The following is a 177,845-nucleotide window of genomic DNA, read 5'->3' as shown; positions in this document are numbered from 1 at the left end:
GGTGGGGTGGGGCGGGGCCGCTCGCGTCGTTCGACGCGCGACGGCCCCGCCCCGCGGCCCGCGTCAGCGCGTCGCGCTCACGGCCACCGGCGCCGCGCCGCGCTTCTGGCGCAGACGATAGCCGATGCCCAGCACGACCAGCCACACGGGAATCAGGTAGACCGAGACGCGCAGATCCGGGATCAGGTACATCACCACCAGGATGCCGCCGAGGAACGCCAGGCACACGTAGTTCGTGAGCGGATACCCGAGGCTCTTGAACGACGTCGTTTCACCGGCACGCGCCTTGGCGCGGCGGAACGCCAGGTGGATCACGCTGATCATCGCCCAGTTGATGATCAGCGCCGAAACGACCAGACCCATCAACAGTTCGAACGCCTTGCCCGGCATGAAATAGTTGATGACCACGCAAACGGCGGTGGCAGCGGCCGACACGCCGAGGGCTGCGAGCGGAATGCCACGGGCGTTGACCTTGAGCAGCGCGCGCGGTGCATTGCCCTGGCCGGCCAGGCCGTAGAGCATGCGGCTGTTGCAGTACACGCCGCTGTTGTACACGGACAGCGCGGCGGTGAGCACCACGGCGTTGAGCACGTTGGCCACGAAGTTGCTGTTGAGTTCATGGAAGATCAGCACGAACGGGCTGCCGCCGGTCACCACCTTCTCCCACGGGTAGAGCGAGAGCAGCACGCCGAGCGCGCCCACGTAGAAAATCAGAATGCGATAGATCACCTGGTTGGTCGCGCGCGGAATGGTGCGCGACGGATCGTCGGCTTCCGCGGCCGTGATGCCGACGAGTTCGAGTCCGCCGAAGGAGAACATGATGACGGCCATCGCCATGACGAGGCCCGACACGCCGTTCGGGAAGAAGCCGCCGTGTTGCCACAGGTTGGCCACGCTCGCCTCGGGACCGGCGTTGCCGGAGAAGAGCAGGTAGCCGCCGAAACCGATCATGCCGACGATGGCCGCGACCTTGATGATGGCGAACCAGAACTCCATCTCGCCATACGACTTCACGCTGGTGAGGTTGATGGCGTTGATGATGCCGAAGCACACGAGTGCCGAGACCCAGGTGGGAATGGCGGGCCACCAGTACTGGACGTAGATGCCGACCGCCGAGAGCTCGGCCATCGACACGAGCACATACAGCACCCAGTAGTTCCAGCCCGACACGAAGCCTGCGAATTGCCCGCAATACTTGTTGGCGAAGTAACTGAAGGAGCCGGCGACGGGCTCGTCGACGACCATTTCACCGAGCTGTCGCATGATGAAGAAGGCGACGACGCCGGCAATGGCATAGCCCAGCAGAACTGAGGGGCCGGCGGTCTTGATGGTTTGGGCGATGCCGAGAAAGAGGCCTGTGCCGATCGCGCCACCCAGCGCGATCAACTGGATGTGACGATTCTTCAGGCCGCGATGAAGCGAGCCTTCGTGTGCTGCGTTGGCGGACATGTCTGTTCCTTACCCTGACTTCGATACCTTGCGACGCGGTCCTCTGCTCTCGTGCTTTCGGCACGAACCGGGACCGTTGAGCCGCCACGGTACGGCGCTCGTGACGCCGATGCCGTGTCCTTTGGGACCCTTCTGCGAGAGAGGGTCATGCGCCCGGCAGCCCGCGGGCCGCCGAGTGTCTCCCCTGGACTCAGACCTTGAGCGTGCCCCGCTCGATCTGGTCGCGTTCGAGCGATTCGAACAGGGCCTTGAAGTTGCCTTCGCCGAAGCCGTCGTCGCCTTCGCGCTGGATGAACTCGAAGAATACGGGGCCGAGCAGCGTCTTCGAGAAGATCTGCAGCAGCAGGCGTGGCTTGCCGCCCTCGGTCGTGCCGTCGAGCAGGATGCCGCGCGACTTCAGTTCGCCCACGGGCTGCCCGTGGCCCGGCAGGCGGGTCTCGAGCGCATCGTAGTAGAAGTCGTTCGGGGCCGTCATGAGATCGACACCCGCCATTTGCAGGTTGTCGATGACCTGGATCAGGTTGTCCGTGAGGAAGGCGATGTGCTGAATGCCCTCGCCATTGAAGGCCATCAGGAATTCTTCGATCTGGCCGCTGCCCTTGGCCGATTCCTCGTTCAGGGGAATGCGGATTTTACCATCGGGCGCAGTCATCGCCTTGGACGTGAGGCCCGTGTATTCGCCCGAGATGTCGAAATAGCGAATCTCGCGGAAGTTGAACAGCCTCTCGTAGAAGTTGGCCCAGTAGGCCATGCGGCCGCGGTAGACGTTGTGCGTCAGATGGTCGATCAGCTTCAGGCCGTGGCCGACCGGATGGCGGTCGACGCCTTCGATGAATTCGAAGTCGATGTCATAGATCGACTTGCCTTCCTCGAAGCGGTCGATCAGGTACAGCGGCGCGCCGCCGATGCCCTTGATGGCCGGCAGGCGCAACTCCATCGGCCCGGTCTCGATCTCGACCGGCTGGGCGCCGAGCGCCAGCGCGCGGGCGTAGGCCTTGTGCGAATCCTTCACGCGAAAGGCCATCCCGCAGGCACTCGGGCCATGCTCGGCGGCGAAGTAGGCCGCTTCGCTCTTCGGCTCGCGGTTCACGATGAAGTTGATGTCGCCCTGACGGTACAGCACGACGTCTTTCGAGCGATGGCGCGCCACCAGCGTGAAGCCCATCTGCTCGAAAATCGGTTCGAGAACATTCGGCGTGGGCGAGGCGAATTCCACGAATTCGAAGCCCATCAGTTGCATCGGGTTGTCAAAGAGGTCGGCCATGTTCGTCTCGGCGAGGTGAGGTGATTTGTGAGGTGGCGGACTCGACGAATCCGGCGAATCCGGTACAGCAGGTCAATCCGGCGCATCCGTTGGACGCCTGCACTGGAAGGTGGTTGTCACGCATCGGAGACGCCGGCGCTTTTGGGAATGCAACAAAATTGTGGTTTGCTGACCGTTGGGTCGGGAAATCGACCACTGCCGGTTCCATCCGCCGGAATCCTTGCGATGACAAGCATTTCGCGTGCATTTACGATACTTTCCGGCGGTCAGTGTAAGTGCGGTGACGCAAAATAGGATTTCGTAACAACGGTAGGGAAACCCTAATTTGTGCATTAAAATTTCTTCACGTAGATTATCTTGGAAATTAAAGTGCATAACATCGAGATTGATCGGATTGACGTACGCTTGTTGGGGATTTTGCAGTCCAATGGCCGAATTTCGAATCTGGAACTGGCCGAGGCGATCAAGCTCTCTCCGGCGCAGACACTGCGGCGCCATCGCCGGCTCGAAGAGATGGGCGTGATCAAGGGCTACGACACGCGTCTGGACGCCCAGCGCCTGGGGTTCAGCGTGGTGGCGTTCGTCCACGTGACGATGGAGCGGGGGCACATCCGTGATCTGTCGAACTTCAAGGGGCTGGTTGCCGAACTCGCACAGATTCAGGAGTGTTTCTCCGTGACGGGCGATATCGATTACGTGCTCAAGGTCGTCGCACGCGATCTGAAGGCGCTTTCCGAATTTCTGCTCGACACGCTCATGCGCATTCCGGGCGTGAGCGCCGTCAAGTCGAGCGTCTGCCTCGACGAGATCAAATGCACATCCGCGGTGCCCCTGACGGGCTGATGGCGCGCCGTTCGTCCCTTGGTGGCGCTGCCATGCTGGGAACCACTTCGACCGGCGCCAGGAATATCGCGGGATGACACTTCATGGTTGACAGTGTCGGAAAATCTGTGCTCTCATGTAAAGCATGATCACCGCGCAATTCCCCCTCTCGCTACGACTACTAGCCCGCTCCACAGGGCTTGGTCCGTTGCTGCGCGCGTGCATCGTCTGAATTCCTCACTGAAGCACCGCTGATTTTCCCCAGTTACGCCGACCTGAGCCCCGGTTCATTCAACCGGAGGTCGTAGCTTATCTGCACCTGCATGCGTCGTCCGGTTGTCACTTTTTGCCGACCATCGAGACAACGCCATGCTGAAGAATCCCGCCACGAAGTACCGTCCCTTCACTCCGGTCAACATGCCGGACCGACAGTGGCCGAGCCGCACCATCACGCGAGCGCCGATCTGGATGAGCACCGACCTGCGCGACGGCAACCAGGCCTTGTTCGAGCCGATGGACGCCCAGCGCAAGATGCGCATGTTCAAGACGCTCGTGGCCATCGGTTTCAAGGAAATCGAAGTCGCATTCCCCTCGGCGTCGGATACCGATTTCAATTTCGTGCGCGAACTGATCGAAGGCGGTCATATTCCCGACGACGTCACCATCGAAGTGCTCACCCAGGCGCGCGACGATCTCATCGAACGTACGTTCGCTGCCCTCAAGGGCGCCCCGCGCGCCATCGTTCACCTCTACAACGCCACGGCGCCGGAATTCCGTCGCATCGTCTTCAATCTCGACCAGCCGGGCGTGAAGGCACTCGCCGTGTCCGCCGCCAGGACGATCAAGCGCTGCGCCGACGCCGCGCCCGAAACGCAGTGGACGCTGCAGTACAGTCCGGAGACATTTACCGGCACGGAACTCGAGTTTGCGAAGGACGTTTGCGACGCCGTGTTCGACGTCTGGCAGCCGACCCCCGAGCGCAAGTGCATCGTGAACCTGCCCGCCACGGTGGAGATCGGCACGCCGAACTATTACGCCGACCAGATCGAGTGGATGCACCGCAACCTCGCACGTCGCGATTCGCTGATTCTGTCCGTGCACCCGCACAACGATCGCGGCACGGCGGTGGCGGCCGCCGAACTCGCCGTGATGGCAGGCGCAGATCGTATCGAAGGCTGCCTCTTCGGTAACGGCGAGCGTACCGGTAACGTCGATCTCGTCACCCTGGCGCTGAACCTCTATACACAAGGCGTGGACCCGGGCCTGGACTTCTCGAACATCAACGACATTGCCCGCACGTCGGAAGAATGCACGCAGTTGCCGGTGCATCCGCGGCATCCGTACGTCGGCGACCTGGTGTTCACCGCGTTCTCCGGCTCGCACCAGGATGCCATCAAGAAGGGCCTTGCCGCGCAAAAGGCCGACGCGATCTGGGAGGTGCCGTATCTGCCGATCGACCCGAGCGATCTCGGCCGCACCTACGACTCGATCATTCGCGTGAACAGCCAGTCGGGCAAGGGCGGCATTGCGTACCTGCTCGAGCAGGCCTACGGCGTGCAAATGCCGCGCCGTCTGCAAGTCGACTTCAGCTCGGCCGTACAGCGCTACACCGACGAGACCGGCGCCGAAGTCACCGCTTCGCAGATCTGGCAACTGTTCCAGAAGGAATACGTGAGCGCGGCCGAGCCGGTCGCCTACATCGGTCACACCCTTTCGGAGCGCGATGGGCGCCAGCATATCGCCGTGACGGTCGACATCCATGGCCAGCGCACGACGGTGTCGGGTGCGGGCAATGGTCCGCTCGACGCGCTGATGAATGCGATGCGCACGCCGGTGCGCGTGCAGCACTACGAGGAGCGCGCGCTCACTCAAGGCGCGGATGCGCGCGCCATCGCCATCGCCGAAATGGCGGGCGAGGCGATTGTGGGCAGTGCGTTCGGTGTCGGGATCGACGCGAACCTGACCACGGCGTCGATCCGCGCGGTCATCAGCGGCATCAACCGCGCCTATGCCCGCAGCGATGCGCAGGCGCAGGCCGGATTCTTCGGTGGTGTGATGCGCGACGTCGCCAAGGCGGTCTGAGCGCCGGAAGCTTCAGAGCAGGAGAGTGCAGGAGACATTGGGCAGACGAGTCCCGCGCCGCACCGATCGTGCGGGCGGGACCTCGGGTGCGGCAGGGTGGGACTTATCCGGTTCCACATGCGCGCCCGGCCCGAAGACATCGGCGGGGAATACGGGCGTACGGGGCGTACGAACGTACGCGCGTTACACCGCTTCGATGGCGATAGCGATGCCTTGGCCGACCCCAATGCACATCGTACACAGCGCGAAGCGGCCACCGGAACGCTTGAGCTGATACATCGCCGTCGTGACCAGACGTGCGCCGCTCATGCCGAGCGGATGGCCCAGCGCAATGGCGCCGCCGTTCGGATTGACGCGCAGGTCGTCGTCGGCCACGCCGAGCTGTCGCAGCACGGCAAGGCCCTGGCTCGCGAATGCCTCGTTGAGTTCGATGACGTCGAACTGATCGAGCGACATACCGAGCCGCGCGAGCAGTTTTTGTGTTGCGGGAGCCGGACCGATGCCCATGATGCGCGGTGCCACGCCTGCCGTCGCCATGCCCAGGATCCGGGCGCGCGGCGTCAGGCCGAAGCGCGCCGCGCTCGCCTCGTCTGCCAACAGCAGTGCGCAGGCGCCGTCGTTGACGCCAGAAGCGTTGCCGGCGGTCACGGTCCCATCAGGGCGTACCACGCCCTTGAGTCTGGCAAGCGCTTCCATGCTCGTGGCGCGCGGGTGTTCGTCGCGATCAACGATGATCGCCTCGCCCTTTTTCTGGGCGATGGACACCGGCGTGATTTCCTCGGCCAGCGTGCCGTTCGCTTGCGCGCGCGCCGCCTTTTCCTGCGAGCGCACGGCGAAGCGGTCCTGATCCTCGCGACTGATGCCGAACTCGGTCGCCACGTTCTCGCCCGTCTCGGGCATCGAATCCACGCCGTACTGCGCCTTCATGAGCGAATTGACGAAACGCCACCCGATGGTCGTGTCGTAGATTTCCGCCTGGCGCGAAAACGCGCTTGCCGCCTTGCCCATCACGAACGGGGCGCGGCTCATGCTCTCCACGCCGCCGGCGATCATCAGTCCGGCTTCGCCCGCCTTGATGGCGCGCGCCGCGGTGCCGATGGCATCCATGCCCGAGCCGCAGAGGCGGTTGAGGGTGGCGCCCGGCACGTCCTGCGGCAATCCCGCGAGCAGCGACGACATGCGCGCCACGTTGCGGTTGTCTTCGCCGGCCTGATTGGCGCAGCCGAAGATCACGTCGTCGATCCGCGTCCAGTCCACGTTCGCATTGCGCGCCATGAGCGCCTTCAGGGGAATGGCGCCGAGGTCGTCGGCACGTACGGAAGACAGCGCGCCGCCGTAGCGGCCGATCGGGGTGCGAATCGCGTCGCAGATAAAGACTTCACTCATGCTGGAACCTCATCGGATGGAAAATCGCCGGGTCGCATCGAAAGGATGGCCCGGCGAGGGTGTCGTGAGAAGTATCAGGCAACGGCCGGCGAGGGCAGCAGCGTCACACCGGTGATTCGCTGCAGCTCGTCGAAGGAGAGGCCCTCGACCATGTCGATGACGCGCAGGCCTTCGGGTGTCACGTCGATCACGGCGAGATCGGTATAGATGCGCGTGACGCAGCCCACCCCCGTGAGCGGATACGTGCACTGCTCGACGATCTTGCTCTCGCCCTGCTTCGTCTGGTGCTCCATCATGACGAACACCTGTTTGGCGCCGCTTGCGAGATCCATCGCACCGCCCACGGCGGGTATCGCATCGGGCGCGCCCGTATGCCAGTTGGCGAGATCGCCGGTCTTCGAGACCTGGAACGCACCCAGCACGCAGAAGTCGAGGTGTCCGCCTCGCATCATCGCGAACGAGTCCGCGTGGTGGAAGAACGCGCCGCCCGGCTTGAGCGTGACGGGTTGCTTGCCGGCGTTGATGAGGTCCTCGTCCTCTTCGCCCTTGGCCGGGGCGGGGCCCATGCCGATCACGCCGTTCTCGCTCTGGAGAATGATCTCCTTCTCAGCGGGCAGGTGGTTGGCGACGGCCGTCGGCAAGCCGATGCCGAGGTTCACGTAGGCGCCGTCGGGGATGTCCTGGGCGACGCGGGCGGCCATCTGGTCGCGGGTCAGTCGGTTCATGTCTTGCTCCGGTTCAGATGGGGATCAGGCGCGCGCGGCCGGCGGCACCGCCACCACGCGCTGCACGAAGATGCCGGGCGTCACCACGGCCTCCGGATCGAGCTCGCCGAGCTCGACGACTTCGCTCACCTGAACGATGGCGCATTTGGCCGCCGTGGCCATGATCGGGCCGAAATTGCGGGCGGTCTTGCGATACACGAGGTTGCCCCAGCGGTCGCCCTTGAGTGCCTTGATCAACGCGAAGTCGGCGTGAATCGGCAGCTCGAAAACATACGGCTTGCCGTCGATCACGCGCGTTTCCTTGCCTTCGGCGAGCAGCGTGCCGTAGCCGGTTGGCGTGAAGAAGCCGCCGATGCCGGCGCCCGCCGCGCGAATGCGCTCGGCCAGATTGCCTTGCGGCACCAGCTCGAGCTCGATCTTGCCTGCGCGATACAGCGCGTCGAAGACCTGCGAATCGGTCTGGCGCGGAAACGAGCAGATGATCTTGCGTACGCGTCCGGCCTTGAGCAGCGCGGCAAGACCGGTCTCGCCGTTGCCGGCGTTGTTGTTGACGATGGTCAGGTCGCGAGCGCCCTGTTCGATCAGCGCGTCGATGAGCGCCGAGGGCATGCCGGCATTGCCGAAGCCGCCAATCATGATCGTGGCGCCGTCGTGGACGTCGGCAACCGCGCTGGCGAGCGAGTCGTAAATCTTGTTGATCACACGTGCCTCCTGGGCAGTTCCATGGCCCGGCGGGTGAGGTTCGCGATACGCGTGATGCGCGCATCTTTCGCGTCGTTCGCGATGTGCCTCTTTCGCCCCGGCCCCGGTGGGGTGTCGCCCGACACGAACGTCTTGTCAGGCGGCATCGTCTGGGTCACAATGTTCTTATAGCGAACAAATATTCGCTATAAGAACAGCGTAAGCCTTCCATTGTCGGGCGTCAAGCGAGGGGATGCCCGGCGGGCCGACCCGAGGGCGTGTGCTGTACGGTAGAACCGGCGGCGCAAATCCATTACGCTTGCCGTTCACCGCCCGCCAGCCTTTCCAAACGGACTCCAGCATCTCCCATGACCTTTGTGCCGAACGACGCTCCCGAACCGACCGACAAGAAGCCCGGCGACTCCTACGTGCAGTCGTTCGCGCGCGGGCTGGCGGTGGTCAAGGCGTTCAATGCCGCGCGCCCGGCGCAAACGCTCTCGGAAGTCGCGCAGGCGTCGGGGCTCACGCGCGCGGGCGCGCGCCGCATTCTGCTCACGCTCGAAGCGCTCGGCTACGTGCGAAGCGAGGGTCGTCTGTTCCGCCTTACGCCTCGGATTCTCGACCTGGGGTTCTCCTATCTGACGTCGATGCCGCTGTGGAATCTGGCCGAGCCGTTCATGGAGGCGCTTGTCCAGCAGGTGCAGGAGAGCAGCTCGGCCTCGGTGCTCGACGGCGACGACATCGTCTACGTGCTTCGCGTGCCGGTGCGCAAGGTGATGTCGATCAACCTGTCGATCGGCAGCCGTCTGCCGGCCTGGTGCACGTCGATGGGACGCGTCATGCTCTCGGCGTTGCCGGACGACGAACTCGAGGCCGCCTTGCGGCGTGCCGACATTCGTGCGCACACGCGCCGCACGGTGACGGACATCGATGCATTGCGTGAACGGATTCTCGCCGTGCGTGCGCAAGGGTGGGCGTTGGTCGACCAGGAACTGGAGGAGGGGTTGATCTCGATTGCCGCACCGATTCGCAACCGGGCGGGTCAGGTGATTGCGGCGATGAATGTGAGCGGTCAGGCCAACCGGACGTCGGCGGCGGAGATGGAGAAGAAGTTTCTCGCGCCGTTGCAGCAGGCCGCGCAAAAGATCTCGCAGATGGTGGTCGTGTAACGCATTTTCCTGCGCTCGCGCGTCGCGCCGAGGCAGGAAAAACAACGGGGCGCCCGATGTCGGGGCGCCCCGTTTGACATGCGCGGGTGCGACGGCGCTCGCGCCGCGTGCGCGGCGTCGTCAGGCGGCTGGATTGGCGGCGCTGCCCAGCGCGCCCGCACGTGCCAGTCGGATGGCGGAGATCAGCGTCTCCTGGTCGCCGATCTGGTTGGCGAGCAGCAGAATCAGTTGCGCGTTGGCGGCCTGGCTCTGCGCGTCGTCGAGATCGCGATGCATGTCGATCAGGGCTTCATAGAAGTCGTCGGGATGCGTGAGGCGCGGTTGGGTATCGAGGGCCATGAATCTCTCCTTGCTGCGAATACGGTGTGATCTGAACGATGGCAAGCGCTGACCGAAGGCGCGGCATCAGGCCGCGCATTGCATTGGCGCGAGCTCCGGGGCCGTACGGCCGATGGCGCGTTCGCGCGCGGCGGCGATCGCTGCGGCGTCGACATTGCGCCAACGGGCGCACACATGCTGGTCCGGGCGAATCAGGTAGACCGTACCGGGCGCCGCATCGTAGCGCTGGGCGGCCAGCCCCTGGGCGTCGTGCCAGACACTGTATTCGTCGTGCGTGTCCTCGGCGGCTTCGGCGTCGGGCGTGACGAATACCGGCACGACCGGCACGCTGTCGCGGGCGAGCGCGTCCAACGCGGCGAGGGCGGACGCGTCGAGCGATGACGGCGCACCGAACACGAGCGCGACGAAGCGCCCGCCCAGGCGCGGCAGCAGCCAGCCGTCCCGCCCCTGACGCGAGAGCGGTGCATCGACGCAGGCCGTGCCCGGCACCATGCGTGCGGCGAACGCATCGCATTCGGCGGTGTTGAGCGTGGAGTCGTGCAACACGGCGGGCACCGACAGGCGACCGCTGTTGACCAACTGGCGCGCGAAGGCGTGATCGCGAGCGAGCGTGAGCACGGCGTCGCGGAATACCCGGGACACGGGACTCTTCGGTGTGATGAAATCGGTGGAGCGCGTCGAATTGCGAATGTTCTCGTCGGCCGCGTATTCCCGCTCGCGCGCGTAAGTGTCGAGCAGGGCATCGGGCGCGTGGCCGGCGAGCACCAGGGCGAGCTTCCATGCGAGATTCTCGGCATCCTGCACACCGCTGTTCGCGCCGCGCGCACCGAACGGCGACACCCCGTGCGCCGAGTCGCCGGCAAACAGCACATGGCCGTGACGGAAGTCGTCCATGCGCAGGCACGAGAACGTGTACACGCTGACCCACTCGAGCGTGAACTTGGCGTTCGGGCCGAGCAGCGCCTGCACGCGCGGGATCACCCGCTCGGGGGCCTTTTCCGCGACGGGATCGGCGTCCCAACCCAGTTGGAAGTCGATGCGCCAGACGTCGTCCGGCTGGCGATGCAGCAACACCGATTGATTCGGATGGAACGGCGGATCGAACCAGAACCAGCGCTCGGTCGGGAAGTCGGCCGTCATCTTCACGTCGGCGATGAGGAAGCGGTCCTTGAACGTGCGGCCGTGGCTGTCCACGCCGATGAGCTTGCGCACGGGACTGCGCGAGCCGTCGGCGGCGACCACGTAGCGCGCCGTCGTCCGGTATTCGCCGTCGGGCGTCTCGACCGTGAGCGTCACGCGCGCGTCAGGCGTGCCCGGCGTGCCTTGCTGCTCGAGACCGACGACCTTGTTCTTCCAGCGAATCTCGATGTTGGGCAACTCGCGCGCGCGATCGAACAGGTAACCCTCCACGTAATACTGCTGAAGGTTGATGAAGGCGGGACGATGGTGGCCGGCCTCGGGCAGCAGATCGAAGTTGTAGACCTCCTGATCGCGCAGGAACACACGACCGACGTTCCAGCGCACGCCCTTTTGCACCATGCGCTCGCCGCAGCCCAGACGATCGAAGATGTCGAGCGTGCGCTTGGCGAAACAGATGGCGCGCGAGCCGGTGGACAGCGTGCAGTCGTCGTCGAGGACGACCACGGACACGCCCTGCTGCGCGAGGTCGATGGCGGTGGCCAGCCCGATCGGGCCTGCGCCGACCACGATGACCGGATGCGTGACCTGCGCGCCGCTATTGCTCTGTTCCGCGCACGGGCGATAGTCGAACGTCAGGCGCTGGTAATCGATGCTGCTCATGCAATGTCTCCATCGTCGACACCGCGCCGGCGCTCGGGCGCCGGCGGGTTCCGTTTATTGTTATTGCGATTTGCAACGGGTGCCGCAATGACTGCCGCACCCGGGAACGACGTGTCGCGCTCAGTCCTGCAGCGCGGCCCACATTTCCTTGTCGCGCTGCGCCGTCCAGATGCGCGGGTGCGTAATGCCGCTGGCCTCGTCGAACGCGCGCGTCACGTCGAACGGCAGGCAGTGTTCGTAAATGAACACGTGGCCAAACTTCGGATCCATCTGGCTGCGCGTGAGTGCCATGGCGCCCTTCAGGTCGAGCTTCTGTTCGACGGCCTGTTTGCCCGCTTCGAACAGCGTCGTCACGAAGTCCTTGGTGTAGGCGAGGCCCTTGGCGACTTCGTCCGGCGTGGTCAGGGCGGGGCCGCGTCCGGGCACGAGCTTCTCCGCGCCCAGGGCCGCGAGCGCATCGAGCGTGGCAGGCCATTCGGCGAGCTGCGCGTCGCCGGTGTAGCAGGCGGCGTCGTACTCGACGAGGTCGCCCGAGAACAGCACTTTCTGCGACGGCAGCCACACCACGGTATCGCCCTTCGTGTGACCCGAGCCGAGGTGCGCGATCTTCACTTCGAGCTTGCCGAGGAACAGCGTGATTTCCTTGTCGAAGACGAGCGTCGGCCACGTGAGGCCGGGCACCGTTTCCACGCCGGCGAACAGACGCGGGAAGCGCTCGATCTCCGACTTCATGTCGGCCTCGCCGCGCTCGACGATCATCTCGTAGGTGCCGCGGCTCGCGATGATCTGCTGGGCGCCTTCGGCGAAGTAGGCGGACGCACCCAGCACGCGCACGGCGTGGTAGTGCGAGAGCACCACATACTTGATCGGCTTGTCGGTAATCGTGCGGATCTTCGCGATCAGGTCTTGCGCCATGGCCGGCGTAGCCGTGGTGTCGACAATCATCACACCGTCGTCGCCGATGATGACGCCGGAGTTCGGATCGCCCTCGGCGGTGTAGGCCCAGGCGTTTTCCGACAATTGGGTGAACGTGACCTTCTTGGCTTCCAGGTCGGCTTGCGAGGCGAATGCTTTGGCCATGCTTGTCTCTCTCTTTATCTCGTCTGCGGGGAAGGATGCTGCGGATGAAGGCATCTTACGAAACGCCTTAATTATTTGTCAATGACAAATCTTATTGTTATTTGCTAATGTTGCGACGGGATTGATCGACGCGTGTTTTGTGCGGGTCGAGGTGCCGGGTTTACCCTGCGGCAATACCGGGTTGGCGCAACCGGCGCGACGCCGACATGTTTAGAATCTAGGCCATTTTCATTGGGGAGCCTGTCTCCCGAAATCGCATGAACCGAATTCCGAAGGACGGCGCTGCCGACGTGGGTGGCCAACCGGGCCGGGCCTCGCGCGGCGTGCAGAGCGTGGATGTCGCCGCGCGTGTGCTCCAGGCGATGGCGCAGGCGCGCCGGCCGCTTGGGCCGGGGGACCTGGCCGCGCTCGCGGGACTGCCACCCGCCCAGGCGCATCCGTATCTGGTGAGTCTGACGCGGCTGGGCCTGCTCAAGCGCGACCCGATGTCGGGGGACTACGCGCCGGGCCCCATGACGTTGCGTCTTGCACTGCTGCATCTCGAAAACGATCCGGCATATCGGGCGGCAGTGCCGCGCGTCGTCGCGCTGGCGCGCGAGACCGGCTTCTGCGTGGCGATCTGCGCGCCGGCGCCGCAAGGCCCGCTCGTGGTTCATTTCGAGCGGGCGGCATTCCCGTTGCATGTGAACCTGCATGTGGGGTCGGTGATGTCGCTCACGACCACGTCGACCGGGCGCGCGTTCTGTGCCTTCACCCCCGACGCGCAATGGCCGCGGGCCTGGCGCGAACAGATGCCGGCTGTTGCCGACGAGCGTGCGCGATTCGACGCGTTGCTCGATGAAACGCGCAGGCACGGGATGGCGCGCAGCGTGAACACGCCGAGCCCGTCGGTGAGCAGTCTGTGCGCGCCGGTGTTCGATGCGAGCGGGCGCCTGCGCCTTGGGCTCACCGCCATCGGCCCGACGGCGGCGCTCGACGTGGCTTGGGAGGGCGAGGCCGCTACCGCGTTGCGAGCGACGGCGAGCGGCATCGCCGCGCAGGTGAATGCGGACGAAGGCCGCGGCAGGGAAGGAGAGCACGCATGAGCGCGACGCGACATCGCACCGAAGACGCGACGGCAGCCGGGATGATGCCGGACGACGCGGGCACCACGGCCAGGCCGCAGCGCGGCATACAGGCGCTCGAGAGTACCGGCGCATTGCTCGAGGCGCTGGTGAGCGCGGGGCGCTCGCTGCCATTGAACGCACTTGCGCGCGAAGCGGGCATGGCGCCGGCAAAGGCCCATCCCCACCTTGTGAGTCTCCAGCGCGCGGGCCTGCTCGCGCGCGACGCGAACGGCAATTTCGAGGCGGGTGTCCTCGGCCTGGAGCTTGGGCTGATGGCGCTGCAACGGCTTTCCCCGACGGGAGAGGCGGAGCCGGAAATCCTCGCGCTCGCGCAGGCGACCGGCCTCTCGGCGGCGATGTCGGTACTCGGCCCCGTGGGACCGACCGTGGTCCGCCTGGAGGAGGCGATGCGACCGCAGCACGTGAGTTTGCGCATCGGCACGGTGCTTTCGCTGGTGAACACCGCGATTGGACGCACGTTCGCCGCTTTCCTGCCCGAGGCGGTGCTGGACGGCATGCTCGCGCAGGAACCCGTGCGAATGGCTGGCATGGGGGCGGAAGGGCGCGCATCGACGCCGCCTTCGGACTATGCCGCCCGCCTTCGAACGATTCGCGAGCAGCAGTTCGACACGGCGCTGAGCAATCCCGTGCCCGGTATCGATACGGTGGCCGTGCCGGTGTTCGACCATACGGGGGAAGTCACGCTGGTGCTGGCGCTCATGGGGTCGGCGGGCAGCTTTGATACGGCGTCCGACGCCGCACCCGCGCAGGCGCTCGTGGCCGCGGCACACCGATTGTCGTGGCGCTTCGGCGCGATCGGTCGCGCACCGACGGCTGCCTCGCAAGCCGCATAAGTCGCATATGCCGCATAAGCTGCATGAGCTGCATGAGCTGCATGAGCTGCGCGATTACGGGCGTATCCGGGGCCGTGCACGCATGGACTCGCCGGTGCGCGCCGCGCGATGCGTTAGCGCCCTGGCGGCGCCTCGTCTTGGGGATGTCGGACGCGCACGGTAAGATGGATGTCGATGCCGTCTCCCGGCGTCTCCCGGCGTCTCCCGGCGTCCCCCGCCGTCTCCGTCACCCCGACCTGCCCATGACATTTGCCATGCTCCGCGTGATGACCTGTAGAACCGTTCGCTCCCGCATCGCCGCGCTCGCCATGCGAGCGTGCCTGACGCCTCTGTTGCCCGCGCAACACATTCGACCTGGGCGACGCGGCATGCGATGGCGGGCTTGCGCGGCGACGCTTGCCGTGGCCGGCGTACTGAGTGCTTGCACGACGGCCACGCCGCCCGCGCCGGGCGCGGCGAAGCCGCCGGAGTCGGCCGCGCGCATCGACGGCATGCCCGCCGACTGGACCCTGGTCTCGACGGTGATCGTGAGCCGGCACGGCGTGCGCTCGCCAACGCACGCGCATCCTCCGCTGGACAAACTGACGCCTGATGCCTGGCCGGGCTGGCCCGTGCCTGCCGGCTACCTGACGGCGCGCGGTGGCTCGCTGGCCGAGCGCATGGGTCGCTACTATGGCGACTGGTTGCGCGCACGTCGTGTGTTGCCCGACAACGCTTGCCCCGCACCGGGCACGGTGTACGGATGGGCGGACATCGACCAGCGCACGCGCGAGACGGGCAACGCGCTGCTGCAGGGCATGGCGCCGGGATGCGAGATGCGTACGGCGCACCAGGCGGATCTCACGACCTATGACGCGGTCTTCTCGCCGATGGCCGCGGGCGATTGCCCGCTGGATCCGGGGGCGGCGCGCGGCGCGATCGAGGCGCGGCTCGCACCCGACGGCGTTTCCGGGCTCAACAAGCGCTATGCCGCGACGCTCGCCCGCATGAGCGAAGTGCTCGACTACGGACGGAGTCCGGCGTGCGGTGCGCAAGGCGGATGCAAGCTCGAAGACGAGCCGACCCGGCTGCGCGTGGAGGGCGACGGCAGCGGCGTGACGCTGCGCGGCGCGCTGGGCAGTGCCGCGACGGCCGCGGAAGTCTTCCTGCTGCAATATGGGGAGGGCTTGCCCGACAACGACGTGGCGTGGGGACGGATTCGCGACGAAAAGGACTGGGCGCTCCTGCTTGAAGCCCGCAATGCACGACGGGACCTGCTCAATCGCACGCCTTATCTCGCGGCGACCAACGGCACGCCGTTGCTTGCCGTGGTACTCGACGCCCTGACGCGCGCCGAGCAGCAAACGGGGGCGCCGCCGCCCGCGCCGGTCCGTGGACCGGTGTTGCCGGTGGGCAATCGCGTCTACGTGCTCACCGGTCATGACACGAACGTCGCCAATCTGGCTGGCATGCTCAAGCTCGACTGGCAGTTGCCCGATCAGCCCGACAACACGCCGCCCGACGGCGCGCTCGTCTTCAGTCTGTGGCGTAGCCCGGCGGGCGAGCCGTTCGTGCGGGTCGAGTTCGTCTACCAGTCGATGCATCAGATGCGCCATCTCACCACGCTCTCGCTCGACGAGCCCGCCCGGCGCGTGACGCTTTCCGTTCCCGAATGCACTGACGGTCCGGATGCCAAAGCCTGCCGCTGGCCTGCTTTCGCGCGGCGCGCGCGGGCGGCCCTCTTGCCGGCGTGTCTGGACGGTGTTCGATAGGCATCAGGCCTCGAACGCGAACCCATGCGTGGCGCGCCGGGACGGGTCGACCCGCCCTGAGCGCCACGCCATCCACCCTCGCTTCCCCGCGCTCGTAGCGCGCCTCTAATTTATTTCGTGCGCGAAATAAATTTGCGAATATACTTCGCGTACGAAATAAATTCCGAAACTGTCTAACCGACAGGTGCCGTGCATCTTCCTTTGGGAGGGCGAGCGCCGGGGAGTTGTGTCATGTCGTCGTTTGCCGTCGAAATTCCAGCGGTCGACGGGTATCCGCTGGGGGGCCACGTCTGGTATCCCGAATCGTTACCAGCCCTTGGCGTCGTGCTCGTGCATCCGGCTACCGCCGTTCCCGAGCGCCTCTACTTCGCGTTCGCGCAACACATCGCGCGGCGGGGCCTGATCGCCGTCACTTACAGTTATCGTGGCGTCGACGGATCGCGACCGCCCAGACTGCGCGGCTTTCGGGCGCGTATGCGCGATTGGGCCGATCTGGACGTGGAAGGCGTGACACGCTGGGCGACATCGGCCTATCCGTCGTTGCCTTGCTACGCGGTCGGCCATAGTTTCGGCGGCCACGCGATCGGGTTGTGCGAGAGTTCGAACCGGCTGGTCGCCGCGGTACAGGTCGCGTCGCATGTCGGGGCGATGCGCGTGGTGAGTCATCGCCCCGAGCGACGACGCATCACGCTCCTGATGCACTGGATCGCGCCACTGCTCGCACGCCTTGCCGGGTACATGCCGGGCAGCAAGTTGGGTATCGGTGAGGACCTGCCCGCAGGGGTTCTGCTCGAGTGGAGTCGCTGGACCCGCCTGCCGAACTATTTTTTCGACGACCCGACGTTAGACGCGGATGCGCGCTTTGCTCGCGTGCGCACGCCGATCCTGTCGCTCGGTTTCGACGACGATCTCTGGGCCACGCCGATGGGCATCGAACTGCTGGTGTCGCGGTTCCGGAATGCGCCCGTGACGCGCCGCGAAATCTCGGCGGTTCGTTCGGATTCCGGATCGATCGGGCATATGGGATACTTCAGGCAACATTCCGGCGGGTTCCTTTGGCCCGAAACCATCGACTGGTTGTTGTCGGCGGGGTCGGCGCAAACCCGGGTGAGCCCACCCCACGCCGGCATGCCGGGGACTTCGTGGTCACCCACGTCGGCCGACCCGGCTGCGGCGATGCGACCTGCCGCCACAATGAAATCACCACGATCCGACCAGACCGAATGCCAAAACGCCAACCTTCCGCCGCCCCTGCTGAGCGCGCCATGAGCGCCGTGAGCGCCGTGAGCGCCGGAGATCCCGGCAAGGGCAAAGTCAGTGAGGAGGCTGCCGATCGCCGGCTGTACTTCCTGCTCACCGTTGGTCAGCGCCGCGTGCAACGGTGGATCGATGCCCGCGCAGGCGACTCGGCAAGCGTGAGCGCCGCGCAGGCAGGCGTGCTGTTCTACCTGCTGCGTCACGAAGATGCCCTGGTGGGGGAAGTGGGGGCGGCATTGCAACTGTCGCCGTCGTCGATGACGGGGCTGGCCAATCGCATGGTCGGCGCCGGGCTGCTGGCGCGACGCGCCGACGCGGAGGACGGGCGTGCCACCCGATTGCGGATCACGGCAGCGGGGCACAAGGCGGTGGCCCGCGCCCGCGACATTCTCGCCGAGCTCAACGCGTTGCTGCACGACGACTTCACCGAAGCCGAATTGAAAATCGTCGCGCGCTGGCTCTCCAACTTGCAGAACCGCTTCCCGGCCGATCTCTGAATCGACCTGGCGCGGGGTGGCGCTCAGTGAATCGCCAGTGCGTTGGCCTGAGCGTTGGCGACGCCTGCCACCACGTTCACCCCGATATTGCCCGATGCGCCCATCAACGCGCGCTCGCCGAGCGATGCGCTGGTCGCGCCCGTCACGCTCGCCGCGTTGCGAATCGTCTGACGGGTGTCGACGCTCACATGCGATGCGGTTGCCAGCACGAGCTGGTTCGACTGCATATTGAGCGCACCGGCGGCCACGTTCGCACCGAAGTTGCCGTGGGCATTGCGCAAGGCGTCGTTGCCGAGGGTGGCGACGGGCGCGCCGCCGAACACGGCGGTGCTGGTCGCGACTTGACGGGTGGAGAGTCGAACGACGGTGGCGTCATTCGGTTGGCCGGCGAAGGCCGATGCGCTGACGGCAGCCAGCACGAGAGAACTCAGCAGAGCAATGCGCGGCATAGGGGAGGATCTCCAGACGGTCCGTTGGGACGGATATCTGGTTAACGGCGCCTGAGGCGCTCGGGTTGAATGATTTTTCGTGTGTCGCGCACGCATCAGGCGATGTCGGTCTGCCCCCGCCCCGACGCATCGCTTCACCGAAAGCCGCCGTCTTTCCCATGACGGCCGCGGCGCGAATTCTCTCACGGCGGCGCCCCCTTTGCGCCGCCGTGCGATCGCTACTGCGCTTACGGATTCAGACGGTCTTGACGCGCGAGATCACGCCGGTTCTCCCGCGCCATTGGCGAATTGCGCCGGGGTGTCGCGTGATTGCGCCGCTGCCTGCTGCTGTACCGTGGCCGACTTCTTGTGGTCGATGAGCAACACGGCGATCACGGCGACGACCGCCGGAATGGCGATCGCCATAAAGTTTTGCTGCAACGGCAGCGACATGCTCACCAGCACACCGATCACGATGGGCGCAAGAATGGCGCCGCTGCGTCCCACGCCCGAGGCCCAGCCGATGCCGGTGCCGCGCGCGGCCATCGGATAGAACTGACCGGCGTAGGCATAGGTGACGATCTGCGTGCCGATGGTCGATGCCCCGGCCAGCCCGACCAGCACGAACAGCACCGGTGTGGGCACCTTCACCCCAAGCAGGGTGATCGACACGGCAGCGAGGGCGTACATGCCGACGAGCACGTATTTGATGTTGAAGCGGTCGGCGAGCCACCCACCGCCAATGGCACCGAGCATCGCGCCGAAGTTCAGTACCAGCACGAAGGTGAGTGCGGAGCCGAGACTGTAGCCCGCGCTCGCCATGAGCTTGGTGAGCCACGAACTGAGCGCATACACCATGAACAGGCACATGAAGAAGGCCACCCACAGCATGACCGTGCTGAAGCCGCGGCCGTCCTGGAACAGGCGTGAAAGCGGCGCGGCCTGTTTGCGGTCCGTTGCGGGCAGGGCGAACTGGTCGCCGGGCTGCGCGGCGTAGGTGGGTGCGAGTCGGGCGAGCACCTGCTTAAGGGCGTCGTGGCGACCGGTGCGAATCAGGAACGGCATCGACTCCGGTAACGCCTTCATCGCAAACGGCACGAGCAGTGCCGGCAATGCGGCCGCGAAGAAGACGGATTGCCATCCGTACGACTCGATCAATCCCTTGCCCAGCAGTGCGGCGAGCATGCCGCCGACCGAATAGCCCGAGAACATCAGCGTGACGAGCGTGCCGCGCAGCTTGCGCGGCGAGTACTCCGTCATCTGGGCGACCACGATCGGCATCACGCCGCCGATGCCGACACCGGCGAAAAAACGGGTGACGGAGAAGCTGATTGGCTCGTGTGTGAGGCCGGCCGCCGCAGTGAAGAGCGAGAACATCAGCACGCAGATCGCAATGGCTTTGCGTCGCCCGATGCTGTCCGCGACCATGCCCATGACGATGGCACCGAACATCATGCCGAACAGCGCCGAGCTGACCATGAAGCCGGCACTCGTGGCGTCGACGTTCATCGCCTTCATGATCGACGGCAAGGCAATGCCAGCGACCGCGAGGTCATAGCCGTCAAAGATGATGATGAGCGCGCACCAGAGCAGAATGCGGCCGTGATAGCCGTTGAAGCGCGCTTCGTCGGCCAGATGATGTACGTCGATGTGTCGCATGCGGAGTCTCCATAACGTATCCGCCCTCCGTCGAAACGCGGAGAGTCTTGGGATGTCTTGACCGACACCGGCGGCACTTGGCCGAGCCTCACGGGCGGGCTCTGCGGCCGCGTCCCATGAAACCCACCTCCGCTTTCCGGTTGGAAGGGGGTTATTTATGCAATATTGTGCATGCAGTAAACGCGAAATGATCGTCGACTGCAAGCGCAAATTGCGGGTGCTAGGGTTTTACATGAGAAAACACGTCACGTAAGTGACTGTTTAATTGGGGGGATTCCGGCGTGAGGAAGAGGGTGTGCGGCGACCGAACGCCGCCGCACGCTTCAGGCAGGGGTGCAACTTATTGCTTGGCAACCGAATAGGGCGGGAGTTGATAACTCCATGTCTCGCTGACGGCCTTGCCGCCGGAGATCAGTGCGGCACGCAACTCGGTGACCTTGGCCGGATCCTTGACCATCACGCGCAGGTTCAGGCGCAGGCCGTGTGTCACGGGGTTGGGCTGCAGCGTCTGCTCGAGGATCGTGGCGTTGTCGCTCACGCTCACCTGGGGGGTGACCGATCCGGCCGGCAGCGACGCCAGCGGACCGCCGTCGAAGTCCACGATGAGGCCGGTGCTGCCGTCAAAGTGTCGGATGAGATTGGCTTGCGTAATCTCGCCGGCGGTGCGCAGCGTCTGCTTCACCCATGCCAGTTGTCGGTCGATGATGCCGCGCTCGTTCATGGTCCAGCGAATCGAATAGTCGGCCTTGAGCGGCGTGCCCTTGGGCGGCAACTGATCGGGCGTCCAGAACGCGGCGATGTTGTCGTTGGTTTCGTCGGGCGACGGAATCTCCACGAGTTCGACGTGCCCCTTGCCCCAGTCGCCTTGCGGCTCGATCCACGCGCTCGGGCGCAGGTCGTAGCGGTCCTTCAGGTCTTCGAATTTCGAGAAGTCGCGTCCGCGCTGGAGCAGGCCGAAGCCGCGCGGATTCGTCACCTGGAACTGGCTGATGGCGAGATTGCGCGGATTGTTCAGCGGGCGCCAGATCCATTCGCCGTTGCCCGCGTGAATCGCCAGGCCGTTCGAGTCGTGCAGCGCCGGACGGAAGTTGTAAGGATCGCGCTGCTGGTTCGGTCCGAAGAGGAACATGCTGGTGAGCGGTGCGATGCCCAGCTTGGTCACCTTGTCGCGCATGAACACGCGCGCCTGCACTTGCAGCACCGAGTCCTCGCCGGGCGTGAGATCGAAGCGATAGGCGCCCGTGGCGCGCTTCGAGTCGAGCAGGGCGTAGAAGACCAGGTGTTTGTCGCCCGCGTTCGGGCGTTCGATCCAGAACTCGCGAAACGCCGGGAATTCCTCCGCGATCGGCAGGCCCGTGTCGATCGCCAGGCCGCGCGCCGACAGACCGTAGACCTGGCCCTTGCCGATCACGCGGAAGTAGCTCGCGCCAAGCACACTCATGATTTCGTCGAGCTTGCCGGGTTCGTTGATCGGATACAGCACGCGAAAGCCGGCATAGCCGAGATTCTGCGTGGCACTGCGGTCGAGCTTGAGGTCGCCGAAGTCGAAGCGATGACTGTCGTACTTGATTTCGTCGATTTTCGCGTTGCCGCCGCTGCCGACGATTTCGTTGATCTTCACGGGCGTGCTGAACTGCATGCCCTGATGATAGAAGCCGAGCTTGAACGCCGTGGGCTGATCGTTCCATTCGAACGCGTCGCGCCGCGGCTGGATCTTGATGTAATCCCCAAACTGCATCTTCGCGAAGGCGGGGGTGAGGTTGCTCACCGGCGCGGCGTAGGGTTTGTCGGCGAGCGCCCTGGCGCGAGCGGTGACGTCGTCCAGGGAAAAGGCGTTGGCATGCGCGGCGCCCAGCAGGGCGACGCCCGCCACGAGTGCGGGGGCCAGGGCGCGCACGCGTCGATGCCACGATGCAGCGAGAGGAGCAACTGAAAGCGAAACCACAAATCTCTCCAAAAATGAGGGGACGCAGCAGGTTTGAGATACGGTTTGTTGCACTTTTGGCGCGCGAATTCCGCAAGCGCCCCCGACGCATTGTGGCAAAGTATCGCATTTCGCGTCGTTCACCTGGCGAATGCCCGCGTGCTCGGCACCAATCGACATGACGGCGGGGCAGGCCGGTTGAAACAAGCCGTATTTTCCATGCCCGTCGTCGCGCCACATTGGATCGCTATCCCATGAGAATGTTCTCTGCACTGGCCGTCGCCGCCAGCCTCGCTTGTCTGAGCGCCGCTTCGGCCTTCGCCGCCACCGATGGCGCGGGCAACGGCAAACCGGCCGTGGCCATGCCCTCCGCATCCGCCAAGCAGGCCTTCATCGACAACCTCATCCGGCGCATGACGCTCGACGAGAAGATCGGGCAACTGCGATTGATCAGCATCGGGGCCGACATGCCGGCGCCGAAGCTCATGGAGGAGATCGCCGCGGGCCGTGTGGGGGGAACCTTCAACTCGGTCACGCGGGCCGACAACCGTCCGCTGCAGGACGCTGCCGTCAAGCGCAGCCGCCTGAAGATTCCGATCTTCTTCGCCTACGACATCGTGCACGGTCACCGCACCGTGTTCCCGATCAGCCTGGGCCTGGCGTCGAGCTGGGACATGTCGGTCGTGAAACAGGCCGCCCGAGTGGCCGCCGAGGAAGCCAGCGCCGACGGCCTGGACGCCACGTTCGCACCGATGGTGGACATCTCGCGCGATCCGCGCTGGGGGCGTACGTCGGAGGGGTTTGGTGAGGACCCCTATCTGGTTTCGCAGAGCGCTCGCGCCAGCGTGCAGGGATTTCAGGGCTCGTCGCCGGCCAACCCCGACAGCCTGATGGCGTTCGTGAAGCACTTTGCGCTATACGGCGCCGTGGAGGGCGGGCGCGATTACAACGTGGTCGACATGAGTCCGATGCGCATGTACCAGGACTACCTGCCACCGTATCGCGCCGGGATCGACGCCGGTGCGGGGGGCGTGATGATCGCGCTCAATTCGATCAACGGCACGCCGGCCACGTCCAACAAATGGTTGCTGCGCGATCTGCTGCGCGGCGAATGGGGATTCAAGGGCGTGACGGTGAGCGACCACGGCGCGATCGAGGAACTGATGCGTCATGGCGTGGCCAGGGACGGTCGCGAGGCGGCGAAGCTGGCCATCGAGGCGGGCGTGGACATGAGCATGGCCGACGTGCAGTACCTCAAGCAGTTGCCGGATCTCGTGAAGTCGGGCGAGGTGCCGATGCGCGACATCGACGGCGCCGTGCGGGAGGTGCTCGGCGCGAAGTACGACATGGGGCTGTTCGCCGACCCGTATCGCCGCATCGGCGCCGCCGCGCAAGACCCGAAGGATGTGAATGCCGAGAGTCGTCTGCATCGCGATGCCGCGCGCGACGCCGCGCGCAAGTCCATCGTGCTGCTCGAAAACCGGCACGACACGCTGCCGCTCGCGAAGACGGGCAAGGTCGCCGTGATCGGTCCGCTGGCGGACGCGAAGATCGACATCATGGGCAGCTGGTCGGCTGCGGGCGTGGCGGGGCAGGCGGTCACCCTGCTGCAAGGCGTGCGCGACGCGCTCGGCGCGAATGCTCATGTCACGTACGCGCGCGGCGCGAACATTACCGACGACCCGCGCGTGGTCGAGTACCTCAACTTCCTCGACTGGGACAATCCGGAGGTCGTGCAGGACAAGCGCACCCCGCAGCAGATGATCGACGAGGCGGTGCAGGTCGCCAGGGGCGCCGACACGCTCGTGGTTGCCGTGGGCGAGTCGCGTGGCATGTCGCACGAGGCGTCGAGCCGCACGAGCCTGTCGCTGCCGGGCAGCCAACTGGCGCTGCTGCAGGCGCTCAAGGCCACCGGCAAGCCGCTGGTCGTGGTGCTCATGAACGGTCGCCCGCTCGATCTGAACTGGCCCAAGGCCAACGCCGACGCCATGCTCGAGACCTGGTACACCGGCACGGAAGGCGGCCATGCGATCGCGGACGTGCTGTTTGGCGACTACAACCCGTCGGGCAAGTTGCCGATCTCGTTTCCGCGCTCCATCGGCCAGATTCCCACGTACTACAACCAGTTGCGCATCGGCCGTCCGTTCACGCCGGGCAAACCGCCGAACTACACCTCGCAATATTTCGAAGAGGACTCCGGCCCGTTGTATGCGTTCGGTTACGGCCTGAGCTACACCACATTCGACGTCTCGAAGGTCAACCTGTCGGCCGGCACGCTCGCACGCGGCGGCAAGCTCGATGCGAGCGTGATCGTGCGCAACACCGGCAAGCGCGAGGGGGAAACCGTGGTGCAGTTGTATTTGCAGGACGTGGCGGCCTCGATCGTTCGGCCGGTCAAGGAACTCAAGGGTTTCCGGAAGATTGCGCTCAAACCGGGCGAGTCGCGCACCGTGCACTTCACCATCGACGAGGGCCTGCTGAAGTTCTACAACGCCAAGCTGCAATACGTGGCCGAACCCGGCGATTTCAACGTGCAGATCGGACTCGACTCGCAGAACGTCGGCCAGGCGACGTTCACGCTGAAGTAAGCGGCAAGCGTTTTCGCCGCGATCCCCACGGCGCTCGCGGCGAAATCGAGCATGGCGCGCCCCTGTGCCATCGGCCGCGTCACGCCTGCGTTCGGAATTCCCCCGCGAGGAATTCCACGCAGGCGCGCACCTTCGCCGATGCCGCCACGCGAGACGGGTACACCGCCCAGACGTTGGCCGGCTGGGTGACGTCGGGCAACACCTGTATCAGGTCTCCGCGCGCGATCAGCGCGCCCACATCCCACATCGAGCGCAACACGATGCCCTGCCCGTCGAGCGCCCACTGCACGGCCACTTCCCCGTGATTGGTCGACAGCGGCCCCGTCACCTTGAGCGAGACGGCCTCGCCGCGCTGTTGCAGGCGCCACATGCCGAACGGGTGATCGCGTTCCTTGATGACGATGCACGCATGCCCCGCGAGATCGCTCAACTGACGCGGCGTGCCGTGCGCGTCGAGATACGCCGCCGACGCGCAGAGTACGCGATGGTTGTCGGCAAGCTTGCGTGCAATCAGATGCGGCGCGATGTCGTCGCCGATGCGCACGTCGAGGTCGTAGCCCTCGGCCACCACGTCGACGATCCGGTCGAACAGATCGAGCCGCACGTTGAGCTGCGGATGCAGCGCGCGCAGGCGCGACATGGCCGGCGCCACCACGTGCCGCCCGAATCCGAAGCTGCTCGACACGCGCAACGTGCCGCGCGGCAACTGCCGCGTACTGGAGACGTCTTCGATCAGATGGTTCACGTCGTCGAGGATTTTCTCCGCCCAGGCGTAGACGCGCTCCCCCGCGTCGGTGATGGCCACGCGGCGGGTCGAGCGATGCAGCAGCCGCGTGCCGAGATCGGCCTCGAGCATGCCGACGCGCTTGCTCACATACGCGGGCGAGACCCCCAGTGCCTCGGCCGCCGCCGAAAAGCTGGCGCGGCGCGCCACCTGGCAAAACACGCGCAGGTCGTCGAGATTCGGATTGACGGGCAGGGGTTTGTTCACGATTCGTGGATAGTCGATTAACCAAATAGGGGATTTTATCCGTGATGGAATGGAATAACCTAGGGGCACGATTGGCAATGCCCCCAAACCAGGAGAGACTCACCATGACCGACACGTCCCAGCGCCCTCAGCGTCCGTTCAAGATCGCCGTGATTCCCGGCGACGGCATTGGCAAGGAGGTGATGCCCGAAGGCCTGCGGGTGCTCGACGCGGCCGGCAAGCGCTTCGGCATTCCCCTCGAGTACCGTCACATCGAATGGGCGAGCTGCGACTACTACGCCAAGCACGGCCAGATGATGCCGGATGACTGGAAGCAGCAGCTCGACGGCGTGGACGCGATTCTGTTCGGTGCCGTGGGTTGGCCCGAGACGGTGCCCGATCATATTTCGCTGTGGGGCTCGTTGCTGAAATTCCGTCGTGAGTTCGACCAGTACATCAATCTGCGTCCGGCGCGCCTGTTCGACGGCGTGCCGTCGCCGCTGGCGGGCCGCGCGGCGGGCGACATCGATTTCCTGATCGTGCGCGAGAACACGGAAGGCGAATACTCGTCGGTCGGCGGGGTGATGTTCGAGGGCACGGAGCGCGAGTTCGTCGTGCAGGAGTCGATTTTCACGCGTCACGGGACCGAGCGCGTGCTGAAATTCGCCTTCGACCTGGCGCAGCAGCGCGCGCGCAAGCACGTGACGGTGGCCACGAAGAGCAACGGCATTTCGATCTCGATGCCGTGGTGGGACAAGCGCGCCGCCGAGACGGCGGCGAAGTACCCGGACATCACCTGGGACAAGCAGCACATCGACATTCTGTGCGCGCGATTCGTGCTCAATCCGGATCGTTTCGACGTGGTGGTCGCGTCGAATCTGTTCGGCGACATCCTGTCGGACCTCGGCCCCGCGTGCACGGGCACGATCGGTATCGCGCCGTCGGGCAACCTGAATCCGGAAGGACGGTTTCCTTCATTGTTCGAGCCGGTGCACGGCTCGGCACCGGACATCGCGGGCAAGAACATCGCCAATCCGATCGGCATGATCTGGACCGCCGCGATGATGCTCGACTTCCTCGGCAAGGGGGAGGGGCGTGTCCGCGAAGCGCATGACGCGATCCTCGCGGCGATCACGCAGGTGATCAAGGACGGTCCGCGCACCGGCGACATGGGCGGGCGCGCGAACACGACCGAAGTGGGTCAGGCGATCGCCGCCGTGGTTGCCGGCAACTGAGCGCGATCGAGGCGAGCGAGGCGACGCAGGGGGAGGCGCGCCTCAGGCGCGGGCGCGTTGCAGCACGCGCTCGCCGCCGAACGCTCGCGGGCGCGGCGCGTCCACACGCTCGCGCAGCAGCGCAACGGCACGCTGCGCCCGAGCCGAGAGCGGCCATTCCGCGCGGTGAATCAACCACAGCGTATCGACCACCGGCGGGCCGCAGTCGACCACGCGAATCGCATCCTGCGACGCAAAGGCCTGTCGCGCGTATTGCGGAATGATGGTGAATCCGAGCCCGCGTGCGACGTATTCGAGCACCAGACTGATCTGATTCGTACACCCCTTGCCCGGGAGACTGCGCACGCCCGGATTGCCGGGAAACCGGCGGCTCAGCAGCCGCGTCGACATTGCTTCGCCGTCGGGATGGTCGATGAACCCGATGCGCTTCAGGTCCTCCCACCTGTGCACGTCTTCGCCTGCCGGCACCACAAGTTCGAGCGGCTCCTGCGTGAACGGGCTGGCGCTCAGCCGCGCGTCTTCAGGGCGCAATGTCACGAGGCCAAGCTCGAAGTGATTCTGCAACACGCCTTCGAGCACCTCGCGATCGGGCGCGAAGCGATGCTTCACGACCATGGCCGGATTGGCCTGCTGCATGTCGAGCAGAATGGGGCACAGGTACAGGCCGATGCTGCCGGGCGTGATGAGCGTCACCTCGCCGCACTCGTCGTCGGCATCGTCCAGTCGCGAGCGCAGATGCCGCGCCGCACATTCCACTTCGCGGCAGTACGTGAGCAGCGCCTGCCCCCCGGGCGTGAGCTCGATGGCGCGCGGCCGACGCACCAGCAACGGACCGAACTCCTCCTCCAGATGCTTGACGTGCTGACTCACGGCAGCCTGCGTGAGGCCCAGGCGATCGGCCGTTCGGGTGAAGTTGCCGAGCTCCGCGAGTGTGGCGAACGATTTGAGCCACTGAGGATTGACCATAACGAATTGTTATCAAATTGATAATGTGCGGATGGTTTTTATTATAGCGATATGCGGCTACCATGGCTTGCGTCGACCCTGTCCGGTCGAGGCGCCGCCGGAGCCGAGGGCTTGCCGCGGCGAGCGCCGCATTCACTGACACCACCGAGATTTCTTCATGTCCGCCTTGTTTTCCCCCTTTGAACTGAAACGCGTCAAGCTGCGCAACCGCGTGGCGATTCCCCCCATGTGCCAGTACAGCGCCGTCGACGGCGTGACCAACGACTGGCATCTCGCCCACTACAGCGGGCTCGCGCGCGGTGGCGCCGGGCTGGTCATCGTCGAGGCGACCGCCGTCTCGCCGGAGGGGCGCATTTCGCCGGGATGCACCGGTCTGTGGAACGACGTGCAGGCGGCCGGCATGGCGCGCATCGCATCGGCCATCAAGGCGCATGGCGCCGTGCCCGGCATTCAGATCGCCCATGCGGGACGCAAGGCGAGCGCCAACCGTCCGTGGGAGGGCGACGACCATATCGCCGAGGACGATCCGCGCGGTTGGCCGACGATTTCGCCGTCGGCCGTGGCGTTCGGCAAACACCTGGGCAAGATGCCCAGGGCCATGACGCTCGACGACATCGCTCGCGTGAAGGCCGACTTCGTGGCGGCGGCGCGTCGTGCGCTGGCCGCCGGTTTCGAGTGGCTGGAGTTGCACTTCGCCCACGGCTATCTGGCGCAGAGCTTCTTCTCGGTGCATGCGAATCACCGCGAGGACGCCTACGGCGGGGACGCCGCAGGTCGTGGCCGCTTCCTGCTCGAGACGCTCGCGGCGGTACGCGAAGTGTGGCCCGAGCATCTGCCGCTGACCGCGCGTTTCGGTGTGATCGAGTACGACGGCCGTGACGAGCAGACTCTCGCCGAGTCGATTGCGCTGACGCGTCAGATGCGCGAGGGAGGCCTCGATCTGCTCAACGTGAGCGTGGGCTTTTCGACGCCTGACGCCAAGATTCCCTGGGGCTCCGCGTTTCTCGCGCCGATCGCCGAGCGTGTGAAGCGCGAGGCCGGCATTGCCGTGGCGTCGTCGTGGGGGATCGACGATCCGCACGCGGCCGAGCGCGTGGTGGCGGACGGCCAGATGGACCTCGTAATGGTCGGACGTGCGCTGCTCGCCAATCCGCACTGGCCGTATCACGCCGCGCTCGAACTCGATGTGGCGCGTCCGTCGTGGGTGCTGCCGGCGCCTTACGCGCACTGGCTCGAACGTTACCAGGTGCAGCGCGCCGCCTGAGCGGCGGCAACGCGCGTCGTGCTGCCGCTCTCAGGCGGCAGCATTTCGCGCGCTACCAGTTGATGTCGACGCAGAGCACGTGCAGCCCTTGCTTCGCAGGCGACGCAATCGACGCCGTCACGCACAGGTGCGCTTCGTTGATGGAGAGATAGGGCGGGGTGAAATGCACTTCGCCGGGCGCGCGCATGGCCTCGATGAAGTACGGCCGTCGCGCCCAGTTCGCGCCTTCCGAATGCAGCAGCGGGCGAAAGCGCTTGGCACGCTGCGACGAATGGCTGTGTGGCAGCACGTTGTCGCCGATCTGCCGTCCGGCGGCGTCGAGCAGGAAGCACCGTGCCGCGTCGGGCAGTGCCAGCAGCTCGTGCGTGGCGGTGCGCAGATCCTGGCCCTGTGCCATACGGGCGGCGGCGGCCTCGATGCCGGCCACGTACGGCGCCAGGCGCGCATGCTCGGCGCGCTCGCGCTCGACCAGCTGCGTGCGCAGCGACGACGAGAGGGCGTCCATGCGCTCGGCGGCGACCTTGGGCGGCACCGGGTCGACGTCAGGCGCCGCGAAATATTGCCCCTGCACGAAGTCGACGTTGCACTCCAGCGCGATCAGCGCTTCGCGATCGGACGTGAGGCCGCCCATCATCACGAGTTGCCCCGATTCGTGCAGCAGCGACACGAGCCCGGGCAGTACCCGCGCCAGATGTGTCTGCTCCGCGGCCTGGGCGAGAATGCCCCGGTCGAGCACCACGATATCCGGACGCAGATCCCACACCCGGTCGATGTTGGAATGCTTCGCCCCGAAACCGCCCAGCGCGATCAGGAATCCCGCCTTGCGCAGACTGCCCACGATGGCGCCGAAGCGCGGTGTGTCGCCACCGGCCTGCTCCGGCACTTCGAGCACCACGCGCTGCGGCGACAGACCCGTGGCCTTGAGCGTGGCGATGAGCGCGTCGCCGTAGACGGTATCCATCAGCGCGGCCGGATGCAGGTTCAGGAAGAGCCACGCGTCGCGGCTGTCGAATTCGTGGAAGTTGCCCAGATGCAGCGATTCGGCGAGCCGGCCCAGCTCCAGCATGTCGCCGTGACGCGCCGCCAGCGTGAACACTTCGTGAGACGGCACGTGTCGGCCCTCGGCGTCGTGCGCGCGCAGCGAGGCGTGATAGCCGATGGCACGCCGGTGCGACACCGAGAATACGGGCTGAAAGACGCTGCAAATCGTGAAGTCGCCGTAGATGACGATGCGCCGGCCGTCGTCGGCCGCCGTCATGCGGGGGGGCAGCAGGCCAGGGGCGTCGAGATCTGTCATGTGCATGGTGGAAGCGGGCGCGGGGGCGTCAGTGTTATGTACAGAATAGGTGAGCAAGAACCGTGCTCAAAGGCGTCCGGCGACGCCCGCGCTATTGTCCGCGATTTTTCGCCGGTGTTGTGACGCATCGCACCACACCGCGGCGCGAGCGCACCAAGGTGGGGCCTGGCGCCGCCCTCCGCGCCTTCATGCCCGTGGGGCGTAGTACCGCGGCTTGCGTGGCACCGTCCGCATCGCTCGTGGGCGCCCGTGGGCGCCCATCATCGCCGGGCGTCCGATCAGGGTGCGAGCATCTGTGCGCGTCGTGCCACGCGAGCCAGCGCGAGCGCGCAGGCGACATTGAAGACGTGCAGCCCGCCGGGGCCGAGCAGGGTCACGAATACCGACGCGATCATCGGCCCGAGGATGCCGCCGACCGAGAACAGGATGAGCAGCGTGGCGCTGACCGCCACGCGCCGTTCAGGCTCGGTCCGGTCGTTCACGTGCGAGACGATCAACCCGTACTGTGTGAAGTTGGCGGCGGAGAAGAGAAACATGAGCACGAACACGAGCCAATGCGCCTGAATGACGATCAACGGCACGCAGAACGCCGCGGCCGCGAGCGCCAGCCGGCGCGACAGGGTGCGCCGGTCCATGCGATCCGACAGGCGTCCCACTGGCCATTGCATGAGCAGCGCGCCGAACAGGGCGACGCCCATCAGCGTCGACAGGCTGCCGATGGAAAAGCCGATGCGGGTGAGGTAGATCGGCATGATCGCGTAGAAGGCGCTGTACAGGAACCCCGCCAGAATGCAGCCTGGGATGGCGATCGGCGTGGCACGCGCCATCTCCGCAACGCTGTCGAACAGGCTGACGGCGGGCTGCTTGACGAGCCGTTCGTCGGCCACGCGCGTGGGCCAGCCTTGCATGAGCGTGATGGGCAGAATGGCCGCGACGAACAGACCCGCAACGAGCAGGAGCTGGCCCTCGCTGCCCGCCTCGCCCACGTTGAGCAGAAACTGACCGGCGCTCACGGCGAGGTAGTTGATCGTCAGGTAGGAGCCGAACACGCGCCCGCGCATGGTATTGGGCACCGAGCCGTTGAGCCAGCTCTCGACCGTGGTGTACATGCCCATGAGGGCAAAGCCGGTGCCCAGCCGAAGCAGACACAGCATCGGCACTGATTCGCTCACTGCGAATCCCATCACGAACAGCGCCGCGAGGGCGGTGAACGCCACGAAGGCCCGATGCTGGCCGATGCGCTCGATGAGCGTACGGTTGTAGAACGCGCCGAGCAGGAAGCCGCCGTAGTAGCACGACTGGATCACGCCGATGGACAGTGTCGATGCGCCGAACTTCAGTGCATGGAAGGGCACGGCGGTGACGAACAGGCCGTTGCCGACCACGAGTACGCCATAGGCCAGCAGAATCCCCAGGAGCGCCGGGTAGATGCTGATGGGCAGCGGCACGGCATCGGCGGGCGCCGGACCGGGCGGCGTGGGCGGTGCGCCCAGCAGCGACGCCTCGGAGAGTGGGCCGGGACGGTCGGGTTCGTCCTCGGCCGAGCCGATCGTCGTGGCCGGGGCGGCCAACGTTTCCAAAATGTCGTCGGGCGACGGATCTCGCTGCATGCTGTCCTGCGGGCCGGAGAGTGGGGGGCAATGGCGTTCACACGTGCCACAGGTGCCGCAATGCTATGCACTGCAAAGCAACCGCGCTCGCGGCACACGTGAACCCCGTATCTTCGCACGAGATCGACCATGGGCACGGCAAAGGACAAATGACAAAGGGCGTGTCCCGTTACAGGACACGCCCTTTACGCGTTGGTGGCTTTTGTGCTTCGTGCTTCGCGCCGATGCCTCACATCTCACGGGCGCTCATCGACGGCTCACGAGTGCTCCGTCGCGCCGGCGCCATGCCACACCTGCTGCCGGCGCTTGCGGCTGCCGATCCACGCGGCGGATAGCGCGCTGACAAGACCCGAGCAGAGCACGTAGATGCAGATCATCCAGGGGTCGCCGCCGTTCTTCTGCAGCAAATAGGTGGCGATCACCGGCGTGAGGCCGCTCGCGAAGATGCCCGAGAACTGGTAGACGAACGAGATGCCGGTGTAGCGCACCTTGGCGTCGAACAGCTCGGCGAAGAGCGCCGCTTCCGGGCCATAGATCGACGCGTAGATGACGCCCAGCGGAATCACGATGGACAGCCAGACGAGCATCACGCTGCCCCCGCTCGCCTTCATCAGCCAGAACCCGGCGAACGACGACAGACCGGTCGCGAGCGAGCCCCAGAAGTAGATGCGCGTGCGTCCGATGCGATCCGAGAGCTTGCCGAAGAAGGGGATCGTGAAGATCATCACGAACGCGGCGGCCATCACGCCGGTGAGCGCTTCCGTTCGCGAGAGATTGAGCGTCTGGGTGAGATACGCGATCGAGAACACGCCGAAGATGTTGAAGAACACGCCGTCGATGAAGCGCGCGCCCATGCCGGCGAGCACGTTGCCCGTGTTGCGCGTGAGCACCTCCGCGATCGGCATCTTGATTTCGGCGCCGGCCTTCTTGATCTTCGAGAATTCAGGCGTCTCCATCACGTTCAGGCGGATGTACATGCCGATGGCCACGAGCGCGACCGACAGGAAGAACGCCGCACGCCAGCCCCACGCCAGGAATTGCGCATTGGTCAGGGTGTAAGAGAGCACCGCGACGACGCCCGAGGCGAGACACAGGCCGAGGGCGAGGCCGACTTGCGGGATGCTCGCGTAGTAGCCGCGCTTTTCCTTCGGCGCGAATTCGAACGCCATGAGCACGGCGCCGCCCCATTCCCCGCCGAGCCCGATGCCCTGCAGCACGCGAAGCAGGAGCAGCAGCACCGGCGCCCAGATGCCGATCTGCGCGTAGGTGGGCACCAGGCCAATGAGCATCGTGGCGATCCCCATGATGGTGAGTGTCATCACGAGCATGCTCTTGCGTCCGAGCTTGTCGCCGAAGTGCCCGAATATCACGCCGCCCAGCGGCCGGCTAAGAAAGCCCACGGCGAACGTGCCGTAGGCGAGCATCGTCGAGATGAGCGGGTCGCCCGACGGGAAGTACAGCTTGTTGAAGACGATGCCGGCGACAACGCCGTAGAGGAAAAAGTCGTACCACTCGATGGTGGCGCCGATGAGGCTGGCGACGACGACACGGCGCATCTGCCGCGCGTCGGTCTGGGTCGATGCATTCATGGAAGTCTCCGGATCTTGTAATGGTGTTGGGCTGACGCGAACATTCCTGGCTAAACCGTTACCGCAACGTTTGCCACCTCCGCCGGCGCCTCCTCGCTGCCGCGGATTTCCTGCATGCCCGACGCCTGCTTTCTGTCTTCGAGAATCATGTCGGCCGCTTTCTCGGCAATCATGATGGTCGGTGCATTGGTGTTGCCCGAGACCAGCTCGGGCATGATCGATGCGTCCACGACGCGCAGCCCCGCGAGACCGTGAACGCGCAGGCGGTCGTCCACCACCGCCATGGCGTCATGCCCCATCTTGCAGGTGCCCGCCGGGTGGTAGATCGACTGGCTGAACTGCCGCGCCGCCGCAAGCAGTTCGTCGTCGCTCTGGTACTGCGCGCCAGGGATGAACTCGCTCGTGATATGGGGCGCCAGCGACGGCGCGGCAGCGATGCGGCGCGCGACCTTGATGCCGTCGATCACCACGCGGTGGTCGCGTTCGTCGGACAGATAGTTGGCGTGAATCGCCGGGTATTGCAGCGGATCGTTCGAGACGATTTCCACGCTGCCACGGCTGAAAGGGCGCAACTGACACACGGACGACGTGAATGCCGAGAAGCGATGCGCGCCCTGGCCCGGCTTGTCGGCCGAGAGCGGCTGCATGTGGAACTGGATGTCTGGGCGCGTCAGACCGGGGCGCGAACGCGTGAAGATCGTCACCTGGCTCGCGGCCAGCGTGAGCGGGCCGGTGCGGAACAGCGCGTATTGCAGTCCGATGAGCGCTTTGCGCAGCGGATTGTTGACCTCGTCGTTGAGCGTGCGCTCGCGCGTCTTGAACACCAGGCGCACTTGCAGGTGGTCCTGCAGGTTCATCCCGACGCCGGGCAGCGCGTGACGCAGCGCCACGCCAGCCTTGGCCAGCACGGTGGTCGGGCCCACGCCGGAGTTCTGCAACAACTGTGGCGACCCGATGGCGCCTGCCGCGAGAATCACTTCGATGCGGGCGCGGGCCTTCTTGCGCTGACCGTTCTGCAGATACTCGATACCCACGGCGCGCCTGCCCTCGAACAACACGCGGCAGGTCTGCGCGCGGGTCTCGACAATCAGGTTGCGGCGATCGCGCACGGGCTTCAGGAAGCCTTTGGCGGTGCTCCAGCGAAAGCCCCTGAAGGCCGTTTGCTGGAAGTAGCCCACGCCTTCCTGCGTCGCGCCGTTGTAGTCCGGGTTGAAGGGAATGCCGATGTCCTTCGCGGCGGCAATGAAATGCTCCGCGATGGGACGGCGCAGCCGCAGGTCGGAGACCTTGAGCGGGCCGCCGACCCCGTGGTATTCGCTCTCGCCGTGCTCCTGATCCTCCGACTTGCGGAAGTACGGCAGCACGTCGGCGTAGCGCCAGCCGTGGTTGCCGAGCGCGGCCCAGTGATCGTAGTCCTCGCGTTGGCCGCGCACATACAGCAGGCCGTTGAGCGAACTGGAACCGCCGAGCACCTTGCCGCGCGGCCAGTCGATACGGCGGCCCGCGACGTTCGCGTCCGCTTCGGTGCGATAGCACCAGTCCAGCGCCGGGTCGTGCATCGTCTTGAAATAGCCGACCGGAACGTGAATCCATGGATTGCTATCGGCGCCGCCGGCTTCGAGCAGCAGCACCCGGTTCGCGGGATCCGCGCTCAGGCGGTTGGCAAGCACACAGCCTGCCGAGCCCGCACCGACGATCAGATAGTCGACCTCATGTTCCATACCGCCTGCCTCCTGCCTCGTACTTCGTCGAATGGATGAAACGATTCGTTTCGGATTGTTTCGATCCAATGTCGACGAGCACCGCAAAAATGCCAAGGAAAATTCGGCGAGCGCGGGCGAATTGAAACGGATTTCGCGCTTGCTGTCTCAGAAAAAGGCAATTGCTGCGCCGCATCTGCGGGGTTTTACTAGGGTGGCGAAGCCGATGCGACAACCCTCGTAGCGGGCGTCGGACGCGCGCTGTCCGCGCTCGTCGCGGGTTATCCCGAGGCTGATGATTGTTAAAAAATTGGTATATTTTGTTTCTTTTATTGCGTGCGACGGTGTTTGGGCGACGGGCCTGGGAGGCGCTATGCGCGAGACGGTGACGCTGGACGACGGGGATTTGCGGGCGAGCGAGGAGGCGCGCAATTTGCGCGCGCTCGCCGTCATCGAGCGATTGGCGATGGCCGGGCAACCGTACACCCTGTCGCAACTCGCCACTCGCTTGTCGATTCCGAAGGCCACGCTCATGCGTCTGATCGAGGCGCTCGAAGTTTGCGGTTACGTTTCGCACGTGCCGGATTCGCGTGGCTCCGAACGCGGTCTGTCGCTCGGGCCGCGCGCCGCGCGGCTGGCGCTCGTCACGCTCGCCAACAACAATTTCACCCGTGCCGCGCGCTCACTGTTGCGCGCACTGGTTGACCGGGTGGGAGAGACCGTCAATCTGACGGCCCTCGACGGCGACGAAATTCTCTACATCGAGCGTGTGGAGACCAACGAACCGCTGCGCATGCAGATGCACCCGGGCATGCGCGTGCCGTTGCACTGCACGGCGAGCGGCAAACTGTTCCTCTCGCAAATGCCGGCGGCCGAGCGACGCGCGGTGCTCTCGCGACTGACGCTCAAGCGCATGACGCCGCGCACGATCACCGACGTGAGCTTGCTCGAAGCCGAGCTGGATCGGCTGGCGGCGCGAGGCATCGGCATCGACAACGAGGAGTTCGTGCGCGGCATGGTGGCCGTGGGCGTTCCCGTGCGGGCGCCGGAAGACGGCCACATTCGCGCGGTGCTCGCCGTGCATGGGCCGACGGCGCGCGTCACGCTGGAGCAACTGCTGGGTATGGTGCCGACGTTGCGCGAGACCGCAACGGCGCTCGCACCGCTGCTCGACTGGCAGCGGGCAAGCAAGATCGAGGCGCTGGCGAAGAAGGCGGAAGCGGAGCGGGAGAAAGAGAAGGCCTGACGCGTCAGAACGTTCCGGCCAGTTCCTTCGCGGCTTCCTGCAGGCGCGGCACGAATTCCATCGCCTTGGACAACGAGGTGCGCGAGACCGGCGCATGCACGGCCACGGCGGCAATGCAGGTGCCGTCTTCCTTGAGGACGGGCGCTGCCACGCAGGCGATGCCCAGCACGAACTCCTCGTTGTCGACCGCAATGCCCTTATGCGCAATGCGATCGAGTTCGCTCTCCAGCAGTTCCGGATCGGTCAGCGTGTTCGGCGTGAAGCGCTGCAGCTTCATGGCGCGCAACAGGGCGCCGCGCTGCTCGCGCGGCATCATCGCGAGCAACAGCTTGCCGCTCGCGCTGCTGTGCGCCGGTACGTGGGAACCGGGCTTCAGATCGAGACGCAACGGCCACGGCGCTTCCATGCGGTCGAGGTAAAGCACCTCGGTTTCGTGAAGCATCGTGAGATTGCAGGTCTCGCCGAGATCGGCCACGAGGCGTCCGAGAATCGCATGTCGCATGCGGCGTGCGCCTGCCTGCATCATCACGCCCAGGCTCAACTGCGCCAGGCGCGGACCGATCACATAGGCATTCTTCTGGCCGGGCTCGCGAATCACCAGCCCGCCGGCTTCGAGCGAGCCAAGCATGCGATGCAGCGATGCCTTCGGCATCTGAATGTCGTGGGCCATGTCCGCGAGCGAGACGGGAGCGTCGGCGGCGACGAGATATTCGAGCAGCGCGAAGGCCCGCAGGGTCGGGGTGTCCGCCTTGTTGTCGGCCGGGTTGTCGTGCTGAGTCGCTGCGTCGTTCATATGCGCCGTTCCGGAAAATGGATCAGCGGTATTGTACCCAAACGGGTTCTCGAACGGCATGGGCAAGGTTCCAATGCGTTTCAGTTCGCCTGAATGTAGACGAGCGTCCCGGCATCGTCAATCAGTGTTTTAATTATTCGGAACGAATTGTTTCTAAAAATGGTTAACGTTATGATGCCTTGAAACCGCATTTGAACCAGGAGAGGGACGTGATGGAGACCGCCACCCAACAACCGGATCGCACGGTCGACGCCCGCGCCGTATTCGGCATCGATACCGACCTGCAGGTCCCGGCGTTCAGCGAGCGCGACGATCACGTGCCCGAGATCGACACGGCCTACCGCTTCAACCCCGATGTGACGCTGGCGATTCTGGCCGGCTTCATGAACAACCGGCGCGTGATGGTGCAGGGCATGCACGGCACGGGAAAATCCACGCACATCGAACAGGTCGCCGCACGGCTGAACTGGCCGTGCGTGCGCGTGAATCTCGATGGCCATATCAGCCGGCTCGATCTGGTGGGCAAGGACGCGATCGTCGTGCGCGATGGTCATCAGGTCACCGAATTCCAGGAAGGGATCGTGCCGTGGGCGTTGCAGCGCCCGGTGGCGCTGATCTTCGACGAGTACGACGCGGGGCGTCCCGACGTGATGTTTGTGATTCAGCGCATTCTGGAGCGCGACGGCAAGTTCACGCTCCTCGACCAGAATCGCGTGATACATCCGCACCCCGGATTCCGCATGTTTGCCACGACGAACACGGTGGGCCTGGGCAATCTCAACGGCCTGTACCACGGCACCCAGGTGCTCAACCATGCGCAGATCGACCGCTGGAACGTGGTGGCTACCCTCAACTATCTCTCGCGCGAGGACGAGGCCGGGATCGTATTGGCACGCGTGCCTGCGCTCGACGACGAGGCGGGTCGCACACTGATCGATTCGATGGTGAGCGTGGCGGAACTCACGCGCAAGGGCTTCGCCACGGGCGATCTGTCCACGCTCATGTCGCCGCGCACGGTCATCAACTGGGCGGAGAACGTGGGCATCTTCCGAGATGCCGGACTCGCCTTCCGTCTCACCTTCCTGAACAAATGCGACGAAGCGGAGCGCGCGGTGGTGGCGGAGTACTACCAGCGGGCGTTCGGCCACGAGCTGCCGGCGAGCGAGGGCGGGCGCTCGCTGCTGGCCGATGCGTCATGACGATCTCCGAGCGCGAGGCGGCCCGGCGCGCCGCACGTGGCGAGGCGCTGTGCGCCGCGACCGTGCGCGCGCTGACGGGCGACGCCGCGCTGCATTACAGCGGCGCGCGCCTGTGCCGGAACATGCGTCCGCTGCCGTTGCATGCCCCGCATTTGCAAACATTGCCCGGACCATCCGATCCGTTGGCGACGCTGCGCGGTGCCGCCGACGGTGCGGCGCTCCGATTGCGCCACAGCGACGCCGGACTGCATCGCCGCCTGCAGCCGGAGGCGCCGCTGGAGCGGTTGCTTTTCGAGTGGCTCGAGCAGTTGCGATGCGAGACGTTCATTCCGCCCGGCATGCCGGGCGTTGCGCGCAATCTGCGCGAGCGCTTCGAGGCGTGGTCGCGCGCGATGCATGTCACGGGCGTGGCCGACAGCCATGTGGGGCTGTTGCTCTACACCGTCGCGCAGATGAGTTGGTCGCGGCTCACGGGCCATCCGGTGGTCGAGGACACGGAAGGGCTCATCGAGGCGACCCGCATGGCGATCGCCCCGCGCATCGGCAGCGCGCTGGCGGGCATGCGCCGCACGCGCGCCGACCAGGCCGCTTATGCGGTCCACGCGCGCGAGCTGGCCGCCGACATCGCGGGGCTGATTCGTGCGGCGGGCGGTGAACAGGCACACGAGGCGTCTCGGGACGAGGAAGACGAGAAGGCCGTGCGCAACGCCTTTTCGTTGTTCCTCGACTTCGACGAGCAGGAAGACGACGGCATCACGCTTGCCCACTCCGGCGACAGCCGAGTGCTGAAAGCTTCGGCCCAGGGATATCGCGTTTTCACGACTCGCTACGACCGCGAGTTGTATGCGGGCACGCTCGTGCGGCGCGCGCTGCTGACCGAGTTCCGCGAACGGCTCGACGAGCGCATCGTCGCGCAGGCGATCAACGTGCCGAGGCTGGCGCGTGCGCTCAAGGCCGCACTGGCCGTGCCGCAGCGAGACGGATGGTCGTTCGGCGAGGAGCACGGACGTATCGACGGCCGCCGGCTGGCCCAACTGGTCAGTTCGCCCGCGGAGCGGCGCCTGTTCCGGCTCGAGAAGCACACGCTGATCGCCGAGTCCATGGTCACGTTCCTGATCGACTGCTCCGGTTCGATGAAGGCGCAGATCGAAGCCGTGGCAATGATGGTCGATGTGTTGTCCCGGGCGCTCGATGCGGCCGGCGTGACCAACGAGATCCTCGGCTTCACCACGGGGGCCTGGAACGGCGGGCGTGCCCGCACCGACTGGCTTGCGCGCGGCAGGCCGCCATACCCCGGTCGTCTGAACGAAGTCACGCACCTCGTTTTCAAGGACGCCGTGACCAGTTGGCGTCGCGCGCGAACCGATATCGCGTCGCTGTTCAAGGCCGACCTGTTCCGTGAAGGCGTGGACGGCGAGGCGGTGGTGTGGGCGTGCGATCGCCTGCGTTCGCGCACGGCCAACCGCCGTTTGCTGATCGTGATTTCCGACGGCAGTCCCATGGACGCCGCCACCAACCAGGTCAACGATGCACATTACCTGGATCATCATTTGCGTGAGGTCGTGGCACAGCAGCAGGCGGTGGGCGACGTGGAGGTGCTGGGGCTCGGCGTGGGACTCGATCTGAGCCCGTACTATCGCAACTCGCTCGCGCTGGACCTGACGTCGCCGCCCGACATGACCTTGTTTTCGCGGCTGGTCGACTGGATCGGCAGTGGCGGGCGTCGCGGGCGCTGACACCCGCGCGGTGTCACAGCATTTCCAGCAGCGCGTTCACGATCAGGTGGGCGCCGAGCAGCATGAGGGTCACGAAGGCCAGGCGCCGCGTGGTCACACCGGAGAGCGGTGGCGGGTGGCGACGTGCGAAGAGCGTGGCGAACGTCACGACCGGAAGCGCGACCGCCGCCTGCCACCACATCGCCGCCGGCAACTGGCCGGCGAATGCGCTGTACGCCGTGCGGATCGATGCCGTGACGGCGAACAGCAGGATCAGCGCGCAGCGAATCTGCGCCATCGTGAGCGGTTGCCGATAGAAATAGAAGATCAGCGGCGGGCCCGAGATGCCGAACATCCCACTGAGCAGTCCGCCGAAGATCCCGCTGAGGAAAAATCCCGTGTCGCCCGATCGCTCGGCCTTGGGCGCCGGGCGCAGGGCCGAGCCGATGCCGCCGTACAGCACCACGGCGCCAAGCAGCAGATGGAGCACATTCGACGCGGTACCGTTCAGATAATCGAACAGCAGTACGCCAACGACCACGGACGGCACGATGCCGAGCGTCGCCGCGCGCACGGCGCGCCAGTCGATCTGGTCGAGCGTGCCCGGTAGTGCGAGCGCGCTGTTCACGAGCGTGACCAGGCTGACGAGAATGGCCACGCTCGCCACGGGGGCGAGACCGAACCCGCTGGCCCCGCCCAGAACGATCATGCCGAGCCCGAATCCCGTCACCGTCTGAAAATACGTGGCGAAGCCGAGCAGCAGCATCAACGGCAGATAGCCCTGAACCACCTGCAGGGTCATGGCCGCATGGCCGGCGGCGGGGTTCCGGTGAGCTTCGCGCGTGCGGCCTGTGCCTGAACACAGGTCACGCCGATCACGTAGTAGATGTCGTCGGCACTGCAACCGCGCGACAGGTCATTGGCAGGGCGATTCAGTCCTTGCAGAAGGGGCCCGATGGCCTTGGCCCCACCGATGCGCTCGGCGAGCTTGTAGCCGATGTTGCCGGCGTCGAGGCTCGGAAATATCAGCGTGTTGGCGTGTCCTTCGACCTGCGAATGCACGACCTTGCGCTGTGCGATCTCGGAGACGATGGCGGCGTCGAGTTGCACGTCGCCGTCAATGGCGAGTTGCGGACGCGCCTCCTTGACGAGCCGGGTCGCTTCCACGACCTTGTCGACGGCGGCGTGTTTCGCGCTGCCGCTCGTCGAGAACGACAGCATGGCCACGCGCGGCGGCTCCATGAGCAGCGCGGCGGCGCTGTCGGCCGCGGCCAGTGCAATCTGCGCCAGTTGGGCGGCGTCGGGATCGACGACGAGGGCGCAGTCGGAGAAGATCAGGCCGCCCTTCATCGTATGGAACGGTTCGCAGAGCATCATCAGGAAGAAGCTCGACACGAGCTGGAACGACGGTTCGATGCCGATGATCTGGATGGCCATGCGCACCACGTCGGCCGTGGTGTTGACCGCGCCGGCGACCGAGCCGTCCGCGTGCCCGAGCCGCACCATCATGTTGGCGAAGCCCAGCGGCATGCGCATTTCCTCGCCTGCCTGGGCACGTGTCATGCCTTTCCTGGCGCGCATCGAATACCACATTTCCGCGAAGGCGTCGGTCATGTCCGAGGTGGCGGGGTCGACCAGTTCCATGCCGGTCAGGTCGACGCTGGCCGTGTCGGCGGCGCGTTGCGTCTTGCCGATATCGCCCACGAGCACGATGCGCGCGATGCCGTCGCGCGTCGCGCGAGCGGCTGCGTGCAGCACCCGCTCGTCTTCGGACTCGCACAGCACGATGCGCATCGGTGCGCGGCGCGCGGTATCGATGATGCGATTGATGGCTTTCATGATGTCGAAAAAGAAAAAAGCGCCCCCGGCACCCACAGAGCCGGGAGCGCTGTCACACGACTGACGTCAGGCGCTCAGACGTAATCCTTGTACTTGTCGAGCATGCGCACCGGCTTGGAGAGTGCGTCGCGGCGGAACGGATCGCCCAGTTCGCGGGTGCACATGATCTCGATGATGGTCGTCTTGCCGTGGTTCATCTGCAGGTCGATGGCCTTCTTGAGCGCGGGACCGACGTCTTCCAGACGATCGACCACGATGCCCTCGGCGCCCATCGCGCGGGCGATGTTGGCGAAGCTCGGGCTGTCGAGTTCGCCGGCGACGAAGCGACGGTTGTAGAAGTCCACCTGGTTCTTCTTCTCGGCGCCCCATTGACGGTTGTGGAACACCACGGCCGTGACCGGAATGTTGTGACGCACGCAGGTCAGCGTTTCCATCAGGCTCATGCCCCAGGCGCCGTCGCCGGCGTACGAGATGGCCGGACGGTGCGGTGCGGCCACCTTGGCGCCGATGATCGTCGGGAAGGCGTAGCCACAGTTGCCCCAGCTCATCGCCGCGAAGAAGCTGCGCGGCTTGTTGAAGCGCAGGTAGCTGTTGGCGACCGAGTTGATGTTGCCGATGTCGGTGGAGACCATGACGTCCTCCGGCATCGCTTTTTCCAGCTCGCGCAGCACTTGACGCGGGTGCAGGTACTCACCCCCGTTGAAGGTCTTCTCGTGCTTCTGCTCCTCGATCATGTCGAGGCTGTACGGGTCGCGCTCGTGGGTCCACTCGTCGAGTTCCTTCTCCCAGGCGGCCTTTTCCGAGGCGATCTGGTCGGCACGCGCGGCGCGCGTGGCGTCGCAGGCGAGGGTGCGTTCGGCCAGGCGTTGCGACAGCGCGATGGCGGCAGCCTTCGCGTCGCCGCAGATGCCCACCGAGATCTTCTTCACGAGGCCGAGCATCTTGTGATCGGCGTCGATCTGGATGATCTTGGCTTGCTTCGGCCAGTAGTCCATCCCATGCTGCGGCAGCGTGCCGAACGGTCCGAGACGCGAGCCGAGCGCGACGACCACATCGGCCTGCGACAGCAGCTTCATGGCGGCCTTCGAGCCTTGATAGCCGAGCGGGCCGCACCACAGCGGATGATTGGCGGGGAACGAGTCGTTGTGCAGGTAGCTGTTGACGACCGGTGCGCCCAGCCGTTCGGCGAGGGCCTTGCATTCCTCGACGGCGTCGGCCATGACCACGCCGCCGCCCGAGATGATGACCGGGAACTTGGCGTTGGCGAGCAGCTCCGCGGCTTCGTTCAGGCGCTCTTCACCGCCCGCGCCGCGATCCAGGCGCTGCGGACGCGGAATCTCGGCCTTGATCTGGCCGTAGAAGTAATCGCGCGGAATGTTGAGTTGCGTCGGGCCCATTTCGGCCATGGCGCGGTCGAAGCAACGGCCCGTGAATTCGGCCATGCGGGCCGGGTGAGTCACATGGCCCTGATACTTCGTGAATTCCTGGAACATCGGCAGCTGCTTGGCTTCCTGGAAGCCGCCCAGACCGATGCCCATCGTGCCGGCTTCGGGCGTCACGATCACGACCGGGCTGTGCGCCCAGTACGCGGCGGCAATGGCCGTCACGCAGTTGCTGATGCCGGGACCGTTCTGGCCGATCACGACACCGTGGCGGCCCGACACGCGGGCATAGCCGTCGGCCATGTGACCCGCACCTTGCTCGTGGACCACCGGAATCAGACGAATGCCGGCCGGTGCGAAGATGTCCATTGCATCCATGAAGGCCGAGCCCATGATCCCGAACATTTCGCTCACGCCGTTGGCGACCATCGTTTCAACGAATGCCTCCGAGGGCGTCATCGTTTGCGGACCGGCGTCGGACGCGGTCATTTGCTGGGTGGCCGTAGCCGGATCTTTGGCGTTCATGGGTGTCTCCAGTAAAAATTAAACGGAACAAATTATTCCGATTTAGTTGCTTAGGTGGAAATCTAGGCGATCTGAGTGTTATGGTCAATCAGTATTTTTATTATTTGGTACGTTTTGTATTAAAAAATGAGATTGACCGTCGCCGTGGCGGACTTCCACGATGTGCCGAGGGGATATCAGAACGCCGGACGGTCCTTCCGGAACGCGTTCTTCACTTCGATCTTGCCGTCGCGCAGGGTGAAGACATCCACCATGCGGGCTTCCACGCGCGAGCCGTCTGCCTTGGTGCCCCGGAAGGTCGACTCGGAGACGCCGCGATCGCCGGTGACGAAATGCACGCCCTCCGTCCACGAGGCGTCGGGGAAGTTCTCCCAGGCCGACTGGAAGGCCGCGCGTACGGCGTCGCGGCCTTCGAAGGTGCGCCCGAGCATGTCGGGCCCGGCCACCGCATGGAACACGCAGGTGTCGGTCATGCAGGCCATGAGGGCGTCGATGTCGTGACGATTCCAGGCGTCGTTGAAGGTCTTGAGCAACTGGAGATCGGCGGATTCGTTCTGAGTCGTCATTGCAGTTTCCGGATAAGGCAAGGGAGAAATAGGGCTCAACGCGCTTCGTCCTGCGCGTGGTACCGCTGGTAGAGGAAGCGTTGGCCGATGCGGCGGAACGGGGCGAAGCCCTGCCACTGCACGGCGCCGAACACGTTCGGGTATTGGAGTGCCGAGTCGTAGATCGGCAAGTTCCACGACGGATCGCGTTGACCGGCGATGCGCTGGGCGAGGCGGCGCCCGGCGTGCGCGGAAAACGACACGCCGTTGCCGCCGTAGCCCACCGCATAGAACAGGTTCTGGCGCGGATCGGGTTGCGTCACGCGCGGCATCATGTCGTGGCTCACGTCGACCCATCCCCACCACGAGTAGTCGATGCGAATGCCCTTGAGGGCGGGGAATTTGCGATGCAGCCCTTCGACGAGCACGGCCATGTGTTTCGGATTTTGCGCATCGGCGCCCGTGATCGAGCTGCGGCTGCCGATCTGCAGGCGGTTATCGGGCAGCAGCCGGTAGTAGTAGCGCAACGTGCGCGTATCCGTAATGACTTCGTGGGTGCGGAAGTTCGTCGCGGCGATCTCGTCGGGGGTGAGCACGCGCGTGACGAGCGAGTTCGACAGGATCGGCATGATCTTGGCGCGCAGGGCTTTGGTGACATCGTTGCGCGTATACCCGCCCGTGGCGAACGCGACCGCCTTGGCGCGCACCACGCCGCGCGGCGTGCGCACGTGATGCACGCCATTGATCGTCTCGACGCTCAGGACCGGCGTGGACGGATGCACGCGGGCACCGAGCGCGCGCGCCATGCGCAGGTAGCCGAACGCGAGCTTGAGCGGATGCACGCCGATGCCATCGGGCTCGTGCAGCGCGCCGCAGTTCTCCTGATCGTCGACGTACTGTTCGCTCACGTCGGCGCGCGAGAGGATGCGAGCGTCGTAGCCGAACACGTCGCGCATGACCTTGGCTTCGTTGCGCAGGAACTCCATCTTGCGTTCGCGATGCGCGATGTACAGGTGGCCGCCCGGCTGCGGTTCGCACTCGGGGACTTCCGCGATGAGCGACTTGAACGTGTTGAAGCCCTCGCGGATCTCGGCGTCCAGGCGAAGCGCGGTTTCCTTGCCCCAGCGCGCGATCCATTGCGAGCGATACAGGCGCCCGCTCGCGTTCTGCCCCTGACCGCCGTTGCGGCTGGTACATCCCCAGCAGGTGCGGTTGGCCTCGAGCACGGTGGCGCGAATGCCGTGCTCCCGGGCAAGGAAGAGTGCGGTGGACAATCCGGTGAAACCGGCGCCGACGATGACCACGTCGACATCGGCGTCGCCGACGAGCGGACCGTCGTCTTCCGGCGGTTCCCCGGCGGTAGCGACCCAGTAGGTGGGCGCATAGTCCATCCCGAGACCGGGACCGGACGAGACAAGCGGATCGTAAAGCGGATCGTATGGCGCGGCTTCGGCGCGACGATCCAGCGTGAAGGATTCAATCGTACCCACGGTAGGCTCCCTGACGGAAATGAGCCAATACTGCCAAGAACATTTTCCGGGGATTAGTACCACCGCCGCTTTGTGATGGTGCCAGCAGGAGACGGCCCCGCAGTGGCCTTTGCGCAGGGGGGCGTCCTCATTGCTGGCACCAAAGTTTTCTGCCATGTGGCTCTAAACGGCACGATTTTTGGCCGGGGATACTGGGCCAGACAACCGACCCCGCACGTGCGTCACGCCGATGGGTCTCGCGGGCACTGGCGCCGTGCACCCCCGCACGTCGAACCACGACTCGCGAAACGGAGACAGGACATGCTCAGATTGTTGATTGGCCTTGGGGTGCCGTATCTCGGCGTCGTCGGACTGCTGCCCTGGGCGGCGTCCGTCGAGCGCTACATCCTCGGCGTGCCGTTCATCTACGGCTGGATATTTCTGTGGTTCGTGCTCACGTCCGGCTGCCTGTGGCTGTGCTGGACGCTCTTCGACCGGCACACCGCCGAGGAACCCGCCTGACGGTCCGCGGCCGTCTTCGCGCGGCGAATTCCCGGCACACGCCGACCGGCGTGATGTCGCCGATGGCGCGCCCGACCGCAATCGAGCGCGCCCCGTTCCGAGATTCCGGAGATTGCGTCAATGGCAACCCTCATCTTTGCCGGCTTCATTCTGTTGTCGGTCTATCTTGCTTTGCGTGCGCGCGGTGGACGCGGTCCGCAAAGCGTCCATGACTTTTTCGTGGCGTCGCGCCAGTTCGGCGCGTGGCTGGTGTTCTTCCTCGCGGCCGGCGAAATCTACAGCATCGGCACCATGGTCGGCTTCCCGGGCGGCATCTATGCCAAGGGGCCGACCTATGGCGTGTGGTTCCTCGGCTACATTCTGCTGGCGTACCCGGTCGGCTACTTCCTCGGCCCGAAGATATGGGACGCGGGCAAGCGCTACAACGCCATCACGCTGCCCGATCTGTTCAAGGGGCACTTCAACAACCGCTTCCTCGAACTGGTCGTGGCGATCACGGCGATCGTGTTCCTGCTGCCGTGGGGCCAGTTGCAGTTCACCGGCCTGGTCGCCGCGCTCAAGGGGTTGGGGTGGAATTTCCAGCCGTTGTGGCTGATATGCTTCTCCGCCATGCTGGCGTTCGTCTATATCGCGATTGCCGGGGTGCGGGCATCGGCTTATATCGCGGTGCTCAAGGACGTGCTGATGGTCGCGGCCATCGTCATCACCGGCGTGGCGGTGGCGTGGGAGTCGGGCGTGACGCCGGTATTCCAGGCGGCGAGCCAGCACGTGAGCAACGCGATGAGCACGCAGCAGCTCACGTTTGCCATGACGACCATCGTGTTCCAGTCGCTGGGCATGTACGTGATGCCTTTCGGCGTGCAGAACTTCTTCACGGCCAAAAGCGCTTCGACGATCCGTCGCACGCAGATCGCCATGCCCCTCTACATGCTGATGTATCCGTTCCTCGTGCTCGCGTCGTACTACGCGATCGCGCAGAACATTACGCTCGCTTCGCCAAACGAAGCGTTCTTCGCCGCCGTGACGCAGCTGTTGCCGTCGTGGCTGGTCGGACTCGTTGCCGCCGGTGCGGCGCTGTCGGGCCTGCTGGTGCTTGCGGGCATCTGCCTCGCGCTGGGGCCCATCGTCACGCGAAACATCCTGTCCGGCATGCCCGAGCACCGTCAGAAGGCCAGCTCGAAGGTGGTGATCGTGCTGTATCTGCTCGGCTCGATCGTGCTGACGCTGCTCACGCCGAATCTCATGCTCACGCTCATCAACATGGCGTACTACGGGGTGACGCAGTTCCTGCCCGGCGTGATCGCGGTGGTCTTCCGCATGCGCGTGCGGGCGACGGCCGTCGCGGCGGGCGTGCTGGCCGGGCAGGGGCTTGCGCTCGTGCTCTACTACAAGAATCCGGACCTCGGCGGGGTGAACCTCGGGCTGATCTGCCTGGTGGTCAACGTCGTGGTGATGTCGGTGCTCAACGTGATCCTCGGCGGCCGCCGCGCCGAATCGATGGACGCTCGCGTGGGCACGCTTTCCACCTACAAGAAGTGAAGATGACAGACAGAGCAGACAGAGACGCCAGCGCAGCGCAGGACGTCACGGCGAGCCGAGACGATATCCGCGTCTACGTGGCGCGCAAGATCCTGACGATGAACCCTGCGCAGCCCGTCGCGACGCACGTGGCCGTGCGCGACGGTCGCATCCTCGCCGTGGGCGGATTGCAGGAAATGCGTCGCTGGACCGACGCCGCGCCCATCGAGACGCTGCACGACAAGGTGCTGATGCCGGGTCTGGTCGAGGGCCATTGCCATTTGATGGAAGGCGCGATGTGGGACGCGGTTTATGTCGGCTACTACGACCGGCGCGGCCCCGATGGGCATCTCTGGGAGGGGCTGAAGACGCCCGTGGCGGTGCTCGACCGCCTCAGGGCGGCGCTGCAACGCATGACCGATGACCACAAGCCGTTGCTCGCCTGGGGTTACGATCCGATCTTCTTCGAAGACACGCCACTGGTCGCGCGCGATCTCGATGGCGTGTCGGTCACGCGTCCGATCGCGATCCTGCATGCCAGCGTGCATTTGATGAACGTCAACACGGCAATGCTCGAGCTCGCGGGCATCGACGGCGACACTGACGTCGAGGGCGTCGTGATGGGGGAGGACGGCGAGCCGACCGGCGAGCTCCAGGAGTTCGCCGCCATGTTCCCGGTGTATCGCGTGATCGGCGAGGGGTTGTCGATTGCGGCGAGCGAGAGCACGCGCGCCATCTGGAACTTCGGGCGCGTGGCGCAGCTCGCCGGTGTGACGACCGCGACCGATCTGGTCAACGATCTCACGCCCACGGGTAACGCCAACCTGCACGAAGTCACCCGGGACCCGGCGTTCCCGATTCGCATCGTGCCCGCGTTCGCGCCGCAGCGCTGTCCGGAGGGCGGACCGCAACGGGTGCTGGAAGCCCGCGAGACCAACACCGACAAACTGCATTACGGCCCGGTGAAGTTCATCGTCGACGGATCGATCCAGGGATTCACGGCGCGGTTGCGATGGCCCGGCTATCACAACGGCAAGCCCAATGGCCTGTGGCTGATCCCGCCGTCGCAACTCGTCGAGACATTCATGCCGTTTCATGCGGCAGGCCTGCAATTGCACATCCACACGAATGGCGACGAGGCGACGGAAGTCGTGCTCGATGCGCTCGAAAAGTTGCTCGCGCTGCATCCGCGCACCGATCATCGCCACACGTTGCAGCACTGCCAGATGGCGGACCTGGCGCAGCTCACCCGTGCGCAACGCCTCGGCTTGTGCGTGAACTTCTTCGCGAACCACGTCTACTATTGGGGCGATGCTCACTACCAGCAGACGATGGGACCGGACCGTGCGAACCGCATGGACGCGGCAGAGATCGCCCGCCGGATCGGTTTGCCCTTCGCATTGCATTCCGACGCACCGATCACGCAGCTCAGCCCGCTGTTCACTGCGTGGTGCGCGGCAAAGCGCGAGACGTCGTCGGGCCGCTTGCTCGGCGAATCGCTGCGGCTGCCGGTCGACGACGCGTTGCGCGCCATCACCATGGGTGCGGCGTTTTCGTTGGGAATGGACCATCTGATCGGCAGCATCGAAGTCGGGAAATATGCGGACTTCGCGGTGCTCGACGCCGATCCTTACGAAGTTCCGCTCGACGACCTGCGACAGATGCCCGTATGGGGCACCGTGCTCGGCGGCGAGATCTTCCGCGCGCCGGCGTGAGGCCGATGCGACACGATGACCGTGCGGGGATGGCGTCGGCGGCCGCGAAACAGGCCGCCGATCCGGGAGCGAGGGCCCCGCGCCCGCCCATTCCGATGATCGTGCTGGGCGGCTATCTTGGCGCGGGCAAGACGACAATCGTCAATGCACTGCTGCGCAACGCCGACGGCTTGCGCGTGACGGTGCTCGTGAACGACTTCGGCGCGATCAACATCGATGCCTCGCTGATTCGTGAGCGCGGCGACGACGTGATCGGTCTCGAGAACGGCTGTGTCTGCTGCACCATCGGCGGACGCCTCGTCGAAACGCTGATCGCGCTTGGCGAGCGCGAGGTGCGCCCCGATCTGCTCGTGATCGAGGCGAGCGGCGTGTCCGACCCGATGCGTATTGCGCAGGTGGGGTTGCTCGATCGCGCCTTTCGCCTGCACGGCATTGTCGTGGCCGTGGATGCGAGCGGCATTGACGACACGCTCGACGACCGTTATGTGGGCGATATCGCGCGCAGGCAGATCGCGGCGGCGAGTACGCTCGTGCTGACCAAGGCCGATCTCGTCACGCCGGACGATCAGCAGCGAGTGAGGGCGCGACTGTCATCGCTCGGGGCGACGCAGATCGTCGTGACGGCGGACAATGGCGTGGTCTCGCCCGCGATTCTGTTTCCGGACGACGCGCTCACGATACCTGGTCTGCTCACCCCACGGCCATTGCGCCGGTCCCGCGACGCGCTGCCCGAGGGATTGCGCGCCTTCGACTGGCAGACGGACGGCCTGATCGACCGCGAGCGATTGAAGGCGGCGCTGGCGTTGTGCCCGGGCAAGCTCCTGCGGGCCAAGGGGTTCGTGGCGCTCCCTGGCGAGCGCATGAGCGAGATGCATGCGGTCGGCGCCCGCGTGGCGTTCACACGACGACCGGAGATGTCGCGCCGCCCGTCGCATATCGTCGTCATCGGCGTGCTGACCGACGAGGAGATCGTGCAATTGCGATCGGCATTTCGGGCGTCGACACTTCCCGGCGACGCCGCCGCCTGACGAACCGCCTGCGGTGAGTTCGGTTGGGGGAAATCGCAGACGTTGCCGGATCATTCCTGCAATCGGTCCTTCGGCATCCGGCAGAGACTGGACATCTCCCGCTCTCCCGAGGATCTCCGCATGATCAATGCCGACGTACAGTCCGTCTCGACGTTCCCGTTTCAGGGCTACCCCGCGTCCCAGCTGAGCGCGCGCCGTCTCGCGGTGCTCGATGAGTTCGACGCGGCAATGGATACCGGCGCGGCACCCCGCCACGCGATCGAAACCTTTCTGAAGTCGTTCACGTCCATGGGGCCATGGGACAGCTTCAAGGACTGGTTCGCGCACGGCGGTACGAAGCAGGACGTCCTCGTGGCCGTTGCCCGATGCCACGTGGCATCGTTCGAGGAGGGACAATGCTTCTTTGCGGGAGGCGACGATCGCGATAGCGTCAACGTGGATTCGCTCACGGTGTTGCGCGAACTGAACCCGGACGTCAGAAGCGCCATTCTGGCGAGTCCCACGCTGGGGGTGAACCAGCAGATTCACTTCTTCCTGCCGGGCACGTCGTTGTGCGTGCCGCTCGGCACGGCCTGTCTGGGCGACGGTGACGGCGCGCTCACCCGCGCGGAAGCCGTGGGTGTTCTCACGCAAGGTGTCGAAGACGCCGGGCCGCTGCTTGCGCAGTTCATCGCCAGCGAGCGAAGCAGCAGGTTCCTGACCGTATGGCGCGATCTGCTCGAACGAGCGCGGCACGAGAATGGCTGGAAAGAAGCCATGACGCCAGAGAATGTCGAGCGCGTCGGCTTCGTCTGCGAGCATATCGCCAGCCAGGCCGAATCGTCGGCACTGGGCGCCTTGTGGTACCGACACGCCGCCGAGGCGTTCTGCGAGGCGGACAGCCACGAGAACGCGGCGCGCGCGTTCGTCAATGCGGCGAGCGTGTTCAGCGGAGCGCACGACGAGAAATCGGCCAAAACGGCATCGCGCAACGCGGGCTACGCGTTCACGCGTCAGTTCGACGAGATGGATGGCGGCCAGACCGATCGCGGCATACGAGTGCTGCGCGATGCCTTCAACGCATTCGATTACGCCGGCGCATATGACTCGGCGCTCTGGACAGGGATGACACTGCATCGTCATCTCTGCGACGGCGGGCAAGCGGAAGCGGCGGCGGAAGTCGCCAGGCGGATCGCTGCCGTCATGCGCCGCAACGGACTCCCGGGGCAGGCTGTCGGTTGGGAAGCCATGGGGGCGGAGCCCCCGAACGCCGGGCAAGTGGCGCGGAACGAATAGCCTGCGCACCCGATGTAGAGCGGGCCGTGCGAACCCGCGTCGGGCCACGTTGGCAGCGCCGTCCCGACGCCGTCGCGCGCCTGCTGCGTCTTCGCACCCAATGCGCATCCTCTGCGCAACCTCCACGTCTTCGAACCGAACGCCCATGCCATCGATCACGTCGACGACTGCCACGAATTTTCCACTGGTGGCCTATCCCGCACAGCGTCTTAGCGAGCGGCGCCTGGCAGCGCTCTCAGCCTTCGAGCAGCGCATGACGTCCGCCGCGGCGCCCGTACCCGACGAGGTGTTTCGGACATTCGTCCGGGAATTCACCAGCATGGGGTGCCGGGACAGTGCACTCGACGGTCTTGCGCGAGGGGGCGGAAAACGCATCAGTCTCCTGGCCGCGGCGCAGTCCCACATCGCGTCGTATACCGCCGGACAGGCCTATCTGCTTCGCGATCCCGATCGACGCTTCGATGCGTCGCGCTATCTCCTCGATCAACTCGGCAGCGAAGCACGCTGCGCGATGCTGGCGAACCCGGCGTTGTCCGAGAGCGGGCGGGTCGTACTCTGCTTTCCTGATTCATGCCTGCGGCTTGCGCTGGATGCAACGTGTTTCGGCACGGGGGACGGGGCCATCACGAGCGAAGAAGCGCTCGCCTTGCTGCAAACGCGCGATGACACACTGCAAACGTTGATCGGTCGACTCGTCACGCTGATGCCGGAGAATTCCGGCGATCTGCCGGGCAAGCAGAATTTCCGCGATTGGCGCGCGCTGCTCGAGGCGGCGCAAGCGGCCAGCCATCGGGACAAGGAACACGGGGCGGAGGTCGGGTTCGATACATTCGATATCGACGCGGACCTCGCGAGCGGCTTCCTGCATCTGTCGAAAATGGCGGATTGCCAGGACGATGCCAAGCGCATGCTGGTCGCCTGTGCCCGCCAGCACACCGATTCCGGATCACCGCGCAAAGCCGCGCAGGCCTGGTGTCGCCTTGGTGAATTTCTCGAAACGTGGCGGACCGATCCGGGGTTGCAGGAACCTGCCCCACGTGCCTGGCAGGCGTCGCTGTCCTCGGCGTCAAAAGTCGTTGTGCGTGGTGTCGCGGGCGAAGCGGGGAGGGGCGCGGGCGCATGCCGTGAACTGCGGGAGCAATTGCGACGCGAGACGGCCGACGCGTTTCTACAGGCGGCCAATCTTCTCCTGCAATGTGGGGAAACGGAGGATGTCCGCGCGTGCCTCGGCCGCGTGCGCATTTTGTTCGATGGCGCGATGACGAGCGCCAACTGGTTGTCCGCCGCGCATATCGGCGCAACGCTCTACGCGCAATACCGGACCGCCGGATGGCCTGACCAGGCGCAGGCGATCGCGCGGCAGATGATCGCGCCACACCACGTGTTGGGGAACGGCGACGAGACCCGGAAATGGGAGCGTCGCGCGATTTCGCCCGAGTGACCACGATGCCCGCCATTGCCCCTACTGCCCCCATCGCCCACCCCAATTTCCCCGTTGCCGATTACCCCGGCGCGTGCCTGAGCGAGCGTCGGCTGAGCCGACTCGACGAGCTGGACCGGGCGCTTGCCGACAATGCGGCTCCTTCCGACACGATTTTCAACGCATTTCTCGACAAGTTTCGGTACATGGGTCCACTGGACCTCTTCTATGACAAGTTCTGTCGAGGGGGCGTCAAGGCGGATCTTCTGACGTGTGCGGCGTACTGCCACGTGGGATCGTACCGTTCAGGCCGCGCGTATCTGGCGGCGCAGAAACTGATCAAGCGCGTGAGCGGAGATGCGTTGTCGCTGATCGCCGCGATTGCGCCCGAGGCCCGGCAGGTGATTCTCGATACGGCCGTACTTGGTGATGGCGGACAGATCGTGCTGATCGTTCCGCTGTCGGGCTTGCGCGTGCCGATCGGCGCGGCATGTTTCGGCGACGGCAAGGGGGCGATCAGCGCGGCCGAAGCCGCGAGATTGCTGCTGCACTGCGACACTGAAGGGCGAACCTTGCTCAATCGCTTCGTCGTCGAGCTCAGGGGGATTCCGTACGATCCGGACGCTGCCCTCGTCCTGCCGTCTTGGTATGCGCTGCTGCGGCGAGGCAGAGACGGCCTCTCCGGGCAGGATCTGGCACACATCCACGCGCATCTGACCGACATGGGGGCGGCCTTCCGCGAACTGGCGCAAGGCGCGCTGGCAAATCCGCGGCGCCGTACGCTGCCGCTGATTCCCGCGTTGACGGCGAGCGCGACGGCCTACCATTCCGCCCGGGGCTTCGCGAGTGAGGCGCAGATGTGGCGGGAAGTCGCCAGACATCATCGGGCTGCCGGCGACTTCGACGCGGCGCGTGTCGCGCAAGGTTGCGCGGGCGCGGCGTTCGTTGCGGCGGCCAACGAGGCGGCGGACCCCGCATACAGCGCCGAGATGCATTTGCTCGCCTCGGCGTTCGACGCCTTCGCGGCGGCGCCCGATCCCTCGGCGATGGTGACGACGGGACGCGCGCTACTCCGGCACTATGCGCGGCGCGCCATGGTGCCGGAAGCGATGCGAATCGCTCAGGCGACGGGGCTCGATTTGCCGATGGAGCTCCGTCGCCAGGTTCAACCGCCTTCCGTCAAATCTCGAATCCCGGATCAGGCGAGCGCAACTTGCGCCAGATCGAACGAACCGTGAACGCCACGAGCAATACCGTCAGGCTGACCACGCCCAGGGCAAGCGGCGTGCGTTGGTCGGGGATGAACGCCATCGCGCCGACGATCGACAGCATGCCGATGATCGCGACCCACGTGAGATACGGAAAGCCCCACATGCGCACCTTGAGCTTGCCCGGCGCTTCGCGCTCCAGCCGCTTGCGCAGCTTCAATTGCGAAAAGGCGATCAGCACGTATACGAAAATCGCTACCGTCCCATAGGAATTCACGAGAAAGGCGAACACCGTATCCGGCGACACGTACGACATCACCACTGCCGCGTAGCCGAACAGCGTGCCCACGAGAATGGCGCGAACCGGCACGCCGCGCGCGTTGAGCTTGGCGAGCGAGCGGGGGGCGTCGCCCCGGCGCGTGAGCGCGAACAGCATGCGCGACGACGCGTACAGACCCGAATTCAACGCCGAGAGTACCGCCGTGAGTACCACGGCATTCATGATGTGCGCTGCAGCCGGTATGCGCATCGCTTCGAGTGCGCTCACGTACGGCGTGGCCATGCTTGCCGAATTCCAGGGCACGAGCATCACCACCAGCAGGATCGAGCCGATGTAGAAGAACAGCACGCGGCCGATGACCGAGTTGGTTGCCCGTGCCACGGCCTGCTGCGGTTCGGCGGCTTCGGCGGCGGCGATCGTCACGATTTCCGCGCCAAAGTAGAAGCCGGTGGCGGCCACCGCCCCCGCCATGACCGGGCCGATGCCGTTGGGCATGAATCCACCGTGCGAGAGCAGATGCCCCGTGCTCGCGACCGCGCCCGGCCACATGCCGAACACGAAGAGCGCGCCGAGGAACAGGAACACCACGATGGCGGCAACCTTGATCGAGGCGAACCAGAACTCGAATTCGCCGTACGATGCCACCGACACCAGATTCGTCAGCGTGAGCACGACCAGCAGCGTCAGGCTGATGGCCCACGCGGGGATGTCCGGCAGCCAGAACTGGATCAGGTTGGCGCCCGCGACGGCCTCGACGGCCACCACGATCACCCAGAAGTACCAATACATCCATCCGGTCAAAAAGCCGGCGAGCTCGCCGCCCACGGGCTTGTCGTTCCACGCCAGACGCGCATACTCGTAAAACGACCCGACGGCCGGCAGGGCGCAGGCCATCTCGCCGAGCATGCGCATGACGAGCACCACCAGCGCCCCGGTGATCAGAAACGACAGCACGGCAGCGGGGCCTGCCGCATGCACCACCACGCCGCTCCCGACGAATAGACCCGCACCGATCACGCCGCCCAGCGCGATCATGCTCATGTGCCGCTGCTTGAGGCTCGACTGGAGATGGGCGCCGCTGTCACGACTGGTCATGGCGACCTCCGGTGATGAGCGTCGCCGTGGCGCGCGATGCGTCGATGACGCGGTGCAAGCGGGGGGACGAAACGATAGGGGGGAAAATACGCGGGAAAGTGCGCGTGGAAATGCGCGGGATTACAACGCTTGTCTCGACTACCACACAACCTCCTGAATGCCTTGTTTGACGTCAGGTGCGGCCGGGGGAAGCCGCCCTGCGTCTCTTGTGATGACCAACGGACCGCGACTGCCTTGTCAGACCTTGCCTTTCCAGGGCACCAGCACGCGCTCGAGATAGCGCATGATCAGATCGAACCCGAAGGCGAAGAAGCCGATCACGATGATCCCCATGATCACGATGTCCGACGCGAGGAACTCCGCCGCGTTGAGCACCATGAAGCCGAGGCCGCTCGAAGCCGCGACCATTTCGGCGGCCACCAGCGTGGTCCAGCCCACGCCGATGCCAATTCGCATGCCGGTGAAGATCTCCGGCAGTGCGGACTTGACGATCACGTGCATCACGATCTGGCGCGGGGATGCGCCCATCGAGTACGCCGCGTGAATCTGTTCCATCGATACCGAGCGAACGCCGGCGCGCGCCGCGATCGCCAGCGGTGCGAAGATGGCCAGGTAAATCAGGAAGACTTTCGAGAACTCGCCAATGCCGAACCAGATGATCACGAGCGGCAGGTAAGCCAGCGGCGGCAGCGGACGATAGAACTCGATGGGCGGATCGAATACGCCGCGCGCAATGCGCGACACGCCCATCAGAATGCCGACCGGAATGGCGGTGACGCAGGCGAGCGCAAACGCGCCGAACACACGGTACAGACTCGCGAGCGTGTGTTGCCACAGCGTCGAACCCGCGAAGCCTTCCGTCGAGACCTGCAGGAATTTCTCGACGATCGCGCGCGGTCCCGGCAGGAACAGCGGCTTGATCATGCCCGACGAGGTGATGGCGATCCACAGGAGCAGGAGCGCGGCAACCGTCACGATGCTGATGACGAGGCTCGGACCCTGGCCGGGCGCGCCGAACGATTCGCCCGCCTTGACCGGGCGCGGGGCGAACATTCGGGCGAACAGGCCGCGCTGGCGCGGCGGCCGGGGCGATTGGGGCGACAGCGACGCCGGGCGTTGCACGCCGGTGCCGGGGGTGGTGACAGGTTTGGTCATCATGATGGCAACGTCTCCGAATCAGGCCGCAACCGCGCTGGCGCCAGACGTCGCCGTCTGTCCCGCGCGCTCGTCGCCGTAGATGATGCTGAGCACGGTCTCGCGCATGGCGATGAAATCGGGACTCGACTTGATCGCGCGTGCATCGCGGCACTCGAGGTAGCGCTTGTTGAAGTCGAGTTCGTAGGTGTGCGTGATCCGGCCCGGGCGCGGCGACATCACGATCAGCCGGCTCGCCAGGAAGAGCGCTTCTTCCACGCTGTGGGTGATGAAGAAAATCATCTTCTGCGTCTCGCGCCACACGTCGAGCAGCAGCTCCTGGATGGTCTCGCGCGTGAGGGCATCGAGCGCGGCCATCGGCTCGTCCATGAGCAGCATCGACGGATTGCACGTGAGTGCGCGTGCAATCCCCACGCGCTGCTGCATGCCGCCGGAGAGCTGGTAGATCATGTGGTTGTGGAAGTCCTGCAGCCCGACGAGCGCCAGGTTGCGCGCCGCGCGCTCGCGACGCGCTGTCTTCGGCACGCCTTGCAGCTTGAGGCCGAATTCGGTGTTCTCCATCACGCTCAGCCACGGCAGCAGCGCATGCTTCTGGAACACCACGCCGCGGTCGGCGCCGGGGCCTTCGATGGGCGCGTTGCCGAGCAGCAGTTCCCCCGACGTGGGTGCGATGAAGCCGGCCATCAGACTGAGCAGCGTGGTCTTGCCGCAGCCCGAGGCACCGAGCGCCACGACGAAATCGCCGGGTGCGATGGTCAGATCGACGTGCGCGAGCGCCTGCACCTGCTCGCCGGGCCGCCGGCCGGGATATACGACGCTGACGTCGTTGACGATGAGTTGTTCCATGAAGCCCTTCTCCTGTCGATCGAGCGATCGGGGAGGGGCCGTCGCGCCGAACCCTGTCGGCGCCACGGCCCCGATACGGCTTACTTCAGTTTGAGAGCGGCGTCGACATAGCGCGACGTGACGTACGGGGTGTAATCCGCCTTGACGGCGTTGATCTTCTGCTGGCCCTTGAGGAACTCGGCCGTGTCCTTGAGCGCCTTGGCCGCGCGGCTGTCCTTGCCGCCGCCCAGCCATTCCGACGACGCCTGCTGTTGGGCGGACGGGAACGCGTACAGCGAGAGCGCGCCCGGCACGTCTTCCGGCTTGCCGCCGATCATCTTCACGATGGCCTTGACCTGCGGCGACGCGGGCGTCCACGCGGCATGGTTCTGACGGTACGCCGCGTCGGCGTCGGCGATTACCTTGACGAACTTCGCCATGAAGTCGGCGTTCGCCTCGCCCCACTTGCGGTCGACGGCAATGCCGTCGAACGTCGGCTTGCCCTGTTTCGACAGCTCGCCGGACGTGATGAGCACGTGGCCGCTTTGCTTGATCTGCGCAAGCGCCGGATCCCACACGTAGGCCGCGTCGATGTCGCCTCGCTCCCAGGCCGCGACGATCTGGTTCGGCTGCATGTTGAGCACCTGCACTTCCGTGGGCTTGATCCCCCATTGCTGCAGCGCAAACATGGTGTGGTAGTGGGTCGTGGAGACGAACGGTACACCGATCTTCTTGCCCTTCAGGTCAGCCGGCGTCTTGATGTTCGACGCATTGCGCACGACCATCGCCTCGGCCTGGTTGATGTCGTCGAGGATCCAGAACAGTTGCAGATCCAGCCCCTGGGACACCGCCGCCGCCATCGGACTCGAGCCGAGTACGCCGATCTTGATATCGCCCGACGCCAGCGCCGTGGCCACCTTGGCGCCGGATTCGAACTGGCGCCAGTGGATCTTGTAGCCCGTCGCCTTTTCGAACTCGCCGCTGGCGATGGCCGTGAGCCACGGGTCGACGATCTGCTGGTACGCGATCGTCACCTCCTTCTCCTGCGCCTGCGCCGTGGCCGGCAGCGTCAATCCGAGCGTAAGCGCCGCGGGCAAGGCCGCCGCCGCCAGTGCTGTGGCGGCGAACGCCCGTCGCAGCCGGTTCGGAAGTCCATTCATGGTTCACCTCTAGTCGGGAAGTTTTTCGATGGAACACTCGGGGTTGACGCAATTGGCGTGTCGAATCGGCGTCAAGTGTCTGCATCATTGCCGCCAGCATTTTTGTTCGTTAGAGCCAGTTGGCCGCATTTGATGATGCCAACTGGTCCAGTGACCCCATCACCCGTCCGCAACCCGCATGGATGCTCGAATCGGCCACAATTCGGCGGAACTGCGGATAAACCCCAATTCGGAATTAACGTCACCGCCTGATGAGTAATAATTGACGTTCTGGAAGTGACAGGATGAGGTGGCGCGATGTCGAGCCGGATTTCAGCGGCGATGTGGAACCAGTTGTTTCTGATGTCGGCGCGCGCCGGCATGAGCCTGCAAAGCCAGATACGCCAGATGCTCGTCTCGGCGATTCTGGACGAGCGGCTCATGCGTGGCGCCGCGGTGCCGTCGTCGCGCGAGCTGGCCGAAGGACTGGGGGTGGCGCGCAACACGGTGGTGCTGGCCTATCAGCAACTGGTCGACGAGGGCTACCTGATCGCAAGGGAGCGGCGCGGTTACTTCGTCAATGGCGACATCCTGGCGCCGCGCGTGGGATCTCAGGTCGCGCCCGCACGGGACGTGCCAGAGCCTGCCGCTGGCACCATCGCGCCGCTCGATCCCGCCACGCCGGACTGGGAGGGGCGCTACGTGGTGCGGCCGTCGGGCCAGCGCAACATCGTCAAGCCCATCGACTGGCAGCAGTACCAGTACCCTTTCATTTACGGGCAGTTCGATCCGTCGATGTTCCCCACGGCCGATTGGCGCGAGTGCTGTCACAAGGCGTTGACCGTCATGGAGATTCGCGACTGGGCGCCGGACATGATCGCCCGCGACGACGAGACGTTGATCCAGCAGATTCGCACCCGGGTGTTGCCGCGTCGTGGGGTGTGGGCCGACGCCGACGAAATCGTGCTGACCAACGGGGCGCAGCAGGCGTTGTATCTGCTGGCGGACCTGCTCGTCGGGGCACGTACGACCGTCGGTATCGAAGACCCGGGTTATCCGGATGCGCGCAACATCTTTGCGATCCGCACGCCGAACCTGGTCGGCCTGCCGGTCGACGAACACGGGCTGCCGGTCGACGAGCGGCTGTCGCAATGCGACTACGTCTACGTCACGCCGTCGCACCAGTGCCCCACGACCACGACCATGCCGCTGGCGCATCGCGAGGCGTTGCTGCGCCGCGCCGAAGCCGACGATTTCGTGGTGATCGAGGACGATTACGAGAGCGAGAACAGCTATTCGGACATCCCGATTCCGGCGCTCAAGAGCCTGGATCGCAGCGACCGGGTCATCTACATCGGCAGTCTGTCGAAATCGTTCGCGCCGGGGTTGCGGCTGGGTTACATCGTGGCGCCGGCGGCGCTGGTGGCGGAGTTGCGCGCGCTGCGGCGCCTGATGATTCGCCACCCTTCGGCCTTCATCCAGCGCTCGTTCTCGATGTTCCTGGCACTGGGGCATCACGACGCGCTGCTGCGGCGTCTGGCCGACACCTATGCGAAGCGCGCCGAGGTGCTGAGCGCGGCGCTGACCACGCATATGCCGGAAGTGTCGTTCGTGCAGGTCAAGGGCGGGGCGTCGTGCTGGGTGCGCGGGCCGGAGGCGCTCAACGCCAATGTGCTGGCCGCCCGGGCGAAATCGCGAGGCATTCTCATCGAACCGGGCGACGTCTTCTTCATGGGCGATGCGCCGCCGCGCAACACATTCCGACTGGGTTTCTCGTCGATTCGCCTCGAACATATCGAGGCGGGCATCGTCGCACTTGCCGAGGTGATGCGCGAGACGTTGGCGGCGCAGTAGCGCCAGACCGGCGTCAGGGCGTGCCGTTGCGTCCGTGCACGCTCGCCATCAGTCCCACTGCGGCGCCAGACCGTCCGGGTTGACCTCGCGGCCGTTGCGCTCGAGCGCGGCGATGCGAGCCATGTCGTCGTCGGTAAGCCGCAGCGATTGGGCCAGCAGGTTGCTCGCAAGGTTCTCCCGTTTGGTGGACGATGGAATCACCGAGAAGCCGCGCTGCATCGCCCAGGCGAGCGTCACCTGCGCTGGCGTGGCCTGGTGGCGCCGTGCGATGTCGCCGATCACGGGGTCGCCCAGCACCTTGCCGTAGGCGAGCGTCATGTACGAAGTCACGTGAATGCCTTCCTGCGCGAGGAATTCGACTAACCGGGCGTTCTGCAGGTAGGGGCTCAGCTCGATCTGGTTGGTCGCGATGGCGTCCTTGCCGACGGCGGCGATGGCCTGCTTCGTCAGCGCGATGTTGAAGTTCGATATGCCGATACGGCGTGTCAACCCACGGGCCCTGGCCTCGACCAGCGCGTGCATGAATTCCTCGAGAGGTACACCGTTGTTGGGCGCGGGCCAGTGAATCAGCGTGAGGTCGACGTAGTCGGTGCGCAGCCTGGCGAGACTCTGTTCCAGGCTTGGCGCGAGCTTTTCGCGGGCGTAGTTGTCGACCCATATCTTGGTGGTCAGAAACAGGTCGCCGCGGGAGACGCCCGACTCTGCGATCGCCTGTCCGACCTCCGCTTCGTTGCCATAGATCTGCGCGGTGTCGATCGCGCGATAGCCAAGGTCGAGACCGTTTCGTACGGAATCGATCACGACCCGATCCTTCAGGCGGAAGGTGCCCAGGCCAAATGGAGGAATGTGGTTCATCCTGTAACTCCTGTGTTGAGTGATGCGCTCAAGCATCGGGGATTACTGTCGCGGCGCGTGAGGTGGAATCCCGATTTCCTTGAGGGTAGCGCGTAGTTTGCCGCCTTTACTTTTGATGAAAAAGTAGCGTATAAGCGAAATTATTTTGATTTCAAATCAATAATGAAGGTCACGCTCGACGAACTTCAGGCGTTTGCCGCCGTGGTCGACACCGGCTCGATCACGGCCGCCGCGCAGCAGCTCGGCCTTACCGTGTCGGCGACGAGCCGCACGCTCGGGCGTCTGGAAGAGAAGTTGAAGACAACGCTGCTGCGCCGCACGACACGGCGCCTGGCGCTCACGGACGAGGGCGAGGCGTTTCTGCGAAATGCCCGCTCGATCATCGACGCCGTCGAGAACGCCGAAGCGCAAATGCTCACCCGGCGGGAAAAGCCATCGGGACGCTTGCGGGTCGACGCCGCCACGCCGTTCATGCTCCATGTGATCGTGCCGCTCGTGGCGGGCTATCGCGAACGCTATCCGGAGGTGGAGCTCGAGCTCCACAGCAACGAAGGCATCATCGACCTGCTGGAGCGGCGGACCGACGTGGCGATTCGCATCGGGCATCTCAAGGATTCCACGTTGCACAGCCGTCTGATCGGTCACAGTCGCGTGCGAATCCTCGCGAGCCCCGCCTATTTGCAAGCTCACGGAACCCCACGTAAGGCAGAGGACCTCGCAAGGCATTCGCTGCTGGGATTCAGTCAACCCGAATCGCTCAACGCATGGCCGATTGCCGGCGCCGGCGCCGACGGCGCGCCGCACCGGATCGTGCCGGACATCGTGTCGTCGAGCGGCGAAACACTGCGCCAGCTGGCGCTCGAAAGCGCGGGAATCGTGAGTCTGTCGGATTTCATGACGGTGCGTGATCGCGAGGCAGGCCGTCTTGTGCAGATCCTCGCGCGTCAGACCCTGGACGTGCGCCAGCCGATTCAGGCGGTCTATTACCGAAACACGGCAATATCGTCGCGAATCGCGTCGTTCGTCGATTATCTGGTGGCCGCGCTCGGCGAGCCGGCGACGCAAGGCAAGGGCAAATCATGGACGGCGTCATGACGGCGAGCGTCGCGGCGCCTTCGCGCGAGCCGGTCGCCGACGTCCCAACGCCGAAATACGTCGCCTTCGGCGCTTCGCACGTCTAATATTTCACCGAAGCGGCGTGCACGGCGATCCGGGCGGACCTGCCCGGGGGATGCGCGCGCGACACAACACGCCGGGGAGTCGTCATGCAGGCAAACGTTCGCGGTAGGGTCTGGAAGTGGAGCAAGCGAGGGCTGGTGGCGTTGCTGCTGGTCCTCGGAACGCTTCTGGCACTTCGCATCTACGACACCCAACGTGGTCCGGGGCTGTCGCTGTGGCACACCTATGTGCCGCCAGACTGGCATGCGGCGCAGATCGATCACGCCACATGGGGCGCCTATCTCGACCATGAGAACGCGTTGTTCGACGATGTTCGCGAGCATGTGAGCGACCAACTGCCGCCCGACGAGCGGGTCGCGAGCAACCGGTTCAATCCGCGCAGTGCCATCTATCCCGAGCATTTCAAGCAGGACTGGAACCGTTCCTACACGCTGATGCCGCAGGGCACGCCGCGTGGCGTGGTGGTGCTGCTGCACGGCCTGACGGATTCGCCTTACAGTCTGCGGCACATCGGTCGGCGTTATCGGCGTGACGGCTTCGCGGTGGTGGCGATCCGCTTGCCCGGTCACGGCACGGTACCGGCCGGGCTGACCGATGCGACGTGGGAGGACTGGCGCGCGGCTACCCGGCTGGCGGTCCGCGAGGCGCGCGCGCTCGTGCCCGCGCCCGCGCCGCTGCATCTCGTCGGGTTCTCGAACGGCGGTGCGCTCGCGATGCAGTTCGCACTCGACGCACTGGAGAACGACACGCTCGCACGGCCCGACCGGCTGGTGCTGATCTCTCCGATGATCGGCATCACCCGCTTCGCGCGTTTTGCCGGGCTGGCCGCCTTGCCCGCGTTCCTGCCGCCGTTTGCGAAAGCGGCCTGGCTTGGCATCGTGCCCGAGTTCAATCCGTTCAAATACAACTCGTTTCCCGTGAACGGTGCGCGCCAGTCGTACGCGCTCACGCAGGCACTTCAGGCGCAGATCGCGCGCATGTCGCGCCAAGGCGTGCTCGACGGTGCGCTCCCGCCGGTGCTGACGTTTCACTCCGTACTCGACTTCACGGTCAGCACGCGCGCCGTGGTCAGCGCGCTATACGAGCATTTGCCGGCGAACGGCAGCGAGCTGGTCTTGTTCGACATCAACCGCTCGGCGAAGATGACGCCGTTTTTTCGCACGGCGGCGTCCGATGCCATGCTTCGCCTGCTGCCATCGGGACGCCGGTCCTATCGCACGACGGTCATTACCAACGCTGGCAACGATTCGCCGGACATGGTGGCGCAAGTGACAGAGCCGGGCAGCAGCGAGACCGCCGCCCGGGCGATCCCGTTCCAATATCCGCCGGAGATCTTCTCGTTGTCGCACGTGGCATTGCCATTTCCCATGTCCGACACGCTGTATGGCCTGCACCCGGACGAGCCTGAAAACTACGGCGTGCATCTCGGCGCGATGTCGGTGCGTGGCGAGGTGGGGTTCCTCGTGATTGGCTCGGACACCTTTGTGCGGCTCTCGTCGAATCCGTTCTATCCGTTGATGGAGCAGTACATCGATGGCCTGACCGGCGCGGTATCGCAGCAGACGGCTTCGCGGCCCTGACGGCTGCGGGCCATACGGCAGGCCCGCGGGTCAAGCCGTGGGCGTGCCGTATCGCCGGCTCATGGCCATGAGCAGCGCGTTGCCGGCCACGGCGAAGAGCACGAGAAAGAGTGCGACGGCCATGATCGTGTCGATGTCGCCGAGGTTCATTGCGTTGGCGATCTGATGGCCCAGCCCCTTCTGCGAAGCGAACATCTCGCCAATCAGCACCCCTAGCAACGACAGTGAAAACCCCAGCCGTACACCGGCGAACACCTCGGGTAGCACCGCGGGCAGGACAACGTGCAACGCGATCTGTCGGCGCGAGAGATGCATGGCATGCGCCGCACGGAAATACACGGGACGGATCTGCCGGATGCCGTTCATCGTAAAGATCAGCACCGGCATCAGGCCGTGCATGACCCCGAACGCCACCTTGGCCGCGAGCCCCAGGCCGAAGATCAGCAGCACCAGCGGGTACAGCGTGACCTTGGGCAACGCGTACAGGTTGACGAGAATCGGCTCCGCCACGTTTGCCGCAAGTCGATTCGCGCCGAGTACGAGGCCCAGCGCAACGCCCCCGGCGATGGCGATCGCCAGCGAGTAGACGAGCGCCCGACCGGTTTGCGCGGCATCGTCCCAGAACGCCGCCGTGCTCATCATGCGCCACAGCCCCTGCACGGTCGTGGCGGGCGAACCCAGGGCCGCGGGGTTGAGCTGGTGCACGGCCAGCCACAGAACCAGGAGCCCGAGCAGGACGGCCAGCGTACCGAGGGGATTGGCTTGCTTCGTTTCCATGCGATGGCCCTGTCAGCGTCGCGGACTGGCGACGTTGCCGCGTCGCGCCCGAAAGCGCGCGTCGACGTGGTCGAGCACGCCGTTGACCAGTGTCACGGCAATCAGCACCATGAGCATCAGCGCATACATGTCGGCATTCTCGAAGTTGTTGTAGGCGTAGCCGATGGCGTATCCGATGCCCGCGCCCGACAGAATGAACTCGGACGCGATCACCCCGATGAAGGCATGCGAGACCGCGAGTCGCACCCCACCGAACAGGTGCGGCAGGGCGGCCGGCAGCTTCACATGCCACACGGCCTGCCAGCGGGACAGCCGCATCGTTCGCGCGGTTTTCGCGTACACGCGAGGAATGCGATCGAGCCCGTTCATCGTTGCGGTCACCATCGAGACGACGGCGAGCAGGGTGGCAATGACAATGATCGGCAGCACGCCCACGCCGAACAGCACGATGAATACGGGATAGAACGCGAATGTCGGTACGGCGTAATAACTCGCGATGAGCGGCTCGAGTGCGCGGCGCACGCCGGGCATCGCGTGGATGGCGAGCCCGGCGACGAAACCGAGAACGACGGCGCACAGCGAAGCGACGGCGATGCTCGCGAAGCTCGTCGCGATGTCGCCCGCGAAGCGGCCTTCGCGCAACAGATCAATGGCATGCCGGGCCATGGCGCTCGGGGCAATCAGGACGGTGCCCGGAATCGTGCCGCTGCGGCACAGCCATTCCACCAGCAGGATCAGGCCGGCGACGATGCCCATGCGGATGAGGCGTTCAGTGTGAATCATGACCACGGCGTTTCCACGTTCTGCGCGGCTCGCTCAGCGACCGCGAAGGCCGGGGCGGCGTACGCCGCCGTCGCGCGGGGGCTGGCCGGCCTGCATCGCCTTGAGCGACTCGTCGCGCAACGTCGCCCAGAGGCGGGCGGTAATGTCGCCGAAACGCGGCGCGGCCACGCCGCGACTGTCGCGATGACGGTCCCAGCCGGTCTCGACGATGTCGATGAAGCGGCCCGGACGCGACGACATCACGCCGACGCGATCCGAGAGTACCGCCGCCTCGTCGAGCGCGTGCGTGATGAGCAAGACGGTCGCGGACGTTTCGCGCCACAACCGCAGCAACTCGTCGCCCATGAGCATGCGTGTTTGCTGATCGAGCGCGCCGAATGGCTCGTCAAGCAGGATCAGGCGCGGGGCGATGACGAGCGTTCGTGCAATGCACATGCGCTGACGCATGCCGCCCGAGAGCTGGGCGGGGCGGGCGTTGGCGAAGTCGCGCAGCCCCATGAAGCCGAGGGCGTAGTCCACGCGACGAGCGATCTCCGCGCTGTCGACCCCGGCCATGCGAAGCCCGAAACCGATGTTCTCGCGCACGGTGAGCCACGGGAACGAGGCGTCCTCCTGGAAGACGACGCCGACCCCGTCGGGCACGCCGCCGTTCACCGGTCGCCCTTCGAACAGCACGGTGCCGGTGGTCGGCGCCGCGAGTCCCGCGATCACTTCGAGCAGTGTCGACTTGCCGCATCCCGACGGGCCGACGACCGAGAAGAATTCCCCGCGACGCAGCGTCAGATCGATGGGGCCGAGCGCCTGCATCTTCACTTTTCGCTGTGTATTCCCGCTCGGCGTGTCGAACACCTTGGTCACACCCGACAGCACGGCGTGTGGCTCGTGGCCGGTCAACGTTGCGCCAGCGACGTCTACCAGATGCAGGTGCGGGCCCGTTCCATGGGAAGTCATGGCTGACCCTTCGCGCGGAGGTCGGCCGGCAGGAAGCGGGTGTCGATGAGCTTCGTCCAGTCCACGTCGTCACGAATCTCGCCGATGAGCCTGAGCCCGTCGGCCACACGATCGAGCTCCGCGCGGTCGAATTGTCCCGGGCTCCACATGCGCGCCCGGATCATGTTGTCGACGGCTTCCCGGGCGATGTCGGGCGGGAGCTTGAATTGCGCGGCCAGCAGTTTCGCGGCGCCCGCGGGGTCGGCGTAGGTTGCGTCCACCCCGGCGCGGCGCCCCGCGATGATGGCGCGCAGTGTGTCGGGATGCGATTGCGCGAACGCGCGCGTGGTGATCCCCACGGACGTGGTCATCGGCTTGAGGATGTCGCCCGCGCGATACAGCGTGCGGTACTTTGCCTTGCGCACGAGGGAGAGCGGCTCGATGGCAACCGCACCGGCCACGGCGCCCTGTTCGAGCATCGTCATGCCGTTGACGTATCCGCCGGAGGCCACACGGGTGATCTTCGAGGCATCGACCCCCTTTTCGCGCAGCACCATGAGGAAGAGCATTTCCGACACGCTCTTGGGCGATGTGATCGCCACTTTCCTGCCGACAAGATCGTTGATCGAGCGGACCGGGCTGTCGGGCATCGTGACCATCGACGCTTCGGCCACGCTGCGCGTGCCCACGTTGACGATCACGATGTCCAGACCCTGGCGCGCCGCGGCGAGTGCGGCCGATACGGCCACTTCGCCGTACGGGGTCTTGCTGGCGAGAATGTTGCGCACGGTGGTGCCGCCGCCGCCCGAGCCAAGAATGCCCGTGATGTCGACGCCCGACTTTTTGAACAGGCCGCGATCCATCGCCATCGCATAGGGCAGCCCGTATAGGCTGCTTCCCCATTGTGTGACGGAGATTTCTTCGGCCTGCGCGACACGCGAGGTCGGCAGCCAAACGGTGCATGCCAGGGCAAGCAGGGGAACGAGGCGCAACAGCCTTTTCATCATCGACTCCGGGTCAAACCAGCCAGCGCATTACCAAACGCCGGGAAAGAATCAAACATCAGCGCACCCTGGGGCGCGAGCATCGGGCCGATAGGGAGCACGGGCGCGCCGCGCCATCTCGCGGCGAGGGCGAGGCGGTACAAAAGGCGCTGGACAAGGGGCGCCGCCGCGCCGGAAAGCTCACATGATGAAGCATTTTGGTCTTTCGCGCCGCGTGTGGAAGTGGGCGCGATCGCGCGCCATGTACGAAGCTCGCCCGGTGCCAATCGGTTGACCCGTGGCGCCGTGCGTCAACGCACGCCGCTGACGACGTCGCGCAGCGTGGCGGCGAAGCGCTGGGCGAGCAGGCTCTGCGGCCCATGCCGCGGACGCAGCAGATGCGTTGTGAACAGGACATCCGGCGAAAACGGGCGATAGTCGAGATGGGGCCCCGCGTACGCCTGCGCCACCGCTCGGCTCACCACGCTCACCCCAAGCCCGCCGGCGACCAGCGCGCACACGGTCGCTTCATACGGGGTTTCGAGCTCCTTGTGCCGGAGTTCCACGCCGGCTTCGCGAAACCGCTGATCGATCTTCATGCGTGTGCCGTCGACGAGCGAGAGCGCGATGAACGGCTCGTGCTCGAGATCGGCCGGCGTTATCACGTCATGCGCCCCGAGCCGGTGACCGCCCGGAAACGCGCAGACGCCGGCAATTTCGCTGATGGTCGTCGCTTCGATACCGGAGACGTCGCGGCTCACGTAGGACACCACGCCAAGATCGCAGAATTGCGACGCCACCCAGTGCGCCACGCGCGGCGAATCGTTGGTGAGCAACGAAACGGCGACACCGGGATGCGTCTCGCGAAACTGCCGGATCACTTCAGGCATCTGCGTGAGCGCAATCGAGGGGACGGCACCCACTCTCAGACGGCCAGTGCCCGAGCGGCGGATCTGCTCGGCGGAATCCTCGAGGCTCTTCAGGCTGACGAACGCGCGCTCGACGTCGCGGAACAGCTCGGCGCCTTCGTCCGTGAGCTGCAGACGGCCGTTGATGCGCTCGAACAGCCGGAATCCCGCGCTGTCCTCCAATTGCCCGATCAGCCGGCTAATGTTGGGCTGCGACGTATGCAGCGCGTCGGCCGCCGCGGTCATGGACCCCGTCTGAATCACGGCGCGAAACGCTTCCACCTGCTTGAACTTCATCGTCGTCGGTTCTCGGCTGACCCGCTCGCCGCGAAGGGCGGGGGTATATCAATAATGTATGAGCTCGTATTGTATTGTGATTTTTAAGAATGCCCCGGCGCAGCTACAGTCTTGGGTATCCGGTCGCAGCGCTCTCAGGAAAACAGCATCGCCCGCCTGTCGGCGCCCGGCCTCCTTTCGTGTCGTTCCGCATTCGGGAGCCATCGATGTCAAGCCTGCGCCGTTCGTTCGTATTCACTTCCGCCCTGGCTGCGTGTGCCGTTGTCGTCACCATGACGCTGGGCGCGCGACCCGTGCTGGCCGCGCCTGGCGATCTGCCGCCATTGCCGGAGGAGATCAAGTCACAGGGTCAACTGCGCGTCGGCGTGCGCTGCGACCAGCCGCCTTACGGGTACCAGGACAGTACCGGCGCGTTTGCCGGTGTGGAAGTCGAGATGGGCCGCCAGATTGCCGAGTGGGCGTTCGGCTCGAAGGACAAGGCGGTGTTTACTTGCGTGACGGCCGAGAATCGCGTGCCGCAACTGCTTGGCCGCAAGGTCGACCTGCTCATTGCCACCCTCGGCGTGTCACCGGAACGCGCGCGCGTGATCGATTTCACGAAGCCCTACCGCTGGGGCGCCAGCGACGTGGTGGTGCGCCGCGACAGCGGTATCGAGACACTCTCCGACCTCAAGGGCAAGACGCTCGTCGCGCTCAAGGGTTCGGTGCAGGCGAAGTGGTTCGAGGATCACATGCCAGACGTGAAGATGCTGCGCCTGAACACGGCTGCCGACGCCATGCAAACCTTCCGTCAGGGCCGCGCCGACGCCTACACGCACGACGCCGCGACCCTCGTCGTGGCGGCGGCGAAGGACCCCGGAGCGAAACTGCTGGGGCAGTATTTCCAGATATCAGATGCCGCCATCGGTGTGCGCAAGCATGAGACCGCGTGGCGCGACTATCTGACGGCGGCGATCGCACGCATGCGTTATGAAGGGCGCTTCGTCCAGTGGGTCAAGCAAAGCGTGCCCGAGTCGATCCGCAGCTATTACCTCTCGGTGTTCCAGCAGGGACGTCCGAAGGAAGTCCTGTAATCGGGCGGCCGTCATGGACTTCGACGTTGCCTATCTGATCGCGCAATGGCCCGCGCTCTGGCGCGGCGCATTGATGACGCTGGAAGTCTCGGTGATTGCCATCGTTTGCTCGGCGCTCATTGGCGTGGCCGGATGCGCGATCCGCATCTTCCGCGTGCCGGTGCTCTCCCAGATCGTGACCGGCTACGTGGAGCTGATGCGAAACACGCCCATTCTCGTGCAGCTGTTCTTCATCTTCTATGGATTGCCGGCGATCGGATGCGGCCTGTCGTTGTTCGCCTCGGGGGTGCTTTGCCTGTCGCTGTGGGCCGGGGCCTACCAGATCGAGAACTTGCGCGGTGGGATGGCCGGTGTCGGTCGACGCATGTACGAGTCGTGTCACGCGTTGTCGCTGCGGCCGTGGCATTACTTTACGCTGGTTGCGCTGCCGATCGCGCTGCGCCACGCGCTGCCCGGCATGCTGAACACGGCGATCTCGCTTCTCAAGAACTCGTCTTATCTTCAGGCCATCGGTTTGATGGAACTCACGTTCGTCGCCGTCGACCGCATTGCCACGGACTTTCGCCCGCTTGAGATGTTCGGCGCGATTCTCGTGCTGTACCTGGGCATGGTCGCCGTGCTCGCCCTGCTCGCGCATCGGCTTTCGGCCTGGTTGCAGCGACCGTTCAAGACTCACTGATCTCCGTCGCCGACCATGAACGTCATTCTTGAAAACCGGCTCGTGATCGTTCACGGGCTGCGCATGACGCTGGCGCTTGCCGGCGCGGTGCTCATCTGCACGACCTTGATTTCGCTGGTGCTCGGCGTGCTCGCGACATTGCCCAATCGCGCGCTCCGGTGGATCATCCACGGCTATGTCGAACTGTTCCGCTCGATTCCGCTGATCGTCAATGTCTTTTGCGTGTTCTTCGTTGCGCCGATGTTCGGTCTCGATCTGAGTCCTTTCCTGGCGGCGACGGTCGGACTCTCGCTCTGGGGCGGCGCGAACGGCACGGTGGTCGTCTCCGGGGGCATTCTGTCGGTGGCGTCGCACCAGTGGAAGAGTGCGGCGGCGCTCGGGCTACGCCGCTGGCAGATCTACCGTTACGTGATCGGTCCGCAGTCGGTGAGCGCGATTCTTCCGGCCTATACCGGTCTGCTCACCCTGCTCGTGCAGTCGACGTCGCTCGGCGCGCTCATCGGCGTGAGCGAGTTCCTCAAGGTCAATCAGAACATCATCGAGCGCACCACCATCATGCAGGGCCAGAACCCGGCCTTCGAAGTGTACGGCCTCGTACTCGCTGTCTATTTCGTCATCTGTTCCGCGCTCAGCGCGCTGTCACGTCACCTCGAACGCCGGCTGCAACGCGAACGCGTTCGTCCGCTCTCCACACAAGGTTGAACATGTCCATCTCGAAAGTCAGTCGGCGGCTCACCGAAGCCCTCGCCCCGGAAGTCAACGACATCATCTTCAAGCCGCGCCTGGCGGGCTTCGACGAAACCTTCGTGCCGCTTGGCGACATCAACAAGGCGCACGTGGTGATGCTCGCCGAGCAGGGGTTGATTCGCACCGAACATGCCGCGGCGCTCGCGCGAGGCATTCTCGACATGGAGGCGCAGGGCCCCGGCGCCGTGCCGCTCGACCCGAGCCGCGAGGATGCCTATTTCAACTACGAGGCGCACCTGATGCAACAGGTCGGCGCCGACGTGGGCGGACGCCTGCATACCGGTCGCAGTCGCAACGACATTCTGGCCACCCTCGATCGCCTGCGCGGCCGTGCCACGTTGCTCGATCTGATCGGTGCGCTGGTGCGGGTGCGCGCGACGGCGCTCGAACAGGCCGAGCGTCATGCCGACGTGGTCATGCCCGGCTACACCCACCTGCAGCCCGCGCAGCCGATGACTTACGGCTTCTACCTGGCCGGCGTGGCGCAGGCCCTCGAGCGCGACAGTCGCCGTCTGACGGACACGCTGTCCAACATGAACGTCTCGCCGCTGGGCGCCGCGGCGTTCGCCGGCACGCCGTTCGCCATCGATCGACAGCGTACGGCCGAGCTGCTGGGCTTCGACACCTTCGTCGACAACGCACTCGACGCCGTGGGCTCGCGCGATTTCATGCTCGAGGGCATTGCCGACCTCAGCCTGCTCGCGGTGTTCTGGAGCCGAGTGGCGCAGGACTACTTCGTGTGGACCACCCATGAGTTCGGCATGATCGAATTTCCCGACAGCGTGGCGGCGACGTCGAGCATCATGCCGCAGAAGAAAAATCCGGTCGTGCTCGAGTACCTCAAGGGGCGAACCGGGCACATCGTCGCCGCGCTTCTCGCCTGCTCGATGGCCATCAAGGGGACCCACTTCACGCATACGGGCGACGCCAATCGGGAAGGCACGCACGGTTTCTGGGAGGCCGCCCGAGAGAGCGTGCGTTGCCTCAACCTGCTCGAACTCGTGCTGCGATCGGCGCGTCCGGTCGCTGCCCGCGCGCAGCGTCTGGCGGCAGAGGACTTTTCCACGGCGACCGCGCTGGCAGACCACATGGTGCGCCGACACGACCTCTCGTTCCGAGCGGCGCACCACGTCGTGGGCGCCGTGGTGCGCGATGCGATGGACCGTGGCGTACCGGCCGACCGGATCGACGCAGCGATGGTCGAGGCGGCGGCCACCGAGCAACTCGGCGCGCCGCTCGGCATCGACGCCGACGCAATCCGTGCCTGCCTCGATCCGGAAAGCAATGTGGCGTCGCGCATGTCGCCCGGCGGTCCGAGTCCGGACACGCTGCGCGCGCATGTGCGCGCGGCACGCGAGCGCGTCGAGCAGACGAACGCGCTTGTCGCTCGCTGGCAGGCGCGCCAGGCTGACGCCCGGGCGACGCTGCAAGGCGCCACGCGCGCACTGGCGGGGCTCTGATGGGCGCGCTGCTTTCGATTCGCGGGTTGCACAAGCACTTCGGCCCGCACCAGGTGGTCAACGGTGTGGATCTCGACGTTTACCCTGGCGAAGTCGTGGTCGTGATCGGTCCGAGCGGTTCGGGCAAATCGACGCTGATCCGTTGCCTGAACAGCCTCGAGACGCCAACCGACGGCACCGTCACGCTGGGCGACGCCGCCACGGACGTGAAGGATCACCGCGCCATGGCGAAGTTGCGGGAAGACGTGGGCATGGTATTCCAGGACTACACCCTCTTTCCCCACCTGACCATTCTGCGAAACATCACGCTGGCGCCGGTGAAGCTTGGGCGGATGACGCTGGCGGACGCCGAGCGCACGGCGCATGCGCTGCTCGAACGTGTGGGACTGGCGCACAAGGCGAATGCGCATCCCGCGTCGCTTTCGGGCGGCCAGCAGCAACGTGTGGCCATCGTGCGGGCACTGGCGATGAAGCCGAAACTGATGCTGTTCGACGAGCCGACGTCGGCGCTCGACCCCGAAACCGTGGGCGAGGTGCTTGCGGTGATGAAGGATCTGGCGCGCGACGGCATGACGATGATCGTGGTCACGCATGAGATGGGATTCGCGCGAGAGGTCGCCGATCGTGTCGTGTTCTTCGACCATGGGCGCATCGTGGAGAGTGGCCCACCGGAATCGCTTTTCGGTGCGCCGCGTGAAGCGCGTACGCAGCAGTTTCTCCGAAGCGTGCTGCGTTGAGCGGGCTGACCCTGGTCGGTGGCGTATGACGGCCCGTATCTCGCACGTCGAACTCGCGGGGCGCGCACAAGGCATGGGGTGTCCGCGACTTCGTGATCGTTGGGGCCACCACGCCGCACGGGGCGCCGCGATCGCTATACTGCTGCCCACGGCCGGCTGGCGACGCACAGGCGCCAGCCGGGCCGCTTCGTCAACGAAAGCAGGCAGGGCATGGACAGCAAGCGAAGGAATCGGGCGACGCTCGTCGGGTTGGTGGCAGTGGTGCTGTGGAGCGCGATTGTCGGGTTGATTCGCGGGGTCAGCGAAAGCTTTGGGCCGACCGGCGGCGCCGCGATGATGTACACGGTCGCGTCCGTGTTCCTGTTGCTCAGCGTCGGCTTCCCCGACCTGAAGACATTTCCGAAACGCTATCTGTACCCGGGCACGCTGCTGTTCGTCGTCTACGAGCTGTGCCTGTCGCTGTCCATCGGCTACGCGAATACAGCGCGTCAGGCCATCGAAGTCGGCATGGTCAATTACTTGTGGCCGACGTTCACGATGCTCGCGGCAATCGTCTTCAACCGGCAGCGCGCCAGCTTCTGGGTGGTGCCGGGATTTCTGCTGTCCATGCTCGGCATCTGCTGGGTGCTCGGCGGCGACCAGGGGTTCGACGTCGCGCGGATGGCCGGCAATGTGCTCGACAATCCGCTGAGCTACGCACTCGCGTTCGCCGGGGCGGTGATCTGGGCCGCTTATTGCACGTTGACCGCGCGCTACGCCGACGGCAAGAACGGTGTGACGTTCTTTTTCATGCTGGTGGCGATCGCGCTATGGGCGAAGTACTGGCTCGGGGAACCGGCGCCGATGCGCGTGAGCATGTCCGGCGTTATCTATCTGTTGCTGGCGGCCGGGGCGATGGGTTTCGGGTATGCGGCCTGGAACGTCGGCATTCTGGGTGGCAACGTGACGCTGCTCGCGGGGGCCTCGTACTTCATTCCCGTGTTCTCCGCGGTGCTCTCGGCCGCGCTGCTGCGCACTGCACTGCCCTACACGTTCTGGCAAGGCGCGGCAATGGTTTGCGGCGGTTCGCTGCTTTGCTGGCTGGCCACCCGAAACCGGGGGCGCGCGGTGCGCCGCTCCGGGGCCGGGGATTGAAGGCGTGCGGCTCGCCGGTCCGGTGGTCGTTACGAGCACCGGACCGGCGACGTGATCGCCCGGATCAGGCGGTCACGCTCAAGCGGCCATGATCACGCGGCCATGACCGACACGGCCTTGGTCACGAGATAGGCTTCCATGGCCTCCGGGCCGCCTTCCGAGCCGTAGCCCGAATCCTTCACGCCGCCGAACGGCATTTCGGGCGACGGGGCGGCCGGTTGGTTCACCCACAGCATGCCGACCTCGAGTTGCTGCGAGAGCAGATGCACGTTGCGGAACGACTGAGTGAACGCGTAGCCCGCGAGCCCGAACGGCAGACGGTTGGCCTCGGCGATGGCGTCTTCGAGCTTGTCGAAGCCACGAATGGCGGCCACTGGCCCAAACGGTTCGTTGTTGAACACATCGGCCTCGAGCGACACGTCGGTCAGCACCGTGGGCGCAAAGAAGTTGCCCGACGTGCCCACGCGCTCACCACCGGTTGCCACCGTTGCGCCGGTCTTGCGTGCGTCCTCGACCACGTGGCTCATCGCGGTGAGACGACGGGCGTTGGCGAGCGGCCCCAGGGTCGTGCCCTCGGCCAGGCCGTCGCCGAGCTTCAGGCTTTCGGCGTGCTTCACGAGGGCCTGCGCGAACGCGTCCTTGATGCTGTTGTGCACGAGAAAACGCGTGGGCGAGATACAAACCTGACCGGCATTGCGGAACTTGGCGCCACCGGCTGCCTTGACGGCGAGCGCTAGGTCGGCGTCTTCGGCCACGATCACCGGCGCGTGGCCGCCCAGTTCCATCGTTGCGCGTTTCATGTGCAGGCCCGCCAGCGAGGCGAGCTGCTTGCCGACCGGCGTCGATCCGGTGAACGTGATCTTGCGGATCACCGGGTGCGGGATCAGGTAGCTGGAAATCTCGGCCGGGTCACCGAAGACGAGGCCCACCGTACCGGCCGGAACGCCCGCGTCCACGAACGCCTGCAGCAGCGCGGCGGGGGAGGCCGGGGTCTCCTCGGGTGCCTTGACGAGGAACGAGCAACCGCAGGCCAGCGCGGCACTCAGCTTGCGCACTACCTGGTTGACCGGGAAGTTCCACGGCGTGAACGCCGCCACCGGACCGATCGGCTCCTTGAGCACCATCTGCTGGGCGCTGAGGTTGCGCGACGGGACGACACGGCCGTAAACGCGCATGCCCTCGTCGGCAAACCACTCGATGATGCCGGCGGCAGCAAGCACTTCGATGCGGGCCTCGGCAAACGGCTTGCCTTGCTCCTGCGTCATCAACCGGCCAATGGCGTCGGCACGCTCGCGTACGAGTACGGCCGCCTTGCGCATCGTCGTGGCGCGCTCGACGGCGGGAATCTTGCGCCAGGCGTTGAAGCCGCGCTGCGCGGCTTCGAGCGCCCGGTCGAGATCGGCAATGCCCGCATGCGCGACCTTGCCGATCGGATTCCCGGTAGCCGGATTGATGACGTCGATCGTCTTGCCGCTCGCAGCATCGCACCACTCGCCGTTAATCAGCAGGCGGGTGTCGGTATAACCTGATGTGACCATGGTCGAATTTCCTGGAATGAAGACACAATGTAAGTGAGAGGGGGATCCAGAGCGAGACGCGGCCGGTGTCGACACCGGCCGCGTACCTCGCCACTTTACAACGATGCGACGAGCATCGTGCGGTAGTCCTGCGCACTGGCGTCGCGCGGATTGGTCTTGTGGCTGTGATCCTTCAGCGCGCCGTCGATGATGCGCGGGAATAAATCCTCTGTCACCCCCAGTTCCCTCAGGCCGCGCGGCAGCCCCAGTCGCTGTGTCATGTCGGCGATCGCCGGGCCGACCTCGTCGCCCGTTGCGAGTCCCATGGCCTGAGCCATGCGATCGAGTTTGGCGTCCTGCTGCATCGACGGCGACGCGCGGTTGAACGCGATGACCGCAGGCAGCAGGATGGCGTTGAGCGTGCCGTGGTGCAGGCGCGGATTCAGGCCGCCGAGCGAGTGGCTCAGGCTGTGCACGCAGCCCAATCCTTTCTGAAACGCGAGCGCTCCCTGCATCGAGGCGCTCATCATGTTCAGTCGCGCGGTGCGGTCGCCCGGTTCGCGCGTGGCGCGCTCGATATGGCGCCAGGCGCGCCACAGGCCGTCGAGCGCGATGCCGTCGGCTGGCGGGTTGAACGCCGGCGCCATGAACGTCTCCATGCAGTGCGCGATGGCGTCCATGCCGGTGGCGGCGGTGAGGCCCGGCGGCAGGCCGAGTGTGAGCGCGGGATCGCAAATGGCCACGCGCGGCACGACATGAGGCGAGATGACGCCCACCTTGCGCCCGTCGTCGAGAATCAGGATCGCGCCGCGCCCGACCTCGCTCCCCGTGCCGGCCGTGGTCGGGATGGCGATGACCGGGGCTGTCGCCGACGTAATGCGCGCCGCGCCGCCTTCGATGACGGCAAACTGCTGCAGCGGGCCGTCGTGCGTGGCGCAGACCGCCACCCCCTTGGCCAGATCGATCGACGAGCCGCCGCCCAGCGCGATCACGCCGTCGCAGCCGCTGGCCTTGTACATCGCAACGGCGTCTCGTACCACCGACTCGTTCGGGTTGGGCGGTGTCCGATCGAATACCGGCACGGGCGCGGAGGCCCCCAGTGCGTCGAGCACGGTGTCGAGCAGGCCCGCCGCGCGAATGCCCGCGTCCGTCACGATCAGCGGGCGACGAATGCCGATCCGCTCGCATTCGCCCGCCAGAAGGCGAATCGCGTCGAAGCCAAACTGGATCTGCGTGATGTAGTTGATGAGAGACATGGTGGATGACGAAAAGTTATAGAGGGGCTAAGCTCCTGCGAGGATGTAGCAGTTTATGGCGCGTTGCATTGCGCCGATATTGAAAGCATTTGATAGTGATATAACTTTTCATCAATCCAAGATGCCCCCAACGCTCAACTCGATCATCTCCCGCCTGCACGTCAAACAGCTCCGATTGCTGATCGCCATTGAAGAGCACGGCTCGTTGCTTGGCGCGGCCAGGCAACTCGCCATGACGCAGCCCGGCGCGAGCAAGGCGTTGCATGAGATCGAGACGACCTTCGGCGCATCGCTCTTCGAGCGTTCGAACCGTGGTTTGGAACCGAATGCCGTCGGGCATTGCGTGATCCGGTACGCGCGGCTCATCCAGTCCGATCTGGCGCACCTGCGCGAAGAGATGGTCGGCATCATGCGCGGTCATGGCGGCCGGGTGTCGGTGGGTGTCATCATGGGCGCGGTGCCGCTGCTGACCGACGCGATCACCGCCGTGGGCGAGGCGCAGCCCGACATGTCCATCGAGATCGTGGAAGACACGAGCGCGACGCTGCTCAGCCTGATCGACGCCGGGCGCCTCGATCTCGCCATCTGCCGCACGAGCGTGAGCCAGACGCCCTACCTCTACGACAGCGCGTTCGTACAAGACGAGACGCTTGCGGTCATCGCCAACGCGGCGCATCCGCTGGCTCGCGCCGGAGGCGTTTCGCTGAGCGATCTGGCCGACTACCGCTGGGTCGTCTATCGGGCAAACATGCCGATGCGACGGTTGCTCGAGCGGGAGTTTCACGACGCCGGGCTGCGTTTTCCGTCTCATCTGCTGGAAACGACTTCCGCCTTCGCGACGGTTTCGCTGCTCCAGAAGAATCCGTCGCTCGTGGCGCTCGTGTCCATCGACGTGGCGCGCTTTCATACGGCGCACGGCGTGGCGTGCACGTTGCCACTGCAGCTGTCGTCGCTCAGCGAGCCTTACGAACTCGTGACCCGGCGCGGCGCACCGGTGTCGCACGGGGCCCGGATGCTCATGGACGCGATCGTCGCGCGCGGCGCGACCCATGACGCCTGACGGAACCGCCGCGTCGCCTGACGAGGATCGGAGTATGTGTGTCTCGCATGCCAGCGTTCGGCGTGGCCGTTCGTTGGCATAGCGAAAAGTTATATCGCTAACGCCAACCTTCAGTGTACGGTTGCGATCCGCCTTTGTAGACTTCGTTCGTTCGCAAAATAACGAGGTGGAGACAATGAGCGGAATTGCGCCCAACAGCGCCGGACATGCCGGGCTGACGGCTGATATCAAGGAAACGATGGTTCCCGATGCCGAGCGTCGGCGCGCGTTGCTCGGCAGCGCGGTGGGCAGCACGATCGAATGGTATGACTACTTCCTGTACGGGACGATGGCGTCCATCATCTTCGCAAAGCAGTTCTTCCCGAGCACCGATCCGTTGGTCAGCCAGTTGCTGGCGCTCGCCGCGTTCGCGCTGGCCTTCGTGATTCGTCCGTTGGGCGGCGTGATTTTCGCGCACGTCGGCGACCGCGTCGGGCGCAAGAAGACGCTGGCCATCACGTTGTCGATGATGGGAATGTCGACGGTGTGCATGGGATTGCTGCCCAACTACGACCAGATCGGCGTGTGGGCGCCGATCCTGCTCTCGGTGCTGCGCCTGATGCAGGGCCTGGCGCTGGGCGGCGAGTGGGGTGGCGGTGTGCTGCTGGCCGTGGAGTATTCGCCGCGCCATCGCCGTGGCTTCTTCGGTGCGGTGCCGCAAACCGGCGCCGTGCTCGGGCTGGCGCTGGGCAACATCATCACGTCGCTGCTGAGCAATACGATGAGCGACGCGGACTTCCAGAGCTGGGGGTGGCGCATTCCGTTCGTCGGCTCGATCGTGCTGGTGCTGATCGGGATGTGGATTCGCAACGCCGTCGGGGAGACGCCGTCGTTCAAGAAGATTCTCGCCACGCGCAGCCACGCGCGCATTCCGCTCAAGGAGACGCTCCAGGACCACTGGCGCGTCGTGCTGATCGCGATTGGCGCCAAGGTGGTGGAGACCTCGACCTTCTTCCTTTACGCCACATACACGGTCTCGTACATGATCGGTCACGGCTTCCAGCGCTCGGACATTCTGAACATCGTGTTGGTCTGCGCCCTGATTGCCTTCCCGTTCATGCTGTATTTCGGGCATCTCTCGGACAGGATCGGCCGCAAGAAGGTCTTCATCTACGGCAGTCTCGCCTTCATCGCGTGGATCGGGCCGTTCTTCTGGCTGCTGAACCAGAAATCGATCGTGCTGGCGGCGCTTGCGGTAGGTATCGGCCTCAGCGCGATCTGGACGACCTACGGCTCGATGATCGGCACGCTGCTGGCCGAGGCGTTTCCGGCAAGCATTCGCTACACAGGCATGTCACTTGGCTACCAGATCGGCGCGGCGCTCGTGGGCGGGCCGATGCCGCTGATCGCCACGGCGCTGGTCGCCTACTTCGGCGGCAGCTACGTGCCGGTGGTCGTCTTCATGATGGCGTGCGCATTGGTGTCGATCGTGGCGGTCGCCTTCGCCAAGGATCGCAGCGGCCTGCCGCTCGACGACTGATCGCCGCAGGGGGGGCGCTGGTCTCCGTCGGGCGTCGGCGGCTTCGAAGTTCCGCGACTGCCCGACGGACGACGTGGCGAGATGCCTGCACCGGCGTGTCTATGCCACGCGCAAGTCCCAGAGCACGTCCAGCACGTGTTGCGTGGCACGCTCCACATGACCTGCGCGATGGGCGATGCCGAGACGACGCCAAAGCGCGGGTCGCAACGGGCGCATGACGACACGGTTGTCGGGCACCGGTGTCGTCGCCTCATTGGGCAACAGCGCCGCGCCATATCCGGCGGCCACTAGGCTTTTGATCGCGTCGTTGTAGTTCAGCTCGATGCGCGGCACGGGGCGGTGCCCGCGCGTGGCGAACCACTCCGAGGTCAGCCGCGAGAGGCGGGTGGTGGCGTCATTGAGAATCAGCGGCTGCGCCGCCAGCCATTCCGGCGTGATGCGCGCCGGACACGGCCAGTGCGCCGGCACGAACGCCATCACCGGGTCGCGTCGCCACGGCTTGATGACCAGACCGGCAACCGGCGGTTGCGGCAGCGCCACCAGCCCGATGTCCAGCGTGCCGTCCCCCAGTCGAGAGAGCGTCTCCTGCGACGTGAGCACCGCCACCTGAACGTCGATCGCCGGGTGGTCTCGTCGCAAGGCTTCGAGCGCCTGCGGCAAGAGGTGCGCGATGGCCCCGGTCGATGCGCCCAGGCGCACCCGGCCCTCAAGCCCTTCCACCTGGCGCTGGATATCGTCGAGCGCCTGCTCGGCGTCCGCCAGCAGGCGGCGTGCGCGCGCCACGAGCGCTTCCCCAATGGCCGTGGGACGCACCTGCGCTCGCTTGCGAGAGAGCAGGGGTGCGCCAATGCGGGCCTCCAGCTCGGCGATGTGAAGGCTCACGGTCGGCGCGGCAAGGTGCAGGGCGCGCGCCGCTTCCGCGAACGAACCCCGCTCGGCAATGGCCACCAGCGTACGCAGGCGGTCCAGGCTGATCTCTCGCATGTCGATATCCAGGTTCAGGAAAACTGAACGTCATTGTCATGAAATTCAACTTTCCTTATTCTACCAGCACGCGGAACATGAGGGCTCCTTTCCCCCTTTTCGAGCCTGCGCCGCGCAGGCCATTGCGCTTATGAGCTCTCCCGTAATCTTCATCGATGGTGACCAAGGCACGACCGGACTGCAGATTCACGAACGGTTGCGCGACCGCACGGATCTCCGGTTGTTCACGCTTCCCGCCGCGCAACGCAAGGACGCGACGCGGCGCGCGCAGGCCATCAATGACTGCGACATCGCCATTCTTTGCCTACCGGACGATGCCGCGCGCGAGGCCGTGAAAGCCATCGTCAATCCGGCCGTACGGGTCATCGACGCGAGTTCCGCCCACCGCACGCAGCCGGACTGGACCTACGGCTTTCCCGAGATGTCGCCGGGGCAGGCAGAGCGCATTGCCAATGCGCGCCGAGTGACCAACCCTGGCTGCTATCCGACCGGCGCGATCGCTTTGTTACGTCCGTTGTTGCAGGCCGGACTCATTCCGGACGACTATCCGATCAGCGTGCACGCGGTCTCGGGCTATTCCGGTGGGGGACGTGCGAGGGTGGAAGCCTTCGAGGGGCCGGAAGCCGCCGACGCACCGGCCTATCAGGCATATGGATTGCAGCTCGCGCACAAGCACACGCCGGAGATAGCCCTGCATGCCGGGCTTGCGCATCGCCCGATCTTCTCGCCGGCCTATGGCGCTTTCCGCCAGGGCATCCTGCTCACGGTGCCGCTGGCGCTACGGTATTTGCCGTCCGGCGTGGACGGTGCACGCTTGCACGCATGCCTCGCACGGCACTACGCGGAAGCGGCCCATGTCAGCGTGGTGCCGCTGGAGGCGTCGGACGCCCTGACGCATCTCGACCCGCAGGCACTGAACGGTACGAACGACATGCATCTGCGCGTGCATCGAAACGAGGCGCATGGTCAGGTGCTGTTGTCGGCAGTATTCGACAATCTCGGCAAGGGGGCGTCTGGCGCGGCGGTCCAGAATCTCGATCTGATGCTGGCGCAAGTGTGAGGCACCGGTGCGACCGTCCTTCCCCCGGTGCGAAGGCGGCTGCGCCTCAGGAGGCCGTCGTCGTCGGGGGAGCGCCGGTGCCCCTGCGTCGAAGCACCACGTGGGTGGCCTTCTCCGATGCGATGAAAGTCTCGCATTCGTATCCGAGTGACTGAAGGTCGAGGCCCGCGAACAGCGTCTCGCCGCGTCCAAGCAGTACGGGCGAAATCGCGATGTGCAACGTATCGATGAGTCCCTCGCGCAAATACTGACGAATGGTGCTTGCGCCGCCGCCGATCCGGACATCCTTGCCGGCCGCCGCTGCACGGGCGCGCTCGAGCGCTTCGTGAATGCCGCCGGTGACGAAATGGAAGGTCGTGCCGCCATCCATTGCGACATCGGGTCGCGCGTAATGGGTCAGAACGAACACTGGCGCGTGATACGGCGGGTTGTCGCCCCACCAGCCTTTCCATGCGCTGTCGGGCCAGTCGCCCCGAATCGGGCCGAACATGTTGCGCCCGAGAATCCAGGCCCCGACGTTCTGAAAGCCGCGTGCGGCGAATTCGTCGTCGATGCCGGTCGTGCCGCCCTCGTTGCCGAAGAGTGAGCGCTGGAATGTCTGCGTCGGCACCAGCCATTGATGCAATTGCGTGCCGCCTACACCGAGTGGATGGTCGATGTCCTGATCCGGCCCGGCGCCGAATCCGTCGAGCGAGAGGGTGAAGCCGTCAACGCGTACGCGTGCCATCGTCTGCCTCCGGTTTGGTCGTTTGTCATGCTGCCATGTTCACCGCCAACCTTCGTCGGCACCGCCGCCGGTCGACGTGGCCACTCTACCGGACATTGCTGACGTGGGTAAATCCTGCCCGGCGCGGGCCAACATGAACGTGAACGTACACGTTGTGCTATGATCGTGCCATATTCTGTTCACGCAAGGTTTACGTCATGTCAACGTCCGCTGCCGAATCCGGTCATGTCACGGTTCGCGAGGCTGCCGAGCGGCTCGGTGTGACGCCGCGCACGCTCAAGTATTACGAGGAGAAGGGGCTGATTGTCCCGACGCGGAGCGAGGGTCATTACCGGCTGTACACGCAGGAGGATCTCGAGAAGTTCGTGCGGATTCTGCGCATGCGTTCTCTGGGATTTTCGCTGCAGACCATCGCCGAGATTCTGTCGAAACCCATCGAGGCGTCGACGCCGACGAGCACCGCGGTGTCGCTGGCGTCCCTGCGCGAAGTCGAAGCGTCGCTGGTGCGTCAGGTAGAGGCTGTCGATGCCAGAATTCAGGCCGTGCGCAAGGAGATGCGCGAAGCGATGGCGGTGCGCGACGAGATCGAGTACGACCTTCAGTACATTCGGCGCCGCATTGCCGGCGAGCCCAAGGACGCGCTGATTCGCGAGCGTCGCGAGCGCGCGCTGGCCAAACGCGGGACGGGGAAGGGGACACCGAAAGCCCGGAAGGCCGCTGAAAAATGAGCGAGGTCGCCCGCGCCTTGCCCGCATGGCGGGGCGGATACCTGTCGCGGTTTCGGGACGAATTCTTCCCGTGGGCCATCGCGCTCGCGACCGGGCTGGACTATTTCGACAACGCCGGGTTCGCATTCTTTACCAGCTATATCGCCGGCGGCATCAACGCATCGCCGGACGAACTCGTCTGGGCGTCGAGCGCATATGCGGTCGCGTCCGTGCTCGGCATCCTCCAGCAGCAATGGTGGGTGGAGCGCCTGGGGTACCGGCGGTATGTCGGCGGCAGCCTGCTGCTGTTCGCCGCCGGCGCGGTGGCCGCGGCACTGAGCGAGTCGTCGATCGAGCTGGCGCTCGCCCGTGGGTTCCAGGGGTACTTTATCGGCCCGATGATGAGTGCCTGCCGCATTCTGATCCAGACGAGAATGACACCGCAGCGCCGACCCGTGGCGGTTCGTGTTTTCCTGCTGATGATCCTGATCGGCAGTGCGCTTGCTCCGCTCGCAGGCGGCTACCTGATTGGCCGCTTCGGATGGCGATCGTTGTTCGTGGCCACCGGTTTTGGCGGCGTGGTGCTCGGGCTGTTTGCCGTGCTCGCCGTTCCGTCCGCCGGACGCGTGCTTCACGAGCATCGCGGCGAAGCGCATTTCTGGCCGTACCTACTGTTTGCGTTCGCGCAAGGGGCGTTGCAGATCGCGATGCAACAGGTTCGCTTCGAGCTGTTCGGCTCATCGCCGGAGCTGATATTCCTCACGGGCGCCGGACTGGTCGCGCTGGGCGGATTCATCTGGCAGCAGTGGCATCATCCGCGCCCGCTGCTTCGTCTGCACGCGCTTCGCGAGAAGACGTTTCAGGCCGGGATCATGCTCTATATCGCGTTCTACTACCTGAGCAATTCGATGGGGTTTCTCGTCTCCCGACTGCTGGAGGGTGGGTTGCACTATCCGGTGGAGAATGCGGGGCGGCTGGTGGGGCTCACGTCGCTCGTCTCGGTTGCCGGCGCGCTGATCTATTTCCGTGTCTCCGCGCGCGTCACGCACAAGAAGTGGATGATCGTGCCAGGCTTTCTGATGGCGGCGCTCATTGCAATCTGGATGATGCACATGCCGCCCGACGTGAGCACACCGTGGCTCATCGTGCCGCTTGTGCTGCGCGGACTGCTTCTGCTCATGATCGCGCTGCCGGTCGCCAACGTCACGTTCCGCATCTTCGCGCTGGAGGAGTTTCATCACGGTTACCGGTTCAAGAACATCGTCAAGCAACTGACCTACTCGTTCGCCACGGCCACCATGATCATCCTGCAGCAACACCGCGTTGCCGTGCACGAAACCCGTCTGAACGAGTCGGTGTCCCTTTTCAACCCCGCGTTTCAGGAGATGTTCGGCAAGTTGTCGCACGGCTACGAGTCGATGGGATATTCGGCACAGCAGGCGGCGTCGCTGGCGCTGTCGACGATTCATACCCAGGTGGTGCAGCAAGCGAGCTTTCTCGGCTCGCTCGACGGCTTCTCGGTACTCGTGTGGGTGTCGCTCGTGGGCGCCGTGTGTGCATTCGTTCAGAAGCGGATCGACTGATGGCGCCGATGAGAATGGCCCGGTATCGGTATCGCCCGGGGGGACGGATCGCCTCGTCAAGAGAGCGAGCGTGATTACAGCGTGAAGCGATCCCGGGTTGTCGTGTACAAGCCGCCGCCCAGGCGGCCGACGGGCGTGTACTCGTCGAGCGCGATCCGGCAGGTGGCGCGGTCGACGAGTCCGTCGCGCGCATGAAGGCGCAGTACCTGTCCGATGAATATCCGGCGGCTCTCGGACGTCAGCGTCTCCCAGACCGTGCATTCGAACGCCACTGGCGCCTCGACGATCCGAGGGGGGCTGACATCGACGCCTGGCGCCGTGGTCAGGCCCGCGTCGGCAAGTTCGCTCACGTGCGACGGCAATCGCGCGCCGCACCGATGCATCTTCGCGGCCATCGTCTCGTCGCACAGATGCACCACGAATTCGCCGCTCCGCCCAATGTTGACCGCCGTGTCCTTGAGCGCGCCGTCGTCGTGCCGGTTGATGCTCACCATCACGATCGGGGGATCTTCTCCGAGCATGTTGAACATCGAGAACGGGGCGGCATTGACTGTGCCGTCGTCGCCCAGCGTCGTGATAAGGGCGATGGGGCGCGGCACGATCAGGCTGCTCATGAGCTTGTAGCGTTCGTAGGGTGTCAGCGTCGCGAAGTCGATGTCCACGCAGGGCTCCAGTCGCAGGAAAAGGCGGGCGGACCGGACGGGTCCCCCGTGCGGGATCACTCCAGCTCCACGCCCTTCAGTTCGGGAATGAGGAACACCGTGGCGAGAATGTCGATCACGTAGATGCCGGCCAGCGCCGCGATGGCGATCTCGAACGAGTAATGCGCGGCGATCACGCCGATCACCAGCGGACTCAGCCCCCCGAAGCCGCGCCCGATGCTCCAGAGTACGTTCTGAGCCGTGCCGCGGGCATGCGTCGGGTAGAGCTCGGCGAGGAGCGCACCGTAGCCGCCCATCATGCCGTTGACGAAAACACCCATCACGATGCCGCCGATGAGCAGCGCTTCGGGCGTGCTCAGCTGCGAGTACACGAACACCATGATCAGCGCGCCGATCTGGTAGCCGATGAACGTCGGGCGGCGACCGATCCTGTCGGCGAGTTGCCCGAAGATCCAGATGCCCACCAACATGCCGATGATCGACGCACCGGTCCACACCGCCGACTTCGCCAGGCTGTAACCGAACATCTTCGACAGATAGGCGGGCATCCACACGATCAGTCCGTAGTAGCCGAAGTTCTGGACCGAACACAGAATGATCACGCCGATGCTGCGTTTGGTCGTCTGTGCGTCGCGAAACAGTGTCTTCACCGGGAATTCACGCTTTTTGCGGGCGGACTTCAGGAAGATCTCCGACTCGCCGATCACCTTGCGGATCACGAACGACCCGAGTGCCGGCAGCACGCCCACGACGAACATGCCCCGCCAGCCGATGTGCGGCAGAAGCAGGGGCGTGAGCACCGCGGCAAGCAGCACGCCGAGTTGCCAGCCCATGCCCACGTATGACGACACGCGACCGCGCTTGTGCGCCGGCCACGCCTCGATGGCGAGTGCCATGCCGATGCCGAACTCGCCGCCGAGCCCGAGGCCCGCGAGGAATCGATAGATCAGCAGGTCCCAGTAGCCCGTGGCGAATGCGCAAAGTCCCGTGAAGAGGGCGAAGACCAGGATCGTGTACGTCAACACACGCACGCGTCCGTAGTAGTCGCTCAGAATGCCGAAGCCAATGCCCCCGAAGATGCCGCCGATCAGGGTCACGGTGACCAGCGATCCGCCCTCAGTGGCGCTCAGTCCCAGATCGGCGCTGACCACGCTCATCATGAAGCCCAGGATGAGGAGGTCGAAGCCGTCCATGGCATAGCCGGATACGGCGGCGATCAGGGCCCGCATGGGATGATTGCCCGATTGTTCCGCCGTGGCCGCCGGTCGGTCTTGAGCCCCTTGTGCCGGACTCAGGCTGTTGCTTTCATAGCCGCTCATGATGTCTCCTTCGTGCTGCCTGTACGAGTTGCGCGCGCGTGTCTCAGAAATCTTCCCGGGGCAGCGGGGCGCCGGCGCCGGTGCGCTCGACGATCAGCCGGTAGTGCTCCGGACGGCGATGCTTCGCGAAGTTGAAGACGTGGTTGCGGAAGCCTTCGGTGACGGCGAGGTTGATCGAGGAGAAGATCACTTCGTCCTCTTCGGTCACGGTCTGTGCCGCGATCTCACCTGTCGGCGCGACGATGACCGAACCGCCGATCATGTGATGGCCGTCTTCGCTGCCGCACTTCGCCGCCGCGCCAATGAACATCGCGTTCTGGTAGGCGCTTGCCTGCAACGACACGAGATGCGTGTGCATTCGCAGGTGCGGCGGCTCGTTCCAGTGGATGTTGATCGACGGGGTGTTGTAACCGACGAGTCCGATTTCCGCGCTTTGCAGCGACATGACCCGCCACGTCTCCGGCCAGCGACGGTCGTTGCACAGACACATGCCGATGCGGGTGCCGAACGATTCGATCACCGGAATCCCCGAATTTCCGACTTCGAAGAATTTCTTCTCCAGGTGCTGGAACGGTGCGTCGGGCTTGTGGTCGGCATGGCCCGGCAGATGAATCTTGCGATACTTTCCCACGATGTTGCCGTCGGCGCCGACCAGCACACAGGTGTTGAAGCGCCGGCCTTGCGGGGTAAGTTCGGCATACCCGAGATAGAAGCCCACGCCGAGTTGCTTCGCCGCGTCGAACAGCGGTTGCACGTCGGCGTTGGGCATCGATGTCTCGAAAAAGCGTGCGACGGCCTCGTCCTCGCTCATCCAATATCGTGGGAAGAAGGTCGTGAGCGCCATTTCGGGGAAGACGACGAGCTTCGCACCGCGCCCTGCCGCTTCGCGCAGCATTTCCACCAGCCGCGACACGACAGCACGGCGGTCGTCGGCCAGGTTGACCGGGCCCATCTGTGCGACGGCCAGACCGAGTTTTCTGTTGTTGCTCATATCCACTCTCTTGAAAGAACAAATGCAATCGGTAGCGCCGACGGGTGTCATCGGCGATGCTGCGGGTCAGTAGTTTTTCTGTTTCCCGTTGGTCAGCGCCAGCGTGCGGAAGAACCTGGCGCCCGGCGAGATCTCCCGCCCCACGGTGTGCGGCTCGGGCACGCCGCGGGCGATGAAACGGCCGCTGCCGGGCGCGGCATGCAGGCGTCCGTCGCTCACGATCACTCGCCCGGCGCTGATGACGATTTCGGGCCAGCCCTTGACCGTGCGCCCCTCGTACGGCGTGTAGCCGACCTGGTCGTGCAGTGCCGACGTTGAGAGCGTGACTTCGCGTTCGGCATTCCAGATGGCGATGTCGGCGTCGGCGCCCTCGGCGATATGCCCCTTGCGCGGAAAGATGCCGTACATCCTTGCGTGGTTGGTGGCGCTCAGCGCAACGAATTGCGTCAACGAAATGCGTCCGCCGCCCACACCTTCCGAGAACAGCAGCGGCAAGCGTGCCTCCAGCCCGGGCATGCCGTTGGCCATTTGCTTGAACGTCGTCTTGTCGCCGAAGGGAATCTTTCCGCTTTCGTCGTAGCGATAGGGGGCGTGGTCGGACGAGAGCGTTTGCAGGGTGCCGTTGGCCAGACCCTCCCAGAGGCTGGCCTGCGCCCTGGCGTCGCGCAGCGGCGGGCTGCAGCAGTATTTGGCGCCTTCGGTGCCGGGCAGGTCCATGTCGTCTTCGGTCAGCACCAGGTAATGCGGGCAAGTTTCGCCGTACACCTGCGCCCCGATCTTCTGGGCGGCCTGGATCGTGGACAACGCTTCGACGGCCGAGACGTGCACGATCATCACCGGCACGTCGAACAGGCGCGAGAGCTGGATGACGCGGTTCGTCGCCTCGGCTTCGGCCAGCGCGACGTGGCTCGTGCCGTGGAACTTCGGCGCGGTGTAACCACGTTCGAGCAGGCGCTGCGATACCCAGCGAATGACGTCGTTGTTCTCGGCGTGAACCATCACCAGGGCGCGTTCGCGCGCGGCGACGGCGAGCACGTCCAGCAACTGGTAGTCGTCGATCTTCAACTGGTCGTAGGTCATGTAGACCTTGAACGACGTGATGCCGCTGCGGATGAGTTCCGGCAGGTCGGTGTGCAACGTCTGCGGATCGGTCTCGGAGAGGATCAGGTGATAGCTGTAGTCGATGACGGACTTGCGTCGCGCCAGTTCGGCGTAGTCGTTGGCCACTTTGCGCAGCGAGTTGCCGCGATGCTGGGCGGCGAACGGGACGATCATCGTGGTGCCACCGAAGGCCGCCGACACGCTGGCGGAGTACCAGTCGTCAGCGCCCATCTTGCCCATGCCCGACAGTTGCTCGACGTGGCAATGCGTGTCGATGCCGCCGGGCATCACGAGGCGCCCGGTGGCGTCGACGATGCGCGCGGCGTTGCCGGGCAGGTTCGGGCCGACGGCGGCAATCCTGTCGCCCCGCACGCCGACGTCGGCCCTTTGGGTTCCGCCGGCGTTGACGACGGTGCCGCCGCGAATGATCAGATCGAAATCGCTCATGATGAAATGGTCTCGTTGCGGCGTCGGGCGGCCGTCGCCTTGTGCCACCAGGCGATGCAAGCCTTCACCAGCAAATGGGTGGTGTCGAAGAGCGGCACGCCGCTCGGGTGATCGGAGAGCACCAGCGGCAACTCGGTGCACCCGAGGATGATGCCCTGCGCGCCGTCATCCACGAGTTGCGACGCGGCGCGGTCCAGCATCGCGGCCGCGCGCGCGAGGTCGCCGGCCTTGACGGCCGCGATGCCCGCGCTCACGCGTTCGTGCTGATCGCGCGCGCATGGAACCACCACATCCACGCCGGCAGCGTGCAGGGCGTCGTGATAGATGCGCCCCTGAATGGTGGCGGACGTGGCCATCAGGCCCACCCGCCGGAGTGCCGCGGGATGCGCGGTGACGGCTTCGGCGCTCGCGCGTCCGATGTGCAGCACTTCGAGCTGCGTGGCCGCCGCGAGGCGCGAATGCCAGAGATGCGCCGTATTACACGGAATGGCAATGGCGCCCGCGCCCGCCGATTCGAGAATGCGCAGACCGGCCAGCAGGAATGGCCAGGGCGCGTCGGAGCCGGCGAGGAACGACTCGCTGCGGTCGGGAATCTGCGGGACGCTGTGCACGAACACCGGCATGTGGTCCTGGTCCTTTGTCGCCGGCGTGGATTCCACGAGCTTGCGCATGAAGTCGGCGGTGGCGAGGGGCCCCATGCCACCCAACACGCCGAGCACGGTCGGCGCGGCGCTCATCGCAGGACCCCCGAGTTTCCCTTCAGCACGTTGGTGGCGAGTGCGATGGCGGTCATGCAGGGTTCGACCACCGGTACCCCCACGGCGGCTTCGATGCGCTCGCGCAATGCCGCCATGCCAGCGCAACCGAGCACGATGACGTCTGCGCCGTCGCGCTCGATGAGTGCGCGCGCGGTGTCGACGATGCGCGGTACCGCGCGCGTCTCGTCACCCGATTCGGCAACGCTCAGGTCGACGGCGCGTTCGCCGGCGATGTGCTGCGCGAGGCCATAGGCTCGGTAGGCGCGCCAATGTCGGGCGATGCTGCCCCGGGTGATCGCGACCACGCCAACGCGTTCGCCGAGCGCGGTGGCCGCCCCGAGCGCCGCTTGTCCGATGCCGATGACCGGGCGTCGGGTGATCTCGCGCGCGGCGGCGAGTCCGGGATCGCTGTAGCAGGCGAGTACGAAGGCATCGGCGGCATCGGTGCCTTGCAGATTCCTTTCGATCGCGTCGGCGACGAGGACCGCCGCCCGGTCGGCGTCGCGCTGCGTGGCGATCCCGGGAGGCGCCCCGTCGAGCGTGGCGTAGGTCAGGCGCACGGGCGCGTCGCGGAACTGGACGTTCGCCGTCGCGGCGATGCTGTGCGTCACGCCGGTGAGCGAGTTGGGGTTGATGACGAGGAGGGTGGACGACATACGCGAATCCGGTAACGCGACAAATTGGATGGATTCACGATAGCAACCGCATGGATGACGGGTCCAATAGAACGATTTTCGGACCTTATAGACGCAATGCATGGGTTCGCACCACGGAGGTGCCTGAGGTAAGCTCTTGCACCATCAAGACTCCATTGGAAAGGTGCAGACGTGGTCTCGGATACCCCCATGCCGCGCCCGCTGGCGATGAGCCTTCGTCAGATCGAGACATTCCGCGCGATCATGATCACCGGCTCGATCACAGAAGCGGCGAAGATGCTCTTCATCACACAGCCTTCAGCCAGCCGAATTCTCGCGGCGGCCGAGGGGCGCGTGGGGTTCCCGTTGTTCGAGCGATCGAAGGGGCGGCTATTCCCCACGCCCGAGGCGCGACGCATCTACCACGAAGTGGAGACGGCGTATGCCGGCGTGCAGCGCGTTGACGATCTGGTGCGCGCGATCATCGAGGGCAAGAGCGGGAAGCTGAACATCGTGTGCAGTCCGAGTCTGGGCGCGGAATTGGTGCCGCGCGCGATTGCGCTGTTCAATCAGCGCTATCCCGAGCTTCAGATCCACTTCGAGCCGCTCACGCACAACAACCTGATCCCGCGCGTGTTGCTGGGCAAGGACTATCTTGGTGTGTCGATGTTCGCGGTGAATTCGAACAACCTGAGGATGGAGGCGCTGGCCGACGGACCGATGATGTGCATCAGCCCACCCGGATGGCTTGCGCCGGGGGGCGTGGTCAAGGCGGACGACCTCGCGTCGCATCCCTGGATCGACTACGGACACGACACGCCGTTGGGCGCGATCGTGGGCGATATCTTCGGCAGGCACCGGCGGCCGTCGCCCATCGTCGAAGTGCGCTCGGCGATCAGCGCCCGCGTGCTGGTGAAGGAGCGCGTGGGCGTGGCGATCGTCGATCCGTTCTGCATCGATGCGTCGACGTTCCAACGCATCGACGTTCACGAGATCCGCCCCGCCAGGAAACTGCGGGTGCATGCCGTGTACTCGCAGGCCGAACCGCTGTCGCACGCCGGGCGGGCATTCATCCGAACGTTGCAGTCGGTGCTCGAAGATCACCTGCGTGCGATCGACGCGTTACGCGGATGACCTGTGGCTTAGAATACGGGCTCTGTCGAAAGAACCGTCATGGCCGTTGCCATGGAAGGCTTTCATTCTTGCAACCATTCCATGGTGAAGATGAGCACGCCTTTCATTTCCCTGTGCCCGGAGATCACGCGGGCCAACGCACTGAATCTGATCGATTGGCTGGACGACGAAGACGTTGTCCGCTACCTCAGCGATTCGCGCCACGTTTCCCGATCCATCGAGCAAGTCATCGAGCGCGTGCAGTTGCCGGTACTGACCCATCTGTTCAACCAGGGCGGCCGGTTCTTCATGGCCTACGACCGACATGACGCCCCGATCGGCTTTGTCCGCCTCGTCAAGACAGGTAAGGATTGCGAAATTGTCCTGGTCGTTGGTGATCGCGACAACTGGGGCCGCAGGCTTGGCGCCGGGGCGCTGCGCGCGGGAATGAAGCTCGCCTTCTTCGAGATGCGCGCCGAGACGCTCGTCGCCAGGATTCACGTGGATAACACGCGCTCGCTCAGGGCCTTCATGCGCTGCGGATTCGAGCCTCACGGCGAAACGCCCACGATGAAAGCGCTCGCGATGACCTCCGAGCGCTATCTACAGTATCTGCGCGAGAGCACGCCGGGCGACACGACCGAGATCCACATCACCGAGATCGATCAGACACGGCTCAGGCACCTTGTCGCGATGGAGGCGGGCCCGGCACTGGTCGATCTGGAGCACGAGATCGAGCGGGCCATTGTCGTCGACGCACGGCAGGTAGCAAGCGACGTGGTCACGATGAACGCCAGGGCACGGCTCAGGCTCGACGACGAGACCGTGGACGTGGACCTCGTCTACCCGCACGACGCCGACGAGAGCGCCGGTAAGGTGTCGATCTTCTCCGAAGTTGGCTCCGCGATCCTCGGCTACAAGGCGGGCGACGCGATCGATTGGCGGATTCGGAACCGGACTCGCCGTATTCGCATCGAGAAGGTGCTTTACCAGCCGGAAGCGGCGGGCGACTTCGATCGATAGGATGACGGCGTCGCATCGACGCGACGCGCTGGGGCGATTTCATGCATGCTTCGCGTCGGGCGTGTGGCCGCCGTCGCCATCGTGATGGCGATCGCGATCACGTCGGCGATTGCGCGTAGGTTCACCAGCGCACGGTGCGTCCGAGGTAGTCGAGGTACTCGAGACCCGGCCGGCCGAGCTTGTCGAGCAGCACGTTCACGACACCGGGCACACTTTCCTCGATCGACAATCGCCCCTGGGGGCCGCCCAGTTCCGTACGCACCCAGCCCGGCGCGATGAGCGCCATGGGTCGTGGGGTATGGACCTGGCGCGCGGCGAAGCTGCGCATGAACTGGTTCAGCGCGGCCTTGCTACCGCGGTAGAGCTCACGCTGGCCGGACTCGTTGTCGGAGATGCTGCCCTGGCCCGACGACATCACACCGATCAGACCCGCGGCACGCACCCGGTCGCAGAGACGTTCGACGACACGCATGGGGCCGAGGGCGTTCGTGATCATGAGATCCACGAAATCCTGCGTCGACACTTCGCCGATGTGCTGCTTCGGGTCGGGATTGGTCGTGCCCGCATTGACGAACAGCATGTCGAACGTTCGGTCGTGCAAGCGCTCGCGCAAGGCCGAGATCTGTTCGCACCGCGTGATGTCCAGCGTCTCGATTTCCACGCAGTCCGGGTGCGCTTCGGCCAGATCGTGCAGCAGCGTCCGGCCGCTGCCGGCGCGCACGGTGCCTACCACGCGCCATCCCCTGTGGACGAACTCCGCGGCCATCGCGTGGCCGAGGCCGCGCGAGGCACCAATCAGGAGGAGGGAGGGTAAATGCGTTGGGGTTTCAGGCATGAGATTCTCCGTCGTTCGATCGAATGCATCGATTCTCTACCCTCGGAAAACGTTGCACCAGACGCCTTATCTGCAATTATGAGTTGCACCGAACGCCATGGGTGTGCGATTTCGTTTATGCTGCGCAAATGTCGCGCATCGATCTGAATCTACTGACGGCTCTGGACGCGCTGCTGAGCGAACGAAGCGTCACGGGCGCGGCTCGGCGGCTGAAGATCAGCGTGTCGGCCATGAGCCGTACGCTCGCCCGGCTTCGTGCTGCGACGGGGGATCGCCTGCTCCTTCAGGCGGGGCGATCGCTGGTGTTGACCCCTTACGCGGAGCAACTGAGCCAGCGGGTGCCTTCGCTGACACGCGACGTGGAAGCGACGCTGGGGCGCGCCGAACACCGGTTCGACGCCGGCACCCTCGTGCAACGTTTCACGGTGCGCGCTGGTGAAGGGTTTATCGACCTGCTCGGTGCCGCACTGCTCACGCGCCTTCGGTGCGAGGCGCCGGGGGTGCAGATTCGTTTCGCACCGAAGGCCGATTGGGATGCCCAACCGCTCAGGGACGGCACGATCGATCTCGAGATCGGTATCGTCAGGGCGTCGGCGCCCGAAGTGCGCACGCGCAGACTCTTTCGGGACCGCTATGTCGGCATTTGCCGAAGCGCTCACCCGCTCATGCGCATGCGACGCGTGAGCACCGCGCGCTGGTTTAAGTACGCGCACGTGATGGTTTCGCGCACGGGAGACCCGGAAAACCCAGTCGATCTGGCGATTGCGTCATCCGAAACGCCACGAAACGTGCCCGTGGTGGTGCCGTCGTATACGAGCGCAATGCAACTAGTGCGCCATTCCGACTGGCTCGCGATCGTCCCGCGTTCCTGCCTCGGCAATGCGTTCGCTCCGGATCACGCCGCAAGCATGGGCTTGCAACCCTTCGACTTGCCGTTGGCAGCCTCCGATTTCCATGTTTCGGCGATCTGGCATCCCCGCCTCGATCACGATCCGGCGCAGCGCTGGTTCCGCACGCAAGTGCGCGAGTTGTGCGAGGCGGCCTATCGGTAGGGTAAGGTGCGGCCCGAGCGCACGTCGGCGGGAGTCGGGCGGACTGCATAGTTACTTGACTGCCATACCGGCTTCGGCTTCCTTCAGAAACCCGATGATTTGCTGTTCCGCAAATCGCTTCTTCATGTTCGTCTTCTTCTCCGAAAACGAACTTTACTAGACTCCGGATGGCACTGTTTGCAGGGGGCGGATCAGGAATGGCCATCCCATTGTTTCAAGTAGTTACTGCGCGTCGTGGTAACCGTTTTTATTACTAGTATCACCACCCCGTCTCCGAACCTCCGATCGTGCTAAAATCTTTGACTGATCAAACATTGATCCGTCAAAAAAATGGCTCCCAGTCCCAGCACCCCGCACTCGGCGGGGCAGGTGTTGCCCTTCCGACAGTCGCTCGTGGCGATGCTCGGGCTTTGTTTCTGCACGATGATGGTGGCGCTCGACCAGACGGTCGTCGGCACGGCGCTGCCGACCATCGTCGCCGAGCTCAAGGGCTTCGAGTACTACGCCTGGGTCGCAACGTCGTATCTCCTGACCTCCGTCATCACCGTGCCGATCTTCGGTCGGCTCGGTGATTTCTACGGCCGCAAACGCTTCGTGATGGCGGCCATCATCGTATTTACGGCCGCGTCCGTGCTGTGCGGTGCGGCCAGCAGCATGCCGTTCCTCGTCATCGCACGTGCCCTGCAGGGCATTGGCGGCGGCATGCTCGTCGGCACCGCCTTCGCATGCGTGCCTGAACTCTTCCCCGACCCGCACGTGCGCCTGCGCTGGCAGGTCATGCTCAGCTCCGCGTTCGGCATCGCCAACGCCATCGGCCCGTCGCTCGGCGGTTTCCTCACCGAAGCCTACGGCTGGCGCTCGGTCTTCTACGTCAACCTGCCCGTCGGGCTGCTCGGCGTATGGTTCGTCGGTCGACACCTGCCTCACATGCGTGCCGACGAACACGGCAAGACGAGCCTCGACTGGCTCGGCGCCCTGCTCATCGCCGCCGCACTCGGCAGCCTGCAAATGCTCGTGGAGTGGCTGCCGGCGGACGGCCTGTCGCGTGGCGTGCTCGCGCTGCTCGTCGTGTTCGTGGTCGCGTCCTACGTGCTCTACGCGTGGGAGAAGCGAACGTCTCACCCGATCCTGCCGTTCGAGATGTTCCGCGACAAAAGCCTCGCGCCGCTCTTCGTGCTGTCGGTCTTCGCAGGCTTCACGATGTTCGGCATCCTCTTCTACGCGCCCCTGATGTTGCAGGGCGGCTTCGGCCTGTCGCCGCGCGAAACCGGTCTGCTGGTCACGCCGCTGGTGGTCTGCATCACCGTGGGCAGCATCGTCAACGGACGCCTCATCACGCGCTTGCGCAATCCGAACGTGATGCTCTACGGCGGTTTCCTGCTGCTCGCGCTCGCCTGTGCCGGCATCATCACCACCCATCGCGGCACCTCGCACGCGCTGCTCGCGAGCTACATGTTCATCGCCGGCCTCGGCCTCGGCTTTGTGATGCCCAATCTCACGGTTTTCGCGCAGGAAGTCGCCGGCCGCGCGCATCTGGGCATCGCCACCGCGCTCATGCAGTCGCTGCGCATGATCGGCGGCATGCTCGGCACGGCCATCGTCGGCACGCTGGTGAATCACAGCTACACCGCCCGCGTGAAGGACGCGCTCGCCGCAAACGATGGCACCCAATGGACCGGGCAACTCACCGATCCGCAGATCCTCGTGAACGCGCAAGCCCAAAGCGACTTCCTCATGACGCTCGCCCACATGGGCCAGAACGGCGCCCTGTTCATCGAGTCGGCGCGCTCGTCGCTGGTCGCCGCGATTCACAACGGGCAGATGATGTCGCTCGCCGCGGCACTCGCCGGCCTGTGGTTCGTGCGGCGCGTGCCGCTCATTCGTCTGACGCGCGGCGCCAAGGCGTCGCCGCCGCCCGCGGAGTGACGCCATGCCGACCCCTCAGAAACGCAACGTCATCCAGCAACTCAGCCTGACGTATCGCGCGATGATGCTCGCCTTCGACGCGAAGGTCGGACACCCGTTGCCGAGATGGCGAATCATTCTCACGCTCGCCGAACAAGGCACCTGCTCGCAGAAGTATCTGGCCGAACATTGCCGGCTCGACCCGGCGTCGCTCACGCGCCAGTTGCAGTCCATGGAAGCGCTCGGCTGGCTCACTCGCGCCCCCGACCCGGACGACAACCGCCTCACCAATGTCACGCTCACTACCGCCGGTGCCGAGGTGTACGAGGAGGCCACGCCGCGTCGCCAGGCTTTCTTCGACGACGCGCTCGAAGGCATGACGCCCGCCGAGATCGCGACGCTGGAAAGCGCATTGGGCCATCTCGAGGAACAGTTCAAGTCGGTGGTGGTCCGCGCGAAATCGACCGCGCCGGACGCCCGGCCCGCCACGCGACGCAGTCCTGCGGAACCCGTCAACACGGATCCGCCGCCACCGGCGCGCAAACGGTCGTCACGCAATCCGGCATGAGCGGTCTTCCCGGGCATGCAATAGGCCACCGGGTCTGAACGTCACCCCGAAAGCTGGACGTAAGTCCGACCTTCGGGGCTTTTTCATGGCGAAGCACGACGCACAGGTCATGCCGGCGGTCGTGAAGGTGGTTTTATCTGGCGTTGCGGAGGGGGGCGTCGGCACGGCGACGCATCCCCGGTCAGAAGAATGTCTGCACGATGTCAACGACGTTGTAGTCGCTGTCGACCACGGGCAGATGACGCCATTTGTCGAACGTCAGGCACGGGTGCGAAATGTCGAACGCGATCATGTCGCCCACGCGGATGTCGTCGCCCGGCGCAATGCGCAGGTATGCGTGCTGATCCATCATGCCGGTGACTTCCCAATGCGCCGGCGTCGCCTTCGGTGTCTTGTCCTCGCCGGGACGAAACTGTTGCGCCGGTTCGGGCATGCCCGCATCGAATGCGGCGTCGCGCTTGCCCAGCGCGATGATCGCCCGCTCCGGTTCCGGAATCGATTGCACGTAGGCCCAGAGCTGGAGCGCCGGTTGCAACTGCGAGCGCATCTGCCTTGCGATGGGATTGCGCGTGGCGATCTGCGCCTGCGCTGCCTTGTAGATGCCCACGTCGTGCGTAAGGTAGCAGCCGGGGCGCAGCACGACGTCGAGCGCTGCCCCGACGTCCTTATGCGCGAACTCGTCGGCCACCACGTCGTACCATGCCGACCCGGCGCCCGAGAGCACCGCAGGCGTGCGCTCGATGCGACCCGCCGCGACCAGCTCGCGCGTGGTGCTCACGGCACGTTGGAGGAACGCGCGAATGTCCGACTCGGTACTCAGCACGCCCTCGTAGACTTCCACGCCCGCGAGCTTGACGGCGTCCGGGTAGCGGGCGAGGGCGTCGAGCACGGCGCGTTGCTGTGCGTCGTCGCGCACGCCGGTGCGTCCGCCCGTCACGCCCAACTCGATGAGCACCTGAATCGACTGGCCGCGCGCCCGGAAGAAGGTGCCCAGATGCACCACGGCCTCTGCCGAATCCACCAGGCAGAAGAATTCGAAATCGGGATCTTTCAGCAAGTCGGCGATCAACGCCATGTTGCGCTTGCCGACCAGCTGGTTCGCCATGAGCACCCGGCGCACCCCGTGGTGGTACGCCGCATTAGTTTGCTGCGCCGTGGCAAGCGTGATGCCCCACGCGCCGCCCTCGAGCTGCCGACGGAACAGCTTCGGTGCCATCGTCGTCTTGCCGTGCGGGGCGAGTTTCACGCCGTACTCATGCACGAATCGCTGCATCCACGCGAGGTTGTGACGAATCTTGTCTTCATAAAGCACCGCCGTGGGCAGGCTCAGGTCTTCGGCGAGCAGATTCCATCCGAGGCCGGCCGTCGCCGACGGCGCCAGCGGCGTGGGCATCGCCCCAAGACCCTTGTTCAGGGTATCGATCATGCCGTTCTGATAGTTTGTATCATTCATCGAAAATCCTCCGCGTGACCTTGCGCCGACGTCTGCCGGATGGTTCGTATAATAGCTTTGAATTACCAGGGTTTGACAAATTTGTTATAAAGTAACAAAAACTGAGAAAACGACTTGAACCGACGTCACGGCGAATTGCCGGGGCGCCCGACCGCACGCATGGACCGGAATATGGCCGAAACCTTCGATATCGTGACGCGCGTTGCCGAGCGCAGCGACCACCTGAGTCAGGCGGAGCGCAAAGTCGCGCAGGTGGTGCTCGAAGACGTGGCCGGCGCCGCGGCGGCGTCGATCAATGTGCTCGCCGAGCGCGCCGGGGTGAGCGAGGCCAGCGTGACCCGCTTCGCCAAGGCAATGGGCTGCCGGGATGTGCGGGACCTGAAGCTGCGTCTGGCACAGGCGGCGGTGGTGGGGCAGCGCTTTCTGGGCGCGAACGCCGCCAACGCGCAGGACGGCTCGGGCGAGACCATCGACCGGATCGCCGACGATATTCAGACGACGCTTCAGGTGCATCGCGGACTCATCAAGCCGGACGTGGTGCGTCGTGCCGCGGGGCGGTTGCTGTCGGCGCGCATGGTCTACGCGTTCGGCATGGGGGGCGGGTCGTCGCTCATGGCCGACGAGGCCCGTTACCGGCTCGTGCGGCTGGGGCGCCCGGTGGCGAGCTATCAGGATGCCGTGCTCGCCCGCATGGTCGCCGGCACGCTCGGTCGGGACGACGTGGTGCTCGCCTTTTCGGTGAGCGGCCATACGCCGGAGCTGGTGTCGGCGTGCGAGATCGCGCGGGAGTATGGCGCGCAGGTGGTCGCGGTCACGGCGACGGCATCGCCCCTCGCGACGCTGGCCGACGAGGTGCTGCCGATTCGCGCGCTGGAAACGGATTTCATTTTCAAACCGTCGTCGTCGCGCTACGCGATGCTGCTGGCAATGGACGTGCTGGCCACGGAACTGGCGTTGCTCGCCAAGCCGCAGAGCCAGGCGCTGTTGCGGCGCATCAAGTACGTGCTGGACACGCATCGGGGCGGCGGCGATCGCCAGCCCCTGGGAGACTGACATGACTGACTGCCTCGCGAACCGCACGGTGGACACCCTCATCACCGATGTGCGACTGGCCGACGGCTCCGGCGCGCCGGTCACCGACGAGCGTTTCGATGTCGCGCTGCGCGACGGCCGCATCCATGCCGTGGCGCCGGCCGGCGCGCTTGCCGGCTGGCAGGCCTCGCAGCGGATCGCGGGGCGGGCTCAGGTGCTGAGTCCCGGCTTTATCGACGTGCACACGCATGACGATACCAACGTGATACGCACCCCGGACATGACGCCGAAGCTCTCGCAAGGCGTGACGACGGTGGTCGTGGGCAACTGCGGGATCAGCGCCGCGCCGGTCACGCTCGGGGGCGATCCGCCCGATCCGATGAACCTGCTCGGCGAGGCCGACGCTTTCCGCTATCCGACATTCGCGGCCTATGTCGAAGCGCTGGAGCGGGCGCAGCCGGCGATCAACGTGGCCGCGCTCATCGGTCACACGGCGCTGCGCAACAATCATATGGACCGCCTCGACCGCCCCGCGACGGAAGCGGAAATCGAGGGGATGCGCGCGCAGTTGCGCGAAGCGCTGGCCAACGGCGCGCTGGGCTTGTCCACGGGCCTCGCCTATGCGAATGCGAACGCCGCCCCCACGGAAGAGGTGCTCGCGCTGGCCGAGCCGCTCGCCGAGGCGGGCGGGCTGTACGCGACGCATCTGCGCACCGAGTTCGCCGAGATCCTGGAGGCGCTCGACGAGGCATTCCGCATTGGACGGCACGCGCGCGTACCGGTGGTCGTGTCGCACCTGAAGTGTGCCGGCGTCGACAACTGGGGACGCAGCACCGAGATTCTCGACGCGCTCGACAAGGCACGGCGCTTCCAGCCGGTTGGCTGCGATTGCTATCCATACACGGCCAGTTCGTCGACGCTCGATCTCAAGCAGGTCACCGACGACTTCGACATTCTCGTGACATGGTCGCAGCCGCACCCGGAGCAGGGCGGCAAGCTGCTCGCGGAAATCGCTGCGCAGTGGGGTGTGGGTCTGATGGATGCCGCAACACGGCTTCAGCCGGCAGGTGCGGTGTACCACTGCATGGAAGAGGACGACGTGCGGCGCATTCTTCGTCACCCCGCGACGGTCGTGGGCTCGGACGGTCTGCCCAATGACCCGCTGCCGCACCCGCGACTGTGGGGGGCATTCCCGCGCGTGCTGGGCCGGTACAGCCGCGAGCAGCAACTGTTCCCGCTGGCCGAGGCCGTCCACAAAATGACAGGATTGTCGGCCGAGCGCTTCGGGCTGACCGGGCGGGGCTTCGTGCGCGAGGGCTACTGGGCCGATCTGGTCCTGTTCGATCCGGACACCGTGGCCGATGCCGCGACCTTCACCGACCCCATGCAGCCGGCCCACGGTATCGCCGCCGTGTGGGTCAATGGCGTACTGTCGTGGCAGGACCGTGCACCCACGCAGCATGCGCGAGCCGGACGCTTTGTGCGGCGTGGCACGCCGCAGCCGGTACTTTGATCAATGTTGCGGCCGACACGCGTGTGGCGGCCGTATTGTCGAAAGGAGCAATGATGAGCATCAAACGATATGGCGTGGAAGGCGGGCAGGGCACAGGTGGCCAGCGCATGCCGTTCGCACGCGCAACCGAAGCCGACGGCTTTCTGTTCGTCTCGGGGCAGACCCCGATGCAGGACGGCGAGGTGATCGATGGCGGCATCGTCGCCCAGTCGCATCAGGCGATCCGCAACATGCTGGCGATTCTCGCGGAGGCCGGCTATGGCACCGAGCACGTGATGCGCGTCGGTGTATGGCTCGACGATCCGCGTGATTTCGCGTCGTTCAACAAGGTGTTCAAGGAGTACTTCGGCGAACACCCGCCCGCGCGGGCCTGCGTGGTGTCGAGCATGGTCATCGACTGCAAGGTCGAGGTGGATTGCGTCGCGTACAAGAAGCCCGCGGCGTGAGCGTGCGATCCGCGCGGTGTCGCCGGTGTGGCGATGCCGCGCGCAGGTTCGAGGAAGCCGGCGATTTCGCCGGCTTTTTTTGTGGTGGCCGCCACGGACGCGATCATCGGGGTGTCGTCGTCGTACTGAGCACTCGCCTTGACGGGCACCTTGGTATCCGTTTCGCAAAGGTTGCGGTTGAGCTTCGATGGCAACGGGATGTTGGCGCGCGCAGTCTGCAATCTCTTCATCAAAGAGGAGGTGGACCGTGTTTCATGGACTGGAGGGCGCCAGCCGGAGCGCCCCGGCATTGCATCGGATGGACGACGTTGCCGACGACGCCCGCGTCGTCATCGACTTCCCGCCGTCCCCCGACGACATCCGTTTGTACAACCAGCGCATGTCGCACCTGAGCCAGGCCGGTTGGCATTCGGGCCTGTCGGGTCTCTCGCTCGTCGTGCTGGGCCTGATGGGCGTGGGGTGCAGCGCCTACGCTTGCATGCAGACTTCGTTGCGGGGCGACGAAGCGGTTTTCGCGGACGAGCATCGCTGGCTGGGCTATGCGTTTGGCGGGAGCGTTGCGCTGCTTTCCACGTGGTCGATCACGTTCGGCCTGAGCGAGATCTGCGTGTGTGCGAGAAAGCGCCGCGAAGCCCGGCAGGAGATGCAGGCGATGAGCGCGAGCGTGCGCTTCGATGCGCGCTCCGGGGAGGCCAACGGCCGTGACTTCGTTTGAGATTCCAGCCGACACGACGCCGCCGTCGCGGCATGTCGCGAGCGACATCGCGGCGATCCGCGATGCGGTGCGCGACGCCGAGGCGCGCTGCGCTGCGATGGACCTGCCGTCCCCGGGGACGTGGGACGCCGCGCGGTGCGACGCAGCCTACCGTCGTGGTTACGGCGCGTTCGAGCGCGGCGATTACGTGCAGGCGATCGAGTGCTTCGCCCCGCTGCTCGCGGCTTGCCCGCACCAGGCGGACTATGCCGTGGCGCTCGCCCTGTGCGCACAACGTCTTGGCGAGCCGCGGGCGGCGCTGCCGCTTTTCATGGCGGCGGCGCTGATCGATCGGGAGGCACCCGGGCCGATGTATCGGGTGGGCGAATGTCTGTTCGAGCTTGCGTATTACGCAGCGGCCGGAAGCGCCATGCGCGAGACGATGCGTCGCTGCGCCGGACAGCCAGGGTTTGCCGCCGTGCGCCGCGCCGCGCAGCGCGTCATGTCGATGGCGCAGGCCATGGCATGACGCCTCGGCGTCTGCCCTCAAACGAGCACGGCGGCGGGACCGGTTCGGATCCCGCCGCCGTCTGGCGTGCCGCTCGGGCGACAATGCCCTACTGGCGAGCCGTGCGCGCGTTGTCCGGCATCGGCAGCGTGAAATTGGTGCGGAACGGGTTGATGTCGAGCCCGCCGCGTCGCGTATATCGTGCGTATACCGCCAATTGGCTGGGTTTGCACTGCCGAAGGATGTCCATGAAGATGCCCTCCACGCACTGCTCGTGAAAGCCCGTGTGACGTCGGTAGGAAATCACGTACTTGAGCAGGCCTTCCTGATCGATCGGCGGGCCGACGTAGCGGATCTGCAGGCTGCCCCAGTCAGGTTGTCCCGTCACGGGGCAGTTGGACTTGAGCAGGTTCGACACGAGGGTTTCGTCGACGTGTGGCTCGTCGAATGCAGCCTTGAGCAGGGTGGCGTCGGGCGCGTACACGTCGGTCTCGATATCGAGGCGATCGACGAGCAGGCCGTCGAGTTCGTCGAGTTCGAGCTTGCCGAAGCCGCCCGGCTCGATGAGCCGCACCTGCACCGGCGCCCCCGCGGCTTCGGACAGATCCTGCTGAATCAATGCGCGCGCCGCGTCGGCGTTGGCCAGCCGGGTTTGGGCGAACGAGCCGAGATAGAGCTTGAACGACTTCGATTCGATGATGTTCGGCGAATCGGCGGGCACCATGGCGGTGAGCAGCGCGATCTGCGGCTTGCCCTTTTCATTGAGCCATGAGAGTTCGTAGCCGTTCCAGATGTCGGCGCCGAAGAACGGCAACGTGTCGGGCACGCCGATCGCCGCGCGCGCCGGCGCACGGGCGATGGGGAAGAGCAGGGACGGGTCGTACTGCTCGGTATAGGCAACTTCCTTGCCGAGCGGAGATTGGTCAGGCGTTGTCATGATTTGCAATGCCACTGATGACGTGACCGGTGGGGGTGACCCGCGCGGCCGACTCGCAGTGGCGTGTCTGATCGTCGAAGAAGAAATCGGGCTCGAATTCGCGCAGGAACGCGCCTTTGTCCAGCCCGCCCAGGAACATCGCCTCGTCGATGTCGATTTTCCAGTCCATGAGCGTGCGAATCGCGCGTTCATGCGCCGGCGCCGAGCGCGCGGTCACGAGCGCGGTGCGGATCTTGACCGGCACTTCGTGTCCCGCGAGCGTTTGCAGGCGGTGCAGCGCCTGCAGCAGGGGCTTGAACGGCCCCGGCGGCAACGGCGTGGCGGCGCGCTCGATCTCGTGCCGCTGGAAGGCGTCGAGTCCGTTGCGCTGGAAGACCTGCTCGGCTTCGTCGGAGAAGAGCACCGCGTCGCCATCGAACGCGATGCGGATTTCGTCGGGGTGCAGTTCCGCCTTTTTCGCGGAGTCGGGGTAGACGCGCGCCGCCGGGAAGCCGGCCGTGAGGGCACTGCGCACGTCTCGCTCGTTGGCCGAGAGGAACAGGTGCGCGCCCAGGGCGTTGAGGTAGCCGAACGGTTCGCGCCCGCGCGTGAACACACCGCGCTCGATCTTGAGGTCGACCTGCCGCGCGGAACGAAACACACGCATGCCGCTCACGGGATCGTTGCGCGAGAGCACCACGACTTCCACGCGATGCCTGTCGGTCCCGTCCTGATTGAAAGCGAGGAGCTTCTGCACGAGCGGAAACGCCACGCCGATGCGCGCGGGCACGTCGAGGCGGTCGAGCTGGTAGCGCATGTAGGACTGGTCGTCGCCGCTTGCCACGCCCGCCTCGTACACGCGGTTCTCTTCTTCGAAGTCGAACAGCGCGCGCGAGGATATCGCGACGACAAGTTTGTTCTCGAGCGTGATGGGCATGGCGGCGGTGGCGTGATGTCCTGAGTCGTTGCGGATGTGAAAGCCGGCGGCTTACCCGAGGAACAGCTTGTAGACCGGGTTGTCGCTTTCGTCCCAGTAAGGATAGCCGAGCGTGGCGAGGAAGTCGCGGAACGCGGCCTTCTCGTCGTCCGGCACCTGAATGCCCACGAGGATGTTGCTGTAATCGGCGCCCTGATTCCGGTAGTGGAACAGGCTGATGTTCCAGTTCGGGCTCATGGCCGAGAGGAATTTCATCAGCGCGCCCGGACGCTCCGGGAACTCGAAGCGGTAGAGCACTTCGTTGCTCGCGAGCGCGGAGCGTCCGCCCACCATGTAGCGGATGTGCTGCTTGGAGAGTTCGTCGTTGGACAGGTCGAGCGTGGGGAACCCGTGACGCTCGAAGCCCGCCTTGATGCGTTCGCCCTCGTCGCGATTGTGCATCTGGATGCCCACGAAGATGTGCGCGCTGGACGCCTCGCTGATTCGGTAATTGAACTCCGTCACATTGCGGCTGCCCACCACTTCGGTGAAGCGCTTGAAGCTGCCGCGCGCCTCGGGAATGGTCACGGCGAACACCGCTTCGCGCGCCTCGCCGACTTCGGCGCGCTCGGCGACGAAGCGCAGGCGGTCGAAGTTCATGTTGGCGCCGGAGGTGATCGCCACGAGCGTCTCGGCCTTGAGCTTTTCACGCTCGGCGTACAGCTTGGCGCCCGCCACGGACAACGCGCCGGAAGGCTCGAGCACGCTGCGGGTGTCCTGGAAGACGTCCTTGATGGCCGCGCAGAGCTGGTCGGTGTCCACGCGAACGACTTCGTCGAGGTGGGCCTGGCACAGCCGGAACGTCTCGGCGCCGACGTATTTGACGGCGGTGCCGTCCGCGAACAGGCCCACATCGTTCAGGAGCACGCGCTCGCCGGCGTGGATGGATTGCGCCATGGCGTCGGAGTCGACGGACTGCACGCCGATGATCTTGATCTCGGGACGCACGGCCTTCACGTATGCGGCGACGCCGGCGGCGAGCCCGCCACCGCCGATGGGCACGAAGATGGCGTGCAGCGGGCCCTGGTGCTGGCGCAGGATTTCCATGCCGATGGTGCCTTGGCCGGCAATGACGTCGGGGTCGTCGAACGGCGGCACGAAGGTCAGGCCGCGTTCGCTCTGCAAGGTCATGGCGTGGGCGTAGGCGTCGCTGTAGGAGTCGCCGGCCAGCACGACTTCGACGGCGCGCCCGCCGTGTGTCCGCACGGCGTCGATCTTGACCTGCGGGGTGGTGACCGGCATGACGATGACGGCCTTGCAGCCCAGGCGCGCGGCGGAATATGCCACGCCCTGCGCGTGATTGCCGGCCGAGGCGGTGAGCACGCCGCGTTCGCGTTCGGCCTCGCTGAGGTTGGCCATCTTGTTGTATGCGCCCCGAATCTTGAAGGAGAACACCGTCTGATTGTCTTCGCGCTTCAGATAAATTCGATTGTGCAGCCGCATGGAGAGCGTGCGTGCCAATTCGAGTTCGCTTTCCTTGGCGACGTCGTAGACTTTTGCGATGAGGATCTTCTTCAGATAATCGGGAGCTGCATCGGACATGATTTAAGGCTTCTTCAGGTTAGGCACATCAAGGAACAAAAGGACAATGATAGACCAGCACGTCCGCCCGGGCGGTCGCGCTTGGTCTCTCGGGAAAAATCGGGAAAGGGGAGTGCGCGCCCTAGCGTAGGTCGTCTGGGGTGTCGATGTCGCGCACGATTCCGGCGTCGTCGACATCGACGATCGTAATGTGCTCGCTAATCAACAGGTCGCGCGCGCCGGCGTCGCCGTCAAGGGCGGCCAGGCGTGACGTGAAGGCAGAACCGAAGGCCACGGGGTGGCCGCGCTGTCCCTGATAACTCGGTGCGACGATGGCCTCGGACGAGTTGAGCCCATCGGCGACGGCGCGAATGGTATGCGGATGGATGTAGGGCATGTCGGCCAGCGCAACGAGCCAGCCGTCGAGATGTTCCAGCCCGGGCGGCGGCGCTTCGTCGGCGCCGGACTGGATGCCGGCCGCGAGCGTGGCCCCCATGCCGCGCTTGGTGGCGTGGCTCATCACGACTTCGCAACCCGCCTGCAGCAGCACGTTCTCGAGCTCGGCCGAATCCGGACGCACGACCGCAATCACGCGCGGCAATACGGCCAGCAGCGCATGCGCGCTGGCAAGGGCAACGGGTCGGTTCAGGGGATCTCCGGGCAGCGGCGCGAGCAGCTTGTTCCGGCGCCCAGCCGCATCGAAGCGGGTACCGAGTCCGCCTGCCAGTAGAATGGCCACGGGCGGCGTCGAAGGTCGGGTCATGGACATGCATTATGCGCCAGACTTTTCGTTTCTGCCAAACTCGCATGCCCGAACGCGGGTTGGCGCATGACGCATGCGCCGACCGTCCGGTCGGTCATGTCGTCCGGTGGCCCGCCCGTGCGGGATCTGTTCTGTCTATTTCCGGAGTTGCATGGAGTCGTTCATCACCTGGCTGCTCGGCGTGCTGGCCCTGCCCGGCGTTGGCCTGCCGGCCATTTTTCTGGTGTCGTTTGTCTCGGCCACACTGCTGCCAATGGGCTCCGAGCCCGCGCTCTTCGGCTATGTGACGCTCAACCCGCAAATGTTCTGGCCCGCCATTGCGGTGGCCACGGCAGGCAACACTGCCGGCGGAATGCTCAATTGGTGGATGGGGTTCGCCGCGCGCCGCGCGTTCGTTCGCCTCAAAGTCCGTCGCCGCACCCATGCGCGGGCGGCGGGCCGTGCCGGTGAGCGGGCGGCCGCCTTCGGGGATGCGCCGTCGCGGTCCGTCAAGCGTGCCGACGGCAAGGCGCCGATGAACGAACGCTATCACCGCTGGATGCGCCGCTTCGGGCCGCCACTGCTCCTGCTCTCGTGGCTGCCCGTGGTCGGCGACCCGTTCTGCTCGCTCGCCGGATGGCTGCGCCTTCCCTGGCGCGCCTGCCTGCTCTATATCGCAGTGGGCAAGGCGCTGCGCTACATTGCCGTGACCTACCTGATGATGCGGGTGCCCGAATCGTTCTGGCACGGCATCTTCGCGCCTTTCAAACATTTACTGATTGGGTAGGTTCGGCGCCCCGCCGCCCAGGACTGCGCTCAATGTCCGGAGCCGCCGGACCGGTGCACCTTTGCGCCTCCCGGACATGAGCCCAACCCAGATCCTGTTCCTGATTCGAGGAGGCGCCCCGGTCCGGCCTTACCGCAGGCCGTCCGGGTGACGCCAACCGCCTTCCGGCTTATCGTCGTGCGCAGGTCACGCCTTTGCCACGTCGAACGGCAAGGAACGCAGGCGCTTTCCCGTCAACGTGAACAGCGCGTTCGCGTACGCCGGTGCCAACGCCGGCAATCCCGGCTCGCCCATCCCCGTCGGCGCATCGCCCGAACTCGCGATGTGCACACTGATCGCCGGCATGTCCGGCAGGCGCGCCACCATGTACTGATGGAAGTTGCTCTGCTCGACTTCCCCATCCTTCATGGTGATCGCCGCACCCGGCAACGTCGTTCCCAATCCCATCAACGCCGCCCCCTCGACCTGCGCGGCTACCGTCAACGGATTGACCGCGAAGTTGCAATGCACCCCCGCCGTCGCACTCACCAACCTCGGGGTTCCATTGCGCATCTCGGCCACGACAACGTACGCCACCACGGAGTCGAACGACTCATGCACCGCCACGCCCCACGCCTGCCCCTCCGGCAACCGGGTCTTCCCATAGCCGGATCGCTCGACCGCCAGGGCAAGCGCCTCCTTGTGTCGCGGATGCTTGTCACCCATCAATGCATAGCGATACGCCACCGGGTCCTGACCGGCCTGCTTCGCCAACTCATCGATCAAGGTTTCCATGACGTACGCGGTGTGAGTGTTGCCCACCGACCGCCACCACAACACCGGCACGTTGACCTTGGGACTGTGCAACGTCAGACGCAGCGGCACGGCGTACGGCGTGCCGGACACGCCCTCCACACTGGTGCCGTCGATGCCGTTCTTGACCATCATCTTCTCGAACGGCGTACCCGCCAGAATGGACTGACCGACGATGGTGTGATTCCACGCGAGGATGTTGCCCTTGTCGTCGAGGCCGATTTCGGCGCGGTGCACGTACATGGGACGGTAGTAGCCGCCATGGATGTCGTCTTCGCGGCTCCAGATGACCTTGACCGGCTCGCGATGGCCGGCCTTGCGCCATGCCTTGGCGACCTGCGCCGCCTCGACACCATAGTCGGACGTGGGGACCGCGCGTCGCCCGAAGCCCCCGCCCGCCATGAGCGTGTGCAGCTTGACTTGCTCGGGCTTGAGTTCGAGCGTGCGTGCAATGGCCGCCTGATCGACGGTCTGGAATTGGGTGCCGGTCCAGACTTCGGCCCCTTTGTCGGAGAGCTGCACGGTGCAGTTCAACGGCTCCATGGGCGCGTGCGCGAGATACGGGAAGCTGTATTCCGCCACGAGCGTTTTGGGCGCGCCCTTGAGCTTGCTGACGTCGGCGTCGATGGCCACGGTCCCGGGCGTCCTGGCCATCTCCTTGTATTTGGCCAACTGCGCCGTGGTGTCGACGTGTTCGACCCCGCTGGTGTCCCACTCGGGTTTGAGCGCGTCGCGTCCGGTCTTCGCCTGCCAGTAGCCGTCGGCGATGACGGCTACGGCGGTGCCGCCCCGATCGTCGGGAATCTCCAGCACGTCGCGCACGCCCTTGACGGCCTTCGCGGCCTTGGCGTCGAAGCGTTTCACTTTGGCGCCGAACACCGGCGGGCGCGCCACGACCGCCACCTTGAGGTTGGGCAGCTTGAAATCCATGCCGTACATCGGCACGCCGGTCGACTTGGCCCGCGCGTCGAGGCGACCGGTCGGCTTGCCCAGCAGGCGGAACGCCGACGGCGATTTGAGCGGAACATCGGCCGGCACCGGCATGGCCTGCGCCCTGGCCGCGAGGCTGCCGTAGGTGGCGCGCTGGCCGTTGGGGCCGAGGACGACGCCGTTTTCGGTTTTCAACTGTGCCGCGGGCACTTTCCATTGCTGCGCCGCCGCCGCAATGAGCATGGCGCGCGCCGACGCCCCGATGCGACGGTACTGCAACCACGAGTGTGCCACGGAGCCGGAACCACCGGTCATCTGAATGCCGAACAAGGGGTCTTTGTAGACGTCGGCCGCCGGCGCCAGCTCGCTGCGCACCTTCGCCCAGTCGCAGTCGAGTTCCTCGGCAACCAGCATGGGCAGCGCGGTCTGCACGCCCTGGCCGAAGTCGAGGCGGTTGACCTGGATGGTGACGGTGTCGTCGGGCGCGATGCGCACGAACGCGGACGGCACGACGGGCGCCGGCGCGGCGCCCTGTGCGGCGGCGCCGCGCATGGCGCCGGGCAGCGACATTTCAAGCATCAGGCCGCCGGCCGCAAGGGCGGAGGTCTTGAGGAATCCGCGGCGGCTCAGGCCGGTGTAGTCGCCCACGGCGACCCCGGGATACTGGGAAAAGCGAAGTTCGCGCATGTCGGTGTCTCCTCGCCTCAGGCCAGCGACGCCGCGGCGTCCTTGATGGCCGCGCGAATGCGGGCGTAGGTGCCGCAACGGCAGATGTTGCCCGACATCGCGGCGTCGATCTGCTCGTCGTTGGGCTGCTTGTTCTCGCGCAGCAGCGCGGTGGCGGACATGATCTGGCCGCTCTGGCAGTAGCCGCACTGAGGCACGTCGTGCTTGACCCAGGCGTCCTGCACGGCACGGCCGACCGGGTCGGCGCCGACGTTTTCGATGGTCGTGATCTTCTTGCCTTCCACGGCGGAGACGGGGGTGATGCAACTGCGGATGGCCGCGCCGTCCATATGGACGGTGCACGCGCCGCACAACGCCATGCCGCATCCGAATTTGGTGCCGGTCATGTTGAGCGCGTCGCGCAGGGTCCAGAGCAGGGGAGTGGCCGGGTCGACGTCGACCTTGACCGGCTTGCCGTTCAGTTGAAACGAAGCCATAGAGACACCTCTTGTCGGGTGGATGGAGCGGGGATCGGCAAAACATACTCTGGTTCGCTGAAAATTTCACAGCAGGAGTGGGCCGCAACTCGTTGTATATAAACGGATACAGCGGCCGGGGAAATCACTGGAAGGTGTCGGGGGCGAGCGGTACCGGGTTGGTCGTTAAGGTGCCGTCAACGCAGCGATGAGGCCGATGTCGGCAACGACGGACGGCGAATCGGTCGGGGGAAGTTGGGGGGAGGGAGGGGAATGACGCGCCAGAGCGAGGAATTCGGTGCGCCGCCGACGTGTTGCGGTGCAATGAAGTACAATTCGGCCTACATTCCCCTACCAACACTTTCCCAAGCCGGAAGAAAGATCTGGGCATGCGCACCAACTGCCTCACCCCCCTGTGCTTCTGCTCGATGACCGGACACGATTCGTCATCGGCGTCTTCGCACGGCAGTCGTCGATCTCGCTGATCGCAGATCGTCCGTTGTCGGCCAGCGCGCACCCTTGATCCCCAGCGCGCTCGCCGCCGGCAATCCCAGCGCATACCCGATTTTGACTTTCGGCGCGTCCCGCGAGACGAACGCCGACGGCGGACGCACCGCCGCAATGACGAGCCCGACAAGATGAACGCACCCTTGCCCGCCTTCGAGCCGCACGACGCAAAGCATGCCGTAGCCGCCCAACCGCCGCGACTGCGCGAGATCCCCTATAACTACACGTCGTTTTCGGACCGCGAAATCGTCATGCGCCTGCTCGGCGCCGACGCCTGGGCGATCCTCGACGAACTCCGCGCGGAACGCCGCACCGGCCGCTCGGCACGCATGCTGTACGAAGTGCTAGGCGACATCTGGGTGGTTCGCCGCAATCCGTATCTGCAGGACGACCTGCTCGACAATCCGAAGCGCCGCAAGCTGCTGATCGATGCCCTCGAGCACCGGCTCAACGAGATCGACAAGCGCCGTCGCGCCGACATGGCGCAACACGCCGACGAGAGCGGCCGCGAGCGCGCCGCGCGCGTGGAACAGCTGGAATCGGCGGCGCGCCGCGCCGTGGCCGACTTCGCCGCGGAGTTCGACAAGATGGCGGAACTGCGCCGTCGCGCGAAGAAGGTGCTTGGCCGCACGACCGCCCACGACAACATCAAGTTCGACGGCCTGTCGCGCGTGTCGCACGTGACCGACGCCACCGACTGGCGTGTGGAATATCCGTTCGTGGTGCTCACGCCGGACACGGAAGCCGAAATGGCGTCGCTGGTCAAAGGCTGCTTCGAGCTCGGGCTGACGGTGATCCCGCGCGGCGGCGGCACCGGCTATACGGGCGGCGCGATTCCGCTCACGCCGTTCTCGGCCGTCATCAACACGGAAAAGCTCGAGCAGCTCGGCGATGTCGAATATTCGCAGTTGCCCGGCGTGGACAAACCGGTACCGACGATCTTCTCGGGCGCGGGCGTGGTCACGCGCCGCGTGGCCGAGGCCGCCGAGCGCGCCGGTCTGGTGTTCGCGGTGGACCCCACGTCGATCGATGCCTCGTGCATCGGGGGCAACGTGGCGATGAACGCCGGCGGCAAGAAGGCCGTGCTGTGGGGCACCGCGCTCGATAACCTGGCCTGGTGGCGCATGGTCGATCCGCAGGGCAACTGGCTGGAAGTCACGCGCCTCGATCACAACCTCGGCAAGATTCACGACATTCCGGTCGCCCGCTTCGAGCTCAAGTGGTACGACGGCAATCAGGCGCCCGGCGCCGCACTGCTCAAGACCGAACGGCTGGACATCGAGGGCAAGCGCTTTCGCAAGGAAGGCCTCGGCAAGGACGTGACGGACAAGTTCCTCGCCGGCCTGCCGGGCATTCAGAAGGAAGGCTGCGACGGTCTCATCACGAGCGCGCGCTGGATTCTGCACAAGATGCCCGCGCACACCCGCACGGTGTGCCTGGAATTCTTCGGCCAGGCCAAGGAAGCGATTCCGAGCATCGTCGAGATCAAGGACTACATGTTCGCGCAGACGGCCGCGGGCGGCGCGATTCTCGCCGGCCTCGAGCATCTGGACGAACGCTATCTGCGCGCTGTGGGCTACGCCACGAAGTCGAAGCGCAACGCGTTCCCGAAGATGGTGCTCATCGGAGACATCGTCGGCGACGACGACAACGCGGTCGCCCAGGCGACCTCGGAAGTCATTCGCATGGCCAACGGCAAGAGCGGCGAGGGTTTCGTCGCGGTGTCGGCGGAGGCCCGCAAGAAGTTCTGGCTCGACCGCTCGCGCACGGCCGCCATCGCGCGCCACACCAACGCCTTCAAGATCAACGAAGACGTGGTGATTCCGCTGCCGCGCATGGGCGAGTACACCGACCACATCGAGCGCATCAACATCGAGCTCTCGCTCAAGAACAAGCTCCAGCTGGTCGACGCCCTCGAGGCGTTCTTCGAAGCCGGCAACCTGCCGCTGGGCAAGACCGACGACGCGAACGAAATCCCGTCGGCCGAACTGCTCGAAGACCGCGTGCAAACCGCACTCACGCTGCTGCGCGATGTGCGCGAGCGCTGGGTCTTCCTGCGCGATCACTTCGAGATGCCGCTCGCCGAGGCGATTCCGCTGCTCAATCGTCATGGCATTCGCGACATCAATGTGGCGCTCAACGATCGCCTGACGAAGCAGCCGGAAACGCGTCTGATCGACCTGCTGCAAGATCGCACGGTCCGGGTGTCGTGGAAGCAGGAGATCCGCGCCGAACTGCGCCAGATCTTCTCGGGCGCCGAGTTCAAGCCGATCCTCGACGAGGCGCAGGCGATTCACAAGCGCGTGCTGCATGGCCGTGTGTTCGTGGCGCTGCACATGCACGCCGGCGACGGCAACGTGCACACCAACATCCCGGTGAACTCGGATAACTACGAGATGCTCCAGGATGCGCACAAGGCCGTGGCCCGCATCATGGACATCGCCCGCTCGCTCGACGGCGTGATCTCGGGCGAACACGGCATCGGCATTACCAAGCTGGAGTTCCTGACGGAAGCCGAGATCGGCGAGTTCCGCGCCTACAAGATGCGCGTGGATCCGGAGGGGCGCTTCAACAAGGGCAAGCTGCTGGACATGCCCGACCTGCCTGCCGACCTGCGCAATGCCTATACGCCGAGCTTCGGGCTGATGGGCTACGAGTCGATCATCATGCAGCAGTCGGACATCGGCGCCATTGCCGACAGCGTGAAGGACTGCCTGCGCTGCGGCAAGTGCAAGCCGGTGTGCGCCACGCACGTGCCGCGCGCGAACCTGCTCTACAGCCCGCGCAACAAGATTCTCGCCACGTCGCTGCTCATCGAGGCGTTCCTCTATGAGGAACAGACGCGTCGGGGCGTGTCGATCAAGCACTGGGACGAGTTCAACGACGTGGCCGATCACTGCACCGTCTGTCACAAGTGCGTGACGCCGTGCCCGGTGAAGATCGACTTCGGCGACGTGACGATGAACATGCGCAACCTGTTGCGCAAGATGGGCAAGAAGAAATTCAATCCGGGCTCGGCCGCCGGCATGTTCTTCCTGAACGCGACCAACCCCGAGACGATCAACATCACCCGCAAAGTGATGATCGACTGGGGCTACAAGGCGCAGCGTTTCGGCGCCGACATCTTCAAGAAGCTCGCGAAGAAGCAGACGGCGCATCCGCCGGCCACGGTCGGCAAGCCGCCGCTGCGCGAGGAAGTGATCCACTTCGTCAACAAGAAGATGCCGGGCAATCTGCCCAAGAAGACGGCGCGCGCGCTACTCGACATCGAAGACAACAAGGTCGTGCCGATCATTCGCGATCCGAAGGCCACCACGGTGGACTCGGAAGCGGTGTTCTACTTCCCGGGCTGCGGTTCGGAGCGTCTGTTCTCGCAGGTCGGTCTGGCCACGCAGGCCATGCTCTGGCACGTGGGCGTGCAGACGGTGCTGCCGCCGGGCTACCTGTGTTGCGGCTATCCGCAGCGCGGCTCGGGGCAGGGCGAGAAGGCCGAGAAGATCGTGACGGACAACCGCGTGCTGTTCCATCGCATGGCGAATACGCTGAACTACCTCGACATCAAGACCGTGGTGGTGTCGTGCGGGACTTGCTACGATCAGCTCGCCGGCTACGAGTTCGAGAAGATCTTCCCGGGCTGCCGCATCGTCGACATTCACGAATACCTGCTCGAGAAGGGCGTCAAGCTCGACGGCGTGGGCGGTACGCGCTACATGTATCACGATCCGTGCCACACGCCGATCAAGACGATGGACCCGGTCAAGCTCGTGAACCAGCTGATGGGCAGCGAGAACGACGGGTACAAGATCGAGAAGAACGATCGCTGCTGCGGCGAATCGGGCACGCTGGCCGTCACGCGGCCCGACATCTCGACGCAGATCCGCTTCCGCAAGGAGGAGGAGATGCGCAAGGGCGCCGCGAAGCTGCGCGCCGACGGCAAGGTCGATGACGTGAAGATTCTCACGAGCTGCCCGTCGTGCCTGCAAGGGCTGTCGCGCTATAACGAGGACGCCAATGTCACGGCCGACTACATCGTCGTGGAAATCGCCAGGCACGTGCTGGGCGACGAGTGGCTGGTGGACTACGTGAAGGACGCGAACAACGGCGGCATCGAACGCGTGCTGGTGTGATGCTCCTGCGCGGGACGCGGCCGAGGCCTGACCGACGGACCACGGAGGTGGCATGGAGGTAGTCTATACAGCACTGATCCTGCTGTTCGTGGTGGCGCTGACCGGCGTGCTGGTCAGCTTCGTCCGATTCCTGCCGGTGCCGCTGGTGCAGATCGCCGTGGGCGCCGCGCTCGCCTGGCCGGGCGCGGGGCTGCACATCGATCTCGACCCCGAGATCTTCTTCCTGCTGTTCATTCCCCCGCTGCTCTTCGCCGACGGCTGGCGCATGCCCAAGCGCGAGTTCTGGCACCTGCGCGTGCCGATCATCGCCATGGCGCTCGGTCTGGTGATCTTCACGGTGCTCGGCGTGGGGTACTTCATCCACTGGATGATTCCGTCGATACCGCTGGCCGTGGCGTTTGCGCTCGGCGGCGTGCTCTCGCCGACCGACGCGGTGGCCGTATCCGCGCTCACCGGGCGCCTGCGCATGCCCACGCGTCTCATGCACGTGCTCGAAGGCGAAGCGATGATGAACGATGCGTCGGGCCTCGTCGCGTTCAAGTTCGCCATCGTGGCGGCCACCACCGGCCTGTTCTCGATCGGCAACGCCACGTTTTCCTTCTTCGTCATCGCGCTCGGCGGCCTGCTCGCCGGCTGGGCGGTGACTTGGCTCTTCACGCAATTTCACCGCCGGGTGCTCGACGTCTCCAACGAGGAACCGGCCACGGTCGTGCTGCTGCTCCTGCTCATGCCGTTTGCCGCCTATCTGCTGGCGGAGCATTTCGGCTTCTCGGGCATTCTCGCGGCCGTGGCCGCGGGCATGACCGTGAGCTCGACCGATCTGCTCAACAGCCGCACGGCCACGCGCATTCTCGGCAACGGCGTGTGGTCGATGCTCGAATTCGTGTTCAACGGCGCGGTGTTCGTGCTGCTCGGCCTGCAATTGCCCGATATCGTGCGCGCGGCGCTGCGACCGAACCAGCATCTGTGGGGCACGTTGCTCAATCTCGGCGAGTTGATGGCTTATGTGGGCGCGATTTCGGCGGTGCTCATCGTGCTGCGCTTTTGCTGGGTGTGGTCGGCGTGGCGAGTGATGTACTTCCTCGGCATGCGTCGCGGGGAAATCACGATGAAGCCCGGCATGCGTTTTACCGGCGTGACGGCGCTCTCGGGCGTGCGCGGCGCGGTGACGCTGGCCGGCGCCCTGTCGGTGCCGCTCGCGCTGCCGGGCGGCGCCCCTTTCCCGGGGCGCGATCTGCTGATCTTTCTGGCCGCCGGGGTCATCCTGCTGTCGCTCATCGGAGGAAGCATCGGCCTGCCGATCCTGCTGCGTGGTGTGCGCTGGCCGGTCGAGGACCCGCGCAACCGGGAGATGGCCGAAGCTCGGCTGGCGGCGTCCGAGGCGGCGATTCGCGCCATCGAGTCGTTGCAGAAGGTGATCGCCAGGTCGGGCGACGAACTGGACACCGCCGTGTGCGCGGAAGCGGCCGCCCGGGTCATGGGGCGCTACCGGCGTGCGCTCAACGCGGCAAGCGCGACCGAAGAGATGCGCGCGCGCGCCGTGCGCGATGTGGAAGTGGAGCGGCGTTTGCGCGCAGCCGCGCTGCAGGCCGAACGCGTGGAACTGTCGCGCTTGCGCATCACGCATCGCATCAACGACGAGACGCTGCGCGAGATGCTCAGCGAGATCGATTTCGCCGAACTGGCGCTCGGTCCGGTGGATCCGGCGACCGGCAAGCGCAAGAAGGGCAGGAAGCATTGAGGCGTTATGCGCGCCATTGAAGGACACCGCCGCGCGACCAGGGGCGGCGAAGGACGACGGCGTGTCACGTGGCGTCGCCTGGCGTCACGCAATGGGATGAAGCGCAACGAAGCGTAACGAAGTGCACCGAAGCGCAACGAAGCGCAACGAAGCGCAACGAAGGGAGACCGAACATGGAATGTCCGTTTTGCGCCGGCGACGGCGGTGAAGTCGTGTGGCGCGATCCGGTGCTGCGCGTGGTGCTGGCCGACGAAGCCGGCTACCCGGGGTTCGCCAGGGTGATCTGGCACGCGCATGTCGCCGAAATGAGCGATCTGCCCGAGGCGGCGCGCGAGCATGTGATGCGCGCCGTGTTTGCCGTGGAGACGGCTCAGCGCGCCGTGCTGTCGCCGCACAAGGTCAACGTGGCGAGCCTGGGTAACATGGTGCCGCATGTGCACTGGCACGTCATTCCCCGCTATCGCGACGACGTGCATTTCCCCGGCTCGGTCTGGAGCGCGCCGCAGCGCGCGCTGCCCGAGGCGGCGCTCGCGCCGCGCATCGCCCGGCTGCCGGCCCTGCGCGAGGCCATCGTGGCAGAATTGAAGCGCGTTGCCGCATGGCCGGCATGACCGCCGGCGCCTGAGCGGCTATACTGCCGACCGATTCTTCTGGAGCAAGATCATGGCTGGGCTGGAGAAAGACACGCCGATTCCCGTTTCCCTGACGCTGCATCGCACTTCGAAGGTGCTGGAACTCGGTTACGAGGACGGCAAGCATTACCGCCTGCCATTCGAATTCCTGCGCGTGCTCTCGCCGTCGGCGGAAGTCCGCGGTCACGGCCCGGGGCAGGAGACGCTCCAGACCGGCAAGCGCGACGTCGAACTCACCGGCCTGGAGCCGATCGGAAACTATGCGGTGCGCCCCGTCTTCTCCGACGGGCACGACACCGGCATCTATTCGTGGGACTACCTCTACGAGCTGTGCGTGCGTCAGGACGCCCTGTGGCAGGAATACCTGGACAAGCTCGCGGCGGCAGGTGTCGAGCGCGACACGCCGATGCCGTCGCCGGCCGCCGGTGGCTGCCACCACCACTGAGGCCCCGGCGGGGCACGCGCTGCGAGTGTGCGCCCGCTTATATGATTAGGGAGATGTGCAATGGGCCAACAGACCCACTTCGGTTATGAAACCGTCGACGAGAAGGACAAGGCCGGCAAGGTGGCCGAGGTGTTCCATTCGGTCGCGAACAAGTACGACATCATGAACGATCTGATGTCGGGCGGCCTGCATCGCGTCTGGAAGGCGTTCACGATCGGGCGCGCCGCGGTGCGGCCCGGCTTCAAGGTGCTCGACATCGCGGGCGGCACGGGCGACCTCTCGAAGGCGTTCGCGCGCGCGGCCGGGCCGACCGGCGAAGTCTGGCTCACCGACATCAACGAATCGATGCTGCGCGTGGGCCGCGATCGGCTGCTCGACGCCGGCATCGTCACCCCGTCGCTGCTCTGCGACGCCGAGAAGCTGCCGTTCCCGTCGAACTATTTCGACGTGGTGACCGTGGCGTTCGGTCTGCGCAACATGACCCACAAGGATGCCGCGCTCGCGGAGATGCGGCGCGTGATCAAGCCGGGCGGCAAGGTCATGGTGCTGGAGTTCTCGAAGGTGTGGCAGCCGCTCGAGAAGGCCTACGACACCTACTCGTTCAAGGTGCTGCCGTGGCTCGGTTCGCGCATCGCGGGCGACGCCGACAGCTATCGCTATCTGGCCGAATCGATCCGCATGCACCCGGACCAGGAAACGCTCAAGACGCTCATGGAAGACGCCGGACTGGAGCGCGTGGAATACCACAACATGACCGCCGGCGTGGTCGCACTGCACATCGGACGCAAGTTCTGATACCTCGAGGATAAGCGCTCACTTACGCTGAGCTGCGCTGAAGTCGATGAAGTTGCCGAAGCGCCCCGGTCCGCGGAAAATTCCCGCACCGGGGCGCTTCGCTAATTTCTGACTAATTTTGCTGTGTCAGGATCCCCTCACGCGTCCCCTGGTTTCGGTGCATGAAATTGCCCTGAACCATTCGGGTCGACGCCTGTCAGTAGACAGCAACCGATAACTCCACGGAGAGACCAGAACGATGTTCCAGTTCCTGAAAAACAAGCTGTTGTTGGGCGTAGTGGCCGGCGTCATCGCGGTCGGCATGACGATCGCCGATGCTGACGCCAAGCGCGTTGGCGGCGGCCGGAGCATCGGCAAGCAGTCCAACACCGTCACGCAACGCCAGGCGACCCCGCAGCAACCGGCACAGACGACCCCGGGCGCCGCGCCGAACCAGGCCGCGCCGGCCGCCGCCGGTGCAGGTGCCGCGGGCGCCGCCGCAGCTGCCAAGCCGGCCAACCGCTGGCTGGGCCCGATCGCCGGTCTGGCCGCTGGCCTCGGCATTGCCGCGCTGCTCTCGCACTTTGGCCTGGGCGGTGCGTTCGCCAGCATGATGGCCAATGCCATCGTGATCGCGCTGATCGCGTTTGCCGTGATCTGGCTGATCCGCCGTCTGCGCGGCAACAAGTCGCAGCAGCAGACGCCGGCCTACGCCGGCGCGGGCGCCGATGCGTCGAACGCCTCGAACACTTCGCTGCGCCAGTCGTGGGACAGCCAGCAAGCGCCGCAGGCGGGTTCGTCCTCGACCCAACCGTCGCTGTCGGCCGTGCCGGCCGCCGCCGGGGCCGCCGGGTCCGTTGGCGCCGCTGCCGCCGCCGAGCCGTTTGGCGTGCCCGCCGGTTTCGATACCGAGGGCTTCCTGCGCAGCGCGAAGGTGTACTTCAACCGTCTGCAAGCCGCCTGGGACAAGGGCGATCAGGCCGACATCAACGAGTTCACCACGCCGCAGATGTTCGCGGAAATCAAGATGGATCTCGAAGAGCGCGGCAAGGCGAACAACCGTACGGATGTGGTCCAACTGGACGCCGAGCTCCTCGGCATCGAGCAGACGGCCACCGAGTACATGGCGAGCGTTCGCTTCTCCGGTCTGATCCGTGAAGCCGAAGGCGCCCCGGCCGAGCCGTTCAACGAGGTGTGGAACCTGACCAAGCCGGTGACCGGCAGCGGTGGCTGGGTGCTCGCCGGGATTCAGCAGCTCAGCTAAGCTCGCGACGATTTTGGCGTAACCTGCCTTACAATGAGAGCCCGCGCAGCACGCGGGCTCTTTTGTTTTTGCCGTCCGAACGTTTCATGCCGGGCGGCGTCTTTCGGTACGGCCGGTGTTCAGCGCCGGCCGGCCGCCAAGCTCATGACCGTAGCCGCCAAAGCCTTTGCCGCCACCGTGAACCATCTGCTTGCCCGCGAACCCTGGGCTCGCGAGCGTTTGCGTCATCACGTCGGCGCGTCTGCCCGGCTGGCGATGTCCGCGATCGACCTGCGCCTGCGCGTGGGCGAGGACGGCTATCTCGCCGCCGCCGAACCGGATCACGCCTGCGACGTCGGCATCTCGGTGCCGCCTGCGGCGCTGGCCGATTTCGCGGGCGGTGGACAGGCCGCCGTCATGCGTCACGTCAAGATCGAGGGCGACGCCGAGTTCGCCAACACCGTGTCCTATCTCGCTCAACATCTGCGCTGGGAAGTCGCCGAAGACCTGAGCAAGGTGATTGGCGACGCCGCCGCGCACCGCGTGACCGAGACGGGCAAGGCGGCCGTGGCCGGTGCACGGCGCACCGGAGGCACGCTCGCACGCTCGCTCGCCGACTTTCTCGTGGAAGAGCATCCGATGCTGGTGGCGCGACCGCGCCTGGATGCCATGCGCACCGAGATCGGCACGCTGCGCGACGATCTCGCCCGGCTCGAGAAGCGCATCGAGAAGATCGAGCGCCGCAAGGGCGCGCCCGGGGCCGCAGCGCCGTCGGTCCCGCGCACCAACGGAGGCCGCTGACCAATGCGTCTTCTGCGTCTGATCAAGATTTTCATCGTCTGCTATCGGTATGGGCTCGACGAGCTCGTGCTCTCGAGTATTCCGCATCCGGTCACGCGCGCGCTGCTGCGCGTGGCGACGTTGGGCCGCTCGGGGCTCAAGGCGCCGCGCGGCGAGCGTTTGCGACTTGCCCTCGAATCGCTCGGCCCGATCTTCGTGAAGTTCGGCCAGGTGTTGTCGACGCGACGTGACCTGATGCCGCCCGACATCGCCCAGGAACTGGCGCGCCTGCAGGACCAGGTACCGCCTTTCGATCCGGACGTGGCGCGCGCAAGCATCGAGAAGTCTCTGGGCCGTCCGCTCGAGGAAGTGTTCGTGGAGTTCGAGCGCACGCCAGTGGCCAGTGCGTCGATTGCCCAGGTGCACTTCGCACGCGTTCGCGAGGGCGAGCACGCCGGCAAGGAGGTCGCGGTCAAGGTGCTGCGACCGAACATGCTCGTCGTGATCGACAGCGATCTGGCGCTCATGCGCGATCTCGCCGGCTGGGTGGAGCGACTGTGGCCAGACGGCAAGCGCCTCAAGCCGCGCGAGGTGGTCGCGGAGTTCGACAAGTACCTGCACGACGAACTCGACCTGATGCGTGAAGCCGCCAACGCCGCGCAACTGCGCCGCAACTTCATCGACTCAGGCATGCTGATGGTGCCCGAGATCTACTGGGAATTCAGCTCGAGCTCGGTACTCGTGATGGAGCGCATGCGCGGCGTGCCCATCAGCCAGATCGAGGTGCTGCGTGATGCCGGCGTCGATCTGAAGAAGCTCGCGCGCGAGGGCGTGGAGATCTTCTTCACGCAGTTCCTGCGCGACGGCTTCTTCCACGCCGACATGCACCCGGGCAATATTCTCGTGAGCCTCGAGCCATCGACGCTGGGGCGCTACATCGCGCTCGATTGCGGCATCGTGGGCGCCTTGTCCGAATTCGACAAGAATTATCTCGCGCAGAACTTTCTGGCGTTCTTCCGGCGCGACTACCACCGGGTGGCGTCGCTGCACCTGGAGTCCGGCTGGGTGCCGCCGGATACCCGTGTGGAGGAACTCGAGGGCGCGATCCGTGCCGTTTGCGAACCGTATTTCGACCGTCCCCTCAAGGAAATCTCGCTCGGCCTGGTGCTCATGCGCCTGTTCCAGACGTCGCGCCGCTTCAATGTCGAGATTCAGCCGCAACTCGTGCTGCTCCAGAAGACACTGCTCAATATCGAGGGGCTCGGGCGCCAGCTCGACCCGGATCTGGACCTCTGGAAGACAGCCAAACCGTTCCTCGAGCGCTGGATGGCCGAACAGATCGGCCCGCGCGGCTGGCTCGAGCGCCTGAAGGCGGAAGCGCCCCAGTGGAGCAAGACGATGCCGCAGTTGCCGCGCCTGATCCATCAGGCGCTTGCGGCGCATGCGCGACCGCAGGACGATACGCTGCTGCTCGCGCTGTTGCAGGAGCAACGTCGCACGAATCGCTTGCTGACCGGCGCCTTCTGCCTGGTCGGCGGCATCTCCATCGGAATACTGGCGGCATTCATCTGGCTCTACAGCTGAGCCGCCTGCCAAGGAATCGAACATGTCCGTCTTCCCGTCGTGGTCCCCCAAGGTCTGGCCGCTGCACGCACCGCGCGATGGCGACGGCCCGGAGATGGCCGGCATGGGCGGGGCGGATCACACCGAGGCCGCGACCGGCACGGGCGAAACGCGTGCGCGGGACAGTGGCGCGCCGGCGGTACCCGCCTTCGCCCATCGCGATCCGTCGAGTGCCGCGTTCTGGGACGAGCGGTTCGCCAACGCGTTCATGCCGTGGGACGCCGCCGGCGCGCCTCGTGCGCTTCGGGAGTTCGTGGCACAGGAAGCGGCGCCGTGCGCCACGCTGATTCCGGGGTGCGGCTCGGCGTACGAAGCCGCGTGGCTCGACGCGCAGGGCTGGCCGGTGCGAGCCATCGACTTCTCACCGGTTGCCGTCGAGTCGGCCCGGGCGCAACTCGGCCCGCGCGCCGCGCTCGTCGAGCAAGCCGACTTCTTCACCTATATGCCCCCGTTCGCGCCCGACTTGATCTACGAACGGGCGTTTCTCTGCGCATTGCCGCGCCACCTCTGGCCGGACTATGCCCACCGGATGGCGCAGTTGCTGGCGCCGGGGGCGCGTCTGGCCGGCTATTTCTTTTTGCGCGAGACGCCGAAAGGCCCGCCGTTCGGCATCGCGCCCGAAGCCCTCGATGCACTGCTGGGTCGGGATTTCGTCTGTGAGACGAAGCAGCTCGTGGAGGACTCCGTACCGGTCTTCGCCGGCGCCGAATACTGGATGGTCTGGCGCCGGCGCTGAAGCGGCCGCGCGAGCGCAGGGACGCGGAAGCCCTCTGTTAAGCGTCATCTGTGGCCAACGCCATCCCAGACACTAGGTATTTCCCGATATTTGCCACGATTGCCCGCGGGAATTGTGATTTTTTCCCCGCGCGTCTTCACCGCCGCTATAATCGGCCGAAAATTTTTTCGCCAGGTGGCAAAACGGGCGCCCCCGAGTGCTGAATCGCATCAGCCCCGTCATGCACCGACCTGATTTTCTGTTGCCCGGAAGGCTGCGGCCCATGGCAAGGTATCGTTAGCGCGCGGGCGGCCACATGCGGCCGGATCATGCCCCGGCGCGGCGCTGCCTGCCGGGAGCTGTCGCCCTGGGGCTTGGCTGGGGCCGCGTTATGCTGATTTGGTTTGTCATTCTGTACTGGGTCATTTCGGTGGCCATCGGGCTGCTGGCCGCCCTCAAGGTCCGCAATACCAAGGATTTCACCGTCGCCGGCCGTCGCCTGCCGTATGGCATGGTCATCGCCGTGGTGTTCGCCACCTGGTTCGGCTCGGAAGCGGTGCTCGGCATTCCGGCCACGTTCCTCGGCGAGGGATTGCGCGGCGTGGTCTCGGACCCGTTCGGCTCGTCGATGTGCCTGGTGCTCGTCGGCATGTTCTTCGCCCGCAAGCTGTATCGCATGAACCTCATGACGATCGGCGACTTCTACAAGCTCAAATACAACCGCACGGTCGAGGTGGTGACGAGCATCGCCATCGTGATCTCGTACCTCGGCTGGGTGGGCGCGCAGATCAAGGCGCTCGGCCTCGTGTTCCATACGGTATCGGGCGGTGCCATGTCGGAACCCACCGGCATGATCATCGGTGCCATCTCCGTGCTGGCCTACACGCTGCTGGGCGGCATGATCTCGGTGGCCGTGACCGACTTCATCCAGATGATCATCATCGTCGTGGGGCTGATCTACATCGCGGTCGTCGTCTCGGGCATGGTGCCGGGCGGCGCGAGCGCCGTGATCGCCCACGCCTCGGAAGCCGGCAAGTTCGTGTTCCTGCCGGAGATGAACCCCGCCGACGTGCTCGCGTTCATCGCGGCGGGCATCACCATGATGTTCGGCTCGATACCGCAGCAGGACGTGTTCCAGCGCGTGATGTCGTCGAAGTCCGAAAACGTGGCGGTGGCCGGTTCGGTGACCGGCGGCGTGCTGTACTTCTTCTTCACGTTCATCCCGATTTTCCTGGCCTACTCCGCGCTGCTGATCGCGCCGTCGATGGTGCAGAAGTACATCGGCACCGATCCACAGCAGATCCTGCCGCAGCTGGTGCTCACCAGCGTGCCGATCGTGGCGCAGGTGATGTTCTTCGGTGCGCTGCTGTCGGCCATCAAGAGTTGCGCGTCCGCCACGCTGCTCGCCCCGTCGGTGACGTTCGCGGAGAACATCGTGCGCCCGATGCTCAAGGGCCGGATCGACGACAAGCACCTGCTGCGCCTGATGCGTATCGTCGTGCTGTGCTTCACGGCGCTCGTGCTGGTGTACGCGCTCAATTCGACCGCGTCGATCTTCCAGATGGTGGAAAGCGCCTACAAGGTCACGCTCGTGTGCTGCTTTGTGCCGCTGGCCTTCGGTGTCTACTGGAAGCGTTCGAGCTCGCTGGGCGGCACGCTGTCCGTGTTCGGCGGCCTGATCGTGTGGCTCGCCTGCGAAGCGTTTGCCCCGGATGCGACGGTGCCGCCGCAACTGGCCGGCCTGATCGCCTCGATCGCGGGCATGGTCGTCGGTTCGTTGCTGCAGCCGGCCTCGGCGCGTCGGCAGCCGCCGGAACAGCAGATCTCGACGATCTGACCGATCTGGCGTCGGCGGGGCCGCGGCATCGTCCGCAGGCCCGCGGACTTCCCGCGATGGCAGGGCTTGTGCCACCGGGCGGGACGGCCGTACTCGAGGCGAGGCGCGCCGCCTCTTGATCTTGGCCCGGTGCGGCCCCATATATCTGCGGACTCATCCCGAAAGCCTTGTGAAGCGGTTATAATTCAAGGCTTTGCGCGCCTTTTTCCGTCAGAAAGAATCATGCCAATCTATGCCTATCGTTGCGAAACATGCGGTTTCGCCAAGGATGTGCTGCAAAAAATGAGCGATGCACCGCTCACCCAGTGCCCGGAATGCGGCAAGGACTCGTTTCGCAAGCAGGTAACGGCGGCCGGGTTCCAGCTCAAGGGCTCGGGATGGTATGTGACCGATTTCCGTGGCGGATCGGGCGGCGCCAGTGCCCCGGCTTCGGGCGCGCCGTCGTCGGCTTCGGCCGCTTCGTCCGCTTCGTCCGCTTCGTCGTCCCCGGCAGCCGCATCGGGCGAGAGCGGCGCGTCGTCGTCTTCGGGCGGCGAATCGTCGAGCGCACCGGCTGCCTGCGGTGGCGGCTGCGCCTGCCACTGATCCGAATCCGCCGCTGACACCCCCGGCCCACATTCACGAGTCCTGCCATGAGCGTCAAAAAACCCGCGTTGAAGACGATTTTCCTGACCGGCCTGCTCGTGCTCGTGCCGCTGGCCATCACCCTGTGGGTGCTCGGGCTGATCATCGGCACGATGGACCAGACCCTGCTGCTGCTGCCGGACGAGTGGCAGCCCTCGCGCCTCATCGGCATGCGGGTGCCCGGCTTCGGGGTGGTGGTCACGCTGGCATTCGTGTTCGTCGTCGGCCTTCTGGCGCATAATTTCATTGGCCAGAAGCTGGTCGGCTGGTGGGAGGCCATTCTGACGCGCATTCCCGTGGTCGGACCGCTGTACGGCAGCGTCAAGCAGGTGTCCGATACATTGCTCTCGAGCAACGGTAACGCGTTTCGCAAGGCATTGCTCGTGCGGTATCCGCACGCGGACTCCTGGACCATCGCCTTCCTGACCGGCGCGCCGGGCGGCGATGTCGTCAATCACTTGCAGGGCGAGTACGTGAGCGTCTATGTCCCGACGACGCCGAACCCGACCTCGGGCTTCTTCCTGATGATGCGGGCGAGCGACGTGATCGAGCTCGACATGACGGTCGACGCCGCCCTCAAGTACATCGTATCGATGGGCGTGGTGGCGCCCGCCCACAACCCGCGCCAGCAACGTCCCGGTCCGCTCCTGTGAGCCACCGGGATCCGTCGGCGTCATATTTTTGAAAATCGGAACAGCAAAATGTCCATGCGTACCTCCTACTGCGGTCTGGTGACCGAGCAACAACTGGGCCAAACGGTCAAGCTTTGTGGCTGGGTCAATCGCCGCCGTGATCACGGCGGGGTCATCTTCATCGACCTGCGCGATCGCGAAGGTCTGGTGCAGGTCGTGTGCGATCCGGACCGCGCGGAGATGTTCAAGGTCGCCGAAGGCCTGCGCAACGAGTTCTGCGTGCAGATCACGGGCCTGGTGCGCAGCCGTCCGGCCGGCACCGAGAACGCCAACCTCACGAGCGGCAAGATCGAAGTGCTGTGCCACGAACTGCAGGTGCTCAACGCCTCGGTCACGCCCCCGTTCCAGCTCGACGACGAAAACCTCTCGGAAACCACGCGCCTCACGCATCGCGTGCTGGACCTGCGCCGTCCGCAAATGCAGTACAACCTGCGCCTGCGCTACAAGGTGGCGATGGAAGTGCGCAAGTATCTCGACGCACAAGGTTTCATCGATATCGAAACGCCGATGCTCACCAAGAGCACCCCGGAAGGCGCCCGCGACTATCTGGTGCCCTCCCGCGTGAACGCCGGCCAGTTCTTTGCACTGCCGCAATCGCCGCAGCTCTTCAAGCAGCTGCTGATGGTGGCCGGCTTCGACCGCTACTACCAGATCACCAAGTGCTTCCGCGACGAGGACCTGCGCGCCGACCGCCAGCCGGAGTTCACCCAGATCGACTGCGAGACCTCGTTCCTCTCGGAGCAGGAAATCCGCGATCTGTTCGAGAACATGATCCGTCACGTGTTCAAGGAAGCCATCGGCGTCGAGCTCGACGCCAAGGTTCCCGTCATGGAGTACTCGGAAGCGATGCGCCGCTTCGGTTCGGACAAGCCGGACCTGCGCGTGAAGCTTGAATTCACCGAGCTGACCGACGTGATGGGCGACGTCGACTTCAAGGTGTTCTCGGTGCCTGCCACGACCGAAGGCGGCCGCGTGGTGGCGTTGCGCGTGCCGGGCGGTGCCGAGATCTCGCGTAGCGAAATCGACGCGTATACGGAATTCGTGAAGATCTATGGCGCGAAGGGCCTGGCCTGGATCAAGGTCAACGAAGTGGCCAAGGGCCGCGACGGTCTGCAAAGCCCGATCGTGAAGAACCTGCACGACGCCGCCATTGCCTCGATTCTCGAGCGCACCGGTGCACAGGACGGCGACATCATCTTCTTCGGCGCGGACAAGGCCAAGGTCGTCAACGACGGCATCGGCGCACTGCGCCTGAAGATCGGCCACTCGGAGTTCGGCAAGAGCCACGGTCTGTTCGAAGCCGGCTGGCGCCCGCTGTGGGTCGTCGACTTCCCGATGTTCGAGTACGACGAGGACGACGCCCGCTGGGTCGCCTGCCACCACCCGTTCACGAGCCCGAAGGACGAGCACATCGACTACCTCGAGACCGACCCGGGCAAGTGCCTGGCGAAGGCCTACGACATGGTGCTCAACGGCTGGGAAATCGGCGGCGGTTCGGTTCGTATCTTCCAGGAAGACGTGCAGAGCAAGGTGTTCCGTGCGCTCAAGCTCGGTGAGGAAGAAGCCCGCGCGAAGTTCGGCTTCCTGCTCGACGCGCTCCAGTACGGCGCGCCGCCGCACGGTGGTATCGCGTTCGGCCTGGACCGCATCATCACGATGATGGCCGGCGCCGATTCGATCCGCGACGTGATCGCCTTCCCGAAGACGCAACGCGCGCAGGATCTGCTCACGCAAGCACCGTCGCCGGTCGACGAGCGTCAACTGCGCGAACTGCACATCCGTCTGCGCCAGCCCGAAGCTCCGAAGGCCTGACGCCTGCGCCGGGGGCCGCTCACCGGCCCGGTGCGACGTTTCGAACCCCCTCTGCCGTCAAGGCGAGGGGGTTTGTTTTTTTCAGGTGCCGATGCGGACATCGACACGGATCCCGCTGGCGTTGGCCGTGCGCGACGGGACGGACCGGGATGTGCGCTGACAGTCGGACCGTCGCACGGTCACGGCTATCCGATGGGCGACCTGTCGGTATCGCAATGTCGTGCGTGCCCTATACAATGCATCATCGGCGCCGGCCGTCGGCGCCGCCATCGACAACCGCAGCCTGCATGAAGCCTTTCAAGATTCCCGAATCGGTCCTCGTCGTGATCTACACGCCAGCGCTCGACGTCCTGCTCATCGAACGCGCCGACGCCGAGAATTTCTGGCAGTCGGTCACCGGCAGCAAGGACCGGCTCGACGAACCGCTTTTCGAGACCGCCGCGCGCGAAGTCTTCGAGGAGACGGGCATTCGCGTGGCAAACGGTACAGCGGTCCCGGAAGACGCGCTGATCGATTGGCAGCACGAAATCCAGTACAACATCTATCCGCGATGGGCGCATCGGTACGCCCCGGGCGTCACGCGCAATACGGAGCACTGGTTTGGCCTGTGCGTGCCCGAGAACACACCCGTGACGCTCGCCCCGCGTGAGCATGTGGCGTATGCGTGGCTGCCGTGGGAGGAGGCCGCCGCGCGGTGTTTTTCGCCATCGAACGGCGACGCCATCCGGCAATTGCCGCGGCGCGTGCGGTAGCCGCACACGCCACGTCGCGCCAATGAGCAAGTATCTGCCGTTCTCCCGCGATAACGATCTGACGCTGCTCTATCTCGGTCAGAACTACTTCACCGCACTGGTCGACGCGATCGACAAGGCCACGCGCGATGTCGCGCTCGAGACCTACATCTTCGAGGCCGACGACGCGGGGCAGAACGTTTCGGCGGCATTGCAACGGGCGGCACGGCGTGGCGTGAATGTGCGCGTAATTACCGACGGCGTGGGCACGAGCCGACGTCTGCCTTGCTTCGCCGAGTGGCGTGAAGCCGGCGTGCAGCACCGCATCTACAACCCCAGCCTGTTCGGCAAGTTCGGCTTTTCGCGCACGCATCGCAAGCTCGCCGTCGTCGATCACGAAGTGGCGTTCGTGGGCGGGATCAACGTCATCGACGACTACAACGGTGGCGGCGGCCTTCGCATGGAGCATCCGCGCTGGGACTTTGCCGTGCAATGCCGCGGCCCCCTCGTGGCCGAGGTCGGCATTGCGTTCCATATCCAGTGGATGCGTCTTGCGCCGGGGTATCTCGGCACGCCGTTCCGGCATCGGCGCCGGGGGCAGCGAGGGCGCCTCCACGCCCCTTACGCTGGACAGGCGGCCTTCGTCGCGCGCGACAATCTGCATAATCGCCGCGCGGTCGAGAAGGCTTATCTGCGCGCCCTGGGGCGCGCCCGTCACGAGGTCTGGCTGGCGAACCCGTATTTCGTGCCGGGACGGCGGCTGCGCCGCGCGCTCTCGAAGGCGGCAGCGCGCGGCGTGGCCGTGCATCTGCTCATCGGGCGCAAGGAGTTCCGCCTGCTCGACGCCGCCGTGCCATGGCTTTACGCGAAGCTGCTCGACGCCGGTGTGCACATCGGCGAGTACGACATGCGGCAGTTGCACGGCAAGGTGGCGGTCGTCGACGATGTCTGGGCGACAGTCGGCTCCTCGAATCTCGACGCGCTATCCCTGTTCGTGAACCACGAAGCCAATGTGGTCGTGCTCGACGACCCGCTGGTGATCCAGCTGCGCGATCATATCCGGCGCGCGTTCGGCGAGGCCCGCCGCATCGACCCCGATCGCTACGGTGGGCGCTCGCGCTGGCGACGCCTGCGCCAATGGGCCGCCTATCGGCTCTATCGCCTCGTGATGAAGCTGCTCACGCGCGGCAAATACGACTGATCCCGCACCGTCGCCCGCGCTCGTCGGGCCTTGCGCCGCGCCGCCGGATGCCCCTCTCGGCAACGATACCGATTAGGTATTCCGATCTAATAAATTCCTTGTTCGCCCATGGACGTCCCTCAATAATAGGACGGCCGTTCGATTTTTTGGTTAGCATCGGAGAACGGATAACCAAAGCGATGCCATACACATGCGAAAGGGTGAACAGACACGTGCCGCCATTCTGAATGCCGCGCTGGAACTGGCGGGGCGGGATGGACTCGAGGGGCTGACGATCGGCTTGCTGGCCGATCGCATGCACATGAGCAAGAGCGGTGTTTTCGCGCATTTCGGTTCGCGCGAGGACTTGCAGATCGAGGTGCTGATGGAATACCACCGGCGCTTCGAAGCCGAGGTGTTCGCACCGAGCATGGAAGCACCGCGCGGTTTGCCGCGACTCAGAGCGCTGGTGGATCGCTGGATGGACAAGCGTATTCGTGAAGTCACGACGGGCTGCATCTACATCAGCGGCGCCGTCGAGTACGACGACCGCGCGGCCAGTCCGGTGCGCGAAGCCTTGGTGAAGAGTGTGCGACTGTGGCGTGCCGCCCTGCTGCGCGCGATCACGCAAGCGAAGGAGGAGGGACATCTGCGTGCGGACACCGATCCGCGACTGATGCTCTTCGAAATGTACAGCCTGACACTCGGCCTGCATCACGACGCGCGCTTCCTTCGGGAGCCGGGCGCCGTCGAGATGACCCGGGTGGCACTGGAAAAGCTGATTTCGTCTTATCAGCGCGGGTGAGGCGCGAGCCGTCCGCGATTCGAGTCGATTTGTTCGGAGGAGTAGGTCATGGGACAGTACAACGCGCCGCTGCGCGACATGCAATTCGTTCTGCACGAACTGCTGGGCGTGGAAAACGAATTGAAGGCAATGCCGAAGCACGCGGACATCGATGCCGACACCATCAATCAGGTGCTCGAGGAAGCCGGCAAGTTCTGTAGCGAAGTGGTCTTCCCCCTGAACCAGGTGGGCGATCGCGAAGGGTGCAAGTACGAAGGCGACGGCGTGGTCACCACGCCGACCGGCTTCAAGCAGGCCTACCAACAGTACGTCGAGGCCGGCTGGCCCGCGCTGGCGTGCGATCCCGAATTCGGCGGCCAGGGGCTGCCGCAGGTCGTGAACAACGCCCTGTACGAAATGCTCAACTCCGCCAACCAGGCCTGGACGATGTATCCGGGGCTGTCGCATGGCGCCTACGAATGCCTGCATGCGCACGGCACCCCCGAACAACAGGCCACCTATCTGCCGAAGATCGTGTCGGGCGAGTGGACCGGCACGATGTGCCTGACCGAGCCGCACTGCGGCACCGATCTCGGCATGCTGCGCACGAAGGCCGAGCCGAACGGCGACGGTTCGTACGCCATCTCGGGCACCAAGATCTTCATCTCGGCGGGCGAGCACGACATGGCCGCCAACATCGTCCATCTCGTGCTGGCGCGCCTGCCTGACGCGCCCCCGGGCACCAAGGGCATTTCACTGTTCGTCGTGCCGAAGTTCATCCCTGACGCCCACGGCGCTCCGGGCGAGCGCAACGGCATCAAGTGCGGATCCATCGAACACAAGATGGGCATTCACGGCAATGCGACCTGCGTGATGAACCTCGACGGCGCCAGGGGCTGGCTCGTGGGCGAACCGAACAAGGGCCTGAACGCCATGTTCGTGATGATGAACGCCGCGCGCCAAGGCGTGGGCATGCAAGGCCTCGGCCTGACCGAAGTTGCCTACCAGAACTCGCTCGTGTACGCGAAAGAGCGCATCCAGATGCGCTCGCTCACCGGCCCGAAGGCGCCGGACAAGCCGGCCGACCCGATCATCGTGCATCCGGACGTGCGTCGTATGCTGCTCACGCAGAAGGCCTACGTCGAGGGCGGTCGCGCCTTCTCGTACTGGACGGCACTGCACATCGACAAGGAACTCTCGCACGGCGACGAAGCCGAGCGCAAGGAAGCTGCCGACCTGGTCGCATTGCTCACGCCGATCATCAAGGCATTTCTCACGGACAACGCCTTCGAGTGCACGAACCATGCTCTGCAGATCTACGGCGGGCACGGCTTCATTTCCGAGTGGGGCATGGAGCAGTACGTGCGCGACGCGCGTATCAACATGATCTATGAGGGCACCAATTCGATTCAGGCCCTCGACCTGCTCGGTCGCAAGGTCCTCGGCGACATGGGCGCCAAGCTCAAGAAGTTCGGCAAGCTCGTGCAGGATTTCGTCGAAGCCGAAGGCACGAAGGAAGAGATGCAGGAGTTCGTCAATCCGCTCGCGGACATCGGCGACAAGGTGCAGAAGCTGACGATGGAAATCGGCATGAAGGCGATGGCCAATCCGGATGAAGTCGGCGCCGCTTCGGTGCCGTACCAGCGCGTGGTCGGTCATCTCGTGTTCGCGTACTTCTGGGCGCGCATGGCGCGCATTGCGCTGGACAAGCAAGGCAGCGGCGACAAGTTTTACGCATCGAAGCTCGCCACCGCGCGTTTCTACTTCGCCAAGCTGCTGCCCGAGACCGCGTCGCAAATCCGCATGGCCCGTGCCGGCGCGAAGACGCTGATGGACATCGACGTCGACCTGTTCTGAGAGCGGAGGAGATCACCGTGAGTCAAACCAACAAACCCCTGGTCGTGCGCAAGGTCGCCGTGCTCGGCGCCGGCGTGATGGGCGCGCAGATTGCCGCGCACCTCGTCAACGCGAAAGTGCCTGTCGTGCTGTTCGACCTGCCGGCCAAGGAAGGCCCGAAGAACGGCATCGTCACGCGTGCCATCGACGGCCTGAAGAAGCTGAGCCCGGCGCCGTTCGCCGACAAGGCGGACGCGCAGTACATCGAGGTCGCCAACTATGAGGACGATCTCGAGAAGCTGGCGAGCTGCGACGTGGTGATCGAGGCGATCGCCGAGCGCATGGACTGGAAGCACGATCTGTACAAGAAGGTCGCGCCGCACCTGGCCAAGCACGCCATTTTCGCGTCGAACACGTCGGGCCTGTCGATCACCGAACTCTCGGAAGGCTTCGACGCCGATCTGAAGGCGCGCTTCTGTGGCGTGCACTTCTTCAATCCGCCGCGCTACATGCATCTGGTCGAGCTGATCCCGACCGCCACGACCGAGCCCGCGATCCTCGACCAGCTCGAAACGTTCCTCACGTCCACGCTCGGCAAGGGTGTGGTGCGCGCGAAGGACACGCCGAACTTCATCGCCAACCGCGTGGGCGTGTTTTCGATTCTTGCGGTGTTCGCCGAAGCCCAGAAGTACGGCATCGCCTTCGACGTCGTCGACGATCTCACGGGCAGCAAGCTCGGCCGGGCCAAGTCCGCCACGTTCCGCACGGCCGACGTGGTCGGTCTGGACACCATGGCGCACGTCATCAAGACGATGCAGGACGGCCTCAAGGACGACCCGTTCGCGCCGGTGTACGCCACGCCGCCGGTGCTCAAGGCGCTGGTGGACAAGGGCGCGCTGGGCCAGAAGTCCGGCGCCGGCTTCTACCGGAAGGAGGGCAAGGCCATCAAGGTGCTCGACCCGCAGTCGGGCGAGTACGTGGAGTCGGGCAAGAAGGCCGACGAGATGGTCGTGCGCATTCTGAAGAAGGCGCCTGCCGAACGCTTGCGCCTGTTGCGCGAATCGACCCATCCGCAGGCGCAATTCCTGTGGGCGGTGTTCCGCGACGTGTTCCACTACATCGGCGTGTATCTCGAGCAGATCGCCGATAACGCTCGCGACGTGGACTTCGCGATTCGCTGGGGCTTCGGCTGGACCACCGGTCCGTTCGAGGACTGGCAGGCCGCCGGGTGGAAGGACATCGCGCAGTGGGTGCAGGAAGATATCGACGCGGGCAAGGCCCTGTCGAGCGCGCCGCTGCCCAAGTGGGTCACGAGCGGCAAGGTGGCCGACGCCGGTGGTGTCCATACGGCAGAGGGTTCGTACAACCCGGCCAAGGACGCCTTCGTGCCGCGCAGCACGCTGCCGGTGTATCAGCGCCAGGTATTCCCGGCCTCGCTCGTGGGCGACGCCAGCGCCGATCCGCGCAAGTTCGGCAGGACCATCGAGGAGAACGACGCGGTGCGTCTGTGGGTCGACGAGACGCCGGGCCAGGACGATGTGCTCATCGTCTCGTTCAAGACCAAGATGAACACGATCGGGCCGGCTGTCATCGACGGTCTGACCCGCGCAATCGATCTCGCCGAGCAGCAGTATCGCGGTGTCGTCGTGTGGCAGCCCACGTCGCTCAAGCTCGGCGCGCCGGGCGGTCCGTTCTCCGCCGGCGCCGATCTGGAGGCCGCCATGCCGGCGTTCATGATGGGCGGCGCGAAGGGCATCGAGCCTTTCATCAAGAAATTCCAGGACGGCATGATGCGCGTGAAGTATGCGCAGGTGCCGGTCGTCTCGGCCGTCTCGGGCATTGCGCTGGGTGGCGGCTGCGAACTGCTGCTCCACAGCGCCCGGCGCGTGGCGGCGCTCGAGAGCTACATCGGGCTGGTCGAAGTCGGCGTGGGTCTCGTGCCCGGCGGCGGCGGTCTGAAGGAAGCGGCGATTCGCGCGGCCGAGGCCGCCACTGCCGCGGGCAGCGTGCAGTACCTGCAGTTCGTGACCAAGTCGTTCACCAACGCGGCCATGGCGAAAGTCTCGGCCTCGGCGCTCGACGCGCGCGACATGGGCTACCTGAAGCCGTCGGACACGATCGTCTACAACGTGCACGAACTGCTCTCGGTTGCCCGCAACGAAGCGCGTGCGCTCGCGATCTCCGGCTACCGTCCGCCGCTCAAGCCGGCAGGCATTCCGGTTGCCGGCCGCTCGGGCATCTCGACGATCAAGGCCTCGCTCGTGAACATGCGCGACGGCAACTTCATCTCGGCGCACGACTTCCTGATTGCCTCACGCATTGCCGAGGCCGTGTGCGGCGGCGACGTGGAAGCCGGCAGCCTCGTGAACGAAGAATGGCTGCTCGCACTCGAGCGTCGCGCCTTCATCGAACTGCTGGGCACGTCGAAGACCCAGGAACGCATCATGGGCATGCTGCAAACCGGCAAGCCGGTGCGCAACTAAGCCGATCGGAGACTGACATGAGCAAACAACTGCAAGACGCCTATATCGTTGCCGCCACGCGCGCGCCGATCGGCAAGGCGCCCAAGGGCAGCTACAAGAACACCCGTCCGGACGACCTGCTCGCGACCATCCTCAAGAGCACGCTCGCCCAGGTGCCGGATCTCGATCCGAAGGTGATCGAGGACGCCATCATCGGCTGTGCGATTCCCGAAGCCCAGCAGGGGCTGAACGTGGCGCGTATCGGTGCGCTGCTCTCCGGGCTGCCGAACACGGTAGGCGGTGTGACCGTCAACCGTTTTTGCGCCTCGGGCCTGACGGCGCTGGCCATGGCCGCCGACCGTATCCGCGTGGGCGAGGCCGACGCCATGATCGCCGGGGGCATCGAGAGCATGAGCATGGTGCCGATGATGGGCAATACGCCGTCGCTCTCGCCGTCGATTTTCGAGCGCGACGAGAACGTGGGCATCGCCTACGGCATGGGACTCACGGCGGAGAAGGTCGCGCAGCAGTGGGGCGTGACGCGCGAGGCGCAGGACGCCTTCGCGCTGGCCTCGCACCAGAAGGCCATCAAGGCCCAGCAGGCCGGCGAATTTACTCAGGAAATCACCCCGATCGAGATCGTCGAGCGCTTCCCGAACCTGGCGACGGGCGAAGTGGCGGTCAAGACGCGCACGCTCTCGCTCGACGAGGGACCACGCCCGGACACGTCGCTCGAAGGCCTCGCCAAGCTGCGCCCGGTGTTCGCCAACAAGGGCTCGGTCACGGCCGGCAACAGCTCGCAGACGTCGGACGGCGCCGGTGCGCTGCTTGTCGTGAGCGAGAAGGTGCTCAAGCAGTTCAACCTTACCCCGCTCGCGCGTTTCGTCTCGTTCGCCGTGCGCGGCGTGCCGCCCGAGATCATGGGCATCGGCCCGAAGGAAGCGATTCCCGCGGCGCTGCGTGCCGCCGGCCTGTCTCAGCAGGACATGGACTGGATCGAACTCAACGAAGCGTTTGCCGCGCAGGCGCTGGCCGTCATCAAGGATCTGGATCTGGATACGAGCAAGGTCAATCCGATGGGCGGCGCCATCGCGCTGGGGCACCCGCTGGGCGCCACCGGTGCGATTCGCGCCGCGACCGTGGTGCATGCGCTGCGTCGTCACAACCTGAAGTACGGCATGGTGACGATGTGCGTGGGCACGGGTATGGGCGCCGCAGGGATTCTCGAGCGCATGTAATCGGATGGGCCGCCGCTCGCGCGCGGCGAGTCCGTCGCAGGTGATCGCAAGGTCGCCGGCAAGACGCCTCGCCGGATCGACGTCGGCTCGTGGCGCCGGGGTGCGGGTTCGCGGGAGCGCGGCCGCACCCCGGCGTTTTTGACGACGGCGGGGCAGGGGACGATGCCCCCGGTGCTCCGGCCCGGGCGCTTGCAACGCAAGGAGACAGACGAGATGGAAGACGTATTGGTGCAGCGTCAGGGCGCCGTGCAGGTGCTGAGCTTCAATCGCGCTCACAAGAAGAACGCGATCACGGCCGCGATGTACGCCCAACTGGCCGAGGGCATCCTGGCGGCGGAAGCCGATCCGACATTGCGCGTGATCCTCATCCAGGGGCACCCCGAAGCCTTCTCGGCGGGCAACGATCTCGAGGACTTCCTGAAGCATCCCCCGACGGACGGCGAGGCCCCTGTCTTCCGGTTCCTTTACGCCATCAGCGAGGCCACCAAGCCGATCGTCGCCGCCGTGTCGGGCAACGCCGTGGGCGTGGGCACGACGATGCTTCTGCACTGCGACGTGGTCTACGCGGCCGAGACGGCGCGGTTTTCGTTGCCGTTTTCGCAACTGGCGCTGTGTCCGGAAGCGGCGTCGAGCTGGTTGCTGCCGCGCGTGGCGGGTTATCAGCGCGCCGCGGAGAAATTGCTCTTCGGCGAGCCGTTCGACGTGAACGAGGCCGTGGCGATGGGCTTCGTCAATCGTGTCGTGCCTGTGGCGGAGCTCTCGGAATACGCGGCCAGACGCGCCGCGCAGCTGGCCGCCATGCCGGCGGGGTCGCTGCGTGTAACCAAGCAACTGATGAAGGGCGACAGCGCGCGCAACGTCAGGGAGCGCATCGGCAAAGAAGCCCTGGAGTTCGGCAAGCGCCTGGTGTCGCCGGAAGCCCGCGAAGCCTTCACCGCGTTCTTCGAGAAGCGCAAACCGGATTTCACGCAGTTTTCGTAAGGCACGCATTGCCGGGGCGCCCGCCCGGCAATGTGCGAACGCCGCACGTCCCGTTGCCCGGGGCGTGCGGCGTTTCTTTTGGGGGGCGGCGACCGCCCGCCGCCGGAGGCCCGCGATGTGGCGTGACGCTCAGCTCGCGGCGTCGAGCTTCGGCAACTGTCGGGGACGGCGGTCTTCGTCGGTTGCCACGTACGTGACCATCGCCTCGGTGACTTTCACGATCTCGTGCGACAGGCGCATGCGCTGTGCGTAGGCCTCGACGTAGACGGTGATCGACGTGTTGCCTGTCTTCACGATGGTGGCGTAAAAGCTGAGGAGGTCGCCCACGAACACGGGTTCCTTGAACAGGAACGAGTTGACGGCAATCGTCGCGACGCGGCCATTGGCCCGCTGGGCGGCAGGGATCGACCCGGCGATGTCGACCTGCGACATGATCCAGCCGCCGAACACATCGCCATGGGCGTTTGCGTCGGCGGGCATCGGCATGACGCGCAGGGCCAGTTCTTTTTCGTCGGGCAGGGCCGTGAGGGCGGGGGTCGGGGTACTCATGAGATTCCTTGCGTGAGCCGGTGAGGCTGCCCGGCGTCGGCTCAGCATGAGACGCCGGGTTCTGCGAAAATACGTCATCAACGATTCTAGCGGAAAGCCCTCGCGCGAGCCGGACGCCGCCCCACGCCATCATGAGACGTTTCACTCCGGCCGAGCCCGCGCCGGCGGCTGCCAATGCGCCCCGGTCGCCGCGCGGCGACTGGCAGGTGATCAAATCGCTGTTGCCCTACCTGCTCGAGTTCCGTGGACGGGTCACCCTGGCCCTGTCGTGCCTGATCCTGGCCAAGGTGGCGAACCTCGGCGTGCCGATCATCATGAAGCACATCGTCGACGCGCTCGGCCCGGTGGCCACGCTGTCGAGCACCGCGCGCGCCGCGAACGATCCCAGTCTCATCGTGGTGGGCGGGCTTGGACTGCTCGTGGTCGCTTACGGCCTGGTACGCCTGTCCACGTCGCTTTTCACCGAACTTCGGGAAATCCTGTTCTCCAAGGTCACGGAAAGCGCCGTGCGGCAGATCGCGCTCAGGGTGTTTCGTCATCTTCACGCGTTGTCGTTGCGCTTTCACCTGGAGCGTCAGACGGGCGGCATGAGCCGCGACATCGAGCGGGGGACGCGCGGCATCCAGTCGATGATCTCGTATTCGCTCTACAGCATTCTGCCCACGCTCATCGAGGTGGCGCTCGTGCTCGGGTTCTTTGTCGTGCGCTACGACGCGTTCTACGCCATCGTCACGCTCGTCGCGCTCGCCTGCTACATCGTCTTCACGGTGAAGGTGACGGAGTGGCGTACGCACTTTCGCCGCACGATGAACGAGCTCGACTCGAAAGCCAATGCGCGCGCGATCGACTCGCTCATCAACTACGAGACGGTGAAGTATTTCGGCAACGAGGCGTTCGAGACGCAGCGCTACGACGAGAACCTCCGGCGCTACCGCGCGGCGGCGATCCGGTCGCAGAATTCGCTCTCGGTGCTGAACTTCGGTCAGCAGGCGATCATCGCTACCGGGTTGATCCTGATCCTCTGGCATGCCACGCGCGGCGTGATGAACGGCACGATGACGCTCGGCGACCTGGTGCTCGTCAACACGTTCATGCTGCAGCTCTACATTCCGCTGAATTTCCTCGGCGTGATCTACCGGGAACTCAAGCAGGCGATGACGGACATGGATCGCATGTTCACGCTGCTCGACGTCAATCGCGAAGTGGCCGATCCGCCCGGCGCCCAACCGCTCGTGTGCCAGGGCGGTCTGGTGCGTTTCGAGCACGTGAATTTCGGCTATGAAGCGTCGCGCCAGATTCTTCACGACGTGGACTTCAGCATCGCGGCGGGCACGACCACCGCAGTCGTCGGCCATAGCGGCTCGGGCAAATCGACGCTCTCGCGCCTGCTGTTCCGCTTCTACGACGTCGGCTTTGCGGGCGCGTCGGCCGGACGCATCACCATCGACGGCCAGGACATTCGCGAAGTCACGCAGGATTCGCTGCGCGCGGCGATCGGCATCGTGCCGCAGGACACGGTGCTGTTCAACGACACCATTTACTACAACATCGCGTACGGCAATCCGTCCGCATCGCGCGAGCAGGTGATCGCGGCCGCGCGCGCCGCGCACATTCACGATTTCATCGAAAGCCTGCCCGCCGGTTACGAGTCGATGGTCGGCGAGCGCGGCCTGAAGCTCTCCGGCGGGGAAAAGCAGCGCGTGGCGATCGCGCGGACCATCCTCAAGAATCCGCACATCCTGATTTTCGACGAGGCGACGTCGGCGCTGGACTCACGCTCCGAGCAGGCGATTCAGTCCGAGCTGCGCAATATCGCGCGCTCGCGCACCACGCTCGTGATCGCCCACCGACTCTCGACAGTCGTGCACGCCGCGCAAATCATCGTGCTCGACAAGGGACGCATCGTGGAGCGCGGCACGCACGACGAACTGCTGCGCGCCGAGGGCCTCTACGCGCAAATGTGGGCGTTGCAGCAGCAACGGCGCGGTGACGAGGGGGATGCCGAGGCGTCTCACTTCGCTACGGTCGTGTCGTAGGTCGACTCGCTCGGGGCGGATGTCGTTGCCGGGCGGAGGCGGGGGGACGCAGGGGGCGCGGCCGCCCACGCCCGGCCCTGTGCGCCAGGCGAACGATTGAGTAGACTAGCGCGCTGGGATGGCAGCCGCGGGAGCGCCGCATGGAAATCAAATGGCTCGAGGACTTCGTGTCGCTCGCCAAGACGAACAGTTTCAGCCGTTCGGCCGAGTTGCGTCACGTGACGCAGCCGGCGTTTTCGCGTCGCATCCAGTCGCTCGAAGCGTGGCTCGGCAGCGAACTGATCGACCGTTCGAGCTATCCCACGCGGCTCACCCCCGCCGGCGAAGTCTTCTACGAGCAGGCGCTGGCGTTGCTCTCCCAGGCACAGGAGGCGCGGGCGCTGCTGCGTGAGCAGCGCTCCGCCGATCACTCGGTGCTCGATTTCGCCGTGCCGCACACGCTGTCGATGACATTCTTCCCGCGTTGGCTCAAGACGCTGGAAAAGCGGCTCGGCCTGCTGCGCAGCCGCTTGCGCGCCCTCAATGTCCACGATGCGGCCATGTCGCTCACCGACGGTGGCTGCGATCTCCTGATGTGCTACTACCATCCGAGCCAGCCGCTGCAACTCGACGCGGCGCGCTACGAGATGATCGTGCTGGGCAGCGAGCGCTTCAGCCCCTACAGCGCGCCCACGCCGCAAAAGCGCGCCCGCTTCAGGCTGCCCGGCACGCGCGAGGCGCAGGTGCCCTACCTGGCCTACACGTCGAACGCCTATCTCGGGCGCATGGCCGATCTGCTGGCGGGCGACACGTCGAGCGGGCTGCATCTGGACAAGGTCTACGAGACGGACATGGCCGAAGCGCTCAAGGCGATGGTGCTCGCGGGGCACGGCGTGGCGTTTCTGCCGGAGAGCGCCGTGGTCGACTCCGTGGCGCGCGGCGAACTCATCGATCTCGCGCCGCCGGGCAAGGCGGCCGCCCCGTGGCACCTGGACATGGAAATCCGGCTTTACCGCGACCGGCTCGCCCATGCGGATGCCGGCAACCGTCGCGAGCGGGCCAAGCGTGATGCCGTCGAGGCGTTCTGGCAGGCGGTGCGCGATCAGTGCAAGGGGTAGACGTCGCCGCCCGGCCGGGTGGATGACAAAACTATGCACGATTTGCATAGATGCATGTTTATTCGGCATTGGATTGTTCTCTGCGGTTCTTTGTAAAGTGCGAGCCATTCGTGTCGCAAGCACGGTATGTGCGTGCGGCGCCGATTGAAGCCGGAGAATCCAAAGATGTCTCAAACGTCACATGCCTTGCCCTCTTACCTCGACGCCGAGCACCTCGGTCCGTGGGGTAACTATCTCCAACAGGTCGATCGCGTCACGCCCTATCTGGGCACGCTCTCGCGCTGGGTCGAAACCCTCAAGCGCCCGAAGCGGATTCTGATCGTCGACTGCCCGATCGAACTCGACAACGGCACCATCGCCCATTTCGAGGGCTATCGTGTCCAGCACAACACCTCGCGCGGCCCCGGCAAGGGCGGTGTGCGTTTTCACCAGGACGTGACCCTGTCCGAAGTCATGGCCCTGTCGGCCTGGATGTCGGTCAAGAACGCCGCGGTGAACGTGCCGTACGGCGGCGCCAAGGGGGGTATCCGCGTCGATCCGCGCAAACTCTCGCGTGGCGAGCTGGAGCGCCTCACGCGCCGTTACACCAGCGAGATCAACATCATCATCGGGCCGACGAAGGACATTCCGGCGCCGGACGTCAACACGAATGAGCAGATCATGGCGTGGATGATGGACACCTACTCGATGAACGAGGGTTCCACCGCCACCGGTGTGGTGACCGGCAAGCCGATCTCGCTGGGCGGCTCGCTCGGCCGTCGCGAGGCGACCGGCCGCGGCGTGTTCGTGGTGAGCTGCGAAGCGGCCCGCCGCCTGGGCATGGACGTGCGCGGCGCGCGCGTGATCGTGCAGGGCTTCGGCAACGTGGGCGGGATCGCCGCGCGTCTGTTCCATGAGGCCGGCGCGCATGTCATCGGCGTGCAGGATCATACCGGCACCATTTTCAAGTCCGACGGCCTCGATGTGCCGAACCTGCTCAAGCACGTGGCCGAGACCGGCGGCGTGGGCGGTTTCCCGGCAGCCGAGACGATCCAGGACGACGAATTCTGGTCGCTGGACTGCGAATTCCTGGTCCCGGCAGCCCTGGAAAACCAGATCACCGAGAAGAACGCCGACAAAATCCGCGCCAAGGTCGTGGTCGAGGGTGCCAACGGTCCGACGACGACCGCCGCCGACGACATCCTGCGCAGCAAGAACATCCTCGTGGTGCCCGACGTGGTGGCCAACGCCGGTGGCGTGACCGTCTCGTATTTCGAATGGGTGCAGGATTTCTCGAGCTTCTTCTGGACCGAGGAAGAGATCAATCACCGCCTGGAGCGCATCATGCGCGAAGCCTTCGACGGCGTGTGGCACGTGGCGCAGGAGCACAAGGTGTCGCTGCGCACGGCGGCCTTCATCGTCGCGTGTACCCGCATTCTGCAAGCCCGTGAGATGCGCGGCCTGTACCCCTGATCAGGCAGTGCCGCCCAACTAAGTAGTAATACGCATTAATGCGTAAAAACCGAATGTTCGGGGCGAATTGCGTCAAAAAAGACGTGCGTTCCGGACATTCGGGAATAATAAAATGGGCAAAGGCAGTGCTAAAATGCATTCGTTTTGTGCCAAGGAGACCAAGGAATGACCCTCTCGAAAATTGCATTGGCGATGTGCTGTGTGGGCCTGATGGCGGGCGCCGCCCAAGCTCAGGAAAGCGGTACCCTCAAGAAAATCAAGGACACGGGCATCATCTCGCTGGGAAACCGCGAGTCGTCCATTCCGTTCTCGTTCTATGACAACCAGCACAATGTCGTGGGCTACGCCAACGACGTGGCGATGGCCATCGTGGCCGAAGTCAAGAAGGACCTGAAGCTGGCGAAGCTGGACGTCAAGCAGACCCCGATCACGTCGCAGAACCGCATTCCGCTGGTTCAGAACGGCACGATCGATCTCGAGTGCGGTTCGACCACGAACAACGCCGAGCGCCAGAAGCAGGCCGCGTTCTCGAACACGTTCTTCATCATCGGCACGCGCCTGCTGACGAAGAACAGCTCGGGCGTGAAGGATTTCGCCGACCTCAAGGGCAAGAACGTCGTGACCACGGCGGGCACGACCTCCGAGCGTCTGCTGCGCGAGATGAACCAGAAAGACAACATGGGCATGAACATCATCAGCGCGAAGGACCACGGCGAAGCGGCGATCACGCTGCATTCGGGCCGTGCCGTCGCGTTCATGATGGATGACGCCCTGCTCGCGGGCGAGCGCGCCAAGTTCAAGGACGCCAAGGACTACAGCATCGTCGGCAAGCCGCAATCGTACGAAGCCTACGGCTGCATGATGCGCAAGGACGACCCGGCCTTCAAGAAGGTGGTGGACAAGGCTGTCGCCGACTACCAGAAGTCGGGCCAGGCCCAGAAGGACTACGCCAAGTGGTTCCAGAAGCCGATCCCGGCGCTCAACGGCGTGAACATGGACTTCCCGCCGTCGGCCGAGATGGCCGCCCTGTGGAAGGCGCCGAACGACAATGCTGACGTTCAGGGCGCCAAGTAAGCCGGACCTGCCAGGTCGTTCGCTGAACATTCACAGCGCTGCATCTGCGTAATGCTGAAGCGGAAGGAGTCAATCCTTCCGCTTCTTTTTAAGCAAGACAAGTAGAAGAGGGGAGATCATGGCTCTCGGTCTCGATTTCAGTTTTTTCTTCCAGCCGGTGGCGACCGGTGAGGACACCACCTACTTCGGGTGGCTGCTCTCGGGCCTCAAGCTCACGCTCGAGGTGGGCCTCGGCGGCTGGATCATCGCGCTCATCGTCGGCTCCGTGCTCGGCGTCATGCGCACCATCCCAAACAAATGGATTTCCGGCTTCGCGACGGCATACGTCGAGTTGTTCCGTAACATCCCGCTGCTGGTGCAGTTGTTCTTCTGGTATTACGTCGCGCCTGACTTCCTGCCGGAAGGGGTTCGCCAGTGGCTGTTCTCGCTCAATCCGGCGAATGTCTCGCTGCTCACCGGTGTGATCGGCCTGGGCCTGTTCACGGCCGCCCGCGTGTGCGAGCAGGTGCGCTCCGGTATCAATTCGCTGCCCAAGGGCCAGAAGAACGCCGGGCTGGCCATGGGCCTCACGCTGCCGCAGACGTATCGCTTCGTGCTGCTGCCGGTGGCCTTTCGCGTGGTGATCCCGCCGATCACTTCGGAATTCGTCAACATCTTCAAGAACTCGGCCGTGATCTCCACGGTGAACCTGCTCGAACTGACCGGTCAGGGCAAGCAGCTCATCGACTACACGGCACATAGCTACGAATCGTTCATCGCCGTGACGATCGCGTACATGATCATCAATATCGCGGTGCTGGTGCTCATGCGCTTCATCGAAGCCAAGACCCGCCTGCCGGGCTACATCGGGGGCAAATAATGGGTGAGATCTTTGCATGGGGCGGCGCCATCGACGCAGCGCCGCTGCTCATCAAGGGCATGGTCACGACGTTGCAGATCACGGTGCTTGCCGTGATCGTCGGCATCGTCTGGGGCACCCTGCTCGCGATGATGCGCCTGTCGGGCGTGACCGTTCTGAAGTGGTTCGCGGACCTGTACGTGAACGTGTTCCGCTCGATCCCGCTGCTGATGGTGCTGCTGTGGTTCTTCCTGATCGTGCCGCAGGTGCTGCGTTCGCTGCTCGACGTGCCGCCGACGTGGGACATCCGCATGGTCTCCGCCCTGGTCGCCTTCTCGTTGTTCGAGGCGGCGTATTATTCGGAAATCATCCGCGCGGGTATCCAGAGCGTGTCGCGCGGCCAGATGTCCGCCGCGTTCGCGCTGGGGATGTCGTACTGGCAGGCAATGGGCCTCGTGGTGCTGCCGCAGGCGTTTCGCAACATGGTGCCGCTGCTGCTCACGCAGGGCATCATTCTGTTCCAGGACACCTCGCTCGTGTACGCGATCGCCTTGGCCGACTTCTTCGGCATGGCGTATCAGGTGGGTCAGCGCGACGGTACGCTGCCTGCCATGATTGTGTTTGCCGGAGCGGTCTACTTTGTGATCTGCTTTACGGTTTCGATGTTGGTTAAACGTCTTCAAAAGAGGTTGGCGAAATGATTACCCTGAAAAACGTCTCCAAGTGGTACGGCCAGTTCCAGGTGCTCACGGACTGCTCCACTGAAGTCAAGAAGGGTGAAGTCGTGGTGGTGTGCGGCCCGTCGGGTTCGGGCAAGTCCACGCTCATCAAGACCGTCAACGGTCTGGAGCCGATCCAGCAAGGCGAGATCATCGTCGACGGCACCTCGGTGGCAGACCCCAAGACGAACCTGGCCAAGCTTCGCTCGCGCGTCGGCATGGTGTTCCAGCACTTCGAACTGTTCCCGCATCTGTCGATCACGGAAAACCTGACGCTCGCGCAGGTCAAGGTGCTCGGCCGCAGCAAGGAAGCCGCTCGCGACAAGGGTCTCAAGCTGCTCGAGCGTGTGGGCCTGAAGGCGCATGCGCACAAGTTCCCGGGCCAGCTCTCGGGCGGCCAGCAGCAGCGCGTGGCCATCGCCCGTGCGCTGTGCATGGACCCGATCGCCATGCTGTTCGACGAGCCGACCTCGGCGCTCGACCCGGAAATGATCAACGAAGTGCTCGACGTGATGGTCGAACTGGCTCAGGAAGGCATGACCATGATGGTTGTCACGCACGAAATGGGCTTCGCCAAGAAGGTTGCGAACCGCGTGATCTTCATGGACCAGGGCATCATCGTCGAAGACGACAAGAAGGATGAGTTCTTCGCGAATCCGAAGTCGGACCGCGCCAAGGACTTCCTGGCCAAGATCCTGCACTGATCGCCGCCGTCGCAAAGGAAAAAGCGTGTCTTCGGGCACGCTTTTTTTTTGCGCGCGGCAGAGGTGAGGTTTGCGGGCCCGCGAAAGCCGTCCAGGGCGGCGAGCGCCCCGGTTACAGGCAGGCCGTGTTCTGCGCGTTGCGCAGCCGCACGGCTTCCGGAATCGGCACGATCGTGCGAAGCGTGGGCGCACCCTTCTCGAAGAGAATCAGTTCGCCGGGCTCGAAAGTGGTCCAGACCTCGTTGTCGGTGAGCGGCGCCGTGGCGATCACGGCCACGCGGTCGGCCGGCGTGGTGAACTTGGCGAAATCGATTTCCCAGTCGGCGTCGATCAGGTGCGCCTTGGTGAACGGCCACTGACGCGCGATGAAGTGCAGGCGCGTGGAGCAGTGGGCGATCAGGGCCTGGCCGTTCGAGAGCACGAAGTTGAACACGCCGTGGCGCGTGATCGTGCGGGCAATGTCCTCCACGGCATGGAACAGCTCGTCGAGCGGTGGCTGCGAACCGGGGAAACGCTTGCGCAATCCCTGCATGATGTCGCAAAAGGCGCGCTCGCTGTCGGTCGTGCCGACCGGCTGGTAGACGCCGGAGAGGAACGGGTCGTAGTCGTGCAGGTCGCCGTTGTGGGCGAAGATCCAGTGCCGTCCCCAGAGTTCGCGCTGGAACGGGTGGCAGTTCTCCAGCTCAACGACCCCTTGCGTGGCTTTGCGAATGTGCGCGATGACGTTCTTGGACTTGATCGGATATTTCTTCACCAACTCGGCAATGGGCGAGTTGGCCGCCGCCAGGTGATCGATGAACAGGCGGCACGCCTTGTCCTCGAAAAATGCAATGCCCCACCCGTCGGCGTGGCTGTCGGTGCCCCCGCCACGTGCCGCGAAACCGGTAAATGAGAACGTGATGTCGGTCGGTTCCGCGCAATTCATCGCGAGAAGTTGGCACATGGTACGGGGAAATCGATGATTGGCTTCGCACGTCGTGTCGGAGCGCCGCAGCCGTTACAATATGGGGTTGCACAAGCATAGCACCGGCCCTTGTGCACGTACATTCCCGCCCATCGGGTCCGTCGCGCCGACGCGTCACCACGCGAGCCCGGTCGCGCCGTCCGCCGCGGCGAGGAGCCTTCCCAGCCCCCGGAAAACGTCCATGACCACCGAACTGACTATCACTCGTCCCGATGACTGGCACCTGCATGTGCGCGATGGCGCCGTGCTCAAGAGCGTGCTGCCCGACAGCGCCCGCCAGTTCGGCCGCGCGATCATCATGCCGAACCTCAAGCCGCCGGTCACCACGCTGGAGCTTGCCTCGGCGTATCGGGAACGCATTCTGGCGGCGCGTCCGGCCGGCAATACGTTCGAGCCGCTCATGACGCTGTACCTGACCGACAACACGCCGGCCGAAGAGATTCGTCGCGCCAAGGCGTCGGGGTTGGTGCATGGCGTGAAGCTCTACCCCGCGGGCGCAACGACGAATTCGGATGCCGGCGTGACCGATCTGGCCAAATGCCGCGGCGCCCTGGAAGCCATGCAGGAAGTCGGCATGCCGTTGCTGGTTCACGGTGAAGTCACGAGCGCCGACATCGATATCTTCGATCGTGAAAAGGTGTTCATCGACAAGGTGATGTCGCCGCTGCGCCGCGATTTCCCGGGCCTCAAGGTCGTGTTCGAGCACATCACCACGAAGGACGCCGCCGATTACGTCGCCAGTGCCGAAGGTCCGATCGCCGCCACCATCACCGCGCATCACCTGCTATACAACCGCAACGCGATCTTTACCGGCGGGATTCGTCCGCATTACTACTGCCTGCCCGTACTCAAGCGGGAAACGCACCGCGAAGCGCTCGTGAAGGCGGCAACGTCGGGCAGCGCACGCTTCTTCCTGGGCACCGACAGTGCGCCGCACGCGCGTGGCGTGAAGGAAGCCGCCTGCGGTTGCGCCGGGTGCTACACGGCGCTGCATGCGGTGGAGCTTTACGCCGAAGCGTTCGACAAGGCGGGCGCACTCGACAAGCTCGAGGGTTTCGCCAGCTTGCACGGCCCGGACTTCTACGAACTGCCGCGTAACGCCGACAAGATCACGCTCGTGCGTGAGGACTGGGAACTGCCGGCAGAACTGCCGATGGGCGACGCGACGGTGGTGCCGTTGCGCGGCGGCGAGACCATCGGCTGGAAGCTCAAGGGGTGATGTCAGGCGCCACGGCATCGGTGGGCGCGTCGATGCCGGTCGCGGGGTTGCCGGAGATCGACTGGCGGCAACCCTGGTTCGAGTCCGTGGCGCAGCGTGCATACGATGCGCTGGCGCGCGGGGATTGGCGTGAAGCGGTCTCGTCGCAGGCCGCCGCCGCCGGACTGGTGAGCGGACACGGGCGCGCGCTGCGGTTCGTCGCGCAGGAGAACTTGCCGACGGACATCGCGTACGAGGCGTTCATTGCCGCCACCGGGGGCGTGCCCACGCGTCGGAATCTGCACGATTTCTTCAATGCATTGATCTGGCTGACCTACCCGAAGGGCAAGGCGGCGCTCAACGGTCGTCAGGCCGCCGCCATCGCGCGCGACGGGGTGAGGGCTGTCCGGGGCGCCACGCGCGACGCCGCCACGCTTTTCGACGAGAATGCCGTGCTCTTCGCCTGTAGCGATCCGGCACTGGCCGCCGCCTTGCGCGGGTTCGACTGGCAAACGCTGTTCGTCGCGCGTCGCGCCGACTGGGGGCGTGCCTGCGAGGTCCAGCCGTTCGGTCATGCGCTGCTGGAAAAGCTCGTCACGCCCTATAAATCGGTCACGGCGCATGCGTGGATCGTGAACGTCCCGGCCGCCTATTTCGCGTGGGCGCCGGGTGCGCGCAGGGCGTGGCTCGACACCCGGATCGCACCGGTGCTCGCCGACGTGCCGCTGTCGACCCGCGACTTCGCGCCGCTGCCCGTCCTGGGCATTCCGGGCTGGTGGCCGGAGAACGAGGCGCCGGATTTCTATCGCGATACCGTCGTGTTCCGTCCGGGACGGCGACAGAAGGCGTCTGCCTGAAGCCCGGGACCGCCCGGTATCGTGCCTGGCACTTTCCTCACATCCAAGGTCCCAAAGGGACGGCATGCGCAACGCCGCCGGGCCGCGCGTCCGCAAGCGGTTCCCGATGGTCCGCCCGGGCAGTCGCGCGGGCATGCGTGATACACTTCGCCCCGCAGAGTCGGCCAGACAATCGCCGCCTCCCTTCGGGAGGGGGAGGAAAGTCCGGACTCCACAGGGCAGGGTGATGGCTAACGGCCATCCGTCGCGAGACGCGGAACAGGGCAACAGAGAACAGACCGCCGATGGCCCCTGACGAAAGTCAGGTGGATCAGGTAAGGGTGAAACGGTGCGGTAAGAGCGCACCGCGGCGTGCGGCAACGCACACGGCACGGTAACCTCCACCCGGAGCAATTCCAAATAGGCAGGTGAGCGGCATGCGCCTCGTGCGTGTGCCGGCAACGGGGCCCCCGGGAGCCTGCGGGTAGGAAGCTTGAGCGGCGCAGTGATGCGTCGCCTAGAGGAATGATTGTCAGGCGCGGCGCGAGTCGCGTTCACAGAATCCGGCTTATCGGCCGGCTCTGCATCCGAACCAAATGCAAAAGGCTCCCGAGGGAGCCTTTTGTCTTTCCGAAGATCGGCGTTTGCTCAGGCGATTCAGCCTTCGACGATCTCGACGCTGTGCGTGAGCTCCGCCGTCTTGGCCAGCATGATCGACGCCGAGCAATACTTGTCGTGCGAGAGCGTCACGGCACGCTCCACCGTTGCCGGATTCAGATTGCGGCCGGTTACCGTGAAGTGGAAGTGAATCTTGGTGAACACCTTCGGATCTTCGCTGGCGCGCTCGGCCTTGAGCGTGACGCTGCAACCCTTCACTTCGGCACGACTCTTCTTCAGGATCAGAACCACGTCATACGCGGTGCATCCCCCGGTGCCCACGAGCAGCATCTCCATCGGGCGCGCCGCAAGATTGTGGCCGCCGCCCTCCGGTGCGCCGTCCATCGCGACAATGTGCCCGCTGCCCGTCTGCGCAACAAAGGCCATGCCGTCCTGGCCCATCCAGCTCACCTTGCATTCCATCATTCGAAACCCCGATATCTCATTCAAGCTGAAAATTGTAGCGGCTTCCGCCGACGCGCGTACGACGCCGCTCGCGCCCCTGAAATGCCAACCTTCGCGTCCCGGGATGCTGCGTCGCAATATTGGCGCTTTTTTGATCGGCTTTTCAGGGGGATAAACCCTAAATTTAGAAGCTTGGTGCTACGCAGGACGGTGAGGTGAAAGGCGAGAATTGGTATAAATAATTGATTTTAATGGAAATTATGTAATCCTTCGGCCGCGCCTCTCTTTTCACATTATGGTGTTTGATTTCGCACTATAAATTTTCTTGCGTTGCACCATCGCCTTTGCTACACTTCAGTCATTGGTTGTTGTGCTTCACAGCAATCCTGCAAGTGTCTCCTCCACCCTCCTCCTTTGGTGGATTTAACCCGGACCCATTGAGGTTCGGGTTTTTTTTTGTGCGCCCGGAAACGCCGTTTACCGGGGAGTGGATTTTTCTGTATAATCAACGGCTTTTCCGGAAATGCCCACGGAAAAAGCATCAGGGAGAGCCTGCAAGCACAGGACTGCGCCATGCGACTCGATTCGCCAGGACGCGGCCGGCAGACAAGCAGGAAGTTGGTGTTAATGGGGCAAACGCATTTTATTTGGATCGATCATGAAGACGTTTTCCGCTAAGCCGGCAGAGGTGACGCGCGAATGGTTTGTGATTGACGCGACGGACAAAGTCCTCGGCCGTGTCGCCAGCGAAGTGGCACGCCGTCTGCGCGGCAAGCACAAACCTGAATTTACGCCGCACGTTGATACTGGTGACTACATCATCATCGTCAATGCTGCCAAGCTGAAAGTTACGGGCGCGAAGCAAACTGACAAGAAGTACTACCGTCACTCGGGTTACCCGGGCGGTATTTACGAAACCACGTTCGGCAAGATGCAAGAGCGTTTCCCGGGCCGTGCGCTCGAGAAGGCCGTGAAGGGCATGCTGCCGAAGGGTCCGCTGGGCTATGCGATGATCAAGAAGCTGAAGGTGTACGCCGACGGCAATCATCCGCACGAAGCGCAGCAACCGAAGTCGCTCGAGATCTAAGGGCCACGCCATGTTCAAAAACGATTGGAATTACGGCACCGGCCGTCGCAAGAGCGCTGTTGCTCGTGTGTTCATCAAGGCTGGCAAGGGCGACATCGTCGTCAATGGCAAGCCGATCAAAGAGTACTTCGCTCGCGAAACGTCGCTGATGATCGTCCGTCAGCCGCTCGAGCTGACCAACCACGCTGAAACGTTCGACATCAAGGTCAACGTCTCGGGCGGCGGTGAAACGGGTCAGGCCGGTGCGGTTCGCCACGGTATCACCCGCGCACTGATCGACTACGACGCGACGCTCAAGCCGACGCTGTCGACCGCAGGCTTCGTGACCCGCGATGCCCGTGAAGTCGAACGTAAGAAGGTTGGTCTGCACAAGGCCCGCCGTCGCAAGCAATTCTCGAAGCGTTAATCGCACGAGTGCTTGTTCGCATCTGCTGCCGGCAGGTGCAAAAGAAGGCCGCCTCGCGCGGCCTTTTTTCATTGTGCGGCGCGTTTCCGCCGGTGCGAAGGCATTGCGTGCGATGCGTCACCGGCCCACATGCGTCGTGGAAGCTTGATAGAATCGCGATTCCGATTGAAAGGGGTAGGACATGGTCAAGGTAGGTATCGTAGGCGGCACCGGCTACACCGGTGTGGAGCTGCTCCGTTTGCTGGCGCAGCATCCGGAAGTGAAGTTGACGGCGATCACCTCGCGCAAGGAAGCGGGTACGCCGGTCGCCGACATGTATCCGAACCTGCGAGGCCGTGTCGACCTGGCCTTTTGCACACCCGACGACGCCCGTCTGACCGAATGCGACGTCGTCTTCTTTGCCACGCCGCACGGTGTGGCCATGGCGCAGGCGCGCGAGTTGCTCGCCGCCGGCGTGCGCGTGATCGATCTGGCGGCGGATTTCCGTCTGAAGGACATCGCGACATTCGAGAAGTGGTACGGCATGCCGCACGCTTGCCCGGACATCCTCGAGGAGGCGGTCTACGGACTGCCGGAGGTCAACCGAGAGCAAATCAAGCGCGCCCGTGTGATCGGTCTGCCGGGCTGCTACCCGACATCCGTACAGCTCGGTTATGCGCCGTTGTTCGCCGGCGGGCGCAAGCTGGTGGATCCGAAGCATCTGATCGCCGACGCCAAGTCGGGCGCGAGCGGCGCGGGTCGTAAGGGCGAGACGTCGCTGATCCTCGCGGAGACGGCCGACAACTTCAAGGCTTACGGTGTGAAGGGCCACCGCCATCACCCGGAAATCAAGCAAGGGCTTGAAGCCATCGCCGGCTACGAGGTGGGCCTGACGTTCGTGCCGCATCTGCTGCCGACGATTCGCGGCATTCATTCGACGCTTTACGCGACGATCCTGCCGGAAGCCCGCGACACGGATTTCCAGGCGCTGTTCGAGACGTATTACGCGGGCGAGCCGTTCGTGGACGTGCTGCCGGCCGGCTCGATGCCGGAGACGCGCTGGGTGCGGGCGTCGAACTATGTGCGCATGGCGGTCCACCGTCCCGGCAACGAAGACACGCTGGTGATCCTCGTCGTCGAAGACAATCTGGTCAAGGGCGCGTCCGGTCAGGGCGTGCAGTGTATGAACCTGATGTTCGGCTTGCCGGAAAACATGGGCCTGACCCATATTCCCGTACTGCCGTAACGGTATTTATCGCCCCTAACCCCTTGATTTTCCGAGCGTCGGCACAAATTGGGGATTAGGAATAGAATGATACCGAACCGATTTATGGAGATTTGCGATGAACGCACCGCTTGAGGCCGCCGTCACGGAAATGCCCGCGTTCCTGGTCTTTACCGACAGCGCCGCGGACAAGGTCAAGCAACTGATCGACGAGGAAGGCAACCCTGAGCTGAAACTGCGCGTTTTCGTGCAGGGCGGCGGTTGCTCCGGCTTTCAGTATGGTTTCACCTTCGACGAAGACGTGAACGAAGACGACACCGTACTCGACAAGAACGGCGTGTCGCTGCTGATCGACTCGATGAGCTACCAGTATCTGGTGGGCGCCGAGATCGACTACAAGGAAGATATCAACGGCGCGCAGTTCGTGATCAAGAACCCGAATGCAACCACCACGTGTGGCTGCGGCTCGTCGTTCTCGGTCTGAGCGATACAGACGCGTTGGCTGCCCCATCGGGGCGGCAAGACGGAAGCCCCCTCCACGAGGGGGCTTTTTTTTGGTTCATCGCGGATTGCCGGTGCGACGCTCGACCGTCAGGCACTGCGTAACGCGTTCATCAGATCGCGCTTCAGATCGTCGATATGTTCGATGCCGACCGCATACCGGATGAGATCGGACGGCATGCGCTCCGACGATGCGGCATCTTTCAGGGTGCCATGCCAAAGCGTCGCCACGTGGATGGCGAGCGAGTTGACGCCTCCGAGACTTGCCGCGATGAGGGGAATGCGAAGTGCCGACAACGCGCGTTTGGCCGCCGCCTCGCCGCGACGGACCCGGAACGTCAGCACGCCGCCGAAGCCGTTCATCTGCTGGCTGGCCAGTGCGAATTGCGGATGGGACTCGAGCCCGGGGTAGACCACGTCGCGCACCTTCGCCTGATCGCAAAGCCACTGTGCCAGCGCCAGTGCATTCGCATTGACGCGCTCCATGCGCAATGGAAGGGTGCGCAGGCCGCGTAGCAACAACCAGGCGTCCATGGGCGAGAGCACCGAGCCGACGCTCAAATGCGTCAACCAGATCCGCTCGGCCAGCGCGTGGCTGGTACAGATCACGCCGCCGGTGAGATCGTGGTGTCCGCCCAGGTATTTGGTGGCGCTGTGCACAACCACGTCGACCCCCAGCTCGGCGGGGCGCTGATTGAGAGGGGTGGCAAACGTGTTGTCGGCAACGGTCAGAATGCCGTTAGCTCGCGCCAGCGCCGTGACCGCCCCGATATCGGTGAGCGCGAGTGTTGGATTGGCGGGCGATTCCATGACGATCACACGCGTGTTCTCCCGCAGTGCGGCGGCCATGGCGGCGGGATCCGTCGCGTCGACGAGGGTGAGTTTCACGCCGAGCTTGCCGAGCAGCGTGTCGAGTACTCGCGACGTGCTCATGTAGTGCTGCGTTTGGGCCACCACGTGGTCGCCCGCGCCGAGCAAGGCGAGCAGCGTGGTGGTCATGGCGCCCATGCCGGAGCCCGTCACGAGGGCGGTTTCAGTCCCTTCGAGCTCGGCCATGATCGCCATGATCCGCTCATGGACCGGGTTCCCGTATCGGGTGTAGTTCCTCGGATGCCGTGGGGTGCTCGACATCCGCGCAAAGGCGGATTCGTCGGCCGCGGCAAAAACCGCGCTGTAGTGGATGGCGGGGACGACACCGGATTCGTCCGTGGTGCCGCGGTCGCCCATCACCGCCGTGGTGTCGACGTGCAGCATCGTGGACAGTGGGCGGTTCACGGCAAAATCTGCCGGGCGGGCTCTACCGCAGGCGCCGCCAGTCGCTTCTGTCCTTCCTGATCGGGCAGTTCCCGAAACCCGGTGATCCATCGCCGGCAGTTCGGCGCGCCGCACTCGCACGAAAACTGCCGCGCCAGTACCTCCTCGGTGCAGGCGTAATCGATGGTGAGGAACTCGCCAGCCGAAATATCCCGGAGCGCGAAGATCTCGAGTCGTTTCATGTCCAGCACGGACGACGGTGCGCACGAGTGAAGCAGTAACCCGGAAAAATGGGGATCGTAGAGGTGCGTCGTTTCGCTCACCTGCAGGGTGTGCAGTTTGCGCTGACTGGACAGCAGTCCTGCCATGCGACTGATGCGTTGTCCGCGTGCGAAGGGAACCAGCGTTCGCACGCCGTTGCCTTCGCCGCCGGCAGTTCGACAGACCTCGAACTGTCGGCTCGAGGGGTAACCGTCCTTCAGCCCCTCGAAAGGGTAAAGCCAACCGGGTTCGGCCATGATGGGTGCCCACTGAGGTTGAACGTCCTGGACGACATCGAAAAAGGTGTCGAAATGACGCTTCAAGAGTGGCACATGGAATCACGAACCCCGAAAATCGGCACCGCATTTGGGTGCCGTCCTTCGGCGTTTGGGCTGCGTCTCACAAGGGCGGGGGCGGGCGAAGCGGTCCGCCGCGGATGACGGACGCAGTGTTCGACCCGTGGTTCAGCGCGGATAAATCGCGCCAAGAATGCGCGGACCCTTCGCGCCGGTGACGGACGGAAGGTTGCCGGGCTCCCGCGCCACGCAGCGCTGCGCGAGCCACGCGAACGCGCGTGCCTCCACCTGCTGCGGCGGCACGCCCAGCGCCTCGGTCGTCGCGACCGTGATGCCGGGAAGTCGGGCCGCAATGGCATGCATGAGCGCGCGATTGCGCGTCCCGCCGCCGCAGGCGTAGAAGCCCCGGCAGTCGGGTGCGTGGCGGAGTACGTCGCTCGCCACGCACTGCGCCGTGAGCGCAACGAGCGTGGCCTGTACGTCGACCGGCGCGACGCCGGGGAAGGCCGCCAGATGCGCGTCGAGCCACTTGGCGTGGAACAGGTCGCGGCCGGTACTCTTGGGCGGGCTTTGGGCGAAGTAAGGCTCGTTGAGCAGCGCGGCGAGCAGGGCAGGGTCGACCTGTCCGCCCGCACCCCACGCGCCGCCATCGTCGTAGGCCGTGCCCAAATGACGCGCCGCCCAGCCGTCGAGCAGCGCATTGCCCGGTCCGCAGTCGAAGCCCGAGACCGGCTGCGCAGACGCCAGTGCCGGCAAAATCGTCACATTGCTGATGCCGCCGAGATTGCAGACGACGCGCGTCTCGCTCGCATGGGCGAACATGGCCTGGTGGTAGGCGGGCACGAGCGGAGCGCCCTGGCCGCCGGCGGCGACATCGCGGCTGCGAATATCGGCCACCACGTCGATGCCCGTGAGCTCGGCGAGCAGGGCGGGCGCGTTGAGCTGGCGCGTGTACCCCACGCCGTCGAATTCTCCCGGACGATGCCGGATCGTCTGCCCATGGGCGCCGATCGCGGCGACAGCCTCGGCGCGTACCCCCGAGCGGGAGAGCAGTTCGTTGACACAGTCGGCATAGATGCGTACCAGCGCATTCGCGGCCAGGGCTTCGCGGTGCAACTCGTTTTCCGATGGCGCCTGCAGCACCATCAGCGTCTCCCGGAGGTCGCGGGGGAACGGGAGGTACGATTCCGCAAGCACGCGGCCGTCAGACGCGTCGACGAGCACGCCGTCGACGCCGTCGAGGCTGGTGCCGGACATCAGGCCGATGAAACAGGGCGATTGGGACGTTGACCCGGAGGATGCCGAAGCGGCGATGGAACGAGCGGTGTCGGTCATGGGAAAGCGCGGGCGGATGGGAGCCGGGGAAATCGGTGCCGCACCGAGCGGGCGACGCGCGGGCTATCCGGCAGCCCGTCGCGTTACCCGCACAGTGCGGTCTCCAGCATACCTCAATCGCGCTCGGCGACCTGTACGGTGCGCATCAGGTCGATGCGCTTGAGCAGGTTCTCCGCGTACATGTCGAACAGCTTCAGGCGAGCGCCCGTGAGCGGCGCTACAGCAGCCACGTCCGTCGAGAACGGGTTGAGCGGCACCCCCTTGAGGCGCAATTCGTAATGCAGGTGCGGGCCGGTTGCCCAGCCCGTCTGGCCCACGAATCCGATGACCTGGCCCTGCGTGACGCGCATGCCGGCCTTCACACCCTGGCCGAAGCCGGACAGGTGGGCGTAGCGCGTCTGGAAGTTGCCGGAGTGATCGATCTCGATCAGGTTGCCGTAGCCGTTCTGCTTGCCGACGAACGTGACCACGCCATCGCCCGCGGCGAACACGCGGGTGCCGATGGGTGCGGCCAGATCCACGCCCTGGTGCTTTTTCCACTGGTGTTGGAACGGATGCTCGCGTCCGCCGAAAGCCGACGAAATCCGCGAGAACTCGACCGGCGTGCGCAGGAACGCCTGCTTGAGGTTACGGCCGTCGAAGCCGTAGTACGCCCCCTCGGGCGAGCCCTGCGGGTCCGCGTACCAGATGGCCTGATGTGTCTTGCCCTGGTTGATGAACTCGATGGCGAGCACGCGTCCCGTGCGAACGGTCCGGTCCTGCTGCTTGATCACTTCGTACACGAGGCGGAAACGATCGCCGCGGCGCACGTCGCGCTGGAAGTTGATCACGCCGGAGAAGATCCTGACCATCTGCGCGACGACGGCATCGGGCACGCCCGCGTCGTCCATGGCGGTGAAGAAGTTGCCGGCGATCGCCCCTGAGCGCATGGCCCATTCGGTGTCGTTGGCCAGTTGCTCCATGCGCGCGCGCAGCGTGCCCTTGTCGTCGCGCTCGATCACCAGTTGCTGGGCGGCGGTGGCGCCGCTCGAGAGCACGGTGGAGAGCGAGACCAGCTTGCCGTCGTCGTCGGTTTCGGCCTGCACGACCTGCCCGGCGGGCACGCCGATCAGGCGTCGGGCGACGGCATTGTCGCGAATGAAGCGCTCGGCGGCGGGGTCCTGGATCGACAGGCGCGAGAGCATGTCGCCCAGCGTTTCGCCACGCCGAAGCGCCACCTGGTGGATGAATGTCTGGGATTGCGCGTCGAGCTGCTGGATTTGCCGGGCCAGGTCGGGGAAGGTCAGCGGCAGCGTCACGCTCGCACCGTTGCGGGCCGCTTCGGGCACCATGGGCGCCACGCCGAATGCAGTCACCATTCCCAACGTCAGGGCCGAACCGACCGTTGCCACGATTTGCACCTTTCTGCGACGGTGCTTGGGCTGCGTGGGATCGATCAGGGTCAGCAGTTCACGCGCAAAAAAATCACGGAGTTTAGGCCACATCACGTAAAATTCTGCGCAACTTACGAAAAAGCCCGGGCGGAGCGACACGCTTCGAGATTGCCTGCCGGAATTCCGGGGCAACCCGGCGTCGCTTCGGCCCGAGCCGAGAATTGAGCGGCGATTATAGCAGACCCGCCGCGGCCTCCGCCTTTACTGACTGAATAAGGGAATCCCCTGAAGCAGTCTGGACAATGATGTTATGACAAGTGAACACGCACTCACCTCGGAAATGAAGTACCCCGTCACCGATGCCACGCGGGCCGCTCTGGCGATCGCCAAGCGCGGTTGCGACGAGCTGCTCGTGGAAGAGGAGTTCCTGCAGAAGCTGGCGCGCAGCGAAGCCACCGGCAAGCCGTTGCGCATCAAGCTGGGTCTGGACCCCACGGCGCCGGACATTCACATCGGCCACACCGTGGTGCTCAACAAGATGCGCCAGTTGCAGGACCTGGGGCATACGGTCATTTTCCTGATTGGCGATTTCACGTCGCTGATCGGCGATCCGTCGGGGCGCAACAGCACGCGTCCGCCGCTCACGCGCGAGCAGATCGAATCGAATGCCAAGACCTATTTCGAGCAGGCCGCGCTGGTGCTCGACCGCAGCAAGACCGAGATTCGCTACAACAGCGAATGGTCGATGAAGCTGGGCGCCGACGGCATGATCAAGCTTGCCTCGCGCTACACCATGGCGCGCATGCTCGAGCGCGAAGACTTCACCAAGCGCTTCCAGAGCGGCGTGCCCATCGCCATCCACGAATTCCTCTACCCGCTCATGCAGGGCTACGACTCGGTCGCGCTGGAGTCGGATCTCGAGCTCGGCGGCACCGACCAGAAGTTCAACCTGCTGGTCGGTCGCGAATTGCAGAAGCAGTACGGCCAGGAGCCGCAGTGCATTCTCACGATGCCGCTGCTCGAGGGACTCGACGGCGTCGAGAAGATGTCGAAGTCCAAGGGCAACTACGTGGGCATCAGCGAGAAGCCGAGCGAGATGTTCGGCAAACTCATGAGCATCTCGGACGAGCTGATGTGGCGATACTACGAGCTGCTGTCGTTCCGTTCGCTCGACGAGATCGCGCAACTGCGCCGCGACGTGGACGGCGGCCGCAATCCGCGCGACGTGAAGGTGCTGCTCGCGCAGGAAATCGTGGCGCGCTTCCATTCGCAGGCCGACGCCGAGCGCGCGCTCGAGGACTTCAACGCGCGTGCCAAGGGCGGCGTGCCGGACGATATTCCGGAAGTTTCCCTGCAAGGCGCCCCCCTGGGCATTGCCCAGTTGCTCAAGCAGGCGGGTCTGGTGCCCTCGACGTCGGAAGCCAACCGCAACATCGAGCAGGGCGGCGTGCGTATCGACGGCGAAGCCGTTTCCGACAAGGGCGCGAAGATCGACGCCGGGACTTACGTCGTGCAGGTCGGCAAGCGCCGCTTTGCCCGCGTGACGCTCGCCTGAGCGTGGGCACCGCACCGATTCGGCCGTTGTCTTTGCCTTTGCGGCCGCAATCATGATCGCGCTGATTCAACGTGTGCTCGAAGCCGCGGTGACGGTCGACGGGCGCACCGTCGGCGCGATTGGCCCGGGGTTGCTCGCGCTGGTGTGCGCCGAGCGCGGCGATACCGAAGCGAGCGCCGACAAACTGCTCGCGAAGCTGCTCGGCTACCGCGTCTTCTCCGACGACGCGGGCAAGATGAACCGCAGCGTGTCGAATCTCGACGGCAACGGTGCGGCCGGCGGGTTGCTGCTCGTTTCGCAGTTCACGCTGGCGGCCGACACCAACAGCGGGACCCGTCCGAGCTTCACGCCGGCGGCCAGCCCGGCCGACGGCCAGCGGCTTTTCGATCATTTCGTGGCACAGGCGCGAGCGCGTCATCCCATTGTGGAGATGGGCGAGTTCGGCGCTCACATGCGCGTGTCGCTCGTGAACGACGGGCCCGTCACGTTCTGGCTTCAGACGCGTCCTGACGGGGCCTGACGCGAAGCGCCTTCGGGCGCGCGCTCGGCGCTCCGAAAGCCTCAAGCCGCCTCAAGCAGCGTCAAGCAGCGTCAAGCAGCGTCAAGCAGCCTCGGAGGTCTTCCGGGGCCTTCAGGGCCTTCCCGACGGCCTCGACGTTCCTGCCCGTGCCGCGCGGCCTGCGGCGTCGCCGCGCGCCAAGGCGAGGACGGTGCGAGGGTACCCGCCCGGATCCATCTCGAAAATCGCTCGGAATCATCTGGAATCATGCGGATTTGCGCGAGCTCATGCACGTGATTCGCATCGGTGTGATAACGTCGACCGGTTCCGAAATCACAATGCTTGGGAGAAACCGATGAAAGTCTGGAGCAACTCGTTCGAGGACAATGGCGCCATCGACGCCCAGTTCGCCTTCGGCAAACCGGATGCGCAGTCGCATGTTGCGCTGTCGCAGAACAAGAATCCCCATATCGCGTGGTCGGACGTCCCCGAAGGCACGCGTTCGTTCGTGGTGATCTGCACCGACAGCGACGTGCCCAGCCGCGGTGACGACGTCAACCAGGAGGGCCGGGAGGTTCCGTCGGATCTGCCGCGCGTCGATTTCTACCACTGGGTGCTTGTCGACGTGCCGGCGTCGACCACGGAAATTCCGGCGGCGAGTCACAGCAATCACGTCACGCCGCGCGGCAAGTTCGGTCCGGACGCGCTCGACGGCATGCGTCACGGCGTGAACGACTACACCGCATGGTTCGCGGCCGACGAGAGCATGAAGGGCGACTACTATGGCTACGACGGCCCGTGCCCGCCGTGGAACGACACGCGGCTTCACCACTATCACTTCACCGTGTATGCCCTCGACGTCGAACGTGTGCCGCTGGAGGGCCGCTTCGGTGGCGACGACGTGCTCGCCGCCATCAAGCCGCACGTGCTTGGCAGCGCGCGCGTGACGGGCACCTACACGCTCAATCCGAAGTTGGCCTGAGGTCCGGCGCTTCGTCACTCCCGAACACAATCACCACGCAATGGCTTCGATGACCGGCAAGACCACGACGCTCACCCTGATTCGTCACGGAGAAACCGACTGGAACCGCGTGAAGCGGATTCAGGGGCATACGGACATTGCGCTGTCGCGTGCGGGCGAGCGGCAGGCGGCGTTGCTGGGTGAGCGTGTGGCGCGCGAGGTGCGTGCGCACGGAACGGTGTTCGATCACGTGCTCACGAGCGATCTGCGGCGCGCGGTGCAAACGGCGGAGCCCGTTGCACGCGCGTGCGGCTTGCCGCTCGTGCGCACGCCGCAATTGCGCGAGCGTCACTACGGCGCCTTCGAAACGCACGTGCCGGACGAGATCCAGGCACTGTATCCGCAGGACTACGCGCGCTGGCAGAGTCGCGATCCGGACTTCGTGATTCCGGGCGGTGAGTCGACGCGGGGGTTCCATGAACGCATCACCGCGTTCGTCAAACAACTGTTGCGCGACCATGCGGGACAACGTCTCGCGCTGGTGGCGCACGGCGGCGTGCTCGACTGTTGCTACCGGCTGGCCACGGGGCTCGCCCTGGGCGAGCCGCGCACCCATGCGCTGCTCAATGCAAGCGTGAATCGACTGGCCTACGACGGACAGCGCTGGCAGGTCCTGAGCTGGGCCGACGTCACGCACCTCGACGATACGGTGCGCGACGAAAGCAATGACCGACCGGGGCAGGCTGCGGACCGCGTGGACCCGCGCGTGGTGTGAAGGCGACGCCAGCCGTCAGCGCTCGAGCGACGGCTGCACGTTGACGACGTCGGGCGACGCCAGCGCACGCCGACGTGCGCGGTGGGCGACGCTGTTGCGCATCGACCAGCGCGCGACCTGCGCCATGTGACGCACGGCCGGCCGCACCGTCAGGCGGCGTAGCGCCGAACGATCGTCGAAGCCCAGCATCGATTGCGCCCAGTCGGGCAGCAGGTCGATGCCCGCGCGGAACAACAGGCCACTGAATACCTGCGCGCCGGCGAACGGTGCCGGAAGATTGCGCAGCACGCGCACGACCTCTTCGGTGCGCTCGCTCGCGCAAAGCCGAGCGCGCATGCCGGCGAGGTAGTCGTCGATGTCGGCAACGCTCATCGGCACATTTCGCGCGCCGAGTGCGACGGCGATGCGCGAGACCTCCGCGTAGTAGCGATCCTGCTCGCTGCGTGCAAATCCCGGGTCCTTGTAGACGAGATAGCTGCGCAGGAAGCTCGACGTCTCGGCCACGTGCACCCACGTGAGCAAGTCGGGATCGTACGCCGCGTACGGGCGGCCGTCCGGCGCGATGCCCGTGACCTGGAGGTGGATGCGACGCACGCGTTCGAGCAGCGCCTGCGCGTCGGCCGTGTTGCCGTACGTGGTGCCGCCGATGAAGGTGGCGGTGCGGCGCAGGCGGCCTATCACGTCCTGCCGGAACGTCGAGTGGTCCCAGACCCCCGCCATCGCGAGCGGATGCAGCGATTGCAGGAGCAACGCGCTGATGCCGCCGATCATCATCGAGGTGAAGTCGCCGTGTACCTGCCAGCAGGCCGCGTCGGGGCCGAACAGGCCGGGATCGCCAGGCGGTGTGTCGTAATTCAGGCGCGGCGCACCGGGCCCCGACGTCAGGCTCACGAGGCGCATGGCGATGGCATGTCGCACGCGTCCCGACACGCCAACGACCGGTCCGGCGGGCCGCAACGGCGTGGATGGCGGCGGGGTGGGCAGGTCGTCGTGCAGGGACATGCGGCTGTCGGGGTGAAGGAGATGGCGGGATGTGTGCGGCGCGCTACTTGCCGTCGGCGTCCTGCGACCAGAGCGAGCCGGTGTCCGGCAGGCTGCCGGGGGCGGCCAGTCCGAAGTGGCGGTAGGCCGCCAGGGTGGCCACCCGTCCGCGCGGCGTGCGTTGCAGAAAGCCTTGCTGAATCAGAAACGGCTCGATCACGTCTTCGATGGTGTCGCGCTCTTCACCGATGGCCGCGGCGAGGTTGTCCACACCGACCGGGCCGCCGTCGAACTTGTGGAGCACGGCTTCCAGCAGCTTGCGGTCCATCACGTCAAAGCCGACCGGATCGACGTCGAGCATGGACAGGGCGGCGTCGGCGACCGCCGCGGTAATGCGGCCGTCGGCCTTCACCTCGGCGTAATCGCGAACGCGGCGCAGCAGGCGGTTGGCGATTCGCGGCGTGCCGCGCGCGCGACGGGCGATCTCGAAGGCGCCGTCGTCGACGATGGCGGCGCCGAGCAGTCCGGCGGAGCGACGCACGATGCCGGCCAGTTCGTCGGCCGTATAGAACTCCAGGCGCGCCACGATCCCGAAGCGATCGCGCAACGGGTTGGTCAGCATGCCCGCCCGGGTGGTCGCACCCACGAGGGTGAACGGTTGCAGGTCGAGCTTGACGCTGCGCGCGGCGGGGCCCTCGCCGATCATGATGTCGATCTGGTAGTCCTCGAGCGCCGGATACAGGATTTCCTCGACGACCGGCGAGAGCCGGTGGATTTCGTCGATGAAGAGGACGTCGTTGGCTTCGAGGTTGGTCAGGAGCGCGGCCAGGTCGCCCGGACGTTCGAGCACGGGGCCCGATGTCTGACGCAAATGCACGCCCATTTCACGGGCGACGATATGCGCGAGCGTCGTCTTGCCAAGGCCGGGCGGGCCGAACAGCAGCACATGGTCGAGCGGCTCCGCGCGCTTGCGCGCCGCCTCGATGAAAATTTCCAGCTGTTCGCGCACCTTGCGCTGGCCGACGTATTCGTCGAGCAGCTTGGGGCGCAGCGCGCGCTCGAAGGCTTCCTCGTTGGGCGAGGCCGGGGTCGGCGCGATGATGCGCTCGGCGGCGAGTTTGTCGGTTTCGATCATGGCTGCATTGTAGCGCTTCAGGCGTGGCTTGCCGGGGCGGGACGACCGGGCGGCCTGCGAGGCATGTCGGGCCTGCGACGCCTAGCCGACGAGCCGCCCGCGCCGCACGCGCAGGCCCTTCGCCGCGAGTGCGGGGGAGACGTCGGCCAGGGCCGAGAAGGTTTCGCCGCTGTGGGCGTGGCAGATCGCCACGCCGAGCGCGTCGGACGCGTCTTTCCCCGGGGTGCCGGACAGGGTGAGCAGTCGCGTGACCATTTCCTGCACTTGTTCCTTGCGGGCGCGTCCGTAGCCGACCACCGCCTGCTTGAGCTGCATCGGCGTGTATTCGAACACCTCGAGACCGCCGACCGACAGCGCGGTGATGGCCGCGCCGCGCGCTTGCCCGAGCAACAGCGTGGATTGCGGGTTGACGTTGACGAACACCTTTTCGATGGCGGCCTGATCGGGCCGGTAGGTGTCGACGAGTTCCGCCACGCTCTCGAAGATGATGCGCAGCCGCGCGGGCAACGTGCCTTCGCCGGTACGAATGACGCCGCTCGTCACATATTGGAGACGGTTGCCGTGCTTTTCGAGTACGCCAAAGCCGGTGACGCGCAGTCCGGGGTCGATGCCAAGAATTCTCATGCGGGAGCCAGTGACCGGCGCGTGACGCCGATGGGGGCGGAAAAACCAATATGGTCCGTATTCTGGCACAGGCGTGCGTGGGCGTTGCCGAAACCGGCGGCAGCGGCGCGGGAGGGATGTTTTGGCGGGCGAGACGCAACGAGGCACCCGCCTCGGAGGCGGGGCGGCGGGCAGGCGAGGGCAAGGCGCGGGGTGCGAGCCCCCGCCGAACGGGATCGCGTCGATTTGCCGCAGCGCGCCCGGCTGGTCCGGCGCGAGGGTGCGTCTCGCGATGTGACGGATTGTTGTACATTGCTTGCTGTTCAAAATATTCGACGGCCTGCGTGCGGGCCGCCCCGTCCCCGATGCTCTGGATCAAAGCGTTTCATATCGTTTTCGTCGCCTCGTGGTTCGCCGGTCTGTTCTATCTGCCGCGCATCTTCGTCAACCTGGCGATGGAGAGCGATCCCGCGGCCACGCAACGTCTTCTGCTCATGGCGCGCAAGCTCTACCGCTTCATGACGATCCTCGCGGTGCCCGCGCTCGCCTTCGGTCTGATTCTCTGGCTGTACTACGGCATCGGTCGTCACGGCGGCTGGTTGCACGCCAAGCTGCTGATCGTGGTGCTGCTGCTCGGCTATCACCATGCCTGCGGCCGCCTGTTGCGCAAGTTCGAGACCGGGCGCAATACGCACTCGCACCGCTGGTATCGCTACTTCAACGAATTCCCGGTGCTCGGGTTGCTGGGCGCGGTGATCCTCGCCGTGGTCAAGCCGTTCTGATGCGCCACGTCGGTGGCGGGAGTGTCGTCACCGATGCGTTGCGTCGGCATAGGGCCCTGCGTCGTGCTCGGCGTCGCATGCTGTCTCGTTCGACGCCCGATTCGTCGTAGTGCCTGTCGTGTTACCCGTGTTGTGACCCATTTCGCGCGCCGATAGGGCGCGATTCACCGACTGTCGAGAGGAGTCTGACGTGAGCCTGACCTGCGACTACTTTGTGTCACCGCCGTCGCCTTACGTGTATCTGGGGCACGCGCGGTTTATCGACCTCGCGCGCCGCTACGACGTGCAGATTCAACTCAAGCCGATGGACCTGGGGCGCGTCTTCGCCGGCTCCGGCGGTCTGCCGCTGGCCAAGCGCGCGCCGCAGCGACAGGCGTATCGCCTCGTCGAGCTGGCGCGCTGGTCGAAATATCTCGGCATGCCGCTCAATCCCCAGCCGAAGTTCTTCCCTGTCGCGGGCGACCCGGCGGCGCGGCTGATCGTGGCGACGCAACTGGCGCTAGGCACGGACAAGGCGCTGGCGCTGACGGGCGCCATTTCGAAGGCGCTCTGGGTCGAGGAGCGCAACATTGCCGACGATGCCACGCTGCAGGCGATTGCCGACGCGCTGAAGTTCGACGGCAAGTCGCTGCTTGCAGCGTCCAACGGGGCGAGCGTGCAGGCCGCCTACGACGCCAATACCGAGGAAGCGGCGAGTGGCGGCGTATTCGGCGCGCCGTGGTTCGTCTTCGAGGGCCAGCCCTATTGGGGGCAGGACCGTCTCGATTTTCTCGAGCGTGCGTTCGCCGAGGCCCGTGGCGCGTAATCGTACCGTCGCGACGTGGGAATCCCGCCGTCGCGTCGCTGTGATGTTTTCTTAGTGGTGCGGTAGTGTCGCAACGGCGTGATGCCGTGATGCCGTCATGCCGTGATGCCGTGAGGCCGCCGCGTGCCGGTCGCGCCGAGCGGGTCTGCCGGCCATGTCGCCCGTGGCGTTCGGCGGCAATCTTCCCCAGGAGTGAACACGATGAGTCGTGCGGAAGTGGTGTTGTACAAGGGCGTCCCTCCGGATGTGCGGGCCCGTTTGGCCGAGGCGTTCTCGCTCACGGAATTCGATGGTGTGAACGATGGGAATCGCGCCGCGTTCATGGCGGCGCTCGGCCGTGCGGACGGTGCCATCGGCGTTGGCCTGAACGTCGGGCCCGCGTTGCTCGATGCGGCGCCCCGGCTCAAGGCGTGGGCGACCATTTCGGTGGGCTACGATCAGTTCGACGTGGCCGATCTCACGCGCCGCGGCATCGTGCTCACGAATACGCCCGACGTGCTCACCGAGACGACGGCGGATACCGTCTTCTCGCTGATCCTGTCGAGCGCGCGACGCGTGGTCGAGCTCGCCGAGCTGGTGAAGGCAGGCGGCTGGAAGGCAAGTCTGGGCGAAGCGCATTTCGGCACCGACGTGCACGGCAAGACGCTGGGCATCGTCGGCATGGGGCGCATCGGCGGCGCCGTGGCGCGCCGCGCCGCGCTCGGCTTCGGCATGAAGGTGCTGTACAGCAACCGATCGCGCAACGAGGCCGCGGAAGCGGCCTACGGCGCCGAACATCGGGCGTTGCCCGACTTGCTCGCGCAAGCCGACTTCGTCGTGACGCTCGTGCCGCTCTCGCCTGCGACGGAGCGCCTGATCGGGGCGAACGAGTTTGCGCAAATGAAGCGCGGGGCGATCTTCATCAACGCGGCGCGCGGCAAGGTGATCGACGAAGCGGCGTTGATCGGGGCGCTCGCGTCGGGACATTTGCGCGCCGCAGGCCTGGATGTCTTCGAACGAGAGCCGGTGGCGGTCGATTCACCGCTGCTGACAATGAAAAATGTGGTGGCGCTGCCCCACATTGGCTCCGCCACGCACGAGACGCGCCATGCAATGGCGTCGTGCGCCGCCGACAACCTGATCGCCGCGCTCGGCGGCGGGTCGCTGCGCAATGCGGTCAACCCGCAGGCGCGGCAAGGCTGAATACTCGATCCGGCGTGATCCGCCGTAGACCGGCGTAACCCGGCGTAACCCGGCATGACCCGGAATCCGACGGCCGCATTCGCCGCCGGCATCTCGACGGCAAGCGCGCAAACGCGAAGGGCTGAGTTTCGTGCAATACGAAACCCAGCCCCGCGGGCACGACGCGCGCTTCCAGCGCCCTGCGTTCAGATCATCGGCTTCGCGACTTTTCAGGTGCCGCCGCGCGCCGTGGATGGCTTGCCGTCGATCCCGGTGCGACGCCGGTTGATCACTTCCTTCGCGCGCGCGAGTTGCGACGGCAGGCGGTCGCCCAGGCGCAATGCCATGCCCACCGCCAGCACATCGCCGATGGCCAGATGCGAGATGCGCGACGTGAGCGGCGAATACACGTCCGTGTCTTCATCGACGTCCGCGAACAGCGCCACGCTCGCCTGACGCGCAAGCGGCGAATTGCTGTGCGTGATCGCGATCACGCTGGCGCCGGCCGCGCGCGCGAGCCCGACGGCTTCGAGCAGATCCTGCGTGCGCCCCGTGTTGGAGATCGCCACGACCACATCGCCTTCGCCGAGCAGCGCGGCGGACATGCCGTAGACGTGCGGGTCGTTGTAGGCCACCGAGGGCACGCCGAGACGGAAGAACTTGTGCTGCATGTCCTGCGCGGCGATGCCCGACGCACCCGCGCCGTAGAACTCGATGCGGCGCGCGCGGGCGAGCAGATCGATGGCTTGCCCGATGCTGTCGGGCGAGAGATTGTTGCGCACCTGCATCAGGCTGCCGATGGTGCGATCGAGCACCTTGCCGGCAATGCCGGGCACCGGCTCGTCGGGCCGCACGTCGCGGTGCACGAACGGCACGCCCTGGGCGATGCCCTGCGCCAGGCGGATCTTGAATTCCCGGTACCCGCTGCAACCGACCGCCTGGCAAAAGCGCGCGATCGTCGGCTGGCTCACGTTGGCGCGCTCGGCGAGTTCGTTCATCGACAGGTCGACGACTTCGCGCGGCGCGTCGAGCACGTAGGTCGCGAGCTTGCGCTCGGACGGACGCAACTGGGTCAGCGTGGCTTCAATTCGGTTCAGCATGGCAGGCACCAACAAAAGCAGGCGCGTGAGACGTTGGAACGTCGCCACGCGCCATTTCCCCGTTTCGCCGTGAGGTCGAGCGCCGTCTGGGCGCGCGGCGGGTCCGGCGTCTGGCGACCACTATAGCACCCGTGCGGCGTGGCGCCGCACCGTATCCCGACGCGGAATTCCGTCGGCATTGCCCTGAAGTTGTACAAAAACTACATAAATTTGCAATTTCATATTGTGGATGTTTATTTCTCAATACGGCAAAAAGATAGGTAAATACAAGAAAATAATCGGTAAAACCCCGAATGCGGATGGCTTTTGATTGATGGTGTGTAGAATTTCTACTAAACTCCGCTCCCAATCGCCCCTACCCTGAGTGCATCGCACCGCCCCATCGGCATGACGTCTGAGCAAACGAAGCCCCTGCACCCGGCCGTGATGGCCGTTACGGCGCGCATTGCGGCGCGCAGTCGTGACAGCCGTGCGGCTTATCTCGCCCGCATCGACGCGAGCGCTGGCCGCTTTCCGCAGCGTGGCGCGCTGTCCTGCGCGAACCTGGCGCACGGTTTCGCCGCCATGCCCGCCAACGACAAGCTGATGCTGCGCGAGCAGCGTCGCCCGAACGTTGGCATCGTCACGGCGTACAACGACATGCTCTCGGCGCACCAGCCGTACGAGCAGTACCCGGCGCGCCTGCGCGAAGCGGCCCGCCGGCTGGGCGCCACGGCGCAGGTCGCGGGCGGCGTGCCGGCCATGTGCGATGGCGTCACGCAGGGCAATGCGGGCATGGAGCTGTCGCTGTTCTCGCGCGAGGTCATCGCGATGAGCACGGCCGTGGCACTCTCGCACAACATGTTCGACGCCGCGCTGATGCTCGGCGTCTGCGACAAGATCGTGCCGGGCCTCGTTATCGGCGCGCTGCAATTTGGCCATTTGCCGACGATTTTCGTGCCGGCCGGCCCGATGGCCAGCGGCCTGTCGAATGACGACAAGGCGAAGATCCGGCAGTTGTACGCGACCGGCAAGGTTGGGCGCGACGCGCTGCTCGACGCCGAATCGAAGGCGTATCACAGCGCCGGCACCTGCACGTTCTACGGCACCGCCAACAGCAACCAGCTGCTCATGGAAATCATGGGCCTGCATCTTCCCGGCGCGGCGTTCGTGCACCCACACACGCCCTTGCGCGACGCGCTCACCGACGCGGCCCTGGCGCGCGTGCTGGCCATCGGCGCGGACACGGCCGAGTACACCCCCATCGGCCATGTGGTCGACGAGCGGGCCGTCGTCAACGGCATCGTCGGCCTGCTGGCCACGGGGGGCTCGACCAATCACACGCTGCACCTCGTGGCCATGGCGCGTGCCGCGGGCATCGTCATCGACTGGGACGACTTCGACGCGCTGTCGGCCGTGGTGCCCCTCATGGCGCGCGTCTACCCGAACGGCAAGGCCGACGTGAACCACTTTCACGCGGCCGGCGGCATGGGCTTCCTGATCGGCGAACTGCTCGACGCGGGACTGCTGCACGCCGATGTGCGGACCGTGGCCGGCCCGGGCCTGGCGCGCTACCGTGCCGAACCGTGGCTCTCGCCCGAGGGGCTGGCGTGGCGCGCAGGGAGCGCCTACAGTGGTGATCGTGACGTGTTGCGCGGTCATGCCGAGCCGTTCGCCGCCGATGGCGGACTGCGGCTCATGCACGGCAATCTGGGGCGCGGCGTCATCAAGGTGTCGGCGGTCAAGCCGGAACATCGGCGCGTGGCCGCAACGGCGCGCGTATTTACTTCGCAGGAAGCGGTTCAGGCCGCGTTCGATGCAGGCGAACTGCATCGCGACGTGGTCGTGGTGCTGCGTGGCCAGGGGCCGCGCGCGAATGGCATGCCCGAGCTGCATCGCCTTACCCCGCTGCTGGGCGTCTTGCAGGATGAAGGGTTTGCCGTGGCGCTCGTGACCGACGGCCGGATGTCCGGCGCGTCGGGCAAGGTGCCGGCCGTGATTCATGTGTCGCCCGAGGCTGCCGCCGACGGCCCGCTCGGCCGGGTGCGCGACGGCGATCTGATCGTGCTGGATGCGAACGCAGGCATGCTGCACGCGGAAGTGGCCCCGCACGCATGGTCGGCGCGCGAGGCGGCGCCGGTGCCGGTCTCGGGTGACGACACCGGACGTCTGCTCTTCGGTCACATGCGCGCCGCCGTCGGCGCGGCGGAGACCGGCGCTTCCGTGTTCTTCGGTACCGAGTGACGTGCGGGGCACGTCGCTGCATTCAAGGAAAACGTAATGGACATCAATGACATCGTTCGTGCCGGCCCCGTGGTTCCGGTGCTCCAGTTCGACAACATCGAGCAGGGCGAGCAGGTCTCGCGCGCGCTGCTTGCCGGCGGCGTACGGGTGCTCGAGATCACGCTGCGGACCCCGGCGGCGATGGACGTCATTCGCCATGTGGCCGGGCTGTCCGACGAACTGATCGTGGGCGTGGGCACGCTTACGCGCCCGGAAGAGATGGCGCGGGCCGTGGCCGCGGGCGCACGCTTTGGCGTCTCGCCCGGTTACACGCCCGCGCTGGGCGCGGCCGCCAGGGCGGCCGGCCTGCCGCTGCTGCCCGGCGTGGTCACGCCGTCCGACATTCTCGCGGCGCTGGCCGACGGCTACGACACGGTGAAGTTCTTCCCGGCCGAGCCGTCAGGCGGCGTGCCGATGCTCAAGGCGCTTTACGGCCCCTTCCGTGACGTGCGGTTCTGCCCGACGGGCGGCATCAGCGCGGAGTCGGCGCCGTCGTACCTGGCTCAGCCGAACGTGGTGTGCGTGGGCGGTTCGTGGTTGACGCCCAAGGCACTCGTCGACGCGAAGGACTGGGATGGCATTACGCGCCTGGCCCGCGCCGCGAGCGCGCTGCCGCGCGGCTGATGAGCGGCTGACGAGCGGCGCGAATCGACCCGCTGCATCGATGTATCGAATAACAGGAAGCAGGATTCCAATAATCGGGCGCAAGCCCCTCGGGCATTCGCCCAACTAGCCAAACGAGGAGACTCCCCCATGGTCGCGGTGCAAGGCAACTTGCTGCTGGTGTACGCGCTTGTCGCGGTAATCGCGCTGATTCTGCTGATCGCGCGCTTCAAACTGAATCCGTTCATCACGCTGATCGTCGTCTCGCTGGTGCTCGGGCTGGCCGTGGGCATGCCCATGGGCGGCATCGTCAAGGCGTTCGAGACGGGCGTGGGCAACACGCTGGGGCACATCGCGCTCGTGGTGGGGCTTGGCACGATGCTCGGCAAGATGATGGCCGAGTCCGGCGGGGCGGAGCGCATTGCGCGCACGCTCATCGGATTCTTCGGTGAGAAGAACGTGCATTGGGCGATGGTCGTGATCGCGTTCATCGTCGGTCTGCCGGTGTTTTTCGAGGTCGGCTTCGTGCTGCTCATTCCGATCGCCTTCAACGTGGCCAAGCGCACCGGCACGTCGATGGTGCTCGTGGGCATTCCGATGGTCGCGGGCCTGTCGGTCGTGCACGGTCTGATTCCGCCGCACCCGGCGGCGCTGCTGGCCGTGACCGCCTACAACGCCGACATCGGGCACACCATCATGTACGCCCTGATCGTGGGCATTCCGACGGCGGCCATCGCCGGTCCGCTGTTCGCGAAGCTCATGGCGCGCCACGTGGTGCCCAACCCGGACAATCCGCTGCTTGCGCAATTCGTCGAGGCCGATCGTCCGATGGACCGTCTGCCGGGTTTCGGCATCACGCTGTTCACGATCCTGCTGCCGGTCATCCTGATGCTGCTCGGGAGCTGGGCCGACCTGATCTTCGCGCCTAAGACGTTCGCCAACGACTTCCTGCGCCTGATCGGCAACTCGGTGATGGCGCTGCTCATCGCCACGCTGGTGAGTTTCTTCACGTTCGGCAAGCAGCGCGGCTTCAATCGCGACCAGATCCTGAAGTTCACGAACGAGTGTCTCGCGCCCATCGCCACGATCACGCTGGTGGTGGGAGCCGGTGGCGGTTTCGGGCGTATCCTGATGGACAGCGGCGTGTCGAAGGCGATCGTCGATGTGGCCAACAATGCCCACCTCTCGCCGCTGCTGCTGGGCTGGCTGGTGGCCGTGCTGATCCGTATCGCGACGGGCTCGGCCACGGTGGCCATGACCACGGCGTGCGGCATCGTCGCCCCGATCGCGGCCGCCGCGGGTGCCACGGTGAAGCCGGAGCTCATGGTGCTCGCCACGGGCGCGGGATCGCTGATCCTCTCGCACGTGAACGACGGCGGCTTCTGGCTGGTGAAGGAATATTTCAACATGACCGTGCCGCAGACCTTCAAGACCTGGACGGTTTGCGAGACGATCATTTCGGTAGTGGCGTTGCTGCTCACGCTTGGCCTCTCGACGGTGGTCTGAGGTCGCGATGCAGGGCGGGCAACACCGGCAACACGCCGACGCAAGTCGGCAGGTGACAAGGAGGCGAGCCATGATCGTCGTGGTGATGGGCGTATCGGGCAGCGGCAAGAGCACGGTCGGGCAGAGGCTGGCCGACCGGCTGGGCTGCGGTTTTTCGGACGCGGATTCGTTTCACAGCCCCGCGAACATCGAGAAGATGCGCCGCGGCGAGGCGCTCAACGACAACGATCGTGCGCCGTGGCTTGCGGCGATCCGTGAAGCGATCGTGGCGCGCCGGCTGGCGGGGCGTCATCACGTGTTCGCCTGCTCGGCACTGCGCTCGCGCTATCGCGACGTGCTCGGCGAGCACGACGGCGACGTGGTGTTCGTCTACCTGAAGGGCGCCCCCGAGGTGATCGGCGAGCGGCTGGCGTCGCGCTCGGGGCATTTTTTCGACCCTGCCTTGCTGCAAAGTCAGTTCGACACGCTGGAAGAACCGCGCGACGCGCTGATCATCGACATCCGTGAATCGCCCGACGCCATCGTCGAGACGCTGCTGCACAAACTCGCCGCCTGCCCGGGCGGCGCGCCGCTGATGTCGGCCGGCGCGGCACGCGTACAATAGCGGTTTATTCCCTGCGCCGGCACGTCATGTGCCGGCCGTACGCATCGAAATGGCTTCCTTCGAATTCTTCGCGCCCTGTCCTCGCGGACTGGAAGAGGCGCTTGCCGCCGAACTGGCTGAACTGGGCCGTCTGGCGCCCGTCTCGGTGGGCAAACAGGTGCCCGGTGGCGTGCATTTCGCCGGTCCGTGGGCGGCCGGCATGGCGGCCAACCTGCATTCGCGCATTGCAAGCCGCGTGCTGCTGCGCGTGGCCCAGCAGGGCTACCGCACCGAACAGGACATTTACGCCTTCGCGCTGTCGCAGCGCTGGGAAGACTGGTTCGGCTATCAGCAGACGTTGCGTGTGGACGTCACGGGCATCAAGGCCCCGGTGCGCAGTCTCGAATTCGTCACGCTGCGCATCAAGGACGCCGTTTGCGACCGTTTGCGCGAGAAGACCGGCGCGCGCCCGAACATCGATACCGCCCAACCCGACGTGCGCGTGTTCGCGTTCCTGACGGCGACCGACGTCACGCTCTATCTCGATACCTCCGGCGAAGCGTTGTTCAAGCGCGGCTGGCGCCTGGACAAGGGCGCCGCCCCGCTGCGCGAGAACCTCGCTGCCGGGATCCTGCGACTGGCCGGCTGGCGCACGGACACGGCCGCCGACATGGTGCTCTACGACCCGATGTGCGGCAGCGGCACGTTTCTCGCCGAGGCCGCGCAGATCGCGTTGGGCGTGCCGGCAGGTGCCGGACGACGTTTCGGTTTCGAGAAGCTCAAGGGTTACGACATCACGGCCTGGCAAACGCTGAAAGTGCAGGCGATGGACGCGCAGCGCGACGCGCGCGTGCGCGGTGTGCCCCCGACCATCTTCGGCAGCGACATTTCCGGCGACATGCTGGTCAAGGCACGCGCGAATCTGGAGCGCGCTGGCGTAGGCGACATCGGCCTGAAACAGGTGGACGCCCGCGACATGTCGCCGCCGGTGGATCGGCCGGGCATCATCGTGGCCAACCCGCCGTACGGCGAACGTATCGAAGTGCGCGGCCGACGCCCCTCGCGCGATGCCGACGATGGCGATTCGCCCGACGTGCAGGGCAATCGCGGCGGTTTCCAGCGTAATCAGCCCGATGGCGTCGACGCGGCGTTCTTCCGCGCGTTCGGCGACGTGCTCAAGCAACGCTTTACCGGGTGGAGCGCATTTCTGCTGACCGCCGACATGAGCCTGCCGGGGCAAATGCGTCTGCGCGAATCGCGACGCACGCCGCTGTACAACGGCGCACTCGAATGCCGCCTTTTCCGTTTCGACCTGATCGCGGGCTCGGTGCGCAAGCGCGAGGGCAAGGCGGACGAAGGCGCGCCGCAGGCGTAAGCCCCGCCATCGCTCCGGCGTCACGAAAAAGACCGGCCACTGGCCGGTCTTTTTCGTGGTCCTTTGCCTGACGCTTTGGCGCACGCGATCATGCGTGCCGCGAGAGCAGAAAGCGTCGCAGAATGCCGTGCGAATAGTGGCTGGCCACTTCGCGCAGAAAGCGCGGAAAGTCGACGTGCGCATCGTCGTCGGCGGCATCGGACAATGTTCGCATCACCGCGAACGGCACCCCGTACTCATGGCACACCTGCGCCACGGCGGCGCCTTCCATTTCGACGGCAAGCGTTCGGGGCAGGGCGTCGCGCAGGCGCGTGACTTCCGCCGCGCTGGAGACGAACCGGTCGCCGCTGGCGATCTGTCCCACATGAACGCGCGGTGCATGCATGTGCCACTGTGCGCGCAGCGACGCCGGCACCTCGTCGGCCATGTCGGTGGCCAGCCACTCGCGGGCGGCCTGCGCGAGCGCGTCGCGCAGGGGCGCCTCGGCGTCGAACGCATGGCGTCCGAGCAGCGGAATCTCGAACCGGGGGAAGATGGGGCTGGCGTCCATGTCGTGCTGCACGAGCGTGTCGGCGACCACCACATCGCCGACAGACAGGCCATGCGCGAGGCCGCCCGCCACGCCGGTGAACACGATTTCGCCGACATCGAAGCGATGGATCAGGGCTGCCGTGGTCGCCGCGGCCGCCACCTTCCCCACGCGGGCAAGCACGATGACACAGTCGTGACCGTGCAGGGTTCCGACGTGGTAGTCGCGCATGCCGACATGCTCGACATGCGCCCCGGGGGCCATCTCGGCGAGCAGATCGGCGATTTCTTCATGGAGTGCGGCGACGATGCCGAGGGTCATGGCGCGGTCTCGGAGGACAATGAGAAGCGCGCATTGTAGCGCGGGGCTGCCGTGGCAGCCCCGCATCGGGTCAAGCGAGAGCGGCCAGGCCGCAAGCGATCATTCGACTGCCTTGACCATCTCCTCGACGACCTTCTTCGCGTCGCCGAACACCATCATGGTCTTGTCGAGATAGAACAGTTCGTTATCCAGACCGGCGTAGCCGGCAGCCATCGAGCGCTTGTTCACGATGATCGTCTTGGCCTTGTACGCCTCGAGAATCGGCATGCCCGCGATCGGGGACTGCGGATCGTTCTTCGCGGCAGGGTTCACCACGTCGTTCGCTCCAAGCACCAGCACCACGTCCGTCTGCCCGAACTCGCCGTTGATCTCGTCCATCTCGAGCACCTGGTCGTACGGCACCTCGGCCTCGGCCAGCAGCACGTTCATGTGTCCCGGCATGCGGCCCGCGACCGGGTGAATCGCGTAGCGCACGTTCACGCCCTTCTCCACCAGCTTGTCGGTCAGCTCCTTGAGGGCGTGCTGGGCGCGCGCCACGGCGAGGCCGTATCCCGGCACGATCACCAGCGATTCGGCGTTGCTCATGAGGAACGCGGCGTCGTCGGGCGAGCCCGACTTGACCGGGCGTTGCTGCTGCTCGCCGCCGGCGGCGCTCGCGCCTGGCGCCGCGCCGAAGCCGCCGAGGATCACGTTGAAGAACGAGCGGTTCATCGCGCGGCACATGATGTACGACAGAATCGCGCCCGAGGACCCCACCAGCGATCCCGCGATGATGAGCATCGGATTGTTCAGCGAGAAGCCGATCCCCGCGGCCGCCCAGCCCGAGTAGGAGTTCAGCATCGATACGACCACCGGCATGTCCGCGCCGCCGATCGGGATGATGATGAGCACGCCGAGCACGAAGGCGATGGCCGTCATCAGGATGAACGGCAGCCAGCTTTGCGACAGGAAGAAGATCACGCCGAAGCCGATCATCGCGATCGCGAGCAGCAGGTTCACGGTGTGCTGCCCCGTGAACTGTACCGGCGCGCCCTGGAACAGTCGGAACTTGTACTTGCCCGAGAGCTTGCCGAAGGCGATGACCGAGCCCGAGAACGTGATCGCGCCCACGAACGTGCCGATGAACAGCTCGATGCGGTTGCCCGGCGGCAGCAGCGTCTCGCCCGCCGGCACGATGCCGAATGCAGCCGGCTCCGCCACGGCGGCCACCGCGATGCACACAGCCGCCAGACCGATCAGCGAGTGCATTGCCGCGACCAGCTCCGGCATCTTCGTCATCTCGACCTTGCGGGCGACGAACGCGCCGATGCCGCCACCGACGACCAGCCCAGCCAGAATCAGCGCAAGTCCGGAATAGTTGCCGCCCATCAGGCGACGGAGTTCGTAGATCAGCGCAATCGTGGTGACCGCGGCAATCGCCATCCCGATCATGCCGAACGCGTTGCCGCGCCGCGCCATCTTCGGATTCGACAGGCCCTTCAGTGCCTGAATGAAGCAGATCGACGCGACCAGATACAGCAGCGTGACGAGATTCATGCTCATTGCTTGTCCCCCTCGGCCGCTTTCGCCGGCTTGTCCTTTTTCTTGAACATCTCCAGCATGCGCTGCGTGACGAGGAAGCCCCCGAACACGTTCACCGCGGCCAGCGCCACGGCGACCACGCC

Annotated in this window: 155 protein-coding genes, 1 other RNA gene and 2 pseudogenes; 93 read left to right on the top strand and 65 right to left on the bottom strand. The window is 65.3% G+C overall.

What is annotated here, in order from left to right; genetic code table 11:
* Positions 1–63: 63 nt before the first annotated feature.
* A complete protein-coding gene (locus W930_RS0110820) occupies positions 64–1,449 on the bottom strand; it encodes an amino acid permease (protein ID WP_023597629.1) in 1,386 nt (461 codons plus the stop codon).
* Positions 1,450–1,639: 190 nt separating this feature from the next.
* Positions 1,640–2,713, bottom strand: a complete 1,074-nt coding sequence (gene hppD / locus W930_RS0110815; RefSeq protein WP_023597628.1) for a 4-hydroxyphenylpyruvate dioxygenase — start codon at positions 2,711–2,713, stop codon at positions 1,640–1,642.
* A 369-nt stretch (positions 2,714–3,082) separates the two neighbouring features.
* Between hppD and W930_RS0110810 the strand changes: the two genes are divergently transcribed.
* Together W930_RS0110810 and leuA are read left to right on the top strand one after the other, a co-directional pair.
* Positions 3,083–3,556: an Lrp/AsnC family transcriptional regulator gene (locus W930_RS0110810; protein WP_023597627.1), complete on the top strand. Its 474-nt coding sequence runs from the start codon at positions 3,083–3,085 to the stop codon at positions 3,554–3,556.
* Between the two features lie 348 nt (positions 3,557–3,904).
* Positions 3,905–5,617 (top strand): 2-isopropylmalate synthase, encoded by a 1,713-nt coding sequence (gene leuA / locus W930_RS0110805; RefSeq protein ID WP_023873068.1) that lies wholly within the window; start codon positions 3,905–3,907, stop codon positions 5,615–5,617.
* Between the two features lie 183 nt (positions 5,618–5,800).
* On the opposite strand, the gene pcaF is transcribed toward leuA, so the two are convergent.
* From pcaF to W930_RS0110790, 3 genes are all read right to left on the bottom strand, one after another.
* Positions 5,801–7,003 carry a 3-oxoadipyl-CoA thiolase gene (gene pcaF / locus W930_RS0110800; RefSeq protein WP_023597625.1) on the bottom strand — a complete coding sequence of 401 codons (1,203 nt, stop codon included), beginning with the start codon at positions 7,001–7,003 and terminating at the stop codon, positions 5,801–5,803.
* Positions 7,004–7,077: 74 nt separating this feature from the next.
* Entirely contained in the window at positions 7,078–7,728 is a 651-nt protein-coding gene (locus tag W930_RS0110795; RefSeq protein WP_023597624.1) for a CoA transferase subunit B, read from the bottom strand.
* 24 nt (positions 7,729–7,752) lie between these two features.
* Entirely contained in the window at positions 7,753–8,430 is a 678-nt protein-coding gene (locus W930_RS0110790) for a 3-oxoacid CoA-transferase subunit A (RefSeq protein WP_023597623.1), read from the bottom strand.
* A 347-nt stretch (positions 8,431–8,777) separates the two neighbouring features.
* Between W930_RS0110790 and W930_RS0110780 the strand changes: the two genes are divergently transcribed.
* A complete protein-coding gene (locus W930_RS0110780; RefSeq protein WP_023597622.1) occupies positions 8,778–9,578 on the top strand; it encodes an IclR family transcriptional regulator in 801 nt (266 codons plus the stop codon).
* A 120-nt stretch (positions 9,579–9,698) separates the two neighbouring features.
* Here W930_RS0110780 and W930_RS0110775 read toward each other — a convergent pair whose 3' ends face one another.
* The 3 genes from W930_RS0110775 to W930_RS0110765 all read right to left on the bottom strand — a co-directional run bounded on the left by W930_RS0110775 (position 9,699) and on the right by W930_RS0110765 (position 12,797).
* Positions 9,699–9,917: a DUF2783 domain-containing protein gene (locus W930_RS0110775; RefSeq protein ID WP_023597621.1), complete on the bottom strand. Its 219-nt coding sequence runs from the start codon at positions 9,915–9,917 to the stop codon at positions 9,699–9,701.
* 66 nt (positions 9,918–9,983) lie between these two features.
* Complete coding sequence (locus W930_RS0110770) at positions 9,984–11,717, bottom strand: FAD-dependent oxidoreductase (protein ID WP_023597620.1); 1,734 nt, start codon at positions 11,715–11,717, stop codon at positions 9,984–9,986.
* A 120-nt stretch (positions 11,718–11,837) separates the two neighbouring features.
* Positions 11,838–12,797: an MBL fold metallo-hydrolase gene (locus W930_RS0110765; RefSeq protein ID WP_023597619.1), complete on the bottom strand. Its 960-nt coding sequence runs from the start codon at positions 12,795–12,797 to the stop codon at positions 11,838–11,840.
* Between the two features lie 257 nt (positions 12,798–13,054).
* Between W930_RS0110765 and W930_RS0110760 the strand changes: the two genes are divergently transcribed.
* The 5 genes from W930_RS0110760 to W930_RS0110740 all read left to right on the top strand — a co-directional run bounded on the left by W930_RS0110760 (position 13,055) and on the right by W930_RS0110740 (position 18,262).
* Positions 13,055–13,882, top strand: a complete 828-nt coding sequence (locus W930_RS0110760; RefSeq protein ID WP_023597618.1) for an IclR family transcriptional regulator — start codon at positions 13,055–13,057, stop codon at positions 13,880–13,882.
* A 41-nt stretch (positions 13,883–13,923) separates the two neighbouring features.
* A complete protein-coding gene (locus W930_RS0110755; protein WP_024788725.1) occupies positions 13,924–14,757 on the top strand; it encodes an IclR family transcriptional regulator in 834 nt (277 codons plus the stop codon).
* A 368-nt stretch (positions 14,758–15,125) separates the two neighbouring features.
* Positions 15,126–16,508, top strand: coding sequence for a histidine-type phosphatase (locus W930_RS26985; protein WP_024788726.1), 1,383 nt, complete (start codon positions 15,126–15,128; stop codon positions 16,506–16,508).
* Positions 16,509–16,739: 231 nt separating this feature from the next.
* Positions 16,740–17,777, top strand: coding sequence for an alpha/beta hydrolase (locus W930_RS26980; RefSeq protein ID WP_023597615.1), 1,038 nt, complete (start codon positions 16,740–16,742; stop codon positions 17,775–17,777).
* Entirely contained in the window at positions 17,774–18,262 is a 489-nt protein-coding gene (locus tag W930_RS0110740) for a MarR family winged helix-turn-helix transcriptional regulator (protein WP_023873071.1), read from the top strand. The genes W930_RS26980 and W930_RS0110740 overlap by 4 nt, the downstream gene beginning before the upstream one ends.
* 23 nt (positions 18,263–18,285) lie before the next feature.
* Here W930_RS0110740 and W930_RS0110735 read toward each other — a convergent pair whose 3' ends face one another.
* From W930_RS0110735 to W930_RS0110725, 3 genes are all read right to left on the bottom strand, one after another.
* Complete coding sequence (locus W930_RS0110735) at positions 18,286–18,711, bottom strand: hypothetical protein (protein ID WP_023873072.1); 426 nt, start codon at positions 18,709–18,711, stop codon at positions 18,286–18,288.
* A gap of 258 nt (positions 18,712–18,969) precedes the next feature.
* Positions 18,970–20,349, bottom strand: coding sequence for an MFS transporter (locus W930_RS0110730; RefSeq protein ID WP_023873074.1), 1,380 nt, complete (start codon positions 20,347–20,349; stop codon positions 18,970–18,972).
* A gap of 340 nt (positions 20,350–20,689) precedes the next feature.
* The gene (locus W930_RS0110725; RefSeq protein WP_028730977.1) at positions 20,690–22,237 is read right to left on the bottom strand and encodes a glucan biosynthesis protein G; all 1,548 of its coding nucleotides are present in this window, start codon (positions 22,235–22,237) and stop codon (positions 20,690–20,692) included.
* 296 nt (positions 22,238–22,533) lie between these two features.
* On the opposite strand from W930_RS0110725, the gene bglX reads away from it, so the two are divergent.
* Entirely contained in the window at positions 22,534–24,861 is a 2,328-nt protein-coding gene (gene bglX / locus W930_RS0110720; protein ID WP_024788727.1) for a beta-glucosidase BglX, read from the top strand.
* A gap of 79 nt (positions 24,862–24,940) precedes the next feature.
* Here bglX and W930_RS0110715 read toward each other — a convergent pair whose 3' ends face one another.
* Entirely contained in the window at positions 24,941–25,840 is a 900-nt protein-coding gene (locus W930_RS0110715) for a LysR family transcriptional regulator (RefSeq protein ID WP_023873077.1), read from the bottom strand.
* Between the two features lie 116 nt (positions 25,841–25,956).
* Here W930_RS0110715 and W930_RS0110710 point away from each other — a divergent pair, with 116 nt between their 5' ends.
* Positions 25,957–27,066, top strand: coding sequence for a tartrate dehydrogenase (locus tag W930_RS0110710; RefSeq protein ID WP_023597608.1), 1,110 nt, complete (start codon positions 25,957–25,959; stop codon positions 27,064–27,066).
* A gap of 42 nt (positions 27,067–27,108) precedes the next feature.
* On the opposite strand, the gene W930_RS0110705 is transcribed toward W930_RS0110710, so the two are convergent.
* Positions 27,109–28,032: a LysR family transcriptional regulator gene (locus W930_RS0110705; protein WP_023597607.1), complete on the bottom strand. Its 924-nt coding sequence runs from the start codon at positions 28,030–28,032 to the stop codon at positions 27,109–27,111.
* Between the two features lie 157 nt (positions 28,033–28,189).
* Here W930_RS0110705 and W930_RS0110700 point away from each other — a divergent pair, with 157 nt between their 5' ends.
* Positions 28,190–29,296 carry an NADH:flavin oxidoreductase/NADH oxidase gene (locus W930_RS0110700; protein WP_023873078.1) on the top strand — a complete coding sequence of 369 codons (1,107 nt, stop codon included), beginning with the start codon at positions 28,190–28,192 and terminating at the stop codon, positions 29,294–29,296.
* Between the two features lie 52 nt (positions 29,297–29,348).
* Here W930_RS0110700 and W930_RS0110695 read toward each other — a convergent pair whose 3' ends face one another.
* From W930_RS0110695 to W930_RS0110680, 4 genes are all read right to left on the bottom strand, one after another.
* A complete protein-coding gene (locus W930_RS0110695) occupies positions 29,349–30,599 on the bottom strand; it encodes an EAL domain-containing protein (RefSeq protein ID WP_023597605.1) in 1,251 nt (416 codons plus the stop codon).
* A gap of 272 nt (positions 30,600–30,871) precedes the next feature.
* Positions 30,872–32,203 (bottom strand): MFS transporter, encoded by a 1,332-nt coding sequence (locus tag W930_RS26975; protein ID WP_024788728.1) that lies wholly within the window; start codon positions 32,201–32,203, stop codon positions 30,872–30,874.
* 257 nt (positions 32,204–32,460) lie between these two features.
* Positions 32,461–33,792, bottom strand: coding sequence for an MFS transporter (locus W930_RS0110685; protein ID WP_023597603.1), 1,332 nt, complete (start codon positions 33,790–33,792; stop codon positions 32,461–32,463).
* A gap of 50 nt (positions 33,793–33,842) precedes the next feature.
* A complete protein-coding gene (locus W930_RS0110680; RefSeq protein WP_023873080.1) occupies positions 33,843–35,513 on the bottom strand; it encodes a GMC family oxidoreductase in 1,671 nt (556 codons plus the stop codon).
* Between the two features lie 352 nt (positions 35,514–35,865).
* Between W930_RS0110680 and W930_RS0110675 the strand changes: the two genes are divergently transcribed.
* Positions 35,866–36,738, top strand: coding sequence for an IclR family transcriptional regulator (locus W930_RS0110675; protein ID WP_023597601.1), 873 nt, complete (start codon positions 35,866–35,868; stop codon positions 36,736–36,738).
* Between the two features lie 4 nt (positions 36,739–36,742).
* Here the strand turns inward: W930_RS0110675 and W930_RS0110670 are convergent, their stop codons facing one another.
* A complete protein-coding gene (locus W930_RS0110670) occupies positions 36,743–37,531 on the bottom strand; it encodes an IclR family transcriptional regulator (protein WP_048806823.1) in 789 nt (262 codons plus the stop codon).
* Positions 37,532–37,743: 212 nt separating this feature from the next.
* On the opposite strand from W930_RS0110670, the gene W930_RS0110665 reads away from it, so the two are divergent.
* Both W930_RS0110665 and W930_RS0110660 read left to right on the top strand, forming a co-directional pair.
* Positions 37,744–38,730, top strand: a complete 987-nt coding sequence (locus tag W930_RS0110665) for an AAA family ATPase (RefSeq protein ID WP_023873081.1) — start codon at positions 37,744–37,746, stop codon at positions 38,728–38,730.
* A complete protein-coding gene (locus W930_RS0110660) occupies positions 38,727–40,466 on the top strand; it encodes a cobaltochelatase (protein WP_023597598.1) in 1,740 nt (579 codons plus the stop codon). Before W930_RS0110665 ends, W930_RS0110660 begins: the two co-directional genes overlap by 4 nt.
* Positions 40,467–40,479: 13 nt before the next feature.
* Here the strand turns inward: W930_RS0110660 and W930_RS0110655 are convergent, their stop codons facing one another.
* The 5 genes from W930_RS0110655 to W930_RS0110635 all read right to left on the bottom strand — a co-directional run bounded on the left by W930_RS0110655 (position 40,480) and on the right by W930_RS0110635 (position 46,226).
* Entirely contained in the window at positions 40,480–41,247 is a 768-nt protein-coding gene (locus tag W930_RS0110655; RefSeq protein ID WP_023597597.1) for a sulfite exporter TauE/SafE family protein, read from the bottom strand.
* Complete coding sequence (gene pta, locus W930_RS0110650) at positions 41,244–42,284, bottom strand: phosphate acetyltransferase (protein ID WP_023873082.1); 1,041 nt, start codon at positions 42,282–42,284, stop codon at positions 41,244–41,246. The genes W930_RS0110655 and pta overlap by 4 nt, the downstream gene beginning before the upstream one ends.
* A 74-nt stretch (positions 42,285–42,358) precedes the next feature.
* A complete protein-coding gene (gene xsc / locus W930_RS0110645) occupies positions 42,359–44,191 on the bottom strand; it encodes a sulfoacetaldehyde acetyltransferase (RefSeq protein WP_023597595.1) in 1,833 nt (610 codons plus the stop codon).
* A gap of 176 nt (positions 44,192–44,367) precedes the next feature.
* Positions 44,368–44,757 (bottom strand): nuclear transport factor 2 family protein, encoded by a 390-nt coding sequence (locus W930_RS0110640; protein ID WP_023597594.1) that lies wholly within the window; start codon positions 44,755–44,757, stop codon positions 44,368–44,370.
* Between the two features lie 35 nt (positions 44,758–44,792).
* Positions 44,793–46,226, bottom strand: coding sequence for an FAD-binding oxidoreductase (locus W930_RS0110635; RefSeq protein ID WP_023597593.1), 1,434 nt, complete (start codon positions 46,224–46,226; stop codon positions 44,793–44,795).
* A 300-nt stretch (positions 46,227–46,526) separates the two neighbouring features.
* Between W930_RS0110635 and W930_RS0110630 the strand changes: the two genes are divergently transcribed.
* From W930_RS0110630 to W930_RS0110600, 7 genes are all read left to right on the top strand, one after another.
* A complete protein-coding gene (locus tag W930_RS0110630) occupies positions 46,527–46,727 on the top strand; it encodes a DUF3311 domain-containing protein (RefSeq protein ID WP_023597592.1) in 201 nt (66 codons plus the stop codon).
* Positions 46,728–46,847: 120 nt separating this feature from the next.
* On the top strand, positions 46,848–48,266 hold the full coding sequence (locus W930_RS0110625) for a sodium:solute symporter (RefSeq protein WP_023597591.1): 1,419 nt from the start codon (positions 46,848–46,850) through the stop codon (positions 48,264–48,266).
* Between the two features lie 98 nt (positions 48,267–48,364).
* Positions 48,365–49,960 (top strand): amidohydrolase, encoded by a 1,596-nt coding sequence (locus W930_RS0110620; RefSeq protein WP_235195534.1) that lies wholly within the window; start codon positions 48,365–48,367, stop codon positions 49,958–49,960.
* Between the two features lie 5 nt (positions 49,961–49,965).
* Positions 49,966–50,988, top strand: coding sequence for a GTP-binding protein (locus tag W930_RS26970; RefSeq protein WP_024788514.1), 1,023 nt, complete (start codon positions 49,966–49,968; stop codon positions 50,986–50,988).
* 120 nt (positions 50,989–51,108) lie between these two features.
* Entirely contained in the window at positions 51,109–52,263 is a 1,155-nt protein-coding gene (locus tag W930_RS0110610; RefSeq protein ID WP_023873087.1) for a hypothetical protein, read from the top strand.
* A gap of 145 nt (positions 52,264–52,408) precedes the next feature.
* On the top strand, positions 52,409–53,704 hold the full coding sequence (locus W930_RS0110605) for a hypothetical protein (RefSeq protein WP_023873088.1): 1,296 nt from the start codon (positions 52,409–52,411) through the stop codon (positions 53,702–53,704).
* Positions 53,674–54,921 (top strand): hypothetical protein, encoded by a 1,248-nt coding sequence (locus W930_RS0110600; protein ID WP_024788515.1) that lies wholly within the window; start codon positions 53,674–53,676, stop codon positions 54,919–54,921. The genes W930_RS0110605 and W930_RS0110600 overlap by 31 nt, the downstream gene beginning before the upstream one ends.
* Here W930_RS0110600 and W930_RS0110595 read toward each other — a convergent pair.
* The 4 genes from W930_RS0110595 to tauA all read right to left on the bottom strand — a co-directional run bounded on the left by W930_RS0110595 (position 54,863) and on the right by tauA (position 59,406).
* Positions 54,863–56,266 (bottom strand): amino acid permease, encoded by a 1,404-nt coding sequence (locus tag W930_RS0110595; protein WP_023597585.1) that lies wholly within the window; start codon positions 56,264–56,266, stop codon positions 54,863–54,865. The genes W930_RS0110600 and W930_RS0110595 overlap by 59 nt on opposite strands.
* A gap of 237 nt (positions 56,267–56,503) precedes the next feature.
* A complete protein-coding gene (locus tag W930_RS0110590) occupies positions 56,504–57,319 on the bottom strand; it encodes an ABC transporter permease subunit (protein ID WP_024788517.1) in 816 nt (271 codons plus the stop codon).
* Positions 57,320–57,442: 123 nt separating this feature from the next.
* Positions 57,443–58,267, bottom strand: coding sequence for a taurine ABC transporter ATP-binding protein (locus W930_RS0110585; protein ID WP_023597583.1), 825 nt, complete (start codon positions 58,265–58,267; stop codon positions 57,443–57,445).
* An 80-nt stretch (positions 58,268–58,347) separates the two neighbouring features.
* Positions 58,348–59,406 carry a taurine ABC transporter substrate-binding protein gene (gene tauA / locus W930_RS0110580; RefSeq protein ID WP_023873090.1) on the bottom strand — a complete coding sequence of 353 codons (1,059 nt, stop codon included), beginning with the start codon at positions 59,404–59,406 and terminating at the stop codon, positions 58,348–58,350.
* Between the two features lie 297 nt (positions 59,407–59,703).
* Here tauA and W930_RS0110575 point away from each other — a divergent pair, with 297 nt between their 5' ends.
* The gene (locus W930_RS0110575) at positions 59,704–61,239 is read left to right on the top strand and encodes a PLP-dependent aminotransferase family protein (RefSeq protein ID WP_023597581.1); all 1,536 of its coding nucleotides are present in this window, start codon (positions 59,704–59,706) and stop codon (positions 61,237–61,239) included.
* Between the two features lie 48 nt (positions 61,240–61,287).
* Here the strand turns inward: W930_RS0110575 and dkgB are convergent, their stop codons facing one another.
* A complete protein-coding gene (gene dkgB, locus W930_RS0110570) occupies positions 61,288–62,094 on the bottom strand; it encodes a 2,5-didehydrogluconate reductase DkgB (RefSeq protein ID WP_023597580.1) in 807 nt (268 codons plus the stop codon).
* A 162-nt stretch (positions 62,095–62,256) separates the two neighbouring features.
* On the opposite strand from dkgB, the gene W930_RS0110565 reads away from it, so the two are divergent.
* Positions 62,257–63,189 (top strand): LysR family transcriptional regulator, encoded by a 933-nt coding sequence (locus W930_RS0110565; protein ID WP_023873091.1) that lies wholly within the window; start codon positions 62,257–62,259, stop codon positions 63,187–63,189.
* Between the two features lie 170 nt (positions 63,190–63,359).
* Entirely contained in the window at positions 63,360–64,853 is a 1,494-nt protein-coding gene (locus tag W930_RS0110555; protein ID WP_023873092.1) for a carboxylesterase, read from the top strand.
* A 30-nt stretch (positions 64,854–64,883) separates the two neighbouring features.
* On the opposite strand, the gene W930_RS0110550 is transcribed toward W930_RS0110555, so the two are convergent.
* The 5 genes from W930_RS0110550 to W930_RS0110530 all read right to left on the bottom strand — a co-directional run bounded on the left by W930_RS0110550 (position 64,884) and on the right by W930_RS0110530 (position 69,531).
* Positions 64,884–65,630, bottom strand: a complete 747-nt coding sequence (locus W930_RS0110550; protein WP_023597576.1) for an ABC transporter permease — start codon at positions 65,628–65,630, stop codon at positions 64,884–64,886.
* A gap of 12 nt (positions 65,631–65,642) precedes the next feature.
* Positions 65,643–66,413 carry an ABC transporter permease gene (locus W930_RS0110545; protein WP_023597575.1) on the bottom strand — a complete coding sequence of 257 codons (771 nt, stop codon included), beginning with the start codon at positions 66,411–66,413 and terminating at the stop codon, positions 65,643–65,645.
* Between the two features lie 33 nt (positions 66,414–66,446).
* The gene (locus W930_RS26965) at positions 66,447–67,364 is read right to left on the bottom strand and encodes an ABC transporter ATP-binding protein (protein ID WP_080685130.1); all 918 of its coding nucleotides are present in this window, start codon (positions 67,362–67,364) and stop codon (positions 66,447–66,449) included.
* Positions 67,361–68,347, bottom strand: a complete 987-nt coding sequence (locus W930_RS0110535) for an ABC transporter substrate-binding protein (protein WP_023597573.1) — start codon at positions 68,345–68,347, stop codon at positions 67,361–67,363. Before W930_RS0110535 ends, W930_RS26965 begins: the two co-directional genes overlap by 4 nt.
* A gap of 290 nt (positions 68,348–68,637) precedes the next feature.
* The gene (locus W930_RS0110530; RefSeq protein WP_023597571.1) at positions 68,638–69,531 is read right to left on the bottom strand and encodes a LysR substrate-binding domain-containing protein; all 894 of its coding nucleotides are present in this window, start codon (positions 69,529–69,531) and stop codon (positions 68,638–68,640) included.
* A gap of 206 nt (positions 69,532–69,737) precedes the next feature.
* Between W930_RS0110530 and W930_RS26960 the strand changes: the two genes are divergently transcribed.
* The 6 genes from W930_RS26960 to yddG all read left to right on the top strand — a co-directional run bounded on the left by W930_RS26960 (position 69,738) and on the right by yddG (position 75,361).
* Complete coding sequence (locus tag W930_RS26960; RefSeq protein WP_023597570.1) at positions 69,738–70,604, top strand: transporter substrate-binding domain-containing protein; 867 nt, start codon at positions 69,738–69,740, stop codon at positions 70,602–70,604.
* Positions 70,605–70,617: 13 nt separating this feature from the next.
* Positions 70,618–71,283, top strand: a complete 666-nt coding sequence (locus tag W930_RS0110520) for an amino acid ABC transporter permease (protein ID WP_023597569.1) — start codon at positions 70,618–70,620, stop codon at positions 71,281–71,283.
* A gap of 15 nt (positions 71,284–71,298) precedes the next feature.
* Positions 71,299–71,985: an amino acid ABC transporter permease gene (locus tag W930_RS0110515; protein WP_023873098.1), complete on the top strand. Its 687-nt coding sequence runs from the start codon at positions 71,299–71,301 to the stop codon at positions 71,983–71,985.
* Between the two features lie 2 nt (positions 71,986–71,987).
* A complete protein-coding gene (argH, locus tag W930_RS0110510) occupies positions 71,988–73,490 on the top strand; it encodes an argininosuccinate lyase (RefSeq protein WP_023873099.1) in 1,503 nt (500 codons plus the stop codon).
* Positions 73,490–74,227 carry an amino acid ABC transporter ATP-binding protein gene (locus W930_RS0110505; RefSeq protein ID WP_023597566.1) on the top strand — a complete coding sequence of 246 codons (738 nt, stop codon included), beginning with the start codon at positions 73,490–73,492 and terminating at the stop codon, positions 74,225–74,227. Before argH ends, W930_RS0110505 begins: the two co-directional genes overlap by 1 nt.
* 210 nt (positions 74,228–74,437) lie before the next feature.
* A complete protein-coding gene (yddG, locus tag W930_RS0110500; protein WP_023597565.1) occupies positions 74,438–75,361 on the top strand; it encodes an aromatic amino acid DMT transporter YddG in 924 nt (307 codons plus the stop codon).
* 92 nt (positions 75,362–75,453) lie between these two features.
* On the opposite strand, the gene W930_RS0110495 is transcribed toward yddG, so the two are convergent.
* Both W930_RS0110495 and W930_RS0110490 read right to left on the bottom strand, forming a co-directional pair.
* Entirely contained in the window at positions 75,454–76,899 is a 1,446-nt protein-coding gene (locus W930_RS0110495; protein WP_023873100.1) for an NAD-dependent succinate-semialdehyde dehydrogenase, read from the bottom strand.
* Between the two features lie 95 nt (positions 76,900–76,994).
* Entirely contained in the window at positions 76,995–78,134 is a 1,140-nt protein-coding gene (locus tag W930_RS0110490) for an iron-containing alcohol dehydrogenase (protein WP_023597563.1), read from the bottom strand.
* A 121-nt stretch (positions 78,135–78,255) separates the two neighbouring features.
* On the opposite strand from W930_RS0110490, the gene W930_RS0110485 reads away from it, so the two are divergent.
* Both W930_RS0110485 and W930_RS0110480 read left to right on the top strand, forming a co-directional pair.
* Positions 78,256–79,194, top strand: a complete 939-nt coding sequence (locus W930_RS0110485; protein WP_023597562.1) for a LysR family transcriptional regulator — start codon at positions 78,256–78,258, stop codon at positions 79,192–79,194.
* Positions 79,195–79,369: 175 nt separating this feature from the next.
* Complete coding sequence (locus tag W930_RS0110480) at positions 79,370–80,713, top strand: MFS transporter (RefSeq protein WP_023873101.1); 1,344 nt, start codon at positions 79,370–79,372, stop codon at positions 80,711–80,713.
* Positions 80,714–80,812: 99 nt separating this feature from the next.
* On the opposite strand, the gene W930_RS0110475 is transcribed toward W930_RS0110480, so the two are convergent.
* Positions 80,813–81,697 (bottom strand): LysR family transcriptional regulator, encoded by an 885-nt coding sequence (locus W930_RS0110475; protein WP_023873102.1) that lies wholly within the window; start codon positions 81,695–81,697, stop codon positions 80,813–80,815.
* Positions 81,698–81,827: 130 nt separating this feature from the next.
* Between W930_RS0110475 and argC (W930_RS0110470) the strand changes: the two genes are divergently transcribed.
* Positions 81,828–82,757, top strand: coding sequence for an N-acetyl-gamma-glutamyl-phosphate reductase (argC, locus tag W930_RS0110470; protein WP_023873103.1), 930 nt, complete (start codon positions 81,828–81,830; stop codon positions 82,755–82,757).
* A gap of 46 nt (positions 82,758–82,803) precedes the next feature.
* Here the strand turns inward: argC (W930_RS0110470) and W930_RS0110465 are convergent, their stop codons facing one another.
* On the bottom strand, positions 82,804–83,484 hold the full coding sequence (locus W930_RS0110465; protein ID WP_023873104.1) for a dihydrofolate reductase family protein: 681 nt from the start codon (positions 83,482–83,484) through the stop codon (positions 82,804–82,806).
* A 197-nt stretch (positions 83,485–83,681) separates the two neighbouring features.
* Between W930_RS0110465 and W930_RS0110460 the strand changes: the two genes are divergently transcribed.
* Positions 83,682–84,212 (top strand): MerR family transcriptional regulator, encoded by a 531-nt coding sequence (locus W930_RS0110460; RefSeq protein WP_023873106.1) that lies wholly within the window; start codon positions 83,682–83,684, stop codon positions 84,210–84,212.
* Positions 84,209–85,774, top strand: a complete 1,566-nt coding sequence (locus W930_RS0110455; protein ID WP_023873107.1) for an MFS transporter — start codon at positions 84,209–84,211, stop codon at positions 85,772–85,774. Before W930_RS0110460 ends, W930_RS0110455 begins: the two co-directional genes overlap by 4 nt.
* A 74-nt stretch (positions 85,775–85,848) precedes the next feature.
* On the opposite strand, the gene W930_RS0110450 is transcribed toward W930_RS0110455, so the two are convergent.
* The 6 genes from W930_RS0110450 to W930_RS0110425 form a co-directional block, all read right to left on the bottom strand.
* Positions 85,849–86,436 carry a flavin reductase family protein gene (locus W930_RS0110450; RefSeq protein WP_023873109.1) on the bottom strand — a complete coding sequence of 196 codons (588 nt, stop codon included), beginning with the start codon at positions 86,434–86,436 and terminating at the stop codon, positions 85,849–85,851.
* Positions 86,437–86,492: 56 nt separating this feature from the next.
* Positions 86,493–87,755, bottom strand: coding sequence for an MFS transporter (locus W930_RS0110445; protein WP_023597554.1), 1,263 nt, complete (start codon positions 87,753–87,755; stop codon positions 86,493–86,495).
* A 43-nt stretch (positions 87,756–87,798) separates the two neighbouring features.
* Positions 87,799–88,746: an N-carbamoyl-D-amino-acid hydrolase gene (locus W930_RS0110440; RefSeq protein WP_023597553.1), complete on the bottom strand. Its 948-nt coding sequence runs from the start codon at positions 88,744–88,746 to the stop codon at positions 87,799–87,801.
* Between the two features lie 66 nt (positions 88,747–88,812).
* Complete coding sequence (hydA, locus tag W930_RS26955; RefSeq protein WP_023873111.1) at positions 88,813–90,294, bottom strand: dihydropyrimidinase; 1,482 nt, start codon at positions 90,292–90,294, stop codon at positions 88,813–88,815.
* On the bottom strand, positions 90,291–91,031 hold the full coding sequence (locus W930_RS26950; RefSeq protein ID WP_024788518.1) for an aspartate/glutamate racemase family protein: 741 nt from the start codon (positions 91,029–91,031) through the stop codon (positions 90,291–90,293). Before W930_RS26950 ends, hydA begins: the two co-directional genes overlap by 4 nt.
* Entirely contained in the window at positions 91,028–91,708 is a 681-nt protein-coding gene (locus tag W930_RS0110425; RefSeq protein ID WP_023873113.1) for an aspartate/glutamate racemase family protein, read from the bottom strand. Before W930_RS0110425 ends, W930_RS26950 begins: the two co-directional genes overlap by 4 nt.
* Positions 91,709–91,897: 189 nt before the next feature.
* Between W930_RS0110425 and W930_RS26945 the strand changes: the two genes are divergently transcribed.
* Together W930_RS26945 and W930_RS0110415 are read left to right on the top strand one after the other, a co-directional pair.
* Positions 91,898–92,821: a LysR family transcriptional regulator gene (locus W930_RS26945; RefSeq protein ID WP_051399237.1), complete on the top strand. Its 924-nt coding sequence runs from the start codon at positions 91,898–91,900 to the stop codon at positions 92,819–92,821.
* A gap of 39 nt (positions 92,822–92,860) precedes the next feature.
* The gene (locus W930_RS0110415; protein WP_023873115.1) at positions 92,861–93,823 is read left to right on the top strand and encodes a bifunctional GNAT family N-acetyltransferase/nucleoside diphosphate kinase regulator; all 963 of its coding nucleotides are present in this window, start codon (positions 92,861–92,863) and stop codon (positions 93,821–93,823) included.
* Between the two features lie 121 nt (positions 93,824–93,944).
* Here W930_RS0110415 and W930_RS0110405 read toward each other — a convergent pair whose 3' ends face one another.
* On the bottom strand, positions 93,945–94,658 hold the full coding sequence (locus W930_RS0110405; protein WP_023873117.1) for an SDR family NAD(P)-dependent oxidoreductase: 714 nt from the start codon (positions 94,656–94,658) through the stop codon (positions 93,945–93,947).
* Positions 94,659–94,786: 128 nt separating this feature from the next.
* Between W930_RS0110405 and W930_RS0110400 the strand changes: the two genes are divergently transcribed.
* The 3 genes from W930_RS0110400 (at position 94,787) to W930_RS26940 (ending at position 98,183) form a co-directional block, all read left to right on the top strand.
* Complete coding sequence (locus W930_RS0110400; RefSeq protein ID WP_023873118.1) at positions 94,787–95,710, top strand: LysR family transcriptional regulator; 924 nt, start codon at positions 94,787–94,789, stop codon at positions 95,708–95,710.
* Between the two features lie 330 nt (positions 95,711–96,040).
* Positions 96,041–97,636 carry an MDR family MFS transporter gene (locus W930_RS0110395; protein WP_023873119.1) on the top strand — a complete coding sequence of 532 codons (1,596 nt, stop codon included), beginning with the start codon at positions 96,041–96,043 and terminating at the stop codon, positions 97,634–97,636.
* 4 nt (positions 97,637–97,640) lie between these two features.
* Positions 97,641–98,183 carry a MarR family winged helix-turn-helix transcriptional regulator gene (locus W930_RS26940; RefSeq protein ID WP_023597546.1) on the top strand — a complete coding sequence of 181 codons (543 nt, stop codon included), beginning with the start codon at positions 97,641–97,643 and terminating at the stop codon, positions 98,181–98,183.
* A gap of 181 nt (positions 98,184–98,364) precedes the next feature.
* On the opposite strand, the gene W930_RS0110385 is transcribed toward W930_RS26940, so the two are convergent.
* A complete protein-coding gene (locus W930_RS0110385; protein WP_023873120.1) occupies positions 98,365–99,636 on the bottom strand; it encodes an amino acid deaminase in 1,272 nt (423 codons plus the stop codon).
* Between the two features lie 171 nt (positions 99,637–99,807).
* Between W930_RS0110385 and W930_RS0110380 the strand changes: the two genes are divergently transcribed.
* The 5 genes from W930_RS0110380 to W930_RS0110355 all read left to right on the top strand — a co-directional run bounded on the left by W930_RS0110380 (position 99,808) and on the right by W930_RS0110355 (position 103,850).
* Complete coding sequence (locus tag W930_RS0110380) at positions 99,808–100,689, top strand: MurR/RpiR family transcriptional regulator (RefSeq protein WP_023597544.1); 882 nt, start codon at positions 99,808–99,810, stop codon at positions 100,687–100,689.
* Between the two features lies 1 nt (position 100,690).
* Complete coding sequence (locus W930_RS0110375; RefSeq protein ID WP_023873121.1) at positions 100,691–102,181, top strand: amidohydrolase family protein; 1,491 nt, start codon at positions 100,691–100,693, stop codon at positions 102,179–102,181.
* Positions 102,182–102,234: 53 nt separating this feature from the next.
* Positions 102,235–102,627 carry a RidA family protein gene (locus W930_RS0110370; protein ID WP_369798649.1) on the top strand — a complete coding sequence of 131 codons (393 nt, stop codon included), beginning with the start codon at positions 102,235–102,237 and terminating at the stop codon, positions 102,625–102,627.
* A gap of 247 nt (positions 102,628–102,874) precedes the next feature.
* Positions 102,875–103,342 (top strand): hypothetical protein, encoded by a 468-nt coding sequence (locus W930_RS0110360; RefSeq protein WP_145929424.1) that lies wholly within the window; start codon positions 102,875–102,877, stop codon positions 103,340–103,342.
* Complete coding sequence (locus tag W930_RS0110355; protein ID WP_023873126.1) at positions 103,329–103,850, top strand: hypothetical protein; 522 nt, start codon at positions 103,329–103,331, stop codon at positions 103,848–103,850. The genes W930_RS0110360 and W930_RS0110355 overlap by 14 nt, the downstream gene beginning before the upstream one ends.
* A gap of 88 nt (positions 103,851–103,938) precedes the next feature.
* On the opposite strand, the gene queF is transcribed toward W930_RS0110355, so the two are convergent.
* The 4 genes from queF to W930_RS0110335 all read right to left on the bottom strand — a co-directional run bounded on the left by queF (position 103,939) and on the right by W930_RS0110335 (position 108,005).
* Entirely contained in the window at positions 103,939–104,766 is an 828-nt protein-coding gene (queF, locus tag W930_RS0110350; protein ID WP_023873127.1) for an NADPH-dependent 7-cyano-7-deazaguanine reductase QueF, read from the bottom strand.
* On the bottom strand, positions 104,753–105,682 hold the full coding sequence (locus W930_RS0110345; protein ID WP_023597538.1) for a 5'-nucleotidase: 930 nt from the start codon (positions 105,680–105,682) through the stop codon (positions 104,753–104,755). Before W930_RS0110345 ends, queF begins: the two co-directional genes overlap by 14 nt.
* Before the next feature lie 51 nt (positions 105,683–105,733).
* Positions 105,734–107,263, bottom strand: a complete 1,530-nt coding sequence (gene ilvA, locus W930_RS0110340) for a threonine ammonia-lyase, biosynthetic (protein ID WP_023873128.1) — start codon at positions 107,261–107,263, stop codon at positions 105,734–105,736.
* Between the two features lie 121 nt (positions 107,264–107,384).
* Positions 107,385–108,005, bottom strand: a complete 621-nt coding sequence (locus W930_RS0110335; protein WP_144347417.1) for an NTP transferase domain-containing protein — start codon at positions 108,003–108,005, stop codon at positions 107,385–107,387.
* A gap of 151 nt (positions 108,006–108,156) precedes the next feature.
* Here W930_RS0110335 and W930_RS0110330 point away from each other — a divergent pair, with 151 nt between their 5' ends.
* Positions 108,157–108,771, top strand: coding sequence for a YqaA family protein (locus W930_RS0110330; protein WP_023597535.1), 615 nt, complete (start codon positions 108,157–108,159; stop codon positions 108,769–108,771).
* Between the two features lie 186 nt (positions 108,772–108,957).
* Here the strand turns inward: W930_RS0110330 and W930_RS0110325 are convergent, their stop codons facing one another.
* Together W930_RS0110325 and W930_RS0110320 are read right to left on the bottom strand one after the other, a co-directional pair.
* Positions 108,958–111,180 carry a xanthine dehydrogenase family protein molybdopterin-binding subunit gene (locus W930_RS0110325; protein WP_024788520.1) on the bottom strand — a complete coding sequence of 741 codons (2,223 nt, stop codon included), beginning with the start codon at positions 111,178–111,180 and terminating at the stop codon, positions 108,958–108,960.
* Between the two features lie 17 nt (positions 111,181–111,197).
* Positions 111,198–111,656: a (2Fe-2S)-binding protein gene (locus tag W930_RS0110320; protein ID WP_023597533.1), complete on the bottom strand. Its 459-nt coding sequence runs from the start codon at positions 111,654–111,656 to the stop codon at positions 111,198–111,200.
* A 617-nt stretch (positions 111,657–112,273) separates the two neighbouring features.
* Here W930_RS0110320 and W930_RS31130 point away from each other — a divergent pair.
* The 21 genes and pseudogenes from W930_RS31130 to W930_RS0110215 all read left to right on the top strand — a co-directional run.
* Positions 112,274–114,239 (top strand): annotated as a pseudogene (locus W930_RS31130) (DUF3683 domain-containing protein); the annotation flags it as partial.
* Between the two features lie 86 nt (positions 114,240–114,325).
* Positions 114,326–116,269 (top strand): annotated as a pseudogene (locus tag W930_RS31125) (DUF3400 domain-containing protein); the annotation flags it as partial.
* Between the two features lie 52 nt (positions 116,270–116,321).
* Positions 116,322–118,010 (top strand): Na+/H+ antiporter, encoded by a 1,689-nt coding sequence (locus W930_RS26935; RefSeq protein ID WP_023597531.1) that lies wholly within the window; start codon positions 116,322–116,324, stop codon positions 118,008–118,010.
* 173 nt (positions 118,011–118,183) lie between these two features.
* A complete protein-coding gene (locus tag W930_RS0110300; RefSeq protein ID WP_023597530.1) occupies positions 118,184–118,621 on the top strand; it encodes an HIT family protein in 438 nt (145 codons plus the stop codon).
* Between the two features lie 52 nt (positions 118,622–118,673).
* The gene (locus W930_RS0110295; protein ID WP_023597529.1) at positions 118,674–119,087 is read left to right on the top strand and encodes a gamma-butyrobetaine hydroxylase-like domain-containing protein; all 414 of its coding nucleotides are present in this window, start codon (positions 118,674–118,676) and stop codon (positions 119,085–119,087) included.
* Between the two features lie 60 nt (positions 119,088–119,147).
* Entirely contained in the window at positions 119,148–119,882 is a 735-nt protein-coding gene (gene ubiE / locus W930_RS0110290; RefSeq protein WP_023597528.1) for a bifunctional demethylmenaquinone methyltransferase/2-methoxy-6-polyprenyl-1,4-benzoquinol methylase UbiE, read from the top strand.
* A 238-nt stretch (positions 119,883–120,120) separates the two neighbouring features.
* Positions 120,121–121,125 carry a Tim44 domain-containing protein gene (locus W930_RS0110285; RefSeq protein WP_023597527.1) on the top strand — a complete coding sequence of 335 codons (1,005 nt, stop codon included), beginning with the start codon at positions 120,121–120,123 and terminating at the stop codon, positions 121,123–121,125.
* Positions 121,126–121,269: 144 nt separating this feature from the next.
* A complete protein-coding gene (locus W930_RS0110280) occupies positions 121,270–121,905 on the top strand; it encodes an SCP2 domain-containing protein (protein ID WP_023597526.1) in 636 nt (211 codons plus the stop codon).
* A 3-nt stretch (positions 121,906–121,908) separates the two neighbouring features.
* Entirely contained in the window at positions 121,909–123,468 is a 1,560-nt protein-coding gene (gene ubiB / locus W930_RS0110275) for a ubiquinone biosynthesis regulatory protein kinase UbiB (protein ID WP_023873131.1), read from the top strand.
* Between the two features lie 103 nt (positions 123,469–123,571).
* The gene (locus tag W930_RS26930) at positions 123,572–124,243 is read left to right on the top strand and encodes a methyltransferase domain-containing protein (RefSeq protein WP_048806826.1); all 672 of its coding nucleotides are present in this window, start codon (positions 123,572–123,574) and stop codon (positions 124,241–124,243) included.
* Between the two features lie 370 nt (positions 124,244–124,613).
* Positions 124,614–126,059, top strand: coding sequence for a sodium:solute symporter family protein (locus W930_RS0110265; RefSeq protein ID WP_023873132.1), 1,446 nt, complete (start codon positions 124,614–124,616; stop codon positions 126,057–126,059).
* A 222-nt stretch (positions 126,060–126,281) separates the two neighbouring features.
* Complete coding sequence (locus W930_RS29575) at positions 126,282–126,644, top strand: FmdB family zinc ribbon protein (RefSeq protein WP_036641459.1); 363 nt, start codon at positions 126,282–126,284, stop codon at positions 126,642–126,644.
* A gap of 47 nt (positions 126,645–126,691) precedes the next feature.
* Complete coding sequence (locus W930_RS0110255; protein WP_023597521.1) at positions 126,692–127,336, top strand: DUF502 domain-containing protein; 645 nt, start codon at positions 126,692–126,694, stop codon at positions 127,334–127,336.
* A 48-nt stretch (positions 127,337–127,384) separates the two neighbouring features.
* Entirely contained in the window at positions 127,385–129,187 is a 1,803-nt protein-coding gene (aspS, locus tag W930_RS0110250; RefSeq protein ID WP_023597520.1) for an aspartate--tRNA ligase, read from the top strand.
* Positions 129,188–129,474: 287 nt separating this feature from the next.
* Positions 129,475–129,939, top strand: a complete 465-nt coding sequence (nudB, locus tag W930_RS0110245; RefSeq protein ID WP_023597519.1) for a dihydroneopterin triphosphate diphosphatase — start codon at positions 129,475–129,477, stop codon at positions 129,937–129,939.
* 22 nt (positions 129,940–129,961) lie between these two features.
* The gene (gene clsB / locus W930_RS0110240) at positions 129,962–131,119 is read left to right on the top strand and encodes a cardiolipin synthase ClsB (RefSeq protein ID WP_023597518.1); all 1,158 of its coding nucleotides are present in this window, start codon (positions 129,962–129,964) and stop codon (positions 131,117–131,119) included.
* 190 nt (positions 131,120–131,309) lie between these two features.
* Entirely contained in the window at positions 131,310–131,903 is a 594-nt protein-coding gene (locus W930_RS0110235; RefSeq protein ID WP_023597517.1) for a TetR/AcrR family transcriptional regulator, read from the top strand.
* 48 nt (positions 131,904–131,951) lie between these two features.
* Complete coding sequence (locus W930_RS0110230; RefSeq protein ID WP_023873135.1) at positions 131,952–133,739, top strand: acyl-CoA dehydrogenase C-terminal domain-containing protein; 1,788 nt, start codon at positions 131,952–131,954, stop codon at positions 133,737–133,739.
* Between the two features lie 17 nt (positions 133,740–133,756).
* Positions 133,757–136,201, top strand: a complete 2,445-nt coding sequence (locus tag W930_RS0110225) for a 3-hydroxyacyl-CoA dehydrogenase/enoyl-CoA hydratase family protein (protein ID WP_023873136.1) — start codon at positions 133,757–133,759, stop codon at positions 136,199–136,201.
* A gap of 17 nt (positions 136,202–136,218) precedes the next feature.
* Positions 136,219–137,418: an acetyl-CoA C-acyltransferase gene (locus W930_RS0110220; protein ID WP_023873137.1), complete on the top strand. Its 1,200-nt coding sequence runs from the start codon at positions 136,219–136,221 to the stop codon at positions 137,416–137,418.
* A gap of 213 nt (positions 137,419–137,631) precedes the next feature.
* The gene (locus W930_RS0110215; protein WP_024788521.1) at positions 137,632–138,399 is read left to right on the top strand and encodes an enoyl-CoA hydratase; all 768 of its coding nucleotides are present in this window, start codon (positions 137,632–137,634) and stop codon (positions 138,397–138,399) included.
* Between the two features lie 129 nt (positions 138,400–138,528).
* Here W930_RS0110215 and W930_RS0110210 read toward each other — a convergent pair whose 3' ends face one another.
* Positions 138,529–138,948, bottom strand: a complete 420-nt coding sequence (locus W930_RS0110210; protein WP_023597512.1) for an acyl-CoA thioesterase — start codon at positions 138,946–138,948, stop codon at positions 138,529–138,531.
* A 131-nt stretch (positions 138,949–139,079) separates the two neighbouring features.
* Between W930_RS0110210 and W930_RS0110205 the strand changes: the two genes are divergently transcribed.
* From W930_RS0110205 to W930_RS0110175, 7 genes are all read left to right on the top strand, one after another.
* The gene (locus W930_RS0110205; RefSeq protein WP_023873139.1) at positions 139,080–140,984 is read left to right on the top strand and encodes an ABC transporter ATP-binding protein/permease; all 1,905 of its coding nucleotides are present in this window, start codon (positions 139,080–139,082) and stop codon (positions 140,982–140,984) included.
* Positions 140,985–141,124: 140 nt separating this feature from the next.
* The gene (locus W930_RS0110200; RefSeq protein WP_023597510.1) at positions 141,125–142,081 is read left to right on the top strand and encodes a LysR family transcriptional regulator; all 957 of its coding nucleotides are present in this window, start codon (positions 141,125–141,127) and stop codon (positions 142,079–142,081) included.
* Positions 142,082–142,246: 165 nt separating this feature from the next.
* A complete protein-coding gene (locus W930_RS0110195; protein WP_023873140.1) occupies positions 142,247–143,533 on the top strand; it encodes a Glu/Leu/Phe/Val dehydrogenase in 1,287 nt (428 codons plus the stop codon).
* Positions 143,534–143,698: 165 nt separating this feature from the next.
* Positions 143,699–144,607 (top strand): glutamate/aspartate ABC transporter substrate-binding protein, encoded by a 909-nt coding sequence (locus tag W930_RS0110190; protein WP_023597508.1) that lies wholly within the window; start codon positions 143,699–143,701, stop codon positions 144,605–144,607.
* A 118-nt stretch (positions 144,608–144,725) separates the two neighbouring features.
* Positions 144,726–145,466 carry an amino acid ABC transporter permease gene (locus W930_RS0110185; protein ID WP_023597507.1) on the top strand — a complete coding sequence of 247 codons (741 nt, stop codon included), beginning with the start codon at positions 144,726–144,728 and terminating at the stop codon, positions 145,464–145,466.
* Positions 145,466–146,146, top strand: a complete 681-nt coding sequence (gltK, locus tag W930_RS0110180; protein WP_023597506.1) for a glutamate/aspartate ABC transporter permease GltK — start codon at positions 145,466–145,468, stop codon at positions 146,144–146,146. The genes W930_RS0110185 and gltK overlap by 1 nt, the downstream gene beginning before the upstream one ends.
* On the top strand, positions 146,143–146,868 hold the full coding sequence (locus tag W930_RS0110175) for an amino acid ABC transporter ATP-binding protein (RefSeq protein WP_023597505.1): 726 nt from the start codon (positions 146,143–146,145) through the stop codon (positions 146,866–146,868). Before gltK ends, W930_RS0110175 begins: the two co-directional genes overlap by 4 nt.
* A 112-nt stretch (positions 146,869–146,980) precedes the next feature.
* Here W930_RS0110175 and W930_RS0110170 read toward each other — a convergent pair whose 3' ends face one another.
* The gene (locus tag W930_RS0110170; RefSeq protein ID WP_023597504.1) at positions 146,981–147,811 is read right to left on the bottom strand and encodes a class II glutamine amidotransferase; all 831 of its coding nucleotides are present in this window, start codon (positions 147,809–147,811) and stop codon (positions 146,981–146,983) included.
* Between the two features lie 202 nt (positions 147,812–148,013).
* Between W930_RS0110170 and pyrC the strand changes: the two genes are divergently transcribed.
* From pyrC to rnpB, 3 genes are all read left to right on the top strand, one after another.
* Positions 148,014–149,051, top strand: coding sequence for a dihydroorotase (pyrC, locus tag W930_RS0110165; RefSeq protein WP_023597503.1), 1,038 nt, complete (start codon positions 148,014–148,016; stop codon positions 149,049–149,051).
* Positions 149,051–149,887, top strand: a complete 837-nt coding sequence (locus W930_RS26920) for a DUF3025 domain-containing protein (protein ID WP_023597502.1) — start codon at positions 149,051–149,053, stop codon at positions 149,885–149,887. The genes pyrC and W930_RS26920 overlap by 1 nt, the downstream gene beginning before the upstream one ends.
* 156 nt (positions 149,888–150,043) lie before the next feature.
* An RNA gene (gene rnpB, locus W930_RS29135) (RNase P RNA component class A) lies at positions 150,044–150,453 on the top strand.
* 70 nt (positions 150,454–150,523) lie between these two features.
* Here rnpB and W930_RS0110155 read toward each other — a convergent pair.
* Positions 150,524–150,946, bottom strand: coding sequence for an OsmC family protein (locus W930_RS0110155; protein ID WP_023873144.1), 423 nt, complete (start codon positions 150,944–150,946; stop codon positions 150,524–150,526).
* Positions 150,947–151,586: 640 nt separating this feature from the next.
* Here W930_RS0110155 and rplM point away from each other — a divergent pair.
* The 4 genes from rplM to erpA all read left to right on the top strand — a co-directional run bounded on the left by rplM (position 151,587) and on the right by erpA (position 154,109).
* A complete protein-coding gene (gene rplM / locus W930_RS0110150) occupies positions 151,587–152,015 on the top strand; it encodes a 50S ribosomal protein L13 (RefSeq protein ID WP_023873145.1) in 429 nt (142 codons plus the stop codon).
* A 10-nt stretch (positions 152,016–152,025) separates the two neighbouring features.
* On the top strand, positions 152,026–152,421 hold the full coding sequence (gene rpsI, locus W930_RS0110145) for a 30S ribosomal protein S9 (protein WP_010805092.1): 396 nt from the start codon (positions 152,026–152,028) through the stop codon (positions 152,419–152,421).
* A gap of 181 nt (positions 152,422–152,602) precedes the next feature.
* Entirely contained in the window at positions 152,603–153,646 is a 1,044-nt protein-coding gene (gene argC / locus W930_RS0110140; RefSeq protein ID WP_023597500.1) for an N-acetyl-gamma-glutamyl-phosphate reductase, read from the top strand.
* 97 nt (positions 153,647–153,743) lie between these two features.
* On the top strand, positions 153,744–154,109 hold the full coding sequence (erpA, locus tag W930_RS0110135; RefSeq protein ID WP_023597499.1) for an iron-sulfur cluster insertion protein ErpA: 366 nt from the start codon (positions 153,744–153,746) through the stop codon (positions 154,107–154,109).
* Between the two features lie 107 nt (positions 154,110–154,216).
* On the opposite strand, the gene W930_RS0110130 is transcribed toward erpA, so the two are convergent.
* The 4 genes from W930_RS0110130 to W930_RS0110115 all read right to left on the bottom strand — a co-directional run bounded on the left by W930_RS0110130 (position 154,217) and on the right by W930_RS0110115 (position 158,756).
* Positions 154,217–155,401 (bottom strand): PLP-dependent aspartate aminotransferase family protein, encoded by a 1,185-nt coding sequence (locus W930_RS0110130; protein ID WP_025249807.1) that lies wholly within the window; start codon positions 155,399–155,401, stop codon positions 154,217–154,219.
* Positions 155,398–155,898, bottom strand: coding sequence for an SET domain-containing protein-lysine N-methyltransferase (locus W930_RS0110125; protein ID WP_028730964.1), 501 nt, complete (start codon positions 155,896–155,898; stop codon positions 155,398–155,400). Before W930_RS0110125 ends, W930_RS0110130 begins: the two co-directional genes overlap by 4 nt.
* A 207-nt stretch (positions 155,899–156,105) precedes the next feature.
* The gene (locus W930_RS0110120) at positions 156,106–157,272 is read right to left on the bottom strand and encodes an anhydro-N-acetylmuramic acid kinase (protein ID WP_023597496.1); all 1,167 of its coding nucleotides are present in this window, start codon (positions 157,270–157,272) and stop codon (positions 156,106–156,108) included.
* Positions 157,273–157,385: 113 nt separating this feature from the next.
* Positions 157,386–158,756 (bottom strand): M23 family metallopeptidase, encoded by a 1,371-nt coding sequence (locus tag W930_RS0110115; RefSeq protein ID WP_023597495.1) that lies wholly within the window; start codon positions 158,754–158,756, stop codon positions 157,386–157,388.
* Positions 158,757–158,955: 199 nt separating this feature from the next.
* Between W930_RS0110115 and tyrS the strand changes: the two genes are divergently transcribed.
* The 4 genes from tyrS to W930_RS0110095 all read left to right on the top strand — a co-directional run bounded on the left by tyrS (position 158,956) and on the right by W930_RS0110095 (position 162,435).
* Entirely contained in the window at positions 158,956–160,200 is a 1,245-nt protein-coding gene (gene tyrS / locus W930_RS0110110) for a tyrosine--tRNA ligase (protein WP_023597494.1), read from the top strand.
* A 52-nt stretch (positions 160,201–160,252) separates the two neighbouring features.
* Positions 160,253–160,720, top strand: a complete 468-nt coding sequence (gene dtd, locus W930_RS0110105) for a D-aminoacyl-tRNA deacylase (protein WP_023873147.1) — start codon at positions 160,253–160,255, stop codon at positions 160,718–160,720.
* Between the two features lie 334 nt (positions 160,721–161,054).
* On the top strand, positions 161,055–161,681 hold the full coding sequence (locus W930_RS0110100; RefSeq protein ID WP_023597492.1) for a YbhB/YbcL family Raf kinase inhibitor-like protein: 627 nt from the start codon (positions 161,055–161,057) through the stop codon (positions 161,679–161,681).
* Between the two features lie 40 nt (positions 161,682–161,721).
* A complete protein-coding gene (locus tag W930_RS0110095) occupies positions 161,722–162,435 on the top strand; it encodes a histidine phosphatase family protein (protein WP_369798648.1) in 714 nt (237 codons plus the stop codon).
* Between the two features lie 15 nt (positions 162,436–162,450).
* Here the strand turns inward: W930_RS0110095 and W930_RS0110090 are convergent, their stop codons facing one another.
* The 3 genes from W930_RS0110090 to ruvC form a co-directional block, all read right to left on the bottom strand.
* Positions 162,451–163,437, bottom strand: a complete 987-nt coding sequence (locus W930_RS0110090) for an oxygenase MpaB family protein (protein ID WP_023597490.1) — start codon at positions 163,435–163,437, stop codon at positions 162,451–162,453.
* 43 nt (positions 163,438–163,480) lie between these two features.
* Positions 163,481–164,551, bottom strand: coding sequence for a Holliday junction branch migration DNA helicase RuvB (gene ruvB, locus W930_RS0110085; protein WP_023597489.1), 1,071 nt, complete (start codon positions 164,549–164,551; stop codon positions 163,481–163,483).
* An 81-nt stretch (positions 164,552–164,632) separates the two neighbouring features.
* Entirely contained in the window at positions 164,633–165,175 is a 543-nt protein-coding gene (gene ruvC, locus W930_RS0110080) for a crossover junction endodeoxyribonuclease RuvC (protein ID WP_023597488.1), read from the bottom strand.
* A 344-nt stretch (positions 165,176–165,519) separates the two neighbouring features.
* Between ruvC and W930_RS0110075 the strand changes: the two genes are divergently transcribed.
* The 3 genes from W930_RS0110075 (at position 165,520) to W930_RS0110065 (ending at position 167,923) form a co-directional block, all read left to right on the top strand.
* Entirely contained in the window at positions 165,520–165,936 is a 417-nt protein-coding gene (locus W930_RS0110075; protein ID WP_023597487.1) for a CopD family protein, read from the top strand.
* Between the two features lie 190 nt (positions 165,937–166,126).
* A complete protein-coding gene (locus W930_RS0110070) occupies positions 166,127–166,741 on the top strand; it encodes a 2-hydroxychromene-2-carboxylate isomerase (RefSeq protein ID WP_023597486.1) in 615 nt (204 codons plus the stop codon).
* 201 nt (positions 166,742–166,942) lie between these two features.
* Positions 166,943–167,923, top strand: a complete 981-nt coding sequence (locus tag W930_RS0110065) for a D-glycerate dehydrogenase (protein WP_024788523.1) — start codon at positions 166,943–166,945, stop codon at positions 167,921–167,923.
* Positions 167,924–168,132: 209 nt separating this feature from the next.
* Here the strand turns inward: W930_RS0110065 and W930_RS0110060 are convergent, their stop codons facing one another.
* Complete coding sequence (locus W930_RS0110060; protein ID WP_023873150.1) at positions 168,133–169,002, bottom strand: MurR/RpiR family transcriptional regulator; 870 nt, start codon at positions 169,000–169,002, stop codon at positions 168,133–168,135.
* A 387-nt stretch (positions 169,003–169,389) separates the two neighbouring features.
* Here W930_RS0110060 and edd point away from each other — a divergent pair, with 387 nt between their 5' ends.
* The 5 genes from edd to W930_RS0110035 all read left to right on the top strand — a co-directional run bounded on the left by edd (position 169,390) and on the right by W930_RS0110035 (position 175,331).
* Positions 169,390–171,225 carry a phosphogluconate dehydratase gene (gene edd / locus W930_RS0110055; protein WP_024788524.1) on the top strand — a complete coding sequence of 612 codons (1,836 nt, stop codon included), beginning with the start codon at positions 169,390–169,392 and terminating at the stop codon, positions 171,223–171,225.
* Between the two features lie 36 nt (positions 171,226–171,261).
* Positions 171,262–171,888 carry a bifunctional 4-hydroxy-2-oxoglutarate aldolase/2-dehydro-3-deoxy-phosphogluconate aldolase gene (gene eda, locus W930_RS0110050; RefSeq protein WP_023597482.1) on the top strand — a complete coding sequence of 209 codons (627 nt, stop codon included), beginning with the start codon at positions 171,262–171,264 and terminating at the stop codon, positions 171,886–171,888.
* 129 nt (positions 171,889–172,017) lie between these two features.
* Entirely contained in the window at positions 172,018–173,373 is a 1,356-nt protein-coding gene (locus tag W930_RS0110045) for a GntP family permease (protein ID WP_023597481.1), read from the top strand.
* A 70-nt stretch (positions 173,374–173,443) separates the two neighbouring features.
* The gene (locus W930_RS0110040; protein WP_023597480.1) at positions 173,444–173,977 is read left to right on the top strand and encodes a gluconokinase; all 534 of its coding nucleotides are present in this window, start codon (positions 173,444–173,446) and stop codon (positions 173,975–173,977) included.
* A 49-nt stretch (positions 173,978–174,026) separates the two neighbouring features.
* Positions 174,027–175,331, top strand: coding sequence for a class I SAM-dependent RNA methyltransferase (locus W930_RS0110035; protein WP_023597479.1), 1,305 nt, complete (start codon positions 174,027–174,029; stop codon positions 175,329–175,331).
* 88 nt (positions 175,332–175,419) lie between these two features.
* Here the strand turns inward: W930_RS0110035 and W930_RS0110030 are convergent, their stop codons facing one another.
* The 3 genes from W930_RS0110030 to W930_RS26915 all read right to left on the bottom strand — a co-directional run.
* Positions 175,420–176,181 carry a 5'-methylthioadenosine/adenosylhomocysteine nucleosidase gene (locus W930_RS0110030; RefSeq protein WP_023873155.1) on the bottom strand — a complete coding sequence of 254 codons (762 nt, stop codon included), beginning with the start codon at positions 176,179–176,181 and terminating at the stop codon, positions 175,420–175,422.
* Positions 176,182–176,280: 99 nt separating this feature from the next.
* Complete coding sequence (locus W930_RS0110025; RefSeq protein ID WP_023873156.1) at positions 176,281–177,723, bottom strand: NAD(P)(+) transhydrogenase (Re/Si-specific) subunit beta; 1,443 nt, start codon at positions 177,721–177,723, stop codon at positions 176,281–176,283.
* Positions 177,720–177,845, bottom strand: a 126-nt coding sequence (locus W930_RS26915) for a proton-translocating transhydrogenase family protein (protein WP_036655834.1), incomplete at its 5' end; no start/stop codon positions are given. The genes W930_RS26915 and W930_RS0110025, both read right to left, overlap by 4 nt.

It is taken from the genome of Pandoraea sp. E26, assembly GCF_000681415.1.
GTDB classification, from domain to species: Bacteria; Pseudomonadota; Gammaproteobacteria; order Burkholderiales; family Burkholderiaceae; genus Pandoraea; species Pandoraea pnomenusa.
This window is presented reverse-complemented; position numbering and strand designations above follow the sequence as displayed.

Coding starts and splice junctions, on each gene's coding strand:
- W930_RS0110230 (WP_023873135.1), top strand. CDS start 131,952: ATGGGACAGTACAACGCGCCGCTGCGCGACATGCAATTCGTTCTGCAC.
- W930_RS0110625 (WP_023597591.1), top strand. CDS start 46,848: ATGGCAACCCTCATCTTTGCCGGCTTCATTCTGTTGTCGGTCTATCTT.
- W930_RS0110030 (WP_023873155.1), bottom strand. CDS start 176,181: ATGACCCTCGGCATCGTCGCCGCACTCCATGAAGAAATCGCCGATCTG.
- W930_RS0110025 (WP_023873156.1), bottom strand. CDS start 177,723: ATGAGCATGAATCTCGTCACGCTGCTGTATCTGGTCGCGTCGATCTGC.
- W930_RS26950 (WP_024788518.1), bottom strand. CDS start 91,031: ATGAGCGCCGCGCCGACCGTGCTCGGCGTGTTGGGTGGCATGGGGCCC.
- W930_RS0110775 (WP_023597621.1), bottom strand. CDS start 9,917: ATGGCCCTCGATACCCAACCGCGCCTCACGCATCCCGACGACTTCTAT.
- W930_RS0110320 (WP_023597533.1), bottom strand. CDS start 111,656: ATGGCTTCGTTTCAACTGAACGGCAAGCCGGTCAAGGTCGACGTCGAC.
- W930_RS26930 (WP_048806826.1), top strand. CDS start 123,572: ATGGGCGGGGCGGATCACACCGAGGCCGCGACCGGCACGGGCGAAACG.
- W930_RS0110380 (WP_023597544.1), top strand. CDS start 99,808: ATGGCCGAAACCTTCGATATCGTGACGCGCGTTGCCGAGCGCAGCGAC.
- W930_RS0110465 (WP_023873104.1), bottom strand. CDS start 83,484: ATGGCACGCGTACGCGTTGACGGCTTCACCCTCTCGCTCGACGGATTC.
- ubiB (WP_023873131.1), top strand. CDS start 121,909: ATGCGTCTTCTGCGTCTGATCAAGATTTTCATCGTCTGCTATCGGTAT.
- pcaF (WP_023597625.1), bottom strand. CDS start 7,003: ATGAGTGAAGTCTTTATCTGCGACGCGATTCGCACCCCGATCGGCCGC.
- W930_RS0110730 (WP_023873074.1), bottom strand. CDS start 20,349: ATGCGACACATCGACGTACATCATCTGGCCGACGAAGCGCGCTTCAAC.
- pyrC (WP_023597503.1), top strand. CDS start 148,014: ATGACCACCGAACTGACTATCACTCGTCCCGATGACTGGCACCTGCAT.
- W930_RS0110345 (WP_023597538.1), bottom strand. CDS start 105,682: ATGCCCATCACGCTCGAGAACAAACTTGTCGTCGCGATATCCTCGCGC.
- W930_RS0110760 (WP_023597618.1), top strand. CDS start 13,055: ATGAACCGAATTCCGAAGGACGGCGCTGCCGACGTGGGTGGCCAACCG.
- dkgB (WP_023597580.1), bottom strand. CDS start 62,094: ATGAACCACATTCCTCCATTTGGCCTGGGCACCTTCCGCCTGAAGGAT.
- erpA (WP_023597499.1), top strand. CDS start 153,744: ATGAACGCACCGCTTGAGGCCGCCGTCACGGAAATGCCCGCGTTCCTG.
- W930_RS26975 (WP_024788728.1), bottom strand. CDS start 32,203: ATGCAGCGAGATCCGTCGCCCGACGACATTTTGGAAACGTTGGCCGCC.
- dtd (WP_023873147.1), top strand. CDS start 160,253: ATGATCGCGCTGATTCAACGTGTGCTCGAAGCCGCGGTGACGGTCGAC.
- W930_RS0110040 (WP_023597480.1), top strand. CDS start 173,444: ATGATCGTCGTGGTGATGGGCGTATCGGGCAGCGGCAAGAGCACGGTC.
- hppD (WP_023597628.1), bottom strand. CDS start 2,713: ATGGCCGACCTCTTTGACAACCCGATGCAACTGATGGGCTTCGAATTC.
- W930_RS0110655 (WP_023597597.1), bottom strand. CDS start 41,247: ATGACCCTGCAGGTGGTTCAGGGCTATCTGCCGTTGATGCTGCTGCTC.
- W930_RS0110620 (WP_235195534.1), top strand. CDS start 48,365: ATGAACCCTGCGCAGCCCGTCGCGACGCACGTGGCCGTGCGCGACGGT.
- W930_RS0110255 (WP_023597521.1), top strand. CDS start 126,692: ATGAGCGTCAAAAAACCCGCGTTGAAGACGATTTTCCTGACCGGCCTG.
- W930_RS0110170 (WP_023597504.1), bottom strand. CDS start 147,811: ATGTGCCAACTTCTCGCGATGAATTGCGCGGAACCGACCGACATCACG.
- W930_RS0110045 (WP_023597481.1), top strand. CDS start 172,018: ATGGTCGCGGTGCAAGGCAACTTGCTGCTGGTGTACGCGCTTGTCGCG.
- W930_RS0110120 (WP_023597496.1), bottom strand. CDS start 157,272: ATGACCGACACCGCTCGTTCCATCGCCGCTTCGGCATCCTCCGGGTCA.
- W930_RS0110695 (WP_023597605.1), bottom strand. CDS start 30,599: ATGCACATGACAGATCTCGACGCCCCTGGCCTGCTGCCCCCCCGCATG.
- W930_RS0110220 (WP_023873137.1), top strand. CDS start 136,219: ATGAGCAAACAACTGCAAGACGCCTATATCGTTGCCGCCACGCGCGCG.
- W930_RS0110550 (WP_023597576.1), bottom strand. CDS start 65,630: ATGGAAACGAAGCAAGCCAATCCCCTCGGTACGCTGGCCGTCCTGCTC.
- W930_RS0110515 (WP_023873098.1), top strand. CDS start 71,299: ATGAACGTCATTCTTGAAAACCGGCTCGTGATCGTTCACGGGCTGCGC.
- queF (WP_023873127.1), bottom strand. CDS start 104,766: ATGACAACGCCTGACCAATCTCCGCTCGGCAAGGAAGTTGCCTATACC.
- argH (WP_023873099.1), top strand. CDS start 71,988: ATGTCCATCTCGAAAGTCAGTCGGCGGCTCACCGAAGCCCTCGCCCCG.
- W930_RS0110175 (WP_023597505.1), top strand. CDS start 146,143: ATGATTACCCTGAAAAACGTCTCCAAGTGGTACGGCCAGTTCCAGGTG.
- rpsI (WP_010805092.1), top strand. CDS start 152,026: ATGTTCAAAAACGATTGGAATTACGGCACCGGCCGTCGCAAGAGCGCT.
- W930_RS26980 (WP_023597615.1), top strand. CDS start 16,740: ATGTCGTCGTTTGCCGTCGAAATTCCAGCGGTCGACGGGTATCCGCTG.
- W930_RS26935 (WP_023597531.1), top strand. CDS start 116,322: ATGGAGGTAGTCTATACAGCACTGATCCTGCTGTTCGTGGTGGCGCTG.
- W930_RS0110710 (WP_023597608.1), top strand. CDS start 25,957: ATGACCGACACGTCCCAGCGCCCTCAGCGTCCGTTCAAGATCGCCGTG.
- W930_RS0110520 (WP_023597569.1), top strand. CDS start 70,618: ATGGACTTCGACGTTGCCTATCTGATCGCGCAATGGCCCGCGCTCTGG.
- W930_RS0110415 (WP_023873115.1), top strand. CDS start 92,861: ATGGCCGTTGCCATGGAAGGCTTTCATTCTTGCAACCATTCCATGGTG.
- W930_RS0110600 (WP_024788515.1), top strand. CDS start 53,674: ATGGGAGCGTCGCGCGATTTCGCCCGAGTGACCACGATGCCCGCCATT.
- W930_RS0110660 (WP_023597598.1), top strand. CDS start 38,727: ATGACGATCTCCGAGCGCGAGGCGGCCCGGCGCGCCGCACGTGGCGAG.
- hydA (WP_023873111.1), bottom strand. CDS start 90,294: ATGAGCGATTTCGATCTGATCATTCGCGGCGGCACCGTCGTCAACGCC.
- W930_RS0110370 (WP_369798649.1), top strand. CDS start 102,235: ATGAGCATCAAACGATATGGCGTGGAAGGCGGGCAGGGCACAGGTGGC.
- W930_RS0110095 (WP_369798648.1), top strand. CDS start 161,722: ATGGCTTCGATGACCGGCAAGACCACGACGCTCACCCTGATTCGTCAC.
- W930_RS26960 (WP_023597570.1), top strand. CDS start 69,738: ATGTCAAGCCTGCGCCGTTCGTTCGTATTCACTTCCGCCCTGGCTGCG.
- W930_RS0110740 (WP_023873071.1), top strand. CDS start 17,774: ATGAGCGCCGTGAGCGCCGTGAGCGCCGGAGATCCCGGCAAGGGCAAA.
- argC (WP_023597500.1), top strand. CDS start 152,603: ATGGTCAAGGTAGGTATCGTAGGCGGCACCGGCTACACCGGTGTGGAG.
- nudB (WP_023597519.1), top strand. CDS start 129,475: ATGAAGCCTTTCAAGATTCCCGAATCGGTCCTCGTCGTGATCTACACG.
- ruvB (WP_023597489.1), bottom strand. CDS start 164,551: ATGATCGAAACCGACAAACTCGCCGCCGAGCGCATCATCGCGCCGACC.
- W930_RS0110385 (WP_023873120.1), bottom strand. CDS start 99,636: ATGAATGATACAAACTATCAGAACGGCATGATCGATACCCTGAACAAG.
- W930_RS0110770 (WP_023597620.1), bottom strand. CDS start 11,717: ATGAGCAGCATCGATTACCAGCGCCTGACGTTCGACTATCGCCCGTGC.
- rplM (WP_023873145.1), top strand. CDS start 151,587: ATGAAGACGTTTTCCGCTAAGCCGGCAGAGGTGACGCGCGAATGGTTT.
- W930_RS29575 (WP_036641459.1), top strand. CDS start 126,282: ATGCCAATCTATGCCTATCGTTGCGAAACATGCGGTTTCGCCAAGGAT.
- pta (WP_023873082.1), bottom strand. CDS start 42,284: ATGAAAGCCATCAATCGCATCATCGATACCGCGCGCCGCGCACCGATG.
- W930_RS0110485 (WP_023597562.1), top strand. CDS start 78,256: ATGCCCCCAACGCTCAACTCGATCATCTCCCGCCTGCACGTCAAACAG.
- W930_RS0110195 (WP_023873140.1), top strand. CDS start 142,247: ATGTCTCAAACGTCACATGCCTTGCCCTCTTACCTCGACGCCGAGCAC.
- W930_RS0110705 (WP_023597607.1), bottom strand. CDS start 28,032: ATGGTCAATCCTCAGTGGCTCAAATCGTTCGCCACACTCGCGGAGCTC.
- W930_RS0110735 (WP_023873072.1), bottom strand. CDS start 18,711: ATGCCGCGCATTGCTCTGCTGAGTTCTCTCGTGCTGGCTGCCGTCAGC.
- W930_RS0110700 (WP_023873078.1), top strand. CDS start 28,190: ATGTCCGCCTTGTTTTCCCCCTTTGAACTGAAACGCGTCAAGCTGCGC.
- W930_RS0110820 (WP_023597629.1), bottom strand. CDS start 1,449: ATGTCCGCCAACGCAGCACACGAAGGCTCGCTTCATCGCGGCCTGAAG.
- W930_RS0110630 (WP_023597592.1), top strand. CDS start 46,527: ATGCTCAGATTGTTGATTGGCCTTGGGGTGCCGTATCTCGGCGTCGTC.
- W930_RS0110795 (WP_023597624.1), bottom strand. CDS start 7,728: ATGAACCGACTGACCCGCGACCAGATGGCCGCCCGCGTCGCCCAGGAC.
- W930_RS0110285 (WP_023597527.1), top strand. CDS start 120,121: ATGTTCCAGTTCCTGAAAAACAAGCTGTTGTTGGGCGTAGTGGCCGGC.
- W930_RS0110595 (WP_023597585.1), bottom strand. CDS start 56,266: ATGACCAGTCGTGACAGCGGCGCCCATCTCCAGTCGAGCCTCAAGCAG.
- W930_RS0110065 (WP_024788523.1), top strand. CDS start 166,943: ATGAGTCGTGCGGAAGTGGTGTTGTACAAGGGCGTCCCTCCGGATGTG.
- W930_RS26940 (WP_023597546.1), top strand. CDS start 97,641: ATGCCGACCCCTCAGAAACGCAACGTCATCCAGCAACTCAGCCTGACG.
- W930_RS0110670 (WP_048806823.1), bottom strand. CDS start 37,531: ATGAACGACGCAGCGACTCAGCACGACAACCCGGCCGACAACAAGGCG.
- gltK (WP_023597506.1), top strand. CDS start 145,466: ATGGGTGAGATCTTTGCATGGGGCGGCGCCATCGACGCAGCGCCGCTG.
- W930_RS0110505 (WP_023597566.1), top strand. CDS start 73,490: ATGGGCGCGCTGCTTTCGATTCGCGGGTTGCACAAGCACTTCGGCCCG.
- W930_RS0110605 (WP_023873088.1), top strand. CDS start 52,409: ATGCCATCGATCACGTCGACGACTGCCACGAATTTTCCACTGGTGGCC.
- W930_RS0110765 (WP_023597619.1), bottom strand. CDS start 12,797: ATGGCCAAAGCATTCGCCTCGCAAGCCGACCTGGAAGCCAAGAAGGTC.
- W930_RS0110455 (WP_023873107.1), top strand. CDS start 84,209: ATGAGCGAGGTCGCCCGCGCCTTGCCCGCATGGCGGGGCGGATACCTG.
- W930_RS0110685 (WP_023597603.1), bottom strand. CDS start 33,792: ATGAATGCATCGACCCAGACCGACGCGCGGCAGATGCGCCGTGTCGTC.
- tauA (WP_023873090.1), bottom strand. CDS start 59,406: ATGAATGGACTTCCGAACCGGCTGCGACGGGCGTTCGCCGCCACAGCA.
- W930_RS0110060 (WP_023873150.1), bottom strand. CDS start 169,002: ATGCTGAACCGAATTGAAGCCACGCTGACCCAGTTGCGTCCGTCCGAG.
- W930_RS0110395 (WP_023873119.1), top strand. CDS start 96,041: ATGGCTCCCAGTCCCAGCACCCCGCACTCGGCGGGGCAGGTGTTGCCC.
- W930_RS0110235 (WP_023597517.1), top strand. CDS start 131,310: ATGCGAAAGGGTGAACAGACACGTGCCGCCATTCTGAATGCCGCGCTG.
- W930_RS0110665 (WP_023873081.1), top strand. CDS start 37,744: ATGGAGACCGCCACCCAACAACCGGATCGCACGGTCGACGCCCGCGCC.
- W930_RS26985 (WP_024788726.1), top strand. CDS start 15,126: ATGCGATGGCGGGCTTGCGCGGCGACGCTTGCCGTGGCCGGCGTACTG.
- W930_RS0110185 (WP_023597507.1), top strand. CDS start 144,726: ATGGCTCTCGGTCTCGATTTCAGTTTTTTCTTCCAGCCGGTGGCGACC.
- ubiE (WP_023597528.1), top strand. CDS start 119,148: ATGGGCCAACAGACCCACTTCGGTTATGAAACCGTCGACGAGAAGGAC.
- W930_RS0110480 (WP_023873101.1), top strand. CDS start 79,370: ATGAGCGGAATTGCGCCCAACAGCGCCGGACATGCCGGGCTGACGGCT.
- bglX (WP_024788727.1), top strand. CDS start 22,534: ATGTTCTCTGCACTGGCCGTCGCCGCCAGCCTCGCTTGTCTGAGCGCC.
- W930_RS0110460 (WP_023873106.1), top strand. CDS start 83,682: ATGTCAACGTCCGCTGCCGAATCCGGTCATGTCACGGTTCGCGAGGCT.
- argC (WP_023873103.1), top strand. CDS start 81,828: ATGAGCTCTCCCGTAATCTTCATCGATGGTGACCAAGGCACGACCGGA.
- W930_RS0110565 (WP_023873091.1), top strand. CDS start 62,257: ATGAAGGTCACGCTCGACGAACTTCAGGCGTTTGCCGCCGTGGTCGAC.
- W930_RS0110335 (WP_144347417.1), bottom strand. CDS start 108,005: ATGACCCGACCTTCGACGCCGCCCGTGGCCATTCTACTGGCAGGCGGA.
- W930_RS0110755 (WP_024788725.1), top strand. CDS start 13,924: ATGATGCCGGACGACGCGGGCACCACGGCCAGGCCGCAGCGCGGCATA.
- W930_RS0110200 (WP_023597510.1), top strand. CDS start 141,125: ATGGAAATCAAATGGCTCGAGGACTTCGTGTCGCTCGCCAAGACGAAC.
- W930_RS0110190 (WP_023597508.1), top strand. CDS start 143,699: ATGACCCTCTCGAAAATTGCATTGGCGATGTGCTGTGTGGGCCTGATG.
- leuA (WP_023873068.1), top strand. CDS start 3,905: ATGCTGAAGAATCCCGCCACGAAGTACCGTCCCTTCACTCCGGTCAAC.
- W930_RS0110295 (WP_023597529.1), top strand. CDS start 118,674: ATGGCTGGGCTGGAGAAAGACACGCCGATTCCCGTTTCCCTGACGCTG.
- W930_RS0110590 (WP_024788517.1), bottom strand. CDS start 57,319: ATGTTCGCCCCGCGCCCGGTCAAGGCGGGCGAATCGTTCGGCGCGCCC.
- W930_RS0110445 (WP_023597554.1), bottom strand. CDS start 87,755: ATGAGCGGCTATGAAAGCAACAGCCTGAGTCCGGCACAAGGGGCTCAA.
- W930_RS0110610 (WP_023873087.1), top strand. CDS start 51,109: ATGATCAATGCCGACGTACAGTCCGTCTCGACGTTCCCGTTTCAGGGC.
- eda (WP_023597482.1), top strand. CDS start 171,262: ATGGACATCAATGACATCGTTCGTGCCGGCCCCGTGGTTCCGGTGCTC.
- clsB (WP_023597518.1), top strand. CDS start 129,962: ATGAGCAAGTATCTGCCGTTCTCCCGCGATAACGATCTGACGCTGCTC.
- W930_RS0110375 (WP_023873121.1), top strand. CDS start 100,691: ATGACTGACTGCCTCGCGAACCGCACGGTGGACACCCTCATCACCGAT.
- W930_RS0110215 (WP_024788521.1), top strand. CDS start 137,632: ATGGAAGACGTATTGGTGCAGCGTCAGGGCGCCGTGCAGGTGCTGAGC.
- W930_RS0110555 (WP_023873092.1), top strand. CDS start 63,360: ATGCAGGCAAACGTTCGCGGTAGGGTCTGGAAGTGGAGCAAGCGAGGG.
- W930_RS0110675 (WP_023597601.1), top strand. CDS start 35,866: ATGCGCGAGACGGTGACGCTGGACGACGGGGATTTGCGGGCGAGCGAG.
- W930_RS0110495 (WP_023873100.1), bottom strand. CDS start 76,899: ATGGTCACATCAGGTTATACCGACACCCGCCTGCTGATTAACGGCGAG.
- W930_RS0110205 (WP_023873139.1), top strand. CDS start 139,080: ATGAGACGTTTCACTCCGGCCGAGCCCGCGCCGGCGGCTGCCAATGCG.
- W930_RS0110100 (WP_023597492.1), top strand. CDS start 161,055: ATGAAAGTCTGGAGCAACTCGTTCGAGGACAATGGCGCCATCGACGCC.
- W930_RS0110490 (WP_023597563.1), bottom strand. CDS start 78,134: ATGTCTCTCATCAACTACATCACGCAGATCCAGTTTGGCTTCGACGCG.
- W930_RS0110680 (WP_023873080.1), bottom strand. CDS start 35,513: ATGGAACATGAGGTCGACTATCTGATCGTCGGTGCGGGCTCGGCAGGC.
- W930_RS0110035 (WP_023597479.1), top strand. CDS start 174,027: ATGGCTTCCTTCGAATTCTTCGCGCCCTGTCCTCGCGGACTGGAAGAG.
- W930_RS0110115 (WP_023597495.1), bottom strand. CDS start 158,756: ATGTGGCCTAAACTCCGTGATTTTTTTGCGCGTGAACTGCTGACCCTG.
- xsc (WP_023597595.1), bottom strand. CDS start 44,191: ATGAACGCCAAAGATCCGGCTACGGCCACCCAGCAAATGACCGCGTCC.
- W930_RS0110585 (WP_023597583.1), bottom strand. CDS start 58,267: ATGGAACAACTCATCGTCAACGACGTCAGCGTCGTATATCCCGGCCGG.
- W930_RS0110325 (WP_024788520.1), bottom strand. CDS start 111,180: ATGCGCGAACTTCGCTTTTCCCAGTATCCCGGGGTCGCCGTGGGCGAC.
- W930_RS0110530 (WP_023597571.1), bottom strand. CDS start 69,531: ATGAAGTTCAAGCAGGTGGAAGCGTTTCGCGCCGTGATTCAGACGGGG.
- W930_RS0110780 (WP_023597622.1), top strand. CDS start 8,778: ATGACCTTTGTGCCGAACGACGCTCCCGAACCGACCGACAAGAAGCCC.
- edd (WP_024788524.1), top strand. CDS start 169,390: ATGACGTCTGAGCAAACGAAGCCCCTGCACCCGGCCGTGATGGCCGTT.
- W930_RS0110330 (WP_023597535.1), top strand. CDS start 108,157: ATGGAGTCGTTCATCACCTGGCTGCTCGGCGTGCTGGCCCTGCCCGGC.
- W930_RS0110640 (WP_023597594.1), bottom strand. CDS start 44,757: ATGACGACTCAGAACGAATCCGCCGATCTCCAGTTGCTCAAGACCTTC.
- W930_RS0110155 (WP_023873144.1), bottom strand. CDS start 150,946: ATGGAATGCAAGGTGAGCTGGATGGGCCAGGACGGCATGGCCTTTGTT.
- W930_RS0110425 (WP_023873113.1), bottom strand. CDS start 91,708: ATGTCGTCCACCCTCCTCGTCATCAACCCCAACTCGCTCACCGGCGTG.
- aspS (WP_023597520.1), top strand. CDS start 127,385: ATGTCCATGCGTACCTCCTACTGCGGTCTGGTGACCGAGCAACAACTG.
- W930_RS26920 (WP_023597502.1), top strand. CDS start 149,051: ATGTCAGGCGCCACGGCATCGGTGGGCGCGTCGATGCCGGTCGCGGGG.
- tyrS (WP_023597494.1), top strand. CDS start 158,956: ATGACAAGTGAACACGCACTCACCTCGGAAATGAAGTACCCCGTCACC.
- W930_RS26970 (WP_024788514.1), top strand. CDS start 49,966: ATGCGACACGATGACCGTGCGGGGATGGCGTCGGCGGCCGCGAAACAG.
- W930_RS0110280 (WP_023597526.1), top strand. CDS start 121,270: ATGACCGTAGCCGCCAAAGCCTTTGCCGCCACCGTGAACCATCTGCTT.
- ruvC (WP_023597488.1), bottom strand. CDS start 165,175: ATGAGAATTCTTGGCATCGACCCCGGACTGCGCGTCACCGGCTTTGGC.
- W930_RS0110440 (WP_023597553.1), bottom strand. CDS start 88,746: ATGAGCAACAACAGAAAACTCGGTCTGGCCGTCGCACAGATGGGCCCG.
- W930_RS0110300 (WP_023597530.1), top strand. CDS start 118,184: ATGGAATGTCCGTTTTGCGCCGGCGACGGCGGTGAAGTCGTGTGGCGC.
- W930_RS0110475 (WP_023873102.1), bottom strand. CDS start 81,697: ATGCGAGAGATCAGCCTGGACCGCCTGCGTACGCTGGTGGCCATTGCC.
- W930_RS0110210 (WP_023597512.1), bottom strand. CDS start 138,948: ATGAGTACCCCGACCCCCGCCCTCACGGCCCTGCCCGACGAAAAAGAA.
- W930_RS26965 (WP_080685130.1), bottom strand. CDS start 67,364: ATGACTTCCCATGGAACGGGCCCGCACCTGCATCTGGTAGACGTCGCT.
- W930_RS0110075 (WP_023597487.1), top strand. CDS start 165,520: ATGCTCTGGATCAAAGCGTTTCATATCGTTTTCGTCGCCTCGTGGTTC.
- W930_RS0110535 (WP_023597573.1), bottom strand. CDS start 68,347: ATGAAAAGGCTGTTGCGCCTCGTTCCCCTGCTTGCCCTGGCATGCACC.
- W930_RS0110575 (WP_023597581.1), top strand. CDS start 59,704: ATGTCGAGCCGGATTTCAGCGGCGATGTGGAACCAGTTGTTTCTGATG.
- W930_RS0110545 (WP_023597575.1), bottom strand. CDS start 66,413: ATGATTCACACTGAACGCCTCATCCGCATGGGCATCGTCGCCGGCCTG.
- W930_RS0110400 (WP_023873118.1), top strand. CDS start 94,787: ATGTCGCGCATCGATCTGAATCTACTGACGGCTCTGGACGCGCTGCTG.
- W930_RS0110405 (WP_023873117.1), bottom strand. CDS start 94,658: ATGCCTGAAACCCCAACGCATTTACCCTCCCTCCTCCTGATTGGTGCC.
- ilvA (WP_023873128.1), bottom strand. CDS start 107,263: ATGTCCGATGCAGCTCCCGATTATCTGAAGAAGATCCTCATCGCAAAA.
- W930_RS0110125 (WP_028730964.1), bottom strand. CDS start 155,898: ATGGCCGAACCCGGTTGGCTTTACCCTTTCGAGGGGCTGAAGGACGGT.
- W930_RS0110090 (WP_023597490.1), bottom strand. CDS start 163,437: ATGTCCCTGCACGACGACCTGCCCACCCCGCCGCCATCCACGCCGTTG.
- W930_RS26945 (WP_051399237.1), top strand. CDS start 91,898: ATGCCGCGCCCGCTGGCGATGAGCCTTCGTCAGATCGAGACATTCCGC.
- yddG (WP_023597565.1), top strand. CDS start 74,438: ATGGACAGCAAGCGAAGGAATCGGGCGACGCTCGTCGGGTTGGTGGCA.
- W930_RS0110265 (WP_023873132.1), top strand. CDS start 124,614: ATGCTGATTTGGTTTGTCATTCTGTACTGGGTCATTTCGGTGGCCATC.